General features: G+C 45.9%; 230 protein-coding genes, 6 tRNA genes and 1 pseudogene (2 of these 237 cut by a window edge). 132 read left to right on the forward strand and 105 right to left on the reverse strand.

The genetic code is table 11. The features are described 5' to 3' along the window. The 3 genes in view from AS006_RS06295 to AS006_RS06305 are tightly spaced (at most 45 nt apart) and all read left to right on the forward strand, a layout consistent with a single transcriptional unit that may run on beyond the window. Positions 1-860 carry the 3' portion of an ABC transporter substrate-binding protein gene (locus AS006_RS06295; RefSeq protein ID WP_101513501.1) on the forward strand. It extends 451 nt beyond the left edge of the window, so the window shows 860 of its 1311 coding nt (coding positions 452-1311); its start codon lies off the left edge, out of view; it ends in the stop codon at positions 858-860. Between the two features lie 45 nt (positions 861-905). Beyond that, entirely contained in the window at positions 906-1772 is an 867-nt protein-coding gene (locus tag AS006_RS06300) for a carbohydrate ABC transporter permease (RefSeq protein WP_101513502.1), read from the forward strand. Between the two features lie 13 nt (positions 1773-1785). Further along, on the forward strand, positions 1786-2616 hold the full coding sequence (locus AS006_RS06305; protein WP_101513503.1) for a carbohydrate ABC transporter permease: 831 nt from the start codon (positions 1786-1788) through the stop codon (positions 2614-2616). On the opposite strand, the gene fliD is transcribed toward AS006_RS06305, so the two are convergent. From fliD to AS006_RS06330, 5 genes are read right to left on the reverse strand one after another with little or no spacing between them, the layout of a single operon-like run. Then, positions 2617-4443 carry a flagellar filament capping protein FliD gene (fliD, locus tag AS006_RS06310; RefSeq protein WP_101513504.1) on the reverse strand — a complete coding sequence of 609 codons (1827 nt, stop codon included), beginning with the start codon at positions 4441-4443 and terminating at the stop codon, positions 2617-2619. A 4-nt stretch (positions 4444-4447) separates the two neighbouring features. Beyond that, positions 4448-4798 (reverse strand): flagellar protein FlaG, encoded by a 351-nt coding sequence (locus AS006_RS06315; RefSeq protein ID WP_101513505.1) that lies wholly within the window; start codon positions 4796-4798, stop codon positions 4448-4450. A gap of 59 nt (positions 4799-4857) precedes the next feature. Beyond that, entirely contained in the window at positions 4858-5262 is a 405-nt protein-coding gene (locus tag AS006_RS06320) for a hypothetical protein (protein WP_101513506.1), read from the reverse strand. 1 nt (position 5263) lies between these two features. Then, the gene (locus tag AS006_RS06325) at positions 5264-7096 is read right to left on the reverse strand and encodes a hypothetical protein (protein ID WP_101513507.1); all 1833 of its coding nucleotides are present in this window, start codon (positions 7094-7096) and stop codon (positions 5264-5266) included. Positions 7097-7106: 10 nt separating this feature from the next. After that, complete coding sequence (locus AS006_RS06330; protein ID WP_101513508.1) at positions 7107-7619, reverse strand: prepilin-type cleavage/methylation domain-containing protein; 513 nt, start codon at positions 7617-7619, stop codon at positions 7107-7109. Between the two features lie 85 nt (positions 7620-7704). Here AS006_RS06330 and AS006_RS06335 point away from each other — a divergent pair, with 85 nt between their 5' ends. Together AS006_RS06335 and mtnN are read left to right on the forward strand one after the other, a co-directional pair. Beyond that, positions 7705-8196, forward strand: a complete 492-nt coding sequence (locus AS006_RS06335; protein WP_101513509.1) for a ferritin — start codon at positions 7705-7707, stop codon at positions 8194-8196. A gap of 36 nt (positions 8197-8232) precedes the next feature. Beyond that, on the forward strand, positions 8233-8886 hold the full coding sequence (mtnN, locus tag AS006_RS06340; protein ID WP_101513510.1) for a 5'-methylthioadenosine/S-adenosylhomocysteine nucleosidase: 654 nt from the start codon (positions 8233-8235) through the stop codon (positions 8884-8886). Here the strand turns inward: mtnN and AS006_RS06345 are convergent. Both AS006_RS06345 and AS006_RS06350 read right to left on the reverse strand, forming a co-directional pair. Continuing rightward, on the reverse strand, positions 8883-9767 hold the full coding sequence (locus tag AS006_RS06345; RefSeq protein ID WP_101513511.1) for a phosphate acetyltransferase: 885 nt from the start codon (positions 9765-9767) through the stop codon (positions 8883-8885). The two genes, mtnN and AS006_RS06345, sit on opposite strands and share 4 nt — an antisense overlap. A 12-nt stretch (positions 9768-9779) precedes the next feature. Continuing rightward, complete coding sequence (locus AS006_RS06350; RefSeq protein ID WP_199167449.1) at positions 9780-11015, reverse strand: PLP-dependent aminotransferase family protein; 1236 nt, start codon at positions 11013-11015, stop codon at positions 9780-9782. A 111-nt stretch (positions 11016-11126) separates the two neighbouring features. Between AS006_RS06350 and AS006_RS06355 the strand changes: the two genes are divergently transcribed. The 12 genes from AS006_RS06355 (at position 11127) to AS006_RS06410 (ending at position 22790) form a co-directional block, all read left to right on the forward strand. Beyond that, positions 11127-12053: a MoxR family ATPase gene (locus AS006_RS06355; protein ID WP_199167451.1), complete on the forward strand. Its 927-nt coding sequence runs from the start codon at positions 11127-11129 to the stop codon at positions 12051-12053. Then, on the forward strand, positions 12050-13288 hold the full coding sequence (locus tag AS006_RS06360) for a DUF58 domain-containing protein (protein ID WP_101513512.1): 1239 nt from the start codon (positions 12050-12052) through the stop codon (positions 13286-13288). Before AS006_RS06355 ends, AS006_RS06360 begins: the two co-directional genes overlap by 4 nt. Next, positions 13278-14546 (forward strand): hypothetical protein, encoded by a 1269-nt coding sequence (locus tag AS006_RS06365; RefSeq protein WP_101513513.1) that lies wholly within the window; start codon positions 13278-13280, stop codon positions 14544-14546. Before AS006_RS06360 ends, AS006_RS06365 begins: the two co-directional genes overlap by 11 nt. Positions 14547-14721: 175 nt before the next feature. Continuing rightward, positions 14722-15834 carry an ABC transporter substrate-binding protein gene (locus tag AS006_RS06370; RefSeq protein WP_101513514.1) on the forward strand — a complete coding sequence of 371 codons (1113 nt, stop codon included), beginning with the start codon at positions 14722-14724 and terminating at the stop codon, positions 15832-15834. A gap of 77 nt (positions 15835-15911) precedes the next feature. Further along, on the forward strand, positions 15912-16811 hold the full coding sequence (locus tag AS006_RS06375) for a branched-chain amino acid ABC transporter permease (RefSeq protein WP_101513744.1): 900 nt from the start codon (positions 15912-15914) through the stop codon (positions 16809-16811). A gap of 5 nt (positions 16812-16816) precedes the next feature. Further along, on the forward strand, positions 16817-17887 hold the full coding sequence (locus AS006_RS06380; RefSeq protein WP_199167501.1) for a branched-chain amino acid ABC transporter permease: 1071 nt from the start codon (positions 16817-16819) through the stop codon (positions 17885-17887). Beyond that, the gene (locus AS006_RS06385) at positions 17884-18738 is read left to right on the forward strand and encodes an ABC transporter ATP-binding protein (protein WP_101513516.1); all 855 of its coding nucleotides are present in this window, start codon (positions 17884-17886) and stop codon (positions 18736-18738) included. The genes AS006_RS06380 and AS006_RS06385 overlap by 4 nt, the downstream gene beginning before the upstream one ends. Continuing rightward, positions 18731-19450, forward strand: a complete 720-nt coding sequence (locus AS006_RS06390) for an ABC transporter ATP-binding protein (RefSeq protein ID WP_101513517.1) — start codon at positions 18731-18733, stop codon at positions 19448-19450. The genes AS006_RS06385 and AS006_RS06390 overlap by 8 nt, the downstream gene beginning before the upstream one ends. 11 nt (positions 19451-19461) lie before the next feature. Continuing rightward, positions 19462-20109, forward strand: a complete 648-nt coding sequence (locus tag AS006_RS06395; protein ID WP_101513518.1) for a CBS and ACT domain-containing protein — start codon at positions 19462-19464, stop codon at positions 20107-20109. An 80-nt stretch (positions 20110-20189) separates the two neighbouring features. Next, positions 20190-20840, forward strand: a complete 651-nt coding sequence (locus tag AS006_RS06400; protein ID WP_101513519.1) for a cytochrome c biogenesis CcdA family protein — start codon at positions 20190-20192, stop codon at positions 20838-20840. Between the two features lie 15 nt (positions 20841-20855). Then, entirely contained in the window at positions 20856-21518 is a 663-nt protein-coding gene (locus AS006_RS06405; protein WP_101513520.1) for a thioredoxin fold domain-containing protein, read from the forward strand. A 72-nt stretch (positions 21519-21590) separates the two neighbouring features. Continuing rightward, positions 21591-22790 (forward strand): NADP-dependent isocitrate dehydrogenase, encoded by a 1200-nt coding sequence (locus tag AS006_RS06410; protein WP_101513521.1) that lies wholly within the window; start codon positions 21591-21593, stop codon positions 22788-22790. A gap of 21 nt (positions 22791-22811) precedes the next feature. Here the strand turns inward: AS006_RS06410 and AS006_RS06415 are convergent, their stop codons facing one another. From AS006_RS06415 to zwf, 7 genes are read right to left on the reverse strand one after another with little or no spacing between them, the layout of a single operon-like run. Beyond that, positions 22812-23819 carry an ABC transporter permease gene (locus tag AS006_RS06415; protein ID WP_101513522.1) on the reverse strand — a complete coding sequence of 336 codons (1008 nt, stop codon included), beginning with the start codon at positions 23817-23819 and terminating at the stop codon, positions 22812-22814. A 43-nt stretch (positions 23820-23862) separates the two neighbouring features. After that, positions 23863-25368, reverse strand: a complete 1506-nt coding sequence (locus tag AS006_RS06420) for an ABC transporter substrate-binding protein (RefSeq protein WP_199167453.1) — start codon at positions 25366-25368, stop codon at positions 23863-23865. 15 nt (positions 25369-25383) lie between these two features. Then, positions 25384-26361, reverse strand: a complete 978-nt coding sequence (locus AS006_RS06425) for an ABC transporter ATP-binding protein (RefSeq protein WP_101513524.1) — start codon at positions 26359-26361, stop codon at positions 25384-25386. After that, positions 26348-27319, reverse strand: a complete 972-nt coding sequence (locus tag AS006_RS06430) for an ABC transporter ATP-binding protein (protein WP_101513525.1) — start codon at positions 27317-27319, stop codon at positions 26348-26350. The genes AS006_RS06425 and AS006_RS06430 overlap by 14 nt, the downstream gene beginning before the upstream one ends. Further along, positions 27316-28221: an ABC transporter permease gene (locus AS006_RS06435; protein WP_101513526.1), complete on the reverse strand. Its 906-nt coding sequence runs from the start codon at positions 28219-28221 to the stop codon at positions 27316-27318. Before AS006_RS06435 ends, AS006_RS06430 begins: the two co-directional genes overlap by 4 nt. Before the next feature lie 25 nt (positions 28222-28246). Further along, positions 28247-28906, reverse strand: coding sequence for a 6-phosphogluconolactonase (gene pgl / locus AS006_RS06440; RefSeq protein WP_101513527.1), 660 nt, complete (start codon positions 28904-28906; stop codon positions 28247-28249). Beyond that, positions 28891-30390, reverse strand: a complete 1500-nt coding sequence (zwf, locus tag AS006_RS06445; RefSeq protein ID WP_101513528.1) for a glucose-6-phosphate dehydrogenase — start codon at positions 30388-30390, stop codon at positions 28891-28893. The genes pgl and zwf overlap by 16 nt, the downstream gene beginning before the upstream one ends. 89 nt (positions 30391-30479) lie before the next feature. Here zwf and AS006_RS06450 point away from each other — a divergent pair, with 89 nt between their 5' ends. Genes AS006_RS06450 through AS006_RS06465 form a run of 4 tightly spaced genes read left to right on the forward strand, consistent with a single transcriptional unit; the run spans position 30480 to position 33066 of the window. Further along, the gene (locus AS006_RS06450; RefSeq protein ID WP_199167455.1) at positions 30480-30857 is read left to right on the forward strand and encodes a PspC domain-containing protein; all 378 of its coding nucleotides are present in this window, start codon (positions 30480-30482) and stop codon (positions 30855-30857) included. Next, positions 30854-31645, forward strand: coding sequence for a hypothetical protein (locus AS006_RS06455; protein WP_101513530.1), 792 nt, complete (start codon positions 30854-30856; stop codon positions 31643-31645). Before AS006_RS06450 ends, AS006_RS06455 begins: the two co-directional genes overlap by 4 nt. Before the next feature lies 1 nt (position 31646). Beyond that, a complete protein-coding gene (locus AS006_RS06460; protein ID WP_101513531.1) occupies positions 31647-32330 on the forward strand; it encodes a type 1 glutamine amidotransferase in 684 nt (227 codons plus the stop codon). A gap of 13 nt (positions 32331-32343) precedes the next feature. Next, on the forward strand, positions 32344-33066 hold the full coding sequence (locus AS006_RS06465; protein WP_101513532.1) for a hypothetical protein: 723 nt from the start codon (positions 32344-32346) through the stop codon (positions 33064-33066). On the opposite strand, the gene AS006_RS06470 is transcribed toward AS006_RS06465, so the two are convergent. The 3 genes from AS006_RS06470 to mgtE are packed head-to-tail and all read right to left on the reverse strand — an operon-like array spanning position 32980 to position 36210. Beyond that, a complete protein-coding gene (locus tag AS006_RS06470; RefSeq protein ID WP_101513533.1) occupies positions 32980-33930 on the reverse strand; it encodes an alpha/beta hydrolase in 951 nt (316 codons plus the stop codon). The two genes, AS006_RS06465 and AS006_RS06470, sit on opposite strands and share 87 nt — an antisense overlap. Before the next feature lie 6 nt (positions 33931-33936). Then, positions 33937-34857 (reverse strand): alpha/beta hydrolase, encoded by a 921-nt coding sequence (locus AS006_RS06475; RefSeq protein ID WP_101513534.1) that lies wholly within the window; start codon positions 34855-34857, stop codon positions 33937-33939. Positions 34858-34869: 12 nt separating this feature from the next. Beyond that, positions 34870-36210, reverse strand: coding sequence for a magnesium transporter (gene mgtE / locus AS006_RS06480; protein ID WP_101513535.1), 1341 nt, complete (start codon positions 36208-36210; stop codon positions 34870-34872). A 201-nt stretch (positions 36211-36411) separates the two neighbouring features. Between mgtE and AS006_RS06485 the strand changes: the two genes are divergently transcribed. The 7 genes from AS006_RS06485 to malP all read left to right on the forward strand — a co-directional run bounded on the left by AS006_RS06485 (position 36412) and on the right by malP (position 45374). Then, positions 36412-37092, forward strand: a complete 681-nt coding sequence (locus tag AS006_RS06485) for a metal-dependent hydrolase (protein WP_101513536.1) — start codon at positions 36412-36414, stop codon at positions 37090-37092. Between the two features lie 12 nt (positions 37093-37104). Continuing rightward, complete coding sequence (locus AS006_RS06490; RefSeq protein WP_101513537.1) at positions 37105-38565, forward strand: sensor domain-containing diguanylate cyclase; 1461 nt, start codon at positions 37105-37107, stop codon at positions 38563-38565. Then, positions 38562-40238 carry a 2-oxoacid:acceptor oxidoreductase subunit alpha gene (locus tag AS006_RS06495; RefSeq protein ID WP_101513538.1) on the forward strand — a complete coding sequence of 559 codons (1677 nt, stop codon included), beginning with the start codon at positions 38562-38564 and terminating at the stop codon, positions 40236-40238. The genes AS006_RS06490 and AS006_RS06495 overlap by 4 nt, the downstream gene beginning before the upstream one ends. Further along, complete coding sequence (locus AS006_RS06500; RefSeq protein ID WP_101513539.1) at positions 40239-41087, forward strand: thiamine pyrophosphate-dependent enzyme; 849 nt, start codon at positions 40239-40241, stop codon at positions 41085-41087. Further along, entirely contained in the window at positions 41084-42208 is a 1125-nt protein-coding gene (gene hemW, locus AS006_RS06505; RefSeq protein WP_101513540.1) for a radical SAM family heme chaperone HemW, read from the forward strand. The genes AS006_RS06500 and hemW overlap by 4 nt, the downstream gene beginning before the upstream one ends. After that, positions 42205-42771, forward strand: coding sequence for a hypothetical protein (locus AS006_RS06510; RefSeq protein ID WP_101513541.1), 567 nt, complete (start codon positions 42205-42207; stop codon positions 42769-42771). Before hemW ends, AS006_RS06510 begins: the two co-directional genes overlap by 4 nt. 131 nt (positions 42772-42902) lie before the next feature. After that, positions 42903-45374: a maltodextrin phosphorylase gene (malP, locus tag AS006_RS06515; RefSeq protein WP_101513542.1), complete on the forward strand. Its 2472-nt coding sequence runs from the start codon at positions 42903-42905 to the stop codon at positions 45372-45374. A 26-nt stretch (positions 45375-45400) separates the two neighbouring features. Here malP and AS006_RS06520 read toward each other — a convergent pair whose 3' ends face one another. The 3 genes from AS006_RS06520 to AS006_RS06530 are packed head-to-tail and all read right to left on the reverse strand — an operon-like array spanning position 45401 to position 48566. Continuing rightward, a complete protein-coding gene (locus AS006_RS06520) occupies positions 45401-46114 on the reverse strand; it encodes an SDR family oxidoreductase (RefSeq protein ID WP_101513543.1) in 714 nt (237 codons plus the stop codon). After that, positions 46092-47939 carry an HD domain-containing phosphohydrolase gene (locus tag AS006_RS06525; protein ID WP_101513544.1) on the reverse strand — a complete coding sequence of 616 codons (1848 nt, stop codon included), beginning with the start codon at positions 47937-47939 and terminating at the stop codon, positions 46092-46094. The genes AS006_RS06520 and AS006_RS06525 overlap by 23 nt, the downstream gene beginning before the upstream one ends. 21 nt (positions 47940-47960) lie before the next feature. Then, positions 47961-48566: a Crp/Fnr family transcriptional regulator gene (locus AS006_RS06530; RefSeq protein WP_101513545.1), complete on the reverse strand. Its 606-nt coding sequence runs from the start codon at positions 48564-48566 to the stop codon at positions 47961-47963. Positions 48567-48655: 89 nt separating this feature from the next. Here AS006_RS06530 and hcp point away from each other — a divergent pair, with 89 nt between their 5' ends. Further along, positions 48656-49951: a hydroxylamine reductase gene (gene hcp, locus AS006_RS06535; RefSeq protein ID WP_199167457.1), complete on the forward strand. Its 1296-nt coding sequence runs from the start codon at positions 48656-48658 to the stop codon at positions 49949-49951. Positions 49952-49974: 23 nt separating this feature from the next. Here hcp and AS006_RS06540 read toward each other — a convergent pair whose 3' ends face one another. From AS006_RS06540 to smc, 9 genes are all read right to left on the reverse strand, one after another. Further along, on the reverse strand, positions 49975-50334 hold the full coding sequence (locus AS006_RS06540; protein WP_101513546.1) for a heterodisulfide reductase subunit A-like protein: 360 nt from the start codon (positions 50332-50334) through the stop codon (positions 49975-49977). Next, positions 50327-50539 (reverse strand): ATP-binding protein, encoded by a 213-nt coding sequence (locus AS006_RS06545; protein WP_101513547.1) that lies wholly within the window; start codon positions 50537-50539, stop codon positions 50327-50329. Before AS006_RS06545 ends, AS006_RS06540 begins: the two co-directional genes overlap by 8 nt. A 3-nt stretch (positions 50540-50542) precedes the next feature. Continuing rightward, positions 50543-50812: a helix-turn-helix transcriptional regulator gene (locus AS006_RS06550; RefSeq protein WP_101513548.1), complete on the reverse strand. Its 270-nt coding sequence runs from the start codon at positions 50810-50812 to the stop codon at positions 50543-50545. A gap of 79 nt (positions 50813-50891) precedes the next feature. Then, positions 50892-51566 (reverse strand): YjjG family noncanonical pyrimidine nucleotidase, encoded by a 675-nt coding sequence (locus tag AS006_RS06555; RefSeq protein WP_101513549.1) that lies wholly within the window; start codon positions 51564-51566, stop codon positions 50892-50894. Beyond that, complete coding sequence (locus tag AS006_RS06560) at positions 51563-52402, reverse strand: N-acetyltransferase (protein WP_101513550.1); 840 nt, start codon at positions 52400-52402, stop codon at positions 51563-51565. The genes AS006_RS06555 and AS006_RS06560 overlap by 4 nt, the downstream gene beginning before the upstream one ends. Further along, positions 52399-52812: a flagellar export chaperone FliS gene (fliS, locus tag AS006_RS06565; RefSeq protein ID WP_101513551.1), complete on the reverse strand. Its 414-nt coding sequence runs from the start codon at positions 52810-52812 to the stop codon at positions 52399-52401. The genes AS006_RS06560 and fliS overlap by 4 nt, the downstream gene beginning before the upstream one ends. Positions 52813-52823: 11 nt before the next feature. Next, positions 52824-53423, reverse strand: coding sequence for a hypothetical protein (locus AS006_RS06570; protein ID WP_101513552.1), 600 nt, complete (start codon positions 53421-53423; stop codon positions 52824-52826). Then, positions 53420-53959 (reverse strand): NUDIX hydrolase, encoded by a 540-nt coding sequence (locus AS006_RS06575; protein WP_101513553.1) that lies wholly within the window; start codon positions 53957-53959, stop codon positions 53420-53422. The genes AS006_RS06570 and AS006_RS06575 overlap by 4 nt, the downstream gene beginning before the upstream one ends. 2 nt (positions 53960-53961) lie before the next feature. Then, positions 53962-57474 (reverse strand): chromosome segregation protein SMC, encoded by a 3513-nt coding sequence (gene smc, locus AS006_RS06580; protein WP_101513554.1) that lies wholly within the window; start codon positions 57472-57474, stop codon positions 53962-53964. Between the two features lie 71 nt (positions 57475-57545). Here smc and AS006_RS06585 point away from each other — a divergent pair, with 71 nt between their 5' ends. From AS006_RS06585 to AS006_RS06595, 3 genes are read left to right on the forward strand one after another with little or no spacing between them, the layout of a single operon-like run. Then, positions 57546-58685: an aldo/keto reductase gene (locus AS006_RS06585; protein ID WP_101513555.1), complete on the forward strand. Its 1140-nt coding sequence runs from the start codon at positions 57546-57548 to the stop codon at positions 58683-58685. Continuing rightward, on the forward strand, positions 58682-60619 hold the full coding sequence (locus tag AS006_RS06590) for a sensor domain-containing diguanylate cyclase (RefSeq protein WP_101513556.1): 1938 nt from the start codon (positions 58682-58684) through the stop codon (positions 60617-60619). Before AS006_RS06585 ends, AS006_RS06590 begins: the two co-directional genes overlap by 4 nt. Further along, on the forward strand, positions 60609-61103 hold the full coding sequence (locus AS006_RS06595; RefSeq protein WP_101513557.1) for a methylglyoxal synthase: 495 nt from the start codon (positions 60609-60611) through the stop codon (positions 61101-61103). The genes AS006_RS06590 and AS006_RS06595 overlap by 11 nt, the downstream gene beginning before the upstream one ends. Here AS006_RS06595 and AS006_RS09645 read toward each other — a convergent pair. The 3 genes and pseudogenes from AS006_RS09645 to AS006_RS06605 all read right to left on the reverse strand — a co-directional run bounded on the left by AS006_RS09645 (position 61072) and on the right by AS006_RS06605 (position 62276). Continuing rightward, on the reverse strand, positions 61072-61212 hold the full coding sequence (locus tag AS006_RS09645) for a hypothetical protein (RefSeq protein ID WP_233185693.1): 141 nt from the start codon (positions 61210-61212) through the stop codon (positions 61072-61074). The two genes, AS006_RS06595 and AS006_RS09645, sit on opposite strands and share 32 nt — an antisense overlap. Before the next feature lies 1 nt (position 61213). Continuing rightward, a pseudogene (locus tag AS006_RS09650) lies at positions 61214-61306 on the reverse strand (zinc ribbon domain-containing protein); the annotation flags it as partial. Between the two features lie 4 nt (positions 61307-61310). Further along, positions 61311-62276, reverse strand: coding sequence for an AI-2E family transporter (locus AS006_RS06605; RefSeq protein ID WP_101513559.1), 966 nt, complete (start codon positions 62274-62276; stop codon positions 61311-61313). 43 nt (positions 62277-62319) lie between these two features. Here AS006_RS06605 and AS006_RS06610 point away from each other — a divergent pair, with 43 nt between their 5' ends. After that, on the forward strand, positions 62320-63330 hold the full coding sequence (locus AS006_RS06610) for an acyltransferase family protein (RefSeq protein ID WP_101513560.1): 1011 nt from the start codon (positions 62320-62322) through the stop codon (positions 63328-63330). Between the two features lie 83 nt (positions 63331-63413). Continuing rightward, positions 63414-63489: transfer RNA gene (locus AS006_RS06615), tRNA-Asn, on the forward strand. Between the two features lie 10 nt (positions 63490-63499). On the opposite strand, the gene AS006_RS09655 is transcribed toward AS006_RS06615, so the two are convergent. The 14 genes from AS006_RS09655 to malE form a co-directional block, all read right to left on the reverse strand. Then, positions 63500-65056, reverse strand: a complete 1557-nt coding sequence (locus AS006_RS09655; RefSeq protein ID WP_233185676.1) for a GGDEF domain-containing protein — start codon at positions 65054-65056, stop codon at positions 63500-63502. 66 nt (positions 65057-65122) lie between these two features. After that, entirely contained in the window at positions 65123-66175 is a 1053-nt protein-coding gene (locus AS006_RS06625) for a galactokinase (protein WP_101513561.1), read from the reverse strand. Beyond that, positions 66172-67128 (reverse strand): galactose-1-phosphate uridylyltransferase, encoded by a 957-nt coding sequence (gene galT, locus AS006_RS06630; RefSeq protein WP_101513562.1) that lies wholly within the window; start codon positions 67126-67128, stop codon positions 66172-66174. Before galT ends, AS006_RS06625 begins: the two co-directional genes overlap by 4 nt. Then, entirely contained in the window at positions 67125-68783 is a 1659-nt protein-coding gene (gene galA, locus AS006_RS06635) for an alpha-galactosidase (RefSeq protein ID WP_101513563.1), read from the reverse strand. The genes galT and galA overlap by 4 nt, the downstream gene beginning before the upstream one ends. A 5-nt stretch (positions 68784-68788) precedes the next feature. After that, positions 68789-72043 (reverse strand): glycoside hydrolase family 2 TIM barrel-domain containing protein, encoded by a 3255-nt coding sequence (locus AS006_RS06640; protein WP_101513564.1) that lies wholly within the window; start codon positions 72041-72043, stop codon positions 68789-68791. A gap of 42 nt (positions 72044-72085) precedes the next feature. After that, positions 72086-74038, reverse strand: a complete 1953-nt coding sequence (locus tag AS006_RS06645; protein WP_101513565.1) for a beta-galactosidase — start codon at positions 74036-74038, stop codon at positions 72086-72088. Between the two features lie 21 nt (positions 74039-74059). Further along, the gene (locus AS006_RS06650; protein WP_101513566.1) at positions 74060-74896 is read right to left on the reverse strand and encodes a carbohydrate ABC transporter permease; all 837 of its coding nucleotides are present in this window, start codon (positions 74894-74896) and stop codon (positions 74060-74062) included. Further along, entirely contained in the window at positions 74893-75774 is an 882-nt protein-coding gene (locus AS006_RS06655) for a carbohydrate ABC transporter permease (protein WP_101513567.1), read from the reverse strand. The genes AS006_RS06650 and AS006_RS06655 overlap by 4 nt, the downstream gene beginning before the upstream one ends. A gap of 57 nt (positions 75775-75831) precedes the next feature. After that, entirely contained in the window at positions 75832-77067 is a 1236-nt protein-coding gene (locus AS006_RS06660) for an ABC transporter substrate-binding protein (protein WP_101513568.1), read from the reverse strand. Positions 77068-77215: 148 nt separating this feature from the next. Continuing rightward, positions 77216-78217, reverse strand: a complete 1002-nt coding sequence (locus AS006_RS06665) for a LacI family DNA-binding transcriptional regulator (RefSeq protein ID WP_101513569.1) — start codon at positions 78215-78217, stop codon at positions 77216-77218. A gap of 15 nt (positions 78218-78232) precedes the next feature. Then, entirely contained in the window at positions 78233-80056 is a 1824-nt protein-coding gene (locus AS006_RS06670) for a glycosyl hydrolase 53 family protein (protein WP_233185691.1), read from the reverse strand. Positions 80057-80067: 11 nt separating this feature from the next. Beyond that, a complete protein-coding gene (locus tag AS006_RS06675) occupies positions 80068-82539 on the reverse strand; it encodes an ABC transporter permease subunit (RefSeq protein ID WP_101513748.1) in 2472 nt (823 codons plus the stop codon). Continuing rightward, positions 82539-84272 carry a DUF4896 domain-containing protein gene (locus AS006_RS06680; RefSeq protein ID WP_101513570.1) on the reverse strand — a complete coding sequence of 578 codons (1734 nt, stop codon included), beginning with the start codon at positions 84270-84272 and terminating at the stop codon, positions 82539-82541. The genes AS006_RS06675 and AS006_RS06680 overlap by 1 nt, the downstream gene beginning before the upstream one ends. A 59-nt stretch (positions 84273-84331) precedes the next feature. Then, entirely contained in the window at positions 84332-85507 is a 1176-nt protein-coding gene (gene malE / locus AS006_RS06685) for a maltose/maltodextrin ABC transporter substrate-binding protein MalE (protein WP_101513571.1), read from the reverse strand. Between the two features lie 328 nt (positions 85508-85835). Between malE and AS006_RS06690 the strand changes: the two genes are divergently transcribed. The 13 genes from AS006_RS06690 to AS006_RS06750 are packed head-to-tail and all read left to right on the forward strand — an operon-like array spanning position 85836 to position 96388. Beyond that, positions 85836-86303, forward strand: a complete 468-nt coding sequence (locus AS006_RS06690; protein ID WP_101513572.1) for a Na+/H+ antiporter subunit E — start codon at positions 85836-85838, stop codon at positions 86301-86303. Next, positions 86300-86548 carry a cation:proton antiporter gene (locus tag AS006_RS06695; RefSeq protein ID WP_101513573.1) on the forward strand — a complete coding sequence of 83 codons (249 nt, stop codon included), beginning with the start codon at positions 86300-86302 and terminating at the stop codon, positions 86546-86548. Before AS006_RS06690 ends, AS006_RS06695 begins: the two co-directional genes overlap by 4 nt. After that, positions 86545-86868, forward strand: a complete 324-nt coding sequence (gene mnhG, locus AS006_RS06700) for a monovalent cation/H(+) antiporter subunit G (protein WP_101513574.1) — start codon at positions 86545-86547, stop codon at positions 86866-86868. Before AS006_RS06695 ends, mnhG begins: the two co-directional genes overlap by 4 nt. Continuing rightward, on the forward strand, positions 86865-87107 hold the full coding sequence (locus AS006_RS06705) for a hydrogenase subunit MbhD domain-containing protein (protein ID WP_101513575.1): 243 nt from the start codon (positions 86865-86867) through the stop codon (positions 87105-87107). The genes mnhG and AS006_RS06705 overlap by 4 nt, the downstream gene beginning before the upstream one ends. After that, positions 87104-87868: a Na(+)/H(+) antiporter subunit B gene (locus AS006_RS06710; protein WP_101513576.1), complete on the forward strand. Its 765-nt coding sequence runs from the start codon at positions 87104-87106 to the stop codon at positions 87866-87868. Before AS006_RS06705 ends, AS006_RS06710 begins: the two co-directional genes overlap by 4 nt. Positions 87869-87874: 6 nt before the next feature. Beyond that, entirely contained in the window at positions 87875-88213 is a 339-nt protein-coding gene (locus tag AS006_RS06715; RefSeq protein WP_101513577.1) for a sodium:proton antiporter, read from the forward strand. Then, positions 88210-89610, forward strand: a complete 1401-nt coding sequence (locus AS006_RS06720; RefSeq protein WP_101513578.1) for a complex I subunit 5 family protein — start codon at positions 88210-88212, stop codon at positions 89608-89610. The genes AS006_RS06715 and AS006_RS06720 overlap by 4 nt, the downstream gene beginning before the upstream one ends. 1 nt (position 89611) lies before the next feature. Then, positions 89612-91486, forward strand: coding sequence for a proton-conducting transporter membrane subunit (locus AS006_RS06725; protein WP_101513579.1), 1875 nt, complete (start codon positions 89612-89614; stop codon positions 91484-91486). 4 nt (positions 91487-91490) lie between these two features. Then, entirely contained in the window at positions 91491-92372 is an 882-nt protein-coding gene (locus AS006_RS06730) for a respiratory chain complex I subunit 1 family protein (protein ID WP_101513580.1), read from the forward strand. A 12-nt stretch (positions 92373-92384) separates the two neighbouring features. Next, positions 92385-92921, forward strand: coding sequence for an NADH-quinone oxidoreductase subunit B family protein (locus AS006_RS06735; protein WP_015919827.1), 537 nt, complete (start codon positions 92385-92387; stop codon positions 92919-92921). Then, on the forward strand, positions 92902-93429 hold the full coding sequence (locus tag AS006_RS06740; RefSeq protein WP_101513581.1) for an NADH-quinone oxidoreductase subunit C: 528 nt from the start codon (positions 92902-92904) through the stop codon (positions 93427-93429). Before AS006_RS06735 ends, AS006_RS06740 begins: the two co-directional genes overlap by 20 nt. Further along, the gene (locus tag AS006_RS06745) at positions 93422-94528 is read left to right on the forward strand and encodes an NADH-quinone oxidoreductase subunit D (RefSeq protein WP_101513582.1); all 1107 of its coding nucleotides are present in this window, start codon (positions 93422-93424) and stop codon (positions 94526-94528) included. The genes AS006_RS06740 and AS006_RS06745 overlap by 8 nt, the downstream gene beginning before the upstream one ends. A gap of 12 nt (positions 94529-94540) precedes the next feature. Then, positions 94541-96388: an FAD-dependent oxidoreductase gene (locus tag AS006_RS06750; protein WP_199167461.1), complete on the forward strand. Its 1848-nt coding sequence runs from the start codon at positions 94541-94543 to the stop codon at positions 96386-96388. Positions 96389-96414: 26 nt separating this feature from the next. On the opposite strand, the gene AS006_RS06755 is transcribed toward AS006_RS06750, so the two are convergent. The 22 genes from AS006_RS06755 to AS006_RS06865 all read right to left on the reverse strand — a co-directional run bounded on the left by AS006_RS06755 (position 96415) and on the right by AS006_RS06865 (position 121759). Then, positions 96415-97401 (reverse strand): LacI family DNA-binding transcriptional regulator, encoded by a 987-nt coding sequence (locus tag AS006_RS06755; protein ID WP_101513584.1) that lies wholly within the window; start codon positions 97399-97401, stop codon positions 96415-96417. A gap of 1 nt (position 97402) precedes the next feature. Beyond that, positions 97403-98350: an ABC transporter ATP-binding protein gene (locus AS006_RS06760; protein WP_101513585.1), complete on the reverse strand. Its 948-nt coding sequence runs from the start codon at positions 98348-98350 to the stop codon at positions 97403-97405. Further along, a complete protein-coding gene (locus AS006_RS06765) occupies positions 98347-99327 on the reverse strand; it encodes an ABC transporter ATP-binding protein (protein WP_101513586.1) in 981 nt (326 codons plus the stop codon). The genes AS006_RS06760 and AS006_RS06765 overlap by 4 nt, the downstream gene beginning before the upstream one ends. Continuing rightward, positions 99324-100172, reverse strand: coding sequence for an ABC transporter permease (locus AS006_RS06770; protein WP_101513587.1), 849 nt, complete (start codon positions 100170-100172; stop codon positions 99324-99326). Before AS006_RS06770 ends, AS006_RS06765 begins: the two co-directional genes overlap by 4 nt. Before the next feature lie 5 nt (positions 100173-100177). Further along, complete coding sequence (locus AS006_RS06775) at positions 100178-101167, reverse strand: ABC transporter permease (RefSeq protein WP_101513588.1); 990 nt, start codon at positions 101165-101167, stop codon at positions 100178-100180. Positions 101168-101221: 54 nt separating this feature from the next. Further along, positions 101222-102895, reverse strand: coding sequence for an ABC transporter substrate-binding protein (locus tag AS006_RS06780; protein WP_101513589.1), 1674 nt, complete (start codon positions 102893-102895; stop codon positions 101222-101224). A 131-nt stretch (positions 102896-103026) separates the two neighbouring features. Next, positions 103027-104133, reverse strand: coding sequence for an ROK family transcriptional regulator (locus tag AS006_RS06785; RefSeq protein ID WP_101513590.1), 1107 nt, complete (start codon positions 104131-104133; stop codon positions 103027-103029). A 13-nt stretch (positions 104134-104146) separates the two neighbouring features. Beyond that, positions 104147-105127: a glycoside hydrolase family 130 protein gene (locus tag AS006_RS06790; protein ID WP_101513749.1), complete on the reverse strand. Its 981-nt coding sequence runs from the start codon at positions 105125-105127 to the stop codon at positions 104147-104149. 15 nt (positions 105128-105142) lie between these two features. Beyond that, a complete protein-coding gene (locus AS006_RS06795; protein ID WP_101513591.1) occupies positions 105143-107140 on the reverse strand; it encodes a cellulase family glycosylhydrolase in 1998 nt (665 codons plus the stop codon). 157 nt (positions 107141-107297) lie between these two features. Continuing rightward, entirely contained in the window at positions 107298-108098 is an 801-nt protein-coding gene (locus AS006_RS06800; RefSeq protein ID WP_101513592.1) for a MurR/RpiR family transcriptional regulator, read from the reverse strand. After that, entirely contained in the window at positions 108082-109224 is a 1143-nt protein-coding gene (locus AS006_RS06805; protein ID WP_101513593.1) for a glycosyltransferase, read from the reverse strand. Before AS006_RS06805 ends, AS006_RS06800 begins: the two co-directional genes overlap by 17 nt. Next, positions 109221-110498: a mannosylglucosylglycerate synthase gene (gene mggS / locus AS006_RS06810; RefSeq protein ID WP_101513594.1), complete on the reverse strand. Its 1278-nt coding sequence runs from the start codon at positions 110496-110498 to the stop codon at positions 109221-109223. Before mggS ends, AS006_RS06805 begins: the two co-directional genes overlap by 4 nt. Beyond that, positions 110495-112990, reverse strand: a complete 2496-nt coding sequence (locus tag AS006_RS06815; RefSeq protein ID WP_101513595.1) for an alpha-mannosidase — start codon at positions 112988-112990, stop codon at positions 110495-110497. The genes mggS and AS006_RS06815 overlap by 4 nt, the downstream gene beginning before the upstream one ends. Beyond that, on the reverse strand, positions 112987-114054 hold the full coding sequence (locus AS006_RS06820; RefSeq protein WP_101513596.1) for an ABC transporter ATP-binding protein: 1068 nt from the start codon (positions 114052-114054) through the stop codon (positions 112987-112989). Before AS006_RS06820 ends, AS006_RS06815 begins: the two co-directional genes overlap by 4 nt. A 13-nt stretch (positions 114055-114067) precedes the next feature. Then, the gene (locus AS006_RS06825) at positions 114068-114865 is read right to left on the reverse strand and encodes a carbohydrate ABC transporter permease (protein ID WP_101513597.1); all 798 of its coding nucleotides are present in this window, start codon (positions 114863-114865) and stop codon (positions 114068-114070) included. Beyond that, positions 114862-115707: a carbohydrate ABC transporter permease gene (locus AS006_RS06830; protein ID WP_101513598.1), complete on the reverse strand. Its 846-nt coding sequence runs from the start codon at positions 115705-115707 to the stop codon at positions 114862-114864. Before AS006_RS06830 ends, AS006_RS06825 begins: the two co-directional genes overlap by 4 nt. Positions 115708-115750: 43 nt before the next feature. Next, entirely contained in the window at positions 115751-117013 is a 1263-nt protein-coding gene (locus AS006_RS06835) for an ABC transporter substrate-binding protein (protein ID WP_199167465.1), read from the reverse strand. Between the two features lie 128 nt (positions 117014-117141). Next, positions 117142-117516 carry a hypothetical protein gene (locus AS006_RS06840; RefSeq protein WP_101513599.1) on the reverse strand — a complete coding sequence of 125 codons (375 nt, stop codon included), beginning with the start codon at positions 117514-117516 and terminating at the stop codon, positions 117142-117144. Positions 117517-117921: 405 nt separating this feature from the next. Then, the gene (locus AS006_RS06850; protein WP_101513601.1) at positions 117922-119868 is read right to left on the reverse strand and encodes an ATP-dependent helicase; all 1947 of its coding nucleotides are present in this window, start codon (positions 119866-119868) and stop codon (positions 117922-117924) included. A gap of 9 nt (positions 119869-119877) precedes the next feature. Continuing rightward, positions 119878-120246 carry a divergent PAP2 family protein gene (locus tag AS006_RS06855; protein ID WP_101513602.1) on the reverse strand — a complete coding sequence of 123 codons (369 nt, stop codon included), beginning with the start codon at positions 120244-120246 and terminating at the stop codon, positions 119878-119880. Further along, positions 120239-121312 (reverse strand): redox-regulated ATPase YchF, encoded by a 1074-nt coding sequence (ychF, locus tag AS006_RS06860; RefSeq protein ID WP_199167467.1) that lies wholly within the window; start codon positions 121310-121312, stop codon positions 120239-120241. Before ychF ends, AS006_RS06855 begins: the two co-directional genes overlap by 8 nt. A gap of 9 nt (positions 121313-121321) precedes the next feature. Further along, positions 121322-121759: a hypothetical protein gene (locus AS006_RS06865; RefSeq protein WP_101513603.1), complete on the reverse strand. Its 438-nt coding sequence runs from the start codon at positions 121757-121759 to the stop codon at positions 121322-121324. Between the two features lie 128 nt (positions 121760-121887). Between AS006_RS06865 and AS006_RS06870 the strand changes: the two genes are divergently transcribed. The 12 genes from AS006_RS06870 (at position 121888) to AS006_RS06925 (ending at position 133077) form a co-directional block, all read left to right on the forward strand. After that, a tRNA-Pro gene (locus AS006_RS06870) sits at positions 121888-121964 on the forward strand. Positions 121965-122077: 113 nt separating this feature from the next. After that, the gene (locus AS006_RS06875; protein WP_101513604.1) at positions 122078-122770 is read left to right on the forward strand and encodes a phosphoribosylaminoimidazolesuccinocarboxamide synthase; all 693 of its coding nucleotides are present in this window, start codon (positions 122078-122080) and stop codon (positions 122768-122770) included. Then, positions 122746-122994 (forward strand): phosphoribosylformylglycinamidine synthase subunit PurS, encoded by a 249-nt coding sequence (purS, locus tag AS006_RS06880; RefSeq protein WP_101513605.1) that lies wholly within the window; start codon positions 122746-122748, stop codon positions 122992-122994. The genes AS006_RS06875 and purS overlap by 25 nt, the downstream gene beginning before the upstream one ends. After that, the gene (gene purQ, locus AS006_RS06885; RefSeq protein ID WP_101513606.1) at positions 122991-123632 is read left to right on the forward strand and encodes a phosphoribosylformylglycinamidine synthase subunit PurQ; all 642 of its coding nucleotides are present in this window, start codon (positions 122991-122993) and stop codon (positions 123630-123632) included. Before purS ends, purQ begins: the two co-directional genes overlap by 4 nt. Beyond that, positions 123632-125443, forward strand: coding sequence for a phosphoribosylformylglycinamidine synthase subunit PurL (purL, locus tag AS006_RS06890; RefSeq protein WP_101513607.1), 1812 nt, complete (start codon positions 123632-123634; stop codon positions 125441-125443). Before purQ ends, purL begins: the two co-directional genes overlap by 1 nt. A gap of 6 nt (positions 125444-125449) precedes the next feature. After that, positions 125450-126745, forward strand: coding sequence for an amidophosphoribosyltransferase (gene purF, locus AS006_RS06895; protein WP_101513608.1), 1296 nt, complete (start codon positions 125450-125452; stop codon positions 126743-126745). Further along, positions 126706-127323 carry a phosphoribosylglycinamide formyltransferase gene (gene purN, locus AS006_RS06900; RefSeq protein WP_101513609.1) on the forward strand — a complete coding sequence of 206 codons (618 nt, stop codon included), beginning with the start codon at positions 126706-126708 and terminating at the stop codon, positions 127321-127323. The genes purF and purN overlap by 40 nt, the downstream gene beginning before the upstream one ends. Beyond that, positions 127304-128662 (forward strand): bifunctional phosphoribosylaminoimidazolecarboxamide formyltransferase/inosine monophosphate cyclohydrolase, encoded by a 1359-nt coding sequence (locus AS006_RS06905; protein ID WP_101513610.1) that lies wholly within the window; start codon positions 127304-127306, stop codon positions 128660-128662. The genes purN and AS006_RS06905 overlap by 20 nt, the downstream gene beginning before the upstream one ends. A 12-nt stretch (positions 128663-128674) precedes the next feature. After that, entirely contained in the window at positions 128675-129868 is a 1194-nt protein-coding gene (gene purD, locus AS006_RS06910; RefSeq protein WP_199167469.1) for a phosphoribosylamine--glycine ligase, read from the forward strand. Next, positions 129865-130800 (forward strand): phosphoribosylformylglycinamidine cyclo-ligase, encoded by a 936-nt coding sequence (locus tag AS006_RS06915; protein ID WP_101513612.1) that lies wholly within the window; start codon positions 129865-129867, stop codon positions 130798-130800. Before purD ends, AS006_RS06915 begins: the two co-directional genes overlap by 4 nt. A 2-nt stretch (positions 130801-130802) precedes the next feature. After that, positions 130803-131396, forward strand: coding sequence for a hypothetical protein (locus AS006_RS06920; protein ID WP_101513613.1), 594 nt, complete (start codon positions 130803-130805; stop codon positions 131394-131396). Then, positions 131347-133077: an NAD+ synthase gene (locus AS006_RS06925; RefSeq protein WP_101513614.1), complete on the forward strand. Its 1731-nt coding sequence runs from the start codon at positions 131347-131349 to the stop codon at positions 133075-133077. The genes AS006_RS06920 and AS006_RS06925 overlap by 50 nt, the downstream gene beginning before the upstream one ends. On the opposite strand, the gene AS006_RS06930 is transcribed toward AS006_RS06925, so the two are convergent. Next, complete coding sequence (locus AS006_RS06930; RefSeq protein WP_101513615.1) at positions 133061-133711, reverse strand: HAD family phosphatase; 651 nt, start codon at positions 133709-133711, stop codon at positions 133061-133063. The two genes, AS006_RS06925 and AS006_RS06930, sit on opposite strands and share 17 nt — an antisense overlap. Positions 133712-133807: 96 nt before the next feature. On the opposite strand from AS006_RS06930, the gene aspC reads away from it, so the two are divergent. From aspC to AS006_RS06945, 3 genes are read left to right on the forward strand one after another with little or no spacing between them, the layout of a single operon-like run. Then, entirely contained in the window at positions 133808-134941 is a 1134-nt protein-coding gene (aspC, locus tag AS006_RS06935) for an aspartate aminotransferase (RefSeq protein WP_101513616.1), read from the forward strand. Beyond that, positions 134916-136655 (forward strand): ABC transporter ATP-binding protein, encoded by a 1740-nt coding sequence (locus AS006_RS06940; protein ID WP_101513617.1) that lies wholly within the window; start codon positions 134916-134918, stop codon positions 136653-136655. The genes aspC and AS006_RS06940 overlap by 26 nt, the downstream gene beginning before the upstream one ends. After that, a complete protein-coding gene (locus tag AS006_RS06945) occupies positions 136652-138460 on the forward strand; it encodes an ATP-binding protein (protein ID WP_101513618.1) in 1809 nt (602 codons plus the stop codon). The genes AS006_RS06940 and AS006_RS06945 overlap by 4 nt, the downstream gene beginning before the upstream one ends. On the opposite strand, the gene AS006_RS06950 is transcribed toward AS006_RS06945, so the two are convergent. The 9 genes from AS006_RS06950 to AS006_RS06990 all read right to left on the reverse strand — a co-directional run bounded on the left by AS006_RS06950 (position 138453) and on the right by AS006_RS06990 (position 145647). After that, on the reverse strand, positions 138453-139412 hold the full coding sequence (locus AS006_RS06950) for a sensor histidine kinase KdpD (protein ID WP_101513619.1): 960 nt from the start codon (positions 139410-139412) through the stop codon (positions 138453-138455). The two genes, AS006_RS06945 and AS006_RS06950, sit on opposite strands and share 8 nt — an antisense overlap. Beyond that, on the reverse strand, positions 139393-140073 hold the full coding sequence (locus AS006_RS06955) for a response regulator transcription factor (protein ID WP_101513620.1): 681 nt from the start codon (positions 140071-140073) through the stop codon (positions 139393-139395). The genes AS006_RS06950 and AS006_RS06955 overlap by 20 nt, the downstream gene beginning before the upstream one ends. Beyond that, the gene (phoU, locus tag AS006_RS06960; protein WP_101513621.1) at positions 140048-140746 is read right to left on the reverse strand and encodes a phosphate signaling complex protein PhoU; all 699 of its coding nucleotides are present in this window, start codon (positions 140744-140746) and stop codon (positions 140048-140050) included. Before phoU ends, AS006_RS06955 begins: the two co-directional genes overlap by 26 nt. Before the next feature lie 13 nt (positions 140747-140759). Continuing rightward, a complete protein-coding gene (pstB, locus tag AS006_RS06965; RefSeq protein ID WP_101513622.1) occupies positions 140760-141515 on the reverse strand; it encodes a phosphate ABC transporter ATP-binding protein PstB in 756 nt (251 codons plus the stop codon). Then, positions 141499-142329 carry a phosphate ABC transporter permease PstA gene (gene pstA / locus AS006_RS06970; protein ID WP_101513623.1) on the reverse strand — a complete coding sequence of 277 codons (831 nt, stop codon included), beginning with the start codon at positions 142327-142329 and terminating at the stop codon, positions 141499-141501. The genes pstB and pstA overlap by 17 nt, the downstream gene beginning before the upstream one ends. After that, complete coding sequence (locus AS006_RS06975) at positions 142326-143153, reverse strand: PstC family ABC transporter permease (protein ID WP_101513624.1); 828 nt, start codon at positions 143151-143153, stop codon at positions 142326-142328. Before AS006_RS06975 ends, pstA begins: the two co-directional genes overlap by 4 nt. Before the next feature lie 49 nt (positions 143154-143202). After that, the gene (locus AS006_RS06980) at positions 143203-144027 is read right to left on the reverse strand and encodes a phosphate ABC transporter substrate-binding protein PstS (protein ID WP_101513625.1); all 825 of its coding nucleotides are present in this window, start codon (positions 144025-144027) and stop codon (positions 143203-143205) included. A 181-nt stretch (positions 144028-144208) separates the two neighbouring features. After that, complete coding sequence (locus AS006_RS06985; protein ID WP_101513626.1) at positions 144209-144853, reverse strand: DUF6775 family putative metallopeptidase; 645 nt, start codon at positions 144851-144853, stop codon at positions 144209-144211. After that, positions 144850-145647, reverse strand: coding sequence for a sulfide-dependent adenosine diphosphate thiazole synthase (locus AS006_RS06990; protein WP_199167471.1), 798 nt, complete (start codon positions 145645-145647; stop codon positions 144850-144852). Before AS006_RS06990 ends, AS006_RS06985 begins: the two co-directional genes overlap by 4 nt. A 320-nt stretch (positions 145648-145967) precedes the next feature. On the opposite strand from AS006_RS06990, the gene AS006_RS06995 reads away from it, so the two are divergent. The 12 genes from AS006_RS06995 to AS006_RS07050 all read left to right on the forward strand — a co-directional run bounded on the left by AS006_RS06995 (position 145968) and on the right by AS006_RS07050 (position 154055). Then, positions 145968-146774, forward strand: coding sequence for a transposase (locus tag AS006_RS06995; RefSeq protein WP_101513628.1), 807 nt, complete (start codon positions 145968-145970; stop codon positions 146772-146774). A gap of 69 nt (positions 146775-146843) precedes the next feature. Then, positions 146844-147284 carry an Rrf2 family transcriptional regulator gene (locus AS006_RS07000; protein WP_101513629.1) on the forward strand — a complete coding sequence of 147 codons (441 nt, stop codon included), beginning with the start codon at positions 146844-146846 and terminating at the stop codon, positions 147282-147284. A gap of 17 nt (positions 147285-147301) precedes the next feature. Continuing rightward, a complete protein-coding gene (gene thiS / locus AS006_RS07005; protein ID WP_101513630.1) occupies positions 147302-147511 on the forward strand; it encodes a sulfur carrier protein ThiS in 210 nt (69 codons plus the stop codon). Further along, the gene (gene cysK, locus AS006_RS07010; protein ID WP_101513631.1) at positions 147508-148428 is read left to right on the forward strand and encodes a cysteine synthase A; all 921 of its coding nucleotides are present in this window, start codon (positions 147508-147510) and stop codon (positions 148426-148428) included. Before thiS ends, cysK begins: the two co-directional genes overlap by 4 nt. A gap of 12 nt (positions 148429-148440) precedes the next feature. Further along, on the forward strand, positions 148441-148695 hold the full coding sequence (locus AS006_RS07015; protein WP_101513632.1) for a sulfurtransferase TusA family protein: 255 nt from the start codon (positions 148441-148443) through the stop codon (positions 148693-148695). A 4-nt stretch (positions 148696-148699) separates the two neighbouring features. Beyond that, positions 148700-149923 carry a threonine synthase gene (gene thrC / locus AS006_RS07020; RefSeq protein WP_101513633.1) on the forward strand — a complete coding sequence of 408 codons (1224 nt, stop codon included), beginning with the start codon at positions 148700-148702 and terminating at the stop codon, positions 149921-149923. Beyond that, positions 149917-150192: a MoaD family protein gene (locus AS006_RS07025; RefSeq protein ID WP_101513634.1), complete on the forward strand. Its 276-nt coding sequence runs from the start codon at positions 149917-149919 to the stop codon at positions 150190-150192. Before thrC ends, AS006_RS07025 begins: the two co-directional genes overlap by 7 nt. After that, positions 150189-150989 (forward strand): molybdopterin-synthase adenylyltransferase MoeB, encoded by an 801-nt coding sequence (locus tag AS006_RS07030; protein WP_101513635.1) that lies wholly within the window; start codon positions 150189-150191, stop codon positions 150987-150989. Before AS006_RS07025 ends, AS006_RS07030 begins: the two co-directional genes overlap by 4 nt. Before the next feature lie 2 nt (positions 150990-150991). Continuing rightward, positions 150992-151771 (forward strand): phosphoadenylyl-sulfate reductase, encoded by a 780-nt coding sequence (locus tag AS006_RS07035; RefSeq protein ID WP_101513636.1) that lies wholly within the window; start codon positions 150992-150994, stop codon positions 151769-151771. Then, positions 151768-152196 carry a M67 family metallopeptidase gene (locus AS006_RS07040; protein WP_101513637.1) on the forward strand — a complete coding sequence of 143 codons (429 nt, stop codon included), beginning with the start codon at positions 151768-151770 and terminating at the stop codon, positions 152194-152196. The genes AS006_RS07035 and AS006_RS07040 overlap by 4 nt, the downstream gene beginning before the upstream one ends. Position 152197: 1 nt before the next feature. Further along, the gene (locus tag AS006_RS07045) at positions 152198-153697 is read left to right on the forward strand and encodes a 4Fe-4S binding protein (RefSeq protein WP_101513638.1); all 1500 of its coding nucleotides are present in this window, start codon (positions 152198-152200) and stop codon (positions 153695-153697) included. Then, on the forward strand, positions 153672-154055 hold the full coding sequence (locus AS006_RS07050) for a YbaN family protein (protein ID WP_199167473.1): 384 nt from the start codon (positions 153672-153674) through the stop codon (positions 154053-154055). The genes AS006_RS07045 and AS006_RS07050 overlap by 26 nt, the downstream gene beginning before the upstream one ends. 17 nt (positions 154056-154072) lie before the next feature. On the opposite strand, the gene sat is transcribed toward AS006_RS07050, so the two are convergent. The 4 genes from sat to cysC all read right to left on the reverse strand — a co-directional run bounded on the left by sat (position 154073) and on the right by cysC (position 157783). Beyond that, entirely contained in the window at positions 154073-155227 is a 1155-nt protein-coding gene (gene sat, locus AS006_RS07055; RefSeq protein WP_101513639.1) for a sulfate adenylyltransferase, read from the reverse strand. A 16-nt stretch (positions 155228-155243) separates the two neighbouring features. Continuing rightward, positions 155244-155666 carry a hypothetical protein gene (locus AS006_RS07060; protein ID WP_101513640.1) on the reverse strand — a complete coding sequence of 141 codons (423 nt, stop codon included), beginning with the start codon at positions 155664-155666 and terminating at the stop codon, positions 155244-155246. Positions 155667-155672: 6 nt separating this feature from the next. Further along, positions 155673-157010: an SLC13 family permease gene (locus AS006_RS07065; RefSeq protein WP_101513641.1), complete on the reverse strand. Its 1338-nt coding sequence runs from the start codon at positions 157008-157010 to the stop codon at positions 155673-155675. Between the two features lie 179 nt (positions 157011-157189). Next, the gene (gene cysC, locus AS006_RS07070; protein WP_101513753.1) at positions 157190-157783 is read right to left on the reverse strand and encodes an adenylyl-sulfate kinase; all 594 of its coding nucleotides are present in this window, start codon (positions 157781-157783) and stop codon (positions 157190-157192) included. 288 nt (positions 157784-158071) lie between these two features. On the opposite strand from cysC, the gene AS006_RS07075 reads away from it, so the two are divergent. From AS006_RS07075 to AS006_RS07095, 5 genes are read left to right on the forward strand one after another with little or no spacing between them, the layout of a single operon-like run. Continuing rightward, positions 158072-158320 carry a TM1266 family iron-only hydrogenase system putative regulator gene (locus AS006_RS07075; RefSeq protein ID WP_101513642.1) on the forward strand — a complete coding sequence of 83 codons (249 nt, stop codon included), beginning with the start codon at positions 158072-158074 and terminating at the stop codon, positions 158318-158320. Between the two features lie 5 nt (positions 158321-158325). Then, a complete protein-coding gene (hydG, locus tag AS006_RS07080) occupies positions 158326-159741 on the forward strand; it encodes a [FeFe] hydrogenase H-cluster radical SAM maturase HydG (protein ID WP_199167475.1) in 1416 nt (471 codons plus the stop codon). Beyond that, a complete protein-coding gene (locus AS006_RS07085) occupies positions 159728-159973 on the forward strand; it encodes a hypothetical protein (protein ID WP_101513644.1) in 246 nt (81 codons plus the stop codon). Before hydG ends, AS006_RS07085 begins: the two co-directional genes overlap by 14 nt. Positions 159974-159980: 7 nt before the next feature. Continuing rightward, the gene (gene hydE, locus AS006_RS07090) at positions 159981-161027 is read left to right on the forward strand and encodes a [FeFe] hydrogenase H-cluster radical SAM maturase HydE (RefSeq protein ID WP_101513645.1); all 1047 of its coding nucleotides are present in this window, start codon (positions 159981-159983) and stop codon (positions 161025-161027) included. Positions 161028-161077: 50 nt separating this feature from the next. Then, positions 161078-162217: an aminotransferase class I/II-fold pyridoxal phosphate-dependent enzyme gene (locus AS006_RS07095; protein WP_101513646.1), complete on the forward strand. Its 1140-nt coding sequence runs from the start codon at positions 161078-161080 to the stop codon at positions 162215-162217. 40 nt (positions 162218-162257) lie between these two features. On the opposite strand, the gene AS006_RS07100 is transcribed toward AS006_RS07095, so the two are convergent. Next, positions 162258-162743: a type II secretion system protein gene (locus AS006_RS07100; protein ID WP_101513647.1), complete on the reverse strand. Its 486-nt coding sequence runs from the start codon at positions 162741-162743 to the stop codon at positions 162258-162260. 217 nt (positions 162744-162960) lie between these two features. Here AS006_RS07100 and gatA point away from each other — a divergent pair, with 217 nt between their 5' ends. From gatA to AS006_RS07125, 5 genes are all read left to right on the forward strand, one after another. Then, the gene (gene gatA, locus AS006_RS07105; RefSeq protein ID WP_199167477.1) at positions 162961-164379 is read left to right on the forward strand and encodes an Asp-tRNA(Asn)/Glu-tRNA(Gln) amidotransferase subunit GatA; all 1419 of its coding nucleotides are present in this window, start codon (positions 162961-162963) and stop codon (positions 164377-164379) included. Continuing rightward, positions 164376-165824, forward strand: coding sequence for an Asp-tRNA(Asn)/Glu-tRNA(Gln) amidotransferase subunit GatB (gene gatB, locus AS006_RS07110; protein ID WP_101513649.1), 1449 nt, complete (start codon positions 164376-164378; stop codon positions 165822-165824). The genes gatA and gatB overlap by 4 nt, the downstream gene beginning before the upstream one ends. A 4-nt stretch (positions 165825-165828) precedes the next feature. Further along, positions 165829-166566 carry a hypothetical protein gene (locus AS006_RS07115; protein ID WP_101513650.1) on the forward strand — a complete coding sequence of 246 codons (738 nt, stop codon included), beginning with the start codon at positions 165829-165831 and terminating at the stop codon, positions 166564-166566. A gap of 120 nt (positions 166567-166686) precedes the next feature. Next, entirely contained in the window at positions 166687-166950 is a 264-nt protein-coding gene (locus AS006_RS07120; RefSeq protein ID WP_101513651.1) for a type II toxin-antitoxin system Phd/YefM family antitoxin, read from the forward strand. A gap of 2 nt (positions 166951-166952) precedes the next feature. Continuing rightward, complete coding sequence (locus tag AS006_RS07125) at positions 166953-168056, forward strand: ABC transporter ATP-binding protein (RefSeq protein WP_199167479.1); 1104 nt, start codon at positions 166953-166955, stop codon at positions 168054-168056. 14 nt (positions 168057-168070) lie between these two features. Here the strand turns inward: AS006_RS07125 and AS006_RS07130 are convergent, their stop codons facing one another. Genes AS006_RS07130 through AS006_RS07140 form a run of 3 tightly spaced genes read right to left on the reverse strand, consistent with a single transcriptional unit; the run spans position 168071 to position 172710 of the window. Further along, a complete protein-coding gene (locus AS006_RS07130; RefSeq protein ID WP_101513653.1) occupies positions 168071-170062 on the reverse strand; it encodes a cell division protein FtsA in 1992 nt (663 codons plus the stop codon). Continuing rightward, a complete protein-coding gene (gene mutS2 / locus AS006_RS07135) occupies positions 170059-172332 on the reverse strand; it encodes an endonuclease MutS2 (RefSeq protein ID WP_101513654.1) in 2274 nt (757 codons plus the stop codon). Before mutS2 ends, AS006_RS07130 begins: the two co-directional genes overlap by 4 nt. Before the next feature lie 3 nt (positions 172333-172335). Next, positions 172336-172710 (reverse strand): hypothetical protein, encoded by a 375-nt coding sequence (locus tag AS006_RS07140; RefSeq protein WP_233185680.1) that lies wholly within the window; start codon positions 172708-172710, stop codon positions 172336-172338. A 46-nt stretch (positions 172711-172756) separates the two neighbouring features. Here AS006_RS07140 and AS006_RS07145 point away from each other — a divergent pair, with 46 nt between their 5' ends. Together AS006_RS07145 and AS006_RS07150 are read left to right on the forward strand one after the other, a co-directional pair. Continuing rightward, entirely contained in the window at positions 172757-173716 is a 960-nt protein-coding gene (locus AS006_RS07145) for an N-acetylglucosamine kinase (RefSeq protein ID WP_199167481.1), read from the forward strand. Further along, positions 173713-174960, forward strand: coding sequence for a 6-phospho-beta-glucosidase (locus AS006_RS07150; protein ID WP_101513657.1), 1248 nt, complete (start codon positions 173713-173715; stop codon positions 174958-174960). The genes AS006_RS07145 and AS006_RS07150 overlap by 4 nt, the downstream gene beginning before the upstream one ends. A gap of 101 nt (positions 174961-175061) precedes the next feature. Here the strand turns inward: AS006_RS07150 and metE are convergent, their stop codons facing one another. After that, positions 175062-177263, reverse strand: coding sequence for a 5-methyltetrahydropteroyltriglutamate--homocysteine S-methyltransferase (gene metE, locus AS006_RS07155; RefSeq protein WP_233185692.1), 2202 nt, complete (start codon positions 177261-177263; stop codon positions 175062-175064). A gap of 181 nt (positions 177264-177444) precedes the next feature. Between metE and AS006_RS07160 the strand changes: the two genes are divergently transcribed. The 4 genes from AS006_RS07160 to AS006_RS07175 all read left to right on the forward strand — a co-directional run bounded on the left by AS006_RS07160 (position 177445) and on the right by AS006_RS07175 (position 180721). Continuing rightward, a complete protein-coding gene (locus AS006_RS07160) occupies positions 177445-177792 on the forward strand; it encodes a cupin domain-containing protein (protein ID WP_199167483.1) in 348 nt (115 codons plus the stop codon). A 130-nt stretch (positions 177793-177922) separates the two neighbouring features. Next, on the forward strand, positions 177923-178327 hold the full coding sequence (locus AS006_RS07165; RefSeq protein WP_101513659.1) for a DUF302 domain-containing protein: 405 nt from the start codon (positions 177923-177925) through the stop codon (positions 178325-178327). A 13-nt stretch (positions 178328-178340) separates the two neighbouring features. After that, entirely contained in the window at positions 178341-180416 is a 2076-nt protein-coding gene (locus AS006_RS07170; protein ID WP_101513660.1) for a heavy metal translocating P-type ATPase, read from the forward strand. 14 nt (positions 180417-180430) lie between these two features. Beyond that, complete coding sequence (locus tag AS006_RS07175; protein ID WP_233185681.1) at positions 180431-180721, forward strand: SHOCT domain-containing protein; 291 nt, start codon at positions 180431-180433, stop codon at positions 180719-180721. 2 nt (positions 180722-180723) lie between these two features. Here AS006_RS07175 and AS006_RS07180 read toward each other — a convergent pair whose 3' ends face one another. Then, the gene (locus AS006_RS07180) at positions 180724-181347 is read right to left on the reverse strand and encodes a class I SAM-dependent methyltransferase (protein ID WP_101513661.1); all 624 of its coding nucleotides are present in this window, start codon (positions 181345-181347) and stop codon (positions 180724-180726) included. Positions 181348-181396: 49 nt separating this feature from the next. Here AS006_RS07180 and AS006_RS07185 point away from each other — a divergent pair, with 49 nt between their 5' ends. After that, positions 181397-183490 (forward strand): RND family transporter, encoded by a 2094-nt coding sequence (locus AS006_RS07185; RefSeq protein ID WP_233185682.1) that lies wholly within the window; start codon positions 181397-181399, stop codon positions 183488-183490. Further along, positions 183487-184218 (forward strand): MBL fold metallo-hydrolase, encoded by a 732-nt coding sequence (locus tag AS006_RS07190; RefSeq protein ID WP_101513663.1) that lies wholly within the window; start codon positions 183487-183489, stop codon positions 184216-184218. Before AS006_RS07185 ends, AS006_RS07190 begins: the two co-directional genes overlap by 4 nt. Here AS006_RS07190 and AS006_RS07195 read toward each other — a convergent pair. Together AS006_RS07195 and AS006_RS07200 are read right to left on the reverse strand one after the other, a co-directional pair. Next, the gene (locus tag AS006_RS07195) at positions 184167-184379 is read right to left on the reverse strand and encodes a multidrug transporter (RefSeq protein WP_233185683.1); all 213 of its coding nucleotides are present in this window, start codon (positions 184377-184379) and stop codon (positions 184167-184169) included. The two genes, AS006_RS07190 and AS006_RS07195, sit on opposite strands and share 52 nt — an antisense overlap. Beyond that, complete coding sequence (locus tag AS006_RS07200) at positions 184366-185043, reverse strand: viroplasmin family protein (RefSeq protein WP_199167485.1); 678 nt, start codon at positions 185041-185043, stop codon at positions 184366-184368. The genes AS006_RS07195 and AS006_RS07200 overlap by 14 nt, the downstream gene beginning before the upstream one ends. Before the next feature lie 113 nt (positions 185044-185156). Between AS006_RS07200 and AS006_RS07205 the strand changes: the two genes are divergently transcribed. The 4 genes from AS006_RS07205 (at position 185157) to AS006_RS09670 (ending at position 188075) form a co-directional block, all read left to right on the forward strand. Beyond that, the gene (locus tag AS006_RS07205; protein WP_101513665.1) at positions 185157-186014 is read left to right on the forward strand and encodes an aldo/keto reductase; all 858 of its coding nucleotides are present in this window, start codon (positions 185157-185159) and stop codon (positions 186012-186014) included. 305 nt (positions 186015-186319) lie between these two features. After that, positions 186320-186694 carry a hypothetical protein gene (locus tag AS006_RS09660; protein WP_233185684.1) on the forward strand — a complete coding sequence of 125 codons (375 nt, stop codon included), beginning with the start codon at positions 186320-186322 and terminating at the stop codon, positions 186692-186694. Between the two features lie 51 nt (positions 186695-186745). Further along, on the forward strand, positions 186746-187804 hold the full coding sequence (locus AS006_RS09665; RefSeq protein ID WP_233185685.1) for an ABC transporter ATP-binding protein: 1059 nt from the start codon (positions 186746-186748) through the stop codon (positions 187802-187804). Further along, positions 187758-188075, forward strand: coding sequence for a hypothetical protein (locus AS006_RS09670; RefSeq protein ID WP_233185686.1), 318 nt, complete (start codon positions 187758-187760; stop codon positions 188073-188075). Before AS006_RS09665 ends, AS006_RS09670 begins: the two co-directional genes overlap by 47 nt. 357 nt (positions 188076-188432) lie before the next feature. Here the strand turns inward: AS006_RS09670 and AS006_RS07215 are convergent, their stop codons facing one another. Next, complete coding sequence (locus AS006_RS07215) at positions 188433-189323, reverse strand: DUF3298 and DUF4163 domain-containing protein (RefSeq protein ID WP_101513666.1); 891 nt, start codon at positions 189321-189323, stop codon at positions 188433-188435. A gap of 274 nt (positions 189324-189597) precedes the next feature. Continuing rightward, positions 189598-189674: transfer RNA gene (locus AS006_RS07220), tRNA-Met, on the reverse strand. Positions 189675-189777: 103 nt separating this feature from the next. Between AS006_RS07220 and AS006_RS07225 the strand changes: the two genes are divergently transcribed. The 5 genes from AS006_RS07225 (at position 189778) to guaB (ending at position 195096) form a co-directional block, all read left to right on the forward strand. Then, positions 189778-189853: transfer RNA gene (locus AS006_RS07225), tRNA-Gly, on the forward strand. Between the two features lie 103 nt (positions 189854-189956). Further along, on the forward strand, positions 189957-190226 hold the full coding sequence (rpsO, locus tag AS006_RS07230) for a 30S ribosomal protein S15 (protein ID WP_158241071.1): 270 nt from the start codon (positions 189957-189959) through the stop codon (positions 190224-190226). 73 nt (positions 190227-190299) lie between these two features. Beyond that, on the forward strand, positions 190300-192426 hold the full coding sequence (gene pnp / locus AS006_RS07235) for a polyribonucleotide nucleotidyltransferase (RefSeq protein ID WP_101513668.1): 2127 nt from the start codon (positions 190300-190302) through the stop codon (positions 192424-192426). Continuing rightward, the gene (locus AS006_RS07240) at positions 192398-193636 is read left to right on the forward strand and encodes a pitrilysin family protein (RefSeq protein ID WP_101513669.1); all 1239 of its coding nucleotides are present in this window, start codon (positions 192398-192400) and stop codon (positions 193634-193636) included. The genes pnp and AS006_RS07240 overlap by 29 nt, the downstream gene beginning before the upstream one ends. Before the next feature lie 11 nt (positions 193637-193647). Next, the gene (gene guaB, locus AS006_RS07245; protein ID WP_101513670.1) at positions 193648-195096 is read left to right on the forward strand and encodes an IMP dehydrogenase; all 1449 of its coding nucleotides are present in this window, start codon (positions 193648-193650) and stop codon (positions 195094-195096) included. Here guaB and AS006_RS07250 read toward each other — a convergent pair. Genes AS006_RS07250 through AS006_RS07295 form a run of 10 tightly spaced genes read right to left on the reverse strand, consistent with a single transcriptional unit; the run spans position 195087 to position 203469 of the window. Then, positions 195087-196142, reverse strand: coding sequence for a lipopolysaccharide assembly protein LapB (locus AS006_RS07250; RefSeq protein ID WP_101513671.1), 1056 nt, complete (start codon positions 196140-196142; stop codon positions 195087-195089). The genes guaB and AS006_RS07250 overlap by 10 nt on opposite strands. Positions 196143-196146: 4 nt before the next feature. Continuing rightward, positions 196147-197163 carry an AI-2E family transporter gene (locus tag AS006_RS07255; protein WP_101513672.1) on the reverse strand — a complete coding sequence of 339 codons (1017 nt, stop codon included), beginning with the start codon at positions 197161-197163 and terminating at the stop codon, positions 196147-196149. A 1-nt stretch (position 197164) separates the two neighbouring features. After that, positions 197165-197938 (reverse strand): alpha/beta hydrolase, encoded by a 774-nt coding sequence (locus tag AS006_RS07260; protein ID WP_101513673.1) that lies wholly within the window; start codon positions 197936-197938, stop codon positions 197165-197167. Continuing rightward, the gene (gene gltX, locus AS006_RS07265) at positions 197935-199350 is read right to left on the reverse strand and encodes a glutamate--tRNA ligase (RefSeq protein WP_101513674.1); all 1416 of its coding nucleotides are present in this window, start codon (positions 199348-199350) and stop codon (positions 197935-197937) included. Before gltX ends, AS006_RS07260 begins: the two co-directional genes overlap by 4 nt. After that, the gene (locus AS006_RS07270) at positions 199344-200033 is read right to left on the reverse strand and encodes a PHP-associated domain-containing protein (protein ID WP_101513675.1); all 690 of its coding nucleotides are present in this window, start codon (positions 200031-200033) and stop codon (positions 199344-199346) included. Before AS006_RS07270 ends, gltX begins: the two co-directional genes overlap by 7 nt. After that, the gene (locus tag AS006_RS07275) at positions 200030-200359 is read right to left on the reverse strand and encodes a DRTGG domain-containing protein (protein ID WP_199167487.1); all 330 of its coding nucleotides are present in this window, start codon (positions 200357-200359) and stop codon (positions 200030-200032) included. Before AS006_RS07275 ends, AS006_RS07270 begins: the two co-directional genes overlap by 4 nt. Continuing rightward, positions 200337-201287, reverse strand: coding sequence for a CBS domain-containing protein (locus AS006_RS07280; RefSeq protein ID WP_101513677.1), 951 nt, complete (start codon positions 201285-201287; stop codon positions 200337-200339). Before AS006_RS07280 ends, AS006_RS07275 begins: the two co-directional genes overlap by 23 nt. 1 nt (position 201288) lies before the next feature. Further along, positions 201289-201633 (reverse strand): DRTGG domain-containing protein, encoded by a 345-nt coding sequence (locus AS006_RS07285; RefSeq protein ID WP_101513678.1) that lies wholly within the window; start codon positions 201631-201633, stop codon positions 201289-201291. An 11-nt stretch (positions 201634-201644) separates the two neighbouring features. After that, the gene (locus AS006_RS07290; RefSeq protein ID WP_101513679.1) at positions 201645-202040 is read right to left on the reverse strand and encodes a SoxR reducing system RseC family protein; all 396 of its coding nucleotides are present in this window, start codon (positions 202038-202040) and stop codon (positions 201645-201647) included. 4 nt (positions 202041-202044) lie between these two features. Beyond that, positions 202045-203469, reverse strand: a complete 1425-nt coding sequence (locus tag AS006_RS07295; RefSeq protein ID WP_101513680.1) for an RtcB family protein — start codon at positions 203467-203469, stop codon at positions 202045-202047. 62 nt (positions 203470-203531) lie between these two features. Here AS006_RS07295 and AS006_RS07300 point away from each other — a divergent pair, with 62 nt between their 5' ends. From AS006_RS07300 to fliE, 9 genes are read left to right on the forward strand one after another with little or no spacing between them, the layout of a single operon-like run. After that, complete coding sequence (locus AS006_RS07300) at positions 203532-204032, forward strand: Mut7-C RNAse domain-containing protein (RefSeq protein ID WP_101513681.1); 501 nt, start codon at positions 203532-203534, stop codon at positions 204030-204032. Continuing rightward, positions 203965-206238, forward strand: a complete 2274-nt coding sequence (locus tag AS006_RS07305) for an ATP-binding protein (protein ID WP_101513682.1) — start codon at positions 203965-203967, stop codon at positions 206236-206238. Before AS006_RS07300 ends, AS006_RS07305 begins: the two co-directional genes overlap by 68 nt. Further along, the gene (locus AS006_RS07310; protein WP_101513683.1) at positions 206235-206588 is read left to right on the forward strand and encodes a response regulator; all 354 of its coding nucleotides are present in this window, start codon (positions 206235-206237) and stop codon (positions 206586-206588) included. Before AS006_RS07305 ends, AS006_RS07310 begins: the two co-directional genes overlap by 4 nt. 18 nt (positions 206589-206606) lie before the next feature. Then, positions 206607-209363, forward strand: coding sequence for an isoleucine--tRNA ligase (gene ileS, locus AS006_RS07315; protein WP_101513684.1), 2757 nt, complete (start codon positions 206607-206609; stop codon positions 209361-209363). A 4-nt stretch (positions 209364-209367) separates the two neighbouring features. Beyond that, a complete protein-coding gene (locus AS006_RS07320) occupies positions 209368-210441 on the forward strand; it encodes a type IV pilus twitching motility protein PilT (protein ID WP_199167489.1) in 1074 nt (357 codons plus the stop codon). Then, positions 210441-211490 carry a peptide chain release factor 1 gene (gene prfA / locus AS006_RS07325; protein ID WP_101513686.1) on the forward strand — a complete coding sequence of 350 codons (1050 nt, stop codon included), beginning with the start codon at positions 210441-210443 and terminating at the stop codon, positions 211488-211490. Before AS006_RS07320 ends, prfA begins: the two co-directional genes overlap by 1 nt. A gap of 16 nt (positions 211491-211506) precedes the next feature. After that, the gene (gene flgB / locus AS006_RS07330) at positions 211507-211890 is read left to right on the forward strand and encodes a flagellar basal body rod protein FlgB (RefSeq protein ID WP_101513687.1); all 384 of its coding nucleotides are present in this window, start codon (positions 211507-211509) and stop codon (positions 211888-211890) included. Beyond that, a complete protein-coding gene (gene flgC, locus AS006_RS07335) occupies positions 211887-212309 on the forward strand; it encodes a flagellar basal body rod protein FlgC (RefSeq protein ID WP_101513688.1) in 423 nt (140 codons plus the stop codon). The genes flgB and flgC overlap by 4 nt, the downstream gene beginning before the upstream one ends. Before the next feature lie 6 nt (positions 212310-212315). Continuing rightward, positions 212316-212600 carry a flagellar hook-basal body complex protein FliE gene (gene fliE, locus AS006_RS07340; RefSeq protein WP_101513689.1) on the forward strand — a complete coding sequence of 95 codons (285 nt, stop codon included), beginning with the start codon at positions 212316-212318 and terminating at the stop codon, positions 212598-212600. Here the strand turns inward: fliE and AS006_RS07345 are convergent. After that, positions 212581-212955, reverse strand: coding sequence for a cyclophilin-like fold protein (locus AS006_RS07345; RefSeq protein ID WP_101513690.1), 375 nt, complete (start codon positions 212953-212955; stop codon positions 212581-212583). The genes fliE and AS006_RS07345 overlap by 20 nt on opposite strands. A gap of 45 nt (positions 212956-213000) precedes the next feature. Then, a tRNA-Leu gene (locus AS006_RS07350) sits at positions 213001-213090 on the reverse strand. Between the two features lie 121 nt (positions 213091-213211). Between AS006_RS07350 and sufC the strand changes: the two genes are divergently transcribed. Genes sufC through sufU form a run of 5 tightly spaced genes read left to right on the forward strand, consistent with a single transcriptional unit; the run spans position 213212 to position 218092 of the window. Continuing rightward, positions 213212-213952, forward strand: a complete 741-nt coding sequence (gene sufC / locus AS006_RS07355) for a Fe-S cluster assembly ATPase SufC (protein ID WP_101513691.1) — start codon at positions 213212-213214, stop codon at positions 213950-213952. Continuing rightward, positions 213949-215343, forward strand: coding sequence for a Fe-S cluster assembly protein SufB (sufB, locus tag AS006_RS07360; RefSeq protein ID WP_101513692.1), 1395 nt, complete (start codon positions 213949-213951; stop codon positions 215341-215343). Before sufC ends, sufB begins: the two co-directional genes overlap by 4 nt. A 10-nt stretch (positions 215344-215353) precedes the next feature. Next, positions 215354-216460 carry a SufD family Fe-S cluster assembly protein gene (locus AS006_RS07365; protein ID WP_101513693.1) on the forward strand — a complete coding sequence of 369 codons (1107 nt, stop codon included), beginning with the start codon at positions 215354-215356 and terminating at the stop codon, positions 216458-216460. Beyond that, positions 216438-217679 carry a cysteine desulfurase gene (locus AS006_RS07370; protein WP_101513694.1) on the forward strand — a complete coding sequence of 414 codons (1242 nt, stop codon included), beginning with the start codon at positions 216438-216440 and terminating at the stop codon, positions 217677-217679. The genes AS006_RS07365 and AS006_RS07370 overlap by 23 nt, the downstream gene beginning before the upstream one ends. After that, positions 217676-218092 (forward strand): Fe-S cluster assembly sulfur transfer protein SufU, encoded by a 417-nt coding sequence (sufU, locus tag AS006_RS07375; RefSeq protein WP_199167491.1) that lies wholly within the window; start codon positions 217676-217678, stop codon positions 218090-218092. The genes AS006_RS07370 and sufU overlap by 4 nt, the downstream gene beginning before the upstream one ends. On the opposite strand, the gene AS006_RS07380 is transcribed toward sufU, so the two are convergent. Continuing rightward, positions 218070-219062, reverse strand: coding sequence for a hypothetical protein (locus tag AS006_RS07380; protein WP_233185687.1), 993 nt, complete (start codon positions 219060-219062; stop codon positions 218070-218072). The genes sufU and AS006_RS07380 overlap by 23 nt on opposite strands. Before the next feature lie 41 nt (positions 219063-219103). On the opposite strand from AS006_RS07380, the gene AS006_RS07385 reads away from it, so the two are divergent. The 17 genes from AS006_RS07385 to AS006_RS07465 all read left to right on the forward strand — a co-directional run. Continuing rightward, a complete protein-coding gene (locus tag AS006_RS07385) occupies positions 219104-219709 on the forward strand; it encodes a histidine phosphatase family protein (protein ID WP_101513697.1) in 606 nt (201 codons plus the stop codon). A 36-nt stretch (positions 219710-219745) separates the two neighbouring features. After that, a tRNA-Cys gene (locus AS006_RS07390) sits at positions 219746-219822 on the forward strand. 54 nt (positions 219823-219876) lie between these two features. Beyond that, entirely contained in the window at positions 219877-220884 is a 1008-nt protein-coding gene (locus AS006_RS07395) for an extracellular solute-binding protein (protein ID WP_101513698.1), read from the forward strand. Positions 220885-220898: 14 nt separating this feature from the next. Next, positions 220899-222002 (forward strand): ABC transporter ATP-binding protein, encoded by a 1104-nt coding sequence (locus AS006_RS07400; protein WP_101513699.1) that lies wholly within the window; start codon positions 220899-220901, stop codon positions 222000-222002. After that, complete coding sequence (locus tag AS006_RS07405) at positions 221999-222787, forward strand: ABC transporter permease (RefSeq protein WP_101513700.1); 789 nt, start codon at positions 221999-222001, stop codon at positions 222785-222787. The genes AS006_RS07400 and AS006_RS07405 overlap by 4 nt, the downstream gene beginning before the upstream one ends. Further along, positions 222784-223554, forward strand: coding sequence for an ABC transporter permease (locus AS006_RS07410; protein WP_101513701.1), 771 nt, complete (start codon positions 222784-222786; stop codon positions 223552-223554). Before AS006_RS07405 ends, AS006_RS07410 begins: the two co-directional genes overlap by 4 nt. A gap of 26 nt (positions 223555-223580) precedes the next feature. Further along, on the forward strand, positions 223581-224858 hold the full coding sequence (gene serS / locus AS006_RS07415; protein ID WP_101513702.1) for a serine--tRNA ligase: 1278 nt from the start codon (positions 223581-223583) through the stop codon (positions 224856-224858). A 1-nt stretch (position 224859) separates the two neighbouring features. Beyond that, positions 224860-225528 (forward strand): 16S rRNA (uracil(1498)-N(3))-methyltransferase, encoded by a 669-nt coding sequence (locus AS006_RS07420; protein ID WP_101513703.1) that lies wholly within the window; start codon positions 224860-224862, stop codon positions 225526-225528. A 19-nt stretch (positions 225529-225547) separates the two neighbouring features. Beyond that, entirely contained in the window at positions 225548-225937 is a 390-nt protein-coding gene (locus AS006_RS07425; protein ID WP_101513756.1) for a hypothetical protein, read from the forward strand. Between the two features lies 1 nt (position 225938). Further along, positions 225939-226538 carry an NUDIX domain-containing protein gene (locus AS006_RS07430; RefSeq protein WP_101513704.1) on the forward strand — a complete coding sequence of 200 codons (600 nt, stop codon included), beginning with the start codon at positions 225939-225941 and terminating at the stop codon, positions 226536-226538. Then, positions 226484-227299, forward strand: coding sequence for a 4-(cytidine 5'-diphospho)-2-C-methyl-D-erythritol kinase (ispE, locus tag AS006_RS07435; protein ID WP_101513705.1), 816 nt, complete (start codon positions 226484-226486; stop codon positions 227297-227299). The genes AS006_RS07430 and ispE overlap by 55 nt, the downstream gene beginning before the upstream one ends. Position 227300: 1 nt before the next feature. Further along, on the forward strand, positions 227301-227813 hold the full coding sequence (gene apt / locus AS006_RS07440) for an adenine phosphoribosyltransferase (RefSeq protein WP_199167495.1): 513 nt from the start codon (positions 227301-227303) through the stop codon (positions 227811-227813). A gap of 13 nt (positions 227814-227826) precedes the next feature. Beyond that, complete coding sequence (locus AS006_RS07445) at positions 227827-229173, forward strand: glucose-6-phosphate isomerase (RefSeq protein WP_101513707.1); 1347 nt, start codon at positions 227827-227829, stop codon at positions 229171-229173. After that, positions 229170-229400 (forward strand): hypothetical protein, encoded by a 231-nt coding sequence (locus tag AS006_RS07450; protein WP_199167497.1) that lies wholly within the window; start codon positions 229170-229172, stop codon positions 229398-229400. The genes AS006_RS07445 and AS006_RS07450 overlap by 4 nt, the downstream gene beginning before the upstream one ends. Next, entirely contained in the window at positions 229394-229966 is a 573-nt protein-coding gene (gene coaE / locus AS006_RS07455; RefSeq protein ID WP_101513708.1) for a dephospho-CoA kinase, read from the forward strand. Before AS006_RS07450 ends, coaE begins: the two co-directional genes overlap by 7 nt. Beyond that, complete coding sequence (locus AS006_RS07460) at positions 229963-230445, forward strand: RsmD family RNA methyltransferase (protein WP_233185688.1); 483 nt, start codon at positions 229963-229965, stop codon at positions 230443-230445. The genes coaE and AS006_RS07460 overlap by 4 nt, the downstream gene beginning before the upstream one ends. Further along, on the forward strand, positions 230442-230686 hold the 5' end (the start) of the coding sequence (locus AS006_RS07465; RefSeq protein ID WP_101513710.1) for a bifunctional 2-polyprenyl-6-hydroxyphenol methylase/3-demethylubiquinol 3-O-methyltransferase UbiG. Its footprint extends 532 nt past the window's final position; 245 of the gene's 777 nt are visible here — the first part of the coding sequence; its start codon is at positions 230442-230444; the stop codon falls past the right edge of the window. The genes AS006_RS07460 and AS006_RS07465 overlap by 4 nt, the downstream gene beginning before the upstream one ends.

Consider the following 230686-nt stretch of genomic DNA (forward strand, 5'->3'; position numbering starts at 1 on the left):
GACTCGATCCGAACAAACCTCCAAGAACCTTCAAAGAACTGATAGAATACTGTAGAAAACTCACGGTTAAAGATGAGAACGGTAACATCGTTAGAGCTGGTATCACCTGGCCACTTCACAGTTGGTTCTTTGAACAATTCGTTGCCTTACAAAACGTTCCTCTGGTTGATAATGAAAATGGAAGAGCTGGAAGAGCTACGAAGGCTGTTTTCAATCATGAAGCAGGCCTCAGATTCCTCAAACTTTGGGACACTCTCACAAAAGAAGGCCTAATGATCAATACAACAAAAGAGGACTGGACAGGTGCAAGGCAACTCTTCATTTCCCAAAAAACTGCCATGCTCATCAGCTCCACTTCAGACGTGAAACTCATGATGGATGCGGCAAAGGAAAATGGTTTCGAACTAGGAACTGCGTTCCTTCCAAAACCAGAAGGGATTGAACTTGGAGGAACACCAATAGGTGGAGGTAGTCTGTGGATCATAGGAGGTCATCCAGAGGAGGAAATAAAAGCAGCGTGGGAATTCGTGAAGTGGATGGCTGAACCAGAGCAGCAAATAAGATGGCACCTTGGAACGGGTTACTTCCCAGTGAGAAAAGACGCTGTGGAGATGCTTCTCTATCAAGGATATTACGCTGAATACCCACACCATCTCACAGCCTTGCTCCAGCTTCTTCTCTCCGTTCAGACACCGAACACCAGGGGTGCCATCATAGGGCCGTTCCCGGAGATAAGAGACATAATAGAAACAGCCGTGGAAAGAGTGATAAATGGAGAGATGACTCCTGAAGAAGCACTCTCCTGGGCTGAAAAGGAAGCTACAAAAGCTATAAAAGAATACAACGAACTTTATGAGTGAGGGGGATGTCCCCTCACTCTTTAAACCAGCTTTGGGGGGATCAATTTGAAAAAGATACTTCCTTATCTGCTTCTTCTTCCTACTTTTCTTATCATTGTACTTTTCATTTACTGGCCAGCTGCATATTCACTGAGATTGAGTTTTTACAGAATCACTCCTCTTGGAAACAGAATGGTGTTTGTCGGACTCAGAAACTTCCAGAGGCTGTTTCAAAACCCAGAATATTTGAACGCCATAAAAGTAACCGTCATTTATGTCCTCTCTTCTCTTGTTTTAACCATATTTATCGCTTTCTTTATAGCTCTTCTTTTGAACATGAATCTGCCCGGGAACAGAGCCTTCAGAGCTTTGATTTTCACTCCGTATGCCATTTCTCCAGCAATAGCTGGTGTGCTCTGGTCTTTTCTACTCAATCCTGTTGTAGGACACGTTAACTACATCCTGTCCAAATTGTTTGGCTTGCAGGTAGAGTGGCTTACCACGAAACCGTACGCATTGATAGCAGTCATCGTAGCAACTGTGTGGAAGACGTTGCCTTTCGATATAATTTTCTATCTTGCCGGCCTTCAGGATATTCCTCAGGAGCTTTTGGAAGCTTCTATGGTGGAAGGAGCAAATTCCTGGACCAGAACATGGAAGATTGTTTTTCCGCTTCTTTCTCCGATAACTTTCTATCTTATCATCATGAACCTTGTGAGTTTTATGTTCTCTTCTTTCGCCATAATCGATGTCACCACGAAGGGTGGCCCTGGAAATTCTACAACTACCTTGATATACAGGTTGTATCTCGATGCTTTTGCCTTTCAAAAAACGGGACCAGCCGCAGCACAAAGCGTCGTGCTCTTCTTGATTATGGCGGTTGTGACCATCTTCTACTTTAAATTCGGTGAGCGAAGAGTTCACTATCAATAACGGGGGAGAGATCGTGAAAAGGAAAAAATCTCTCATGATCTTCTACGAGGTGATTCTCATACTGATAACTCTGGTGATGGCATTACCACTGTTTCTAGCCATAACTATAAGTTTTCAAAAACCAGAAGTTGTTTTCTCCTACCCTCCAAAATTCTTCCCAACGAGTTTCTACTGGAAAAACTATGTGGAAGCTTTCAAATACGTACCCCTGGCGAGATTGTTTTTGAACAGCTTGATCGTAGCCTCTCTCATAACACTTGGGAAACTCGTCACCGGCACACTTGCAGGTTTTGCTTTCTCCCATTTCAATTTCAAAGGGAAAAGAATCATGTTCACTGCTTTGTTCGCAACACTCTTTCTTCCAGCAGAGACTGTAATGATTCTTCCATTATTTTTGATCATGAAATTTTTTGGTTGGGTCAACACCTATTGGGCTTTGACGGTGCCGTTCATGGCAAGCGCAACTAATACTTTTCTCATGAGGCAGCATTTTCTCACGATTCCCAGGGAACTTCAAGATGCCGCTCTCATAGATGGAGCAAGCTATATGCAGTTTTTCTGGAGAATTCTGATTCCTCTCTCAAGACACATGATAGCGGGGGCTTCCATAATAAACTTCGTTTATGCTTGGAACATGTATCTCTGGCCGTTGATTGTGAGTATGGAGGACAAGATGAAGACAGTTCAAGTAGGTGTAAAGATGCTCATGCAATCTGAATCAGCCAACAACTGGGGTGTAATCATGGCGGGCACTGTTGTTGCCTTAGCACCAACTGTGGTGATGTTCCTTGCTCTTCAAAACCTTTTTGTGAGAAGTCTCGTAAGAAGCGGAATGAAAGGTTGATCACTTATTATTACCCTGAAGAGCCTGGGAAATCCAGCTCCCTTGTGCTTGAAGTTGTGAAATCACTTCCTCCATAGCAGAAAACTTCCTCCAGAGTTCCTGTTCCCTTCTGGAGAGCCTTTCTATCCAGCTTGCTATCTGTGTTGCAAGGAATCTCTGTTCTCTTTCTATCCTTCCACTGATTCCTGCTACCTGGTCTATTTCACCATTGAACTTCACAAGATTCCAGAGATAGTCGTCAAATTTTGTGGCAAAACCGTTTTCACTACCGAAAAATTCCCATACCTTGTTTGGATCATCCTCTACAACCTGCCTTAACTTTTCTTCGTCCAGTTCAAGATGTCCCTTCATCATGTTTTCGTAACCGGTTCCTATATCTCCCGTGGTGATACCGAGTTCCCAGAGGTAGTTTATATCCCCCTCAACCTTGTACGTGATAAAACTTCTGAGTCGAGAGAATACGTTTTCCAGAAAATCGTCTCCTTTCAAAACACCTTTCATCTTTTCTTCTTCGGTCATTTCCTCTTCGGATTTGTCTTTCACAGGTTCTTCTGTGAGCTTTTCGTTCAGGAAGTCCATTACTTCGTTCCATTTGTCCACGAACTCTTTGACCTTCTCAACTATTGCATCGGTGTCGATTTTCACATCGACGGTGATCGTCTCAGATGTCACACCGGAAACATGGAAGGTCACACCGTTGTACTCCACATCGTTGGTGTCCGAGTAGACATCAACCCAGTTTGTCCCATCCATACTTATCTGAAGGTGTGCTTTCTGTCCAACGTAGAGACTGTGGCTTTCCATTCCAAGGAGGGAGAAGAGTCCTGTTCCATCGGTATCTTCCAGAGTGATAGAGTTGGGGCCAGAGTTTTTCGACACGATCACAAGTTTGTTCGTGTGATAATCATAACTGGCTGTAACTCCCGCCTGGCTGTCGTTTATCTTTTCGATCAATGAAGACAGTGTATCGTTCTGATCAACATCTATCTCTACACTGTTGATCTTCACTTTGCCGCTGATAATTGTTTTTGAAGTGTACGTTGCTATCTGCGACAGAGTCTTTGCGGTCGAAAGACTGCTCACAGAGGCTGTGCTTGTAAGGGAATAGTTGGTACCATCGAAACTCAAACTGGCTTCATCGAGATGAAACACCTTCGTGAAGTTTCCGGAGATATCAACTAAAGCGAGGTTCTTGTCAGATGTGATACTGATCTTTCCTGTGGATACATCGTAATTTACTGTTCCTGTAATTCCAAGACCAGAAAGGGCACTGTTCAGTTTGTTTACAATGTCGTCTATGGTATCGCTGGAGAGAATCTGAACATCTTGGTAGTTTCCGGACTCGTTGTTATAAATCCTCACCGTTCCTTCCTGGGGAACGTACATGTAGTCGAGTTCCCCGAAGGTCTTTGTGGAATCGGGTGGTGGCACCACTTCGTTTGTTCCTACCAGGGTAGTGTACGTTGCAGTCTGAACAATTTTTACGTGGTACACACCTGTGATGGCTACAGAAGAAGCCTCAGCAGAGAGAAACGTTTCGTTCGATGAGAGGGCTGTCTTCTGAACTATCGTGCTCTGAAGTTTAAAACTGTAGACCAGATCTCTGAACTCCCTCAGTTTCGTTTTTACTTCTTCGTAGGCTTTCTGCATGAGTTCGTACTTCTCGTACTTTTCTGTCAGATTTTGAAGAGGTTGGCTCTCCGCCTCAAGAATAGCATCTATGATCGACTGTGTATCCAGTCCACTGACGGCTCCTCCCACCTGGAAGCCACCGAGTTGAGAATAGTATCTCATATTTATGGTGCTAGCGATCTTGCTCAAATCCATACCATCACACCCTCTCGTCCATCAGAATGCCGAGTAACTCGTTAATACTCTTTGCCAGCTTCACCATCACCTCTGGAGGGATCTGTCTTATGAGTTCTCCCGTTTCGGCGTCTTTTATCTTCACTATCACCATGTTGAGCTCGTTGTCATACTTGAACTCCGCTTCTCCTCTGAAGATTTTCTTTAGTTTCTCTATCTTCTTTGAGAACTCTTCTATGGCCTTTTGAACGTCTTCTTCCCGCTGTTTTTTCATCTCGGAAACAGGAGAAGACTGCTCGTTCATATGGAGTTCCCTCTTTGTTATTTCTCCATGAAGTACAGCATTTCCTTTCCCGTCCGTGGGGTTTATTCTCATCGTGGATCCCTCCACTTGGTGGTTTCCATGGTTTTATATCGATCAATCCTCAAAAAATTTTAGTCCCCAATTATAACAATTCTATCTATGACGTTGTTTTCGTCTATTTTTATCTTCAGAGTGATTTTTTTGTACTCTATATCACTATCACTTGCTAATGGAACATCTTCAACGTTTGAACCGTTTGGATCAACGTAGGGGAAAGGAGGGTTCTGATCATTCCACCTGTCTTTCCAGAATTCTCTGTTTATCTCACTGTACACGCTTTGATCTATTTCATGTCCTGATCTGTATTTGGACAGAAAATCATACGCAAAGTTCGTAAGAAGAAACACCTCTGTGGATTTTTCAGTAAAGGCCACATTTTTTGTCACCACAAGAACGATTGCCGTGAATATTGAAACAACCAGGAGTATAAGAATCAAACTGATAAGTGTTTCTATTATGAGACTTCCTCTCCTCATCTCAATACACCTCTCTCACGTAGCGAATCATTGATTGTTTTTCCACTGTGGGGGTACCAAATATAGCAAGGCCTTTCAGTATTCTCCAGTCGTATATGTAGTTTTTTCTATAGCCTGTTCTGATAACAGGTGTACCATTCCAAGACCACCTGAAAGTTCCCACCGGTCCTCTGACGTACTGCATGAGAGAGCCGAAAATGGTGAGTTCTCCTTTGGATTTTCCTTCGTTATAGCCTTCCACATAGAAACTTCCATCGAAGGCGTATATACTGGCAAAGATCTTCATGTTGGGTCTTTTTTCTTTCACCACCACGTCGTTGAACGCAACCAGGTTGAGAAAGTCATCAGACTCGTGGTTTTTGATCATTTCCGCGTATTCTTCCGTCTTGACGTTCCCATTATCATCGAGAGGTCTTATCTCAACTTTAGCAACTTTTTCATCGGAATTTCCTTTTATCCCCTGTAGATCGGCGATCTTTTCTAGAACCCCTCTGTAATCGTTGTAGATGATGTGATCTTCTATGTAGATATTCTTTGCAACAATGGTGTACTTTCCATCCACGAACATGGGTTTTCCATCACCACTCATGTTTCTCAAATAGATGTCACTGTCTGTTTTTATCACACCGTTGAAGTATATATCGTACTCGTTTCTGTCGAGGCCAAGAAGTTCTCTTGCTTTATCTCCTTGAATGACAAGATGATACTTATCGCTGTTTGGTACTTGTTTGAGGTGGAAGAGGTTAGCTTCTTTTTCCTCACTTTCCCCAATAAAATGCCAATCCTGCATATTATTGCTTACATATTCCCTGTATACTTCCTTATATTTCACTTTTACCAAATAATCGTTTTGGCTATTACCTCTTGGTGTATTGAATTCTATGATATAAATCGGTTCGAGTTGCTTTTTGTAGAATTTCCATTCTGTTTTATTCCACCTTGTCGAGCCCTTGTTTTCATCGAAATCGTATTCCACGATCTTTGACGAAGGAAGCTCTATTCCTACCGGTTCAGTCGAGTTTACAACCTCGCTTGCAGGTTTTACGATCTTTTCGATTTCTCTTGCGTAATAGTCTTTTATCTTACTCATGTTGTATTTTTCTATGTCCTCTTCTGTCAAGTACTTTGGAGGAGGATTCTCGTATCTTGGACCATTTCCTGCTTCGATATCGATACCCTTGAACTCCACACTTGCCTTGAACAGTGGCTCTCCTTCCACATGTATCACATCGTTCGACCTGAAAGGACCATCTATGGTATCCTGAGTGATGAAGTATATCTTACCACCACCTGGTCTTGTCTCTTTTTCTGTAAAATACGCGTACTTGTTCAAAAAATCTGAGGATAGAACGGCGTATTTGTAAACCACAGCCTTTCCCACCTGAGCTCTCACAACGAGCAAAACATAGAAGGGAGTATCCTTGAAGGGGAAAACAACAGCGTAGAAACCGGAAAATCCAAGTTTCGATGCTTCACCGGTAAAATCGCTGTCTGAAGAAAGATCGAAGTGTTTTTCTGTATCCAATAGCGAGAACGTTTCCTTCCATGCTTCACCGTCCGATTGGGCAAAAACCCTTTTTTTGAAGTCTTCAAACCAAGTCACGTTTTCGGTGGACCAGTTGGTAATACTCACGCCAAGAAAACCGAAATACTTCTTCAAGCAAGCAACTCCCAGATTCAGAATGTTGGAGGCTTTGTAGGTAGCTTCAAGCCTCTGAGAAGTTATCTGTACGTTTTCAGCGTACTGCCTGAACGCGAAGAACACAGACACTCCAAAAATAGAAATAATCAGAAGTATCACCATAGTTGTTACCAGAATAGAACCGTTCCTCACAGAAACCACCTCACTCCAGGTTTGAAAGAGCAATACTTATAAAATAAGTTCTTTCGATGCTGTTCTTTTTCTTTCCTATAGTGAAAGAGATCGTACCAGGGCTGACAAAAAATGTGCAGGTGGAAATATCCGATACTAGGATTTTGGTTTTTTCGAGGATCAAATCGTTATCAGGATTTTTCCGATAGATTTGAAGTTCGATATCGGGTCTATTGAATACGATGACATAGAGATAATCCTGAAAACCGTAATCTTCTCCGGCAAATGGTACACTCACCTTGAAGGAGATTCTTGCAGGATCGCTCGGATCGAAAGACACCTCATCTGCCTTCGGTCCTGCTTTTATGATCTCTTTTCTCAACTCCATGGCTGCTTTCAAAAGGTCATCAGCCAGCTCAATTGTGGTCAGAGACTGAGCGGAAACAATTGTCACCCTTGTTGCTATTCCCAAAATCAAAAGTACTGTTATGAGGAGAACAACCATTGTAATTAGCACCTCTGTGATGGTGAACCCATTCCTCATTGTTTCACCTCCACATGTAATTGTTACCAGAAAAGTGTGGCAAAAATGTGGCAAGTGATAGAATCGTATACAGGGAGGTGAAACGATGGTTATTTCGGAAAAAGTGAGAAAAGCCCTTAACAAACAACTGAACAGGGAGATCTACTCTTCTTATCTGTACCTTTCCATGGCCACCTACTTCGATGCAGAAGGCTTCAAAGGTTTCGCACACTGGATGAAAAAGCAGGCACAAGAAGAGCTCACTCACGCTATGAAGTTCTACGAATACATCTACGACAGAGGTGGAAAGGTGGAACTCGAGGCAATAGAGAAACCCCCATCAACATGGAACGACATAAAAGATGCGTTCGAAGCAGCCCTGAAGCACGAAGAATTAGTCACCCAATCGATCTACGAAATACTGGAACTTGCCTCGGAAGAGAAAGATCACGCCACCGTGAGTTTTCTCAAATGGTTCGTCGATGAACAGGTGGAAGAAGAGGAACAAGTGAGGGAGATACTGGATCTTCTGGAAAAAGCAAACGGTCAAATGTCCGTGATCTTTCAACTGGACAGATACCTTGGACAGAGGGAATGAGGGGCGAAACGCCCCTTTTCACTTGGAGGTGAAAGCGTGATATTGGTACTAGGAGTGTTCAAGATAGAGGTAGAGCCCATGCTGGAAGAGATGGAAGTCCTGGAGAAGGGACGCTTTCTGAAGAGATACTACCAACGTGGAATTATCGGAAGAAACGAGGTTGTTGTGAGTTACGGATTCATTGGAAAGGTGGAAGCCGCCCTTGTCGCGCAGGCCTTCTTGGACAGGTTCAGTATCGACGCTGTTTTTCTCACAGGAAACGCTGGTGGTCTGGATGGGGTCGAAGTGGGTGATGTGGTAGTTGGAGACTTTTACACGGAGTACGACTTCGAAACCGCCCTGGGTGACGAAGGAATTGTGATACCAGGAAGCGAAGATCTGGAGGACAAAGTGATAGCATATTCAAGCAGAGAAATCAAAACAGGGTTGATAGCAAGTGGGGACTCTTTTGTGACAACGAAGGAGAAAGCAGAGAAGATAAAAGAAAAAACAAAGGCTCTCTGTGTCGACATGGATTCTGCTGCTGTGGCAAAGGTTTGTTATGAAAACGAGAAAAAGTTCCTTGCTATAAAAACCGTTGTCGACCTCTGTGGAAAAGATACCGAAGAGGCCTTTAAGAAAAATTACGAAAAATATGGTTTTCTGTCGAATCTCGTTCTTCTAGATGTTTTAAAACGATGCGTCCTTTAAGCAAACAAAGAAGAAAGGACGATCGAGTAATACTTTGTCTCTTCTGAATCAGCTCTCGAGGTGAGAACAACCGGAACCCTTCCTCCAAGGATTGTGGATGCCGCTCTTGCCTTCGCCAAGAAAACAAGCGCTTTGTAGAGGATGTTTGCCGCTTCTATATCTGGAAGTATCAAAATGTCTGCTTTTCCTGCCACCGGGCTCTCTATTCCCTTCCTTCTTGCTGCCTCTTCAGATACCACGTTGTCCAGGGCAAAGGGACCATCGACGATGCAGTTTTTTATTTGCCCTCTCTGGTTCATCTTGGAAAGAACGGCTGCCTCGATTGTAACGGGCATCTTCGGATTCACGATCTCTATAGCCCCCACCACCGCTACCTTCGGCATCTTTATTCCCAGAACATCTGCCACACGAACACAGTGTTCTATCATGTCTACCTTCTGTTCCAGAGTCGGACTTATCACCATCCCAGGATCAGAGATGATGAGAGGTCTGGGAAAATCTGGTATCTCCATCACGCTCACCATGGAAAGTGTTTTTCCCGTTCGAAGGCCATATCTTTCATCCAGATAGATCTTCATGAGATCTCCTGTTTTTATCTTTCCCTTCATCAAAAAGTCGCATTCACCTTTCGAGACTGTTTCCACAGCGAGCCTTCCCGCTTCTTCTGCTAGACAGTCAACGATCTGTGGTTTCTCCCATTCTGGTGTACATTCCTTCACTATTTTCAAGATCTCTTCTTTTGGACCAAATAGAACAGGTTCACAGATATCTTCCTTCCATGCTCTGAAAACGGCCTCGATCACATGCTCGTCGTTTGCAACCGCAACGGCGAGTTTCTTACCTCTTCCTTTCGCTCTCTCTTCCAGTTTCTCCAGATACACGCTCTCATCTCCTCACAGAAGATGTTTTTCTCTTCCGTATTCGAGAACAACTTCCCTGAGTCTTTTGATACCCTCCACTATTTTCTCGTCCGGCGGCAGGCAAAAAGAGAGTCTCATGGAGGAACTGGGTTCATCGTACACTTTAAACACCTTTCCAGGAACGTAGAAGACCTTCTTTCTCTTTGCGTACTCGAACATCTCCCACGTGTCGAAACCTTCTGGAAGTGTGAGCCAGATGAAGAGTCCCCCTTCAGCCTTCACCCACTTTGTACCAGGTATGTCGGAAAAGTACTCCTCCAGCGCATCGAGCATCACCTTTCTTTTTCTTCTGTAGAGTTCGATGGTGGGTTTTAACTGTTCGAAAAGGTCGTACCTTTCCAGATAGTGTGCTGCAAGACGATGGGTGATCGCGGGACTGCACAGATCCGCAGATTGTTTTGCCTGAACGACCTTTCTGATGAACTCCTTGCTTCCCGCTACCATTCCTATCCTGAGACCCGGTGCGAGAACCTTGCTGAAGGTGTTGAGTAACACGACCCTTTCAGGCCCACCGATCTTGAACACAGGATCTATCGTTTCACCTTCGTACCTCAAGGCTCCATAGGGATCGTCTTCCACAATGAAGAGATCGTATTTTTCTGCAATTTCAACGAGTGCTTTTCTCTTTTCCAGCGAGGTGGTGACACCTGCTGGGTTGTGGAAGTTGGATACAACGTAGATGAACTTCACCTGTTTTATTTTTCCCTTTTTATCCATGTCTGAGAGTTTTTTCTCAAGGATGTTCAGATTCATTCCATCGTCTTCGAGTGGAACCACGATGAAATTTGCAAGATACTGCTTGAAGGCATTTATGGCACCAAGGTAGGCAGGATCATCCAAAACACAGTAACTCTCATCGTCGAGGAAGATCTTTCCTATGAGGTCCAGTGCCTGTTGAGATCCCACAGTGAACACAAGGTTGTCTTCGTCGAGTCCGGTGATACCGTACATTCGATCTAAAAGTTTCAGAATCTGTTTCTTCAAGAGAGGATCTCCTTCTGTTGTCGAGTACTGGAGTGTGTAGTGATATTCTTTTTCTATGATCTCTTTTGCAATTTCGGCAAGTTCTTTTCTTGGAAAGGTCTCTGGATCTGGTACTCCTCCACCGAAAGAAATGGCATCTTTATCGGCAGCGAACTTCAGAATCTCCCTGATGATCGATGATTTCATGTTTTTTCCGATCTTTGAAACCTTGTTTTCCAGATTCACATGGCCACCCCCTGCTGTCTACCCTTTCTGGTGAATTATACATCAAATCACGTGTTTTTTCGATGTGTTGTTTGATATACTTTATAAAACAACCGATTGGGCGGTGGTCCTGTGAGAGAAAAGATCGAAAAGATAATCCTGAACATCGAAAGAGTCATAAAGGGAAAGAGGGAAGCGATAAAAGCGGTTGTCGCGACACTTCTTGCAAAGGGACATGTTCTCATGGAAGACGTGCCGGGTGTTGGAAAGACCATGCTCGCAAGATCCCTTGCAATATCGCTGGGGGTTGATTTCAAGCGGGTTCAGTTCACACCAGACCTGTTACCAACGGATCTCACTGGGCTGTACATCTACGACAGGAAAAAAGAGGACTTCGTTTTCAAAAGGGGACCCATATTCACCGATGTTCTTCTGGCAGACGAGATAAACAGGGCGACTCCGAGAACCCAGTCTGCTCTTCTTGAGGCGATGGCGGAGGGACAGGTAACCGTGGACGGAATCACCCACAGACTCTCCGACAGGTTCTTCGTCATCGCCACACAGAATCCCATCGAGTACGAGGGAACCTTTCCGCTTCCCGAGGCTCAACTGGACAGGTTCATGACCTGTGTGAAGATGGGATATCCAGATGAGAAGGCAGAGATGGAAATGCTCACCTCTCAGGAAAAGGGCCATCCTGTGGAACATCTGGAACCAGTTCTGAACCCCGAAGAACTCACAGGTCTTCAGAAAGCGGTGAGGAACGTCTTTGTCAGCGATGACGTGAAACGCTACATCGTTGATATAGCGAACGCAACGAGAAACCACCCGAGTCTTCTTCTGGGTATGAGTCCGAGAGGAAGTATCGCCCTCATGCATTTTTCCATGGCCCTTGCGTTCATGGAAGGAAGAGATTTTGTCCTTCCAGACGATGTGAAAAAAGCAGCCCTCTACGTGATCCCGCACAGGGTGATCCAGTCTGCCGAGTCCAGACTCAAGAGAGAAAGGAAGGAGGACATAGTGAAAGAAATACTCGATCATGTGAAGGTGGTTGAATGAAGGTAAGAAAGAAAGGCCTTGTGATTCTCACGATCCTTTCTGTGATGGCCTGGATACTCACGCAGAACAACCTTCTGTTGTTTCTTGTTTTCTTTGCCGTCACAAGGTGGATCGACCTTTTTCTTGTGCTCAGAAACATTCCGAAGTTGAAGGTGGAAAGGTACATCACAAAGACAAGACTTTTTGTGGATGAAAAAGCCAAGATGGTGTTCAGGATCTCTCACACGGGAAACATGAAGCTTTTCTTGAAACTCCAGCCCAGCCTCTCTCCTGTCAGATTCTTCAAAAAGGATTCTGAAAGGATAATCCTGGATCCGCTTTCATCGAGAAAACTGGAGTTCATCTTCTCCTATGGAACACGTGGAAGGAAGATCCTGAAAGACTTTTCCATTACCTTCGAAGACACGTTCGCAACGTTCTCCGTTCAAAAGGTCTTCGAGGTGGAAGACGAAGTGATAGTCTTTCCAGAATACCTGCCTATCACTTTTTACAAAGAATCTCTGAAAGAACTGCTTCCGGGAAGAAAGAGCCCGCTGAAACTTCTGGAAGACAACACGATGTTGAAGGGTCTCAGGGATTACAACGGTGAGCCGATGAACAGGATACACTGGAAAGCCTCCGCAAGGTATGGAAAACTCTTGGTGAAAGAGCACGATCATACCGCCCTTGGAAAGGTGAGGATCTTTCTGGATCTGAACCTTCCCAAAAAAGCAGAACTTGGAGAGGTTTGGAAAGAACTCAGAAAGCACTACGAGGAGGAAGTGGTGAAACTCGTTGCGAGCGTTGTGAAAGAGTTGAAAGAACGCCACACGCCCGTGGAACTGGTGGTGATCGGTGAGAAGGTGTGGAAAAACAACGAGAAAGACTGGGTTTCAGACTTTGAACTGCTTGCCACCGTGAAAGGAACGGACTTTCCTTCCTTCGATACAAGAGATATCTTGGAAGTCCACAGGTTCGATCCATCGGACACGGTGTTGATCTTTTGTGTGCATCTGACCATGCAGGAACTTCCACTTCTTCTCAAGATGAGATCAAAAGTTTCAAAACTGATCGTTTTTGTCATACCGTATGGTTTGCGAGATCCGAACACGAAACCTTTCAGAAGTTACCTTCTCATGCGAAGGGATCTACAGGATCTTCTGGAGAAAGCAAAGCTGCTGGAAGAAAACCACGTGATAGTGAGAGGGATAAGGGAAAACATGACCTTTCAGGAGGCTCTGGACAGTGTTCCCTGATGTGTTGTTCGCAAGTACGCTTTTTCTGTCTGGCATGAAATATCTTGATCTTCCCATATTGGGGATAATTTCGGCTGTGATCCTAGTAATCACGCTCAAAAGATTTTCCATGGCTTATCTGATAATCCTGCCGGTTCTGGGGTTTCTTCTCTGGATCACTCTGAAAGACAGAGATCTTATGATCTCTTCTCTTGTCACCAGTGTCTTTTTGATCTTTTCTGACTTTGAAGATGAAAGATCGAAAGTTCCATCTCTTCTTGTTTTTTTTGCAATGGTGGTACTTTTTGGAAAGAATACGTTCTCACCAATACTCGTTTCTGGAGCGCTCTCCCTTTACTTTATCTATGAAAAAAGGTATCTGTACTCTCTGATCTCTCCCTTTTTAATGTTTGTTCCGCCTTTCAATCTTCCTTCGTTCTCGTTTGGAGGCAGACAGAAAACGGAAATCGCGGAATCCTCACAAGAATCGATGAAGAACGTGATTGTAATGATGGAAAGGTTCTTTCAAGAAGAAAACCCACTCATGGGAATACTGTGGGGTATTATCTTTTGGATCGTCGTGGTGAGTACGATCTTTCTCTTTCTGACCTTTCTGAAAAAATTCCGCATAAACATGAAGGTTCCCCACTATGTACTCATCTTTCTTGTCATTCTTGTGGTGGTCTTGTACGCTTTCTTATTATTCGTGAATCTTGTGGTTCAGAACATGAACTTGGAAATCGGTGTACCAGAACTCACCCCGATCGGCCGGATGTTCTCCTCCTCTTCACCCGCCTCTGTAACCATTATAGAGATCGAAAGAAAGCCCTCATGGAACAGTGTGAGATGGGCTCTGACCATCGTCACTTTTGTTGTGGCAATCTTTGTCCTCTATAGCACACTGAAAATCTTCCTGAAAGCAGTAAGATCAACGACCAGCAAGCTAGAAACAGAAGAAGAGATGGTGGAGAAAGCAAAGGAAAAATTCACAGGGGATGAAAAGCAAATTGAAAGGAGAGAAATTCACAGCGTGGAAGAGGCTTATCTGTTTCTAAGAAAGAGGTTTTTCCCCGGGAAAGACCAACTCACTCCGTACGAACTGATAGAAGGAGAAAGATATCGCCACTTCAGAGAGCTCACAGAAAGATTTACGAGAATAAGATACTCACGTATAAAACAGGAAACACCTTTTTCTGAAGTGAAAAAGCTCTTCCTGGAGTCAGAAAAAGAATTGAATTATAAGAACAAAAACAAGAGAAATATGCAAAAAGAGGCATAAATCTTCAAAACAGGAAAGTGTTTAGAGTCCATCAAAAACTGTTCAAGAAAATTGAATTCGAAAAAATTAACCCACAGAAAAGTTTGAATTAAGATTCAAAAAGATTCCTTGACGACTTTTTAGAAAGCCTGTAAAATACTCATAAAAATCATTCTCGAAAGGGGAGGGAAAAGCTATGAGGAAAGCTGTTTTGACTGTTCTTCTTACTCTGATGGTTGTGAGTCTCTTTTCTGCGGTCAAGATCGGTGTGATTCTTCCAATGACTGGTGGTATTTCCGCGTTTGGAAGGATGGTATGGGAGGGAATCCAGATCGCCCACGAAGAAAAACCCTCTGTTTTTGGAGAAAACGTGGAACTCGTTCTCCTCGACACAAGAAGTGAAAAAACAGAGGCAGCCAACGCAGCAGCAAGAGCGATCGATAAAGAAAAGGTCCTTGCCATAATCGGTGAAGTTGCAAGTGCGCACTCTCTCGCCATTGCACCCCTTGCAGAAGAAAACAAGGTTCCTATGGTAACACCCGCTTCCACGAACCCACTTGTGACACAAGGAAGGCAATTTGTCTCCAGGGTGTGTTTCATCGATCCATTCCAGGGGGCAGCGATGGCGGTCTTTGCCTACAAAAACCTTGGTGTTAAAAGGGTGGTCGTATTCACAGACGTCGAACAGGACTACAGCGTGGGTCTTACGAACTTCTTCATAAACAAGTTCACCGAACTTGGCGGACAGGTGAAAAGGGTGTACTTCAAGAGTGGAGACCAGGATTTCTCCGCACAACTTTCCGTTGCGATGGCGTTCAATCCTGATGCGATCTATATAACAGGATACTATCCAGAGATCGCTCTGATCGCAAGACAGGCAAGACAACTTGGTTTCACCGGTTACATCCTCGCCGGTGATGGTGCAGACGCGCCAGAGCTCATCGAGATCGGTGGAGAAGCAGTCGAAGGACTCCTCTTCACCACCCATTACCATCCGAAGGCAGCGAGTAATCCCGTCGCCCAGAAGTTCGTTGAAACCTATAGGAAAAAGTATGGAAAAGACCCGGCCGCTCTCAACGCACTCGGATACGATGCGTACATGGTCCTTCTCGATGCGATTGAAAGGGCAGGAAGCTTCGACACAGAAAAGATCGCCGAAGAGATCAGAAAGACAAGAAACTTCGAAGGAGCAACAGGCATCATCAACATCGATGAGAACGGAAACGCTATCAAATCCGTGGTCGTGAACGTGGTGAAGAACGGAACCTTTGACTTCGAAGCTGTCATAAATCCATCCGATATCCAATAGTTCTTTTCAAAAAAACAACCAGGCGGGGCCCCGATATGGGGCTTCGCTTTATTTAGTTGAGAAAGGAAGGTGAAAGGGTGGTATTTTTTCTGCAGAACCTCTTCAACGGGATCATGCTCGGCGGACTGTACGCACTCATAGCGATCGGCTACACGATGGTCTACGGTATTCTGAGACTCATCAACTTTGCCCACGGTGACGTGATGATGATGGGAGTGTACTTTGCATTCTACGCTGCCACCCTTCTTTCGTTGAGTCCCCTTCTTTCTGCCGTTGTCGCGATACTTGGTGCGGCACTCCTTGGATTTCTCATAGACAGGGTGGCATACAAACCTCTGAGGAACGCTCCAAGGATTTCCGCACTGATCACGGCAATTGGAGTTTCCTTCTTTCTTGAAAGTCTTGCCGTTGTGATATTTGGTGCTATTCCCAAGTCGTTTCTGAACGTCTTCAAAGACAGAACAATATTGAACAAGGTGCTGATCGTTGCCGGTGCCAGAATACCCCTTCTCACGTTCCTTGTCATATTCATCACCGCTGTCATCCTGGTGGTGCTCTTTTTCATAGTCTACAGAACAAAGATCGGAATGGCGATGAGGGCAATTTCCATGGACATACCAACGACATCCTTGATGGGAGTCAACGTGGACGCCGTCATCGGTTTCACCTTTGCTCTCGGTTCTGCCCTGGCTGCTGCAAGCGGAATCATGTGGGCGATGAGGTTTCCAAATGTGCACCCTTACATGGGTTTCATGCCAGGGCTCAAAGCGTTCATCGCCGCGGTTTTTGGAGGAATAGGTTCGATCCCAGGAGCCGTTCTTGGTGGAGTCCTTCTTGGTCTTATAGAGATATTCCTTGCAGCCTACTTCCCATCCGTTATGGGATACAGGGATGCGTTTGCCTTCATCATATTGATCATCATTTTGCTTGTTAAACCGTCTGGTCTTCTTGGCAAAAAAATCGTGGAAAAGGTGTGATAGAGATGGAGAAGAAACTGTCGGCGCGCACAAACTTCATCCTCACGGTCATCTTTGTTCTCTTCATGGTCTTTCTTCTCTATCTTGCAAGCAAGTACATGGACAGTTACAAACTCAGAGTTGTGAGACTCATCGCCATATACGGGATCATGGCGGTGAGTTTGAACCTGATAAACGGTATCACGGGTATTTTCTCGCTCGGGCACGCCGGTTTCATCCTGATCGGTGCTTACACCGCCTCGCTCCTTACACTTTCACCCGAACAGAAAGCGATGTCTTTCATAATAGAGCCCATCGTTCCATGGCTTGCAAACGTTCACACGGATTTTCTCACCGCTACTCTTGCAGGAGGAGCACTGGCGGCAGTCTTTGCCTTTCTCATAGGATGGCCCGTTTTGAGACTCTCCGGTGATTATCTTGCCATAGCGTCGCTTGGTTTCGCCGAAGTGATCAGAATCGTCGCACTGAACGCTATCAGCATAACAAACGGGCCATTAGGACTGAAAGGAATACCAGAATACTCGAACATCTGGTGGTGTTACGGATGGCTCTTCGTCACCGTTTTGTTCACGGCAAGCCTTGTGAACAGCAGCTACGGCAGGGCTTTGAAAGCCGTCAGAGAAGATCGCATAGCGGCAGAAGCTATGGGAATAAATGTTTTCAAGCATCAGCTCCTCTCTTTTGTCATAGGGGCGTTCTTTGCAGGGGTTTCCGGTTCTCTCTACGCTCACTGGCTCACAACGATAGATCCCAGGATCACCACACTCGGGCCCATGCTCACCTTCTATGTCCTCATCATGATCGTGCTCGGAGGCCTTGGCAGCATCTCGGGGTCACTCATAGGAGCGGCACTCTTTGCGATTCTTTTCGAATGGCTCAGAGATCTGGAAGAGCCTTTCACGTTCTTTGGGATACACGTTCCCGGTATAAAGGGAATGAGAATCCTTGTGATATCTGCCATATTCATCCTCGTGATGATCTTCTGGCAGAGGGGTATCATGGGAAGGGAAGAACTCACCTGGAACAACCTCTACCGGTGGCTCTTTGCTCGTCGCAAAGGTGGTGAAAAGAAATGACGGTCACGGATCTTTCGAGAAAACCCCTTCTCATACTGGATCATGTGACGATGCAGTTCGGTGGGCTCGTTGCGGTCGACGATTTCACAAACGAGATCAGAGAAGGAGAGCTCGTCGGGCTCATAGGGCCAAACGGTGCCGGGAAAACAACGGTGTTCAACGTGATAACGGGTATCTACACTCCCACAAGAGGCAGAATCATTTTCGATGGTATAGATATTACCGGTTTAAAACCTTATCAGATCACACACCTCGGTATCGCAAGGACCTTCCAGAACATCAGACTCTTCTCCGACATGACCGTCCTGGAGAACGTCCTCGTGGCACAGCACCATATACTTTCCAACCCGGACGCAGACAGGATCCTGGTGAAACATGGGAAAAAGAAGAAGGGAGAGGGACGTTTCTGGTTCTGGAGGGCGGTCACCAAGATCGGATACCTGAGAAAAGAAAGGGAAATGGTGGAGAAGGCAAAGGATCTGATAAGAAGAGTGGGGCTGGAAAAGGTGATGTACGAAAAAGCCTCTTCGCTTCCATACGGTGATCAGAGGAAACTGGAGATAGCCCGCGCCCTTGCGACGAACCCGAAACTGATCCTCCTCGATGAACCTGCTGCAGGTATGAACCCGAAGGAAACAGAAGATCTCATGAAGTTCATAAAACAGATAAGGAAAGATTTCAACCTGACCGTTTTTCTGATAGAACATGACATGAAAGTGGTCATGGGAATCTGCGAGAGAATAATCGTGATGGATTATGGCAGAATCATAGCAGAGGGAACACCAAAGGAAGTACAGAACGATCCCAAGGTGATAGAGGCCTACCTTGGAAGGGAGTGGGAAGGTGTCTGATCTTGTCCTTGAAGTGAAGTCTTTGCATGTTTACTACGGTGCGATACACGCCCTCAAGGGAATAGACCTGCAGGTTCCAAGAGGACAGATAGTAACGCTTATTGGTGCAAACGGTGCGGGGAAAACAACCACCCTCTCTGCCATCGCAGGGCTTGTGAAGGCTCAGAAGGGAAAGATCATCTTCAACGGCCAGGACATCACGAACAAACCTGCCCATGTGATAAACAAAATGGGAATAGCACTCGTTCCAGAGGGAAGAAGGATCTTTCCAGAACTTACAGTGTACGAGAACCTCATGATGGGAGCGTACAACAGGAAGGACAAGGATGGTATAAAACAAGATCTGGAATGGATATTCTCTCTCTTTCCAAGATTGAAGGAAAGATTGAAACAGCTGGGAGGGACCCTCTCTGGTGGAGAGCAACAAATGCTTGCGATCGGAAGAGCATTGATGAGTAGGCCTAGGCTTTTGATGATGGACGAACCGTCACTGGGACTTGCTCCTATACTGGTCTCAGAAGTTTTTGAGGTCATTCAGAAGATCAACCAGGAGGGGACCACGATCCTTCTTGTGGAACAAAACGCCCTTGGTGCCCTAAAAATAGCCCACTATGGATACGTTCTGGAGACGGGCAGAATCGTACTTGAAGGTAAAGCCAGTGATCTTCTGGACAACGAGATGGTCAAAAAAGCCTATCTTGGTGTTGCATGAGGGGGGAAAACATGCTGGTAAAGGACTTCATGACGAGAAATCCGATCACCATCACACCAGAAACGTCGTTCACTGAAGCTCTGAAACTCATGAAAGAGAAAAAGATCAAACGTCTCATTGTGATGAAAGGAGAAAAGATCGTCGGTATCGTCACAGAAAAAGATCTTTTGTATGCCTCTCCATCGAAGGCAACCACTTTGAACGTGTGGGAACTTCACTATCTTCTGTCAAAACTAAAAATCTCAGAGATCATGACGAAAGATGTCATAACGGTGAACGAAAACACACCGATAGAAGACGCAGCACGGATAATGGAAGAACGCGACATAAGCGGACTCCCCGTGGTCGACGATGCGGGAAAACTCGTTGGAATCATCACACAGACCGATATATTCAAGGTCTTCGTGGAGATATTCGGGACCAAGAGAGAGGGAACCATAAGGTACACAATGGAGATGCCGGACAGACCAGGAGAACTTCTCGAGGTGGCAAAGAGGATATACGAAGCGGGTGGAAATATCATCTCCATTGCGACGCTTTTTGAGGAAGGAAAAGACTCGTACCTTGCCACACTCAGGGTTGAAAACATCGACCACGAAAAGTTCATAAAGTCACTCGAGGAGATCAATGTAAAACTCCTGTACTACCACTCGAATTGATCTGATCCCCCTCATCCCGAGGGGGAAGTTCTGTGTTATAATTATTTTTAGACTTTTTTGGTAGAAAAAGGAGAGAGAACATGGCTTTCTCCGTTGTTGAAGTGAGTTACTGGATGGCCTTGGGATACGGGATTCTTGCGTTTTTCAGTCCCTGTGCTTTTCCTCTGATACCTGCTTTCTTTGGTGTGTTGTTCTCATCTAGGGGAGACTTTTTCAAACTTCTTGGATTCTTCTTTGGAATCTCATCGTTTTTTTCTCTCATGGGAGTGCTCTTTGGACTCTTTGGAAACTTCGTTCCGTCCTACGTTCTCACATGGGTTTCTGGACTTGCTCTTGTAGCTTTTGGTCTGATTTACCTTTTCGACGTTGAAATTGTGAAAATGAAGAAAAATCCGAACGTATGGAAATTCAAAGGAGGAGGTTTTCTGAACGGTTTTCTTCTTGGAGGAAGTGTCGGCCTTGTGTGGATTCCTTGTTCAAGTCCCATACTGGGAAGTATCCTTGCCATCGTGGCAAGCGGTAGGGAACCCGTGAAGGGTGGAATGCTTCTTTTTCTGTACTCCCTTGGAATATCGATTCCGTTCATCCTAGCAGGAGGATTTGTCAACAGGTTGTTGAGCAGGATCAGTTTTAAAAAGCCCGTTTGGATGAAGATCTTGAAAATAGTGGGTTCTGTCTCTCTTATCTCAATTGGAGTGCTCATCTTGACAGGAAAGTTCATTACATACTGATAGGAGGATGGTATTGTGAAAAGGATAGTTCTTTTCGTGCTGATTGTTCTGGGTGCTTTGTCTTTTGCACTCAGTCTGGACGACGCATATAAACTTGCAAACCTCACACAGAGAAAACTCATCATCATGTTCTCGAGTCCAACCTGTTACTACTGCAACCTGTTTAAAAAGGAAGTGCTTCCGAAAGAAGACTTTCAGGAAATTCTTGTTCCAAACTTCATTCTAGCAGAGATCTATGCTACCGATGAAAAGACAACGCTGTTTGCAAAAGAAGTGATTGGAGAAAGCTCCCTTTCCTACAGAGAACTCTTTCAGGGCTTCGGTGTGAGAGGAACTCCCACGTTCTTTTTCTTCAAGGGAAAAGAAGGTCTTGGATACCTTCCTGGCTATGTGGAAAAGGAGATGTTCATAAAGATCCTCAAGTATGTTGCTCAGGAGTTGAAGGAAGATTTCGAGTCTTACATGAAAAAGAACGATCCGTTCGTGGGAGATCCGATGATTGTAAAAGTTTCTAAAGAAGAGGCTGAATTTGTTCTGGAAAAGGACAAAAACGCTGTGAAAGTTGAAAGTGTTCCAGGCAAGGTGAGGAAAGACAGAATATATGTGACGGAGGATCCTAGTCTGGCAAGCAAACTCAAAGATATGGGAGCGATGAGAATTTTGGTGGTCAAAGATTAAAATCCTAGAAACACTACGCACAATCTGTTATCATTAGTTCTAGAAAACATCACAGAAAAGGAGGTACAAAGTGTGGAGAAGATAAAAGTCAAAAATCCGATAGTCGAACTCGACGGTGACGAGATGGCACGTGTGATGTGGAAGATGATCAAAGAGAAGCTCATACTTCCCTATCTCGACATCCCTCTGATCTATTTCGATCTTGGGATAAAGAAGAGAGATGAGACAGACGACCAGATAACCATCGAAGCGGCAAAGGCGATCAAGAAATACGGAGTCGGTGTGAAATGTGCAACGATCACTCCAGATGCGGAGAGAGTGAAAGAGTACAATCTGAAAAAAGCCTGGAAAAGCCCAAACGCCACAATCAGAGCGTACCTCGATGGGACTGTCTTCAGAAAACCCATCATGGTGAAAAACGTTCCACCTCTTGTGAAGCGCTGGAAAAAGCCCATCATCGTCGGAAGGCATGCATATGGAGACATATACAACGCGGTGGAAGCAAGGGTGGAAGGGCCTGCAGAAGTGGAACTTGTCGTGAAGAACAGGGAAAACAAAGTCCTGATGGTTCACAGATTCGAAGGAAACGGCGTTGTGATGGCAATGCACAACCTCGAAAAATCCATCAGAAGTTTTGCCCGCTCATGCATAAACTACGCGATCTCAGAGAAGGTGGACATCTGGTTTGCAACGAAAGATACCATCTCAAAAGTGTATCACGCGTATTTCAAAGAAATATTCCAGGAGGAAGTCGAAAAGAGGAAAGAAGATCTTGAAAAAGCAGGAGTGAACTACAGGTACATGCTCATCGACGATGCAGCCGCACAGATTCTAAGAAGCGAAGGTGGAATGCTCTGGGCCTGTATGAACTACGAGGGTGACATCATGTCCGATATGATCGCTGCGGGTTTTGGAAGCCTTGGACTTATGACATCTGTCCTCGTCTCGCCAGATGGTGTCTACGAATACGAAGCCGCCCACGGTACGGTGAGAAGACATTATTACAGGTATCTGAAAGGCGAGAAAACCTCGACGAATCCAACCGCATCCATCTTTGCCTGGACAGGTGCGATAAGAAAAAGGGGAGAACTGGACAACACACCTGAGGTGTGCAAGTTCGCAGACAAACTGGAAAAAGCCGTTATAAACACCATAGAATCTGGTGTGATCACAAAGGACCTTCAGCCCTTCACAGATCCACCCATCGACAGGTACGCGACACTCGAGGAGTTCATAGAAGAAGTGAAAAGAAATCTCGAAAGACTATTGTGAGCGGGATCTTCCCGCTCTTTTTCAATATCTCACCCTCGGATCTATCAGGGCGTTTATCACATCCACAAGGATGCTGATCACCACGACAATAACGGCAAAGAAAACCACCGTTCCCTGAATGGCAGGGAAATCCCTGTATCTGATCTTCATCACAAGATAGCTTCCAAGACCGGGCCATGAGAAGGTGGTCTCGGTGAGGACTGCTCCTCCCAGAAGGAGCGCAAACTGAAGTCCCATCATGGTGAATATGGGAACCAACGCGTTTTTGAGGGCGTACCTGAACAGAACTACCCTTTCTTTGAGGCCACGGGCCCGTGCGGCCTTTACAAAATCCTGTGCCAGCGTCAGAACGGTGTTGTTTCTCACCATGCGAACGAAGATACTGGATATCACAAGCCCGAGAGTGAGTCCTGGAAGGAAGAGATGTTCGAAGACATCTTTCAGAGCCTGCCAGTTACCCGTCAAAAGAGCATCTATCGAATAGATACCCGTTATCACCTTCAGATCGATCGTGGGTGAGATCCTTCCTCCCACAGGAAGCCATCTCAGAACAACACCGAAGACATACTGTATCATGAGGCCAAACCAGAATACCGGAACAGCGTACATCACCATCGAGAACATCCTGGCACCTATGTCGACACCGCTGTCCCTTCTGTACGCAGCAAAACTTCCCCAGAAGATACCCACAAGAACGGCTATGACAAAGGAAAAGAGCGTGAGTTCCAGCGTTGCAGGAAACCTTTCTTTGATCTCATCCCAGATGGGTCTTCCGGTCAGTGTGGATTTTCCGAGGTCACCCCTTAAAAGGTCTCCGATGTAGTCAAAAAACTGAACAACGATGGGTTTGTCCAGTCCCAGTTCGTGTCTTTTCTGTTCTATAACTTCCTTTGGAGCCTTTCCTCCAAGGATGGCGAGCACAGGATCACCCGGTATGATCCTGAGAATCAAAAATATCAGAGCAAGCAAAATGAAAACCATTGGAACAGCAAGAACAATCCTCGTTATCACGTAGTTCTTCAGAGACATCACGGCACCTCCAGAAAGCCGCCCCCTAGGGGGGCGGCGTTGCTCACTCTTCCCAGTAGAGTATGTAGTACCTGAATATCTGTGTTGGTTCAAGCAAGATTCCCTTCACCTGCTTTTTCGCTGCACAGGTGGCAACACCCTGCCAGAGCGGTATGTAGGGAACGTCTCTAGCGAGGATCTCCTGGACTTTGTAGTAGATCTCTTCTCTTTCCTTTTGGTCTGTGAGTTTCCTTGCTTCTATCATGAGTTCTTCGACTTCAGGATTTGCGTAGAAACTTCCAAGAGATTTCGCACCGCTTTCGCTCAAGAAAGGCCATACGTAGTCGTCCGGATCGAGATAATCTGGATACCATCCAAGCAGGAAAAGACCCATCGTTCCGTTCAGGAAATACTCAACGTAGGTGGACCACTCAGCGTATTTCAAGTTCACCTTTATGACGCCTGTTTCTTCGAAGGATTCTTTCAGCACCTGAGCGACATCTGCTTCCGTCGTTCCGTAATGTGTCGGTGTGTACCAGAGATCGATCACAAGCGGATTTTTTTCATCGTAACCGGCCTCTTTGAGGAGAGCTTTTGCTTTTTCCAGGTCTCTTTCAGGAAAGACGTTTTTGTGTCCCCACATGCCCTCTGGAATCATTGAGTAAAGCGGTTTTGCAAGCCCTGCAAACACGTCTTCAACGATGACGGATCTGTTCACTGCATAAGCGAGCGCTTGTCTCACTTTCACTTTGTTGAACGGTGGTTGCGTCACGTTTATTACGAGATACCTTATCTGTGGACTGTTACCCTTGTAGACGACGATGTCCTCTCTTCCCTCAAGATCGATGATGTCCCTTGGATCCAGGTGTCTGTAGGCAACGTCGATCTCTCCTGTTTCGAGTGCCAATCTGAGGGTGGAGGCACTCTCGTAGAAGTTGATCACAATGGTCTTTGTCTTTGGCTTTTCACCGAAGTAGTTCGGATTGGCTTCAAGAACGATCCTCACGTCTCTGATCCACTCTTTGATCTTGTAGGGACCGGAGGCCGAAGGTATTCCTTCGTAGAAGGAATCGGCTGGATAAACCTTCGGGTTTACCGGATAGGCCACGGTGTAGCCAAGAACGGAGACGAAAGCGGAGAACGGGTACTTCAGTGTTACACGGAAGGTGTAATCGTTCACCACTTCCGTTTTCTCAACCACATCCGAAAGTAAAAATGCAGGATCCCCGTTGAGTCTCATGACCCTGTCGAAGGAGTACTTGAACACGTGTGCGTCGATGGGAGTTCCGTCTTCAAACTTTGCATCCTTTCTCAAATAAAATGTGTAGACCTTTCCTGTTTCGTCGACTTCCCATCTCTCCGCGAGCACCGGTTTCAGGTTGCTGGTTCCTACCTCGTAATCAACCAGTCCAACCATGACGTTCTGAAGTATGTTCGAGGAAAAGTAATCATAGCAGTTTGCAGGATCGAGAGTCCTGATTTTGTCCGTGGTACCCACCACGATGATGTCTTTTGCCGCAAAGGAGAGAGTCACCGCCAGAATCAGAAACAACCAGACAAGCTTTCTCATGCCCACTACCTCCCTTCAGGTGTAGAGATGACACGCCACTCTGTGATTTCTTTCGACTACCTTGAGTTGAGGTTCTTCTCTTGTACACACATCCATCCTGTAGGGACATCTGGGATGGAATCTGCATCCAGATGGAACATCTATGGGATTTGGGGTTTCTCCTTCAGGTATGAACTTTTTCTTTTTCCTGAGCGTGGGTTCGGGTACTGCAGAGATGAGTGCCTGCGTGTAGGGATGCTTTGGATTCACATAAATATCTTCGAAACTGCCTATCTCCACTATTTTTCCAAGATACATGACAGCGATCTCATCGCACACGTACTTCGTTGTGGCAAGGTCGTGTGTGATGAAGAGCATTGTGAGGTTGAATTCTCTTCTAAGGTCCTGAAGGAGTTTCAACAGTTGGGATCTCACAGATACATCGAGCATGGCCACTGCCTCGTCAGCTACAACAAAACGAGGCTTCAAGATCAATGCTCGGGCAATAACCACCCTCTGTCTCTGCCCTCCTGAAAGTTCCCTCGGATACCTCCTGTAGAACTCTTCTGCAGGCTCTAGATTCACCTTCCGAAGCATCTCAAGGACCATTTCCTTCCTCGCCAATCTGTCACCGATTCCATGTATCTCGAGGGCGTGTTCTATGGCCCTTCCTACTCTCATGTAAGGGTTCAGGGAAGCCATAGGATCCTGGAAGATGATTTGCATTTCCTTTCTGAGTTTTCTCATCTCTTCCTTTGAGAGCTTTGTGATGTCCTTTCCATCGAACAGTATCGTTCCATCGGTTGGCTCTTCCAGTCTCAGAATCACCCTGCCGGTCGTGGTTTTACCAGAACCGGACTCCCCCACCAGTCCCAGGCTCTTTCCTTCTTCGATACAAAAACTCACACCGTCCACCGCTTTCACGTACTTTTTTGGTTTTCTCAGTATCGCATCGATAGGTCCACGCCTTACAGGAAAGTACTTCTTCAGGTCTTTCACTTCAATCAGAGCCATTCTGATCTCCTCCGTAAAGCCAGCATTTCACGCGAGTTCCATCTACTTCAAATTCTGGAGGTTCTTTTTCCTGACAGACTTTCATCACCCTTTCACATCTTGGAGCGAATCTGCAACCTTTCGGTGGATTTGAAAGATCGGGGGGAGAACCGGGTATGTACTTCAGTTCTCTATCGTTTATGTCAGTGTTTGGTATGGATTCCAGCAGTGCAACCGTGTAGGGATGAAGAGGTTCGGTGAAGATCTTCTCCTTGGTCGACAGTTCCACCAGATGGCCTGCGTACATCACACCGATTCTATCTGCCGCCTCGGCGACCAGTCCCATGTCGTGGGTTATCAGTATCATGGACATGTTGTGCTCTCTGGAGAGTTTTTCGAGCAACTCCATTATCTGAGCCTGAACGATCACATCCAAAGATGTTGTAGGCTCGTCTGCGATCAGAACCGCCGGGTTCAAAACGATGGAGAGGGCGATCATCACCCTTTGTCTCATTCCTCCACTGAACTGAAATGGATAATCTCTCAGTCTGTTCCTGTTTATACCAACGTCTTCCAACGCTTTTGCTGCAAGCTCCTTGGCCTCTTCTTTACTGAGCTCAGGCCTGTGCGTGAGGATCATCTCCACAAAATGATCTTCTATTCTGAGAATTGGATTGAGTGAGGTCATAGGATCCTGGAATATCATGGAAACTTTCGAGCCTCTGATTCGTCTCATTTCTTCGTTCGACAGTGAAGAAACATCAATCTCGTCCACCTTTATGCTTCCTTCCACGAGTGTTCCCTCTGGAAGAAGTTTCATTATAGCAAAGCCAAGGGTCGATTTTCCACATCCAGATTCACCAACAAGCCCTAGCGTCTCTCCCTTCTTCAGATCAAAGGAAACACCCTCGACGGCCTTCACAAAGCCCTTCTCCGTTCGATATCTCACACTCACATTCTTCAGTTCGAGTACCTTCATTTGTTTCTCTCCCCAACGTTTGGATTGATGATCTCGCTTATACCCTCACTGAACATGGAGAAACCAAGCACAGAAGTGATGATGGCAAGTCCGGGAAACAGAACACCCCACCATGCTCTGCTCAGGATGAACCTCTGTCCGTTGCTCAGATCGAATCCCCAGTCTGGAGTAGGAGGAGCTATTCCGAGTCCTAGAAAGCTGAGTCCTGCTTCCGTCATGATCGCATCCGCAAGGTTCATGGAGAGAACCACCACAACAGAGGGGAGTACGTTGGGAAGAACATACTTTATGAGGATTTCCCAGTCCTTCGCGCCGAGGGCCCTCGCTGCCTCCACGTAGAGTTCGTTTTTCACGCTTGCAACCTGGTTTCTGACCACCCTGAAATAGGTGGGAGCGTAGACAACGGCTATGGAAACGGCTATGTTCATTATGCCAGGACCCAATACCGCCGCGACCGCTATGGCGAGGATCAGACCTGGAAAGGAGTAGATGGCATCCATCACAAGGGTCAAAACACGATCGAATACACCCCCAACGTAACCGGAAAGAAGTCCCAGGGGAATACCTATGGCAGACGCTATGAGAACGGCAAAGAACGCCACCATCAAAGCGATTCGAGAACCGTATATCACCCTGCTGAAGATGTCGCGACCCAGGTTGTCCGTCCCGAACAGGTGCTTCTCAGAAGGAGGTTGAAGAGATCTTCCCACACGGACGGTGGGATCGTAGGGTGCGATGAACGGTGCAAATATCGCAAGAAAAACGTAGAACAGAAGAATGACCATTCCGATGAAAGCCAACATTCCTGTTCTTTGTCTAAACAACTTGAAAACCGGTCTAAAGATTCTTTCGGAGACCACACTCTTCAACCTCGCTTTTCTTTTTTCATAATAATACCACATATTGGAATAACCTTCAAATTCCGAATTATTCTTCCACGAACCAGACGGTTTCTTCTTTGCCTTTCACGAAACCTGCGGGGAGTGGCTCTCCTTTCAGGATTTCAGCCAGTCTGTTCTTCTTTTCTTTCCCTCTGATGAGAAAAAGGATGTACCGGGAAGAGTTCAACGCTTTAAAGGTCATGGTGACTCTTGGAACCATCGGATCGCCAGATGGTGGGGTGAAGGTTACCGCTCTTTCAATCTTTCCCGTCTTCAGATCGAAAATGGAGGCAACGTGCCCATCAGGTCCCATCCCGAGGATGGAAAGATCGAATTTATCTGCCGTTCTTATCTCCCTCTCGTACCTTTCACAGGCTTTCTCAACAGAAAGGAAGGTGTCAACGAAGTGAATGTTTTCGGAGGGAATTTCTATTCTGCTGAAAAGAACCTCGTTTATGTTTTTGAAATTACTCTGATCCGAATTAAGAGGAACGTACCGTTCATCGCTCAAAAAGAAATGAATACGATCCCACGGAAGATCCAGCCTTGCCAGTTCTTCATAAACAGGAAGAGGAGTCTTCCCTCCTGCAAGAACGGCGAAGACCCTTTCTTTTTCTTCAAGGAGTTTCTTCAATTTTTTATGGATTTTTTCCACAACAAGCTCAACGTATTTTTCATCCAGTACATATATCACGGTTTTCGCCATTTTCTGCCATCCCTTTCTATGAGAAGATCTGCCTCTTTCGGACCCCAGGTCCCAGATGGGTAGATATAAGGGGCAAAGCGCTCTGGATCACTCTCCCACGCTTTCAAAACAGGATCGAGGAGCTCCCACGAGACTTCAAGATCGTCCCTTCTCATGAAGAGTGTCGTATCCCCGAGTATCACATCCAGCAGAAGTCTTTCGTAAGCATCTGGAAGTTTCACACCGAAATAGTCCTCGTATCTGAAATCCATACTGAGAAGCTGGGGAACCATACCAGGGCAGGGTCTTTTCACCTGAAACTCCAGTGAGATCGCCTCGTTTGGCTGTATGGTGAAAACGATCGTGTTGGGTTCGAGGTCTCTCGAGGGTACGTTGGGGAAGATAGAGTGCGGAATCCTCTTGAAAACTACAGCCACCTCCGTTACTTTCTTTGGAAGTCGTTTTCCTGCCCTCAGGTAGAAAGGAACTCCACTCCATCTCCAGTTGTCTATGAAAAGTTTCATGGCAACGAACGTTTCGACATTGGAACTTTTCGACACCCTCGGCTCTTCTCTATAGGCGGGAACTGCTCTTCCGTTCACAGTTCCTCTTCCGTACTGCCCTCTGACGATCCAGTTTTCGAGATCTTCCACAGGAAACGGTCTGACGGATCTGAGAAGTTTCACTCTTTCGCTTCTGAAGCTTTCTCCGTTGAAGGAAGAAGGAGGTTCCATGGTGATGAGTGCGAGGATCTGAAGCATGTGGTTTTGAAAGATGTCTCTGAGAAGTCCTGTGCTTTCGAAATACCCCGCCCTGTGTTCCACACCGATATCCTCTGCTATGGTGATCTGAACGTGATCCACGAACTTGTTGTTCCATATCTCTTCGAATATGAAGTTTGCGAACCTGAACACCAGGATGTTCTGAACGGTTTCCTTTCCAAGGTAATGATCGATCCTGAATATCTGGTTTTCTTTGAAAGACTTCTGAAGCACCTCCTCCAGCTTTCTTGCAGACTTCAGATCCTTTCCAAACGGCTTTTCTATCACAATGCGGGATGTCTCCGTGTTCAATCCGGTTCTTGAGAGATTCTCGATTATGGGAACGTACACATCGGGTGGAACGGAGAGATAGAAGATTAAATTCCTGACTCCGAGTTTTTTCATGAGGTCGTCAACGATTCTTTTCAGCGACTTAAAGGTATCAGGGTTTTGATAGTCCACGCTTGTGTAACTGAAGTGTTTCAAAAGGTCAGGCTGGGCGTTGAATCTGGATTTGAATTCCTCATCATTCATCTTCGTTCTTGCTGCACCGAGAACAAAGAAGCGCTCTGGTAAGATTTCGGCTTCAAACAACCTGTTCAAAGCCGGGACGAGTTTCCTCTTCGTGAGATCCCCTGAAGCACCGAATATTACCATCCCAAAGGGATGTTCGATTTTTGGAAAACAACGAAGAATTCCTGCGTCGTTTTTCGGGCATTCCTCCAGTCCCAGTCTACACCTCATCCTCTCACCTTCTTTGAGAAAAATTTTACCACAAAATAAGGAAAATCTAATTTCTTCCGTGTTAGAATTCTCTAAAAGGGGGGATGTTCATGAATCAGCTGAAAAGATCGAAAAAGAACAGGATCATAGCAGGTGTCTGTGGTGGAATCGCCGAGTACTTTGGTGTTGATCCCACGCTTGTAAGGCTCATCTGGGTCCTCATCACACTCGCCTGGGGTGCTGGTCTTTTGCTCTACATCGTCGCGTGGCTGATCATGCCAGAGGAAGAGGGAGAAGAGGAAACCAGACCATTTCAAAACACAGAGGGACTGAAGATTCTTCTTGGAGGTTTACTCGTTCTTCTTGGGGCGATTCTCCTTGTTTCAGCCTTCGTTCCCTTTCTGTTCAGTGTATCCTGGAAGGTGGTTCTCGCCGTTTTGCTACTGATATTCGGTGTTCTTCTTCTTTTGAGGAGGAGTGAAAAATGAGGGTGATATTCGGTATTTTTCTTGTCTTCGTCGGTGTTCTTCTACTTCTGGCCACGTTTCTGGACTTTCTTACTTTTTCGTTCTTTGAAAGGATATTTTACAACCTGAATTTGTTCTGGCCCTTGATTCTGATAACCGTTGGAGTGTATTTTCTCTATCTTGGTCTGAAAAAAAGATGGCTGTATTTTCTAAGTGTTGGAGTGTTCACTGCCTTTCTGGTCCTTCTTCTTGTGTGGCCTTATGGGTCAACGCTTGAAAGGTCCCAGGTGTTCACGGGTGTGGAGAAGATCTTGTTCAAAAGTGGTGGCATCGCAGTTAAGTTCTCCGAAGGAGAAGAGTTCAGAGTATCCACGTCTTATGGAGTGGAGGTGTCAAAGGCAGGACCGAATCTGATCGTGAAGGGCCAGTCCTGGAGAAGATTGGAACTGAATGTAGTAGAGATTGAGTTGCCAAAAGACACTCTCGAGCTTTCTTTGGAAAATGGTGTCTTCAAACTGAAGGGTGAGTTCGAAGAGAACAGGTTCACACGGATAGAGGCGAGGAACTGTGTTCTGAATGTGAACTTCGACTTTCAAAAAGTTACGGTTCCTCTTTACTTTGAGGCGGAAGACTGTGTTCTGGAGACTCTGTTCAAACTACCGAATGGAACCTCTTATTTCGCCGAGAAAAGTAAAGGTCTTCTTTTAAAAACCATCGAAGGGAATCTCATCGAATCTGATCTCAATCCTAGACTCTTTTTCAAATTAAATGACGGTGTCTTCCATATCCGTCTTGAAGGAGGTATCTAGTGTGAGAGTGCTTGCCATAAGACACGTCGAAATAGAGGATCTTGGTATGATGGAAGACATTTTCAGGGAGAAGAAATGGAGTTTTGAATATCTGGACACCCCAAAAGGGAAAAAACTTGGAAGACCCATTGAGGAATACTCCCTCGTGGTGCTTCTTGGAGGTTACATGGGGGCCTACGAAGAAGAGAAATATCCTTTTTTGAAATACGAATTTCAGTTGATAGAAGAGGCTCTGAGAAAAGAAATTCCGTTCCTTGGAATCTGTCTGGGATCTCAAATGCTTGCCAGAGTTCTTGGGGCGAACGTTTACAGAGGGAAAAACGGTGAGGAAATAGGCTGGTTCTTCGTTGAAAAGGTCTCTGACGATAACCTTTTTAGTGACTTTCCAGACAGGCTACTGGTGTTTCAGTGGCACGGGGACACTTTCGATCTTCCACATGTAGCAACCAAAGTCTTCACTTCTGAAAAGTACGAAAATCAGGGATTCGTCTACAGAAAAGCCGTTGGACTTCAATTCCACATAGAAGTGGGTTCCAGAACTATGAAACGCTGGATAGAAGCATACAGAAGGGAACTCAAAGAGAAGAATATAGATCCTAAAGTTCTTCTTGAGACGGCAGAGAAAGAAGAGAAAACACTGAAAGATCTTTTGAAGTCTCTTCTGGAAAGGATGGTGGAGAGCTGAGGGAGTGTTCTCTATGACATCTCCTCAGATTCACATCCTGGATTTCGACGGGGTGTACGAAAATCAGACCGCTCTGAAAAGTCTGGCCACCCATGTCTTCTTCGAAAACATGACTGGTGTCAGGTACGTGATCCTTCCGGAAAAAATAGCCGAGGTGGAGAGAATACTTCCTGAAAGACCAGGTATCACTTTTCTCGGTGATGGGGAGTTCCACCATCTTACTTATTTGATCATCAAGAGAATAAAAAGGCCATTTGTTCTTCTCGTCTTCGACCATCATCTTGATGCCAGAGAAGGAGAGTTTCTCACCTGCGACAACTGGATCAGAAGATCCTTGAGACTGAAACACCTGTTGAGAGTGGTGATTGTCGGTGCTCAGGAACAGGAAAAGATCCACAGGGTGTTCTACTCTGAACCAGATCCACACAAGGTTCTAAAACTTCTTGGAAGACACCCGGTTTATCTGAGCATCGACAAGGATGTTCTGGACGTGGATGTGACAGGATGGGAAAGAGGAAACATCCTTCTGGAAGATCTTCTGAACGTTCTTCGGTCCATCCCTAAAAGGAAGATCCTGGGGGTGGATATCTGTGGAGAGCCCGATCCCGTCGATGTGTGGCGACTGAAGTTGAGTGAGAAAATGAATCTTTCAATTCTTCACACCCTGATCTTTGACGAGTTTCACCACGTACCGGGCAACGATCATCTGGAAAGGAAGCCAGCTCACATGACTTGAGGGGACCTTTATTCTCCTTGGCTTTCCCAGATGTTCCCAGAGGATCTTCCTTGTGCTCTTTGGAAGAGCCTTGTCGAACATGGCCTCTATCATGACGATTCTGGAGGTGTCCACAAACTTCGCATAGGCAAGAGGATCGATCTTCAAAAGGGAATGAATATCAGAAGAGAGCATCTCCCGAATCGATGAAAACTCGCTGAGTCTTTCCAGGTCCTTCCTGTAAAGTTCGAAAAATGTGTCCTCTTCAGTCATTCCGTGCTCTTTTCCCTTTCCGCTTCTAAGTTCCCGTCTCACAAAAGATAGGGTGGGAGATTTCCAGAACAGTGTGGCAAAGTCCCCACCTGCCATCATGATCACCGTCTTTTTGAAATCATCGCTCAGAGCGTTGAGTAAAACGGCTATCATTCCACCCAAACAGTAACCAAAGAGGCAGTTTTTCTCGTGCCACATGTTCTTTGCTTTCAAAAGTTCTACAAGGCTCAAAAGATCCACAACGGCGTGTTCCCAGAACCTGGTCATTTTGTCCAGATCGGTAGAAAAGTAATCTTTCCCACTCACAGAGCCTTCGGCAACACGGGTGAAGTTTCCCGGAAGAATTGGAAGAATTGCCTCTATCCCTCTTTTTGAAAGATAGTGTGCCATCCAGATGAGATACAGCACGTTTTGACTTCCGAGGCCCTGGAGTATCATCACCGAGCCCTGCTTTTTCCTCTTTGGAGAAAAGATGTAGACCTCCACTGGGTTCGTACCTTTTTCTGCTCTTGAGTAGGTTGACTCGAACTTTAAGATAGAAACACGTATCTTCTTTCCCCTGTGGAGGTATCCCAGCGAATACCCGGAGGGTATTCTTACATCCTCGAACACTCCGTTTCACCTCTTCAAGAAGGAAACAGTTTCGTAGAGAAACTTCGCGGTCAGAGAATCTTTCAGAACGAATTCGAAGCCGTGTTTTCCTTTGGGATGAAGTCTCAATTTTGCAGCGACACCGTTTTCCCTGAGTTTTTTATACATTTTAACAGAAGAGATGTAGGGGATGACCTCGTCCTTCATTCCGTGAACCAGCATGGTAAGAGGTGCTTTCGGAGTCACCCAGTTAACAGGTGAGTAGAATTCGTAATCTTCTCGCTTTCTCAGTGGAAGACCTTTCAGTGTTGTTGCAACGGAAAACCTTGCAAAGAGAGATGTCGTTTCCAGGCTCCAGAGGTCAAGGAGATCACACGGAGCATACCATGCAACCACGTGCCCGTCGAAATCCTTTTTCTCTTCTTTTGAAACTCTCATAGCGTGGTACAAAACAAGATGTCCACCGGCGGAAAGTCCCATAAGGTTCAGTGTCTTCACCATCAAGTACTCTTTGTTTTCGTTCAGGAAGGATATCGCACTTTTCAGATCCTCCAGAATGTCTTCGATGAAATGAAAATAACCGTATCTGTAATCGAAGGTGGCCACGGCAAAACCGTTCGCGTTGAGAAATCTGTACCATGAGACGTTGTTTGGTTGTCTTCTGTAACCCGAGATCCATCCACCTCCGTGTGCAAAGAGAACGAAAGGGTAACTTTCTCTCTTCACAGATGGATAGTAAATGTCCATCTTCAGGCCTTCTTTGTACTCGTACGTGTAAACCTTTCCTGTGACACTCTTTTTGAGTTTCACAGGGAGCCTTCCAAGGACAGCGTTCCTCACCAGGGGTAGTGAAAGAAGGAAAAAGAAGAAAAGCCCAAGAAGGGCGTTCGAGAAAAGCACAACAAAAGAAAATATCAGAAGAACCGTTTTGATCATCAGCTTGATCATCGTTTCCCCTCTTCATGTCAGGAAACTGTGAACCACGTAGAAGTATATCATGATACCCGTCACATCAACGATGGTGGTGAGAAGTGGTCCCGCCATGAAGGCTGGGTCTATCCTGAAAACCCGAGCGATGAACGGCAAAATTGCCCCCATCACATTCGCGTACAGTATCAATACAAGAAGGGCAGTCGCAACGGCGAAATTCAACGTGGGGTCAGAAGAGATCAGAAAAGCCCTCAGATAGAGAACACCCGCGAGGATCAGACCCAGAATGGATCCAATCAGCGATTCTCTCAGCAAAACCTTCCACCAGTCCCTTATGGTCACCTCGTTCAGTGTGAAACCCCTTATCACAAGCGCCGAAATCTGAGCGCCCGTGTTTCCAGCGGAACCAATCATGGTGGGAATAAAAGCTGCTATCACCGGTATCGAGGCGAGGAATTTTTCGTAACTTGAGATGATGTTACCGTTCACACTCTCGAGAAGAAGCAGGACAGCAAGCCACGGAGATCTTTTGAGGATGAGTTTCCACGTGGGAGTATGAAAATAAGACGTGTAGGTTGCACTCATTGAGGCCATCTTCTGGATATCTTCCGTTGCCTCTTCTTCGATGACGTCCACTATGTCATCGAAAGTGATCACACCTATCAATCTCTCTTCACTGTCAACCACCGGTAGCATGAGCAGGTCGTACTTCTTCATGAGTTCTGCTGCGACCTCCTGGTCGTCAGTGGCATGAACGAATACAGGCTCTCTATCCATGATCTCTGAGATTTTCTGATTCGGTTCGGCGGTGATCAGGTCTCTGAGTTCAACGGTTCCTTTGAGTTTTCTCGTTCTGTCTATCACAACAAGAGAGTAGATGTTCTCTTTTTTCTTTCCTTCTCTTCTCACCCTGTCCAGTGATTCCTGAACCGTCAAGTCCTCGAAAAGCTCCACGTACTCTGTGGTGGCAAGTCTTGCAGCAGAGTCTTCCGGGTAGTTGAGTATCGCCAGGATCTCTTCTCTTTCCTTTGGAGAAAGATAGGACAGAAGTTTCTTCACCACATTAGCCGGCATCTCTTCGAGCAGTTCTACTCTGTCGTCCGGGTCCATCGACTCGAAGATCTCTTTCAGTCGTTCTTCTCTGAAGAGCTTTATGAGTTCAATCTGATCATCCGGTTCAAGTTCGCTGAACACTTCGGCTGCCTTGTCTTTGGGGAGGAGTCTGAAAACCACAACCTTCAAATCGGGTGGGAGTTTTTCGATCATTTCCTCCACATCGGCAGGATCTTGCTGCTCCAGAACCCTCTTCAACGTTTTGAAGTCGCCTTTTTCGATCAGTTCCTGAAGATCGATCTCCACTCTTATCTTCATTTTCACACCTCCCTGTCTTTATTACTACGGGGGAAGACTGGTGCTTTCCACTTGAAGATCACCTCCCGGAAAGGATTTACGCAAAACAATTCTAACACCACGGAAGAAAAATCTCCAGTTAATGGAAGGAAAAACTTCTTTGTCTATCCCTCAATCGTTAATTTCAAAAAAGAGTATAATCTGAAATAGGGGGGTGGTATCATGAAAATCACGTTCCTTGGTCACGCCACCGTGCTTGTAGAAGGAAAGAAAAACCTCATCATCGATCCTTTCATAACGGGAAATCCGGTGTGTCCTGTGAAACTGGAAGACCTTCCAAAGATCGATTACGTACTTGTGACACACGGGCATGGAGATCATCTGGGAGACGCCGTGGAGATAGCGAAGAAAAACGATGCCACGGTGATTTCCAACTACGAGATCTGCCAGTATCTTGGGAAAAAAGGTGTGAAGACACATGCCATGCATATTGGAGGAAGTTATCTGTTCGACTTTGGAAGGGTGAAGATGACACCCGCTGTTCATGGATCTGGCATTCTCGATGGTGAAAGTATTATCTATGGAGGAAATCCTGGTGGCTTTCTCATCACACTCGAGGAAAAGAAAATATACCACGCCGGGGATACGGGTTTGACTAAAGAAATGGAACTTCTGAAAGAAGAGAACGTGGACGTGGCTTTCCTTCCGATCGGTGGAAATTTCGTCATGGATGTGGAAGATGCTGTCAGGGCAGTTTCAATGATAAACCCGAGGAAGGTCGTTCCCATGCACTATGGAACATGGGAGATCATCTTCGCCGACGTGGAGCTCTTCAAGAAGAAAGTGGAGAAAATGGGTGTTGAGTGTGTGATTCTGGAACCCGGTGAATCGCTGGAGTTGTGAGGAGCTGAGATAATGTATGTGTTACTTTTTTCCTCTCTTGCGGTACTTGCGTTTTCCATCTTTCTTTTCTTTCTTGCGGTAAAGCGAACAAAAGACTATTCACAGCTTGAAAAGAGGTTCAACATCATCGTAGAGGGTCTATCGAAACTCGATCCAGATATGTTAGAGGAGGCTTTCTTTCAAGCAATACTGGATATCGCCATGTCTGTGGTACCTGAAGCGACCAAAGGTAGTGTGTCACGTATCACAGATGAAGGAGACTGGATCTTTGTCTCCTCAAGAGGACACACAATGGATCTCTACGGAAAAAGGTTTCCTGCGAGGTACCTGTTTCGTGCCGGAAAGGAACCTGTCGAGGTGAACTTTCTGGAATACGATAAAGATCTTCTACCAGACGATATGTGGAAGTTCTTTGAAAAGACTCTCCGAGGAACAAGAAAGAGTCTTGTTGTTGGCCTGTTCGCTGGGGACGAGTTTCTCGGAAACATCGCCCTCGACTCCCCACACAGCCAGTTTTCTGATCTTTCGAAGAAGACCCTCAAACTCCTTGGAAACCTTGCAAGTACCTACCTTCTTTTGAAAAGATCTCTGGAAAAGGAACACCGTTTTCAAAAGATCATGGGCACGATTTTGACACTTTTGCTTCTTTTCAGAAAACAGATCTCTGTCGAGGATTTCCTGAAAGAATCACTTCAAAAGATGATAGAAGCAAGCGAAATTTTCTCAGGCGGAGCTGTTTTCAAAGAGAACGTAATTGTTTTTTCCATCGGTCTTGAACGAACGGAGCTTAATTTCAAGAAGACGACAGAAAGGATAGAGGAGTTCCAGATAGAAAACACTCACTACGTTTCTATCCAGTTGAAGGGCGAAGGATTTCCACTCTATCGCCTTGTTTTTGTTTCAAAAACAAAAATACCACCTTTCATCTTTGGTGTTCTCAACACCTTTGCAGAAGTGATCTTTCTTTACTTAAGAGAGTATCAGCTTCACAAGAAGTATCAGGAAATGGCTATGAGAGATTCATTAACCGGTGCTTACACGAGACACTATTTCAACGAATGGATCTTCTCCCACATGGCTTGGCTCAGACGAAACCAGAAGAAATCTATTCTGGTGATACTGGATGTGGACGGCCTCAAGATGATAAACGACACTTATGGTCATTTGATGGGAGATAGAGCGCTCAAGGAATTCGTGAAAATCTTGAAGGACACGGTTCGGGAATCAGATCTCGTCTTCAGATACGGAGGTGATGAATTCCTTCTTGTTCTTACAGAAAGCAGTCAAGAAAACGTTCATCCCGTCCTGGAACGATTGAAAGAAAATCTGAAAAGACTCGATCTTCCCTTTGAGTTGAGTTTTTCTTTTGGCTACGAGGAAATAGACGGTTTCATACCGATCGAGAGGGCTCTTGGAAAAGCCGATGATCTTCTGTACAAGAACAAATTCAAGAAGAGAGGTGTAAAAGAATGAAAGACGTGAGCATCGTTTTGAGTGGTGAAGCGGGTCAGGGTATTCAGACCGTTGAACACGTTCTCACTCGCATTCTGAAGAACTCCGGATTTCACGTGTTTGCCACTAAAGAATACATGTCCCGTGTAAGAGGAGGAAACAACACCACCGAAATCAGGGTCTCCTCTGAAAGAGTGCGAGCTTTCGTTGATAGAATAGATATCCTCGTTCCTCTTGGAAAAGGCGCCACAGAAAGGTTGAAAAAACGCATCACAGAAAAGACCCTAATAGTCGGAGAAGGAGAGTTCATAGGAGAGGAAAAAGGTGAAAAAATAGTGGTTCCATTTCTAGAAATAGCAAAGCAGGTCGGAAACAGAATATACGCAAACTCTGTAGCAATAGGTTTTCTCTCCGGACTTCTCGGAGCGGAAAGATCTGCCATCGAAGAGCAAATCACAAGACAGTTCAGAGAAAAGGGAGAAAACGTGGTGAGAGACAACATTCGAGCCGCAATGGAAGGGTACAGAAGAGGGCAGGAATTTTCAGAGAAGGTTGGTTTCGATGTTGAGAAAGATCCTTCGATAAAGGACGAAGTTCTTCTGAATGGAGCAGAAGCGGTAGGACTTGGAGCCATAGCAGGAGGGTGTAACTTCGTTTCCTCTTATCCCATGTCTCCTTCTACTTCAGTTCTGGTCTTTCTTGCCCTGCACAAAAACGATTTTGGAATCGTAGTGGAACAGGCAGAAGATGAGATCTCTGCCATGAACATGATTGTAGGTGCATGGTACGCCGGTGCTCGGGGACTCGTTACCACCTCAGGCGGTGGTTTTGCTCTCATGGAAGAAGCGTTGAGCCTTGCAGGAATGATAGAATCTCCTGCTGTAATACACCTTGCACAAAGACCCGGTCCTGCCACAGGACTTCCTACAAGGACAGAACAGGCTGATCTGAACCTTGCCCTCTATGCGGGACATGGGGAATTTCCGCGGGTCATATACGCTCCCGGTAACATAGAAGAGGCGTTCTATCTCACCCAGAGGGCGTTCAACATGGCAGATAGATATCAGGTTCCTGTTTTCATCCTGACCGATCAGTATCTGGTGGATTCGTTCTACAACCTTCCAGGTTTCAATTTAAACGAACTGAAAGTCGAAAAGTACACTGTAAAGACTTCCAAAGATTACATCAGGTACGCCATAAACGAGGATGGCATATCTCCACGAGGGGTTCCAGGCTACGGCGAGGGACTCGTAAGAGTAGACAGCGATGAACACGATGAATTTGGTCACATTACAGAAGATTTCGACATCCGTGTGAGGATGGTGGATAAAAGGCTCAGAAAAGGTGAGACGTTGAAAAAAGATACCATCAAACCAAAGTTGATCGGAGACGAAAACTACAGGGTTCTCCTGGTTGCGTGGGGTTCCACACTGGAACCCATAAAGGAGGCAATTGAAGGTATGAGTGGCGTAGCACTCCTTCATTTCTCCCAGGTCTGGCCGATCGATGATTCTGTTGTGGAACATCTGGAAAGGGCAGAAAAGGTTGTCGCAATAGAAGGAAATGCAACCGGGCAGTTTGCAAATTTGATTCGACAGGTGACGGGCTTCCATATAAAGGACAGAATCCTGAAATACAGTGGGCTCCAGTTCTCTGTGGAAGAGCTGAAAAAGAAGATTCTGGAGGTGATGTGAATGAGACTCGATGAATACATCAGCAAGGACATCGCGTGGTGCCCAGGATGTGGAAACTTTGGGATAAGAACAGCACTGATGAAAGCACTGGAGGAACTGAACGTTGATCCGCGAAAAGTGGTCATAGTCTCTGGGATAGGTCAGGCAGCAAAGATGCCACAGTACGTTGGAGTACACATGTTCAATGGCCTTCATGGAAGAGCCCTTCCTGTGGCAACGGCGATAAAGACAGCAAACCCTAATCTTTTAGTGATCGCAGAAAGTGGAGACGGATGTATGTACGGTGAAGGTGGGAACCACTTCATCCACACGATAAGAAGAAATCCGGATATCGTGAACATCGTGCATGACAATCAGGTTTACGGTCTTACCAAAGGGCAAGCATCACCAACCAGTCTGAAGGGATTCAGGACACCCGTTCAGGTGGATGGTGTGATTTTGGAACCATTCAATCCCATAGCGGTAGCCATAGCCCTCGATGCTTCTTTTGTTGCCCGAACCTTCATAGGAGACGTGGAGTTCACAAAAGAGATTCTTAAAGAGGCGATGAAGCACAAAGGATACGCACTGGTGGACATCCTTCAGCCCTGTGTCACCTTCAACAAACTGAACACCTACGAATGGTACAGGGAGAACACGTACTATCTGAAAGATCACGATCCTACAGACAGAGAACTTGCCTTCAAAAGAGCCATAGAAACAGAAAAACTTCCACTTGGGATATTCTACATCAACAAGAACAAGGAAACCTTCGAAGAACTCTCAAGAAAGGGTGATAAAACACCTCTCTACGAGTACAAGGTAAACTTCGAGAAATTGAAAGAACTGATCGAGAGCAAAAAATCATGAGATTGGCGGTGTACGTACACATACCCTTCTGCAAAAGAAAGTGCGTGTACTGTGACTTCTACTCCCTTGTTTCTGAAGATTTTGAAGAGTATCTGTCTCTCGTCTTTGAGGAGATAGAACTCTACAGGGATGTACTGGAAGAAAGTGAGATAGAGACGGTATATTTCGGTGGGGGAACGCCTTCACTTGTTCCCCCTTCTTTTCTGGAGAAGATTTTAGAGAAACTGGAAAAGGTCTCAAAGAAGTTTTCACCACATGAGATAACGATCGAGGTCAATCCAGAGTCCGTTGATCGGGAAAAACTGAGATCTTACAGAAAGATGGGTATAGACAGAATCAGTCTGGGCGTTCAGTCCTGTGACGACGAGGTGCTGAAAAGGTGTGGCCGTCTGTACGATGAGAAAATGATCAAAGAGAAGGCAGAACTCGTTCTGGAGGAATTCGACAACGTCAATTTCGATTTCATACTCGGCCTTCCCGGTGAAACGGACGAAACGATGAGGAAAAACCTTCATTTTCTTGAAAAGTTCACCCCACAACATGTGTCCCTATACTTCCTCGAAGTGGATGAAAACACCACGTTGCATAGCCTTTTAAAGAAGAATCTTTTGACGCTGCCGGATTCCGAGGAAGTGGAAAGAAGGCACGATGCATTCGTTGAATTTTTGAAATCCGGAGGTTTTTCAAGATACGAAATCTCGAACTTTGCCAAACCGGGAAAAGAATCAAAGCACAATCTCTTTTACTGGAGAAATCATGACTATCTGGGCTTTGGCCCTTCCGCAGGTGGTCACTTTGGAAGATTTCGATACACTAACGTTTCTGACCTTCCCATGTACACCAAAATGGTGAAGGAAAAGGTCTTTCCATACGACTATCAGCACGAAAACACAGAAGAAGAGGAAGCTCTGGAGACCCTCTTCATGGGGCTCAGAACGAAAGAAGGGGTGGAACTGAAACGCGTAGAAAAGCTCATGTTTCTGGTGAAGAAGTTACAAAAAGAGTATGCTTGTTATGTGAAGGTGAAAGATGGTAAAATTTTTTTGAGCGAGAAGGGTATGGACCTGTCGAAAAAGATCTTCGAAGATCTGATCGAATGGTACGGGGAGGCTGAAAAATGACACACATAATCCACAAAGGACTCGATTTCTTCGTCAAACCAAAGAAGATCTCACTCAATCTCAACATGAAGATCGGAAGTGCGAAGGTTCACCCGGAAGATCTAAAAATTCTGATGAAGAAAGTCCCCGTTTTCATGATGAGTTACTACGACAGCAAGGCCTTCATGGAAAGAGAACTCGAGATCTCCTCGGCGGATTTTCCAAACGGTACCATCTTTTTCTCGTACTACGAACCCGTTCCAGCAGAACTGAACTGGGATGTGGACAAAAATCTCATCTCTCAACTTGCCAGGTATTTCCATCTCTACGATCTTGTCTCCTCCATGAACTCTCTCATAGACGAGTCGAAGAGCCTTTCCATCGGTCTCTACGAAGAGTGGCTCGAGACCACCATGGTGAAGGTGCCAGGCGAAAACGCAGAAGAACTCAGGAACATGCTCTCGAAGTTCTCACTCATGTACACGACAAAAATCCTCTGGAAGATGTTCCATGGAGATCTTGAAGAGCTGAAAAGAAGAACACACGAGATAGCTTACAAGTTCTATGAAGTGGCAGGATTTTGAATCCCGCCATCTCTCCTGCCAGGTTTAAAGTTTTTCTCCAGAATGTTTACAGAAATATTTTTTAATTGACACCATCTTATAATCAACGTAGAATACTTCTGAAAGAAACTTCCCCGAGAGGAGGAGAAATTGTGCTGAAGAAGCTTCCGGAGAACCTTGAACACCTTGAAGAACTCGCTTACAACCTCTGGTGGAGCTGGTCCAGGCCAGCTCAGAGACTCTGGAGAAAGATCGATCCGGAAGGCTGGGAAGAACACAGAAACCCCGTTAAAATACTGAAAGAAGTCTCTGATGAGAGACTTGAAGAGCTTTCGAAGGATGACGATTTCATATCTCTCTACGAGCTCACCCTCGAAAGATTCAAAGACTACATGGAAAAGGAAGACACCTGGTTCAACGTGAACTACCCCGAATGGGACGAGAGGATCGTTTACATGTGTATGGAGTACGGTTTGACCAAGGCCCTTCCGATCTACTCCGGTGGTCTTGGGATCCTCGCAGGAGACCATCTCAAATCCGCAAGCGATCTTGGGCTTCCTCTCATAGCGATCGGACTTCTCTACAAGCACGGATACTTCACTCAGCAGATCGACAAAGACGGAAGACAAATAGAGATCTTCCCTGATTACAACCCAGAGGACTTACCCATGAAACCCCTGAAGGATGAAAAGGGAAACCAGGTGATCGTGGAGGTTCCTCTCGACAGTACCGTGGTGAAGGCACGCGTATTTGAAGTGAAGGTAGGAAGGGTGAGTCTGTATCTGCTCGATCCAGACTTCGAGGAAAACGAGGAAAAATACAGAAAGATCTGCAACTACCTTTACAACCCGGAACCCGATGTGAGGGTCTCCCAGGAGATACTCCTTGGAATTGGAGGAATGAAACTTCTCAGGGCGCTGAACCTGAAACCAGGAGTCATTCATCTGAACGAAGGACATCCAGCGTTTTCTTCTCTCGAGAGGATAAAGAACTACATGGAAGAAGGATATTCTTTCACAGAGGCTCTCGAGATCGTAAGGCAAACCACGGTGTTCACAACACACACACCCGTTCCCGCGGGACACGACAGATTTCCCTTTGACCTCGTGGAAAGGAAACTTTCGAAGTTCTTCGAAGGCTTCGAAAAGAAAGACCTTCTCATGGATCTTGGAAAAGATGAAACAGGCAGTTTCAACATGACGTACCTTGCTCTGAGAACGTCCTCCTTCATAAACGGCGTCAGCAAGTTGCATGCTGAAGTTTCCAGAAAAATGTTCAAGAGCGTATGGCAGGGCGTTCCAGTGGAAGAAATACCGATCGAAGGGATAACGAACGGCGTTCACATGGGAACCTGGATCAACCGTGAGATGAGAAAACTGTACGACAGGTACCTCGGAAGGGTATGGAGAGATCACACCGACCTTGAAGGTATCTGGTACGGTATCGACAGGATTCCAGACGAAGAACTCTGGCAGGCTCACTTGAGAGCGAAGAAGAGATTCATCGAGTACATAAAAGAATCAGTAAGAAGAAGAAACGAGAGACTGGGAATCGACGAAGATGTGCCGAACATCGATGAAAATTCGCTCATCATAGGCTTTGCAAGAAGGTTTGCCACTTACAAGAGAGCAGTTCTTCTGCTCAGCGACCTGGAAAGACTCAAGAAGATCCTCAACGATTCAGAAAGACCCGTTTATGTAGTCTATGCGGGGAAAGCCCATCCAAGAGACGATGCGGGGAAGGAATTTTTGAAACGTATCTACGAAGTCTCGCAGATGCCTGAGTTCAAAAACAGGATCATCGTTCTGGAAAACTACGACATCGGAATGGCACGGCTCATGGTGTCGGGAGTGGACGTGTGGCTGAACAACCCGAGAAGACCCATGGAAGCAAGTGGAACGAGCGGAATGAAGGCAGCAGCCAACGGTGTTCTGAACGCGAGTGTCTACGATGGATGGTGGGTTGAAGGGTACAACGGTAGAAACGGCTGGGTCATAGGCGATGAAAGTGTTCTTCCGGAAACAGAAGCGGACGATCCCAGGGACGCGGAAGCACTCTACGATCTCCTCGAAAACGAAATCATTCCAACCTACTATGGAAACAGGGAAAAATGGGTCTTCATGATGAAAGAGAGTATAAAGAGTGTTGCACCAAGATTCAGCACCACCAGAATGCTAAAAGAGTACACGGAGAAGTTCTACATAAAAGGACTTGTGAACAAAGAGTGGCTCGAAAGAAGAGAAAACACCGAAAAGTTAGGTTCCTGGAAGGAAAAGATACTCAAAAGCTGGAACAACGTCTCCATAGAACGAATCGTTCTCGAAGACACAAGAAGTGTGGAAGTGACGGTGAAACTAGGAGATCTTTCACCGGATGATGTGTTGGTTGAACTTTTGATTGGAAGAGGAGAAAGCATGGAAGATCTGGAGATCTGGAGGGTGATACAGATAAGAAAACACAGAAGAGAAGGAAATCTGTTTGTCTACAGTTATGTCAACGGCGCCCTCGGCCATCTTGGCTCTCCTGGATGGTTCTACGCGGTGAGGGTATTACCTTATCATCCGAAACTCCCCACCAAATTTCTGCCAGAAATACCTGTGGTGTGGAAGAAGGTTCTCGGATGAGGGGCTCTTTGCCCCTCTTTTTTCTTTCAGAGGGGAAATCTCGAAAGACCCCCATCCACGACAATGGTTTGTCCAGTGACGTAGGAAGCCCTTTCAGAACACAAAAACGCCACTACATTTGCTATTTCCTCTGGCTTTGCCATTCTCTTCATAGGAATCTGTGATTCCACCTGTCTTTTCCTGTTCTCATTGAGGAGCTCTTTCACTCTCTCCGTTTCTGTCCAGCCGGGTGCCACACAGTTGACCGTGATGTTGTAGGGTGCCACTTCAAAAGAAAGGGTCTTCAGAAAACCTGTGAGGGCCATTCTTGCAGAGTTCGAGGTGTAGAGGTTCTCCAGAGGAGAAACAACAGAAAAAGAGGTGATGGCAACGATTCTTCCCCAGCGTTTTCTTTTCATTCCAGAAAGATATCCCCTCACAACCTTCACCATGTTCAAAAACAAGCTGTCGATGGCATCCTTGAAATCTTCATCCGTCAACTCATCGAAGTATCCCGGTTTTGGTCCTCCCATGTTCAAAACGAGGATGTCCACCTCTTTTACCTTTTCAAATAACCTGTCTGGTTCCCTTTTCAGATCACAGACCACGTACTCGTGTCCTGTTTTCTTCAACAGTTCCTCATTTCTTGAACAGACCACAACATTGGCACCTTCTTTTCTCAGGGTATCTGCAACTGCCTTTCCTATTCCCCTGCTTCCTGCAAGAACAAGAGCATTTTTACCCCTGATGCCCAGTTCCAAGATCTCCCCCCTTCCTCAAAAACTCGATGAACTTTTCCACGATCACAGGATCAAACTGTCTTCCAGCGTTTCTGAGAAGCTCCTGAATTGCCTCTTCAACGGTCTTTCCCTTCTTGTACGGTCTGTCACTTCTCATCGCCTGGTAGGAATCTGATACACACAGGATACGTGCTTCAAACTCTATCTCTTCACCCTTCAGGCCATCGGGATAGCCTTTCCCATCCCATCTTTCGTGGTGGTGTCTTATCCAGAGTGCCACGTCTTCGAAACCATCTATTTCCTTGACCAGTTCGTACCCCTTCGCGGGGTGTATTTTTATCACATCGAACTCACGTTCGTTGAGCTTATCGGTTTTGTTAAGAATAATCTGGGGAACGTATATCTTACCGATATCGTGAAGAAGTCCAGCCCAGTAGAGCTTTTCCAGTTTTTTGCCATCCATGTTGAACATCTTTCCGATCTCAACGGCATAATACGCCACTTCTTCAGAGTGTCCCTTTGTGTAGTAATCGTAGTACTCGAGTGCCCTCACCCACGTTCTCACGATGTCTCTGTGCAGTTTCTTTTCCTTCCTCACCAGTTCTCTGTAGGTATGAATGGCAGAGACGATGTTCAGAAAGGCTCGAAGAACCTCTCTTTCGTCCTCGCCCAAATCACCTTCTATCATCACATAACCGTGACTTTTCTTTGAATGGGAGATCTCAAAGGTTTCTCCATTTGCTTCCCCAAACGTTTGATCGTCCAGTACCACCTTCACGTTCTTTGCCTCAAGGAGGTCTCTGATTATCTCCGCAAGTTCAGAGGCAAATTTCGAAGTATCCTCTATGAAAACCAGTTTCGAAAGTTCCTTGATCGAGTACCTAAATCTTTCGTTCAGTTCTCTGATCTCGCTGTAGAGTCTTTCTATCTCTTCCTGATTCGCTGAGACTTCCTGATAGAGAGCCTCTATTTCTTCGTTTTGGGCTTCCAATTCTTCGTTTTTCAGTTTCAGTTGGTAAGTTTGCTCTTCTACCTTTCTTCTAAGAAGATAAACGAAAGCAACGGAAATACCAAGGGCTACCGAGAACACGACAGAACCATAAAAGATTACCTTCATCAACCATGATGGAACTACCACAACAAGTGGGATGTATCTTCTTATAATCTTGTTCTTCTCATCTTCGGATACAAGAGATAAACCTGAATTTATAACTTCCAGAATGCTCTTGTTTTCCTTTAAGACAGCAACATAGAGGTTGTTCGTCTCGAGGTGAAGTGTTAAAAAATCAGAGAGAAGCTCTTCCTTTGAAAGGTAGTATCTGGCAACGATGTCGTCTCCAAGAAAAACAGATATCTCTCTTTCTTTGAGAGCTTTCATCAAGGAAGAGTAGTTATCGAAAAATTCAAACCGCACATCTGGATTTTTCTGAAGGAGAGTACTTACCATGCCTTCTCCCCTGAGGGCACCGACAACGTATGAAGAAAGATCGGAAAAGTTCTCTACGGGAAGGTCCTTTCTGAAAAACACACAGGATCTCATCTCAAAGACGGGCTTGGAAAAAGAAAGCAACTTTTCTCTTTCCGGGGTTTTGAAGATCTGATCGATGGCATCTACCTGTTTTTCGAGGACCATCTGCTGAGCCAGTTGCCATTTCGCAGGGACGAGTTCCACCTCTATCCCCGTCTTCTCAGAAAAGAGTTTCCAGAAATCAATGGAGATACCAACAAAATTTCCGTTCTCATCGTAAAAGGAGAAAGGAGCGTAGTCTTCATCGAGGGCTATTCGAAGATGCTGCGAAAAAACAAAAACAGATAGAATCAGAAAGAAAAAAGCAACGCCCCTGATCCTATTACCCCCCTCCTTTGTTCAGATTTTACCATTCTCCAGGAAATTTCTCAGAACCTTTATCCTTCTTCCCTTCTTCTCTATGAAACCCTCTTTTTCAAGATCCTGGAACACTCTGGAGAGTGCCGGCCTAGCACATCCAAAGATTCTGGAAAGCTCTTCCACACTCACAGGAAGCACCACCTCTCCATCACTGTTCATGTGATGAACGAGGTAGTGAACAACCTTTTCCTTGAGCGTCTTTGTAGTGAGAAAGAAGAGTTTTTCAGAGACGATCCTGAAGTGCTCCGACACGTCTTCAAGGAAGAAAAGAAGGAGATTTCTGTCTTTCATGAGAAGTTCAAGGAACCTCTCCTTCGGTATCGATAGAACCTTTGAATCTTCTTTCGCTATCACGTTCACCGGATACACTGGTTTTCTGGAAAAAACAAGGCCGGATGCTATTATCTGAACGGGCTTTATCACATCGATCTCAAGAACCTTTCCATTTTCAGAGACGTGTTCTGTTCTCAGAGAGCCCTCAAGAAGGACGAGGATATCGTCTATCGGGTCCCCCTGATATCTGACTGTTTCACCTTCTTTGAATGTGAGTATTTGGCCGTGTTGTAGGAGCTTTTCTAATAACACTCTCTCACCCCCGTAACAATTGTTACGGACAGAGTAATCACAACCTAATTATAATCTACGTGAAAGCCTTAACGAGAGGAGGGAAAAGTATGCAGATGTTCTGTTACCAGTGTTCACAGACGGCAAAGGGTGTGGGTTGTACCGAGTACGGAGTCTGTGGAAAAAGCCCAACACTCGCGAGACTCCAGGACAACCTCATATTCGCCATAAAAGGAATCTCTGCCTACTATTACCACGCAAGAGAACTTGGTTACGATGATCCTGAGATCGCTGGCTTTCTTGACGAAGCACTCTACAGTACCCTGACCAACGTGAACTTCGATGCACAGTCTTTCGTGGAGTACGCCCTTGAAGCGGGAAGAATGAACTTGAAGGTGATGAAACTTTTGAAAAAAGCCCACATCGAAACCTATGGTGAGCCAACCCCCGTTGAGGTGGAAACAGGAACCAAAAAGGGAAAGGGAATCATCGTAACAGGCCATAACCTGAAGGCTCTTGAAGAACTCCTGAAACAGGTTGAGGGAACTAACGTCTACGTTTACACTCACTCTGAAATGCTACCGGCACATGGATATCCCGGTTTGAGAAAGTACAAGAACCTCGCTGGAAATCTTGGAAAGGCATGGTACGATCAGAAAAAACTTTTTGCGGAGTACCCGGTCGCCATCCTGGGAACCTCCAACTGTGTGCTGATACCGAGCGATTCCTACAGGGACAGGATGTTCACAACAAGCATAGCAAGACTTCCCGGTGTGAAACACATAGATGGTTATGACTACACCGAAGTGATAGAAAAGGCAAAGAGCCTTCCCGATCTTGAAGAAAAACCAGGTGATTACAAACTGAGAACGGGTTTTTCAACGTCCGTTGTGGCTTCCCTCGCAGATAAAATAAAAGAACTCGTTGAAGCCGGAAAGATCAAACACTTTCTCGTCGTTGGAGGTTGTGACGTTCCGTTCAAAAGGAATGAATACTACAGAGAATTCGTTCAGAAACTTCCAAAAGAGACGGTTGTCATCACCCTTGCCTGTGGAAAGTTCAGAATAAACGACCTGGATCTTGGAGACATAGAAGGAATCCCAAGACTCATCGATGTGGGACAGTGTAACGATACGATCGTGGCCATAGAGATCGCGGAGGCACTCGCGAAGACCTTTGGTGTTCCGGTCACAGAACTTCCTCTCACACTCGTTCTCACCTGGATGGAACAAAAAGCAGTAGCGATCCTGTGGACCCTTCTTGCGCTCGGCTTGAAAAACATCTACGTTGGTCCCATTCTTCCAGCGTGGGTGAACGAAGACATCCTGAAAGTGCTCACCACGGAGTTTGGGTTGAAGACGATTTCAGAACCGGAAAAGGATATAAAGGAAATACTCAAAGTTTAAACCCCGCCAGGCGGCGGGGTTTTTCATTTCATGAGTTCCAAGGCTTCCTTTATAGCACTCACGGCTTCCTCTGTTGACATGTTCCTTATATCAACACCCACGTGTTTTTCTTTGTCAAAACCCACAGCCTCAAATGCATCTTTGAACATCTTCTTTTGCATCGTAGGATCGCATCCTGCCACGTACAGTTTATCCACATCTGCGTCTTTGAGGAGTTCTTTGAGGAAGGCATCACCATCGTCTGCACAAAGTTGTGGATGTATCGCCACAAAATCAACCGCTTTTTCTCTTCTGAAAGTGTTCAACACTTCGAATATGTTCATCTTATGAAATGAGGGACAGGTTCCCTGACAGACACACAGAAGTAGGCCCTTCTTACCCATTGACGTTCACCTCCGCAGAATAATTTATCGCTCCGACTGGACAGATCTTCTGACAACCCCTGCAGAACTCCACACACTCATCCGGATTGGCAACCAGCGGCTTTCCATCTTTAACCGCGTAGACACCGTGCGGACAGAAATTCGCGCAGGTCAAACATCCGGTACACCTATCATAATCGATCACTGGATACCAGTTCTTCGCCATTTTTTATTTCCTCCCTTCGACAATTTTTTCCGCAAGTTCTATGAGTTCAAGAACGCGCGGATCTTTCAAAATAAGTCTTTTTCTCTTTCCCTCACGAATCATATCCACCAGTCCTGCTCTCTTCAGGACGGATACGTGTCTTGAAAGTGTTGATGGATCAAGATGGTCCATTGCTTCCATCTCGCACATACAAAGGTCCTTTTTTGCGATCTCCCTAAGTATTTTCACTCTCCATTTGCATGAGAGTGCTTTGAAGATCTCCTCAACACTCATTTTCCCACCTTCCTTGTATAATTGTACAACAATACAAGTAACGTTCCAATGATCAAACGTATAACTTCCATGTAAAACCTCACAGAAGTTTCAGGATCTTCTTCAGTTCTTTAAAATTTCTCGCAATGGGAAATTCTGTTGGAACACTTTCCGAAGGTGAGAAAAGAACAAAATCGATTCCAGCGTTTCTGGCTCCTTCAAGATCACTTGCTGGATCGTCTCCTACGTAAAGAACGTCTTCTCTTTTCAATCCCATCCTCTCGAGAGCAATCCAGAAAATGCGTGGATCTGGTTTTTCAGCCCCTGCTTCCTCTGAGGTAAGGACGAACTCGAAGAACCTCTCAAGACCGAGTTTTTTGCTCCTTCTTTCCTGAACGGATCGGACACCGTTCGTGACTGCAGCCATTCTAACACCGTTTCTTTTCAACTCTTTCAGGAAATCCTCGGCACCGGGGAGAAAATGCGCTTCCTCTGAGAGGAATTCAAGGTACTCCCTTGCCACAATTTCAGGATCCAGAGAAGATCTTATTTTTCCCAAAAACTCCTCGAACCTTGCAACGACAACTTCCTCTTTGGATACCTTCTTTTCTGCGAGCATCTTCCACCATTTTCTGTTTATTTGCTTGTACAACAGCACTTGTTCCTCAGTGAGAGGAATCCTGTGTCTCAGAAACGTCTCTTTCAATGCCATTTCTTCGCTTTTTTCGAAGTCGAGTATGGTACCGTCCAGATCGAACAGTACAGCCTTTCTCAAACCAGTCTCAACTCCATCTCGTACTGTGTGAGCATCCTCTGAAAGCCGTTCGCCTCAAGAGCATGGGAAAGTGGATCGTCCTCAGGAACGGCCGTGCAGGTCACCAGACTCTTTTTGCTTTCTTTCTGGATATGATCGACACATTCTCTGATGAACTCATCCAAGTTTCCACGAAAGGCGAAGGCATCGACGATGAAAGAACTTTGTGGAGTTTCCCCCCAGACCAGGTATCCTTCCCCGTCCTTCCAGCTTGCCCTTTCCATTCTGTACCGTTTGTCTGCAAGAAGAAGCGTTAAACTCTCTCTCTGCCAGTTTGGATTCCTGTTGAAGTCTGTCTTCGCTTTCAGAGAGTACATGTGGATTCTTTTTTCGTCCGTTTCGAAGAATCTCACATCGCCTGTTCCTTCGACGATTCTGTCCAAAACGAAGCTATGAAGATTTCTCTTCTTTTTGAATCCGTTTTTCTCGTAGAATCTAACCGCCCTTTGATCCGTTGAAACCACTTCAAGAACGACGCTCTTTACACCTTTCCAAACGAGGTGTTCCAGAGCGTGCTTCAGAATCATATCGGCAAGGCCTGTGCCTCTTCTGGGCTTTATCACTCCCATGGAATCTATCCTTCCCCGATCCTTTCTTATGCACAGAAGAACAAATCCCACCGGCTTTTCTTCCTCGAAGAACACGAAGGAATCCTCCAGGGAAATGGAATTCTCCCTCACATCGAGGTTGAAGTTGTACACATCCCAGTTCACAGGAACCGCGTAATCTTTGAAGATCTCGTTCACAAGATTCACAAGGTCAATGACGGAAACCTCGCTCGCCCTTTTTATGGTCACCCCATGAGATTCAGTCCCCCCTGCTTTTTTTCCGAAGAAGTTACATTTCCTGCCTTTTTCATGGCTTCTTTCCAGACTTCCAGAAGTTCCGAGAGCATACCTTCGACCTCTCTGATCTTCTCAAGATCTTTCTTCACGTTACCTTCGACCAGTCTCTGGAACATGTAGTTGTAAAGTGCTCTCAGGTTCTGAGCGATGGTGCCGCCTTTTTCCATGTTCAGAGAAAGATTGAGCTCTGTGATTATGTCCTGTGCACGTGTGACCTTCTCACTGAACTCAACGAATTTTTTCTCCTCCAACAACTTTTCTGCCTCTTTCAGAACCTCTATCGCTTTTTCGTAAAGCATCTGGACGAGTTTTGCCGGACTTGCTGTCATGACCATCTTTTCAAGGTAGGTATTCTCCTTCATTCTTTCACCTCTCAAGATGGTTCTCTTTTGAGAAGATCCTCGACCTTTCTGAAGAACTCCTCGTAATAGGTGAAAACGTCCTTCAACTCTCCATCTATGAGATCGGATATCTTCACAAGATCTTTACTCTGAAGGGCGTTCACAAAGTCTGTCAGGATACCTACAAGATGATCTTCGCTCACGCTCAGACCCAGTTCCTTCGGGCTGATGCCGGTGATCCTGATGGTGTTCATTCGAACGTTCTCCATTGCGTTGAGCCCTTCCGCAAGATCGTTTATGCTCCTGTATCCTTCATTGGTTCCTGCTATAACGGCGTCCGCTACCTTTCCAAGCAAAGGCTTTACTCGTTCTATGTATCTGAGAACCTCTTCTATCGTCTCAAGCAGAAACTCCTTCAAAGGAGAAAGCAAAAGTTCTATCTCCATATCATCACTGATCTCCACTTGCTTCAACTCTTCCAGCCTTGTAAGGGGATACTCCTCGTTGTTTATCACAATTCTTTTCACCACCATGTTTTCTTTTCCCTTCCTGACACGCTCCAGAAGATCTCCAAAAGTCCTTACATTTTCCACGTCGATGGTGATCTCTTCACCGTTCACGATGATTCTCATCCTATCACTCCCTTTGAAAGGAAATATCGTGTCAAGGCACAGATTGTCTTTGAATCTTCTATCTCCGCGTTCTTGAGTAAAGACAGCACTTTCTCCACGGGGATCTTCTTCACTTCGATGAATTCATCGGGATCGGTGTTCTGGGTGGTTTTTTCCAGTTCTTCTGCTGCAAATATATGTATCACCTCCGTTGTGAAACCGGGCGTTGTGAAGATCTTCCCAAGATAGGAGAACCTCTTTGCCCGATAACCCGTCTCCTCTTCGAGTTCTCTCCTGGCACATTCCTCGGGGGATTCTCCGAGGTCCATTTTCCCGGCAGGGAGTTCGAGGAGCATCTGCTCAATGGGGTATCTGTACTGCTCGACGAAGATGATCTCTTCCCCCAGGACCGGAACGATCACAACCGCACCGGGATGGTCCACGACTTCACGGGTCGACTCCTCACCGTTTGGAAGTTTCACACGATCGATCCTCACACTTATCATCTTTCCCTCGAAGATCCTTTTGCTTTCGATCTTCTCTTCGTAGAACTTCACCGTCACACCTCCAGAATCTTTTCCACTTCAACAGGTACTATGGCCGACACACCGTTCACCATGGTCACACCATGCAGAAGATCCGCTGCTTCCATGACGATTTTGTTGTGGGTAATCACAATGAACTGAGTCTGCCTAGCATTTTCTTTCAATAGCATCTTGAATCTCTCCGCGTTGTAATCGTCGAGGGGGGCATCCACCTCATCCAGTACGTAGAAAGGACTTGGTTTTATCTCCATGAGAGCAAAAAGAAGGGCGATTCCCACAAGCGCCTTTTCCCCACCGGAGAGAAGGTTCAGTTTTTGATCCCTTCGACCGGGTTTTTTTATGGATATCTCGAATCCCGCGTCGAGAATACTCTTTGTCTCGGAAACTACGTTGATCCTTCCTTCCCCACCGAAAAACAGAAGTGAGATCAATCTGTTGAAACTCTCGTTCACCCTCTGATAAACGTCGAAGAGAAGGCTTTCGGCTTCACGATCCGTTTTCTCTATGATCTCTTCGAGTTTTCTTTTCGCCTCCTCAAGGTCTTCTTTTTGCTTCAGGATCTCTTCGTATTCCTCCCGCAGTTTTTCGTACTCATCTATTGCCGTGAGATCCACCGGACCAAGGTACTTTATCTTGTTTTCAAGATCTTTAATAGATTTGTATATCTCTTCCAGCTTTTCATCGGAAAGTTCTTCCACCTCTTCTTCGTTTCCGGAGAACTCTCCCAGGATGTTTGCTATCTTCATTCTGCTTTCCTGAAGTGCCAGTTCCACTTGGTGAAGGTGGTTTCTCAGCTTTTCCTTTTCCTCTTTCAACTCGTTCATTCTTCTTTCAGTCTCCTGAAGCTCTTTCATCTTCTCCTCTTTTCCCGTTCTGTGAAGCCTCATGGTCTCGAATATACTGTCCATCTCTTTTTTTAGGTGCTCTATTTCCCGTTCGTGCTCCCTTATCGTCTGTCTGTACTTTTCCATTTCTTCCTCAAGTGCTGACATCTGGGATTTCAGGTCTTCCATCTCCTCGTCGAAGCGTTCTATCGTTCTTCGTGTGTCCTGCATTTCCTTTTCGTAACGCTCTTTTGTTTCAAGAAGGTTCCCCACTTCCGCTTTGAGACCGAAGAGTTTTTCGTTTATTTCGTCGATGATCTTTCTTTCCTTTTCCAGTTCTTCAGAATACTCAGAGAGCACCTCCTGGAGCGAGTTTCTTCTCTCTCTCAGTTTGTCCATCTCTTCGAAGATCTTCTCTCTTCGTGCTTTCAGGCCCTCTTCCTTTGCCCTGTACTCTGCAAGGAGATTTTCCAGGTTCTGCACTTCGTCCTGCATCTGATTTATGGATCTCAGTATCTCGGAAAGGATCGTCTTCGTTGAGGAAGATTTCTTGGAGAGATCAAAGAGTTCTCTCTGAACGATCGTTTCCTGTTTTTTCAGATCCTCCTGCTCTGTTTTCAGGGAGGCGAGTACTTCCTTCTTTTCGAGGATCGATTTTTCCGTCTCTTCTATCTCATGCTCCACGTGTTTCAATCTTATTCGTCTTTCGAAGACGTTCCCGGATCTTTCTTCCCTTCCACCCGTGATGGCACCCCGTCCACTTATCAGTTCTCCATCTAAAGTTGCCATCCTCGTGCTGAGACGATACTTCTTCTTTATCCTTATCGCATCGTCGAGTGTTTCCACTACAAAGGAGTTTCCGAACAAAAATCCAGAGAGCACTTCTAGATCGGGGGGGAGTTTCACAAGATCGACGGCGTAACCGATGAAACCTTTTTCCTTCTCCAGTTCAGGTATTCTGCTGAATGAACCATCTATCAGATCGAGTGGAAGTATGGTGGCCCTTCCCAGTGCGTTTTGTTTCAAGAACTCGACGATCGCCTTCGCCGTATCTACATTCTTCACAACGAGGTTCTGTGACATTCCACCAAGAAGAACGCTGATAGCGAGTGAGTACTCCTCTTCCACCTCTAGAAGGTTCGCCACCACATCAATGAGTCCTGGAAACCTTTCTTTTTCATCGAACACGGCCCTGACCGCCCTTGAAAAACCCCTGTATTCCTTCATTTCCCTTTCCAGCATTTCTTTTTCGAACTGAAGTTCTCTCACTCTCTTTTCCAGGTCCTCTATCTCGTGGGAAAGTTCTCTGATCTTTCTTTCAGTTTCTTCGATGCTTTCTCGAACAACCTTCAGTTCTTCTGTGAGTTTTCTTTCCTCCTCATCGAACTCTTCCACGCGCTTTGATATCTCCCTGAACTCTTCTTTCTTTTCTTCGAGTTCTCTTCTTCTTGCGGAGATCTGATTTTCAGTGATCTTCCTTCTCTTCTCCAGATCTTCGAGGTTTTCGGCGATTCTGAGAAGCTCGTTTTCCATCTTGAGGATCTGCTTTTCTATGCCCGACGCCTCCTCTCTGAGCCTCATGAATTCCTTTTCCTTCTCATCGAACCTCGAAAGGATGGATTCCTTCTCTTTTTCCAGAGAGGCAAGCTCGCTCGATTTTTGCTCGTACTCGCCCGCTATCCCCTTGAAGATGTATTCCATTTCCTCCAGTCTCTTCGCGTACTCCTTCTTCCTTTTTTCCAGTTCATCGAGTCTTGTGGATATCTCGACGTATCTGTTCTCACTGCTTGAAAGTCTCGAAGAATAAAGATTCTTCATCTCCTGAAGATCACTCTGTCTCTTTTTGTAGTCTTCAAGCAGTCTTGTATACCTTTCTATCTCCTGATCCATCTCTCCAAATTCATTTCTCAGGGTGCTCCACCTTGTCTCGAGTTCCACAAGTTCCTTCTGAATATCCCTTATCTTCCTGTTGGTTCTTTCTTCCTCCTCCTGGTAGAACTCCAGTTTTTTCCTTTCCCTCTTCAAGACGTTTCCGTAGTAGAGTTTCTGAAGTTTTTCGAGTTGAGAGGAGTACTCTCTGTACCTTTCTGCTCTCTTTGCTTTGAGATACAGAGACTTCATCTGGCGCTCTCTCTCGTACAGGACATCCTTTACCCTGTCGAGATTGACCTTTGTTCTTTCGAGGTTTACCTCCGTTTCTTTCTTCTTTTCCCTGTAGATCGAGATGCCTGCGGCCTCTTCCAGGAGGAGTCTCAGTTCTTCAGGAGAAGCGTTGACTACTCTGTCTATCTGTCCCTGTCCCACAATGGAGTAGAAGTCCACTCCAAGACCCGTTCCTGCGAAGCGATCTTTTATATCCTTGAGCCTGACGGGACTTCCGTTCAGGTAGTAGGTGTTCTCTCCCGTTCTCTTCAGTTCACGGGCAACCGTGATCTCCTCTCCGTTCTCTTCGAAGACGAGCTCTACGTAGGCAGAACCTGCGGGAGGAAGGTTTTCCGAGCCGGAGAAGATCATGTCGAACTTTTCACTGGCCCGAAGTTCTTTCTTCGACTGTTCACCGAAGACCCACTTTATAGCGTCTATGATATTCGATTTTCCACTACCGTTCGGCCCGACGATGGCGGTCACACGATCGGAGAAGGTGATTAGAGAAGGTCTCCCGAACGACTTGAAACCCTTTAAAAAGAGTTTTTTCAATCTCAAACCGATCCCCTCCTACACGTTAGATTTTATCATCCTTTGATGTTAGAATTAACATGACAGGAGGTGAAAGCATGCAGTACAGAGATTTTGGAAAAACCGGAGTGAAAACATCGCTTCTTGGTTTTGGAGCGATGAGACTTCCCGTGATAGGAGAGGACCACTCAAAAATCGACGAAGAAAAGGCAATTGAGATGATCAGGTATGCGATCGACCACGGTGTCAACTACGTTGACACGGCCTATCCATATCACGGTGGAAACAGCGAAAAAGTTGTGGGAAAAGCCTTGAAAGATGGCTATCGAGAGAGGATCTTTCTTGCCACGAAGTCTCCCGTCTGGCAGGTGGAGAAACACGAGGATTTCTACAGGTACCTGGATGAACAACTCGAGAAACTCCAGACGGACCATGTGGACATGTACCTGATGCACGCGTTGAATAAAGAAAGATGGGAAAAGATAAAAGAGCTCAGGTTCTTTGAATTCTTCGAGAAGATGAAGGCGGAAGGAAAGATAAGGTTCGCCGGTTTTTCCTTCCACGACAGGTATCCCGTTTTCAAGGAGATCGTGGATGGGTACGACTGGGATTTCTGTCAGATACAGCTAAACTACATGGATGAAAACTATCAGGCCGGCCTGAGAGGTTTGAAATACGCCGGCTCGAAAGGTCTTGCCGTTGTGATCATGGAACCTCTGAAGGGTGGAAAACTCGCAAGACTTCCTGAGAAAGTGATGAAAGTTCTTGAAAAATACGGAAAAGACTGGTCTCCCGTTGAGCTGAGTTTCAGGTGGCTTGGACACCACCCGGAAGTTTCCACGATACTGAGTGGTATGAGCACACTAGAACAGGTGAAGCAGAACGTAGAGATCATGAGTAAAATCACACCAAACAATCTCACAGAAGAAGACATGAAGATGATAGAGGAGATAAAGAAAACACTCGAATCTTTCGCTGTGATAAACTGCACAGAGTGTGGATACTGCATGCCCTGCCCGAACGGAGTAGGCATTCCTGGAAATTTCCGATTGTACAACGAAACCGTGATGTTCGAAGATTGGGAAGGTGGCAGAAGAACGTACAGATGGTTCGAGAGTCAAAAGTCCTCTGCTTCCTTCTGTGTTGAGTGTGGAGAGTGTCTCAGCAAGTGCCCCCAGAAACTCGATATACCGAACCTTCTGAAGAGGGTGCACAGGGAGCTGGCGGAGGTCAAATGAAGAAGATCCTCTGGCTGGCACTCCTTGCGGGTGCCGGTTTTCTCATCATCCATTCCCTTTTGAACGGTATCTTTCTTCATACGGATCTTGAGATCTACTGGAGAACCATTTTCTCCAGAGTTGTTTTCCTTTTTGCGTCTTTTCTTCTTATCGTTCTGTTTCATCTGGTCGATATGAGCATTGCATTTACGGGGGCTGTTTCGTTGTTTCTTGGTGCACTGATGAACTTTCTGGAGGTCTTTTTTCTCTTTCCCAACTCGTTTTATCTGGTGAAGTTCGTTTTCTACTTAGCCGGTTCTTCCCTGATCTTCTTCGAAACCTTCAGAGTGATGCTCAGGCTGAAAAGACTCACCCTGATGTTCAGAGGTCTCTTCAACGAAAACAACGACATGGTGATCTTCTACGATGTGAACGGAAAGATCGTCGAAGTGAATCCCGCTGCCGAGAAATTTCTGAAGTACACAAAGGAAGAGTTGATTGGTAAAACTCTGGAGAAGATCTCTTCCACAAATGGATTAGACACCATGTTTCAGATGATGTCTCTTTCTTTCACAGAAAGAACACTGGAAAGAGAATTCGTCACAAAGGATGGAGAAACTGTCCTATGTGAAAGTAAAATAATACCCATCGTGGATGGAAAAAAGATCGTTCTGATTCAGGAAATCGCAAGACCCATTTCCGAGATAAGAAAAATAGAAGACCAGATCAGAAGGGAAAGGCGAAGGTTCCTCACATATTTCAACAACATACCCGTTCTGAGCGTTATTTTGAGAGAGGATAGAACAGTGGAAGACATAAACGAAGCCGGATGTAAACTTTTGAACATAGATCGTGGAGATCTTTTGAACAAGAATTGGTTCGAACTCTTTCCTGAAAGCTTTCCAAAAGAGCTCTTTGAGAAGGCTTTCAAAGAAAGAGTCGTTCATGAAGGTATCATCAGAGACGGAGGAGAAAGAATCGTACGATGGGTGTTCATTCCGCTCGAGGATAATCGTTTGATGGTAGCCGGTATCGATATAACCGAGGAAAGAAAGAACCTCCTTTCTCTGGAGAGAGACAGAAAGTTTTATCACCTTCTTCTTCATCTATCAAGCAGCCTCTTGTCACTTGGATGGAACGCTTTTGTGTTCAAACAGTATTTACCATTGATCGCAGAGGTGTTCGATGCAAAAGGTGTAGCTTTCTATGAGAAAGAAGATGGAAAGTACCTTCTCAAAGCTTATCTTGGCATCCCTTTTGAAGAGAGCCTATCCAACACTTCAAATGCTATCGCATGTGAAAATGACATCCTGAAAATTCCTCTGGAACACGAAACAGAAACCTTTGCGTTCCTTCTCATCACATGCAAAGAACCTGGCAAAGACATTTTTGAAATGGCAAAACTTTTGAAAAATCAACTGGAACTCGTTTACTGGAAACTGAAGGGTGAAGAGAGAATCCTCTGGCTTGCAGAACACGATCCACTCACGGGTGTTTACAACAGAGAGGCGTTCGAAAGCAGACTGGCTTATCTGATGAATCTTTCAAAGAGGTACAACAGAAAACTTTCCTTCATCTTCATCGATCTGGACGATTTCAAGCGCATAAACGATTCAAGGGGACATCTCGTGGGAGATCGTGTTCTGAAAGAGTTCGCCAGAACACTCTCCACGCTCTTGAGAAAATCAGATATAATTGGAAGACTCGGTGGGGATGAGTTCGGGATTGTTCTTCCTGAGACAGATTTCAACGGAGCAGAAACCATGATCAGAAGGATAAAAGATCGCTTCAAAGAGCCTGTTGTCGTGGGTGAAGATCAGTTCTTGGTGAAGTTCAGTTACGGAATCAGCGTCTTTCCCGACGATGGCGAAAACATAGAAGAACTCATGAAGGTCGCAGATGAAAGAATGTACATAAACAAATTCAGGAAAAAGGGGGAAAAAGATGGTGGATAAACCAAGAAGGTACAAGATCTTCATGGACAGAAAGAAAAGAATTGCCCTCATAGCACACGACAGAAGAAAGCGAGACCTTCTCGAGTGGGTGAGTTTCAATCTTGGAACGCTCTCTCAACACGAACTGTACGCCACCGGCACCACAGGGGCCCTTCTTCAGGAAAAGCTCGGTCTCAAGGTACACAGGCTGAAAAGCGGTCCTCTCGGTGGTGATCAACAGATTGGTGCGATGATAGCCGAGGGAAAGATAGACGTTCTCATCTTCTTCTGGGATCCCCTGGAACCACAGGCACACGATGTCGACGTGAAAGCACTCATAAGAATCGCCACAGTGTACAACATCCCCGTTGCCATCACAAGGTCAACGGCGGACTTTTTGATTTCTTCACCTCTCATGAACGATGTGTACGAGAAGATCCAAATAGATTATGAGGAAGAACTAGAACGAAGGATCAGAAAGGTAGTCGAGGGAGAAGAAGACTAGCCACATCCAGAGCAGCCACCGCAACTACCACCACACGAAGAAGAAGAAGAACCACCTTGAACGGAGAAGGATACTTTTTTGTACACCCTTTCTTTCTCTTTTGAACCACAATGAGGACATTTCACCTCCTCCACCTTACTGTAAGAGGTGAAAATGGTGTATTCCTTCCCACAGTTTTTACATCTGAACGTATAAGTGGGCATCGTTTCATCCTCCCATCACGTAATGTTTCCAGTAGTTTTTCAGAAAGACCAGAAAAGGAAGTGCTATGAGAACACCACCAAAACTGAAAAGATCACCGAATATGAGAATAGTGATCAGTATTATGAACCAGTGGATGTTCAAAGCACTGCTCTGTATCCTGGGGGCCAAAATCCACATCTCCAGTTGGTTCGCCGCCACGAGGATAACTGTTCCTATGAGAAGTCCGTACAGGCCGTGCACGGAAAAAGAAAGCATCAAAAGAGGAATGGCCGAGATGATGACACCAAGGTATGGAACAAAATCCGTTATAAACGCAAGCATCCCAAGAAAGAAGGCACTGGGAATCCTGAAAATAAACGCACCAACTCCCACGAACACCCCTACGAATATTGCAACCAGAACCTGACCACCCACGAACCTTTCAAACTCAGAGTAGGTGGTTTTTAAGAAACGTTTTCCATCTTTGGGATCTTTCGGAAAAAGATAAGAAACGTTCTCCTTCACAAGTTTCTTCAGTGACGAAACGATAAAAGACGTAATCACTATGAGAACTGCGGCCGTTATGAAGGACGGTACATACCCCACAATACGGTTCACAAGAGAAAGCGCCCCTTCTGAGAACGAAGCACTGATGTTGCCTATGATGGAACTCACCCATTCTGGTATCTCCATGTTTTCAAGCCCTGTCCTGACCCTATCTATCTCTGAAAAGACCCTCTGAGCCTCTTTTATGATAACGGGAAAGAAATTGACAGCAGAGTAGGCTATCATGAGAAATATTAACACATTCGCCAGAACACGAGAAAGAGATTTTGGCTTTCTTATGAAAACTTCCAGAAAACGTGTCACATAGTCAACTATTATCGAAAGGTACATCCCCATTACCAGAGCGGTTATAATGAAAGGAGAGAGTTTTGCAAGAACCAGAAACGAGGCAAGATACAAAAGCGCAAAGTGCTTGTTTTTCACCTTTTCACTCCTTTCGATACTATTTTAGCAGAGGTGAATTCATGTGGAGACAACAAGAGGTCTTTTGATCCTGTTCGTTCTTGTGGGACACGCCATCGTTTCGGTGTACAGGGATCTGACGTTTTTCATTCCTTTTCTCAGGTTTGTTAGTCCATCTGTCTTTGTGTTCGTCTATCTCTTTGGCTATTCGCAGGGAAGGATGAAGAAAAGACCTTTGAAAGTCGTTCAAAAGGCACTATCTTTTTTTCTCTTCTATCTGTTCTGGGCTTCTGTTTCATTTTTTCTTTACACTCTGCTAGATGAGAAATACTCTTTAGTCTGGATAACAAAGAGGATCTTCAACGTCAACGATTCCATAGTAAAAAAATACCTTCTCACCGTCTTTTCTTTCAGCGGATCGTGGCAGTATTATTTTGTCTTCGTTGTGATCTTCCTGCTTTTTGTGTCCATTTTCTTAAAAAATCCAGGAAAAATTCTTCCTTTCTCTTTTGCCGGTGCTGCTGTCAATTCCTCGATTGTGAGTCTCTGGTTTTTGACAAAGAATGAACTCCTTCCGCCGGTCGAAGGAGCGCTCATCACCTATATGAATCCCATTCACTGGCTCTTTCCCTTTGTTCTAGGATACAAAGATGCCTATGAAGGAAAACAGAGAACGTTGAAGAAAACCTCACTGATCGTTTATTTGCTCTTCTTTCTGATAGGGTCTCTGGAGTACTGGAACTCTTACAGAAGATTCCACACCTTCGTGGGAGTGGATCAGTTCTCCCTTCCTGGAGTTGTCCTCGGGATATACAGCATCGGAGTGTTATCGTGGATGGCGGAAAAAATGAATCTTCGAATCCTAAAGAGAATGGGACGGTATTCCTTTCTTCTCTTCATGATTCACATGCCGTTTCAGTGGATGTTTTACGTGTTTCTGGACACGTTCATCGATCTTCCTGAATGGTGCTGGGTACTGATCATGGTGGGGTTTTCTGTTTTTCTCATGGAGATGCTCCTCAGACTGTCAAGACTACTTCCAAAGACACTTCGAAAACTGATCGTTGGTTTTTAAGGTTTTTTCAACTTTTTCCTTCATTTTACCATCGTCCCCACTTGAAATTTCTGAGAGTGTATAGTACAATTATCCCTGGAGGTTCCGGCGTAGCTCAACCGGTAGAGCGCCTGGCTGTTAACCAGGTGGTTGCAGGTTCGAGTCCTGCCGCCGGAGCCATTTTTCGTTTTTATACACTTCCTCTTTTCTTTCCCTCCTTCATCCTGTACATGAGTTCATCAACCTTCACTAGGGTTTCATTCAGGGAACCCGTGAAAGGATAAATGCCATATGAAAACGTTGGATGAAACCTGGACTTCTCGAAATCAGAGAGGATCTTTCTGGTGATTTCTTCTGCTTTTTCGGGAGGGCACCCCCTGAGAATTATGAGAAATTCATCTCCACCCATTCTCACAACAACATCGGACTGTCTTATGTGATTTTTCACTATCTGAACCAGGTTTCGCAAAACTTCATCACCTGCATCGTGGCCGTGGGTGTCGTTTATCTCCTTGAAACCATCTATGTCTATATAAACAAACGTGTCTCCTTCATTCAGTTGAATTTCCGCGAAAATTCCCCGATTGTATGCACCAGTCAGTGAATCGATCAGGCTTTTCGTGTGGACAATGGTGAGTTTTGTTAGTAAATCTCTGTAATGTGTGACCAGAAAGTAAGTGAAACCTATGAACATTGCCACCATTCCATGATTGGAGATGAGTTTCATACCTTTCAGAGAGAAAATTATCACCAGGGCATCGTTTAAAACACACATTATAAAAAACAAAACAGAACCAAGCAAAACACGTGATTGGATACGATGAAGATGAAAGATAAGATAGATTGCATTCAAGATGAGAACTAATGCCAGGCTACTGATAAAACGTTCCATAGTGATGAGATCTGGAGCCATCCAGAAAACAACACCGTTGATCAGATTCAACACAAGAATAACCCAGTCTACGAAACCTTTTCTTTCCTTTGAAAGGATTCCGTAAAGGCCAAGCAGTAAAGAGAAAAAAGCAAGATAAGCAGAACTTATTGTGGCTTTTCGAAACAGAAGCAGGAAAAGGGAGGAGTGCATATCTGAAAAATCGATTAGATCGAAAAGCCAGACAGACCCCAGAACGCTGGCGATTCCAAGATACATGTAAACCCTTCGCTCTTTGGAAGAAAGAGAGTTTGAAAGAAGAAACATAACAGTTCCTATAGCAAGAGAAAGACCGATCGTTATTGGGATAAGAACTCTAACCATAAAAGAAAGCACCATGTATTTCCCCGTTTCGGATGAAGGTACGATGTAGACACCTGTCTCCGTTCCCACCCTGTACATACCACTGATTTCGAGGGTGATCTCACCGAATTTTTCTGGAAGTTCGAAAATGAGCGGCTGATTCCAGAAATATCCGGACCTTTTGTCAACAAACCCGTGACTTCCTATTTTCACCCCATTGGCAAAAACGGCAAGGTAGGGATGGTACATCTGTGGAATGTACAGATACAGAGGCCCAGAGAAAGGTACCTCATCTCTGGAAATCCTGGCTGTCAAAAAGACCGTGAAAGGTTCCTTTGAGAACCTTTGAAAGGTTGATCCTATCTCCACATGTTCATTTTCAAGAACCCAGCTTTCTATCAAAAAACCGTTCACCTTTGTCATGGAAAAGAAAAGGAAAAACACCAACAAAAAGAGAAGGAAACTGACAGCAAAAGAGGGGAAGTGATACTTAAAATACGATGTGATCCTCAACATTCTACCTCCCGACATTCTGCGATCCACACACAAGTATATCAAAAAAGGGAGCTCATGCTCCCTTCAGATCTTCTGAACACCATCTGCACTCTCTATCTCATGGAAGGTGAGTTCTATTTTAAAACGATCCCTGTAAGCATCATTCAACTCTTCTTTGATCTTTTCAAAAAAGCTCTTTTTTGAGAGAACAATCACACCTCCACCAAAGCCACCTCCGACCATCCTCGCACCAAGAATACCCTCTTTTCCTTTCAAGAAATCCACAATGAAGTCCGTCTCTTCACAGGAAACCTCGTACAAGTCCCTCAGACTTTCATGAGAAGCGAAAAGAAGCTTTCCAAGCGTTTCGAAGTCTCCTTCCTTCAAGGCTTGAACGCTTCTTAGCACCCTTTCGTTTTCTTCCAGAACGTGCTGGGCGCGCTTTTTCAGAACCCCGGGAAGTTTTTTCAGATCCTCTTTTGTCACTTCACGAAAGCCTCTTTTTCCAAGAACTTTCAGTACCTCTTCACACTCCTGTCTTCTTTTGTTGTACTCGGACGAGGAAAGTTCGTGTTTCACATTGGAATCGACGAGGTTTATCTCGTAGCCTTTCAGTTTCAGGGGAACGTACTCGTATTCAAGGGTCATTGTGTCCAGAAAGATCGCGTGGTCCTTTTTCCCGAAAGCGGAAGTGAACTGGTCCATGATCCCACATCTGACACCGACGAACTCCACCTCCGCCTCACGTGCGATCTTCACAAGTTCCAGTTTAGGTAGATGGAAACCGAAGTACTCTGAGATCGCATAGGCAGTTGCCATCTCAAGTGCCGCAGAACTTGAAAGCCCCGCACCCATGGGAAGGTTGGAGGAAACTGATATCTTCACAGGAGACACCCTATAGCCTCTTTTCTCGAAGGCTTTTATAACACCCAAGATGTAGTCCGTCCATTTGTTCAGTTTTTCTATCCTTTCCATCTCCACCGTCTCGTTCATGTTCTCTGAGTGAAAGACAAACTTTTCTGAGTCTTCTATCGTAAGAAAGACGAACCTGTTCACGGCGAAAGGAAGAACGTACCCGTCGTTGTAGTCGGTGTGCTCTCCGATGATGTTTATCCTGCCCGGTGCCTTCACCTTCATATCTCCACCTCCGTCTCTCTGAGTTGTTTTGCTGCCTCCTCTGGAACAACGGGGTTGATGAACGTCCAAGTTCCAGTTTCAACGCTCGCCATCCACTTCAATTTGTCCCTGTCTCTTTTTGGTGGATTGAACTCCACATGAAAATGGAAGAAGTGAGAAACATCCTCATCGTTGAATGGTGCTTGAAAGAACATCATCATGTACGGGAATTCTTGATCGAAAAGTTTGTCGTACTTGGCGGTCACCACCTTCAGTACCTCTGCGAATTCTTTCTTCTCTTTCTTAGAAAATTCAGGGAGTGTGCTCACATGTCTTTTGGGATAGATGTGTACCTCGTATGGAAATCGTGCGTAGAAGGGAACGAGTGCGATGAAGTTCTCTGTTTCGTAGACTTTCCTTTCTTCCCCTTCGTTTTCCAAGATTTCACAGATGGGACATTTGCGATTTTTCTCGTACCACTTTCTCATTGCATCCATCTTCACTTCGATTCTTTTTGGAAGGAACGGAAAGGCGTAGATCTGACCGTGCGGATGAGGGAGTGAGGCACCGACTTCCTTTCCGCGGTTTTCGAAGATGAAGATGTATTTTACAAAATCGTTCTGAGAAAGGTCTCTGGTTCGATCTACCCACATCTCGACGAGTTTCTCTATCTGTTTCAAAGGCATTCCAGGAAGTGCGGTGTTGTGATCGGAGGTGTAAACCACCACCTCACAGATACCACGAGATTCTTCTTTTTTGAAAGGACCTTTCTCCTTCCAATCCACAGGAGGTGGATCTTTCCTGAGCGAAGGGTATCTGTTCTCGAAAGTGACAAGATCGTACCCTTCGGGAAGTTCCAGTCCTCCCACACATATAGGACACTCTGTTTTGGAAGGCTGAACTGGCCTTTTCTGAGTGGCCGCAGAGACGATCACCCATTCGTCCGTGAGTGGGTTGTATCTGAGTTCCATCATTCTCTCTCACCCTCTTCGTAGAAGTAGAAGTTTCTTCCATCTTCTCTTTTAACGATCCTTTTTTTCAGAAAGGTTTTTCCTTCTTTTTCCAGGTGATACTCTTTGTTTTCAAGATTGACCACTATCTTGGCGTTTCCAGAAAGTGTTCCAGACGAGATGATCTCGTACTTCAGATCTTCCGTCAAAAGGTTCAAAACACGCGGTTTTCCACCGAGAAGATCCAAGGTTTCTCTTAGAACCCTCCTTCCATGCTCTTTCACAAGCGACAGATCGTCACTTTCTATGATCATGTTGTCAAGAACACCACAGGTGTAAGAGTAGAGTTCTCTTTCTTTTTCGGTGAGTTCTGTTTTCTCCTCTCGAAGAATGAGACAGTCTGGATCGTTCAGCCAGAGTCTGTCGTGCATGAAGTAGCGTGTGATGGCATTTCTCAGAGCCCACTTTGCAGCGGGTGCTCCGTTGTCTTCTATGTGATCTCCCCAGAAGGGTGTGGTGTCCGGTCCTATCCTCATGCCGTCAACGTACCCAACGGCAGGAAGAAGAGGAGAACCACACCCGAGTATGAAAGAGTTGTCTCCTACCGCCTTCCTGATCACTTCCATCCCTTTTCTGAACGCCTGAATGGGTGTGATGTTTTCTTTCCTCTCACCCGGAATCGCTCCAGCAAAGAGAAAGTCGATCTTGAAGTATCTGTAGCCCATCTTCCTGAGAGAGCTGAAAAGATCAAGGAGCCAGTCCAGTACCTCTTTGTTTGAAAGATCAAGGGCGTATATCTTTTTGTTCCAGTTTCTGTAGGCCATTTTGGGACTTCCGTTCTCCTTTACAACCCAGTCCGGGTTGGTGTTGAACACGTCCGATGTTTCCGAGACACTGAACGGTGCGGTCCATATACCAGGAACGAATCCTTTTTCCTGTATCGTCTTTGCCATCTCTTCCACCGATGGGAAGTCTCCTTTTGTGATGAGCCAGTCTCCGATGTCCTTTTCGTACGCGTCGTCTATCTGAAAGACCTCGAAGGGAAACTCCCTTGCAAGTTCCAAATTCTTGAGAGTCTCCTTCCAGGTGAGATCAAGGAAATAGTGGTACCAGCTGCACCATCCAACTGGCGTGTGTTTTGAAAGCCTTGCACCGTTTTCTTTTCCAACAAGTTCCGCGTATTTCTCCAGAAGAAAAGAAGTGTTTAAATCTTCAAGGACAACGAAAGGTTCTAAGGGAACGAAATCATCGAACACCACTCCGAAATATTCAAGATATGCAACGAGTTCTTCGTTTTCCACAGTGAAGAAAGGATGTGCTATCTTAGAACTCAAAAAGCCGTACACTCTTTTCTCTTCGGCGACAAAGTAGTCACTTTGAAGGAACCTTTCAAGGATCTCTGGTACCACAGAGGCCGTGTAGCGCCAGTTCGGATCTATCGTGGGTGGTGTGAAGGAGGAAACGTCCACCACCCTACACGGTCCCCAGGACTGCCAGTTGTTCACAAGGAGTTTCTTCGGTGCTCTCGTTCGAAAGACCTCCAGTCTTCCAGGATTTCCCTTCACTTTCCCAGAAACTTTCCATCCAAGATGTATCTTTTCCACTTCTAGTTCGACGGTGTAATCTTTTTCTTCAAAGACAAATCTTCCTTCTTTGAAAGATCGTCCGAAGATCTTCACATATCTCACCTCACATAAATGGTTTTTCTCGTGTTCAGACTGGTGGATATAAGATGTTCTCCTCTTCTCAATCCTTCAACTTCGAACACCAGTGTTTCTCTTCCAAAAGGTGGAATCAACGCTCTCTTTGTTGAATATTCTCTTTCATTCACAAAAAGTGTGATTTCTTCTTCTCTACTAAGAGGGGAGTCATTCAAAAGGGAAAGTTTCACGTTCAAGGTTTTTCCTTCTGGTATCATGTCTTCAGAGATCATCTCAGTCCGTAGATCTTCAGAGATCGATGGTATCGTCCTCCAGAATGGGAGTTTCTCATCTATTCTCATTCTGAAGGAAAAGCTGTAGGGTTTTGGAAGAAGTCTGTACTCAAGGTGTGGCAACGCTCCCCAGCTGTCGTCTCCTCCAAGTCCCATCTGTTTGTAGTCCACGTTCACGGTGACGAAATCTCTCTCTGGAAGTTCGTTCACGTGTTCAGCCTTCTCTAGATCTTCCATGGAGAAAGGCCAGACACTGAAATCTACCACTGGCATACCCGACACAAAGAGGTTCACCTTTCCGTTGGAGAGTGTGAACCATCTCACATCGGACCTGTTCCCCGTTTCCTGAGGCCTGACGTATCTATGAATCATCTCCTGAACAGTCTTTCTGTATCGTGCGAAAAGGCCACTTTCTTTTCTGTCCCAGTAAGTTTCGTGGGGTCCTCTTCCGTACCACTCCACGATGTTGAACTCCTCAGGAACGGTGAACTGAAGACCAATCCTCGGGATCTCCGGCACACCTTCAGCGGGAATCAGGGAAAGATCAATGATGATGTCGTCGTTTCCAAAGATAGTGTAGGTGAGGTACACCCAGCTGTTTCCAGGTACCTGATAGACACTCTGAATGGATACGCTGCTTTTTCTTTCCTTCCAGAACATTTTGAAGAGATTTCTAACGTTCGATGCCCTTTTCCAGATTGAGAGTCTTTCTGGCATTCTGTTTCCGATATCGTTGTCCGTTGGGACCCTCCAGAAGTTTGGAACTATCGGACTCAGCAGAACTTCTTTTCCTTTGTACACAACACGCTCCAAAAGACCGGTGAGTTTAGAAAAGACAAATTCTGTGTTTTTTGTTTTTACCAGAAGTCGGTTTCCATTCTCGGAAACATTCACACTCTCTCGAACGACGATCTTTTCAAAAACGGGGTGCTTTATAAGAAACTGTTCCCACGCCACGATGTGTCCTTTTTCTGCCCAAAGGGTTCCTTCAGAAAGGGAAAAGGAGATCTCAAGGAAGTATTCCGAGTCTTCCATCTTTGGAAGGGGGATCTTCAGTATCTTCTTTTCTCCTGGTTCACAGAAGATCTTGAATTTTCCTTCTTCTATAACTTCACCATCTTTTCTGATCTTCCAGGTTCCATCGAATTCTTCAAGGTTCGTGAAAAGATACCTGTTTTCCACCTCGTATGTGTCCTCAAAGATCTGTCGCATCTTGATGTTCTGATAGATCTTCTTCACTTCGTGAAGCTCTGGTTCGACTGTTCTGTCGGGAAGGACCACTCCGTTGCAGCAGAAATTCTTGTCGTTTGGCTCATCACCGAAGTCTCCACCGTAGGCCCAAAGCTCTTTTCCGTTTTTATCTTTTTTTCTTATTCCCTGATCCACCCAGTCCCAGATGCACCCTCCGTGAAGGTATGGATATCTTTCTACCACGTCCCAGTAGTCTTTCAAATTCCCCACACTGTTTCCCATCGCATGGGCATACTCGCACATGATGAAGGGTTTTTCTCTCTTTTTGGAAGCGTATTCAAGAAGAACATTTATCTTCGGATACATGAGAGAGAAGACATCAACGTAATACGATTCTCCTCTCCTTGTTGTACCTTCATAGTGAACAAGCCGCGTGTTGTCCCTTTCTTTTATCCAGAGGGCGGCTTTTTCGAAGTTCGTTCCGTCTCCTGCTTCGTTTCCAAGTGACCAGAAAATGATACTGGGATGGTTCTTGTCACGCTCCACCATTCTTTTGATCCTGTCAAAATGAGCTTTCTCCCACTCCGGTTTGTTCGCAAGTGTTACATCGAGATCCCAACCAATACCATGTGATTCGATGTTTGCCTCGTCTATGACGTAAAGACCGTAGTAATCACACAGGTCGTACCACTTCGTCTGGTTCGGATAATGTGAGGTCCGGACGGTGTTTATGTTGTGCTGCTTCATGAGTTTTATGTCCTCTATCATTCTTTCCACAGTCACCGCATGGCCCCTGTCAGGGTCGAACTCGTGCCTGTTCACCCCTTTTATGTAAAGCGGCCTTCCGTTGAAAAGAAGCCTTCCCTCTTTCACCTCCACTTTCCTGAACCCAAAGTTGACTTTTTTCTCGTCCTCTCCAAGTTTCACCTTCAAAACGTAGAGGTGAGGAGTCTCTGCAGACCACTTCTTCGGATCTTTCACTTCGAAGACAAAAGACAGCGTTTCGCTTTTTGGTCTCACCTTCTCTTCCACAAGCGTCATCTCTTTTCCCTGTGGATCTGTGAGTACGATTCTGAGATCTTTTTCCCTTTCTTCTCCAAGGTTTCTCAGTTCCACGTCCAGAAAGATCTTTCCATCTTTGTAATCTTCATCGAGATCTGTCCTCACGAATATGTCTCTTATGTGAAACTTCGGAAGTGCGTAAAGATACACATCCCTGTAGATTCCCGCAAACCACCACATGTCCTGATCTTCCAGGTAACTTCCGTCACTCCACTTCAGAACTTTCACACAGATCAGGTTCTTTCCTGGCTTCAAAACGTCTGTGGCTCTGAACTCAGCGGGCGTGCAGCTGTCTTTGCTGAAGCCCATTCTCTTTCCGTTCACCCACAGGTAGAAGAATGACCGGACTCCTTCGAAGTGAAGGAAGATTTCCTTTTCAAACCACTCTTTTGGAATCTCCACCCATCTCCTGTACACCCCGGTCGGGTTATCATCTTTTGGAACAAACGGAGGATTCGGCTCGAAGGGATAGACCACGTTCGTGTAGATGGGTTTCCCATAGCCCTTCATCTCCCAGTTGCTTGGAACTTCTATCTCGTCCCAATCTTCATCGTTGAAGTCTTCAAGAAAGAAATTCTCTGGAACCTCGAAAGGATTTTTCGCAAAGAAGAACTTCCAGTTTCCACTCATCGAAATGAATTCTCTAGGATACTCCCACTTTCCCGTGAGCGGATTGAAGTAGGGTATGAAGGAGGCATGAGGCTTTTCTGTTCCTTCGCTCACAAGTTGCGGGTTTTCCCATTCGTAGGTCATATTTCCGTCCTCCCAACAAATACCAGGTTTTTACTAGATTTTTCAGCGTTTCTTTTCTTTCCAAATTGCAAGACTGTAAGGTTGAAGTTTGTGACTACCTAGAATAATCTGAGATTCTTCCGGAATCTCTACTTCAATCTCTTCTGGAGTGAAGTTAAAAGCAAAGACAACATCGCCTCTTCGCTGGATCCGAACTCCCTCTGGAAATCTTTTCACTGTGAGTCCTATTTCCTTCGCCAATTCCTCAAAGAAATCTATGAGGAACTCCCTGTCTGGCCAGAATGCCAAATAGAAGACGTTTTCTTTTTGAAACATCGCACCGTATTCATCCTTGAACTTTGCCACCACTTCCGTTATAGTGGGATCCACATCTTCTCTCCAGATTGTCACGGGATATTCTTTCCCTTTCCAGAGAAGAGTCTCAACGTTTTTCAATCCAAGACTTTCGACTTGTTTCACCTCTACAGGTATGAGTTCTTTCAAAAGACCCGGCGGCATCTCTTCGGGGATCTGGAAGGTTCCTGTTTTACTCCCGCTTCTTGGACCGAACACAAGAACACCGTTGTATTTCTTGAAGTTTTCCAGAACTTCCTCTTTCACAATCGCAAGACTCGGTACAACAACTATCCTGTAACCATCCAAAGAAGATTCAGGTGGTATAACATCTACGTTCAAACCGAGTCTTCTGAGGGCGCTGTAGAATCTGAAGACCAAATCAAGGTAATTCACACCTTCTCCGTGAGGTTGGATAGAGAAAACCCACGCTGTTTCGTAATCGAAGACAAGGGCAACTTCACTCTTCACCGCTTTGTTCAGGTCAACGCCTTTCAGTTCCTCAAAGACTTGCTTTACTTCCTGATATCCCTGCGATGGAGATGAGTCTGGAGCAAGAAGTCCAGAATGCATCTGTTCCTGTGCAAAAGGTGCCTGCCTCCATCTGAAGTATGAAACCACCTCTGCACCGTGGGCAAGTGCCTGCCAGGTCCAGAGCCTCACCGCTCCTTTTGCCGGCCAGAGATTGTAAGGAGCCCAGTTTACAGGCCCTGCCTGTTGTTCCATCACCCAGAACCTTCCCTTACCAACTCCGCGGTATAGATCGTGTGAGAAGGAGATTATATCGGGATGTCCTACTCTGTCGAAGGGATTTTGATGTTCACCCTTATTTCTCAAAAAAACGAGTGTGTGTCCAAGTGGATAGTTGTCCCACGAGGCAAAATCCAAATCCCTCGAGAGCTTGTAGTGGTCGAAATCCGTAAATCCAGACATGAAGTTGTGAGTGACGAATCTCCCTGGAGAATACTCTCTTATTATCTGAACCTGCAATCTGTTGAACTCTACCACCTGGTCCGACGCGAATCTGTAGTAATCGAGAAGATGTGAGGGGTTCGGATCAGCGGGTGTGAGGTTGGGAAGTTCTATCTCATCGAAAGATCTGTATTCCTGACTCCAGAACGCCGTTCCCCAGGCCTTGTTCAACCTCTCTATGTCCCCACCGTATTTCCTTTCGAGCCATTTCTGGAAAGCTTTTTTACACCTTGGACAGTAGCATCTCACTGTGTCGTGACAACCGTATTCGTTGTCAGTCTGCCAACCTACAACAACTGGATGCTTTCCGTATCTTTCTGCTACAATGGAGACGATTCTTTTCACCTCTTCTCGATACACGGGGCTGGAAAAACAGTAATGCCTTCTGGATCCGAAATTCTTCACCCTCCCGTGTTTATCAACAGGGAGTATTTCCGGATGTTCATCTACGAGCCACTTTGGAGGTGTAGCGGTGGGAGTTCCCAATATGATCTTCAATCCCAGTCTTTCAGCTGCTTCCAACGTCTTGTCGAGCCATCCCCAGGTGAATTTTCCACGCTCCGGCTCTATCCTGCTCCAAGCGAACTCCCCGATTCTCACATATTCTATTCCGAGCTCTTTCATCTTTTTGAAGTCTTCTTCTACCTTCTCAACTCCCCAGTGTTCTGGATAATAACAGACTCCGAGCATGACAATACCTCCTCTTGGCCTTTAACCCTTCACACTTCCAAGTGTCAATCCTTCTATGAAATACCTCTGGAAGATCAAAAAAACAACGATTGGAACCAACGCAGCGAGGTTCGCCCCGGCAGCGATTACATTCCAACTTGTAACCCACTGACCTTGAAGGGTTGTCAGACCAAGTGTAATTGGCTTTAAAGAGTCACTCTGAATAAGAACAAGAGACCACAAATAGTCGTTCCATATCCAAGTGAACTCAAGAATCCCGAGCGCTGCAAGAGCTGGTACAACCAACGGTATGATAATCTTTCTGTATATAAGAAAATCACCTGCTCCATCAATCTTAGCAGCTTCAAAAAGACTTCTTGGTATTGTTATCATGAAATTTCTTAGGAAAAAAGTACAGAATCCCGTTTGAAAGGCTATGTGGAAGAGTATTACTCCCCAATATGTATCGTACAAACCGGTGTTCACTGAAAATCTGTAAACTGGAATCATAAGCATTTGAAAAGGTATCAACATTCCTGCAACAAACATGATCAACAAAGGTTTTTTTAGTTTGAATTCGTACCATGACAGAGCAAAAGCACTCAAACTGGAAACAAATAAAGCTCCTACAACAGAGAATCCAGTAATTATAAGGGTATTCAAGAAATACCTGTTCATGTTTGCTTCTTTCCAAGCTATTATGTAATTTTCAAAAGTCGGGTTCTCCGGTGGTTGCCACCATTTTATTCCTAACAATACTTCATCCATGGATTTTAAAGACGTGAATATCGATATCACAAAAGGAAGCATCCAGATTATGACAAGAATACTTCCCAAAACATAGAAAATGATTGCCCTAAAAATTTTTCTTTTATTCATGTTACTTCTTCCTCCTTCCTGAGTGTGTAAAGAAGGTACAATATAATAAATCCCAACGTTATGAGAAACTGTATGACGGCTATAGTAGAACCATATCCCATTCTGTAGTTATGGAAGGATTGAACGTACATATAATTGGCCATTACGCTAGAAGAGTAAAATGGTCCCCCACGGGTCATCACATAAACGATATCGAATGCCCTCAAAGAGTCTATTATGTTCACAGTTACAGCTATTACCATTGCCGGTCTCAAAGATGGAAGAATGACATACCAAAATCTCTGCCATGCGTTCGCACCATCAACATAGGCAGCCTCTACAAGTTCTGTTGAAACATTCTTTAGCCCCGCCAGGAAAAGAACCATAGCGTACGCAATCTGCCTCCAAAGTGCAGCGACTATCAAAGCCCAGGTAACGATTTTGGGATCACTCAACCACGGCTTTGCAAAACTTCCAAGCCCAACTGCTCTTAAGAATTCATTTAATACTCCGCTTCTTGGTTCTAAAATCCAGGACCATATCTGTCCTATTACAACGAAGGACAAAGTCATTGGTAAGTAGATAAGGGTTTTAAAGACTTTGTTTCCAGGGAATTTCTGGTCAAGAAGCAGTGCCATACCGAGTCCTGCTGGTATCGCAATGATTACAAATGAAATTAACCACTTTATATTATTTTTCAAGGACAGCCACAAATAAGGATCTTCGAAAAGGCGTTTGTAATTTTTTAATCCCACAAAACTGAATTTAGGACTAACCCCATCCCAATCGGTAAAACTCAACATCACTGTCTGAAATATTGGAAAAATAACCCATATGAAGTACAGAAGAAGAGGTAAAGATAAAAAAACATAAGGAATCCACCATCTTTTTTTTGACACAAGTTCCCCTCCCTCCGCAATCTTTAAATGAGCGGGGGAATTCCCCCGCTCATAAAATCACTTCCCAAATATTCTCTGTCTCTCCTTTTCCAGATTTTCAAGTATCTGGTCAAGTCTCTCCGGATATATCATGAATTCTACAAAACCGTTCATGCCAACAGTTGCCATCTCAGGATTCGTATCCCTATCGTAGAACTGGGAAACACCATCGGATTCGAGGATCATTTGTAATCCTTTTGCTGCATGATCATCTGGTGGTGGAACATCTTTGTTTGCTGCTAGCCTTCCAAGTTTCTTTGCAAAATACTCTTGAATGTCTTTCTCAGCAATGAATTTCAAGAAAACTTTGGCTCCTTCTTTGTTTTTGGCTTTAGCAGGAATCATGAATCCATCTATGGGAGTTTCTTCGTAAAGTCCTACGCTTTCATCTATGACAGGAAATCTGAAGAAATCAAGGTCATCCTTTACTGACGCTGGAGCAACATCCTTTATGAACTGACCTATAAGGTACATTCCAGCTTCTCCCCTGAAAAGAAAAGCTGCTGCTTCCTGCCAGGTGTAGGAAGAATGATTTTCCAAGAAGAAACCTTTATCAACTAACTGCTTCCAATACTCGAAAACCTTTTTAACTCTTGGATCAGTGTATGGAATTTCCCCAGCCGTGAGTTTCATGTGGAAATCTAAACCGTTCACTCTCAAATCAAGGTAGTCAAACCAACCAGCTGCGGGCCATAGGTACTTCGTTCCTATCGTTATTGGTGTTATACCGTTTTCTTTTAGCTTTTCACAAACCTTTATGAATTCATCCCAGTTTTTTGGAGGAGTTATCCCGTATTTTTCAAAGACAGATTTTCTGTAATAAACCCCCCACCAATACCAGCTTTGTGGGATAAAATAGATTTTTCCGTTGTATTCACTGGCACTTCTGAAAGCAGCCGGGAAGAAATCTTCGAATTTTTGTGGTACAAAAATATCATCGAGAGGTTCGAGTAATCCCTTACTTGCAAAGTACCTCATCCTTTCACCAGCGAACCAAGTGACGACATCTGGTGCTTCATCTGAATTCAACCAAGTCCTGAGAAGGGTTTTGAAATCTTCGTGTGGGAACGTGTTAACAACTACATCGTACTGTGGATATTTTTCTTCAAACATCTTTACCAGTTCAGCGAAAACTTGCCTTGGAACAGGATCAGATATGTAGGAGTTTACTACGATCTTTTCTTTTGCAAAAACTGAAGCACCCAGAATTACCAGAAGGACGCTGATAAGGATAATTGAAAACCTAGACCTCATAACTCCACCTCCTAACAAAAGATTGGTATTACCATGTGAATGATACCGTGAACGTTCACAGAAAATCAAGAAGAAAAAAGGCAAGAAACTGATGTCTAATTGTCAATAAACGATTATAATCTCTATTAAAATCCGAAAACCGACAAAATCAACTACTCTCTCTCACGACGAGTTCCACGTCGAGTATCACACGTTTCCTCTTCTTCCTTCTTTCTTTCATCCTCTGAAGAAGCATTTTGAATGCTTCAAAACCCATCTCGAACTTTTTTATCCTCACCGTCGTCAGAGAAGGACACACAAAAGAGGAATAAACGATATCATCGTAACCAACTACAGCAACATCCTCTGGAATTTTGTATCCATGCTCTTTCAACGCTTTCATTGCACCAAAGGCAAGTAAATCGTTGTAACAAAAAACCGCATCGAAATGAAATCCCCGCTCAATCGCTTCATTCATCGCTTGATAGCCGCTTTCTATGTCGATGTCCGTCACGATCACCATCTCTTCTTTGAATGGTATGCCATGTTCCTTCAATGCTTTTTTGTACCCCTCAAGCCTCATGTAAGCGGCAGATTTGAAAAGATATCCACTGATCATCAGTATGTTTCTTCTTCCTCGTCCGATGAGATGTTTTGTTGCCAGATATCCTCCTTTTACCTCATCACTGTGGATCTCATCCACTTCCAGCCCTTCAAAGTGCCTTCCTACAACGACGAAGGGAACTTTTCTTTCCATCAGCAACTCTATATCGTCCGATCTGTCCTGAACGGGTGTTATGAGAAGACCGTCGACTCTTCGCTGAAGGAGAACGTCGATCGCTTTTTCCTCGTTTTCGTAGACTCTTTCTGTGTTCATGAGGATAATCTGATAGCCATATTTCCTGGAGGCAACTTCGATTCCCTTGAGCACCTCCGCATAAAAGGGATTGGCACTGTCTGCTATGATGACCCCTACTATGTTTGTGCGTTTGCTTCTCAAAGACGAAGCAGTTGCGTTTTTCACGTATCCAAGTTCTCTGGCTATCTCCAGTATTCTCTTTTTGGTCTCTTCACTTATGTCCGGTTTGTTGTTGAGCGCTCTTGAAACTGTGTTTATCGAAACTCCCGCTTTTTCTGCTATGTCTCTGATCGTTACGTACTTTTTCTTCATGCTATTTCCTCCCACTCACTCCTCCCTGAACAGATAGAAATCATCTATGAATCCCCAGTCACCCGCTTTTCCCTTGACAGAAACGGTGACTTTTATCTTTCCTGTTTCGACCTTTATGTTCCTTATCTCAGGATTTTTCCATTCGAGCCATCCGGTTGTTTCAACGGTCGTTGTTTTTTCACCCTCTCCAAAATCACTCACTTTCAGAACGATTTTCACGCCGCTTCCGCCCTGGGTCCAGAACCCTACCCTGTACACACCATCTGGAAGTTCCACTTCCTGTGACAACTCGAATTCAAAAGCCTCGTCGAGCCAGAAGTTCACCGCGTACTCTCCTTGATGTGCGTTACTCGGAGGATCGGCCTTTACCACCTTCACTGCTTTTCCGTTACCGAACACCTTCCAGGGAGAAAACTCACCCGTTTCAAACCCAGGGTTCTTCAGGTAGTTTCTACTTCCCTTCACAGTCAAGGTTGCGAAGATCTTCTGGTCTATACTTTCCACGTATCCTTCCACTCTGTAGACACCGGGTGTTTCAACAAGAGAAGGATCAAAATTCCATGTAACTTTCAGGGATCTGATGGAATCATCGCTGAACAGCACTTTCACAGCATCCGGAAACTTCGGAATCTCTCCCAAATTCGTCGAGATCTCCACAGGCAGAATCTCTTCGATTTTTATTTCCATAGGAGTGACTGTCCTCACGAGCTTGAAAACATCCAGGGATGGGAGAGCATTTCCATTGAAATCAAACATGGCCTGATTCTCCCATGGATTTCCTTCGCCGGTTTTCCAGCCGGCTCCTTTCACAGGAATCCAGTCTCCTTCCCAATAGAAGATCCCAAGACCGTGACCGTCAGGAACACTGTTCACCACTTCTATGAGATCCCTCAAGAACGTTGCCTGTCCCTGAACCGTTGCTTTGTAACCACCCGTGAGCTCCATCTCTTCACCACTGAAGATGTTGGGGTAACCGTCCCCGTCCTCGAGTGTCCAGGCATACGCCGTTTCAACGATGAGCACGTCTTTGTTGTATCTTTTCGCTATGTCGTACAGGTTGTTCTTCAGGTCATCCAGGGTACCATGCCAGTACGGATAGTACGATACACCGATCACATCAAAATCCACGTCTCTTCTTGTGATCTCGTCGAAGAACCACCTGAAAAGTGAGTTGTTTCCACCTTCTGCCAAATGAATGACTATCTTGATATCGGGATCAACTTCCCTGACGGCTTTGATGGCCGCCTTCAAAAGTTTTGTGAATCCGTCGAATCCTCCTGCATCCTTTCCGGCAATCATTCCATCCGGCCAGAGAAAGCCGTTGTTCACCTCGTTTCCCACCTGGACCATGTCCGGCAGTGCACCGTTTCTTCTCATATGATTCAGCACGAGTTTCGTGTAGGAATACACCGCCCTTTCCAGAAGTTCTCCATGAAGGTGATCCCACTCTTTTGGTTTGTACTGCTTGCCGGGATCTGCCCACCAGTCGCTGTAGTGAAAGTCAAGAAGAACCTTCATTCCGTACTTTTTGGCCCTTTTTGCGATCTCTGTCATTTTCAGATAATCACAGTTTCCCCCACCGAGCGGATTTCCGTTTTCATCCCTTGGATCGTTCCACACTCTCAATCTGATCCAGTTTATCTCATGATCCTTCAGTATCTGGAAAAGATCTTTCTCCACACCACCATCGAAGAACTTACCACCGAGCCGCTCTATCTCGTAGAGCATTGAAACGTCCATTCCAAAGATGAAATCTTCACGAAGATCCTTCACTGGATTGATAATCAATCCGAACGCCAGGGAGGAGAACATGACCATCAAAAGCACTCCTTTCACCATACCAGCCTCCTTCATTCTTTCACCGCTCCCCTTGTGAGACCGCTCACCAGATACCTCTGGAGTGAGAGAAAGAGTATCACCATCGGTGTCATTCCAAGAAGCGCAGCAGCCGTGAAAAGTCCCCACTCTGTCTCGTAGGGTCCTGTCGCGAACGCCTGAAGCCCGAGGGCGTAGGTGTAATGCCTCACATTTTGAAGGATGATCCTTGCCACCACGTACTCGTTGAACGTTCCGATGAAGACCAGAAGAAACACAACTGTGAGGATCGGTCTTGCAAGCGGAATGATGATCCTGTAGAAACTCTGAAAACGTGTTGCTCCATCGACGATCGCCGCTTCTTCAAGCGAGGTGGGTATCGTATCGTAGAATCCCTTTATTAGGTACATGTTGTAGGCGATGTTGGTGAGATACGCAAAGATCAAACCACCGAGCGTATCGATTCCGATGAAAGGAATGTACTTTCCCATGAAGTTCAAAAGATCGTATATGGCGATCATGAAGATCACACCGGGAAACATCTGTATCAAAAGAAGTGCCATGATTCCGTAGCGCCTTCCAAGGAACCTCATCCTGCTGAAGGGATAAGCCGCTATCGCACACACGGTCGTTGTAATGAAAGCAACTATCAGAGATACGGTCACGGAGTTGAGCACCCAGAGCCAGAAATAGTGTTTCGTTTTCTGTTTCCATACCTGGTCTATTCTGAAGAGCTCTTTGTCGATGTTTCGAAGGTCACTTTTCAAATCGGAAAACGGTATCGTATCCATCAAAACACCCGCACGTCTTGAGGCAACAGACATATTTGCCCTGACCCTGCTGACAAAGTCCATCTTCACGATATCGTACATTCTGTTCAGTATGCCAGAAGACACGTACACTCCCTGAGCCGAGAGGGACAGAAGATCTTCATAAGATCTCTCAAGATCGCTCAGTGAGAGTCTCATCTCTTCAAGGATCGATTTGAGGTTTTCGGGGAAGGTGTCGAACTTGCTGGCGAAATCTCTGTATTCTTCTATCCATCTCATCTCTCTGACTACTTTTGATATTCTGCTGTAGAGTTCGTCCTTTTCCCAGTAAGAGTTCATGAAGTCTCGAAGCATCTTCAGAACGGAAGAATATCTGAGAAGATCTGTCTTTCCAAAAGATTTCACCCTCTCAAGAGTGGAAATAGAGCGCTGAAGGTCGTATTTGAAAACTTTCAGACTAAGAATTCTTTGAGGTTCAAGAAGTCTTTCATGAACTTCTGATATGCTTTGCTGGTATTCGGAGAGTTTTTCAGAGAGACTTTTTTCCTGGAGTTTCAGGTCCTCCAGACGTTTGTTGAGGACGTTCAGAATCACTATTTTGTCCTTTATGCTGGCAAGGGTTTCGGAAGTTTCCTTCAGGATCCTGACAAGTCTTGGTTGGATTTCTTCGTAGATCTTGATCAGATCGGAGTAAAGGAGTCGGTTCTTCAGTTCTTCGTTTCCTTCAGATAGTTTTTCGAGTTCTTTTTTCAGGGACGCGAGCGATCGCTTCAAATTGTCGTATTCAGCGAGGGAATCCATCTTACCCAGAAGATCGTCAATCGTGTGGATCACGTCAGAAACGTTCTGTAAGAAACCGCTGTCGACCACAGGGAACAGACTAGTGGCAGATGTCTGTTTTATCCTTTCTTCCAGTTCGTTGAGGTCTGAAAGAGATGTCTTTATTCTCTCCAATTCCGGTGTAATGTCCTTTTCTATGATGAGGTTGGCTTCCATTATATCGTCCTGGAGTTTCTGATACTGCTGCTGAAGTGAAAGTATCTCCTCTCTGACTGCGTTCAATTCTTTCTGTGTTTCTTCGAGAAACTCGTCGTATCCATCTGTCAGATTTTCGTAACTTGCTTTCAGAATCTCGAGTGCCCGTTCGTATCCTTCTCTTGTACTGGCATCCACACCTGTTGTCTTCTTCAAATCCTCTTCGAGTGCCCTGTGGAGTTTCGAGTTGAACCTCTCTTTCGATAAGACAAGGTAAAGGGCCGCTTTACTCTCATCTGAATTGTCCAGTTCCGGTGTCTGGATCGATGAAGCAAGTTCTTGGAGTTTCTCTATCACTCCACTTTTGATTTCATCTGAACGATCGTTCAGGAACGTTTCAATCCTTTTGAAAGAGTCTTCGGCACTCTTCAGTCTGTTTTCTGTTTCTGTCAGATATGAAGATACTTTCTCGATGGATCGTTTCACCGCGTCTTTCAGTTCATCCTCAGACCATGTATCGTAGGGTTTTACCCTGGAGACCATCGCCTGGAGATCCTGGATCAGGAAGGGAAGATTCTTCTCGGGTGCCACAAGGTCCCTGTAGTGTTGAAGCGTCAGTCTGGACGAGAACAGTTTCGAAGAGAACGCCGCCTCGTCCCTTCTGAGGGATGTGGTCACGACCCAGACGACTGGGAAGAGAATCACCGCCACTATGATGACAAGAAAGATGTGAGTGAGTACGTTTCCCCTTTTCTGCACCATCATCTGCTCACCTCTTCGAAAGCCCCGGACAGTTTGAAGTTCACAAAACTAATTCCACCAACGAGGAAGAAGATGAGTATGGAGATCGCACTCGCAAACCCGAAGTCCTGTCCCTGACCACCTTCGAACGCCAGTTTGTAAACGTAAGAGATCAAAATGTCAGTGTATCCTGTAGGAGTGGTCGAATTCGGGATCGGAGGACCTCCTCCCGTGATCAGGTAGATGATCGTGAAGTTGTTGAAACTGAAAGCAAAACTGCTGACAAGAAGCGGTGCGATGATGGTCATGAGAAGTGGAAAGGTGATATGAACAAACCTTCTGAACCTTCCTGCACCGTCTATCGCCGCCACTTCGTAGAGTTCAGGTGGAATACTCTGAAGGGCACCGAGCGATATGGTCATCATGTAAGGAAACGTGAGCCAGACGTTGACAAGAAGCACTCCCACACGGGCCCAGAAGGGATCGTTGAACCACTTTATTGGATCCAACCCAAGGAGGGGTAAGAGAAACTTGTTGATCACGCCGTAAGTTTCATTCAAGAGCCCGTTCCTCCACACCAAGGCCGAGATGAAAACCGGAATGGCCCATGGTATGATCAGAAGCGTTCTGTAGAGGTTTCTTCCTCTGAGCCTTGGGTTGTTCAGAACGAGTGCGAACGGAAGACCAACAGCGAGTGACAGCACCACACTCAGAACGGCCCATACGAAAGTCCAAAGGAAGATCCTGAAGAAAGGCCCTGATACCTTGGGATCCTTCACGATCCTCAGGAAGTTCTTCCATCCCACAAAATCTATGAACCCAACCAGAAACGTCTCGTTCCCATTTTCATCCACATCGTAGAAGGCTCCTTCTTTTTCGATCACTTCCCTTCCTGTGAGACTGTTCACCACGGTGGTCTTTATCTTCATCTTTCCACCATCATAAACCTCTTTGTAAGCCAGTCTGTACAGCCTTTCCACGTGCATGAATCTCCATTCACCATCGGGAGCGATCCTCAGAGCCAGTTTCTTTCCATCTGGAAGCACGTACTCTGCGTTCACCAGGTAACTCTGTGCTATCCTGCTTTTGAAGTAGGGAGCGTTCAGCCTCAGTATCTCGTCGTCTGGAGAATAGAAACTCTTGTAAGTCGTGTCGCCGCGAACCACAAGATTTATCTCCGAAAGATCGGCCGGCCACGGAACGATTCTGAAGGTGTCACCGTTCAGTGAAACTGTCTCAACGGTGACGGGAATCAGATTGAACTGACTCAGGAGCACCTCCTGACCTCGCGCAACAACGGGTCTTGGTTTTTCGCCGAGGTAGATGGTATCGTTCATCCTGAACAGTATAAGGAAATCCTCTGTCGGAGAGAGTCCATCGTAGACCACAAAGACCTTATAAGAGACGAACGTTGAATCCACCACGTAGGAGAAATTCGGGTCGTAAAGGAGTCTTTCGATGGCCTCCTGTCTTGACATGAAGTGACCAGTTCCGTAGTTGGTGAAGGCCACCTTGAAGGTGAAGTATATGGGGTAGAGAACTAGAACAAAAAGCAGAACAAGAGCGGGAATAACGTATCTGTAAGGATATCCCTTTGGATTGATGATGAAGAAGTCTATCAGAAACAACAGAGAAAAAAGAACGATGGAAAGTTCATAGTATTCGTTCTGGAAGAGGAACACTCCTGCCCAGAAGAGGGCCACGTTCAAAAGTGCAAGGAGGAACCACAGAAAGAGTTTGATTACGTTCTTCACCTTTTTCCCTCCCTGAGTGTGTGAAAGGGGCTGGGAACCCAGCCCCTGAAAATCCACCGTTACTGTATCTGGGCCTTGATTCTCTCGACTGCGTTCTTCAGAGCTTCTTCAACCGTTGCTTTTCCATTCACAACAAGGTTGAGAGCGTCGTTCATGGCAGCCCACACAGCAGCCATCTGCGGCACGTTGGGCATTGGAATTCCGTTGGCGGCGCTCTGTGTGAATCCAACCACGTCGGGATTGTCTTTTACGAGTTCAAGGACGTCTTTCCTCGCAGGAAGTCTCGGATCTGCAAGGTAGATCCTGTACATGGTTTCCTTTCTGGCGATGAAACTCGTCAGGAACTCGATGGCGAGGAGTTTGTTCGGAGATTTTGCGTTCACCATGAAACCCTGTACTCCAACGAAAGGCCTTGCGGGAACACCAGGTTCCAGATCAGGAATTGGAGAAACGCCGTAGTCTATTCCCGCATCTTTGTAAGCTTTCACTGCCCAGGGGCCGTTGATGATCATGGCAGCCTGGCCTTCTCTGAACATGGAGTCCATGATCTGGTAGTTGTCGCTGGGATCGAGTATTCCTTCGTCGACCATTCTCTTCAGGAGCTTCACTCCCTTTATAGCTCCTTCGTTTGCAAGTCCGATGTCATTGACATCGAGACCTTTTTCGGTCTGTTTGAAGACGTAGCCACCGTAGCCGAATATGAACGGAGCGATGTAGTAGAACTCAGCCGCGGAAGTGATGAAACCACGTACTTCTCCTCCGAATTCCTCATCGATTTGCTTTGCGACCTCTATGAGTTCGTCCATCGTTTTTGGAGGCTCGGGAACGTAGTCTTTGTTGTAGATGAGTGCTATCGCTTCCATGGCGTAGGGAACACCATAGAGCTTTCCACCGTAAGAGAACGCATTGAGGGCTGTTTCGTAGAAGTTTTTCAGATCAGCAAAATTCGGTATGGGTTCTATCAAACCGTTCACTGCGAGTTCTCCAACCCAGTCGTGTGCGCCAACGATGATGTCGGCTCCCTGACCCTCCGGTGCGGCCGTGAGGAACTTGGACTTGATGTCCTGGAAGTTCACGTACTGAACCTCAACCTCCACACCGTACTTTGCCTTGAATTCCTCTCCAAGCTTCTGAAGAATGTCGACCTGTTTTTCAGAGCACCATATGGTGAGTTTCGGCTGGGCAAGAACAACAAGAGAAACAACAAGTAAAGCGATTACCAAAAACTTCTTCATACCACCTTCACCTCCCTGAATGGGTTGTCCACAAGAATGATACCATATGTAAACGTTACCGTGAAAGTTGTCGAAATGTCAAACCCTATTTCGAAGAGATTTTCCAGATAATCCAGCGAGAAAGTTCTTATTTGGTGATAATCGCTCATTTCTACGTTTGATTCAAAATTAATTTGGACCAAATTTGTCTAAAAATAGATTCGAAATGTCTTTCTGTGCAGTTTTTATTTCTACTAATTAGGTTGACATTACATGGTCCAAAGTTTTAAAATTACACCTGTATTGTTCTTGTGAAAACTTTCTCTTTTCGATCGAGGAGGTGTGAAGTGTGAGCGTTTTTCTCACGAGTTTGATTCTGTGGTTTGTGATCACCGGATTTTCTTATTCGGAGCTGATCGTCGGAATCGCTGTTTCGCTGATAGTGTCACTGGTTTTTCGCAGGTTTCACGGCATCAGATTCGATCTCAAACTTCCCCTGAGGATCATCCGATATCTCGTGATGTTTCTTCCCGTGTTCATCGTTGAGATGGTGAAGGCGAATATCGATGTTGCTTTCAGGGTCCTGAATCCCCACCTTCCACTCAAACCGGGTTTTGTTTCGGTGAGAACGAATCTGAAGAAGGATGCATCCCGTCTGTTTCTGGCAAACAGTATAACCCTCACTCCGGGAACGCTGAGCCTTGACCTCAAGGGTGATGAGATCTTCGTCCACTGGATCGACGTGAAGGATCTCAAGGAAAAAGAAAAATACATATCGCAGAAGTTTGAAAAAAACCTCAGGGAGGTGTTTGAATGACCCCGGTCTTCTTTGTCCTGGTGAGTGCAGGGGTGGTTCTCTCTTTCATCAGAATCATCGCAGGCCCTACCTCTTCCGACAGGGTAGCAGCACTCGACACGATGAACGTGATGCTCACCGGCCTCATAGTAGTTCTCGCGTACAGTTTCGATAGAGGTATCTATCTGGATATCGCCCTCGTGTATGCGCTTCTTTCCTTTCTTGAAACGATCATAGTGTCACGGTATCTGGAGGGGAGAAAATGAACGGGATAATCGGAGAAATACTGATATTAATCGGTGCCTTTTTCTATTTTCTTGGAGGGCTCGGTGTTTTCAGGATGCCGGACGTGTACAACAGACTCCAGGCAGGAACAAAGGCCACCACACTGGGAACTTTCTCCACCGTACTTGGAGTTGGCATTGCGAAGCCGGAGTTTCTGTTGAAAGCTGTTGTTATCGTCACGTTCATAGCACTCACAAACCCGGTGGGAAGTTCTGTCCTGGCAAGGGCTTCCCATCTGTCCGGTGTGAAACCGTGTGACTGCACGGTTGTCGACGAATACAGGGGTGGTGATGGTGAATGAACCTGCTGATCTTGTTGGCCGGCGGGATGATGTTGATAGCAGCATTTTTTGCGGTGGAAGCAAAAAAGTTGCTGGACAGTGTCATAGCACTGTCGTCTCTCAGTCTCCTGTCTGTGTTCCTCTTCATTATTATGAGGGCTCCTGATGTTGCCATAACGGAAGCATCCGTTGGTGCTGGACTCACCACGGCGGTACTTCTCATAACGCTCTTCAAAATGAGGGGAGATGATGAAGAATGAGAAGAGTCTTTGCCGCACTGATATCAATGCTACTGGTCTACATGATGGTATCTTTTCTTGCCGTGCTCGAGCCTTACGGAAAGGCGGATCTCTCCAGGAGAGTTTCAGTTCACTATCTGGCAAAGGATGTGAACGAGGTCGAGCCTGTTGAATGGATCAAAGGGAAGATTCAGATACCATCCGAAAGGAAAATTTACGGTGAGAGCAATCTGGAAGACGGCAGTGCAAACGTTGTAACATCGATCGTTGTCAACTACAGATCCTTCGATACCCTCGGTGAAGTAACCGTCCTTCTTGCCGCAGCCATCGGTATAGGGCTCGTCCTTCGCGGAACGAAGAGAATGAAATACGGAAGAAATCCCAACTTCATCCTCAGAGTGAGCACCGGGATACTTCTTCCCCTGATGTTGATGTTTGGAGCCTATGTGTTCGTACACGGACATCTCTCACCGGGCGGAGGGTTCCCAGGTGGGACGATCCTTGCGGCAGCCGTTCTTCTTCTTTACCTTTCAAACGAGGAATTTTCTCTGAAAGAAAAGGCGGCCAAATTCCTTGAAGGATCCATGGGAAGTCTCTACGTGATAGTGGGCCTTGCTGGTCTGCTCACCGGTGGGGCGTTTCTCTACAACTTTCTTTCGAACGGGAGAGTGGGAGATCTATTCAGTGCCGGTGTTGTTCCCATCGTCTACATCGTCATAGGTCTAAAGGTCGGATCGGAACTCTCCGGCGTCATCTCAGAGATACATCGAGAAGGAGAGTGATTCGAAATGGTGTACATGATATCCATTATCCTGATGGGTGTAGGAGTCTATGGTCTTCTCACTCAGAAAAATTTATTCAAATACCTTGTATCCCTGACAATCATCGACACAGCCGTGAACATCTTCATCATCGCACTGGGTTATACCGGTGGGGAAGCACCCATATATACAGAGAAATTTCCTTACTTCTCCTTCAATTTCGTTGACCCACTGCCACAGGCACTCGTTCTCACAGCCATCGTCATAGGCGTGGGGGTCCTCGCCCTTGGAGCATCTCTTCTTGTTCGAATCAAAGAGAAACACTCTTCAATCGACATAGAAGACTTGAAAGGAGTGAAAGAATGATCAGCCTGCTCGTGGCCATCCCACTCCTTGCTGCATTTCTTTCACTCTTTTTGAAGAAGATATCTGGGATTCTTTTCTTCCTGTCGGCCCTTGTCAACCTGACAGTTATCTTCATGGAACGCCTCCCGAACGCTGTGAGTATACATGCCATGGGTAACTGGAAACCTCCCTTCGGTATAAACCTTGTTCTGGACAACGCAAGTTTCTACGCAGTGCTGATCGTGAATCTGATCTTTTTTCTTGTCTCTTTGCTACCTCAGAAGACAAAGAGAAACTATGAAACTTCCCTCATGTTACTCATGGCAGCCACAAACGGATTCGTGCTGACAGGAGATCTCTTCAACTCGTTTGTCTTCATGGAAATAATCACCATAACAGCTGTCACGATAGCCTCAAAAAGAGAGAACTTTTACAATGCTTACAAATACCTGATCCTCGGCGGTGTTGCGGGTTCACTCTATCTTCTCGCAACAATATTTGCTTACGGCACTGCTGGGAGTTTGAACATGGCACACGTTGCCATGGTGGGCCTTTCAAGTGGATCCCTTGCGGCTGTGGCCACACTCTACACGATTGGACTCGGTGTAGAGGCAAAACTCTTTCCGTTGAACGGATGGGTTTCTGGTGTTTACGGTGGAAACGAACTTGCACCGGTGGTTCTTGGCACCTCCGTTTCCTTTGCAGCACTGTACATGGTTGGAAGACTCTTCGGCACGGTGTTTCAGGGTAACGGAGCGGAGGTTCTGTATGCGCTGTCCCTGATCACGATTCTGGCTGGAGAATTCGCCGCACTCAGGCAGACCAGTCTTTTGAAGACCTTCGCCTACTCCAGTGTTGCCCAGGCGGGAATTGTGATAGCGATGATATCGAAGAGGACAGAAACTTCCATGAATCTTGCCTATTTCCATCTGACGAACGATGTGATGGCAAAGTTTGTGATCTTTCTCGTTGCGGGCTTTCTTGTCTACAACTACGAAGATCTGAACGGTATCTTCAAAAAACACAGGGTGCTGGGTATCTCTTTCAGTATGGCAACCTTCTCTCTAGTAGGATTTCCACTGTTTGCAGGCTTTCAGAGCAAAATCAGGATCATCATGGAGGCGTTTTCATCGAACGATCTTCTTCTGCCCGCCGTTTTACTTTTGGCCACGGCAATCGAGGTTGGTTATGTGATCAGATGGAACGTAAAACTGTGGTTCGGTGAGGAAACACAGGAGGACAAAACATCCGCACCTTTTACTGTGGGGCTTTTTGCGATGGCACTTGCCGTTTTTCTTGTCTTTGTTTTTGTAAAGCCCGAGTTCGTCCTTTCTGGAACACAGAAGATGGCAAAAGCCCTTATCGATACGGAAGGTTACATCAAAGGTGTTCTCTTCTCAACCACGGGAGGGATGTGATGTGGCAGCAAGCCTTATCACTCTGATGATATTGTCTGTCGTGGTGTACTTCATCTCGAAGGTGAACTGGAAGTTAGGAACCATCGTAAACTTCCTTGTCGGTCTTTCTTCGATGTTCTACGTCCTCTCTCTGGAAGCTGGATCTTCAGAGAAGATCGTACTATTCGGTCAAAAGCTGTACCTTGAGTGGACAGACGTTTCTTTTTACTTCTCGATGGTCAGTCTCATGGTGATAGTTGCCGTTAAGTTCTTTTCGATCAGATGGCTTGAGACTCAGAGATACCGCGCGGCCTTCAACATGTTCGTACTCATGATGACGGCAGGATCGCTTGGCGTGTTCATGGCAGCCGATTTGATCACTCTCTACATCTTCTGGGAAATAGCGGTTTTGTCCTCTTTGCTCGTTGTTCCCATGGAGAGAGAAGAAGCAAAAAGAGCAGCGGTTGTTTATGCCATCATAAGTGCTGTGGGAACGTACGCTTTTCTTTACGGGGCGTTCCTCATATACCAGAGATACGGGACGTTCAGGATATCAACCGTGGTTCAGAGTATGGTGGATGACACATCAACTGGTTTCAAACTGGCCGTGTTCCTGCTACTGTCTCTGGCTGGTATCGCAAAGAGTGGAATATTCCCGTTGCATACGTGGATAAGGAAGACTTATGCCCTTTCTCCTGATGCGTTCTCTTCTATCCTTTCTGGACAGCTTTCAAAACTGGGTAACTACATCTTCACCCTCGTCATCTCTGTAGTACCCTCTTTGAAGGTCTTCTCAGACCTGATTGTTTACTCGAATGTCCCACTGCCAAACTACCTTCTTATCACCTTAGGAAACATCTCCATCGTCATCGGAACTCTCATGGCGATAAAACAGGATGACATGAAGATGCTCATGGCTTTTTCTTCGGTCGCAAACGGTGGTTACATACTGGTAGGTCTTGGCACGATGGATCCACTGGGATTTGAGGGTGGAATGTTTCACATCTTCAACCACGCCGTTGCCTCTGCGGTTATATTCATGGCCTTCGCTGCCGTCATCTACAGAACAAAAACCTCAAAGATAAGCGAAATGGGTGGATTGATCCATAAGATGCCCATCACTTTTCTTGCGTATCTTTTCTCCATAATTTCCCTTGCTGGAATTCCGCCGATGAGTGGCTTCATCTCGAAGTGGATGATCTATCAGGCACTGGTCAGAAAGGGAATGTTCATAACCGCCTTCGTGGCGTTTTTTGGATCGATAGGGTCTTTCCTGTACGTCTTCAGGCCACTTGCAGGGATATTCCTTGGTCAACTTCCAAAGAGGTACAGAGAAGTCAGAGAAGCTCCTATCGTGATGCTTGTTCCAATGGTGCTTCTTGTTCTCGTCAGTTTCTTTCTCGGTGTGTGGCCGTTTCCAGTTCTCCAGACAATCGAAAACATCAGAATGGATCTGGGTATAGCCACTTCGTTCAAAATAGTGGACCAGGAAAACTGGCTCATAAGAGGTTTTGCCGGAAGCTGGAACACGGTTCTTGTGTTCTCACTGTTTCTCACCGGGTTCGTTGTGGCGTACATCCTGTATTCCCTTTTCCCAAGAGCCAGAAAGGTGGACCTCATGGTACCTCACAGAGAGGAAGGAACTCCTCTCAACGTCTACACGGGAGGCGAATTCATATACAGTCCAGATCTCTACCACTACAACACGAACTTCTACGCTGGCTTTGAAAGGATGTACAGAAATCATCCATCCTGGGAAAGCATCACCAGCGCTATTGGAAAACTCTTCCACGACATCGGTGAATGGTTTCACAGATGGTTTTTTGCGTCCTCCGCTTCCGCTTACACGTTCTGGGTTGTTGCAACCTTACTCCTCATATTCTGGGTGAGGTGGTGAGAAGATGCTCAAGGCGATGTTCAACCTGGTTCTTGCCTTCTTTCTTGTTTTGTCTCTCGAAGGAATAGCACGAAAGATAGTCGCGAGGGTTCAGAGAAGAATAGGTCCTCCGTGGTATCAGAATTTCATAGACGTCTTCAAGGCGTTGTCCAAACATCCTTTCAGCAACGGATGGATCTTCGATTTTGGTGTCATCATGGCACTCGGAGGAGCAATAGCCACGGCCATGCTCATGCCACTTGGTTCCCTCAAATGGACTCCATTTCCCAACACAGATAACTTCTTCGTCATCGTGTACCTGTTCACCGTTGGTGCACTCGGGATGGCCATGGGAATGGTAGGAAGCGGAAATCCTTGGGCATCGATCGGTATCAGCAGGGCTCTCACCCAAATGCTCGGTTACGAACTTCCGTTTCTCGTGGTCATGGCATCCGTCATTTTCAACTACAAGACTGCTTCAATTCATCAACTTGTGGCACTACAAAGTGAAAAGTGGAACCTTTTCGTCATGCCCCTTGGTGCCATCGTGGCCTTCATATCCCTCATAGGAATGATGGGAAAAAAGCCGTTCGACATAGCGATTGCACCAGCGGAGATCGCTTCAGGGCCAATGGTGGAGCTATCCGGGAAATATCTTGGACTTCTTCAAATCATGCACGATTTCTCACTTTTTGTGGAAATCTCACTCTTTGTGAACGTCTTTCTTGGAGGAGGCAATCTTGGCTGGTTTCTCGTCAAGTTCGTGGTTGTGTGGGTACTGGCCGTTTTGATCTCCGCTGTTCTTCCAAGATTCAGAATAGAACAAATGCTGAAATTCTACTGGGGAGTGCCCCTTGGTCTTGCCTTCTTGAACGCACTCTTTGTGCTCTTCGGTTTGACCCTTTGAGGAGGTGATCCGATGAAAGAAAGAACGGTCTGGGAAAGAATTGCAGACGCCCTCAGGTCGAGATCCATATGGATGCTTCACTACTGCACCGGCTGCGGTGCTGTGGAACTCCCACCATCCATGACGTCCAGGTTCGACATGGAAAGATTCGGAATAGCCCCCATGGCAACACCGAGACAGGCAGACATACTGCTCATCACGGGATATCTGAACACCAAGACACTGCGAAGGGTGATCTACACCTACGAACAGATGCCGGATCCCAAATACGTCGTGGGCTTTGGAAGCTGTACCATAAACGGAGGAATATACTTCGACTCGTACGCGACGGTGAACAGACTCGACTACTATATCCCTGTTGACGTATACATCGCCGGTTGTATGCCAAGGCCCGAAGCGATTCTTGAGGCCTTCAACTACCTGATGGAGAAGATCAGAAAAGGAGAAGCGGACGGCTGGAAGAGGTACAGGGAAAACTACGAGTGGTACAAGCAGAATCAGATCCGCTCCCTTGGGGAGGTGTACGTACATGACGAGTTCCATGAATGAAGCGCTGGAGAAGTTGGAGGTCTTCCAACCGGAAGTGGAGGAGATAGATGAAAGAGAAGCAAAGATCTCTGTAGCACCGGACAGGGTCATCTCCGTGCTGGAAACCTTGAAATCTCTGGGTTATTCACACCTTTCTTTGATGACCTGCGTGGACTGGATCGAGGACAGCCAGTTCGAACTCGTGTACATTCTCTTTTCCTGGAGAGATGGCGGAAAGTTCATCGTGTCAACCAGGATAGACAGGAACAATCCAGTGTTCGTTACAGTGAAAGAGATCTGGCCCGTCGCCAGGTTCTACGAAAGGGAAATCCATGAATTCTTCGGTGTGAAGTTCCTTGGCAACGACGATATGAAGCCTCTCTTCCTCGAGCTCTGGGACGACAAACCACCACTCAAAAAAGACTTTGATCCCCTCGAGTACTCGAAGAGAAAGTTTCCTGGAAGAGAGTACAAAAAAGACGTCGTTGCAGAGGCAAAAAGGATGTTCAGAGGTGAGATAAATGGGTGAAACAAAACTCTTTTTCGGGCCGAACCATCCCGGAATGCACGGAAACTTCTCTGTTCACATGTACGTTGAGGGAGACATTGTGAAGAAGGCAAGACCGGTACCCGGTTTTCTTCACAGAGGTTTTGAAAAACTCATGGAAAGACGCTACTGGTACTCCAACATTTCGCTCATACCAAGGATATGTGTTCCAGAACCGGACATCAACGAGATCTGCTATGCCATGGCCGTCGAAAAGATCGCAAAGATAGAAGTCCCAGAGAGAGCACAGTGGATACGAATGATCGTTCTGGAACTTGCAAGAATAGCGAACCACATCTGGAACGTTGGAGGAATAGGAGGTCCTCTTGGGCTCTACACGGCCTCTTACTGGGGTGTCGCAGATAGAGACAGAATTCTCGACATCTTCGAAGCCCTCACTGGAGCCAGGGTATACCACATGTACATAATAATCGGTGGCGTGAGAAAGAACATGACACCAAAAATAGAAGACATGATCTGGAAGACACTGGATTACATAGAGTCCAGGTTGCCTGATTACGAAAATCTCATCTTCAAGAACAGGATCGTTCACTCGAGGCTCAAAGGAAGACTCATTTTGACCAGAGAACAAGCGATGGAGATGGGAGTCACTGGTGTGGGTCTGAGGGCAACGGGCGTGGAGTACGATATCAGAAAAGTCGATCCCTACCTGTTCTACGATAGGGTGGAGTTCGAAGTTCCAACAGCAACTGAGGGAGACGCCTTCAGCAGGGTGTATTTGAAGTTCAAAGAGATTCCCCAGAGCATAAAGATCATCAGACAGACCCTGGAGAAGATGCCGCAGAGCGACAGAGTGAACGTACCTGCTAGCAAAGGAAGTGGACTGAGAAGGGTCGTTCCAAAGGGAATGGCCTATGCCCATGTGGAGTCCACGCGCGGTGAATACGGGTTCTTCGTTGTATCAGATGGAAAGAACAAACCTTACAGGGTTGCAGTGAGGGGAGCATCTTATCCACAGGGTCTCTACGGTATAGAAAAGTATCTTCCTGGAACAAGAATTGAGGACGTTCCCATTTGGCTTGCAACGATGGACGTCTGTGCACCGGAGATAGACAGATGAGGGGTGAGAGAGATGGCCATTCAGGAACTGCCGAAGAAGGATTTCTTCGCTCCTTTGAAAGCCTGGAAGTTCCTTGCCAGAAAGCCCGTTACCATTGAAGTTCCGAACAAAACCAAAAGGGAAGCCTCGGAAAGATACAGGGGTTTCCACGTGAACGACTGGGGAAAATGTATCGGATGTGGTACATGTTCGAAAATATGCCCCACAGATGCCATAACCATGGTGGAGGTTCCGGATCTCACTCAGGAAGATGGGAAACTCCCACAGAGACCCGTGATAGACTACGGCAGATGTTCTTTCTGTGCTCTCTGTGTGGACATATGCACGACCGGCTCTCTCCAGATGACAAGGGAATACATTCACATCTCGGAAGATCCGGAAGATTTCATCTTCATGCCCACGGATAAGGGATTGAATGCAAAAATGGGACTTTACGAACCAGGAAAAGCTCCCCTTGGATGGACAAGGGACAAAGACTCCGAACTTCTTGACCTTGAGAGGGTAGAGATGACGAAAGAACCACCAGAAACGAGGGTTAGATCCTTCATAGAGATCGTGAAGGGGTACAGCAGGGAACAGGCAATTCAGGAAGCCACAAGGTGTGTGGAATGTGGTGTATGTACCTACACATGTCCCGAGCACATGGATATACCTCAGTACATAAAGTCCATCTATGAGGACGACCTGGAAGAAGGACTAAGATGGCTTTACAGAACGAACCCACTTTCCATGGTCTGTGGTAGAGTCTGTACACACAGATGTGAAACCGCCTGTTCCATCGGTGTGAGGGGAGAGCCGGTTGCGATTCAGTGGCTGAAGAGGTACATAGTGGACAGTGTCCCACTCGAGGAGTACAGCAGGATACTGGACATGAAACCGGAAAAGAAGGGAAAGAGCATCGGTATAATAGGCTCCGGTCCGGCAGGGCTTTCGGCCGCGTACTTTCTTGCCACAATGGGGTACGACGTCACAGTGTACGAAGCAGAATCGAGACCAGGTGGTGTCATGAGATACGGTATACCGAAATACAGACTCCCGGACGAGGCGCTCGACAAAGACATAGCGTTCATAGAGGCACTCGGCGTGAGATTCGTCCTCAACACGAGGGTTGGTCAGGATATTCCCTTCGAAGAACTCAGAAAGAAACACGACGTCATCTTTCTCGCCACGGGATTTGGCCTTGGAAGATCAACGGGAGTACCCGGAACGGATCATCCAGACGTCAAGCAGGCACTTCCCATGTTGAAGATGATCAGAAACTATCTCAGGGGGGACGGTCCAAAACCACCGATTCCGGAGAAACTCGTCGTCATCGGTGGTGGAAACGTCGCCATGGATATCTCCAGATCGATGGCAAGGCTTCAGGTCATGGAGCATGGAGTTGTGAATGTGCAGGTGCTCTCCCTGGAAGGCTGCTTTGAGGATATGCCAGCCGATATGAAAGAGATCGATGAGGCACTCGAAGAAGGTGTGGTCATAAAACCCGGATGGGGACCGGTAGAGATCGTGATAGAAAACGATCGAGTGAAGGGTGTGAGGTTCAAAAAGTGTGTGAAGGTTTTCGACGATGAAGGAAAGTTCAACCCACAGTTCGATGAAAGCATACAGATCTTTGTGGAAGCGGACATGGTGGTCGAGGCGATAGGGCAGGCACCCGACTACTCCTATCTGCCCCAGGAGATAAAAGAAAAACTCGAATTTGTAAGGGGAAGGATCAGAACCAGCGAGTACGGTCAGACAGCCATAGAGTGGTTGTTCGCCGGAGGAGACATCGTCCACGGACCCGATATCATACACGGTGTTGCAGATGGGTATGCAGCCGCCAGAGGAATCGACATGTACCTGAGGAAAGCAGAATGAAAAAGCCCCTCCGATTGGAGGGGCTTTCACAGTTGTTTTACAGACTCTCTCTCGATGATCTCAACGGGGAGAATCACCCTTCTTGCAACTCCCTTCTTTCCCAAAAGCCTTTCGTGGAGTATCTCAAAGGCCACCCTTCCCATCTCTTCCCTTGGCTGTCTTACGGTGGTGAGGGCAGGAACGGTATAGCTAGATATGGGATCGTCATCAAATCCCATGATGGAAACCTCATCAGGAACGGCCACTCCAAGGTCGTGAAGCGCCTTGAGTGCTCCAACGGCCGATAGATCGTTTATGGCGAAGATGGCGGTGAAATCTACTCCGTGTTTTTTCAGATACCTTTCCACCGCATGATAACCATGTTCGGGGAAATAGCCACACGGTGTTACCTTCACGTCTATACCATGTCTTGTACTGTAATCGATGAATCCTCTTTCTCTGTCCGAAAAGGAGTAGATATCCTTTCTTCCTTTAAGAAGCAAGACCTTTTTATGACCCTTACTCAGGAGGTACTTTGCACACATTCTGCCGGCGGCGTAGTTGTCGATTCCCACGTTGTCGAGCCTGATCTCTGGCTCTTCCCTGTCAACCACGACAACTGGTATGGCACTTTTGATCAATCTCTCGAGTTGTTCTTCGTCCTTTTTCGACGAGCAAACGATGATACCATCGACTCTCTTTGCAAAGAAAACTTCGAGCCTTTCCAGTTCTACAGACGTTCTGTGAAGCGTGGTGGAGATCATGAGAGTGAAGTCTCTCTTTATCGCCTCTTTTTCTATTCCGGTCAGGATCTCGTTGTAGTGAAAGCCTCCGAAGTTCGGAACGAGAACACCGATGGTTCTTTTTAAAACAGCATTTTTTACAGCATATATGGGATGGTAGTTCAGTTTTCTGATAGCATCGATGACCTTCTTTCTCGTCTCTTCAGAGACGTTGTTGTAACCGTTTATCACCCGGGACACGGTTGCAATGGAAACTCCTGCAAGCCTGGCCACATCTCTGATGGAGGCCATACTACCTCCCCGCCTTCAGACAGAGAACTTTGTGATTTTCCTCAACTTCCACAAGTTCTGGTTTCTCAGTAAAGCACCTTTCGTCTTTTATGGGGCATCTGTCGTAGTACTTGCACGGCACGTTCGAAGATGAAACGAGTTCCGGTATAAATCTTTTGCTGAGATCCCATTTTCTGTCTATTTCCGGTACAGATTCAAGGAGCATCTTCGTATAGGGATGAATCGGATTATGAAACACCTTCTCTGTATCTCCCATCTCAACGATGTTCCCTCTGTACATTATGAAGGTCTCATCACTGATGTAGTATCCAAGAGAAAGATCGTGCGTTATGAAAATTACTGACATTCCACGCTCTCGAAGATCACCAAGGAGATTCAGGATATCCACTCTCGTTGAAGCATCGAGCATGCTGATGATCTCGTCCGCGATCAAAAGTTCCACGTCGAGAAGCAAAGTTCTTGCAATGAGGATCCTCTGAAGCTGTCCGCCACTGAGCTGGTGGGGGTATTTCCCGAGTATCTCCCGTGGGTTCATTCCAACAGAGGCGATAACCTCTTCCATCCTGGAGCGCCTCTCAGAAGCTGGTGTGTCTGGGAAGAACTCCTCAAACACCATGTTCAGTACCCTGTCTATTTTGTATATGGGATTGAAAGAAGAAAATGGATCCTGAAAGACTCCCTGAACCCTCCTGTAGTACTCTCTCAGATCCTTTCCCTTGATCTGGGAGATATCTTTTCCATCGAACAGGATCTGACCCGATGTTGGTTTTATGAGTTTCAAAATGAGTTTTCCCACCGTGGTCTTTCCACTTCCACTCTCTCCTATAAGAGACACGATCCTGGAGCGGTCTATCTCAAAAGACACATCATCGACCGCTTTCAACTTTTCTCTTCCAAAGAAGCCAAGGGGAAACTCCTTCGTCAGGTTCTGAACTTTCAGAAGACTCAATTTGCATCACCTCTTTCGAAAAGCCAGCATGAGACTTTTCTTCCGTCCACATCGAACACAGGGGGATCCTGATCGCACTTTTCGAATGCATAGGGGCATCTGTCTCTGAACCTGCAGCCTGGTCCAATGTTCAGAAGGCTTGGTGGATAGCCGGGAATTCCCTTGAGCTTCGTCTGAGAGTACCTGACACCTATCTTTGGAAGAGAAGAAATGAGCATCTTCGTGTACGGATGAAGAGGCTCTCGCACGATGTCCTCCATGGGTGAGATCTCCGCAACCCTTCCCGCGTACAGTACCATCACCTTGTCTGCGATCTGATAGAGCACGGAAAGATCATGTGTTATGAAGGCAAGAGAACCCATGATCTTTCTTTCTCTCATTTCGTAGAGCATCTGTATAACGGACCTCTGGGAACTCACATCGAGAGCCGAGGTGATTTCGTCCGCTATGAGAACATCGGGATTCATCAAGGTGGAGATCACCATCACCATTCTCTGTTTCATACCTCCGGAGAGTTCTATCGGATACATGTTGAGAACTTTCTTTCCGAGATTGACGATTTCAAGTCTTTCTTCGATGAGATCCCTCTTTCGTTCAAAACTTTCACCGTGTTCGTGAAGAAGGTCGTCAATGATCTGTTTTATCTTCTTCGTGGGATTCATCGCATCCATTGCGTACTGCGGAATTATGGAGATCTTCTCGTAGCGAATCTTTCTCAACTCTCTCGGTGAAAGCGTCATGATGTTCTTTCCGTCAAGGATCGCTTCTCCACCCATGTACTTCATAGGAGGTTTCAGCAGGATCAAACCGTTTCCAAGGGTGGATTTCCCACAGCCAGATTCACCAGCGATACCAAGAATTTCTCCCCTCTTTATGTCAAAACTCACCCCATCGACGGCCTTCACATAGCCGTAGAGGGTTCTGTAGTAGATTTTCAAATCTTTGACGTTCAGTACCACTTCCGCCACGCCTATCACATCTCCCTGAGTTTAGGATTGAAGACTTCGTCAAGCCCAGCGTTCATGACGTAAAGAGTCGCAACCATGAGCGTGATCACAGCTCCTGGAGTGACAGCCCACCACCACATACCAAGCTGTATGGCATTCCACAGTGTAGCCTGCTGCATCATTATTCCCAGCGAGATGCCTCTCGTTGGACCAAGGCCTATGAAGTCAAGCCCTGTGGCGGCGAGGATGGCACCTCCGAACTGGAGGATGAACACCATGAAAACATAAGACATCATGTTGGGCATGATTTCACCGAAGATGATCTTCATGGGCCTTCTGGCGGTGATCCTTGCAAGATCGACAAACTCTCTTGTTTTCAGAGAAAGCGTCTGTGCTCTAACTGCTCTTGCAGTCCACGGCCAGGCAGTGAATCCTATGATCACACTCTCGATGAACACACCCCTGTAAGGAAGGTACGCTGCAATGATAATGAGGAGGGCAAGCGTTGGAATCACCATGAGGATGTTGGTGAACATCATGAGAAGTTCGTCGAACCATCCTCCTCTGTATCCTGCAACAAAACCTATGAGAAGACCTATCACCGTTGCCAGTGTTCCGCCGAGAAGTCCCACAAAAAGGGAGCTTCTGAGACCGTAGACAAGCTGGGTGAAGATATCTTGCCCAAACGTGTTCGTACCAAGCCAGTGTTCCTTGCTTGGAGGCTGATATCCGGGTCCCACAAAGGCAAGGGGATCTTTATAAGGAGTGAAATAAGGCCCTACAAGAGCAAGAAAAATCAAGCCAGCGTACACACATATGGCAAAGATAACTTTTTTATTCTTCAAAAAGAAGTAGACGAATTCTTTTCTCGTCATGGCTATCAAACCTCTCCCGAGTAGGATTTTCTTATTCTGGGATCTATGATCACGTAGAAAATGTCAACCAGGAAATTGGCGATCAAAACGCCAAGGATGATGAAGAGAAAACACCCCTGAATCAAAAAGTAGTCCTGATTCAGAATTCCTTGCATAAGGAGGTAACCTATTCCGGGATACGAAAAGACGATTTCCGTTGTGAGAGCACCTGCAACCACCGTTCCCAGCTGAATGGCAAGACCAGTGATCTGAGGAAGTATGGCGTTTCTGTAAGCGTATCGCCTGATGAGCTTCTGGGAAGAACCGAGTGCCTCGAGGTATCTGGAGTAGTTCGATTCCAGTTCGTAGATGATCATGTTCCTCATTCCGATCGCCCATCCACCAAGCATCACAAGAAACAGGGATCCAAATGGAAGTACCCAGTGGTGAAGAAAGTCGAGAATGAACTGCCAGGAAAAAGATGGTGTCGTACCGAAGCTGTAGGCACCTGCGAGGGGAAACAGAGGTATCACCACACCGAATATCCAGGCAAGAAGGATACCAAACCAGAAGTACGGAGATGCAGTTAGAGTGTAAAAAACAGGAAGAGCAAAGTTATCGAGTCTTTTTTTCCGTGCTACAAAGGCACCGAACCTGTTTCCTATCGCAAAGCTCAAAAGAACAGCAGGTAGGAGAACGACCAGAGAGTACGGAAGGGATCTTGCTATTATCTTTGCAACTGGCTGAGGATACATGTAGATACTTATTCCAAGATCTCCTTTGAAGAGAGCCCTCCAAAAGTTGATGTACTGCTCCCAGAGGGGTTTGTCAAGGCCAAAGGCCTGTGTGAAGTAACTCTGAAGGACCTTGACGGATTCAGGAAGCCCAGCGAATCTGGAGATCAAAAAGTTGATGGGATTTCCCGGCATGAATCGAGGAATAGCCCAGTCGATGGTAACAGCAAAAAAGAAGGTCAGGATGTAGACCACGATCTTCTTTGTGAGATATTTTCTCAAGACTCCTACCTCCTTCTTTTTTTAAAGCCCCGCCCCGGAGGGCGGGGCACCGTATTATTTTGCTTCGATACCAAACAGCGTCTTGATTCCTGTGAGTTGCCACCAGCCGTTCCAGCCTATCGGGACAGCGTACGGGTTCTTCTCTGTTGGCCATTTGGTCCAGACGGCTTCAGAAGCCTGGAACCATGCACCGTTGTACCAGAGCGGTATGAATGGGAGATCCTTGAGCAGTATTTCTGACAGTTTGGCTACCACTTCTTTAATTTTAGCATCGTCTCTGCTCCTGTTGAGTTCATCAAGGAGTGTTTCGACCTCGGGATTGGCGTACTTTCCAAAGTTACCAGAGTAGGAGTACTCGGATTCTACTGCATCTGGATAGAACACACCGTTGAAGTAGGACCATATGGTAGCGGAAACTCCCGTTGTGAAGTTGTTGAGAATCAGGTCGAATTTTCCACCGTAGAGATCGTCTGCGTACTTGGAATAATCAGGATACTTGGGTTCCACGTTGATACCAACCTTCACAAGATCTTCAGCGATGGATTGTATGGAAACCATCCAATCGGTCCAGCCGTACGGACATTCGATGGTGAGTTTGAAGGGTTTTCCGTTAGGATCTTCTCTGAATCCATCTCCGTTCACGTCTTTGAATCCGAGTTCATCGAGTATCTTCTTCGCTGTTTCCGGATCGTACCTGAAACCGTACTTTTTGACAACTTCTTCAGGATAGTACTTCATGTAACCAGGAAGCGGCAGTATTCCAGCAGGATTGGCAGCAGTGACCATGTTTTCGTAGGCTCTGGTTACGATCTTTTCTGGATTGATGGCGAACGCCATTGCCCTTCTGAACTCGGGAATACTGAGAGGATATTTGTTCACATTCACAAAGATTCCCGCAGCGTTGGCTGGGAGCATATAAGGAGCATTTTCGTACCAGGTAACGATACCATATGCTTTTTTCAAAACGGGAACACCCGGGAGGAAGAAGTTGCTCCAGTCGAGTTCTCCTTTCATGAGCATTCCAACTGCCACGTTGTTGCTGAGCACCCTCAGTTCAACGATCCTCTCAGGTTTGGGATCGTAGCCGAGCTCTCTGATACCCCACCAGTTCTCGTTTTTCTTGAAAACACACCTGTCGTCAGCCCAGCTTTCGACGTAGTAAGGACCGGATCCAACGGGATTTTCATTGGCACTCTGGAGAACTTCTTCTTCGGTCTTTCCTTCCCAGATGTGTTTTGGAACGATTGGGGTGTTGATGAGAAGTTGTCTCCATTCCTGGTATCTTGGATCGGAGAAGACAAACTTCAACGTGAAGGAATCAACCTTTTCGATCCTGTCGAGCCAGTTCCAGATAGGACTGTAGCTGATACCAGTGTACTTCTTTGCGATCTCGAAAGTGAAGATCACATCATCCACTGTGAGAGGAACTCCATCCTGCCATCTGAGTCCTTTCCTGAGTGTGAGCACGTATTCGTTGTCACTGACCCACTGTCCGCTCTCTGCAAGCCACGGTTCGAACTTGTCGTTCAGAGGATCGTAGAGAAACAGAGGTTCATAGACAAGACCGATGGTTCCCGCCACAGCGTTCCAGGGTGTGAACGGGTTCCAATTGGATGGAGGAGACCAGAGAGCTCCACCCCAGTAAAGCGTTTTGTTTCTTTCAAAAGTTTGACCGAAGACAGAAACCAATGCTAGGACCAGAACGAGAATGACCAAAAACCTTTTCATAGGAACACCCCCTTAAAGAGATGTGAAATGACTTTATCCATGTGTAAAGATACAGTGAAAATGTTTACATCCAAAATCCGATATTCCCCGATTATCTTGATTTATTTCCGAATATTTTCGAAAACGTTTCTTTAACTCGTCGCTACTCTCTCCAGATAATTTTCCAGCGCGTGCACTGCTGCTCCAAAAGCGATCACCGGTTCTTGAACAGTTGAAAAACTGATATCCACTTCGTGTTTGTAGAGAAGATGTTTTTCCACCTTCATCTTCAAGCTTTTCAGGAATTCTTTTCCAAACTCCTTGAAGAATCCTCCTATGACGATCTTTGAGATGCCAAAAAGGTGTATCAGGCTCAAAAGGCCTATACTGAAAAATTCGGCAATGTTGTCCAAATAGTCTTTCACACGACTATCTCCAGATCCTATCGCTTCTGCAAGCGACTCAAATCCCATAGATTGGATGTACTTCAGAACGGTGTCTTCTCCGCACACATCTTCCAGAAAAACGTATTTTTCTCCGTCGAAAACCCTGGTGTATCCGATCTCTCCTGCATAGCCATTCTCGCCCCGATAGAGTTCCCCGTTGATGATGATCCCGGATCCTATTCCTTTTCCGGTCAGGATCCAGACGAAGGAATCGTCCCGCCTTGTGTACCACTTTTCTCCGACTGCCCCCATGTCGGCGTCGTTTTCCACCCAGACTTCAACACCGTATTTATCTTTCAGAAGATCGGCAAGGGGAACCTGAGACAGAGGAAAATTCCTTGGGTTTATGATGACACCCTTTTCGACATCGACCGGGCCCGGCGCTGCCACAGTTAAAGCCGAGAGTTTCCTGTCTAGTTTTTCCAGCATATCTTTTGCACGATCTATCCCTCTGTAGACGATCTTCAGGGTGTTTTCTCTGTCACGCTTTGAAGGAAGAGGGTACGTTTCGTACATGAGAATGCTCATGCTGGCGTTCATGAGACAGATTGCTATCTCATCTCTTGTCACCTCCAGGCCGAGCACATGAGCGCAATCCGGTGCTATTTTCAAAGAGATGGTGGGTCTTCCCACACCCCTGGGAGAGTCCTTTTCCTCAATAACAATACCTTTTTCCAGAAGAATCTTTACGATCTCTCCCACCGTGGTCTTCGTGAGACCGAGTTCTTCTGCAATCTCAACTCGAGATACGGGAGATTTCATTATTCTTTTCAGGATTTTCGATGTGTTGTCTTTTCTTATGGACCTCAGCAAACTGTCATCCTCCTTACATGGAGTTTCTTTTCACAAATTCTACGATCTCGTCTATGTATCCAAACGCGATAGCAACGTGGGTATCTGCCGCACCGTAGTATATCGCAACCCTTCCTGTTTCAGAATCGCAGAGTGCGGCACAGGGGAAAACCACGTTTGGAACGAATCCAGTCGTTTCGTAATCCTCCTCCGGTGTTAAAAGATAGTACTTTGACCTGTAAAGAACTTTACTTGGGTCGTCCAGATCGAGAATAGCGGCTCCAAAACTGTAAACGTATCCGTTGCAGGTGAGAGTTACACCGTGGTAGATGAGGAGCCATCCTTCGCTTGTTTCTATTGGGTATGGACCTGCTCCTATCTTGAGATTTTCCCACCAGTTGTAATTGCTTGTTCCCATCACAAACCTGTGATTTCCCCAGTGAATCATATCCGGGCTTTCACTGAGGAAGATGTCTCCAAATGGAGTATGACCGTTGTCGCTCGGCCTGTTTAACATCACATACTTTCCGTTTATCTTTCTCGGAAAAAGCACTCCGTTCCTGTTGAATGGAACGTAGGCATTTGGAAGACGTACAAAGGTTTTGAAATCCTTTGTCATTCCCACTCCAATCGTGGGACCGTGATCATCTGTGCAGAAGGTTATATAGTAGGTGTCCTCTATCTTCACCACCCTTGGGTCATAAGCATAACTAGGTTGGAAAGGGTTACCATTCAGATCCACCCACTGGATCTCTTCAGGTTCTATTTCCCAGTGAATTCCATCCTTGCTCCTTCCAAAGTGAAGAAAAGGTCTGGTGTTTTTGTGATCGATCCTGAAAACTCCCACGAATTCTCCGTTGTACGGCACAACGGCAGAATTGAACACCCTTGCACCCTTTGGAACGGGATTTCTTCCGATTATGGGGTTTTTACTGTACCTCCACAGAGGCCCTGTGTGATCCTCCGGCCTTTCCTCCCAGGGAATGTTTGGAATCTTTTCACTGAAAACCCTCAACATCATTTAACCTCCTCAAGAAGATTTTTTGTAGAGCCTCACATTATCGATGAAAATCGGCCCATCGTACTCCAGGTGGTCTCCAACTACACCTATGTGAAGTTCGTTCACCCCAGGTGTCTTATCGAACTCGATCCTCACGTGGAACTTCCTGTACTTTTTGCCGTCGAAACTGACAAGTTCCCCGCTGTCAACTGAAGCGTTGTTCATGTCGAGTCCTATCTTCACCCAGCCGGGATTCAGCACCGCGTACGGTCTCAATCTCCCTGTGAGTTCTTTATCCGGTATGTAGATATCGTACTCGAGGATCTCACACTCAGAAAGTTGATCGAATTTTCTAACCACCCTCACCTCTTCCCAGTCACTCTTTCCAGGAAGTATTACATTCATCTGGAAAGCACCGTTTCCCACTTCACCGTTCCACTCGATATCTGGTGTTTTGAACTCTGCCTGCCATGTTCCGCTGTTCCACCAGTTCTTGACTTCCCCAGGACTGGAAAAATCTACTTCTTCTACGAGAACGTACCGTGCTCTGTTCATGACCTTCACTTTAATCGTGTCTTTCACCGTTTCTTTCCTGAAATGGGCCTCAAGGAACATCCCGTGCTCTCCGTCTGGAATCTGTGTCGTATCGAACTCGAATCCATAAACTCCGTATCCGAGATGTTTTATCTCATCTTCAAAGAGCAGATTTTCAACCCCAACGGAAATTCCTTCGAACGTGTTGCTGTAGTCGAAGACACCCACCCTCACCTTCACAGTCTTTTTGATCTCCTGACCATCCTTTGGTGTGATGAACATGCAGGTATCTTCCCTTTTATCTTCACCTGTACTGAACAGTTTTGCGTACTCCCTGATCAACTTCGCTTCTTCACTTTCATCGTTCACTATTCTGAAACCGTCGTAATCGGGGTAGTAGCCCTCTTCGTCTCTGTCCCATCCTTCACCGATACCTGCTAGCATCCAGAACATGGCTCCACTTCCCCCAAGATCGTAAACCAGGTCGTTCCACAGTTTGTAAATGGCAACTCTGTTGACCGGAGCGCTTTTGGGAATACCGTACTCTTCCAGAACGACGGGTTTTCCAATCTCTTTTGCGATCTTTATGTGATCTTCTATCCACTTTGCTCCCCACTGTGCGTAGTTCTCAGGGCTCACACCCCAGTGGGAGGGGTAGAGATGGAACGTTCCAAAATCCACCGTCTCTATCTCCAAAAGTCTCTTCCAGTCAACGCCGGACCATCCGTTGTAGGCCCACTCGGCTTCTTCACCGTAAGGTCTGAAACCTTCGTAGTTGTTGAAGAATCCCTCGTCTCCCACGGCAACCAGGTGGTTTGGATCCAGACTCTTTATGTAAGCACTCATCTCCTTTACCCATTCGACGAGTGTGTTACCAGATTTGTCCGTTTCACACCTGGGTTCGTTCGCCAGTTCCCACGCCATGATGGTGGGCTCTTCCCTGTAAGGAACTCCCGTGTAGGTGTTCACCCGGTTTATGAGGAAGGACACGTATTTTTTGTATTCTTCTTTGATCTTCTCGTTTCTGTAGAAGTCATCGTGATGGGTGCCTCCAAACCATCTCACGTATTGATTCATTCCACCGAAATCGTCCCAGTTGTTCACAAGAACGATGATGAGTTTTATACCCAGTTCCTTTGCCTTCGCTATCGTGTAGTCGAGCCTTTCAAAACCGTCCTGAGCGTTCGTACCCTCTGGCAATCCAAATACTCCCGGTTCTGGGTGCATGTAGGTGTTCTTGTCACGGCAGTAACTCTCACCATCGAGGAATCCCCAGATCCTGAGAACTTTCACCCCCATGGCTTTTGCACTTTCAAGGACGCTGTCTATCATTCGATTGCTCTTGTAGTGCATGTAGTAGTTGTTGCTTCCGACGAATCTGAACTCTTCCCCGTTCAGGATGAATCTGCCGTTTTCCACTCTCACGAACTCATCGTTTGCAAAAAGGATGATGGATAGTACTGGAATCAAAAATGAGAACAAAAGTTTTCTCATATGAATCCCCTCCATTAATTAGTAATCTAGACTTATTTATAGTTCCTTCAGAAGAAAATGTACCATCTTTCCTCCTGCGAAGTCAAGTGTCATTTTTCATGATTTCTGGTTTTTACAGCCAACTATCCGGGATTATTCTGAATCAGATGACGAAATCTCAAAATTTCTTCGGTTTGAACACATCCTCCAGGTTTTCAAAGTGCTTTTTTCTTTCCTGGTAAATCCTCTGGAAGGTCTCTTTGAAGAGAACGTCCACAACGGCGATTTCGCCGATGTTTTCCCTCAGAAACTCGTAGATATCGTACTTCACGGGAGGGCTCTGAAGAACAAGGTGAGCCACCCTTGCCAGTTCAGAATCTTTGTTCGTTGTGATGGCGATCGTTTTCGCACCCATGTCCTTTGCCACCTGGGTGGATTTCACCGTGTCCCTTATGTTCCCAGTGTGGCTGATCGAAATCACCAGATCTTCTTCTGTAAGATTCACCGCCTCTATCACCTGAACGTGAGGGTCGTTGGAAAAGAACGTGTGGAAACCAAGGAGCGAAAACTTTAAACTCGCATACTCTGAGACCACTCCAGAAAGCCCCACTCCGAAAAAGAGCACCCGCCGGGCTGAGAGGATCCACTCCACCGCCTGCTCCACATCTTTCATGTTCAGTGTGTTTTTCAAACGTTTCAGTATCTCTATCTCCTCATCTATGAAATCATGTCTTTCTATCGCCTCTTCTATACCACTCAACTCTCTCGCCAGAGTGATCTTGAAGGCCTGATAGCCGTCGAAATCGAGTTTTTTGATCACCCTGTGAATCGTGGTTTCACTCACACCCACAATCTTTGCAAACTCCGTTATCGAGTAGTGTATGACATCATCCGGTTTTTCCAGGATGTAATCAGCCACCCTCCGCTCAGCGGGGCTGAACTGTGTGTATATGTTCAATATCCTATCCTTTACCTTCAACCTCCCACTCCTCTTTCAACAGGTGTTTCCTTTCCAGAAATACCTCAAGTTGCTCGTAAGCGTACCTTTCTGCTTCTTCGTCCGATAGAGATTTTACCTCTTCTGCGAACCTGGCGGTTCTTGCAAAGTAAAACGGTAGAAGGTTCTCCACCACCGTTTTATCCCTCGTCTTTCTGTATTGAACGGCGCTTCTGTAGAGAAGATCAACCCAGGAGGTAAGACTGAGTGTTCCGTCTTTTCTCACTTCTCCTACGGCACTCTCGTTCACGTATTCTGGAACGACCAGTGTTTCTTTTGCAAGTTTTTTAAGATTGTCCACATCTATGCTCATCGGTGGAATTTCTTCTTCCGGTGTTTCACCGTAAATAGGTACATCTTCAATGTTCCACACACTCATCCATCTGTTCTGATAGATGACCATCAACTCAAAGAGTGTTCCCACTACCTGAAGGAACATTCCCTTGAGGTGTTTTCCAGGATCCTTGACATCGTGGATCTTGGTACCAAGGGCTGCCTGAAGGATCCTTCCAGATTCGTTTATGGCGGTCGTGGTCATCCAGATATCGATACCGAATCTTGCAACGTCCGTTCTCCACGTCTCTTCCGGTTTTTCTAAGTAAATCTCAAGGAGTTTTTTTCCGACGCCGAAGTCTCCCCCGATGGGCTGTCTCACCTTCTTCCCGTAGAGGGCGGACGTCATGGGAAAACAGACGTTGTTTGTGATCGTGCCATCGAATCTGTGTCTCAGATAAAACGGTGCAACGTAGTCTGCTTCTCCTTTCAGTATGGGTCCTGCGAGTCTTTCTACCCACCATGGCTTCACACTTCTCAGGTCGGAGTCGAGAAACACCACCGCCTGTGCTCCCTGTTCAAGGGAGAACTCCATAATGGCCTTCATGGCACTTCCTTTTCCCGGAATCCCCTCGTAGACGAAACTCTCCTTTGGGATGCCGAAGGTGTCCGTTTCCATGAATCTTTCTCTTGTTCTGTCGGACGATCCACCGTCTGAATTCACAATCATTCCGTCTCCATCGAAGAACTCCATTATACCCTTCGCCGCCACTTTTGCAACGTGGGAAATCGTCCCTGCGTTGTTGAAACTAGGTATTCCAACGACAACTTTCATACCAATACCTCCCTGCTCAGTATCTCTTCCAGTCTTTCCAGACTGAAGTGTTTCTTTCCAACTTCGAAGTTGTGTTCCACCGTTTCTCTGTAGAGAGAAGGATCACACAAAAGCCCTGAAAGTTCCTCCACCGCTTTCTGCAGAGCGCTCTCTTCAACCTTCACGAGGTTTTCTCTTCTGAAGTAACGGTCTCCCAGATTGATGTACTTCAACCCTACCGGTTTTATGTCGGACTTGAACACCTCGTATTCGAAAAGAACAACCGGTTTTTTCGCCGCTATCGCTTCAAGGAGTTGATTTCCCCACCCCTCAAGGATGGTGGGATACGTGACAAAATCGGCAACATTGTAGAGTTTCCAGAAAAAGGAGGTGTCTTCTTTCACCCTCTCGCTGAAGATCAAAAGCGGAACATCTTTCAGGAGAGCGTACTCTTTCAACTCTTCAAGGTAAGATACGTCTTCACAGAGACCGGAAAACACGAGGACAATCTCGCCACTGAACACACTGCCGTTGTAGAGAGGAGTTTTTCTCTTAAGGGTTTTTTTCAGGAAAGCCACAACGTCTATTGAAAGTTCGATCGCTTTTCTTCTGTCGATCCTTGTTGCCTGAAGGGCAACGATCGTTCCTGGATCTATACCGAGTTCTTCTCTCATCCTGTGATACATATCTTCGGAGGTGATCGGCCTTTCAAAATCCATAACGTTCGGTACCACAACTGGATCTATGCCCTTTCTTTTCTGAAGTTCCTTCTTTGCGATCGAGTTTATGACCACATGCTTCACATCTGGAAGATCCGGTGGGAAGTGTCTTTCCAGTATCTCTCTCAACCTTTCGCTTCTTGGAATCAGGTGCTTTCGCTCCCACCAGAAATCGTGGTGGTGCGCGATGAATTTCTTTTTCAGTTTCGAAAGGGCAAGGCCAAGTGGTGGAAAGAGCCCCAGGGACCAGATGTTGTTTGGAACGACAAGGTCGTAGTCTTTCAAAATTGCCCCCAGGATACGAAGGAGTTCTTCCTCTTTCTTCTTCATAAAACTCAGAAAATCCTCTTCATCAGAAAAATCCGTCACACCTTTGAAGAAATTTCTGTTTATCTTCTCGAAGTCTGGATTTTCAAACCCGATTTCCTCCACAACCACATCGACTCCTTCTTTTCTGTTTCCTGCCACGATGTGAACCTCATGCCCCATTCTCGTCAGGACCTTCTTCCACTTTTCCATCTCGAGTGAAACACCGTCCATGAGACCTCCACGGTAGTGAAGGAGCGCTATCTTCACGCTTTCTCCTCACTTTCAAAGAGTTCCACCAGATAATCGTAGGTTCTTCTCTTCATTCGAAGTTCGTTCAACTCCCTTGCCAGTTTCTCCTCGCCCTGAAGGTGAAAGAGTGAAAGTTCCATTTCTTTCTTCGTTCTGAGAAGAGAAAAGTACCTGTGTTTTGACTTGACGTCATCTCTTCCAGAAAGTCTGGAGGTCTCTGCGTCGAGTTCAGAAACGGTCTTTTTCAAAAGGTCCACCGCTTCGTCTTCTGGTGAACTCTCAAGATGCAGAACGGGAAACTCTGGAAAGTTCAAAATAGACAGTTCAGAAGGTCGCATCGCACCAGAGAGCGGTTCGATCCGTCTTGTTCCTATCTGAAGAGGTTTTAAATCTTCCACTTCTTCCAGATAGGGGTTGAAGACCCAAAGGGAAGTCCCATTAACACCAACCCACGGGAGTTTTGATTTGAAAAGGACACGCTCGTTTTCTTCACCATCGGATTCGATCTCTAGAAACAGTGGAGGACAGTCAAAGAGGGTGTACCACCTGAAAAATTCCTCGCTTCTTGGATGGCTCTCAAGTTCCATAAAGGAAAGCCTCATCGAAAAATTCCCTTCACACTTTGCTCCAGGAACGTACATCATGGGACCTGCGTCCCCCACTCTACCCTCTACATCCTTTGCTATCCACTCGATCGATCTCACAAGTGTTACGTGCACCCTTTTGTTCTCCATCCAGTACTCTCTCAGACCTTTTGCAAGGAAGGTTTTCGACATTTTTCCATCGTATATGGAGACAAAACCCTGGAATGGAAATTCCCTCACCACACCCGTTTCTCTTGCTGCAAGGAAAGTTCCTTTCAAACTCTCAGGGAGGGATTCTGGTAGTAGATAATCGTCTTTTTCCTCTCTTTTCACCACGTCGAAGGGCATCTTTGCAAAGATCTCTCCTGTTCCTGTCTCGTAACTCATCGAAAGTTTGTAGTTTTTTCCCTTCGTGTTCAGAACCAGATTCCACTTCACAAGTGGTGTTTCATCGAAGACGATTCTTTCTTTCGTTTCAACACGGCACAGATGTGACTGAACGATTCTTTCCATCTCAACAACCATGGAATGTTCTGTTCGGGAGACGATGTCGAGTTTTTTCAGAGTCACGGAGAAATCCGTTTCTTCAACGAAGGTGGAGTAGGTATCACCCTTTTCCTCGAACAGATTCAAAACACCTGATCTTTTCCCGTTCAAGAGAAGAGAGCCGTCTTTTTCAAAGTGGGCCTCGTAGTAGTTGTTTTTCCATGACAGGTCCTTGTTTGTTTCTTTTTTCTGACTGGCGGTTTCGACCCTGAAAAATCCCGCACCGTCTGTTCTTAGCCGAACTGTCCTCTCACCGTCGCAGTACCAGTGGTCATAAGGAAATGAAGAAAGAGAAAAAACATAAAGACCTCTTTTCAGTCTTGCTTTCTCCACAAGTTCTTTCAACTTTTCTTCCACGGATCTTTTTAGAAGAAAGTACATCCTCCTGTATGTTCTCTCCATCTTTTCATGGACAGGATCAACACACACTCCACAGATGTTGTCGTGTGCGAGGGTCTTCAGGTACTCTCTCCACAGGATTTCCTGAGGCTTTTCACCGTTCAGAGCAGAAAGAATATCTTCCAGTTTCAGAAGATCTTCGATGAGGTCGCTTTCCAGTTTCAGATACACCCTGGTGGAAAGCGTTCCGGGAAAGGTGCAGGCGTATCTCCCAGAAAGGAGTTCTTCAGAAAGAACGGGAACGTCCCCGGGAAATCTTTCAGGGAAATCTTCCGGTGAAACGATCTGGATATTCAGATACTCCTGAGGGTCCTCTGGAGAAAGGTCTATATCGTATCCATCGAGAAGCAGCACTTCATCGGATCTTGAGAACCTTTTCAGTTTTTTCTTTTCGTGCTTCAGTCTTTTCTCTGCCATCTCTTTTGTCTCTTTCAGGTTGTACAGGTTTCTGTAGCCTCCCACAAGAAATACGGCCTGAACCGTTGTACCATCGCTTCCTTTCCAGAGGAACTCCTGGGAGATCTCGTCGTTCTCGAAAGAAACACCCCGCCAGAGAAAGACTTTCTCTATCCCGAACAATTTGTGTACCTGTGGGCCCTGAGATATGTGACCGAAGTTGTCAAGAAGCCATCCCACCTTCATGCATTTTCCGAGTTTCTCCGCATCGTACTTTCCCACCTCCAGATTCTTCAGTATGGACGGTTCCTTTGGTATCCTCCAGTCTATCTGCGTGTAATAGGGTCCTACCAGAAGTTTTCCTTCTTTAACCAGTTTTTTGAGGTCTTTCTCCACCTGTGGGTTTTCCGTGAGAAGATCTTCGATCACGGCCGTCTGGCCGTCCATCACGTAGACAAAGTCTGGATTTTTTTCAGAAAGGTCCTTCACCCTGGAAAAAACTTCTCCCAGCCAGCGAGAAGTCACTTCTGAAGTGGTAAACCACTCTCTGTCCCAGTGATTGTGGACGATCACCTTCTCCTTCATGAAAGCCTCTCTCCCGTTTCTGGATGGAAAAGGTGTATCTTCTCAAGATCTATGAAGAATTCGATCTTTTCTCCACTTTTGAAATCAACGTCTCCCGGAATCTTTGCAACGATTTTTTCACTTCCAACGTTCAGATGGAGAATCGTGTCCGACATGAGTTTTTCAGCAAAATACACTTCTCCTTCCAGTTTGACGGTACTTGGTTTTTCTTTCAAATAAACGTTCTCGGGACGTACACCAAGGACAACTCTCGAAATCTTTGGATCAGTTTTCAAAGGGATCGATATGGCATTTCTCTCAAGAAAGATGCTGGTTCCCTGAGATTTCACTTCCATCTCCAGAAAGTTCATCTGTGGTGATCCTACAAATCCTGCAACGAAGATGTTCACAGGATGATGGTATATCTCAGAAGGTGTTCCTACTTGCTGGAGCTTTCCTTGATTCATCACGGCGATTCTGTCTCCCATCGTCATCGCTTCCGTCTGGTCGTGTGTCACGTAGATGGTGGTGACACCTATTCTTTCTTGGAGTTTCTTTAACTCGCTTCTCATTTTCACACGAAGGAGGGCATCGAGGTTTGAAAGGGGCTCATCCATCAGGAGTACTTCAGGTTCATGAACGATCGCGCGGGCAACGGCAACCCTCTGTCTCTGACCACCCGAAAGCTGGGCAGGGTACCTGTCGAGAAGTTCCGATATGTGAAGAAGATCCGCTGCCCAGTTCACCCTCTTTTCGATCTCTTCCTTTGGAACCTTCTTGAGTTTGAGGGGATATCCTATGTTGTCTCTCACCTTCATGTGAGGCCAGACTGCGTAGCTCTGGAAAACCATGGAGATGTTCCTGTCTTTCGGTGCAAGGTTCGTCACCTCACGGTCGTTGAAGAAGATTCTTCCCTCTGTTACCTGCTCAAGTCCTGCTATACACCTCAAGAGGGTGGTTTTTCCACATCCCGAAGGTCCCAGCAAAACGAGGAACTCTCCTTCGTTCACTGTGAGGTCGATACCATCGAGTGCCTTCACGTTCCCGAAATATTTTTTCACTCCTTCTATTCTCACCTGAGCCAATTCCTATCACCTCTCACTTTAAGGTGATACCCCACATGCTCACGAGGTACTTTCTGATGAAGAATATGAACACCATCGCAGGAATCGCCATGATCGTTCCCGCAGCGAACTTGAAGTAGTCGGGTGATGCCATGGCGGTGTTGAGGATGTGTGCGGGAAGCGTTCTGTTCGTCAGTGTCAGAATCGAAGAGGCAAAGACTTCGTTCCAGGACATGATAAAAGCAAATATGGCAGAAGCAGCGAGTCCGGGAAGTGCAAGAGGAAGTGTGATTCTCAAAAAAGCCTGGAACCTGCTCAATCCGAAGACCATCCCCGCCTCTTCGTATTCAACAGAGATCCCGGAGAACACACTGGAGGTGATGAGAACAACAAAGGGCAGTATCATCGAAGCGTGTGCCAGTGCCACACCGAGTGTGGTGTCTGCAAGATTCAGCCTCATGTAAAGAACCACAAGAGGAACTGCGACTACGATGAGGGGAATCGATCTTGTCATGAGCATGGAGAGTCTGATGGCGTTCTTTCCCGGAAAGACATATCTTGTGATGGCGTATCCGGCGGGAAGCCCTAAAAGAAACGAGATTCCTATCGAAACGAGGGCCACCTGAATACTGGTCAGCGTTGCCTTACCACCTCCCAGTGTGACGAAGAGTTTGTAGAGATGATCAAGGGTGAGACTGCTCGGAAGTATTTTGTTTGGATCGTAGTAGTCCGATGAAGGTGTGAGCGATGCAAGGACGATGAAAAATACCGGAGTTAAAAACCACAGAGATACGATCACAGATAGAAAGACGATGAAAAATCTTCTCATCATCGCGCCCCCTCCAGGTGTTTTGCCCTGAGGAACGTTATGTAGAACCAGCTGACGATGATCGTAACGAGGGCGATCACCAGTGCATAAGCGCTGGCCATCTTCGGGTCGTTCATGAAGGTGTACCAGTAGTAGGTTTCACCGGCCAGAACCGGGATGTCCCTTCCTGCAAGAAGCCAAACGACACCGAATATCTGAAACGCAAACAGAGTTCTCAAGAGGAGTGCCGACATGATAGATGGTTTCAAAAGAGGAAGGATGATCTTTGTGAACTTCTTCCATCTGGAAAAGCCGAACAGATCGGCAGCTTCCAGGTATTCCCTGTTTATCGACTGAAGACCGGCAAGGATGATGATGAAGACAAGCGGTGTTGCTCTCCAGATTTCTGTGAGGGCTATCACCCAGAATTCTCTGGCCTTGAACATGTATCCAAAGAAGTAGAGAGGCCTTTCTATCAGGTTCAAACTCATGAGTACCTTGTTCAAATATCCGTTGGGTGAAAATATTGTGTAACTCATGAGAGCCGCTGTAACGTCACTCAGGGCGAGTGGAATCGCTATGAAGTACAGGATCATCGTGTAACCTCTGAATTTCCAGTTCACAAAGAAAGCAAGTCCAAGGGCGAGAATGAGCTGGGCTGGCACGATCACCGCTGTGAGAAGGAGTGTGTTCTTCATGGCGTTCCAGAACTCTCCACTCTCCATGAGACGTCTGAAGTTTCCGAAAAACCCCTCGTTGCTTGTGAAAGCGAGTCTGAACGTTTCAAAGAGAGGATATCCCATTAAAACAGCAAGATAAAGAACAGCAGGGAGTATCAGAAGGAAGGGAATCCATTTTCTTCTCATAACACACCCCCAGAAAAGGGGTGGGAAACCCCACCCCAGGTTCTCAGAAGAGACTTGCGTCCGGTTCCGGAAGTTCCGCTCCAGTTTCTTTAAACATCCACCTGATTCGCTCACCGAGTTCTTTCACTACCTTCGCTGGATCTTCACCCTGAAAGACAATTCTCGTGAACGCCATTCTGTAGGTTTCGGTGAACTCTCCGCTCTTTGGCCCAAGACTCGGTATGAAGGATACAACTGAATCTTTCGTGGCAGACTGGTTTATCACACCTTCCGCCAGGACCTTGAGAGCGCCTTCCGGCACAGCACCGACCGCTTCCTGAACGACGGGGAAGAATCCCACGTTTTTGAGGATTTCAACCTGCATCTCCGAAGAGGTGAGGTAGTCTATCACCTTCGCCGGTTCTTCAAAATCTGCTCCCTTTGGAATTGCGAGTCCCACAAGAACGATGATGTATCCTCTTCCCATCGGTCCCCTAGGAACGGGAACGGCAACAAAAGCATCTGGTTTTTCAACGATGGCAGGTTTCAGCCTTGCCGTGTGGTCCCAGGCGATCCACACTTCTTCCCTCAAGAGGGGATCCGCCATGCCATCCCAGGTGGAACTTGCGGGATGAACGTATTTGAAGAGTTCTTTCAGGTAGTTCCACATTTCAACGGCTCTCACACTGTCGAATTTCAGAGCCTGGGCTCCCGTGAAGGAAGGATAAATGTAACCATGGAGGAATCTGTGCCAGAGACCCTTCGGTCCGATTGGGAAGCCAAGAAGAGGCTGACCCGTTTTCTCGTAGATGTTCTTTGCCCACTCAAGCAGAGCTTCATAGGTCCATTTTTCTGTTCCTTTGATCACATCATCTCTGGACAGTCCGCGAGGCAGATAGTCAAACGCCTTCTTGTTGACGGCCATAACGTACGTTGCCTGAAGCCAGGGGACGAAGATCTTTTCGCCGTTGACGTAAGCGAATTTTTCGAGTGTTTCAATGAAGGTCTTTCCTTCGAATTTGAGGTCCTTGAGATCACTCAAAAGTCCTTCAGATGCCATTATGTAGAGATTTCCCTGAAGATCCGCTACAAGGTTCAACGTGGTCCTTCCTGCCCTGATTTCTGCCTGGAGCCTGCTGAAAAGTTGTGGGTATTCGAAGTTGAGAAATTCCACGTCGATGCCCGACGACTTCGAAAATTCCGCCAGTTTGTTCAGCATGAACTCCCTCTCTGCCGCCGGTGTCATCTGTGTGGAAGCAAAATTCACCTTACCAAAAACGACACCGACAACTGCCAGAATCACCATGAAAAGCAACCACTTTCTCACCATGAACACCCCCTTGAAAAAGTTTTTCGTATATCATAACTACAAAGAAAATTTTCTACATATGGATGATAACAAAAAATTACCCCCTCTGTCAAGTGGTGGTAACATATAATGAGTTTATTGTTTGCCTAGAAGTACATCATTTCATTGAATAAATCCTCTATATTTACCAACAACTCTGGTTTCTTTGCACTAAGGAATTCAATCAATCTTGCTCCACCTTCATAAAACGTCACTCTGCAGAAAGGCTTTTGAATTCCGATATGGTTTTCGACGAGACCCTGTCTTTTTCTGATTTGATTTTCGATATAGCGAGCAAATCCTTCCTTCCACTCCTGCCATACCATATACTCAAAGTCCTTTGCTTCTAAGATATTCCTCAGTTGTGCACGATATCGATGAACATCTGTTAAGTCGCCATATTCTAAAGTCTTTAAGAATCGAGAGTAGACATTGCTGAAAACCCCATCTTCATAGGGAAAAGGATAGGTTAATTCCCACATGTAATCACCTTTTCTCATCGCTTCTTGAGCTAATTTCAGTCTTTGTTTGAGTTTTAACTCGCAAATTTTCCACTGTTGACAGTGGATAAACCCATGAAAAATGACAGTATAGTCTTCGAGAGAATCAAAGACATCTGGTGTAACTACACAGGCAACTCTATTATCGTAAAAATCAAGAGGGAAAGCTGCTCTTAAACTTTCCGGAATTTTTATCTTCGCAGGAAATCTCTGAACAAGGAAAAAACTTTTCTCTTTAGGATCGAATTCGAAAACAAAAAACCTCCATCTGTGGCAATCGCTACTGGAAAGATTTTCTCAAGAAATGGATGAACGTCCTTTATACTTTCCCAAACCTTGATGATTTTTTGCAGATCCTTCTGGTAATCCACTGATTTCATTTCAAGATCACCTTACTTCCCACATATCCACAAGATCAGGAGGAATCCTGTCGATGAAGTTCTCTCCACTCCTCATGATGAATCTGTTTCCGCGATAGGGATAAGAAGTACCCGTGACCTGGTAGGAAATGTAGAGCTGTTCTTTGGCTCTCGTTATGGCCACGTAGAAGATCCTCTCTTCCTCGTCAAGGTTTCCCTCCGAGATCGCAAAGTAATTTGGGAAGTCTCCGGGATTCACGGAGATGACAAAGACCGCTCTCCACTCGAGGCCTTTTGCCTGGTGGACCGTGGTGAGGGTGACCTTCCCCTCCTTCTGAAAGACTTCCCTCTGTATCTCTACGTCCTCTGTTACGGCAAGGTCCGTCAGGAAATTTTCCAGGTCTGTGTAACGGGAGGCTATCTCGACCAGTCTCTCTATGTCCATCTCTCTTTCACGAAAATCAGGATACCGCGCTTCAAGGTATTCGGAGTAGAAGGAAGTGAGAACGTGTTCTATCATCTCTCCCGGAAGTTCCATCTTTCTGAGATGATCAAGAATTTCCATGAATCTATCGTATTCACCGGAAAAGTTCACTTTTTTCAGCTCCTCGAAGGGATCGAGTCCCTCCTCCACGTACACACTCGCAAGGTCTGCGATCCTGGATGCTGTTCTGTCTCCGATACCGTAAAAGAGCTTTGCAGCCCTCAACCAGGCGGATTTGTCTCTGGGATTCTGGACTATCCTCAAGAAGGAGAGAACGTCCTTCACGTGGGCACTCTCGGTGAACCTCGGTCCTGAAAGAACCCTGAAATCTATCCTGCTTCTTGCAAGTTCCATCTGAAGTTCCAGAGAATGTGAGTGTGATCTGTAGAGTACCGCTATTTCTTCAGGTTTGAATCCCTCTTCGAAGAGTTCCAGAATTCGCTGAGACACAAAACGCGCCTCTTCGTACCTGTCCCAAGTCTTGACCACAACGGGTTTCATACCGTCTTTTCTCACAGGCTTCAACTCTTTCGGAACAGCCTTCGAAGGGAGCATACTGTTTATGAACTTCACGATGTTCTCTGTACTTCTGTAATTCGTCTGGATTTTGAAGATCTTCGTGCCCGGAACCTTTATGAAGTCTTCCACGTTTTCGTATCTTGCTCCGCGGAAAGAGTAGATGCTCTGTGCATCATCTCCCACCGCCAGAACGTTTTCGTGTCTGGAAGACAGGTGCTCGATCATCCTGTACTGGACGTAGTTTGTATCCTGAAACTCATCCACCAGGATCCACAGAAACCTTTCTGCTTCCCTGTCTCGTATCTCCCTGTGCTCTTCAAAGAGTCTGTAAACGAAAAAAAGAAGATCCTCGTAATCCACCACGTTTTGAGAGCGTTTTTCCTGTTCGTAGAGGCTGAAAATCTCGGCGATCTCTTCCTTGAAATCCAGAAATTTTGGGTTTTTCACAATGATACTTTCTCTCAGAGATTTGAGCGTGTTTTTCATGTAGGAGTATATGGATAGCAGGACGGAGGGTTGAGGAAAGTTTTTTCTTTCTTCCTTTCCCTTTCTTTCCAGAAATTTGCTTCTTGCATGTCTCATTAGGCTTTCTGCGTCTTCTCTGTCCAGGATGGAATAATTCCTGTCCAGTCCAACGTACGGTGCGTACTTTCTCAAAAAGTGATTGCACACGTGATGAAACGTTCCGGCGAGCATTTCTGAAAGTTCTCTTCCCGTCACCATTTTTGCTCTCTCCACCATCTCTCTTGCGGCGGCTCTTGTGAACGTAACAAGAAGGATTCTGGAGGGATCCACACCATTTGCAAGAAGATAGGCTATCTTGTAGGTGATGACACGGGTTTTCCCAGATCCCGGTCCTGCTATTACAATACTTCTTCCTTCCGATTCAACAACCGCTTTTCTCTGCTCCTCATCGAGATCTTCCAGGAACGAAAGGTCCGTCTTCTTCGGTTTTATCCTGTACTCTTTCATCACTTCACCTCACCAGAGATGGAGCCGGGCCGGAAAAAGATGGGCTATGAACATTCCAAGACCAAAACCAGCGAGTGCTTCAAGAAAACTGTGCCCAAGATCCTTTTTCACCGCAGGCCTCAAGACAATGGCATCCATGAATATGATCACAAGGAATATGGAGGCAATCGATGTGTAGGGGGAATCAAACCCCGTGCTTCGAGCGAGCGACCACGCAAGACCGGACACGGTGGCGACGTGTCCACTGGGCATGCCTCCGTAACTTTTCAGCATCTTAACGTCTCTTTTGATCAGAAACTTTATGAACTGTGCCACCAGGAATGAAATAACTGCCGTTGTGAACGGCGTGCTTCGAAATATTTTCCAGATATCAAGCACGGAATAGGAAATGGATCACATCCCCCTCTCTTACGATGTAATCTTTTCCGTGCGTCTCCACAGCACCGGCTTCACGTGCTTTTTTAAAAGAGCCGTGTTCAAGGTATCTCTCGAAGGGAATGACTTCTGCCTTTATGAACCCCTTCTGTATGTCTGAGTGAATGAGTCCAGCGGCTTCGTAAGCGGTGGAACCTCTCTTTATGGTCCAGCTTCTTGCCTCGTTTTGTGTCGCGGTGAGAAATCTCACAAGATCGAGCAATCTCAGGACCTTCTCGAAAAACTCCTTCTTCTTGTTACCTGGAAGGTTGTACTCGGCCCTGAAAAGTTCTGCCTCATCCTCCGGGAGCGACTTGAGTTCTTCCTCGAGCTTTACATTTATTATAATGTATTCTTCTTCAACTGCATCTTCTATTAACTTTTTCTTCTCTTCGTTCAGTTCATCGACGTTGAAAACGAAGATCTGGGGCTTGTCGGTGAGAAGAAAAAGGGAACGGATCACGTTTTCTTCGAACTCGTCACGTCTTGGAAACTTCGATGCCCTGTTTCCCTGAGAGAGAAACTCCTGGAGAGCCTCCAGGAGTTCCACTTCTCTTTTTGCTTCTCTGTCACCTGTTCGTGCAACCTTTACTCTTTTTTCCAGGCGCTTCTGGATGGTCTCAAGATCCTTTAGTATGAGTTCGGTCTCAACTATCTCTATGTCTCTTTTTGGATCCACACTCTGATAGGGATGGGAGACCGTTTTGCTCTCGAACACCCGCACTACATGTGCTATGACATCCACCTTACTTATGTGATCGAGAAACTGGTTTCCAAGCCCTTCACCTCTACTCGCTCCTTTCACAAGGCCCGCTATGTCCACGATTTCCACGAACGGGTGGACCACCTTTTTTGACCCTTCGTTTTTTGCAAGAATCTCCACCCTTTTATCGGGCACAACGAGAACCCCCACGTTGGGCTCTATCGTACAGAACGGGAAATTCTCCGCAGGTACATCGTTATCGGTCAGAAAGTTGAAGAAAGAGGATTTTCCTGCGTTCGGAAGACCTACTATTCCCACCCTCTCCAAGTTATCACCTCAGTACTCTTCTTCCTCATCGTAAAAGTCTTCTTCTTCTTCCTCCTCATAGAAGTCTTCTTCGTTGAAAAGGTCGAATTCTTCATCTTCCTCTTCTTCAAATTCTTCTTCGTATTCTTCCTCTACTTTCTGTTCAGTGCCTGTCTGATGGATAGAAAGAGGCTTTCTTGGATCGAGCATACCATCGAACACCTTTCTTTTTTTGCCGTTGACGATGATGTACCCTTCTGCCTTGGCGGGTTTCCCATAGGAGGTGATCACCATCATGACGAGATCATCATCCACATCGTAACCGGGCTCTGACTCGATCACAAGAGCATCATCGTAGTAGAGGTTGTTCTTCACCTCTTTAGCGTGCTTCTGGATCTTGCTGCTGTTGAGGATCTCCTGTGCAGACGCCTCATCGATGTGCACCCTCAAGATGTACCTGAAGTCCACGATCTTCACTCCCCTGCAAGAATTTTTTTACGCTCTTCGAATTATACAGTAGGAGTATTAAAAGTCAAGGGGAATGGTTGTTAAACGATTGTCCAGTTTGATACCCTATGCTATAATACCAGAGGAAGCGGGGAGTAGCTCAGACGGCCAGAGCGCCAGAATCGGGATCTGGAGGTCGCGGGTTCAAGTCCCGCCTCCCCGACCAGAAGCGGGAGCTTGGCTCCCGTTTTTCTGTTTTTTTCAAAGAGTTTACCTGCCATGTAATTTTCATTCATGATGCGAGTATAGAATCTTCAAAAAGGGCGGGGAGGCGAGCGTGTGCATTACGAGGGCAAGACGAAAATTGTTAGGATCACTGAAGACCACGCCCTCATCGAGTTCAAAGACGATATAACGGCCGGTGATGGACTGAAACACGATGTGATGATCAACAAGGGCTCCATCTGTGCAGAAACGACAGCGATCCTCATGGATTATCTCTCCAAGAAAGGCATCAGAACCCATCTCATCGAGTACGTCCCTCCACGAACCCTCAAAGCTATCCCCCTCAAAATGTTCCCGCTTGAAGTTGTTGTGAGATTGAAAAAGGCAGGTTCTTTTGTGAAAAGGTACGGAGGAGTCGAAGGGGAAGATCTACCGGTTCCCCTCGTCGAATTCTTCATAAAAGACGACGAAAGGCACGATCCGATGGTGTGTGTAGATCATCTGGAGATACTGAAAATTGCAACGAAAGATCAGGCGGAAAAGATGAAGGAAACGGCCGTGAAGGCCACAATTGCCCTGAAAGAGTTCTTTGAAAAAGGTGGTTTTGAGCTCTGGGATATAAAGTACGAGTTCGGGCTCGACAAAGACGGCGAGGTCTTTCTGGGAGACGAGATCTCTCCCGATACCTTCAGGCTGAGAAAAAAGGGTGAGATCTTCGATAAAGATGTGTACAGAAGAGACCTTGGTGATCCCATGAAAAAGTACAGGGAGGTGCTTGAGCTTTGCCGATCTTTAAGTTCGCAGTAGACGTTCAGTACAGGAGCAACATCAGAGATCCACGTGGAGAGACGATCGAGCGCGTGTTGAGAGAAGAGAAGAACCTGCCCGTGAAGAGACTGAGGCTGGGAAAATCCATTCATCTGGAAGTGGAGGCAGAAGATAGAGAAAAGGCCTACGAGATCGTAAAGAAAGCCTGCGATGAACTTTTGGTGAACCCCGTCGTGGAAGAGTATGAGGTGAGGGAGCTGTGAAACCGAAAGCGTGTGTCGTGGTTTACCCGGGCTCCAATTGTGACAGGGACGCTTACTATGCCCTCGAGATAAACGGATTCGAACCCAGGTTCGTTGGGCTTGACGACAGACTCGACGATTACGAGTTGATCATTCTGCCTGGTGGTTTTTCCTATGGAGACTACCTACGTCCTGGTGCTGTGGCTGCAAGAGAGAAGATCGCCGTCGAGATCAGAAAAGCATCAGAAAAAGGAAAACTGATAATGGGAATCTGCAACGGTTTTCAGATCCTCATAGAGATGGGACTTCTCAAAGGAGCTCTCCTTCAGAATTCTTCGGGAAAGTTCATCTGTAAGTGGGTTGATCTCACCGTTGAAGATACGGACTCTCCCTTTACAAATGCCTTCACTCCTGGCGAAAGAATCAAGATTCCAATTGCCCATGGGTTTGGAAGGTACGTGAAGATAGACGAGGTGAACGTGGCTCTGAGATACGTTGAAGACGTGAACGGATCCGATGAGAGGATCGCGGGGATCTTCAACGAAGAGAAAAACATCTTCGGACTCATGCCCCATCCCGAAAGGGCCGTTGAGAACCTCCTCGGTGGCGAAGACGGCAGAAAGGTCTTTCAGTCCATCCTCAACTACTTGAAGAGGTGATGAAGTTGAGATATATGGATATCCTGAAGAGGAAGCTTGGAAGGGAACCCACCTTCGTCGAGCTTCAAGCGTTCTCTGTCATGTGGAGTGAACACTGCGGATACTCCCACACGAAGAAGTACATAAAAAAACTTCCAAAAACGGGCTTTGAAGGAAATGCGGGTGTTGTGAATCTCGACGACTATTATTCGATCGCCTTCAAAATAGAGAGCCACAACCACCCGAGTGCGATCGAACCTTACAACGGAGCGGCAACGGGTGTTGGGGGTATCATCAGGGATGTGCTCGCAATGGGTGCACGCCCCACGGCGATCTTCGACTCACTGCACATGGCCCGAATCATAGACGGTATCATCGAGGGAATAGCTGACTATGGAAACTCAATAGGGGTTCCAACGGTCGGAGGAGAACTCAGGATATCACCTCTGTACGAACACAATCCACTCGTCAACGTGCTCGCAGCGGGCGTTGTGAGAAACGATATGCTGGTCGATTCAAAAGCAACCAGGCCGGGGCAGGTCATTGTCGTTTTCGGTGGGGCAACAGGAAGGGACGGAATACACGGAGCATCTTTCGCCTCGGAAGACCTCACGGGAGAAAAAGCAACGAAACTTTCGATACAGGTTGGAGACCCATTCGCCGAAAAGATGCTCATAGAAGCATTTTTAAAGATGGTGGAAGAAGGGCTAGTTGAGGGAGCACAGGACCTTGGGGCAGGTGGTGTGCTGTCTGCCACGTCCGAACTTGTGGCAAAGGGTGGTCTTGGAGCGATCGTACACCTCGATCGTGTGCCGCTTAGGGAACCCGACATGGAACCCTGGGAGATCCTCATAAGCGAAAGTCAGGAGAGAATGGCGGTGATCACCTCTCCTGAGAAGGCAGTTCGCATACTGGAAATTGCAAGAGAACACCTTCTCTTCGGCGGTGTCGTTGCTGAAGTGATCGAAGAACCCACTTACAGAGTACTCTACAAGGACCAGCTGGTGGTGGAGGTGCCCGTCCAACTTCTTGCGAACGCACCGGAAGAAGAGATTGTAGAGTACAAACCTGGAGAGATCCCAAAGTTCGATGCGCTGAAATTCGAAGAAGTGAACGCCAGAGAGGTCTTCGAACAGTACGATCACATGGTGGGAACAGATACCGTTCTTCCTCCGGGATTTGGAGCCGCGGTCATGAGAATAAAAGGAAACAGCGGGTACTCCCTCGTCACACACAGCAGGGCAGACCTGGCCATTCAGGACACCTACTGGGGTACCTTCATAGCCGTTCTGGAGAGCGTGAGAAAGACGCTTGCAGTTGGTGCCACTCCCCTTGCCATAACCAACTGTGTGAACTACGGAGATCCCGATGTCGATCCAGTTGGGCTCTCTGCGATGATGACGGCTCTGAAGGATGCCTGTGAATTTTCCGGTGTGCCCGTAGCCTCAGGAAACGCCTCACTCTACAACACGTACAGGGGAAAACCCATACCCCCCACACTCGTTGTGGGAATGCTTGGAAAGGTGGACCCACAGAAGGTGGTAAAACCAGGACCCTCGAGAGTCTTTGCCGTTGGATGGCCGGATTTCGAACTGGAAAGGGAGAAAGAACTCTGGAAGGTCATAAAGAAACTCGCAGACGAAGGATCTTTCATCCTTGCCTCATCGCACCTTCTGACGAAAACGCACGTGGAAAGTTTCAGAGAGTTCGGGCTGAAGATCGATCTGAAACTTCCGGAGGTGGAACCTGCACATCAGATGATCCTGGTGTTCTCCGAAAAAACTCCCGCGGTGGGTGTTCCTGTGAGGGAGATAGGTACCGTTTCGAGGTGACCTGATATGTGCGGAATCGCAGGAGTCTGGAACGTGAAAGACGCTTTTTCAGTGCTCCACGATGTCCTTCTTGGACTTCAGCACAGAGGTCAGGAAAGTGCGGGTGTGGTCGTCGACGGTTTCAAAACGATAAAGGGAAAAGGCCTGGTGGACGCCGTTCTCACGGAGGACAAATGGGAAGATGCGGAAAAAGGAATAGGACACGTGAGATATTCAACGGCTGGTTCCCTTGAAGACATACAGCCCATCGTTGCTTTCACACGAAAGGGAAGGATAGCAGTTGCCCACAACGGGAACATACCGAATGGAGAAAAATGGATAAACATGCTTCAGGAAAAAGGAGCTGTTTTCCAGAGCACCCTTGATTCTGAAGTCTTCCTTCATCTCATATCGATGAGTGAAGGTGATATAAAAAGCTCCATCGTCAAGGCCCTGAAAAAGGTCCCACTTGCGTACTCTCTTTTGATCCTTCACGAAGAATTCCTCGCAGCAGCAAGGGATCCTTACGGCATCCGTCCTCTGTTCTATGGAAGATACGGAGAAGGTGTGGTGGTGGCATCTGAAGATGCTGCACTGAAGGCCATAGGAGTGGAGGATGTGGAAGAGATCCCTCCCGGAACCGTTGTGTTCTTCACAAACGAAGGCGAGGAAAGAGTCAAATTCAACAGTAAAGAAAGAAGATTTTGCTCGTTCGAATTCATCTACTTTGCAAGACCGGACAGTCACTTCCTCAGCCAGAGTGTTCATCTTGCACGTTACAGAATGGGTGAAGAACTTTTCAGAGAAAACCCGATAAAAGCAGATGTTGTTGTTCCTGTGCTCGATTCTGGACTTTCTGGAGCCATGGGGTTTTCTTCCGCTTCTGGCATTCCTCTGGACATCGGACTGATGAGGAATCGATACGTGGGAAGAAGTTTCATAATGCCTGTGGACAGGGAGAAGATAGTGAAGAAAAAGCTAGTTCCAATAGAAGATGTGGTGCGTGGAAAGAGGGTTGTGGTAATAGACGACTCGATCGTCAGGGGAACCACGATGGGAATCATCGTGAAGATACTGAGAGAGGCTGGAGCAAGGGAGGTCCATGTGGGGATCCATTCCCCACCCGTTCGTTTTCCGTGTTACTACGGTATCGATACGGCTCGCAAGAAGGAACTCGTCGCAGGAGAACGGGATGTGGAGGAAATCAAGAAGATCGTCAACGCAGATTCTCTCTTCTACCTGTCGCTCGAGGGGTTGAGGAGAGCCATTGGGAGGAATGAACTGTGTGTGGCGTGTTTCAACGGGGAGTACTTCCACGACTAGTGGTGCTCGCGTCGGGAAACGGAAGCAACTTCGAAGCGATTGTGAAGGCCTCACGGAACGGAGTCCTGAAGGCAGAAATTCAGGAACTTCTGGTGGACAGAGAATGCTTTGCCATCGAGCGGGCAAAGAAACTGAAAGTACGCTGGAAAAAGCTGGAAAGACCTTGGCAGGAGTCTTTGAGTGAAAGACTCGAAGAACTCAGGCCAGACCTGATCGTTCTTGCTGGCTTCATGAGGATTCTCCCACCGGAAATAGTGAGGAGATGGCAGTGGAAGATAGTGAACATCCACCCATCGCTCCTTCCTGCCTTTCCTGGAATGCACGCCATAGAGAAGGCCTACGAATACGGTGTGAAAGTCACGGGGATCACCATCCACTTCGTCGACGAGGGTGTGGACACCGGTCCCATCATCTTCCAGAAAGCCTTAGAGATAAAAAAGAACTGGTCACTGGAGAAACTCGAGGAAGAGATACACAGGATAGAACACCGTTACTACCCGATAGTTATACAGAAGGTCCTCGATGGAAAGTGGAGAACAGAAGGAAGGAGGGTTATCCTTGAAGAGGATATTGGTTAGTCTGTACGAGAAAGAAAAGTACCTGGACGTGTTGAAAAAGCTGTATGAAGAAGGATGGAAGATCTGGGCAAGTTCTGGAACGGCAAAGTTCCTGAGAGAGAACGGCATAGATGCAAACGACGTGAGCACCATCACGGGCTTTGAAAACCTCCTCGGTGGGCTGGTGAAAACGCTGCATCCGGAAATATTCGCGGGGATCCTGGGACCAGAGCCAAGGTGGGATGTGGTCTTCGTGGACCTTTATCCACCACCAGATATCGACATAGGCGGTGTGGCCCTTCTTCGAGCAGCGGCGAAGAACTGGAGGAAGGTAAAACCCGCTTTTGACATGGAGACCCTGAAGATTGCCATCGAAAAGGACGATGAGGAAACAAGGAAGTATCTTGCCGGAATGACCTTCGCGTTCACCAGCACATACGATTCTGTGAGGGCAAACCAGTTCATTGAAGGAGTGTCTCTTTCTTTCAGAAGAGAGGATCTTCAGCTGAGATACGGAGAAAATCCGCATGAAAGGGCCTTCGTGTACGGAAAGCCTGCCTTTGAAATTCTCCACGAGGGAAAAACCATATCTTTCAACAACATTCTGGACGCAGAGAACGCATGGTTCGTGGCGAAAAACTTGCCAAAAACAGGGGCCGTCGTTGTGAAGCACCAGTCCCCCTGCGGCGCTGCGATCGGTGAAGACAGAGTGGAAGTCGTGAAAAAGGCCATAGAAGCAGACGAAGAGTCGAGCTTTGGAGGTATCCTTGCCGTGAACTTCGAGATGGACGGCGAAGTGGCTTCATCCCTGAAGAAGTACCTCGAAGTGATCGTTGCCCCATCCTTCACGAAAGAGGCCGTCGAGATACTGTCGAAAAAAAAGGTGAGACTTCTCAAACCACAAGATTACACTCCCACAGCTGGAAAGATGGCCTTTGGGGCTCTTGTTCTGAGCGAAAGGAAGTTCCCAGATGGAGATTTCGAACTCGTCGTAGGAGAGCCCCTTTCTGAAAAAGAACTCGAAGACCTGGAGTTTGCCTACAGGGTGGTGGAAGGGGTAAAATCGAACGCCGTCCTCATAGTCAAAGATGGCGTAACGGTGGGAATAGGAAGCGGGCAGCCTTCAAGAAAGAGAGCCGCCTGGATCGCTACCATGATGGCAAAAGAAAAGGCAAAAGGGGCAATAGCAGCTTCCGATGCCTTCTTCCCTTTCCCCGATTCACTGGAGATACTCGCCCAGGCGGGGGTGAAGGCTGTTGTCGCACCTCTTGGATCCATAAGGGACGAAGAAGTTCTCTCAAAAGCCAAAGAACTCGGTCTCACCTTCTACAAAGCCCCCAGCAGGGTCTTCAGACACTGAGAGGTGAAACGTATGAGGGTACATGTTCTTGGATCAGGTGGAAGAGAACACGCCATAGGGTGGGCATTCTCCCGGCAGGATTATGAGGTTCACTTTTATCCGGGAAACGCCGGAACAAAAAGAGACGGAACGAACCACCCCTACGAAGGAGAAAAGACGATAAGGAGTATACCAGATGAAGACATCATCATACCGGGTTCTGAAGAGTACCTTGTAGAAGGTGTTGCGAACTGGAGTTCGAACGTCTTTGGACCAGTGAAGGAGGTCGCAAAGCTCGAGGGTTCCAAGGTCTTCGCCAAGCGTTTCATGGAAAAGTACAGTATAAGAACTGCTCGCTTCGAAGTGGCAGAAACTCCGGAAGAGCTGAAGGAAAAGATAAAGAAGTTTTCCCCTCCGTACGTGATAAAGGCAGACGGTCTGGCACGCGGGAAAGGTGTCTTGATCCTTGACTCGGAAGAAGAGGCAATCGAGAAGGGATCCAAGCTTATCACGGGAGAACTCATTAAAGGAGTCAAGGGACCCGTTGTAATCGATGAATACCTAGAAGGAGAGGAACTTTCCGCCATGGCAATAGTCAACGGAAGAGATTTCGTGATACTTCCCTTCGTCAGAGACTACAAGCGGCTGCTGGACAACGACAGGGGCCCCAACACGGGTGGTATGGGATCGTGGGGACCTGTGAACGTACCACAGGAGACAATCTCGAAGATAGAGGAACTCTTCGATAAGACGCTCTGGGGAGTGGAAAAAGAGGGTTACACCTACCGGGGTTTTCTGTACCTTGGCCTGATGCTACACAACGGTGAGCCTTACATTCTCGAATACAACGTGAGACTGGGAGATCCAGAAACCGAGGTGATCGTTGTTCTGAATCCTGAAGCCTTTGTTAACGCCGTTTTGGAAGGATACAAAGGTGGTAAAATGGAAGCGATCAAACCAAACGGGTTCGCCGTGGACGTGGTTCTTGCATCGAGAGGTTATCCAGACAATCCTGAAAAAGGAAAAGAAATCACGCTTCCAGAAGACGGTCTTATCTTCTTTGCGGGAGTGGCTGAAAAAGACGGGAAACTGATAACAGCGGGTGGAAGGGTACTTCATTGCATGGGAACCGGTGTGACCAGAGAGGAGGCAAGAAGAAAGGCCTACGAACTTGCTGAAAAGGTACAATTCGAAGGAAAAACGTACAGGAGGGATATCGCCTCGTGAAATATACCTACCGGGACACTGGAGTTGATGTTGAAAGGGGAGAAAGCTTCTCCAGAAAGATAAAAAACTCCGTGAAACTGCCGGAGTGGCTTATGAAGGAACCAACGGGATACGCTGCTGTTCTGAAGATCACAGAACCACCGATCGCTGTCACAGCAGACGGTATTGGAACAAAACTCATCCTCCACAGAAAGTATGGAACTTGGCGTTACGCTGCTGAAGACCTCGTTGGAATGAACTACAACGATCTGGTCTGTGTTGGTGCAAGACCCGTTGCCTTCCTCGACTACCTCGGTGTGGAAAGGATATCCGAAGAACATGAGCAGTTCATAACAGAACTCGTGAATGTTCTTGAAAGCGTGGGTGTCAAACTGGTCGGCGGAGAAACCGCGGAGATGCCAGATGTTTATCGCGGAGACTGGGATGCTGTGGGGTTCGCCGTTGGTGTTCTGGAGAGGAAGATCCCGGTTGATACGATAAGGGAAGGTGACATCATCATCGGAATTCCCTCTTCTGGTTTTCACTCGAACGGCTGGTCACTCATAAGGAGGATACTGAAAGAGGAAAAGATAGAACCTGAAAGCCTAGATTTCGACCTTCTGAAAGGAACGCGAATATACAGAGAGGTCGTCGATGTATTCGATCGAGTCAAAGGAGTCGCGCATGTAACCGGTGGAGGTATCATCAGAGCCCTAAAGAGAGTGCTTGGAAACCTCAGGGCACATGTTTCTCTTCCGAAGAGGGATTTTATCGATTGGATCCTGAAGTACGTTGAATTCGAAGAAGCCATAAACACCTTCAACATGGGAATTGGTATGCTTCTTGTCGTGGAGAAAAAAAATGTAGAGTACGTTCTCGGCAGAGTGGACGGTGTGGTGGTTGGCAGGGTCGATACCGATTGGAAGATCGAGTACGGAGGTGAGGGGGGATAAACGTGTTCGAGGACATCGTAAGGGGTTTTCAGGAACTGATCAGGGACACAAAACTTGCTGTAGTGAGTGTTTTGGCGCTTGTTCTGGGATTCGTTGTAGAAGTTCTCTACCTTTTCGCCGGAAAGTACGACTTTCTGGATCTTGACTTCTTCGCCATAAAACTCTTCGAAGAAACAATTCTGGCCGTGCTGATTGGAAGTATCCTTTTGCAGCGAAAGAAAGAGAGGTTTCTCAGTCTACTTGTGTTCAGCGCGTTCTATGGAATGACGATGGGAATAGGCTTTTCCTTCTTTGTTCTACCAGCTTTTGTGGCTTTCATGTTTCTGTTCTTCGTACCACTTCTTTCTGCAAGGATTGATTCTGCCTCTACTGTTCTGATAGAAAGTTACAGACTGGTCTTCAAAAGACAAAAAACAGTAGAAGTGTTCCTTGCCGCGGCGATCGTGTTCGTTGTGTGGTTCATACCCATTGCTGGTTCTATAGTATCGAACTTTTTGAGAACGGTATTTGTCTACGCTCTTTTCCACTCTCTGGAGGGGATGATGGATGAAACAGCTCAGAGTGACACTGGCTCAGCTCAATCCGACTCTTGGTGATTTTGAGGGAAATTTGAAAAAGGCGATAGAAGCCCTCAAAATAGCAGAAGAAAGGGGCAGTGATCTTCTTATCTTTCCGGAACTCTTCCTGCCCGGATATCCTCCGGAGGATCTCATGCTGAGGCTTTCTTTCCTGAGGGAAAACAGGCGATACCTTCTGGAACTTGCTTCACACACGAAAAACTGTGAAGTGACAGTCCTTGTGGGATTCATTGACAGCGACGAGGACGCGTACAACGCTGCGGCCGTTTTGAAAAACGGAGAAGTGCTCGGAGTCTACAGAAAGATGTTCCTTCCAAACTACGGCGTTTTCGACGAAAGAAGATACTTCAAGCCAGGAGAAGAACTTCTTGTTTTGAAGATGGACGATGTCAAGATAGGTGTCACCATCTGCGAAGACATCTGGAACCCGGTAGAGCCGAGTGCATCCCTGTCCCTCGGAGAAGGGGTACATCTTGTGGCGAATCTTTCTGCTTCACCTTACCACGTGGGAAAACCTCGACTGAGAAAAGAATACCTCTCGATGAAGGCTTACGACTTCCACACGGCGATAGCCTACTGCAACATGGTGGGTGGACAGGATGAACTCGTGTTCGATGGAGGAAGCATCGTCGTCGACGCGTCCGGAGAGATGATCAGTTACGGAAAAATCTTCGAAGAGGAAATCATCACGGTGGACCTCGATCTCGACGAAAATCTGAGAGTTTCTCTTCTTGACCCAAGAAGAAGGTACATAAGGCCCCAAAACTATCCTGTGAAGATCGTCGATGTGGGAGGGCTTCGCAAAAAGTCCTCACACTTCGATCCGGTGGTGCATCCGATACCAAAAAGAGAAGAGGAAATGTTCAAAGCACTGGTCACAGGTGTGAGGGACTACGTCAGGAAAAATGGATTCGAAAAGGTCGTGATCGGTCTCAGCGGAGGAATGGATTCATCCCTTGTTGCGGTCATAGCAACGGAGGCACTGGGAAAGGAGAACGTGAAGGGTGTTCTCATGCCGTCCATGTACACCTCAAAATCGAGCCTTGAAGACGCTCAAAAGCTTGCAGAAAACCTCGGAATAGAGACGTTCGTCATACCCATCACCGACGTGTTCAAGTCGTATCTCGATGCTCTGAAGGAAGTATTCGCTGGAAGAGAACCGGATATAACCGAAGAGAACATCCAAGCGAGGATAAGGGGAAACTACCTGATGGCGCTCTCTAACAAGTTCGGCTGGCTTGTTCTCACCACAGGAAACAAAAGTGAGCTGGCAACAGGATACGCTACACTCTACGGAGATATGGCGGGAGGCTTTGCAGTCATAAAGGATGTTTACAAGACGGACGTGTACAAAATAGGCCGGTGGTACAACGAGTGGAAAGGAAAAGAGATAATCCCAGAGAACGTCTTCGTGAAACCTCCTTCTGCCGAACTCAGGCCAGGCCAGACGGACCAGGAAAAACTTCCACCTTATGAAATTCTTGACGAGATACTGAAACTTTACATAGAAGAAGGACTGGATCCTGAAGAGATCGCCCTCAAGGGATTCGACAAGAAGATGGTGGTGGAAGTAACCGAGATGGTACGAAAGAACGAATACAAAAGAAAACAAGCCGCCATCGGAACGAAGATCTCAACCAGGGCCTTCGGAAAGGACTGGAGGATGCCCATAACAAACAGATTCAAAGAACCTCTCTGAGAACTATCAGGATATCTTCCGGTTTCACCAGTCGTTTTGCACCCGCTTCAAGGAGCGCCTGAGCATCGTTCAGAGAATGGATCACTCCGTAGACTTTCTCTATTCCCGCCCCAAGAGCGGCCTCTACACCGCTCTTTGAGTCTTCAAAAACAATCACCTCTTTTGGATCCACGTTCAGCTTTTCCAGGGTGACCAGATAGATTTCTGGATCTGGTTTTCCCCTTTTCACCTGATCTCCGAATACCATCACATCGAAAAAATCTCTCAGTTTGAGCTTTTCTAGCCTTTCGATTGCCTCTTTCTGCGGAGTGGAGGTTGCGAGGGCAAGTTTCAGACCCTTTTTCTTCACAAACTCCAGTGCCTTTCTCACTCCTGGGTTTTCCTTCAAAAGATCGGAAAAGACCCGTCTTTTTCCCTCGTGAACCTTTTTTCTGAAGTTTTCCAGAGAGTCATCTATATCAAGAAGTTCCATCAGAATGGGAAGACCTTCCCTTTCTGGAACTCCCATTATCCTCCTGTGGATCTCCTCGGTGTAGGGTTTTCCATAACTTTCGGCGACCCTTCTGTAAGCTTCAAAGTAGAGTGGCTCTGTGTCCATCAGAACTCCATCCATGTCGAAAATCACCGCTTCCATCCGACCGCCTCCTTTCACTTCAAAGATAACATAAACAGTTTAAATCGTCTTTTTGTGGTAGTATTAATTATGAAAACATGATCAGGAGGGTTCCGGATGATAGCAAAGAGGATTTCAGAGATTCCCATTTCAAGAACTATGGAACTGGACGCAAAAGCCAAGGCACTGATCAAAAAAGGAGAGGATGTCATAAACCTCACGGCAGGAGAACCTGACTTTCCCACTCCAGAACCTGTTCTTGAAGCAGCAAAGAGTTTCCTGGAAAAGGGACAGATAAAGTACACGGACCCTCGAGGTATCTACGAACTGAGAGAAGCCATTGCAAAGAAGATAGGAGAAAAGTACGGAAAGGAAATCTCACCGGATCAGGTGGTTGTGACAAACGGGGCAAAGCAGGCACTCTTCAACACGTTCATGGCACTGCTCGATCTCGGCGACGAAGTGATAGTGTTCTCCCCTGTCTGGGTGAGTTACATTCCACAGATACTTCTTGCTGGAGGCACCGTGAAGGTCGTGGAAACGTTCATGAAGAACGGTTTCCATCCAAGCATTGAAGAAGTGGAAAGACTCCTTGTTGGAAAAACAAAAGCTGTTCTCATCAACTCACCGAACAATCCTACCGGCATCGTCTACAGCAAATCCTTTCTGGAGGGACTTCTGAAACTTTCTGAGGAGATGAATTTTTACATCGTGAGTGATGAGGTTTACGACTCTCTGGTTTACACAGACGACTACACGTCGATACTGGATGTGGCCGAAAACTTCGATCGAGTGGTGTATATAAACGGATTTTCAAAGTCTCACTCCATGACAGGCTGGAGAGTGGGATATCTGATTTCGAACAAAGAGTTGGTTTCTGCCGTTTCAAAGATTCAATCCCACACCACTTCTTGTATCAACACAGTTGCCCAGTATGCCGCTCTCAAAGCCATAGAGGTGGACAACTCCTATATGATTCGAGTCTTCAGAGAAAGAAGAGACTTTACGGTGGAGCGGTTCAAAAGGATGGGTGTGAAGTTCGTAGAACCACAGGGTGCGTTCTATCTCTTTTTCAAGGTGCCGGGTGATGACGTGGAGTTCTGTGAGAAACTTCTGGAAGAAAAGAAAGTGGCGTTGGTTCCGGGTTCTTCCTTCCTGAAACCAGGCTTTGTGAGACTATCCTTTGCCATTTCCACAGAAAGGCTTGCGGAGGCGCTGGACAGAATTGAAGACTTCCTCAATTCTCGTTGATTTTCTGAGGAGAAATTGGTACAAATACCTTTTGGGATTTCTGGCACTGGTTATGGTAGACCTTCTGCAGGTCTACGTTCCGCGTATCGTCGGAAAGATCGTTGACAGCTTGAACGCCGAGATCATGAACTTCACAGAACTGAAGATAATGATCGGCTGGATCATGGCGGCTGCATCCGGGATGTTCCTTGGAAGGTTTCTCTGGAGGTATTTTCTCGGTGGCGCCTCCAGGTATTTTCTCCTTGAGACCATGAACAAGATGTTCTCCAAGATGCTCAGCCTCACCCCCGGTTTCTTCGACAGGATAAGAAGCGGAGAGCTGATGGCAAGATTCACCAACGATCTGAGTCTCCTGAGGAGGGTGCTTGGCCAGGGAGCTATTCTACTTTTCGACTCTTTCATCATGGTTCTGATGGTGTTCATCTTCATGATAGGAAACGTGGGATGGAAGCTTGCATGGATCAGCTTTGCTCCTCTCCTTCTTCTCGTTCCCGCATCGATGAGCTTTGGAAGATTGATACATAAAAGGGTGACGGATGTTCAGCGTTCGTTCTCAGAACTATCGGGTTTCACCGAAGAGACGATAAACGGTATCAGAATTGTGAAGAGTTTTTCATCGGAAGACGTGTCGTTCAGGATATTCGAAGAAAAAGCAAACGTAAACTTCAGGGATACGCTTCGTGCGGTCAAGGTTTCCAGCGTGTTTCGTCCTCTCATCACCCTGATCGCCTCTTCCTCGTTCTTTCTTGCGCTTCTCTATGGAGGAAGAGCAGTCATAAACGAAAAGATCTCACTCGGAGATTTCATCGCTTTCAATTCCTATCTGGGTATGTTGATATGGCCCATGATGGCCTACGGTTTCATGGTGGATCTGTTCCAGAGAGGGAGAGCAGCAATGCATCGTTTAGACACGATCTTCACCGCTCAGCCGGAAGTAAAAGAACCGGAAAAACCTGTCAGAATAGATCACTTTGAAAGCGTGATTATAAGAGATTTGACCTACAGATATCCTGGAACCGATCGGCCCGTTTTGAAAGACATCAACATGAAGGTGAAGAGAGGAGAGATGATCGGTATCGTTGGAAGTATTGGAAGTGGGAAGACAACGATTGCAAAGCTTCTCATGAAACTGTATCCAGTGGAAAGGGGAAAAATATTCATAAACGGAGTAGATATAAACGACATCTCTTCAGATGATCTGAGAAGACTTTTCACTCTCGTTCCTCAAGAAACGTTCCTGTTTTCAGACACGATAAGGAACAACATAACCGTTGGTATGAAAAACGTGGACGAGAAAGAAATCGAGAGGGTGACGAAGCTTGCAGCCGTCTACGAAGACATCATGAGTTTTCCAAAGGGGTTCGATACCGTCGTTGGTGAACGTGGAGTAACCCTCTCGGGCGGACAGAGACAGAGGATCACGATAGCCAGGGCGTTGATCAGAGATTTCGAAGTTTGCATCTTCGATGACTGTCTCTCCGCAGTGGATCCAGAAACAGAAGAAAAGATAATAAGCTCTATAAGGAACAGCATGAAGGGAAAAACGATCATCGTGATAACGCACAGGTTGAAGGTCCTGAAAGATGCCGACAGAATATACGTTCTCGACGATGGATTCATCAGAGAAGAAGGAAAACACGAAGAGCTCTTGAGCAAAAACGGGATCTACAGTAGAATGTACAGGAAACAGCTAATCGAGGGGGGGATGAGATGAAAAAAATTGGCGTCGTGACGGGTATCTTCGAATCCAACCCCTATGAGTTCTTCGTAAGGATGGTTTCAGAAGGTGATCACCAAGCCTACGCCCAGATAGAAGACATTGTAAGGGTGGAGTATATCTCGGGCTACGGAGAGGTGGTAACCTACGGTGTGGTTGTCGACATACAGAACAGATGGGATGGTGATCTGAGAAATGGTTACGAAGAGGATGTGGCACTCGAAGGTCTGAAACCAGCCTACCCAATATACATCGCGAGGGTGAAGGTGACGAGGTCTTTCTTGAAAAAAAACGGTCAGCTCTCCGAGACGGCTCCCGAGATCCCTCCCGCTATTGGATCTCCCGTGTTCCTTGCAGAAGATGAGGAAATAGACATAGCACTGGGATTCGACGAATTGAAGAACAAAAACGTTGCGCTCCCGGTGGGCGTTCTCAAAAACGGCAAACCCGCTTACCTAGATCTGAGGTACATACTAGGAGACAACGGGGCACACATCAACGTTTCGGGACAGTCCGGTGTGGCTGCGAAGACCTCCTATACCACCTTCCTGGTGAAATCGATGATGGAAACGTCCTGGAAGACATCGGGAGAGCTAATGGAACTTCTAAGGGAAGCAAGATACATCATTTTCAACGTCAAGGGAGAAAGTTTGATGTTTCTTGACCGCACTTCAAAGGAATGGGAGTCGGAGAAGAAAAAGTGGGAAGAGATGTACAGGGTGCTTGGAATAGAACCAAAACCGTTTGAAAACGCAGTCTTCTACGCTCCGAGTAGACAAAAGGGTACTTACGTTCCCGCCGTGAACAAGCGTATGAGTGGAGTGAAAGTTTACGGCTGGGACGTTTTCGACATCGTTGAAATGGGACTTTTAGAACTCATGTTCGATCCGGACGAGATGGCAAAGAATCAAAACTTTCAGCTGGCAGTATGGTCACTTCAAGAATACCTCACCCAGAGAATGGAAGAAATCTACCAGGAATTCCTGAGGAAGGGCTACATCAAAGACAAGCAGAAACTTCCCTCTCAGGCACTGAGAGAAATCGTCGTTTCTAAAGGAGAGATCGTGGACATTCCCCTTGATCTCGATGATCTGATAACCCAGTTGAAGGAAGGAAAGGCAAGAGAGTACCTCGAAAAAGAAAACGTTCAACGTCAGACCATCAGCATGCTGATTCGAAGACTGAAGACCGCTCAGAAAATGGACTTCGACAGACTGTGGATAAAGCCTCCCCTGAATCCCACCGTCGGGGTGGAGTACAGAATAAACTGGAACGTACCTGGAAGGGTGACCGTTGTGGACATCTCTAAACTGAGGACTCGGGCCCAGGCGTTCGTGGTGGGTGCTATTCTCTCTGAAGTGATGAGAGAAAAAGAAACAAACAACGGTTTCACCCAGCCCGTTTTCATCTTCCTTGATGAACTCAACAAGTACGCACCGAGACACGGTGGTGGTGCGCTTGCGAACATCTTCAGGGATGTGGCAGAACGGGGCAGATCGTTCAGGGTGATTCTCATCGGTGCGGAACAGACCGCCTCCGAGGTCGACTACAGGGTGATCACACAGGCTGCCACCGTTGTGGTTGGAAGGCAGAAAGGTGCAGAGCTTCTGAAGCCAGAGTACTCACACCTCACGGATCACTACAAGAGAAAAGCTGCTCTTTTGAAGCAGGGTGAAGTGATAGTGGATCAACCGTTTTTAAACCTTCCACTCACAGTGAAGTTTCCGCTTCCGGCGTGGTGCACAAGAGAGGATGGCTACGTTTCAGATGGTGAAGACGAAGATGACGATTACATCATCTGAACCAGACGGTGAATTCTGATCCCACAAGCCACCGGGATTTGAATTCCAGTTTGTATCCCATCATGTCGCACAGATGCTTCACAATGGAGAGTCCAAGACCCGATCCAGGAGCCATCTTCGGGGCTTCCGAGCCTCTATAGAAACGCTCGAATATCCTTTCTTTCTCTTCTTCTTTTATTCCGATTCCCTGATCCTTCACTGCCAGTTTCTCCTCCGATATAGAGACTTCCACTTCAGATTCCGGGTACGAGTATTTTACAGCGTTGGAGAGCAGGTTTTTCAGGATCGTATAGAAGACAAACCGGTCGGTTTCAACAGTTTCAACATTTACAGAAAGCTTCACCCTGATCTTTTTGGATACGATCTTTTCGTAAAGATCATCAAGAGATCTCTCGAGCACTTCCCTTACAGGAACACGTTCCATTTTGAGTTCGTAGAGTCCTAGCTGTATCATGGTGAGGAGCTTCAGCTGTCTGATGATCGTCTCCATTCTGTTCAGTGAGCGGTCTATTTTGTCGAGTATTTCGAACTTTTCAGGATCTTTCTCCAGGTCCTTCAGAAGAAAGAGGTTTGCCTTTGAAGCAGAAAGTGGTGTGAAGAGTTCATGGGATACCGCCATGACGAAGTCGAGTTTTGCTTCGTTGAGTTTTTTCTCCTCGGTGAGATCGTTCACAACAAGAAGGCTCTTTCGAGGAAGGAAATGGAAAGAAACGAATCTTTTCGACTGAAGTTCAAAAAAATAGGCCTCGGTTTCCAGAGAGAAATCCTTCTTTTCCTGGATGCTACCGACGATTCTATCCATCTCTTTGCAGCTGAAAATAGATATCAGACTCTTTCCCGTTCTGAAACCATACCTTTCCCCGGATCTGTTTGCCGAAACCACCTTTAATTCATTCAAAACCACTACCGCCTCTTTGATAGCGTCTAGATCCTCAAGATCGATCACCCTCATCACCCCGGGTTGAAAATTTGTATCCAAGGCCCCTTACGGTCTTTATCCAGTTCTTTCCTATCTTAGAACGAATGGCACTGATGTGAACGTCCACCACCCTGTCGGAGACGAAGTCGTCTCCCCAGATTCTGTTCAGGATCTCTTCCCTCGAAAAGATCTTGTTAGGAGACAAGGCAAGAAGTTTCAGCACTTCGAATTCCTTTGCCGTCATTTCAATATTTTTTCCGTCGTACCTTACGACGTAATCTTCGGGAAAGATCTCGAGCTTTCCAAACCTCAACACCTTTTGTTCCTTGCCCATCCTTCTCAAGACAGCTTTCACACGTGCAATTACTTCCCTGGGATTGAACGGCTTTGTCACGTAATCATCTGCTCCGAGTTCTATTCCGAAGATGCGATCCATGTCTCTGTCCCTTGCAGAAACGATGATTAGGGCCATTTCCGGATGAGACACCTTCATCTCCGGGATCTCTTCCATGGCAACACCGTCTGGAAACATGAGGTCCAGAATGAGAACGTTGTAGGCACCCTCTGAGAGTTTCTTTTTGAGTTCAAAAAGTGAGCCCGCTTCGTCACATTCGTATCCTTCTACTTCTAGGTACCTCTTCAGAACACTCCTTATATCTTCATCGTCCTCAGCTATCAGAACCTTCACCGCCATCTTCTACACCTCTCAAAAATTCTCTCATGTTCTTTCCCGTCTCAATGTATATAACTTCTTCGCAGAGATTGTTCGCATGGTCTCCAATCCTTTCAAGATCGCGTGCTATGAGGATGTACACCAGGGCAAGTTCAGCAGGTATGCCGTCCTCTTTTATCTTTTCCACGACGAGCTTTCTGATCCTTCTTTCCATCTCATCGATCACGTCGTCGAACTTCCAGAGCCTGTAGGCAGAATCCACATCCTCTTCGACAAAGGCTTTGAAGGAGTCCTGAACCACCCTCAGGGTACTTCCGAACATGTCCTTTATTTCCTTCAGCATTTCAAACCGGATCTTCTTTTCGGAGAGAAACAGACATTTCTCGGCGATGTTGCAGGAAAGATCCCCGATCCGCTCGAGATCGTTGGAAAACTTCAGGATGGTGATGATGTATCTGAGCTGTTTGAGGATGGGGTTGTACCTTGCTATGATCTGGTAAGCCTTTTCTTCTATCTCCCTGTTCAGTTCGTCTATCATATCATCCGACTCGAGCACCTTTTTTGCAAGGGCTTCGTTCATGGTTTCAAGGCTCTCTATCGCATCGTTCAGTGATTCTGACACAAGAAAGAGCATCTTCGAAACGTCCGATTTCAAAAGGGTCAACTCCCTTTCGAAATGAACGTGTTCCACCATCTTTTCGCCTCCATCATCCTATTTTTCCGGTCAGATACTCTTCGGTGAGTTTGCTCTTCGGTCTTTCTACGATCTCCCTTGTGGGACCGTATTCTATAAGCTCACCCCGGTACATGAAAGCTATGTAATCGGCGATTCTTATTGCCTGTCCTATGTTGTGAGTGACGATCACGATCGTGTAGTTTTCAGAGAGCTCCTCCAGAAGCTTTTCGATCCTCTGAGTCGCTATCGGATCGAGGGCCGATGTTGGCTCGTCGAGTAGTATCACCTCTGGTTCCACAGCGAGTGCCCTCGCTATACAGAGCCTTTGCTGCTGGCCACCAGAAAGTTTCGTTCCGGGCTTGTTCAACTCTGATTTTACTTCATCCCAGAGTGCCGCCTTCTTCAAAGATTCTTCAACAATTCTGTCGAGTGCGTGCTTGTTTTTCATCCCATGGATCCTCGGTCCGAACGCCACGTTGTCGTAGATCGACATAGGAAAGGGAGTGGGTTTTTGAAACACCATTCCCACTTTTTTTCTGTATTCTGTCACATCGAGCTTTGGATCGTATATGTCCTGTCCCTTGAAGAATATCTTTCCCTCCACTTTGAAACCAGGCAAATGATCGTTCATTCTGTTTATACTCCTGAGGAGTGTGGTCTTTCCACACCCGGATGGTCCTATTATGGCGGTTATTTGATTTTTGAAGATCTTCATCGTCACGTTCTTGACGGCCACTTTATCACCGTAGTAAGCGCTGAAGTTTTCGATTTCAATGATGGGTTCCATTCTCTCTCCTCCTCAGAAAGAAAGCTGCACCGTATATCAAAGCAACTATTATCATCAGAAAAGCCGCCGTTCCCTTTGCCATCCACTGAGCGGATTCGCCGTACGCTGCCGAGATGTAGTAGATGTGAGTTGGAAGAGTCATGACAGGTGAGAAAAGTCCCTTTGGAAGTTCCGTTGAGTAGAACACCGCACCCGTGAGCAGAACGGGAGCGGTTTCTCCCAGGGCTCTTCCACCCCCAACGAGAACGGCCGTGATGATACCTCTCTTCGCTGCTGGAAGGAGTACTTTGAAGATGACCTCCTCTTTCTTTGCCCCGAGGGCCAGAGCGGCTTCTCTTATCTCAACGGGTATAGCCTTCATGGTTTCCTTCGTCGAAGATGCGATAACAGGAAGCGTCATGAGCGAAAGAGTCAGTGCCGCGGCGATCATGGACGTTCCAAACTGAAGGGCCACACAAAAGAAAGCGAGTCCAAAAAGTCCGTAGACCACCGAAGGAATTCCACTCAGAGCAGTCAAAGAAATATCTATCCACCTTGCAACAACGTTTTCTCCGTATTCGGAAAGGAACACCCCGGTGAAAACACCAAGAGGGATCGAGATCAGGAAAGTCAAAACCATGAGATAGAAACTTCCAAGGATGGCAGGGAAGATGCCTCCTTCGGTCATACCGCTTCTTGGATAGTCCAGAAAGAAGGAAGGAGAGAAATACTTCACTCCTCCCGCGACAATGGAAACGAAAAGAAACAAAACAGCGGCAAAGACCATGTAACTGACTGCTCGAAACACGTAAGAGATGATCAGGTCCTTCTTCATCCTGTCTGCCTCCTCGATATGTATCTGGAAAGTCCCGTCAGAACAAGAGAGAGTACGAGAAGGATGAAACCTGCCGCAAAGAGTACGTGATAATGCATACTCCCGACGGCAACCTCACCGATTTCACTTGCGATCGCCGCCGTCAAGGGTTTTACGGGATCGAAGAGTGAACGTGGAATTATGGCAGCTCCTCCTCCCACCATGAGAACGATCATCGTTTCTCCAACTACCCTGTTTATGGTGAGAACAAAGGCGTTGAGAATTCCGGAAAGAGCTGCTCTTGTAGTCACTCTGAGGGTTGTGATGAAACGAGTAGCACCAAGAGCGAGTGCGCTTTCTTCGAGGGCTATATCAACAGAGTCGAGTGCCTCCAGTGAGAGTGAAACCGAGTAGGGAAGTGCTGTGAGAACAAGACCAATGGCGGCCAGAAGGAAGTTCTCTGTGGACCAGACGTCAAAGTGCAGCAGAATGGGTGCGACGTAGAACAGAACAAAAAGCCCTATGATCACAGAAGGAGTTCCTGCGAGGAACTCCACCGTGGTCCTTACGAGGCTCTTTTCGAGATCTCTAGCATACGTGTGGAGAAAGAACGCCACCAGATAACCGAGGGGAAGAAGGATAGCAGAAGAGAACGCCGTCAAAAGAAGCGTTCCCGCGATCATAGCGAGCATTCCGTACTCTGGTGGATCCGCCGTTGGGTACCAGTAGACACTCGTGAAAAGCTCGCCCCCGACTTTCACGAGGGCGGGCCATGCCTCTTTCACAAGAAAGAACACAAGAAGAAAAAGAGCGAGGATTCCGCTGATGGAAAAGACGAATATCACAGATTTTCTGAAGAAATTCGCTACCTCTCTGTTCAGAGTGAACCCCTCCTCACTGACCGTAAGCAGCCACGTAACCAGCTTTTTCTACCAGTTCCTGCCCTTTCTTTGAGAACGCAAACATGATGAATTCGAAAACGAGACTCCCCATCTCAGGAAACCCATTTGTCGCATCGACGAACATGAAGAGCGGTCTTGCTATCGGATACTTTCCCTTCAGGATGTTTTCCTTCGTCGGGTAGATGCCGTTCACCTTCAGAACCTTCACGTCGTCAGTGACGTATCCCACACCGACGTAGGCGATGGCGTACGGATTTCGTGCCACGTTTTCTATCTCGATCTGGGTGCTCTCGACCATTCTCACGTAAGGTGCCATCCTTGCACCACCGAGGACTTTGCTTTCGAAGGTCTCGTAGGTTCCAGAGGCGGTGTTTCTGGAGTAGACGACGATCCTTTTTCTCGGTAGATTCGGGTTCACCTGAGACCAGTACTGGATCTCACCGGTGTAGATCTTCTTCAGTGTCTCTATGGAGATGTCATCGATTCCAAGGTCCTTGTTCACGATGATGGCTATCCCGTCGAATCCAATGAGAAACGGTATGAAGTACTTTCCTTCCTTGTTCATTCGTTCGATCTCTTCAGGTTTGAGCCATCTGCTGGAGTTGGCGATGTCTGTTGTTCCGTTGAAGAGGGCGGCTATCCCCGTGGAAGATCCCGCACCTTCGAGTGTCACTTGAACATCGGGATGGACCTTCTTGAACTCCTCGATCCACAACTGTGCGATGGGAAAGACCGTGTTGGAGCCCTTGATGACGAGTGTTTCTGCCACAAGGAAGACCGAAACAGCGAGAAGAAACATCACAAGGAACTTTTTCATGGAGAACACCTCCCACGCTGGAATTCTACCGCTTATTAATTTCCGGGTTTTCTTTATGAGATTTCATACGATTTGTTAAGAAGTGTTAAGCACTCTGCGGCAGCTTTTGATTGTTTCCACGTTCAGGGAAGGTCTTCAAGAAGGGTATAGTTTTTCCAGAATGGACAAAAAGGTTGTGTAGTCATAAGTTTTCGAATTCAATGTCTCTTCGCAGGAGCTCCAGATGTTCATGACACAGGCCCTTCACTCTTTCAAGTTCACAGACAGTATGGCAATTATGTAGAAAACAAAACTCATCCTTACAAAAAATTTCCCCGTACTCATAAAATGCATAAAATTGAAGAAGCAGCATTTTCAAGACTTTTTCAACGTCCATATCAACCTTTTCTTCGAAGCCGAGAGAATACTTCAGGTAGTATCCAACATCTTTCGCAGGTGCATAGAAAATTCCTTTGAAGGAGATAACGGCCGCTGGCCCCATTACAATCATTCGAAGGTGATATCTACTATCCTCACCAAATGTTGCTATTAACCTGTTTGTTATCAAAACATTTGGTGTTGTGGGGTTAACATCTTTCACGAATTCCTTCAATAATTCGATACCGTCATAGATTACTCCTTCTACACGATTCTTAATTTCATTTTCTATCTCTATTGGAAAAGGATCGTAAAATTTCCTTTCGTGTGGATTTCTGACCCTTATTTTTGCCAGCAAAGCAGGATTCTTGAACTGATACTTTCCAACAGATACTGAGAATTTGAAAATTTTCTTTATCTTTTCAAAAAAAGAAGGAGCCTCCAGGGGAGGCTCAAAATATATTCTCATCGTTCGCTTTCTTCCTCCTTAAACTTCTCCAATATTACTTGTGCTGCTCTTTTACCACTCAAGAGCATACCACCGAACGTTGGACCCATCCTTGGAAGACCGAAGACAGTGGAAACCGCCATTCCTGTAACAATCAATCCCGGGAAAATTTCACCAGTGTGATTTATAACAGCATCTTCACTCTCCTCAACCCACATAGATCCGTGTCCTCTTGTTTGTAACAGCCCTTTCTCCTCCAATTTCTTAGCCACAAAAGCATCATGCCCAGTGGCATCAATCACAAAGCCAGACTCCAAGGCTATTGGATCAACGCAGGTTATCTGTCTTGGCAAAGACTGAATAGGAGTCCAATTTATGACAACTCCTGCCACTTTATTATCCTTTATTACCACATCATCAAAGTTAGTCATATTAAGGAATTTTACTCCCGCATCACATGCACTTGCAATGAGCTTTGAACAAGCGTGGGGACCGTCAGCAACGTAAAGCCCTTCTTTGTACTTTTCATAAGGTACTCCTATTTCATCTAAAATCTCCTGAGCAGGTGCTCTCACCGTGACTTTGTTCATAAGGAATCCTCCTATCCAGAATCCTCCACCTAGGTAGTTGTTTCTTTCTATGACTAATACCTTCTTTCCTGCTCTTGCCAGTTCTCTTGCTGCCATAAGACCACTTGGCCCTGCTCCAACGATTATTACATCAGACTCGGTATGTTCTTTCAACATAGAATAGAACGTATCCACGATGGCTGAAGTTATATCTTTTTCACTCACTCTGGCCAGAATCTTCGACATAATTCACCCCTCCTGATACGAAAGGTTGATTTACAACCAGCGCACTTCTGCACGATCCATACTTTTCAAAATTTAGTATCACCTTACCGGAAATGAGTGTCAATTTCCTGAACGAAAATGAAAAGAACATTTTACTCTGTTTTAATTAGTGAACAGCCAGGACTGTATCCGGAATTTCCCAAAAGCAACAAAGAGAAACACTTCAAAGTTTTGAACAGATTCCACTACCCACCTTTCCTTTCCGATACTATGAATATGTTCAAGATCCTCCCGCACATGGGTAAAATCTCCCAAAACTACCCCAAAGTGAAGCCTCGATCATGAAGCTGAAAAGATTAACTCCAGATACAATTCAAAAGCTCATAAAGCTCATAGAGAATGAATTAACCCCTCAGGATGGAAAGAGAAAGCGCGGAAGACCAAAAGTCTACTCCGACAGTTTCATACTCCTCGTGTCCTTCATAAAGACCATGATGAATCTCTCATTCAGAGACACTGTCTACCATATCCAGCATACCCTAAAGATGAAATCTCCTTCCGTATCAACACTTCATTACAGGTTCTCCAAACTGGATGAGAAGCTCCTTGAGAAGATATTTGAGAAAGTGCTCGAGAAGCTGAAAGTAAATGAAGACGAAGAGCTTGAATTTATAGTTTTAGATGGCACAGGGTTTGGATATGGGGGCAAAGGGGAGCTGAACTACAAGAGAGGGAGTGAGATAAGGTTGGCGGAAGCATTGTATGGGATGAGCAGGGAGGTATTGGAGGAGTTCTTTGAGATGGCGGAAGAAGCGATAATTCCAGTTAGAGACACACTGCGTACGAGGGTGAAGGATGAGGTTAGGAAGAAGGCGAAGGATATGTATGAGAGATACAGGGATAGTTATAGGAACAGGTATGTGGTGGAGCAAGTGATAGGTAAGATAAAGAACGCGTATGGAGGTATTGAGAGAGCGAAGAGTTATGAGATGGCGGTGAAAAGCATCTGGGCGAAGATGATACTTTACAACTGGGCGATAATTTTTTGCTTTTGTTTCTGGTCAGAGATGGGTTATTTCGAAGGCTATCACACCATTACTATGTTTCTAGAACAGATTCCCGATACTATTGACAACATAATTCTCTGATGGTAAAATTACCACAAACAATAAAATCTAAAAATTCTATTGATAAACTAGACATTTGGAGGTAAGAATATGAAGATTTCAACAAAAGGAAGATATGGATTAAGAGCTATCTTGAACCTAGCCTTTTATGGAAAAAGAAATGAACCTGTCCTTTTGAGTGATATTTCGGAAAGAGAAGACATTCCTTACAAATACCTGGGACAAATTATGAATGAACTCGTCAAAGCAGGCTTTGTTAAAAGCATAAAAGGTAGAAAGGGTGGATATTTGTTAAATAAGAATCCAAAAAACATCACTATTTATGAAGTTCTTCAGGCCCTGGAAAGAGATCTCTCTGTTGCAGATTGTGTAACAAATCCCGGTATTTGTCACCGAGCAAGTTCCTGCGCAGTCAGAGATGTTTTTGAAGAGCTCTCACATAATATCAAAAAAACTTTATCCTCTATAACTTTGGATGACCTTATCAAAAATCAAGTTACGAAGATCAATAACATAATTTACAACATTTAGTTCTGGAGGTGTTTGAAATGCGAATCAAGGTGAATGGAAAGCTTGAAGAAGTGGAAGATAATATGCGATTACTGGATCTTCTGAAAGAAAAAAACATAAGAATCGAAGCTGTAGTTGTAGAGCTCAACGGCAAGATATTGGAAAAAGCCGAATTAAAGGACGTGGTCTTAAAAGAAGGTGATGAAATAGAATTTCTTTATTACATGGGTGGAGGTACAGAACTATGAAAATAGCTCAGAACGTCCTGGAGTTAATTGGTAGAACACCTGTCGTGAGGTTGAACAGGATGGTTGATAAAGATAGCGCCGAAATCCTGGCTAAACTGGAGTCTTTCAACCCCGGAGGGTCAGTGAAAGATAGAATTGCACTTTCAATGATTGAGGAAGCGGAAAGAAAGGGCCTTCTAAAAGAAGGCGGGGTCGTAGTAGAACCTACTTCTGGTAATACGGGTATCGGATTGGCAATGGTTTGTGCTGTGAAAGGCTACAGATGTATCCTCACAATGCCTGAATCCATGAGCATTGAACGCATAAAAATTTTGGAATCCTTCGGAGCGGAGGTGGTTCTTACCCCGGCGCTTGAAGGAATGAGAGGAGCTATAGAAAAAGCAAAAGAAATAGCGGAAAAGTTAGGAGCTTTTATGCCAATGCAGTTTCAGAATCCTGCTAATCCCGAAATCCACAGAAGAACAACTGCGAAAGAAATATTGGAAGCAACTGATGGAGAATTGGATGCCTTCGTAGCCGGAGTGGGAACGGGAGGAACAATAACTGGTGTCGGAGAAATCCTGAAGAAACACAACAGGAATATTCTAGTGGTGGCTGTAGAACCGAAGAGTTCTCCCGTTCTGTCCGGAGGCAAACCTGGCCCACACAGAATACAAGGAATAGGAGCTGGATTTATACCTGAGATTTTGAATTTAAGCGTTATAGACGAAGTTATACAAGTTTCTGATGAAGAAGCTTATGCTACATCAAAAAGATTGTGTAGGGAAGAAGGAATTTTCGTTGGTATATCGGCTGGTGCCGCATGCTATGCTGCTTTGGAGGTTGCTAAAAGACTTGGAAAAGGAAAGAGGGTTGTAGTTATTTTCCCGGATACAGGTGAAAGATACTTGAGTATGGATCAATTTTTTCGGATCTGAGGAGGGATAAACATGGAAAAATTTTCTCCAACTCGAACGCTTGATTTGAGAGGTGTTAGATGTCCCGTCAATTTTGTAAAAGCACAGGTGACTCTTGAAGAGATGGAAGATGGAGACATCTTAGAAATACTACTGGATGAAGGAGAACCATTAAGAAATGTGCCCAGAAGTTTGAAAGATGAAGGGCACGAAATACTTCGAGTGGAAAATCTAGGAGATTACTACAGGTTGTTCGTGAGAAAAAATTCCCCGAAAAAGGAGGGGTGAAAATTTGAACAATGTCAAGGGATTAAAGTGCAGGGAGTGCGGTGCGTTGTACCAAGTCTCCCCCATCTTCTTCTGTGAAAAGTGTTTCGGGCCGCTGGATGTTGTATACCATTACGACAGGATAAAGGTCGATAAAAAAGCGATAGAAAAAAGAAGCCAAAACATATGGAGATACAGGGAACTTCTTCCTGTTGATAAAGAACCAGAATTAGGGCTTTTCACAGGATTTACCCCTCTGGTAAAAGCTGATAATCTGGCTAAGACACTTGGCGTCAGGGAATTGTACATAAAGTACGATGGAGTAAACTTCCCCACGTTATCTTTCAAAGACAGGTTAGTAGCGGTGGCTGTATCCAAGGCTCTGGAATTTGGTTTTAATGTGGTTGCCTGTGCTTCCACGGGCAATCTGGCCAATTCAGTAGCAGCGTTTGCTTCTCAAGCATCACTTCAAAGCTATATTTTCATTCCAGAAGATTTGGAACTTGGCAAAATAGTGGGAACATCTGTATACAAACCAAGATTAGTAAAGGTAAAAGGTTCGTACGATGACGTGAACAGACTCTGTACCGAGATAGCTCTGAAATACAACTGGGCCTTTGTGAACATAAACTTGAGGCCTTTCTATTCCGAAGGTTCAAAGACTTTTATATTTGAAGTTGTTGAACAATTAGGATGGCGCGCCCCACAAAATATCGTGGTACCAGTTGGAGGTGCCTCTCTTATAACAAAGATCTGGAAAGGTTTAAAGGAATTGAAGGAAGTCGGACTCATAGACGAGATAAAAACTAGGCTCTTTGCAGCTCAGCCTGAAGGGTGCTCGCCAGTAGTTAACGCCTTAAGAGACGGTACAGATCGGGTCAGACCTGTCAAACCTAATACCATTGCCAAGTCAATAGCGATAGGTAACCCGGCAGATGGGATCTACGCAGTCAGGTCTGTTCGAGAGAGCAATGGTAAGGGAGAAAGTGTATCTGATGAAGAGATAATTGAAGGAATAAAACTTCTGGCTGAGACTGAGGGGATTTTCACAGAAACAGCCGGAGGAGTTGTGGTCGCGGTCGCTAAAAAACTCATCGAAAAAGGCGTGATTTCTGAGGATGAAGAAGTGGTTCTGGCCATTACGGGAAATGGTTTGAAGACTCAAGAAGTGGTATCAGAACAGCTGGAAAATGCGAAAGTTATCGATGCGAAATTGGAAAGCTTTGAGGAGGTGCTCAGAACATGGTGAAGGTTAAAATTCCCCACTTTCTGAGATCGAAAGGTGAACAGGAGATTGAATTGGAAGCTACGGATATTAGGGAACTCATAGAAAAATTGGAGGAGAGAATTCATGGAGTAAAATCCATTATTTACGATGAAAAGGGTGATCTGAATCCGTTTATAAACATCTTCGTGAACGATGAAGACATCCGTTTTCTTGAAGGGTTAGACACAAAGTTGAAAGACGGAGACAAAATCCTGATAATGCCTGCAATAGCAGGAGGGGATGAGAATTGAAATTTCTGGATCTTCAGATAGAAAGATACACCCGAAATATCCTCGTTCCAGAAATAGGAACCGCTGGCCAGAGGAGATTGCTGAAATCTAAAGTGCTGGTTGTGGGATGCGGAGGGCTTGGAGTGCCTGTGATTCTTTATCTTGCCGCTGCTGGTGTCGGTCAGATTGGAGTGATCGATCATGATAGGATCGACATTTCGAATTTGCAACGGCAGGTGATTTACGACACAACAGATTTAGGAAAGAAAAAAGTATCTGTGATCAAGAAGAAGGTGGAGAAATTGAATCCAGACGTGAAGATAGTTCCTTACGAAGGAAAAATCACCTCTGAAAATGCCCTGGATATAATAAAAGACTACGATATGGTTGCTGATTGCTCTGATAATTTTCCAACGAGATATTTGGTCAATGATGCGTGTGTTCTTCTCAAAAAACCGCTTTCTCACGGGGCTGTTCTCAGATTCGACGGTCAGGTGACTACCATCATTCCCGGGGAAAGTGCCTGTTATCGCTGTGTCTTTAAAGAACCTCCAAAACCAGGGTTGGTTCCCTCCTGCCGTGAAGCTGGAATAATCGGAGCTACATGCGGTGTTATTGGATCTATTCAGGCATTGGAAATCATCAAGTATTTGACCGATTCTGGGGAACTTCTCACAAATAAATTTCTCGTTTTCTCCGGGTTAAAAAACGAATTCAGAACAGTAAAGATCGCAAAGAACAATAATTGCCCGGTTTGCGGGGAAAACCCCACCATCACTTCACTCATTGATTATGAAGAATTCTGCGGAGGTGGATAACCATGAGAATTCCTGTGGAACTGGAGGGAAAATCTCCTCAGGAAATCATAGAATGGTCTCTAAAAACTTTTGGAGAAAATCTAGTTCAGATAACAGGAATGGGTGCGGAAGGAATGGTTATTATGGATATGTATGTTAAGTTGTGCAACAAATTTGGATATACACCCAAAATCTTTACTATAGATACAGGTCGCTTGCCGGAAGAAACCTACGAATTAATAGAACGTGCCAACGAAAAGTATAAAATAAAGATTAATATTGTTTTTCCAAACAACAAACTCGTCGAAGAAATTGTAAACAAATATGGTCCCAATCTTTTCTATAAAAGTATCGAACTGAGGAAATTGTGCTGTAAAGTCAGAAAACTGGAACCTTTAAACAGGATTTTGAAAAACGTCAGCGCATGGCTGAGCGGTCTCAGGAGGGGTCAGTCTGTAACAAGAAAGGATACAAAAAATTTTGAGTTAGAAGAAAGAGAAATAGATGGTAAAAAGAAAACCATTTTAAAAATCAATCCTCTTGCTTACTGGACTGAGAAAATGGTTTGGGATTATCTGAGAGAAAACGATGTTCCGTACAACTCCCTTCATGACAAAGGGTACCCAAGCATTGGTTGTGAACCATGTACAAGAGCGGTAAAAGAGGGAGAAGATCCAAGAAGTGGAAGATGGTGGTGGGAAACTCCAGAGAAAAGAGAATGTGGGATTCATGAAGTCAAGAAAATAGATTTTTCCATCAATGGCTGGCAGAAAGTTGTGATCGGAGAGGACGGTGAAAAATGAGCACTTTGATACTGAGAAAATCCGAATACAAAGAGATTATAGACCACTGTTTTGAAACGTTTCCATTTGAAGCCTGTGGACTACTAGCCGGAACAATCAAAAACGATCAATACGAAGTCTTGCAAGTTTTTAGAATGAGTAATATCGCTGAAGATCCAGCAAGAAATTATTTAATGGATCCAAAGGAGCAGTTCAATGTCTTCAAACAAATGCGAAAACAACAACTGTGTTTTCTAGGTATATATCATTCGCATCCTCTATCAGATCCCTTTCCTTCAAAAAAAGACGTTGAAATGGCGTATTATCCAGAAGCGGTCTACATCATAGTTTCCTTAAAACACCCTCAAGTTCCTCGAGTTAAGGCTTTCAGAATTTTAAATGGTGAGATTTTTGAGGTGGAATTGATAATTAAGGAGGTGAACTAATATGAAATTCGACGTAAATTTTAAAGAGCTTATTAGAGGGGGAGTGGTTCCGCTAAGAGGAGAAAACAATTTCTCTGTTTGGGTCAAAATAATGTGCAATAACATAACATCCTCACAATTGGAAAAACTGGCTGATATCTCAGAAAAGTATGGTAAAGGATATTTTCTCCTGACCACCAACCAGATTCCAATCATTCCTCACGTGAAAGGTTCTGATATTCCCAAAGTCAGAAAGGAACTGGAGCAGGTAAAAGCTGAGTTCGAAGCTTGTGGCTCGAGAATAAGAAGCGTGAAGGTATGTTACAGTAACAATTTGTGCCCATATGCCAAAACAAATCCCATGTCTCTCGGAGAAAAGTTAGACAGGTTTTTCTACATAAGGGACTTAAGGCATAAAATGAAAATAGTAGTTGCAGGTTGTGAAAAAGGATGTACTATTCCCCGGGCTTTGGGAGATGTTGGTTTTGTGGGAGTTGATTCGGGAAAGTACGATGTTTACTTTGGAGGAAGATTAGGATTAAAACCCAACATTGGAGTTAAAATTGCGGAAAATCTTTCAGAAGAGGAATGTGTTGTGTTGCTTGAAAATTACGTCGAATTGTTGAGAGAACGTTTCCATAAAGAAGAGAGAGCAGCTGATGTTCTTGAAGTGCTAGGACTGGATGAAGTAAAAAAGGCTTTGACAAGGGATCTCAAAAGGAAACCGTCGATAGAGTTTGGAAAATGTGAAACAAAGATAAACGAAAAAGAGAAAAAAACTGTCGTGAGAGTCAAAGCTCTGTGCGGGGAAATAACCTCGAATCAGGCTAGAAAACTAGCAGAAATAGCCCGGAAATACGGTCGGGGGTTCATACACATAGGAGTTAGAGGGACACCGGAGATACCATATGTCGACGAGAAAGATGTGGATAGGATCTTAACCGAACTAAAATTCGTCGGTCTGGAGATATTGAATATCGGTGTTATCCAGAAGAAAGGCTTTGACAATATGATAACGTGTTTTGGAAAAGATTGCTTGCACAGTAATGCAAACACCCAAAGTTTGCTTAAAAAAATAGATAAAGTAATAAAAGAAATGAAATTAGAAACTCCCGGGGTTTTCAAAATATCCGCTTCCGGTTGTCCCAACAATTGTGCCCTTTCACCTCTGAGTAATCTCGGTTTCACGGGAGTTGTAGAAGTCGAGGTGATACCCGAAAAATGCAATGGATGTAACCTGTGTGTTTTAAACTGTAAAGTCAAAGCGATTACCTTGACAAACGGCAAAGCAGTAATAGATCGAGAGAAATGCAAAAATTGTGGCGAGTGTATGAGAATTTGTCCAACAGACGCTATCGCTGCAAAGCGTTATGGTTTTATGGTATACCGCGGTGGAAGAGACCTGAACATAGACAAGACCCGTCTTGGAGTGGAAGGAGAGAAATTTCTAACAGAAGAAGAGGCACTGCAGGTGTTCAAAGAAGAGGTGATGAATTTTGTTGAAAGAAGAAAAAATACTTAAACTGCTGATGATTTTTCTTGGTACCCTATTTGTCATTCTAGGAACAGTTGGGATATTTCTTCCCCTCGTACCTACCACTCCCTTTCTTTTGCTTGCAGCAATATGTTACGCCAGGGGATCCAGGAAATTCTACGAATGGCTGGTGAATAACAAACTCTTCGGGAATTATATTAAAAATTATCTAGAAAAGCGCGGGATCCCTTTAAAAACAAAAATTGTAGCGATCGCTACATTGTGGGGGTTCATCCTGCTATCAGCCTTTACAATAATCCCACTGGTACTGGTAAAGTTTCTTCTTTTATTAATAGCTGTCGGCGTTACCATACACATTCTGAAGTTACCAACACTAAAAAAATAACCGGGGGAACTCCCCGGTTATTCTATTTTTCTATAATATTCCATCAGAATTCTTGCCACTTCCGGTCTTATAAACTCTGGTGGTGGCATGATACCATTTGAGAGCATCTCCCTTACCTTCGTTCCACTCAAGAACACGTGGTCCTCATCGCCGTGTGGGCATGTTTTCTTTGTGGCCATCCCACCACATTTCTTACAGTAAAAAGCGTGCTCGAATTTCAACGGAACGATCCCTATCTCCTCCGGTTTGAACTGATCGAATATCTCCTGAGCTTCATAGGTTCCATAGTAATTTCCAACACCCGCATGATCCCTTCCCACTATGAAGTGTGTGCAGCCGTAGTTCTTCCTGCATATCGCATGAAACACTGCCTCCCTGGGACCAGCGTACCTCATGTTCACAGGAAAAACTCCCAGAAAAACTCTTTCTTTCGGATAGTAGTTCTCTATGATCACCTCGTATGTCTTCATTCTCACCTCTGCCGGAATGTCTCCCTTCTTGGTCTTCCCAACAAGGGGGTTTATGAAGAGCCCGTCCACTATCTCCAGCGCCACCTTCTGAAGGTACTCGTGTGCTCTGTGTATGGGATTTCTCGTCTGAAACGCCACAACTGTTTTCCATCCCTTTTCCTGAAAGATCCTTCTTGTGTCTTTGGGATCGAATCTGTACTCGAGAAAATCTCTGTGCTCTATCCTTCTGACAAGCCAGATCTTCCCCCCAAGACACACATCACCCTGGGAGTATAAAAACGCAACACCAGGGTGTGCATCTTCCTCTGTTTTGTAGACTTTCTTCGCCTCCTCTTTCTTTCTCCTCTCAAACTTGTCCTCCACCTGCATCACAGCATACAGCTTCCCATCTTCTCCATGGATCGCAACCCAGTCTCCTATCTTTATCTCTCCTGCTTCTTCTTTTGAAACTGAAAGCACGATGGGTATGGTCCAGATCACTCCGCTTGAGAGTCTCATATCATCGAGAACGAAGTCGTAATCCTCTTTCGTCATGAAGCCTTCCAGTGGACTGAACAAGCCTGTTGCTATGTTCTCCAGCTCCGACAGATCCCAGTAGGATACGGTTATCTTCTTCATCTCTCTTGCCCTGGCTTCCCAATCCTTTTTCTCTTCGCCCTCTACAATCCTGTTCACCAGTTTTCCTCCGTGCGGTGCAATCACAGAAAACACCTCCCATTTACAATTCAACGATCTCTATTCTTCTATGTCTTTTCTTAAGAGATTGCAGAACGGGCTTTGCTATAAAGTGCATCAATCCTTCTTTTTTTAGAACAACTCTGATGATCTCGGAACCCTCTCTCAGAATATTCTCTAAAATTTCTCTTAGATGTCCATTCTTTTTCTTCATTGTGTACCCACATCGTTCTCTCAGTTTTTCTAATCTCTTCATCAAGCACATTCTATCTTCTTCCAACTTTTTTCTAATCGCTTGGAAAAGTTCTTCTATTACCATCTCCCCCAACCACCCACTCTCCCCCACGTATTCAGCGTATATCTTTATCAAATTTTCATCAATCACGAACAACACTTTCGCTTCAGAACATATCTTTTGCAAAAAATCCTCTATGTTCAAGTCAAAATCCAGTAGCACGATAGTCATTTCTTTTCACCCCTGAGCAAACATCCAGAACCCTACGAACACCAAGAGAATGGCACACGACATGATAGTCATAAATCCTCCATAAATCAGAAAATCGCGGAATTCCACCTGCCCGGTAGAAAATAAAATAGATACACTTGGTGACCCTGTTGGAAGGATATAAGCGAAACCTGTTATCATGGATATCAGAACAGCCATGGCTTCCGGTGATAAATGATTTTTCCCTAATAAAGGAAGAGCTAGCTGCGCTAGAATCAATGAAGCAGCCGAATTGCTCATGATTTCCGTCAAAACAATACCTACTCCAATTATAGTCACTATTTCAAAAAAACTGGGTAATGATCCTATACCTGTTATGTTCACAATCCATTGCGAAACGCCTGTTTCGTTCATCATCTTTCCCAAAACTATTGCCCCTCCGTACATTAAGATAATCCCCCAGTTTACGTTCCTCTCTACATCGGTCCACGTAATGACATTCGTCAAAAAAAGTAAAACTACTGTCCCCAGTGCTATGTTGGCAATTCCCAACTTATCTCCAGCGAATATCCATAAAAATACTGTTGTTAGAGTAATAACAGCCACTGTGAACTTTTCCTTCGGATCTGTGGCCTTTCCTCCTTGAAAAGTTACTTTTATATTTACCTGAGGTGTTGTTTTTATTATCACGAGGATCGATACCACCAAGATCGACACAGTGATAGGAAATGACAGTGCTATCCATTTCAGGAACGAAATTTCTTTGTTATAAAATGATTCAACGATCGCCATTACGAGAGGTGAACGAGCCCCTCCGAGTGGTGTGGTACTTCCTCCTAACGTTGCACCCCACAAAATAGAGAAAAGTACTGATTTCATGAGTTTTTTGTTATCCTCGCTATCAATGCAGTTCATCAATTCTATAGCAATAGGTACCAATATGGCCACAACACCGTGGCTAACTGTCCATAAAGACAGGAAATAAGAAGCCAATGCAAAGCTCACTGAAATTTTCTTTGAATTCTTCCCAAATGTCCTTATGAACCACAGAGCGATATCTTGCGTAATTCCAGTCTTTTTCAGAGCAGAACTTAGAATGAAGGATCCCAGAAGAAAGAAAACAGGTGTGCTTCCGAATAACGAGTAAATTTCCTCTGAGTCTGCGAGACCCAAGGTTGCAAATAGTGTGATCATAAATATACTGGTTATCATTATAGGCACAATTTGTGAAGCCCACCACAACACACCCACAATGAACACCGAGAGGGTTTTGAATCCCTCCTGAGACAAACCCGATGGTGGTTCGAACACGAAAGGAATCAATAGTATGACGAACGACGTTACTAGTATAAGGACCCTTTTCATAGCATTTAATCCAGATATCCAAAGTCCTTCAATCTTTTTATGATGAATTCTCTTTCTTCTCGAGTAGGGGAATTTTCTTCGGTCTTTAAAAGCATACGAACTATATCTCTGCTTCTCTTAGGTCTAAAGATTTTCCTGTACAAGATTTTAATTATTCTCTTTTTTATTTCCCTCATAACCTAGATCACCCCTCTTTCTTTCAGATAATTCAGGATTTTTTCGACGGACTCTTCCACAGTTTCTTTGTCAGTTTCCAGGATGATTTCAGGGTCTTCTGGTTCTTCGTAAGGTGCGGAGATACCGGTGAACTCCTTTATTTCTCCAGCCAAAGCTTTTTTATACAAACCCTTTGGATCCCTTTTTATAAGCACCTCGAGAGGGCATTTCACATAGACCTCTATGAACTCTCCTTCTGCCAGAAGAGATCTAGCTCTTTTCCTGTCCTCCTTGTAGGGAGAGATGAAAGCAGTGATCGTGATGATACCAGCGTCAGCAAAAAGCTTTGCAACTTCGCTTATTCTCCTTATATTCTCTTTTCTATCTTCCGGTGAGAATCCAAGATCACTGTTCAACCCGTGTCTGATGTTGTCACCATCTAAAACATAGGCAAGTTTCCCCATTTCAAGTAATCTCCACTCCAGTTCATGCGCAATGGTGGACTTCCCTGCCCCAGAAAGACCTGTGAGCCATATAACAACACCCTTTTGCCCAAGAAGTTTCTCCCTATCTTCTTTCTTTACTTTTCCTTCATGCCATATGATATGCTTTCGCATCACAAAGCTCACCTCCACCGATAATTATCTAGTAAATCTATAGATTTTTTAGATATTTATCTATTGTGTTTGTGGTATTGTATCATTCATAATTGCTCGTGTCAACTGTTTTCGACTCTGGATGCAGGTGCTTGAAATGTTGAAGAGGTTGATATGAGGTGGTATAATATAAACAGAAAGTGAGAAAAATCACAAACCTCCTGAGGTGGAGGGAAAAATCCTGACACCGGGGGAGGGGATAGATGAAAGTACACCCCTCTCCCGGTATACGGAGAGGGGGTTTTCATTTTGGAGAAGAGATTTTACATACTCACAATCGTTGTGGAGGACAGGGAAAGGGCCTACAGACAGGTAAACGAACTTCTTCACAACTTCGCAGAAGACATTCTCCTCAGGGTTGGATATCCCGTCAAGGAAGAGAACATGGCGATCATATTCCTCGTTTTGAAGACAGACAACGATACGGTGGGAGCCCTCTCCGGAAAGCTCGGTCAAATTCCCGGGGTTCGTGTGAAAACAGTTCCCTTAAAGAGGTGATGTGCATGTACGTGTTCACAAGAGAGCGCGTGGAAAGCAAATCTTTCATACCGGAAGAGAAGATATTCGAACTACTTGAGAAGACGAAAAACCCGGATCCAGCAAGGGTGAGGGAGATCATACAGAAATCTCTGGACAAGAACAGACTCGATCCCGAAGAAACCGCCACCCTTTTGAACGTGGAAGATCCGGAGCTTCTGGAGGAAATATTCGAAGCGGCCCGTACTCTGAAAGAAAAAATCTACGGAAACAGGATCGTTCTCTTTGCACCACTCTACATAGGAAACGATTGTGTCAACGACTGTGTGTACTGTGGCTTTAGAGTCTCCAACAAGTTGGTGGAAAGAAAAACTCTCACAGAAGAACAACTGAGGGAAGAAGTCAAAGCCCTCGTTTCTCAGGGCCACAAAAGGCTCATAGTGGTCTACGGAGAGCATCCGAAGTACTCTCCAGAGTTCATCGCAAAAACGATCGACATCGTCTACAACACCAAACACGGAAGCGGTGAGATCAGAAGAGTGAACGTCAACGCCGCCCCCCAGACGATCGAAGGCTACAAGATCATAAAGTCCGTTGGAATAGGTACTTTCCAGATCTTCCAGGAGACCTACCACAAGAAAACGTATCTGAAACTCCATCCCAGAGGTCCCAAGTCGAACTACAACTGGAGACTTTATGGTCTTGACAGAGCGATGATGGCCGGTATCGACGACGTTGGAATAGGAGCCCTCTTTGGTCTTTACGACTGGAAATTTGAAGTGATGGGACTTCTTTACCATACAATTCACCTGGAAGAAAGATTTGGAGTGGGACCACACACCATTTCCTTCCCGAGAATAAAGCCCGCTATAAATACTCCTTACTCACAAAAACCGGAGCACGCTGTAAGTGACGAAGACTTCAAGAAACTCGTTGCCATCATAAGACTGTCTGTTCCATACACGGGAATGATCCTCACAGCAAGAGAGCCCGCAAAACTCAGAGACGAAGTGATAAAACTCGGTGTTTCACAGATAGACGCCGGATCTAGAATAGGAATCGGAGCGTACTCTCACAGAGAAGACGATGAAGACAGAAAAAGACAGTTCACACTCGAAGATCCAAGACCACTCGATCATGTGATGAAGAGTCTCCTGAAAGAGGGATTCGTCCCATCTTTCTGCACAGCGTGTTACAGAGCAGGAAGAACAGGGGAACACTTCATGGAATTTGCCATTCCCGGTTTTGTCAAAAATTTCTGTACACCGAACGCCCTCTTCACACTTCAAGAGTATCTCTGTGACTACGCAACAGAAGAAACAAGAAAAATCGGCGAAGAAGTTATCGAAAAAGAACTCCAGAAGATGAACCCGAAGATCAGAGAAAAGGTGAGAGAAGGACTCGAAAAGATAAAGCGCGGTGAAAGGGATGTCAGATTTTAAAAAGATCCTGGAAGAGATAGCGGAAAAATACGACTGCAAAATCTGGATATCTGAGCGGATCGGAAGAAGATGGTCCTTCTATAAAGACCTGAAAGCGGGAAAGGAAAAGTTTCTCCCTGCGGAACTTCTCGTTGAAAATGGAAGGTTTGGTGTCTTCGCAGAAGATTTCCCTGAAGAGAAAAAGGATGAAGTAGTTCCCTTGTTGAAAAGGATTCTGGAAAGATTGGAGTGATAAAGTCATGACAGGACGGGAGATTCTGGAAAAACTTGAAAGAAGAGAGTTTACAAGGGACGTCTTGAGAGAGGCCCTCTCCAAAAACGATAAAGAGTTCAACGAAGAACTCTTCAAACTCGCAGACGCGGTGAGGAGAAAATATGTCGGTGACGAGGTTCACATCAGAGCGATCATCGAGTTTTCCAACGTGTGCAGAAAGAACTGTCTTTACTGTGGTCTTAGAAGGGACAACAAGAACTTGAAGAGGTACCGCATGACACCAGAAGAGATCGTCGAGAGGGCAAAACTCGCCGTTCAATTCGGTGCGAAAACGATCGTTCTTCAGTCTGGAGAGGACCCTTACTACATGCCGGATGTGATTTCCGATGTGGTGAGAGAGATAAAGAAGATGGGAGTTGCCGTCACACTGAGTCTTGGAGAGTGGCCAAGAAAGTATTACGAAAAGTGGAAGGAAGCGGGAGCGGACAGATACCTTCTGAGACACGAAACGGCAAATCCGATCCTTCACAAAAGATTGAGACCAGATACGTCTTTTGAGAACAGGGTGAAATGTCTTCTCACTCTGAAAGAACTCGGCTACGAGACGGGAGCAGGTTCAATGGTGGGTCTTCCAGGCCAGACGATCGAAGATCTTGTGGACGACCTTTTGTTTCTGAAAGAACACGATTTCGACATGGTAGGTATAGGCCCCTTCATACCACACCCCGACACACCTCTTGCAAACGAAAAGAAGGGAGATTTCACCCTCACGTTGAAGATGGTGGCACTCACAAGGATCCTTCTTCCAGATTCAAACATTCCGGCGACCACCGCGATGGGAACGATCGTTCCAGGTGGAAGAGAAATCACACTCAGATGTGGAGCAAACGTCATCATGCCGAACTGGACCCCTTCACCTTACAGACAGCTCTACCAGCTCTACCCCGGAAAGATCTGTGTCTTCGAAAGAGACACCGCCTGCATCCCCTGTGTTATGAAGATGATAGAACACCTTGGAAGAAAACCCGGAAGAGACTGGGGAAACAGAAAGCGGGTCTTTGAAACGGTCTGAACATGAGTTAAAATATAGCTCGGTACACAATTTCAGTAGGAGGCTTTCTCATGAACATAGACGATATTTTGTTCTCGTATGGAGAAGAAGACGTTCCTTTTAAAGCACTGTCATTTCCCATCTTTGAGACAACCAATTTCTACTTCGACAGTTTCGATGAGATGTCAAAAGCCCTCAGAAACGGAGACTACGAGTACGTATACAACAGGGGAAGCAATCCAACAACGAGGCTGGTTGAGAGGAAACTTGCCATTCTGGAAAGGTGTGAAGATGCTCGCCTTGTCTCTTCCGGTATGAGTGCCATCTCCCTTTCCATTCTTCACTTTCTGAAATCTGGAGATCACGTTGTGTGTGTCGATGAAGCGTATTCCTGGGCGAAGAGGTTCTTCAGATATCTTTCCAGGAAGTTCGACATCCAGGTAAGTTTCGTTCCCTCCGATGCAGACAGAGTCCTTGAGGCGATCACAGAGAAAACAAAGCTCATCTACCTTGAAAGCCCGACGAGCATGAGAATGAGAGTAATCGACATCAGAAAAGTAACAAAAGTCGCAAGAGATCTTGGGATAAAGACCATCATAGACAATACCTGGGCGTCTCCCATTTTCCAAAAGCCAAAACTTCTGGGAGTGGACGTGGTCGTTCACTCAGCAACGAAGTACATCTCGGGTCACGGAGACGTGATGGCGGGTGTGATAGCGGGAGACAAAGAAGATATGTTCGAGATCTTCAAAGACGAGTACAAGAATTTGGGGCCCGTTCTTTCTCCAATAGAATCGTGGCTCATACTGAGAGGCCTTAGAACTCTCGAGCTTCGCATGAGAAAACATTACGAAAACGCACTCGTGGTGTCTGATTTCTTGTTCGATCATCCCAAGATCTTAGAGGTGAACTATCCAATGAACCCAAGGTCGGATCAGTACGAACTGGCATCTTCTCAGATGAATGGCGGTTCAGGCTTGATGAGTTTCAGGTTGAAGACAGACAATGTGGAGAAGGTAAAAGAGTTCGTCGAAAGCCTGAAAGTCTTCAAGATGGCGGTGAGCTGGGGAAGTCATGAAAACCTCGTTGTTCCAAGAGTAGCGTACGGTGACTGCCCGAAAGAGGACGTGAACCTCATCAGGATACACGTTGGTATTGGAAATCCCGAGAAACTTGTGGAGGACCTCGATCAGGCACTCAAAAAAATATGAAGCCCCCGGGCGGGGGCTTTTGGTTTTTTGGGAGGAAATATTACCACCAGAAGGCGTCGATAGATTTGACTATACCAACGGTAGTATCACTAACATAAGCTCCTTCCGGAGATCCATCTGATTCTCCTAAACCATAAGTTTGTGCAAGAGTATCTCTAGCTAAACTTGCTACGTTGGCATCCTTTGCATCATACTCAATTTGAATTTTGATTTTTGTAGTACCAGAAGCTTCTACTGTCAGTGTTTCCAAGTTCGGATCATCCAAAATACTTGCGTCAACAAAACCGTTGTCTTTCAGATTATTTTTTAGATTGTCCCGGAAGTTAGAATCAATTGTTGCTGGCAACGTTGCTAACAGATACTGCTCTACTCCCTGCTCCACGTTTCTCAACTGCACCGCGATCCTTGTAGCCCTTGCCTTTCTCATCGCACCCGTTGCCGTTGGAATCAACACAGCCATCAAGGCTGCAATGATAGCCATAACGATCAAAAGCTCGATCAACGTAAAACCTGCTCGCTTTCTCATAAAATCCACCTCCCTAGATTAAAATTTGTTAAATATAGATTTTCACGCATTATATTATACACCTTGATGAAATAGGATGTCAATATCCAGATACTTTTATATCATCCTGTTAAAAGCCAAAGAAAACTGTTAGATTCTGATGAGAACAAACACGGAACACTTCTTGTGACAAATTATAACATGCTTTTGCTATAATCCACAGAAGGAGGTGATCGATTTGGATTTCAGAAGACTCACAATAGAGGAGTGTCTGAAACTTTCTGAAGAAGGAAGAGAAAAACTTCCACAACTTTCCCTTGAAACCATCAGAAAACTCGACCCACACGTGAAGGCGTTCATCTCCGTCAAAGAGAATGTCTCCGTTGAAAAAAGAGGAAAATTCTGGGGAATTCCGGTTGCAATCAAGGACAACATCCTCACACTCGGAATGAGAACAACCTGCGCTTCGAAAATCCTTGAAAACTACGAATCTGTCTTTGATGCCACGGTGGTGAAGAAATTGAAAGAAGCAGGCTTTGTTACAGTTGGAAAGACAAATCTCGATGAATTTGCTATGGGCTCGAGCACCGAAAGATCCGCGTTCTTTCCCACAAGAAACCCTTGGGATCTGGAAAGAGTTCCTGGCGGAAGCAGTGGGGGATCAGCCGCCGCAGTTGCTGCCGGAATGGTGGTGGCAGCACTCGGAAGCGACACGGGAGGCTCTGTGAGACAGCCTGCTTCCCTGTGTGGCGTCGTTGGGTACAAACCCACCTATGGCCTTGTCTCCAGGTACGGCCTTGTGGCGTTTGCAAGTTCTTTGGATCAGATCGGTCCCATCACAAAAACGGTGAGGGATGCTGCGATCCTCATGGAGATCATCTCAGGACAGGACGAAAACGATGCCACGACGGTGAAAAGAAAGGTAGATTTTCTCTCTGAGATAGAAGAGGGAGTTTCCGGAATGAAATTTGCCGTGCCGGAGGAGATCTTTGAACACGATATAGAAGAGGGAGTAGCGGAAAGGTTCGATGAAGCTCTGAAACTTCTTGAAAAGCTCGGTGCAAAGGTGGAAAAGGTGAAGATACCACACATCAAGTACTCTGTTGCCACCTACTACGTTATCGCTCCAGCCGAGGCAAGCTCAAACCTTGCCAGATTCGACGGTGTAAAATATGGCCTTAGAATGAAAGAAAAAGGTCTCAGAGAGATGTACATGAAGACAAGAAACGTGGGCTTCGGCGAAGAAGTGAGAAGAAGAATCATGATAGGAACCTTCACACTCAGTGCTGCTTACTACGAAGCTTACTTCAACAAGGCGATGAAGGTGAGAAGAAAGATCTCAGACGAACTCAACGAGGTTCTCTCCCGATACGATGCGATCCTCACTCCCACCTCTCCCGTTACCGCGTTCAAAATCGGGGAGATAAAAGACCCGCTCACCTACTACCTGATGGACATATTCACCATACCGGCAAACCTTGCCGGACTTCCCGCGATCAGCGTGCCGTTTGGGTTCTCAAACAACCTCCCCGTGGGAGTCCAGGTGATCGGAAAAAGATTCGCAGACGGAAAGGTCTTCAGAATAGCAAGAGCCATTGAAAAGAACTCTCCCTACAACGAAAACGGTATGTTCCCTCTTCCGGAGGTGAAAGCATGAGATACAGACCGGTCATAGGTCTTGAGATACACGTTCAACTCTCAACGAAGACCAAAGCGTTCTGTTCCTGCCCGGCGGATGTTTTCGATCTTCCCCCGAACACGGCGATCTGTCCTGTCTGTACGGGCCAGCCAGGAGCACTCCCTGTTCCCAGTGAAGAAATGATCAGGTTCGCTGTAAAGACTGCCCTTGCCCTGAACTGCAAGATACACAAGTATTCAAGGTTTGACAGGAAGAACTACTTCTATCCGGACCTCCCGAAGGGATATCAGATCAGCCAGTACTTCTATCCGATCGCAACGGAAGGCTACCTCGAAATAGACGGCGACGAGGGAAGAAAGAAGATCAGAATAAGAAGGCTTCACATAGAAGAGGACACGGGAAAACTCGTGCACGAAGGAGATTCTATTACACGTGCGAGTTATTCCCTCGTCGACATGAACAGATGCGGTGTGCCCCTCATCGAGATCGTTACAGAGCCAGACATTTCCTCTCCAAAAGAAGCACGTATTTTCATGGAGAAACTGAGATCGATCGTGAGATACCTGGGTGTGAGCACGGGCGACATGGAAAAGGGTGCACTCAGGTGCGATGCGAACATCTCCGTTGTGGACGCAGAAACGGGAAGACAGAGCAACAGGGTGGAAGTGAAGAACATGAACTCCTTCAGATTCGTAGAAAAAGCCTTGGAGTACGAGTTCGAAAGGATTGTCAAAGCCATGGAAAGAGGAGAGGATGTGGAAAGAGAAACAAGGGGATGGGACATGGCAACAAAGACCACCGTTTCCATGAGGGGGAAGGAAGAAGAGAGTGACTACAGGTACTTCCCGGAGCCCGATATTCCACCCGTTGTCCTGAGCGATGAATATCTCGAAGAGGTGAAAAAAGAGCTTCCTGAACTTCCAGACGAGAAAGCAAATCGCTTCATGAGAGAGTACGGCCTTCCGGAGTACGATGCGAAGGTCCTTACAGCAAGCAAGGAACTTGCGGAGTTCTTCGAAGAGTGTGTGAAGGTGGTGAACAGACCAAAAGAGCTCAGCAACTGGATCATGACAGAAGTTCTGAGAGAGCTCAACGAGAGAAATATCGAAATCACAGAGTCAAAATTGACTCCGCAGCACTTTGCAGATCTCTTCAGGTTGATGGGCGAAGGAAAGATCTCCATAAAGATCGCAAAAGAGATTTTCCCGGAAGTTTTCGAGACGGGAAAGATGCCCTCTCAGATCGTAGAAGAAAAGGGTCTTGTTCAGATAAACGACGAAAAGCTCATAGAAGATCTGGTGAGAAAAGCTATGGAACAAAATCCAAAGGCGGTTCAAGACTATAAGGCAGGCAAGAAGAAAGCAGCGGGATTCTTCGTTGGCTTCGTGATGAGAGAAACAAAAGGAAAGGCAAATCCAGAACTCACCAACAGAATCATCCAGAAGCTTCTGGAGGGGGAGTGATACTTTGAAAAAGTATCTTTTCCTTCTTTTCCTTCTGACCGTGGGGGGAGTCCTGTTTTCTGCTTCCTTCACGTGGTTTTCTGGGGGATACCACATCAGATTCGGTGATACACTCTTTTTTGAGGCTTTCAAGGATGGATGGGGTGTTGGAGTGTCCGTCACAAAGAGTGAGGCAAATTTCCAAAAACTTGGCTTTTTGAAGGTGAAAACCTCGGAGGCGGTGCTGAAAGTCAGTATTTCCTTCGGAAACACCTGGAACGTCTTTTTTTCCATCGACCAGAGAGATCTCGTTCCATTTCCCGGAAGTCTCCACTACGAATTCCTCATAGGAAGGTTCGGGGGATATGCCCTTCTTGAGCAAAACTACAACATGAAACTCGGTGGTTACAGGTTTTCCCTCGACAACTTCTCGTACATGTCCGAAGACACCGTCATGTTCTGCAGTGGGCACCTCTCCATGGGAAGCACCTCCTTTGCCTACAGGGCTTTGAACAACACGTTCCTTTTTGGTCTGTCTGATCCAGATAACGTGGTCTTTTTAGGAGTAGGAGGCCTTAACTGGAAACTGTCCGGTGGGGCAGGTTTCAACTTCAGGCCCATCAACGGAGTCGACCTGAAACTCCTCGTTGCGGCCTCCAAAGATGAAGTTGCCTTTGGATTCATGGGGCGTGTCAGAAAAGGAGATACCGATCTAACTTTTGTTTTCAACACAGGCAGGTTTTACTTCAACGTGAAATTTTGAGAAAAAACATCATATTTCTTCATAAACGGGGATAATCATGGATATCCCCGTTTTTTTATCCAAAACGGTGTTTGTAATTTTTTGTAAACTTGACTATAATTTTGGTCAAGGAGTGGGAAGATGAATCTGAGTGGGGTGTCCTTTTACAGTCTGGCGGAAGCAAAGGCGAAGTTTTCCCAGGTTGTTGAAGAAACAAAAGGAAAAGACGTGGTCGTGACAAAAAACGGGATCCCGGCCGTTGCGGTGATCGATTACGAAAAGTACAGGAAGTTGATGGAGTTCCTTGAAGAGATACTGGACACCTACCTTCTGGACATTGGTAACGTGGAGAAGTATCTTGAACTCAAAAAATACTTTGAATTCAACGACTCTCAGGAGGTGTGAGGATGGCTCAGGTTGTGCTTGAAAACGTCACCAAGATCTACGACAACAAAGTTGTCGCCGTGAAGAACGCGAACTTGGTCGTCGAGGACAAAGAGTTCGTGGTTCTCCTTGGACCCTCCGGCTGTGGAAAGACGACCACTCTCAGAATGATCGCCGGGCTCGAAGAGATCACCGAAGGAAAGATCTACATCGATGGAAAAGTCGTGAACGACGTTGAACCGAAAGACAGAGACATTGCAATGGTGTTTCAGAACTACGCTCTGTATCCGCACATGACCGTTTACGAGAACATGGCCTTCGGTTTGAAGCTGAGAAAATACCCCAAAGATGAGATCGACAGAAGAGTGAAAGAAGCTGCAAAGATACTCGGAATTGAGAATCTGCTTGACAGAAAACCAAGACAGCTTTCCGGTGGTCAGAGACAGAGGGTCGCGGTTGGAAGAGCGATCGTGAGAAATCCAAAGGTCTTCCTGTTTGACGAACCTCTCTCCAACCTCGACGCAAAACTCAGGGTTCAGATGAGAAGCGAACTCAAGAAACTCCACCACAGGCTTCAGGCAACGATCGTCTACGTGACTCACGACCAGGTCGAAGCGATGACGATGGCGGACAAGATCGTCGTCATGAAGGACGGAGAGATCCAGCAGATCGGTACCCCCCATGAGATATACAACAACCCTGCGAATGTCTTCGTTGCCGGTTTCATCGGAAGCCCTCCAATGAACTTCATCAATGCAAGAGTCGTGAGAGGAGAAGGTGGTCTCTGGATACAGGCATCCGGTTTTAAGGTGAAAGTACCCAAGGAGTTCGAAGACAAACTCGCAAACTACATAGACAAAGAAATCATCTTCGGTATCAGGCCAGAAGACATCTACGACAAACTGTTTGCACTCGCTCCAACACCGGAGAACACGGTAACGGGAATCGTGGATGTGGTGGAACCTCTTGGAAGTGAAACGATACTCCACGTGAGGGTGGGGGACGACATCATCACGGCATCCGTTAACCCGAGAACACAGGCAAAGGAAGAGCAGAAGATCGACCTTGTGTTCGACATGACGCGAATGCATGCCTTCGATAAAGAAACGGAGAAGGCTATCATCTGAGGGGGCCGGCCCCCTCACTTTTTTATTCTGAACTCGATCACGTCACCATCTTCGAGGAAATCTGTGAACATCGCCTTTTTTCCGTTCCTGAGAAGTTCGTAATCTTTAAAACCATCCAGTTTCACGTCTTTCAAAAGATCTATCACCATCGGTTTGAAGTCCTTCATCTCCACTGATTCACCGGTTCGTTGGATGATCTTCAGAGGGATTTTTTTCAAAACACCGTTGAAACTGACCGTGATGTAGGGAACTTCCAGTGCCTCTTCAAGAGATTTTTTTCCTTTTTCTATCACGACGAGTTCACTTCCAAGGGGAACTTCTTCGTCGTCCTTCAAAGCCCGATCTTCTTTCAAAAGGTCGAAATCCACAACGCAGACTCTCTTTTCTTCTCCGTTGATGAAGATCGTTAACTTACCGTAGGACAGTTTCTCTCTGATCTCCTTCACCTTCATTTTCTCTGGAAAACTGACAACGTCTTCTTCGCTCAGCTGTTCCTCTGGAGATGCTGGAGAGTTGTTTTTCAGGATCTTCGGGTAAATCTCTTCGATCTCTCCGGATGGAAGCGTCACCCTTACAGGCTTTGCGACGTCTTTTATTCTGAGAGGAACGGTCTTTTCCTCGATTTGGACATCGATTCTGTCTCCGTGTTTCACTTTTGAGGAAAGACTGGCCTCTTCTCCGTTCACGAGGACCCTCACAGAAGTTCTTCTTCTTGGTCTCAAAATGGTTTTCCCGTTCACAACGACGGAGATCGTGTCTCCTCCCACAAGAGAAGAGAACCTGTAGCCTGCCTGTATGAGTACTTGCATAACAGAGTACTTCCCAACAGCTCCTATGAGTCTCACAGGGATTCCATTCACAACGACCTGAGAGAAGACAGATCCCTTGTTTCTTATAGCACTGTACGCTATACCGACAGGTGTGATGTACTCACTTCCTCTGACCTTTCCCGTAATGTCCTCCACAACGCCCGTGTTTTCCACACTCTTCAAAGAAACCCTGTCTAGCGGCAGGTTCAGCTTTTCGGCTAGCGCTTCCACAAAACCTGGTACTTTCGCTCCACCCCCAACCACCATCACAACGGAGGGTGGCTCTCCGTTGAGTTCCATCACAGTAGAGGAAATTTCAGACGTGATCTGATCAACAGTGGGTTTTATGGCAGACTCAACATCTTCTCTTGAAAGCTCGATCTCTCTGTCGAGAACGTTTTTCACTTTCACTTTTCCTGACGTGAAAACACTTCGCTTAACGTACTCTGCCGTTTGAAAGTCCAGCAGGAAACTCTTTCCTATGGCTTCTGTGATCTCGTCTCCTGCGAGTGGAATCATTCCGTACGCTACAACGGTACCTTCTCTCGATATGGCGATATCGCTCGTTCCTGCTCCGACATCGACAAGGGCGATGTTCAGGTACCTCAAATCCTCCGGTACGGCGAGGTCCATGGCGGCAATGGGTTCCAGTGTTACGTGTACCGGTGTGAGTTTCACCGTTTCCAGAACTCTCATCAGAGAATCCACAACGTGCACGGGAAGAAACGCAGAAACAACCTTCACATAAGCCTTTCCACCTCTGTGACCCTCCAGTCTCTTCATCCACATGTCGTCCAATCTGTACTCCACAACGGAGTACCCGACACAGAAGAACTCCTCCTCCACATCGCTCTGTGCGTTGCTGACAGCCTCTATCTCCAGTTTCATCACGTCTTCTCTTGTGATGTGTCCCACCTTCGAAAGGTCTTTCTCTGCTTCACCGATCTTTGTCTTCAAGAACCTTCCTGCAAGTGCAACCGCCACTTCCTCGAGTTTTAACTCGTTTCTCTCCTCGAGTCTTCGCTTCACTTCTTCGACGATTTCTGCAACGCCTATCACATCGTGCACCTGACCATCGAACATCGTGCGGCTTTTGTGCTCCATGAGTTCAGAGTCAACGATTCTGATCAAACCTCTTTCCTCAATTGCAAGCAATCCCGCTATCTTGCGCGTCCCGACATCCAGAGCAAAGATCACACTTCCACCTCCACAACCGTGACACCCGTTCCCCCTTCCGATGGTGTGCCGAACCTGAAAGAGACTACCCTCTTGTCTTTCCTGAGCATCCCCCAGACACCCATTGCCAGTTTTCCTGTTCCTTTCCCGTGGATTATATAGCCTTTTTTGATGCCGTTCATAACCAGATCGTCGATGAACTTTTTCACAACGGGTTCTGCCTCTTCAACGGTCATGCCTCGTATATCTATCTCCGTTCTGAAGGAAGAAACAAAATGAGTGCCCTTTTCTGCGTCTTCCTCCTCTTTTTTCTTTGCTTTCTTGAGCTTTCCAAGTGGTACTTTCACTCTCAAAAAGCCGAAGTCAACAAGAGCGGTGTTTCCCTTGATTTCCACTACTTTTCCAATGGAGGTTCCTCCCTCCATTCTCACGTGATCTCCTACGTTGATCTCTTCTTCTGCCTCCTCTTCGATGGTTTTTCTCTTCAGATCTTCCCTCTCTTTCTCCAGGGTCTTCACGGTTTCTCTCATTTCTTCAACACTCCCGGATTTTGCCACGTGTATTGCCTGATCGAGCTCTTTTTTGACCTTTCTGATGTAGTCGTTGAGTTCCTTCAGTTCTCTGTCGAACTCTTCGATTTTCATTCTTCTGAGTTTTTTGTAGTCCTCTTCGTATTTTGCCCTGAGTTTCATGTACTCCTCTTTCTCCTTCTGGAACTTTCTCTTTTCCTCTTCGAGCAGAGAGATCTTTTCATGGAGTGATCTTATGAGAGCTTCAAGTTCCATTTCTTCCTGGGAAAGCCTGGATTTGGCGTTTTCAATTATGCGTTTTTCAAGGCCCAGCTTTTCTGCTATCTGGAACGCGTGGGACCCTCCCGGAACACCGACAAGGACTCTATAGGTTGGCGAGAGAGTTTCTGGATCGAACTCCATAGAAGCGTTCAGAAGAAGTGGATGGTTCATCGCGAAGACCTTCACGGGTGTGAGATGGGTCGTCACAAAAAGGGTTGCACCTTTCTCCAGCAGATCTTCTATTATCGCAACGGCAAGGGCGGCACCTTCCACCGGATCCGTTCCTGATCCAAGTTCGTCGAGAATGACCAAAGAATCACTGTCAGCGCTTTTGACGATCTCAACGATTCGTTTCATGTGTGAAGAGAATGTACTGAGGCTCTGTTCTATACTCTGCTCCTCTCCAATATCTGCCATTATCTTTGGGAAGATCTTCAACTCCGTTCCTTCGTCACAAAGGAGTGGAAAACCACTCATCATGAGTGCGGTGAAGAGTCCCACCGTTTTCACGGTGACGGTTTTTCCACCCATGTTCGGGCCGGTGATGATGACACCTTTTTTGTTCGGTGGAAGTTCCAGGTTTATCGGAACGACCCTGTCTGCTGGTATCAGCGGATGTCTCGCGTTCACCAGTTTCATTCTCGAAGAGGGCTTCACAACAATGCCTCTGTTTTCCCTTGCAAACTTTGCCCGTGCGTAAAGAGAATCGAAGCGGGCGATCAGATCTACGTTCTTTTCGAGATCTTTCAGTCTTTGAAGGAGCATGTTCGTGAGATGGCGAAGAATTCGACTGATTTCCAGTCTTTCTTCCTCTTCCAGAAGACGCATCCTGTTGTTCAGTTCGACGAACTCTTCAGGCTCCATAAAAACGGTGGCCCCAGAGGAGGAAAGATGATGGACGATCCCCTTCACCGATCTTTTCATGGAGACCTTCACAGGAAAGAGGTACCTTCCATCCCGGTAGACGTACATCTGCTCCTGGAGGATCTGAGAGTGATTCTTCACGAATTCGTCTGCTCTTCTTCTGATCTCCGACGAAAGACTCCTCTTTTCGTTTCTTATCTCCTTCAACCTCGGACTTGCCCTGTCAGAGACCTCTCCATCCTGCTCTATGCACCTGTTCACTTCCTTCACGAATTCTTCAAAAGACACAAGCTGTGAGAACGTCTCTTTCAGTTTCTGATACTCGCGTCTTGTAAGATCACTTTTCAAAAGGTCGCATCCCTCAAGAAAGCTGGAAACACGCAGAAGCTCCCAGGGCTCCAAGGAAGATCCTGCTTTCAATTTTTCCATCTCCGACGTGATGTCATTTAACCCTTTTATGGAAGGTTCTCCCCACCTTGTGAGATAGTTTAAAAGTTCCTCCACTAGATCCAGTTCGCTCCATGGGTTCACAGTTGGTCTTAAGGTATCGAGATGTCTTTTTCCTAGATCTGAGAGTGTGTATCTTTTGACAAGATCGACTACCTTTGGAAAATCAAGAGATTCGAGATGATCCATTCTTTACCACCCCAATCTGATGAACAAAGGAAGACTGAGCTGAGAATCTCTAAAGAGTATCGTGTAGCCGAATCCCCATTTCGTGTTGCCGTATCTTTTCCAGAAAAACGTGATAAAGCCAAAGTAGGGTTTTATGGAAAGTCCCACCCTTGTTTCCAGAGTGAGTGTGAAATCCTTCAGATCTACGTTCCTCAGAGCACCGACAAAGAAAGAGAAATCTGAAACATTCCACAATTCCACTCCCGCTGTGAACCATCCGTTGTCCACACCGAGGGCCATTGAAGTTTTTCCGGAAAAATCGATGGAAAAACCCACAAAGGCTCCACTCATCGCACACGTGGAAAGAGCAAAAAGCAGAACAAAGAGAAATCCCTTCACGTTTTCCACCCCGAAACGATTATACTATGATTGGGAGGTGAGAAAGTTGATCTTTCTCGGATGCGATGTGGGGGGAACAAAGACGCTCGCGGTTCTGAGTGACGAAGAAGGGAACATCCTTGCCGTTCACAAGGGAAGAGGAGCAAATTACCAAGTTGTTGGGAAAGAGAATGCCATAAAAAACCTGAAGGAAGTGATAGACGTTGTTCTGAAGAAGGTAGGAAAAGACAGAAAAGATATAGCCTTTGCCTTCTTTGGCTACGCTGGAGCGGATTTCGAGTACGAGATGAAGATCGTAAGAGATATACTGGAGAGGCTTGGCCTTGAGAGGTTCGATTTTGACAACGATGGAAGGATCGCACTGAGATCCGGTTCTTTCGACGATAAAGGCATCATGGTGAGTTGTGGAACGGGTAGCATTTCGTACGCCTCCGACGGAAAAAAGGTGAACAGAATCGGAGGGCTTTCTTTCTCCCTCGGTGAAAGGCTCGGCTCCCACTACATCGCTTCCCTTGTGACTTCCGCCGTGATGAGAGCAAAAGATGGAAGAGACGAGTGGACGATGTTAATTGAAGAGGTGGAAAAAGAGATCGGACCAGTTGAAACACTCCTGAGATACGACTACGAAGGAGGAGACACCACCGAGGTGGTCAAGAAAGTGAATCAGATTCTTTTCAGATGTGCTGAAAATGGGGATGCTGTTTCTCTCAGGATATTCCAGGAGATCGTCACCGAGGTGAGAAAGATCGTGGATGCACACGTGAAAGTTCTGAACCTCACACCACCTATCAGGTTGATCTTGGAGGGAAGTTTTTTCAAAAACGCTCCATCTCTTCTCATAAAGATGATAGAAAGTGCCGTTGGAAAGGATTATAAAATCACCATCCCAGAACACGATCCGGTGATCGGGGCGGTACTCTTTGCCATCGAGCGTTCAGGAATACAAGTAACGGAAGAGCTCTACAACAGACTGGTGAGGAACTATCTGAAGGAGGTGAAGGAATGAGGATCGCAGTGATAGGAGGAGGAAGCAGTTACACTCCGGAGCTGATAAAGGGGCTTTTGGACATCTCCAGTGATGTCGAGATTGACGAAGTGATCTTCTACGACATCAATGAAGAAAAACAGAAAATCGTCGTTGACTTCGTGAAAAGACTTGTAAAAGATAGATTCAAGGTGCTGATCAGTGATTCTTTTGAAAGTGCGGTGGTAGACGCAAAGTACGTGATCTTCCAGTTCAGACCAGGAGGACTGAAGGGAAGAGAAAAAGACGAGAGCATACCACTGAAATATGGCCTCATTGGACAGGAAACAACAGGGGTGGGAGGATTCTCAGCAGCTCTGAGGGCTTTTCCTGTTGTGGAAGAATACATCGAAATTGTGAGAAAGGTCTCGAGTGCCACCATAATAAACTTCACCAATCCTTCTGGTCATATCACTGAGTTCGTCAGGAACTATCTTAGTTATGAAAAGTTCATAGGTCTTTGCAACGTTCCCATAAACTTCATCCGTGAGATCGCAGAGATGTTCTCCGTAAATCTCAACGATGTCTTTCTCAAGTACTATGGCTTGAATCACCTGAGTTTCATAGAGAAGGTCTACGTGAGAGGAAAAGACGTGACAGAGAAGGTCTTTGAGAATTTGAAATTGAGACTTTCTAACATACCAGCCGAAGATTTCCCGACGTGGTTCTACGACTCTGTAAGACTCCTTGTGAATCCATATTTGAGATACTACCTGATGGAAAAGAAGATGTTCAAAAAGATCACTTCCCACGAACTCAGATCGAGGGAGGTCATGAAGATAGAAGAGCAGCTTCTAGAAAAGTACAAGACCGCCGCTGAGATACCAGAGGAACTCTCAAAACGTGGAGGAAGTATGTACTCCACAGCGGCAGCACATTTGATAAGGGATCTTGAAAAGGACGAAGGCAGGATCCACATCGTGAACACGAAAAACAACGGATCGATCACAAACCTCCCAGACGATTACGTCCTTGAGGTTCCATCTTACGTGAGATCCGGAAGGGTTCACACCCTCTCTCAAGGAGAAGGAGATCTCTTTGCTCTCTCTTTCGTTCACGCTTTGAAGATGTACGAGCGTCTCACAATAGAGGCGTACCTGAGAAGATCAAAGAAACTAGCTTTGAAGGCCTTACTTTCTCATCCTCTGGGGCCGGATGTGGAAGACGCAAAAGATCTTCTCGAAGAGATACTGGAAGTAAACAGTGAGTTTGTGAAACTAGAATAAAAAACAAAGGAGGGGAATTTTCCCCTCCTATTTTTGGTCGGCCAATGTATATTATACCATACGCCGCTTTGGTTTGTCAAGTAGGTTTTTTCTTTCTCTTTTCAATTTTCATTATACACCTTTCTCAGTTCCCTTGCAAGTGCCACCATGTTCTTTAGTGAGGGTATCACTTCTTCCCAGTTTCTTGTCTTCAGGCCACAATCGGGATTTATCCATATCAGCTCTTTTGGAAGAAACATGAGCACCCTCTCTATTATACTCCTCATTTCATCGACAGAGGGAATACTAGGGGAGTGAATATCCCAAACACCAACGCCGATTTGTTTCTTCCAGCCTCTGAAGTTTTCGAAGGCAGAAACGATCTCTCCTTTGCTCCTTGAAGCTTCGATGCTTATTACATCGAACTCCAGTCTGTGGATGTACTCTATTATCTCGTTGAAATCGGAGTAGCACATGTGAGCGTGGATCTGAGTTTCTGCCTTTGCGTTCGCAGCCAGGTTGAAGGCGTTTATTGCCCATTCGAAATATTCTGGCCATTTGCTCTTTTTGATGGGTGCTTTTTCCCTGAACGCAGGTTCATCGATCTGGATGATCTTTATCCCGGCTTTCTCCAAGTCTTTCACTTCTTCGTTTATCGCAAGGGCGATCTGGTAGGCTATCTCTTTCTCCGGAATGTCTTCTCTGTAATAGCTCCAGCTCATGATGGTGATAGGACCTGTAAGCATTCCTTTGACGGGTTTTTCTGTCAAAGATTGTGCGTAGAGTACCTCTTTCAAAGACATGGGTTCTGGCCTTGTCACGGTGCCGTATATGATAGGAGGACGGTAACACCTCGAACCGTAGGAAAGAACCCATCCGTTCTGGGTAGTGGCGATCCCGTCCAGTTTCTCTGCAAAGAACTCCACCATGTCACTTCTTTCGAACTCACCATGCACCAGAACATCGAGTCCTATCTCCTCCTGGAGTTCCACCGCCTTTCTTATCTGCTCTTTTATGAAAGATTCGTATTCTTCTTTGGAAATCTCTCCCTTTTTGTACTTTGTTCTCATCTTTCTCACTTCGACGGTCTGGGGGAAAGACCCGATCGTTGTCGTTGGAAAAAGAGGTAGTCTCAGCTTTTCTCCTTGAATTCTCTCACGCTCCGGATATTCTTTCTCTCTTTTGAAGACATCTGGGGAGAAACTCTTTATTCTCTCAGAAACATCGTGGTTGACGGCGAAGTTTTCAAAACTAACTTCTGGAAGATCCTGACTTTCTCCTTCGAAGAATTCCTTGATCATTTTCAACTCTTCGAGTTTTTCTTTCGCAAAGGCAAGTTTTTCTTTCAGACCTTCTGGAAGGTTGTTTTCCAGTTCCACGGTTATGGGAAGATGAAAGAGAGGGCAGGAATTTGAGATAGCACTTGCACCGAGTTTGTCTAAAAGCTCTACTACTTTTTTGAGGTTTGCCCTCCAGGGCTGACGACCGTTTATGACACCGGCTATCAATTCCTTATCGCTGGGAAAACCGAACTTTTCGAAGTTTCTGAGATTTTCTGTGTTTGAAACAAAATCAAGATGGAGTCTTCCCACAGGAAGTGACACATAGGACTTGTAATCAGAGATACTGTCGTAATAAACGAAAAGTGTCAGAGGAAAAATCGAAAGTTCTTCGTATGTATTCTCTATTACAAGCCAGTGGTCTTTCTGAAGATCACAAACAAAAGCGGGTTCATCCACAAGAATCTCTCTACAACCACTCTCCATCAGCTCAATGAGGATTTGTTTGTAAACGGGAAGGAGTTTTCCAAGAATTCTTTCTATGTCCTTTGGTTTTCTGATCCATTCACCGCTTTTTTTGGAAAGATAAACGAAAGAGAACGGTCCCAAGATTCTCGGTGACGTTTCTATTCCCTTTGACTTGAAGAAAAGATAATCTTCTAAGGGTTTGTTTTCGAAGAGTTGGAAATTCTCATTCTCTATTTCAGGAACGAGGTAATGGTAGTTCGTGTTGAAGTATTTCGTCATCTCGAGCGCTTTACTTCCACGTGCCATCTCAAAATAGGTTGAAAGACCTTCATACTTTCCAAACCGCTCAGGAATTACCCCCACCATTATGGCAGTGTCGAGAACAAAATCGTAGTAGGAAAGTTCGTTTGAGGGTATTACATCCACGTTCGCTCTGTAGTTTTCTACCATGTACATTCTAAGTCTGTTCATCTCCTCTTTGAGCTCTTCTTCTGTGATCTTTCCCTTCCAGAAATTTTCTAGGGCTTTTTTGAATTCTCTTTTTTCTCCTATCTTCGGAAAACCGAATGCGTACACCTTCAACTTCTTTCACCTCCATTTGTTGTATAGTTTGAGAACATAATACCACATGTTGTGCGTAACGTGGTTAACGAAAGGAAAACTCGCATAAACATTTTTTGAGGGAAAAACCGGCCTTCTCAAATAGTGATGTGTGATATACTCAAAATCAGAAAGATCGATGAAGGAGGGAACAGGCATGATTGTGAGAGCTTCTGAACTCACCCCCGAAAGGATATCAAACATGCGGGGCGGTAAAGGAGAAGTAGAGATGGTGCATCTTCTCTCCAAGGAGACTATGCACAACAAAGCAAGACTCTTTGCCAGAATGAAACTTCCTCCTGGATCTTCGGTGGGACTTCACAAGCACGAAGGAGAGTTCGAAATCTACTACATCCTCTCCGGAGAAGGAATGTTCCATGACAACGGAAAAGATATCCCTGTGAAGGCAGGAGACGTGTGTTTTACAGATTCAGGTGAATCGCACTCCATAGAAAACACAGGAGACGAGAATCTGGAGTTTCTGGCAGTGATCATTTTGCTTTGATCACCTCCATACGAATGAAATTTCTCCCCTCCTCGTAGAAGGTGGGGTTTTCATTGTTTGATTTGCAATTAGATATAACTTGATTTAAAGAATATCTTGTGATATACTGGAACACAAGGAGGCGATTGTCATGTATAAACAAGAAAAACAAGAAAAATATCTTTATTCGAAAGAATTGGATTTGCCTTTCGACAGAGCAGTGGAAATTGTAAAAGAGCGGTTGAAGTCGAAGGGTTTTGGTGTAATTAGTGAGATAAGGGTTGACAGGCTTTTCAGAGAAAAACTTGGCCTTGAGATTCCTTCTCAAGTGATTATTGGAGCGTGTAATCCTCGCTTTTCAAGCAGGCTCATAGCAATAGATCCAGACAGCGCCGTTTTTCTTCCCTGTAACATCACTGTGTACGTGAAGGATCAGAAGACTCACATCGATCTTCTTTCTCCAACAAAAGCCATGAGCATCACTGAAAACAGAGAACTACTCGACGTGGCAAAAGAGGTTGAGAACGCTCTGAAGGAAGCACTCGAATCTGTTTAAGAGGGGTGGAATCATGAAGAATGAAAAACGCCCTCCCACAGACCATCATGTTCATCACTCGATACACGAGAACCATGGGCATCACGTTCATGAGGATCAAGAAAAACGCACCCACAAAATTCATGCCCATCACGGCCATTCCCACGAAGAACACCACAAAATAATGATGAAAGACTTCAAGAAAAGATTCATCGTTTCACTCATTCTTACAGTGCCCATTCTGTTTCTTGCTCCCCTCATACAGAGCTTCTTCAACTTCAGCATATCGTTTCCAGGTGACCGTTATGTTCTCTTCGTGCTTTCATCCTTTGTTTACTTCTACGGTGGATGGCCGTTTTTAAAAGGCCTTGTTGATGAGCTGAAAAAGAAACTTCCCGGCATGATGACATTGATAGCGCTTGCTATCACGGTTGCCTTCTCCTATAGTGTCGCTGTCACCTTCGGACTGACCGGTAAAACCTTCTATTGGGAACTCGCCACCCTGATCGATATCATGCTCCTTGGACACTACATAGAAATGAGATCTGTACTCGGTGCTTCACGAGCCCTGGAAGAACTTGTAAAACTCATGCCTACAGAGGCACACCTTGTTACTTCAGAAGGTGTAAGGGACATCTCAGTCAGTGAATTGAAGAAAGAGGATGTAGTTCTTGTGAAACCCGGCGAGAAGATACCATCCGATGGAGTTGTGATAGAAGGAGAAACCAGTGTAAACGAAGCGATGCTCACAGGGGAATCCAAACCTGTTCACAAGAAAGTCGGAGATGAGGTCATAGGTGGATCTATAAATCTTGAAGGTGCCATCAAAGTAAAGATAGAAAGAACTGGGAAGGATACTTACCTCATGCAGGTAGTCGAGCTAGTAAAACAGGCACAAGAAACAAGATCAAGGACTCAGGATCTCGCTAACAAAGCAGCATTCTGGCTGACGTTGATCGCCATAGGTGCTGGCAGTACCACCTTGATCACCTGGCTGACTCTTGGTAAACCTTTCGTCTTTGCCCTTGAAAGGATGGTCACGGTGATGGTGATCACCTGTCCGCACGCTCTTGGACTCGCAGTACCTCTGGTTGTTGCTGTATCGACCGCCCTTTCGGCAAAAAAGGGTATACTGATCAGAAACCGCGAAGCTTTCGAAAGAGCAAAGGATATTCAGGTTGTTGTTTTCGACAAAACAGGGACGCTCACAGAAGGTAGATTTGAAGTGAGCAACGTTGTTCCCTTAATGGATCTGGACGAGGAAAAAATACTCAGTTATGCTGCCAGTCTGGAGAGTCAATCCTCCCATCCGATAGCCCAGGGTATCGTTGAAAAAGCAAGAGAAATCAATGCGAAGATACTGGAAGTGAAGGAATCAAAGGTATTTCCTGGAAAGGGTGTTCAGGGATTTCTAGAAGGAAAAGAAGTGATGGTTGTGAGTCCGGGTTTTCTCAGAGAAAACGGTATATGGGTTGAAGACGAAAGGATCAACGCCATTCTTGAACAGGGAAAAACCGTTGTATTCCTTGTTGTTGACAAAAAAGTAGTTGGGGCAATTGCTCTTGCAGACAAAATCAGACCGGAATCACAAGAAGCTGTGAGAAGACTGCATGAAATGGGCATCAAAACGTATATGCTGACAGGAGATAACGCGAAAGTGGCGAAATGGGTTGCAGAAGAGCTAAAACTTGATGGATTCTTTGCGGAAGTGCTTCCCCATCAAAAATCGGAGAAGATCCAAGAACTCCAGAGAGAAGGTTACATCGTGGCTATGGTAGGAGATGGTATAAACGACGCACCAGCGCTAATACAAGCCAACGTAGGAATCGCAATCGGTGCAGGAACAGATGTGGCAATAGAAAGTGCTGATATCGTTCTTGTCAGGAGTGATCCCAGAGACGTTACATCTGCAATACATCTTGCAAAGGTTACTTACAGAAAAATGGTTCAGAATCTGGCATGGGCAACCGGATACAATGCTTTTGCGATTCCCCTTGCGGCCGGCGTTCTGTACAGTTACGGTATACTTCTCAGTCCAGCGATAGGAGCGTTGTTGATGAGTTTGAGTACCGTTATAGTGGCAATAAACGCTAGATTGTTGAAAGCATAAAGGAGGGTGAGAACATGTATGAATTTCTTCTGGCCCACACCGGCGAGGAGTGGGACTGGCACGATATGATGATGGGACCAGGATGGTTTGGATGGGGAGGATGGATCGGTTTCATCTTCATGCTGGTCTTCCTGGTTCTGGCAGTCGTTTTCGTCGTGTGGCTCTTCAGACTTCTGGGAGAGGGACCAAGCCAAAAGTCTTCGAAATCAAGGGCACTGGAGATACTGGCAGAAAGATATGCGAAAGGAGAGATAGACGACGAAGAATACGAAAAGAGGAAAAGGAAGATCCTGGAAGAAGGTTGATATCAGCCCCTCTTTCCTCTGATCACCACAAAAGCCCCTTCGCCGTGCCCTTCCCTGACAGGCTCAACATCGGTGAGTTTTGAGGGATGTTTGAAAAGGGTTTGAACCATCCTGAAATCCTCGAAACCTGCTTTCTTCATCAGGTGCACTATCTCTTCAGTGGAGAAGAATCTTGCACGTTTGTAGAAGAGGCTTTTTTCTTTCTTTTTTTCGTACTCTCTTCCCAGAAAGCTTTCTCTGTCCACAATCCCAACAAGGATGTAACCACCCTTTTTGATCATCCTTTTTGTTTCCTGAAGGGCCTTCAGCGGATCGTCCACAAAGCAGATCGTGGTAACCATCAGGGCAAAATCGAAGCTTTCATCCTTCAAAGGCAAATTCTCTGCTGTTCCTTCCATCACCAGTATTCCCCTTCTTCTTGCAATCTCTCCCATGCGCTTTGAAGGTTCCACACCGATCTTTATTTTCAAAGGAGCTGCAAATCTTCCTGTGCCAACACCTATTTCCACTCCCTTTCCCTCTGGAAGAAGGGTCTTTACCGCTCTGAGCTCAGAAAGATAGGCGAATTTGTGTTTTAAAAACCATCCCTCGTACTCCTTCACGAAACTTTCAAAGACATCCCACACGTTTTTCCAATTTCCCTCCTGATAAAATAGAATTAGAATTTACAAGGAGGTGTTCTCTTTGTTCGAAAAGTACACCTTGTTTGCCTTCAAGAACAGAAAGAAAATCTTCGCTGTTGTACTGATACTGAACATTCTAGCACTCTTTGGTCTTTTTAGACTCAATTTCACAACCGAGTTTTCCATCCTGATGCCCCAGAGATCTCACCAGAAAGAGATCTATGACAAAATGGGCAGTATCTTCAAGAGCGGAGAACAACTTGTGGTGATGGTGAAGACAAGATTCGATCCTCTGAGCGGAGAGGGAATAGATGAGATCTTTAAAATAAAGGAAAAACTTTCCTCCGTTGAAGGTGTAAAGATGATCATTCCTCCCATTCCAGAAAAATTTCCTGCTGGTTTCAGGCTGGTGGGGACAAAAAACATGTCCGAAGAGCAGTACAGAGACTTTCTAAGTTATGTTGAGAACATGAAAGACTTCCTCAACGTGAAGAAAATGGAGGATGGATACTACTCCCTCTTCATGATACTTCCAAGAGACAGTGTAAACCCCAATGAAATCGAAAGAGCCCTCTCAGGATATGAACACTATCTTTCTGGAACGGAGTACCTGGAAGATCAAATATTTCGCTACCTTTTGTTCATGATATTCACACTTCCTCCCCTTGCTATCGTTCTTCTTCTAAACGTTTTTAGAGTGCAGCTTGGAAGGTTCAAATACGCCATCTTATCTCTGATACCGGCAGGATTTGCTGCTCTCTGGACGCTTGGCTACGTGATGGGATGGATGGGGCAGAATCTTTCCATCATCACGGTTCTGGTTCCCATATTCACAATCGTCATGGGAAGTGCCGATGGACTTCACTTCGTCTCGCACTTTCTGGAAAGAAAAAAAGAGGGAGAGAGCACATTCATCGCCATCAAAGACACCCTCGAGAGTGTTGGAAGAGCAATGATCCTCACCACACTCACCACGATGGCAGGATTTCTCTCTTTCCTCACTTTGAACTCTCAGTCCATGAAACAGATGGGACTCCTCGCCGCCATTGGAATTGGCCTTGCGGGAGTTTCAACGTGGATCGTTCTTCCCGTGATACTGGCAGGAGTGAAAGACACCGAGGTCAAAAAGAAAGAAAGTGGTCTGGGCAGACTCTTTCAGAAACTCTCAAAGAAGGCTTGGATCATCACACTGGTTGTTCTTCTTGCCTTTCTTCCAGGAACATTCTTTCTGAAGGCAGACCTCAACATCCTGAAACTCTACAAGAGCTATACAAAGGTCAGAAGGAACGTAGAAAAGATAGAAGAAGTCTTCGGAAAGGCGCTTCCTGTCTATGTTGTCTTCGAGTCTGAAAATCTGTTCTCTCCCGATTTTGCCCAGAAAGTCCTTTCAATGGAAGAGAAACTTAAGAGTAAAGGGTACGATGTCTTCTCTGTCTACGATATCCTTGTGAAGATGAACGAGCGTCTATTCAAAGAAGAGGGTTATCCGAAGATCCTTGCAAGGGCACTGTTACTCAAAAGACTCCTTCCGGAAGAGTACACGAGCAACCTCATATCCGGAAACACAGGAAGGGCCTTCGTCTTTCTGAACGACCTCGACAGAGACACTCTTGAAGAAGTGGAACAAACTGTGAAAGAGAGTGGCTTTCAGGTGACGGGGCTTCCTTACATCATAAAAGAGATGAACGACTCGATCGTTCCTCAGCAGGTACTTTCGGTGGTGCTTGCTGTCAGCATGGTCTTTTTGCTTCTTGTTCTGTTTCAAAAAAGTCTTGCCACTCCAGCAAAGGCGATCGTTCCTGTTTTGATCTCACTTGTGTCTCTTTTTGGTTTCATGGGGCTTTCAGGAATTCCTCTGAACCTGATCACAGCGAACATGGCGGGAATAGTGATCGGCGTGGGTATAGATTACGCCATACACGTAACGGAACTGTTCAGATACTACAAAGATCTGGAAAGGACCGTAAAGATCGCTTCCACACCCATTCTGGCAAACGCCTTTGGTCTTTCTGTGGGTCTTTCCGCGTTGATTCTTTCACCATTCACTTTCCATGCTTATCTTGTTGCGATCATGTGGGTTACAATGACCGTGAGTTCCTTTATGAGTCTTGTGATTCTACCAAAACTTCTGGAGATGAGAAGATGAGAAAAGATGAATACAGATCCACCCTGATAGAACCTGGCGTATGGCATATTACGGACTACAGAGGAGGAAGCATGTATCTGGTGGTAGGAAACGAGAAAGCCCTCCTCATAGACACCGGTATGGGGGAAGGAGACCTAAAGAGCTTCATAGGATCCATCACGGAAAAACCTGTCGAGGTTGTTCTCACCCACGCCCACTGGGATCATATCATGCAAGCTGGCCAGTTTGAAAGGGTGTATCTCAATCACAGGGACTTTCAAATCATAGAACTTTTCAAAATAAAAGTGGATCACAGAAACTTTCTGGATGTGAGAGAAAAAGAGCGTTTCAATCTTGGTGGGAGGGAACTGGAGGTCATCGAAGTTCCAGGGCACACTCCCGGCTCGATCGTCTTTCTGGACAGAGAAAACAAGCTCCTTTTCAGCGGAGACGCAGTGGGAGCAGGACACACCTGGATGCACCTTCCTGGATGTCTTCCTTTGAGAGAGTATCTCGAAAGCCTGAAAAAACTCAAAGAGATTGACAGCTTCGAGAAGATCTACCATGGACATTTGAGCGGCACACAACTAAAGCCTTTTGAACCAGATTATCTGGAAGACCTGATAAAGGCTGTAGAAGGTGTTAACGATGGATCACTGAAGGGTGAGACATATCCTTATGGGAACTTCAAGGGCCTTTATGTAACGTACGGCAAGGCGGTGCTGGTGTACAATCCAGAGAACATCTGAACGATTCCTATTTTTCTCTCCAGAAGATACTCGATAAGTAAACCTATACCGATCCCGATGAGAAGGGATGCGATGAAGTAGAACACAGAGTATTTGAAGAGAATAAAACCCACCCCAAGTCCTATCAGGGTTGTTCCAGCGGTTATGCTAGCCTTTTTCATGAAGATCATCCCCCTTTTTCCTCAGTATCTCAATGATACTCTCTGAATCGGTAAAAGTCCATTCTATATTCTTCTCACCTCTTGCTGCTCTCTTTGCCAATCTGTCTGCTTCGTCGTTACAAAAGTCTCCGGAGTGACCTTTTACTTTCTCAAAGATCACTTCGAGTCCTTTTCCTCGAAACAACTCATAGTAGTACTTATAAACACGTGTCACCAACTCTTTTGTTCTGTACTCTCCTTTTGCCCACTTTTCAAGGCCTTCTAGATCGTGTTTGAGAATGAGTTTTTTTGCTCTCTGCTTTAAGGCATAGTCCATGGCAAAGAGTGCCGCCATGATCTCCCCAGCTATGTTCTTTGAATTTTTGAACTCATCGATGTCCGTCCAGAAGTAGTATTCTTCCTTCTTTCCTCTGTAACAAAGAACCACTCCTGAACCACAAACTACATCGTAGCTTCCATCTACATAGGCTATCATCGTTTCTTCGTCAAACTTCGGGCAACTGCATTCATCTTTCCCTTCAAGATATGCTTTTGCGTTCTCTATTTTCTCAAAACTCTTGTATTCAGCTCCCGGAAAGCCCTTCACATGCTTTTCTGCTTCTTTCCAAGATTCATAAATTCCAGGAACTCTTCCCTTCCTTACAACGTAGTATTTCCTTTTCAACATCATCACCTCTCAAACCCATTTATACCACGTCCATAAAATTTAAACTGATACAATTTGGAAGAATCAGAATCCTGGTTTTATAATTAGACCACACAAAGGGGGGTTTCTCTATGGAAAAGAGAGCTTTGGGGAGAACAGGTGAAAAGCTTTCTGTGATTGGGTTTGGTGGTATCGTTGTCATGAACGAATCGGTGGAATCTGCAAAGAAAATAGTATCTAGGGCAATCGAGAGAGGTATAAACTACTTCGATGTTGCCCCATCTTACGGAGACGCTGAAGAAAAACTCGGACCAGCTCTTGAGCCCTACAGAGATCAAGTTTTTCTTGCTTGCAAAACTATGGAGAGGACAAAAGAAGGTGCCTGGAGAGAGTTAAACGAGTCTCTAAAAAGACTCCGCACTGACCACTTCGATCTTTATCAGTTTCATGCCGTGACCACACTCGATGAGGTGGAGGCCATCTTCTCACCAAACGGTGCTATAGAAGCCTTTTTGAAAGCAAAAAAAGAGGGACTGATAAGGTACATAGGTTTTTCTGCCCACAGTGAAGAAGCGGCACTCGCAATGCTTGAAAGGTTCGATTTCGATACGGTGCTTTTCCCACTGAATTGGGCAAGCTGGCTAGGAAAAGGATTCGGTAAAAATCTTTACAGTAAAGCCAGAGAAAAAAACATGGGAATTCTGGCGATAAAAGCACTGGCAAAAAGACGTCTTGAGGAAGGAGAAGAAAAACGCTGGGAAAAATGCTGGTATCATCCTGTAGATGATTTCGAAGAAGCGTCCATGGCACTTCGCTTCACACTATCACTGCCTGTCACCGCGGCTGTGAGTCCAAGTCACCAGGAATTGCTCTGGTGGATGTGTGACATCGTTGAAAATCAGGGAACGAAAATCACCGAAGAAGAACTGCAGATACTGAAAGAAAAAGCACAGGAATTGGCACCCGTTTTTCCACTCGATCACTCTTGAACCATTTCGCACCAGAAAAAAGTTGAACCTTGAGTTGAAATCTGTCGAGGAACTTTCTGTCGGATCAAATGGGATCCGAAAAGCTGCAAAGGTATGTCGGGATTTGTGAAACAAAATGATCCTTGTCATACCTCAAAAAATCAAATTGTTCCAAAGCCTATCTAGAGAGAATCCCGGAGCAGTCAAAACTTGAAAGCCATATAAGACATGGTAGAAAGTGAAAACGGATTAACGAACATAATGCAAGCTGTCTTTTAGGAGAACAGTGTTGCCAGAGATAACTACCAAACTAAGGGGGAAAAATCATGAACCTCAGGAGTATCCAGAAAATTCTTCGCTTTTACTCCCTGATTCGAAAGTGTTTTCTGGTGTTCATAGTTATAGGTGGCTTTCTTGCAACATCTTCGGTCGTGTTCGATTTCTTCATCCCTCTTCTTGTGAGAGATGTCATCGATGGGCTGGCCAGGCTGGAACTGAGATTGAACACGATCTACCTTCTTGGATCTCTTTATGCACTGTCTTTCGTTCTTACATACGCCGGAGACCAGATTTACCTGAAAGCAAAGTACAAAGCCGTAGCAGATCTGTCCAGTCGTATTTTCAGTCAGTCGTTTTTCTTTCCCTGGCAAAAGCTAAAACAACAGGGCTTTGCCTACTATGCCACTCTGATAAACCATTAACTCAACGACGCATTTTTTCTGCTGGATTACGGATTTTTCCAGAATGTTCTGGTGATAATACGTAGTGTATTCATACTGGCAACCGTCTTCGTATGGAACAAAACCTTTTTTGGCCTGTTTGTAGCAAACGCTGTGATAGTCGATATTTATCTGAACATCATCGGCAGAGTAACTGAACGGCCGTACGCACAGATGTATGAAACTCTACGTCGTGTAACAGGGTTCATCACCGAGACGTTTGAAAACATCCACGAAGTGCTTGCTGGAGAGGCTCAAAAGAAACGCCAGAAAGAGTGCGAGACGATGTATCAGCAGGTGGCAGACGTCGTTTTGAAGGCAGAACTTCCTCGCTCAAGATTCGACAAACTGATGGTGAACCTGCCGGAGTATTTCACACGGCTCTTCATTCTCATCTACGGAGCATACCTTGTGATAGGTGGAAAGATGACCGTGGGAACGATATGGGCACTGTGGACATATTTCTCTTTTGTGACGGCACCCCTCTACATGTTCAGAGAATTGGCCCGCGTCATAACACGAGTGTCGGCGAACCTCGATGCTGTACTTGACTACTTCGATGAGATGAAACGTGCCGAAGAAACCTTCAAAAAACGTGAAATAAAACCCATTCCCGGAAGCCCTGTTTATGAACTGGTGGACGTTACCTTTGGCTTCGAGCCAGGAAAACCCATTTTAAAGCGAGTCAGTTTCACGATTCACCCCTGTGAAATCGCTGCCATAGTGGGGCTCTCCGGGGAAGGAAGGTCTACTCTGCTGAACATACTGCTTGGGCTGGAACAGAACTACGAAGGTGTGGTGAAACTCTTTGGAAACGATCTGAATCAGGTAATTCCCTCGGCTGTTTTCGAACATGTTGCTTTTTATTCCCAAAACGTCGGTATATTCAACGACACCCTAGAAAACAACGTAGTTCTTGGAAGAGAGTACGACGAGAAAAAACTCGAAAGAATCATAAAAGAACTCGGAATAGAACATCTGAAAGGAAGAAAACTTGGAGAAGGGGGAAGTTTCGTTTCAGGAGGAGAAAAACAGAGGATACAACTTGCCAGGCTTTTTCTATGCAGACAAACCTGTTGTTGTTCTAGATGAACCTCTCACGAATCTGAACACGATAACAGAAAAATTCTTACTGGAGAAATTGATTGAGTTCTTGAAAGAGAAAACAACCATTATGATATCGCACAAACCGAACATCATCAGAGTTGCGAATAAGATAATCTTCCTTGAAAATGGAAAAGTTTCATCTGTCGGAAGATTCGAAGAGTTGATGCAAAACAATGCAACATTCAGAAGGATAATAGAAACGTACGTGAATGAATCGAAAAGAATCGCTGATAAAGATGTCTTAGCCACTTACTGACATGAACCACAGAAAAAGGGGGGTGCGTTTCTAAACCATTGTTGAAGTTTTTCAATCCAGGTAGGAGAGACTTTATTCAATAGAGAGCCTTTCTCTGATCTTACAGATTTTTTTGATGATTTTTCTTATAAGTGACCTTGGCAAATCCCTCACATAAAATGAGGTAGTTGTATACCTGCCATTGTTGTGCCTATAGCCCGTTCTTTCATCGCTACAACGACTGCTCAAATGGGAATTCATCCTATACTCATTCTAATGATGGACCTTACAAGAGTCGAGATAGAGAGATAATAATCAAAACAATTAGGTTATTTGTCCGATTAAATGCGAATAAATGTGGTATTAGATAATTTGATGTCACTCAGGTACCTCTATTCTCATAACACCCTTCAACTTTTCCCAGGGGATAAGAACTTCTGGTAATCCACTCACATAAGGTCCTACCTCGTATGGCATGTACTTGATGATGAGACCTTCCTTTGTAATGAGAAAAGGTCTTTTTGAAAGATCATCCTTCAGTACAGTATCTATGGCGCTTGAACTCATAGAAAGTATTGTTATCAACATTCTTTTATCTTCCTCAGAGAGCGTTTCATCCTTCTTTACTTTCTCTATCTGCTCCTCCGTGTAGGACCTTCCTTCTACTTTGTAATTTCTGTAGATCTCCTCGAAGAATTCATCAGAAAAGTCGACTTTGGGGATATAGAATGATTCGGGGTGTTCCACCATATACCTTAGAATTTCCTTTTTAATAATCTTCTCCGCCTCTGGTTTGAAGACATCTTCGTATCTGAGTTTTCTATAGTTTACAAGATCGATGTTGAAGGTCTCACAATAAGTCATTCCATGTGCTCCACCTGTGTAACGGTAGTAGTAGAGAATGAAACTGAGATACCTAGAGGAAACGTACCTAATTTCATGATAGACGTGTGCGATATATTTGAGCATCAAATTTGCTTTATACAACTCTTCGTCTTCGTTTTTTAACTTTTCTATCTGTTTTCTTGCATCTCTTGCCCACTCTTCTATGTATGCAATGAACTCTTTTGCAGACTTTTTTACTTCGTAGTTCAGAAGCATTTCGAACCAAATGTTTCCCAGGTTTTTGAACCTTGGAATCTCAATGATGGATTCTTTCATCATCGTATCTTCACCGTAGTCATTCTTCACTATCCTCAAAACCTCAATCTCTGGAATACCAAGAACGATCGTTCCTAAGAAGAGAAGTAGAAGAATTAGAAACTCCATGGTTTGACCCCCCTATTAAGAAATTACGAACCTCTACTCGAAATCTTCAGGGTAAAAGGTTCTGCGTTGATTTGAAAAATTGTGCTTTGTTATTTCTACTTTACACCCTTCGGCATGTTGAGAAGAGCTGCCGCAACAGAAAGTTTTTGGCTTGTCGGACTTGCCCAGCATGAACAAACTCAAAACGCGATGGGTGATTCTTGTACCTAGATAAACAACGAAAGGGGTACCCCTATAAGGATACCCCTAAAAACCTTGAAAACTAGTACATTTCTGGTAGCGGGGGTGGGATTTGAACCCACGACCTTTGGGTTATGAGCCCAACGAGCTACCAGACTGCTCCACCCCGCACCGTCTAGATCCGTTTTTATAATATAGCATTTCTTTTGTTGACTGTCAAGAGGGGGATATCTTGCAAGTTCTCTGTAGTATATGATAAAATTAAAACAGACGAGCGGGTGTAGCTCAGCTGGTAGAGCACCAGCTTCCCAAGCTGGGGGTCGCGGGTTCGAATCCCGTCGCCCGCTCCAATTCCCGGCAAACGCCGGGGTATATTTTTGTGGTATAATCATCTTCGACCCCAGCCCGGGGAGACCTGGACTGGTGGAGACTGAAAGATGGAGGTGTGGTGAAGTGTCCCTTGACCCAGAAAAGAAGAAAGAGATCATCAACGAGTTTCAGATTCACGAAAACGACACTGGTTCTGTTGAGGTACAGATCGCTCTTCTCACAGCGAGGATCAAACACTTAACAGAACACCTGAAAAAGCATCCCAAGGACTTTCACTCCAGAAGAGGCCTCATGAAAATGATCGGAAGAAGAAGAAAACTCTTGAAGTACTTGAGACACAAAAAACCGGAGGTTTACCGAGAGCTCATCGCCAAGTTAGGTATCAGGAAATAAAATCTTCAGGAGGGGGAAGCGGGCATGTTGCCCGCTTCCTGATTTAAATTAAGCAAGATGAGGTGATGGAAACATGAAAGAGTGGCGACGAGAGATCCTTGGAAGAGAACTAGTAGTCCAACACGGAAAAGTGGCAAAACAGTCCAGCGGGGCCGTCCTGGTGAGATTTGGAGACACGGCCGTTCTAGCAACGGCAAACATTTCCGACAAGGTGATCGAGGGAATCGATTTTGTACCCCTCACCGTCGAGTTCCAGGAAAGATTCTATGCCGCTGGGAAGATCCCAGGTGGATTCATCAAAAGAGAGGGGAAACCCAGTGAATCTGCCATTCTCTCGGCCCGTCTCATCGACAGGCCGATAAGGCCTCTTTTCCCAAAAAAGTTGAGAAATGAGGTTCAGGTGATCGTGACGGTACTCTCAGCAGATCCAAACGTTCCACCCGATGTGGTGGGAATCTTCGCTGCATCTCTTGCTCTGAACGTCTCGAAGATTCCATTCGAAGGAATCGTTGCTGGCATCAGAATAGGCTACAGGGATGGCCAGTTCATAGCCTTCCCAACAGAAGAGGACATCGAAAAAGGTCTCATGGATATCACCGTTGCGGGAACAAAGGATGCTGTGACCATGGTTGAAGGTGAGGCCAAAGAGGTCTCAGAAGAGGATATGGTGAAGGCTTTGAGATTTGCACATTCCGTTATAAAAGAACTCGTCGATTTCCAGGAAGAGATACTGTCGGAGTTCAACGTGGAGAAGATCCCCGTTATCGAACCAGAACCACCAGAAGGACTGGTTGAGACATTCAACAGCCTTCTGGACAGAGAAGAACTCGAAAGAAGAATTCTTGTGAAAGCAAAAAAGGAAAGAGAATCTGTTCTCAAAGAGTACGAAGAAAAACTACTCAACCAGATAGCAGAAACACTTTCCATCGTTGATCCCGAGGCGATAAAACCCTTTATTTCCGAGCTTTACGAGGAAGCCGTTAAAAAGACGATGAGACGCCTGATCGTCGAGAAGGGAATCAGGGCAGACGGAAGAAAACCAAACGAAATCAGGCCTATCTCCTGCGAAGTGGGACTCTTTCCAAGGACACATGGATCTGCACTCTTCACAAGGGGGGAGACCCAGAGCCTTGGAATCGTAACACTCGGTGCTCCCATGGATGTTCAGATCATAGACACACTACTCGAAGAGGGTGTGAAGAGGTTCATGCTCCACTACAACTTCCCACCCTTCTGCACTGGCGAAGTGAAGCCTCTAAGAGGACCGAGCAGAAGGGAAATCGGGCATGGGCATCTGGCGGAAAGGGCCTTGAAGAACATGCTGCCGCCTGAGGAAGAGTTCCCCTACACCATAAGGGTGGTTTCTGAAATCCTCGAGTCCAACGGCTCCTCATCCATGGCAACGGTGTGCTCTGGATCCCTTGCATTGATGGACGCAGGCGTTCCCATCAGAAAACATGTTGCCGGAATAGCCATGGGACTCATCCTCGAAGAAAATGCGGAAGTCATACTCACCGATATCATCGGAATGGAAGATCACTACGGTGATATGGACTTCAAGGTAGCGGGAACAAGAGACGGGATCACCGCATTCCAGATGGACTGTAAGGTTTCCGGTGTTTCCGATGAGTTACTCATGAAGGCACTCATGCAGGCAAGAGAGGCCAGAATGTACATCCTCGATAAGATGTACGAAACGATCTCCACTCCAAGACCACACCTGTCCAGGTACGCACCCATAATAAAGGTGACGAAGATCGATCCAGATAAAGTGGCAGACGTCATAGGTCCCGGTGGAAGGGTCATAAAGAAGATCATAAAAGATTTCGACGTGAAAGTAGAGATCGATGATGAAACAGGTCTCGTCAAGGTGGTTGGAAGTTCCGAAGAGAATGTTGACAACGCAATAGCACTCATAAGGGAAATTGCCAAAGAAATAGAAGTGGGAGAGATCCTCGAAGGAAAAATCACGAGGATAGAACCTTATGGTCTCTTCATAGAGGTAAGGCCCGGAAAGATCGGTCTGCTCCATCAGAGCAAAGTTGGAGAAGACATGAGACAGTTCTTGAAAAAGGTGAAGGTCGGTGATACGATAAAGGTACAGGTGATCAACATTGACGATCTTGGAAGACTCCAGTTCAAGCGTGTGAAGGAGGAGGAAAGTCCGCAGTATGGAAAGGTGCACAATAAACGACATTGAAACCTTCATCATTCCATTTGACAAGGCGCGGACGGTCTCCTGCGCCTTTTTAATTAAAAAAGGATCGGTACACGAACCAGAAGAACTCGCAGGAATATCTCACTTCATAGAGCACATGGCGTTTCGAGGAACAAAAAAGTACGATCATTTCTCTCTCAAATACACCGTTGAAGTGGTTGGCGGAACTCTCAACGCTTTCACAGATAAACTTGCTACGGCGTATTATGCAAAAGTGCCTGAGTTTCACTTCGAGAAGACTGTAGATGTTTTGAAGGAGCTAACTTTCCATCCTGTTTTCTCACCTGAAGACACGGAAATAGAGAGGAAGATCATAATCGAAGAGTACAAGATGTCTCAGGACGATCCCACGAGCAAGTTGTTCGACACCCTAATCGAAACGGTCTGGCCCGGACCTTACGGAAGGCCGATCATAGGAAGAAAAGAAACCATAGAAAAGATATCAGCGGAAGATCTCAGGGAATACCACAGGAAAAACTACAGCCCTTCAGACACGAAGATCGTTCTTGCCGGGAAAGTAAGAGATCAGTTCCTAACGTTTCTTGAGAATGTTTTGAAAGACCTGAAAAAAACAGAAAGGAAAAACGAACTTCCTCCTCCGCCATCCTTTCACTTTTCAGAGCCCAGGTACATGGTGAGAAACGATCTGGAACAGGTGCATGTTGCTATCGCAAAGCCCGTCTGTGGCAGAGATGACGAGGATATATATTCCCTTTTCGTTTTGAACACCGCCCTGGGAAGTGGCATGAGCTCAATTCTGTTTCATGAGATAAGAGAAAAGGAAGGATTCGTCTACGATGTGTTTTCCCAGCTCTACACGCTCAAGGAAACAGGAATTCTGATCGTCTACGCTGCTCTGTCTCCGGAGAAGATAGAAGAGTTCTTCGAAAAGCTCAGAGCGGTTCTCTCCAGTGGGGATCTTTTCATGAAAAACTACGAATACGGAAAGATGAGATACCTCGGAAAACTGGAGATGATAACGGACAACCCGGCCGGGATGATGAGTTTTGTCATCGACAATCTTTCACACAGTTCACTGGAAACTCTTGAAGATCGTGTGGAAAAAGTGAAAGCCGTCACTCCGGAAGAATACCAGAGGGCTTACGAAAAATTCCTATCCGGAAAATGGAGTGTGTTCGGCATAGGCCCTGAGCCAGGAAGGATTCTTGAAAATTATGAAATGATAGTCTGAGGAGGGATGTGATGAAAGAGGCCTTAACGTTCGACGACGTGTTGCTCGTTCCTCAGTACAGTGAAGTGCTTCCAAAAGACGTGAAAACACAGACAAGACTCACCAGGCAGATTCGGATAAACATTCCCCTTTTGAGCGCTGCGATGGATACCGTTACAGAGGCTGCCCTTGCCAAGGCTCTGGCAAGAGAGGGAGGAATTGGGATCATACACAGAAACCTCTCTCCAGAGGAACAGGCTCACCAGGTATCGATTGTGAAAAAGACAGAAAATGGCATCATATACGATCCCATAACAGTGACACCGGATATGACTGTGAAAGAGGCTGTTGACCTCATGTCGGAGTACAAGATAGGTGGTCTTCCTGTTGTGGACGAAGAGGGAAGACTCGTCGGCCTTCTCACAAACAGGGACATCAGGTTCGAAAGGAACCTCTCGAAGAAGATAAAGGACCTGATGACCCCAAGGGAAAAGCTCATCGTGGCGCCACCAGATATTTCCCTTGAGAAAGCGAAGGAAATCCTTCATGAACACAGGATAGAAAAACTTCCACTCGTTTCCAAAGATAACAAACTCGTTGGTCTGATCACCATCAAGGATATCCTGAGTGTGATAGAACACCCGAACGCTGCAAGGGACGATAAGGGAAGACTTCTCGTTGGTGCCGCCGTCGGCACGGGTCCCGACACTATGGAGAGGGTGGAAAAGCTGGTCAAAGCAGGAGTGGACGTTATCGTCATAGATACAGCACACGGACACTCAAAAAGGGTGATCGAGACTCTCGAAATGATAAAGGCTGACTATCCGGATCTGCCAGTTGTGGCTGGAAATGTAGCCACGCCCGAAGGAACCGAGGCGCTCATAAAGGCAGGGGCAGATGCGGTGAAAGTTGGAGTTGGACCTGGTTCCATATGTACCACAAGGGTGGTTGCGGGCGTTGGAGTTCCACAGCTCACTGCCATCATGGAATGTGCCGAAGTCGCCAGAAAATACAACGTCCCGATCATAGCAGATGGGGGGATTCGATACTCCGGTGATATCGTAAAGGCCCTGGCAGCTGGTGCTGAGAGTGTGATGGTGGGAAGTATCTTTGCAGGAACAGAAGAAGCCCCGGGAGAAACGATACTGTATCAGGGAAGAAAATACAAGGCTTACAGGGGAATGGGAAGCCTCGGTGCGATGAAGTCTGGCAGCGCCGACAGGTACGGTCAGGAGGGGGAGAACAAGTTCGTTCCGGAGGGAATAGAGGGCATGGTACCGTACAAGGGCACCGTGAAGGATGTGGTACATCAGTTGATCGGCGGCCTGAAATCCGGTATGGGATACGTAGGAGCTAGAACGATAAAGGAACTTCAGGAAAGGGCCGTCTTTGTCAGGGTCACACCCGCTGGTGTGAAAGAAAGCCACCCACACGACATCATCATAACAAAAGAAGCGCCGAATTACTGGATTCAAACCTGAGAGAGCTTCTTTATGATCTCGTATTCTTCCATTGCCTTCTCATGCATGCCAAGCTCTTCGTAGAGTCTGGCAAGTTTCAATCTGAGTTTCACGTTCTCTGGACTTTTCTGGAGCAGCTTCAAATAGAGCGAAGCTGCTCTTTTTTTCAAACCAAGGGTTCTGTAAAGAAACGCTCTGAACCTTGCTGAAAACAACAAAAAAGCGGGTAGAACCAGGAAAAAGTAGATGTATGTAGTGTTTTGAACTGCTCTGGCTCTTTTTTCACTGAAGAAAAAAACCAGTTTCTTTCTGAGGTTTTCCTTTGGAATGGTGAGACTTTCGTATTCAGAGAAGATTTCTTTTGAGTCTTCGGGCGAGATGGAAGAATTCAGCCTTGTCATCAAAGAAAGGTATTTTCTGATCTCTTCTTCCAGGGCACTTGGTCGATCGTACCCCATGGTCCTTGCGATCTCAAAGAGTCTCAGAAAATACGGATATTTTCCTTCTTCGAGTGGCAGATTCTCTATTTTCTGAACGATGGCAAGACCTATTTCTTCTGCGTTTTTGATCTTCGAGAGTGCGGAGATCACTTCGTAAGAGAACAAGAATGGGTTTTCAAAAAATCTACTGATGAGTTCTTCTGCAAAAGCGTCCGGTTTTTCTATCTTCAGGGGAACGTTCAGTTTCCAGAAAAACGGGTACTCAAGTATATCACTTAGACTCTGAAGGCTCCCTACAAACGATTCTAAATTTGAGAAAACTCTCTTCAAAAGATCGGTTTCCTCCTCCAAGAATGTTTCATCTTTCAGCTTCTTCATCAGTCCTTGAAGATCTTCAGAGGAAATCTCTTTTGACAGTGAAGGATGAGCTTCGACCAGTCGCTTTTTTGCAAAGAGAAGTTCCCCTACCGTTTCAATCTCTGGATCAGAGGGGTTCTCCTTCACGTAGTTCAGAAACAAGTTGATGGCTTTCTGTAGATCTGTTTTTGAGACTTCCTTTATCTCATCGAGAGAAATGGCCAGAAGAAATGTGGAAAGGAAAAGGAAAAATAGGGCTACCCTCCACAAGATATCACCCCGATTCCAGAAGGGGCTCCAGGAACTTTTTCCAGAAGACTTTGAGGAACAGGGCAAGTGGTACTCCAACGAAGGATCCAAACATACCAAAGAGCTTGCCAAAAAACAATATGGATAGGATTATATAAACAGGATTGAGCTTTTCCAATCCCTTCATCAGCTGGATGAACACGATGAAGGCAACAGCATGGATGAGTATGGCAAACAGGGCGATGAGTAAAACGCCCTTCACACCGAGTGTGAGAGAAAAAAGCAAAACGGGAACGTACTCGAGAACCACTCCAACAATCGGTATGAAGTTGGTCACGAACGCCCAGAGACTGATGATGGCACTGTATTTCAGGTCGAAGATCTCAAACACAATCCAGTACGAAAGACCGATGATAAGAGCGTTTATGAAGATCACCCTTATGTACCTTCCCATACTGCTGTAGACGCTGATCAAAAACTTTTTTGCTTCTTCTCTAGCGCTTCTTGGATAGATTGAAACGAAGAAATTGGCGATCTCACGAGTGTAGAAAATGGTATAACCAAGTCCAAACAGTGTGAATACCACCACGGTAGTAACGGAGAGGAAATTGGTGGTCACAAGCGAGAAAACGTAGTTCAACAGATCGCTGAGCTTGGGCTCGAGGAACGTCATTATCTTGTCGAAGACGGGAACCAGCTCGGGTGATTTCACATAATCTTTCCACACCTTGTTCTCAAAAACACCCGTTATAAACTCGATGAAATTGCCGAACTCGTTGAACACAGGAGGAATGATCACATAGAGAGAGTAGACAACCACAAAAAAGAACAACAAAAGTGCCACAACACGGGAAACCCGTCTTCCAAATCTCATTTTCTCAAAGACCCGAACGACGGGATCCAGCAGCAGTGTAAAAAATATCATCATCGTGATGACCGCAAAAACTTCCGGAAACACCTTGAACACCAGAAACGATATCAGAATGTACAGAGTGGTGAAGAAAAACGCCTTGTCTTCAACGAATCTTCTGATCCTCTCCAATTCATTCCCTCCCGAGTTTTTCTATACTCCACTCCACCAGAGTCTGGTAGAAAGTCTTCTGATGCTCAGGATCCTCGAACAGTTCGTGGTAACCACCCGGAAAACTCACCAGTTTTTTCTCTGTTTTCAACGCTTCGTAGAATTTTTTGCTTCCCTCAAAAGGTACCACGCGATCGTTCGTTCCGTGAAGAATGAGAACAGGAACTTTTATCTTGTCCGCTTCTCTAAAGGCTCTCTTCATGTGCGAGAGCATATCTGAGGCCAGTTTGAACGAGATCCTGTCGTGAACGAGAGGATCTTTTATGTACGCTTCCACCGCCTCTTTGCTTCGAGAAAGGTCTTTCGGATCTATGTTGTTGCTCATGGTGAGAAATGGCACAAACATCGACAGAAATTTTACAAAGAGAACCAGGATCGGCAGTGGTGGATCCAAAAGTGAAAGAGCGGGGGCAGACACCACCAATCCCTTCAGGTTCTCCGGCTGGAAAGTCTGAACGTATCTGATGCTCAAAAGACCACCAAGGCTGTGACCGAACAGAACGTATCTTTTTAGATCACGGCTGAGGTCTTCAAGAATCCTGAAAACATCTTCGAATCGAAGATGCCCCCGTCTTCCCTCGGCTTTTCCGTGACCGGGAAGATCAAAAGTGATCACCTGAACACCCTCTGAGACAAATTCCCTCACCAGTCTTCTGTACCTTCCGGAGTGTTCACCAAGACCATGAACGATCACAACTGTTCCTTTCCAATCCTCTCCGTGTTTTTGAAGGTTCATGTTCCTCCCCCCAGCGCTCTTTCGAGTCTTCTCATGAAAACCTCTTTACCGAGGATTGGTATTATGTTCACAAGTTCTGGACCCTCATCCTTTCCGGTGAGAATCCTTCTCAGCGTCATGTAAAAATCTCTGGGCTTTATTTTGCTGTTTTTCAGCACCTTCTTGAAGATCTTTACGATGCGGTCCATCTCCCAGTCAACGCTCTGAAGTTCCTCCCTCAGAGAAACAAACGCAGGCTCAATATTTTCTGGTATATCTATCGGTTCTGGATCTTCGAAGAAAAAGCGTGCCTCCCCCGGTAGATCGGCAAGGGTTTCCGCCCGCTCTCTTGTGACCTCCAAGACCTTTTTCAGATAATTCTCATCGTCTACCTTCAAGCCTGATTTTTCGAAAAATGGCCTGGAAAGTTCCACTAGCCTTTCTAAAGATGTATTCCTCAAATAGTACCCGTTCATCCACTTCAGTTTCTGCGGATCGAAAATGGCAGGGTTCGGACTGAGCCTGTCCAGGGAGAAAGAAGCGACCAGCTCCTCTATACTCAGGATCTCCTTTCCCTCTGGATGGGACCAACCCAGGAGCGCCAGATAGTTCACCACTGCCTCCGGAAGATAACCCATCTCCCTGAAGGCCTCCACGGAGGTGGCTCCGTGTCTTTTACTCAATTTCTTACCATCCGGTCCCAGTATGGTGGAAACGTGTGCAAAAACGGGTGGTTTTTTTCCAAAGGCTTCGTAGATTGCAAGCTGTCGTAGTGTGTTTGATAGATGATCATCTCCTCTGATCACATGGGTTATTTCCATGAGCATGTCGTCCACCACACATGCGAAATTGTAGGTGGGAAGGCCGTTGCTTCTCATTATCACAAAATCCCCTATCGAGCCCTTTTTGAAGATAACCTCTCCTTTCACCACATCGTTCAGAGAGTAGTCCTTCCTTGGCATTTTGAAAAAAACAGCGGGTGAAAGACCTTTTTCTTCGTACTCTCTTCTTCTTTCTGGTGTATCGTACTCTTCGAACATCTCCTGAGAGTAATGAGGTGGTTTTCCCTCCGAAAGGAGTCTTTCTCTGATCTCCTCTATCTCTTCTGGATAGGCGTAGACGTGGTATGCCTTTCCTTCTTTCACGAGAATCTCTGCGTATTTTCTGTATATCTCCACTCTCTCGCTCTGTCTGTACGGTCCAAAATCTCCACCCACATCGGGTCCTTCATCCCATGTGAGTCCGAGCCATCTTAGAGAATCCATGAGTTTTTCTTCGTACTCTCTTTCTGACCTTTCCAGGTCGGTATCTTCTATTCTCAGAACGAATCTTCCCTTTTCCTTCCTTGCGAACAGAAAGTTGAACAGTGCGGTTCTTGCCCCACCAACGTGCAGATATCCTGTTGGACTCGGTGCAAATCTCACCCTTACCAATCCAGAACACCTCCCAGAGTGTACTCACCGTTCAGTATCTGATCCAGAACCTTCTTCGGTGAATCGGGTTTCCCCTTCAGTTCTATGTATTTTCTTCCTACCTCATCGGGAAAATGCGCATCGGATGAAACTATGACTCTGAATCTTCCCTCCGCTTTTCTTTTTCCTTCTTCACTCACCACCTCGGCTACTGGAACATCGAGGTTCGGAAAAAAACCAAGCTGGTACAGAACACCGAACCTTCTTTCAACGTGAGCGTAAACTGGCACTCCTCTGAAAGACAGAACAAGCTCAACTGCCTGAGATATCGTCAGGTTCGTTGGAAAACCAAGCGGTGCGTTCTCGTAACCGATGTAGTCACCGTTTTCGTCGACGAGAAGCTGATATCCCATTTTCTCGTGATCATGCTTTAACCTGGGAAGATGTTCGTACACGATTTCTGTGAGTTTTAGGGCATCCTCAAAATCTGTGAAGAATCCAATTAGATGAACATCCTCCACAGTCTGTATCTCCACACCGGGAATAACGAGCTTTTTCATCTTCGAAAAAGCAGGAGCATTCTTTGCACTGTTGTGATCGACGATCCCCAGGATGTCCATTTCCGTCTTCTCGATAACAGGTGGTATCATGAGAAGGTCTGCGCACGGTGAAAGACACGTGTGCACATGAAGATCTGCCTTCATCGCAACCCCAGTTCGTACACCTTCCCCGAAACCATGAAAGAGTTCTCACTGGACTTCAAAAGGACTATCCCGTTCTCTCTGGCCTTATCAATCGTCTCTCTTTCGTACTCGTGCCCATTGCAGAGTATGATTCCTTTTATCCCGACAACCGTTGCAACTGCAACTATGTTCACATGAGACTGAACGGTGATCCAGAGAGTGGACGGCTGTGCTTTTCCAAGGACTTCACTCAAAAGGTCACAGGTGAAACCGTGTTCCACTTCAACGTTCAAGTCCCCACACACGTGTTCCAGACCAAGTTTCTCAACTATCTCCCCTATCCTCACGTTCATCCCTCCTGAAGAAGACCATCTCGACTATCACACCTTTTCCTACCTCTGAGATGATGACCATTTTATCGGAGTACCTTTTCATGTTCGGAAGCCCCATTCCCGCTCCAAAACCGAGTTCTCTTATGTGATCGGGTGCTGTGGAATACCCTTCCTTCATGGCAAGTTCGAGGTTTTCAATACCTTTTCCTTTGTCTTCCACTCTCACCGTGATCTTTTCATCGTCTATGAAACAGTATATGTATCCATCAGACTCGCTGTGGATGACCACGTTCGCCTCCGCCTCATAAGTTGCGATCGCTACTTTCCTTGCAAGTTCCTCGTCCACCCCGCGGTCCAGAAGAAACTTCTTCAATCTAGAGGCACCGATACCTATCATGTTGACATCGAAGTAATCTATATGGAAAACGAAATCTGCCTTTCCCTTTTCTAGAGTTTCCCCGGTGATAAGTGATGTACCCTTTTCAAGAACTTCTTCCATCCTCTTGTCATGAAGGTACATGATACCAAGTTTTGCCAGAAGGAAATATATGATATCGTGCTTTGTGACGATACCAACAAGTTTTCCTTCATCGTTCACAACAGGAAACCTTCCATAACCATATTTCTCAAACGTCTTCACTGTGTCCTGTAGAGTGTCGGATTCTCTCAAACATACCACGTTTCTGGTCATACGTTTTTCCACGCTGTCCTTTATGTAGCCACCCTCTAAGGCCTTTATTATGTCTTCCAAGCTGACTATTCCAATAACGTGCTTTTCTTCGTTCACAACTGGTACTCCAGAGATCCTCTTGATACGCATAATTTCCTTCACATGAAGGAGGGTTTTGTCAGGAGTTACGTAGACCACATCAGGATTCATGAACTCGGAAACTCTCACATCCTGGAATACTGCTTGGAGCCTGTCTATAATGGAAACACTCATTCTATCCTCTCCTGATCGGTTTTAACCCCTTTAAAAACAACCTTCCACACGTCTCGAACATAGAAAGATTGGTCGCAAGAACGGCTATGTTACACTCCTTCGCGAGATTAACGATGTTCTCCGGAATGTCTTTTTTCCTGACGAAAAGAACCGCTGGGATGCCCACCACCATGGCTGTTCTCACCGCTTGTGGAGAGTGAAGTCCGGTGATCAGAAGAACCCCTGGCTCAGCAAAAGCGAGTACATCGCTCATGAGATCCGTTGCAATGGCCTTTTCTATTTCCAGCGTTCCATTTCCGGTGAGAATCACTCCTTCTATCGTGGAAGCTATCTCTTCCAAGGTCACGGGAACACCTCCTAAGTAGCTTTACCAATGATTTTTGGAGGTTTTTTGTCCTTCTTTCTGAAACGCAAAAGAGAGTAATAGACGAAAACCCCTCCAAGTGCGGCAGAGAACGTCAGCCAGTCTTTCCAGTTCAGAGAGTATCCAGTTATCACGAAAGCGGCGAATATCACAAGTGGAACGAAGTAAACGATGGTTGATACCTTCATGGGATTGTACTCGGGAATATCCACGATCACTTCGTCGCCTGGTTTTAACTGCTCTCTTCCATCCCACTCTGCTTCGACATTTATCTCGTTTCCAGAAATACATATATTCTTTGCTGGACAGCTTCCACACGCACTCGTTCTGGCTTTGGTTACAACTACTCTGTTCCCTTTCACTTCCCTCACGAACATCCTCTCAACCATGGAATCACCCCTTCACAACGCCGAGCGGCACCATTCTGGCAACCTTCCTTGAGATACCTATCTCGTGCACGATGTGTACGACCCTGTCCACATCTTTGTAAGCCTCGGGCGCCTCTTCGACGAGCGTTTTTTTGCTTTTGCTCATGACGACGATGTTCTTTTTCTCCAGCTCGTCAAGGATCTCCCTGTAACTCCACCTCTTCAGAGCGGCAGATCTACCAAGAACCCTTCCAGCGCCGTGTGCTGTTGATCCAAAGGTCTCTTCTTCGGCTTTTTTGGTACCGATCAGAAGGTAAGAAGCCGTTCCCATGTCACCCGGTATGATAACGGGCTGACCTACATCCCGGTAAATTTCTGGAACTTTTTCGTTTCCAGGTCCAAGAGAGCGCGTGGCGCCCTTTCTATGAACAACCAGTTTTTTTCGTTTACCGTCTATTTCATATTCCTCCACTTTGGCTATGTTGTGGGCAACATCGTAGATCAGTTCCACACGTGTGTCTTTTCCAAAGACTTTCCAGAAGGCCTTTCTGACTAAATGGCCGAGTATCTCCCTGTTTGCGAACGCGTAGTTTGCTGCACAGTTCATAGCAGAATAATAAGCCTGACCAAGTGGATGCTCAAATGGTGCGTTTATGAGTTGCTTGTCGGGTAGGTCCCTGTTGTGTTCTTTCAGGCCGTCCCTCATGAGTCTTATGTAATCCGTTGCCACCTGATGTCCAAAACCCCTGCTTCCAGAGTGTATCATGACCGTTATCGTACCCACTTCCAGACCGAAGAACTCCGCCAGGTCCTTGTCGTAGATCTCCTCTACCATCTGAACTTCTATGAAGTGATTCCCCGCTCCAAGTGTTCCGAGCTCGTCACTTCCTCTCTCGAAGGCTTCCTCAGACACATAGTTGGGATCGGCGGGGTGTATCTTGCCACCGTCTTCTATCCTCTCAAGGTCCTCTTCCATACCATATCCAGCTTTTACTGCCCATTCTGCTCCTTCGACGAGAACCTTCCTGAGACCTTTTTTCCCAAGAACAATGTCTCCTCTTGCTCCAACACCGGCAGGCACCATTTCATAGATGGTTTCAACGAGGGACTTCAATCTGGCTCTGACATCTTCGTACATGAGGTCTGTTTTCATGAGCCGAACACCACAGTTTATGTCGAAACCAACTCCTCCAGGTGAGATGATCCCATTTTTCGTGTCAAAAGCTGCAACACCGCCTATCGGGAAGCCGTACCCCCAGTGTATGTCGGGCATGGCAAGGGCGTACTCCACGATCCCAGGAAGCGTTGCCACGTTCATGAGCTGCTTCATGGCTTCTTTGAACTGAGGATCCTCCACACTCTCGGCGTCTGTGAAAACGATGGCGTCCACCCTCATCTTTCCCTCTTTAGGGATCCTCCACATATATTTATCGAGTCTTTCTATCTTCATAGCCGATCCCTCCCAATTTTTAGTTTATCATTAAATGATAGAATTGAACGAGGAGGCAAAAGATGAAAGAATATCGCCTGGCTGTGGATTCAACCCTTATCCCTCTGGCAAAGAAAATGAGAACGCTCGGACTGGACGTCGCAATCTGCCAAGCAAAAACGCCAGCCGAAGCTCTCGTTTTCTGCAGAAAAGAAAAAAGACTCCTTCTCACAAAAAACAAACAACTTGCCCGCTTTTTCGAAAAATACAACCAAGAGTATTTACTTGTTACCACAGAAAAGGAAGGTCTCAAAGTAGTTCTTGAACGTTTTAAAAAGGGAAAGCCAAGGTGTCCATTCTGTAACAAAGAGTTAGTACCGATTCGACGAGAAGAAGCAGTCGGAAAGGTCCCGGTCTACGTATTTTTGAGTTCGGAAAGATTCTCAAGATGTCCAGAATGTGGCAGAGTGTTCTGGAGGGGATCTCATCTACGATGGATCGAGGAAGTGATAGAACATGACTTTGAAGGATTTGAAGAAGATACAGGGAATAGAGGTGATAAAGGACAACACAGACATTCCTGAAGGAGTGTACTCCTGTAGGATTGGTCACTTTACAATCGTGGCACACGATCACACTTCAGCACTCATGGTGAAGCTGTTTAAAAGCCTTTCCATCTACAGGACTCTATTCTCTTTCTTCAGACTTGCCTGCCACCTTTCGAAAGAAGAATTCTTCAAGCGATCTCTCAGGACTGTTGAAAGGCTTCTCTGCGCAGATGGGGTGTTCTTCATCGACACTCACGCCTCCTTTTCCTCCAGAGGAGAGAGTATGTCTCTTGATGAGGTAAAGAGAACATATTCGAATGTTCACATAAGAGAGCTGAAGAACAGGTTCTACCTCGTTATTGCAAGAGAAGAAAAACTGAGCGAAGAAGAAGATCTCTTCTGTAGAAAGTTCCTGGAACTGGTTGAGTCATTGAACGAAAAGTCACGCTTCAAAGAGGATATACAGAAGATGAAGGAAGCTCTGAGAGAACACTCAAAACTGGTGGAGATTCAGAAAGAACATATAAAAAGAATGAGGATAATTTACTACGTCAGCCAGGCCATGCGATCCGTCTACGATCCAAACAATCTGTATCGGGTGATTCTTCTGAGTCTTGTTTCAGAGAGGGCTTTCAATTTCGATCGGGCGATCCTTTTGAAAAAAGACGATGTTACTAACTCTCTGGTGGTCGTTTCTGCCCTAGGCGGAGATACAAAGCAGGAACACGAAGAACTGAAGCGCTATCTCAGAAAAAGAACCCTCAGATACACCGATCTTGTCCAGTTTCTCAGGGAAGAGGCACTCACATTTTCTTTTGGAACAAGTTTCAGCGAAAGACTGAAACAAAGAAGGTTCTATTATAGAGGACATCCCATTTTCGAGAGAGTTGTTCTAAGAAAGAGTACGGTGAGAGTCTCCAGAGACATTCTCAGAAAAATGGGTTATGAAGCAGAAGATGTACTCGATGCTTTCAAAAGCGAAAGCTTCGTTGTTTTTCCTCTCTTAGGGCGCTGGGACACCCTTGGGGCAGTTGTGGTGGACAACAGATTCAGTGGAAGACCGATCACAGATCTGGATCTCGACGTTCTGAAACTCTTTTCGGAGAGTGCGGGCCTTGCCCTGGAGAACGCTATCAACTACGAGGATTTGAAAAGGAAAACCTTGGATCTTCAGCGTCAAAACGAACTTGTGGAAAAGTTGAAGAATTTCAGTGAGAGCATTTTGGAGAGCTTGGAAGCCGCCATCATAACACTGGACAGAGATGGTCGAATAACAGAGTGGAACAAAAAATCAGAGTTACTCTTTGGCTACAGGAAGGAACGGGTGCTCGGAAAGAGGTTGAAGAGTCTTCCTGGATTTGAAGAAATAGGTGTTATTGCCGAAAGTGTCATGGAAAAACATGAACCAATTTTTCTTAACTTCTACAGGTTTCAAGAGAAATACTTCAACGTGAGATTTTCTCCACTGAGGAACACCAAAACACAACTCCTCGAGGGCGTGATCATCACAGTCGATGATGTAACCGAGCTGTACATGTACGAAGAGGAACGAAAGAGAAAAGAAAGGCTTTCAATACTGGGAGAGATGGCTGCACGTGTCGCTCACGAAATTCGAAACCCCATTACCATAATAGGTGGCTTTGTGAAACGAATAAGAAAACACATAGACGATCCCGAAACATTGAAAAAATATGTGGATATAATCACCGGTGAACTTTCAAGGCTCGAGGGAATCGTCAGGGAAATACTGGAGTACAGTAGAGAAGAGCAGATACTGGAATTTTCCGAGTTCAACCTGAACGAGCTCATAAAAGAAGTCTACGTGCTCTTTGAGGAAAAACTCAATGAAATGAACATAGATTTTCTCTTTGAAACTGACAATGAAAATCTCAGGGTGAAGGCTGACAGGTCGAGAATAAAGCAGGTGTTGATTAATCTTGTTCAAAATGCGATAGAGGCAACGGGAGAAAATGGTAAGATAAGAATAAAGTCGGAGGATGTCTACAATGTGGCAAGAGTTTCTGTCTGGAACTCAGGACCTCCGATTCCGGAAGAATTGAAAGAAAAGATATTTTCACCGTTCTTCACCACCAAAACACAGGGAACGGGTCTTGGTCTTCCTATTTGCAGGAAAATTGTAGAGGATGAACATGAAGGAAAGATATGGGTGGAGAACACCGAAGGAGGAGTTATGTTCATTTTCGAGATTCCTAAAACACCAAGAAAAGAGGTGAGAGAATGAAAAAGAAAATACTCGTCGTGGACGACGAACCTAACATGCGAGAACTCCTAAGAGAAGAACTCGAAGAAGAGGGGTACGAAGTGGAGACAGCGGAGAACGGTGAAGAAGCCTTGAAAAAGTTCTCTACAGGTGATTACGACCTGATGATACTCGACATAGAGATGCCCGGAATGAACGGTCTAGAAGTTGCGGGAAAGATTCGTGAAATGAAGAAAGATGCCAGAATCGTCCTGCTCACCGCGTATTCTCATTACAGGTCGGATCTTTCATCGTGGGCTGCCGATGAATACGTTGTAAAATCGTTCAACTTCGATGAATTGAAAGAAAAGGTGAAGAAACTACTCTCGTGACGCAGGAGGTGTGAAGCGTTGGATTACAAAAATACACTGAACCTGCCAAAGACTTCGTTTCCAATGAAGGCGAACCTGGTCAACAAAGAAAAAGCCTTCCTGAAAGAATGGGAAGAGATGGATCTCTACAACTACGTCCTCGAGCAGAGAAAGGGAAAACCCCTCTTCGTTCTCCACGATGGCCCACCGTACGCCAACGGACACATACACATCGGAACGGCACTGAACAAGATTCTGAAGGACATCGTGGTCAAGTACAAGACGTTGAGAGGGTACAGAGCACCGTACGTTCCAGGATGGGACACCCACGGTCTTCCCATAGAACACAGGGTTTCTCAGGAACTTGGTGACAGGATAAAAGAGATGTCACCAGCAGAGATAAGAAAGAAGTGTGAGGAGTTTGCTCTGAAATTCGTTGATATACAGAGGGAAGAGTTCAAAAGACTGGGTGTGCGTGGAGACTGGAACAATCCTTACATCACTCTCAAACCGGACTACGAGGTGAAGATCCTCGACGTGTTCAAGACTCTCGTTGAACAAGGGAACGTTTACAGGTCTTTAAAGCCAATCTACTGGTGTCCAAGATGTAGAACCGCTCTTGCAGAAGCGGAAATCGAGTACCATGATCACAGATCACCTTCCATATACGTGAAGTTCAGATCGAAGGATGATCCAGACTTCTATATCGTGATATGGACCACCACCCCCTGGACCCTTCCAGCAAACGTTGGTATCGCGCTTCATCCCGATTTTGAGTATTCCGTTGTGAGTGTCGGAAAAGAAAGATGGGTGATCGCTACAGATCTTCTTGAGGCTTTCTCCAGGGAAACGGGTGTCGACTGTTCCGAAGTGGTAGGAAAGATAAGGGGTAAAGATCTGGAAGGGAAAGAATTCCAGCATCCCATTTTCGAAGGTAAGACTTCCCGCGTGATACTGGCAGACTACGTTTCTCTGGAAACGGGAACGGGTTGTGTCCACATCGCTCCGGGGCACGGTGAAGAGGATTACGTCTATGGTCATGTGAAATACGGTCTTCCCATCGTCTCTCCGGTTGACGAGGAAGGACGATTCACCGATGAAGCGGGGAAATACAGTGGAATGTTCATAGAGGATGCCAACAAAGTTATCATAGAGGACCTGAAAGAAAAGGGAATACTCGTTCATGCATCCACCATAACACACTCCTATCCACACTGCTGGCGCTGTAAGGGACCGGTGATCTTCAGGGCAACCGAACAGTGGTTCATCTCGGTGGATCACAACAACCTGAGGCAGAGGGTACTTGAGGAGATAGACAGGGTCAAATGGATACCGGAGTGGGGTCGAAATAGAATCAGATCCATGGTGGAGGAAAGGCCAGATTGGTGTATCTCAAGACAGCGTGTCTGGGGAACTCCCATACCGGCTGTCAAATGTAAGGAATGTGGAGAAGTCACTCTCGATCCAAAAGTGATCGAACACTTCATGAAGATCGTGGAGAAGGAAGGAACGAACGCGTGGTTTGAAAAAAACGTGGAAGAACTGATCCCTGAAAGTTTCAGGTGTCCAAAGTGTGGGGCGCACTCTTTTGAAAAGATGCTCGACACACTCGATGTGTGGATCGATTCTGGGTCCTCTTTCGAGTACATAACCATGAGGGAAGACCATCCTTTCCCGCTGGACATGTACCTTGAAGGAAGCGATCAACACAGAGGATGGTTCCATTCTTCCATTTTCCTCGCCGTTGCAAAGAGGGGATCTGCCCCATACAAAGAAGTACTGACGCACGGGTTCATAAAGGATGAACTCGGCAGGAAGATGAGCAAATCCCTTGGAAACGTTGTGGATCCCATGGAAGTGGTCGAAAAATACGGTGCAGAGATCTTGAGGCTCTGGCTTGCAAGTAGCGATTACTTCAACGATATAAAGATCTCCATGAGGATAGTGGAACAACAAACAGAGGTTTACAAGAAGATAAGGAACACGTTCAGATTCCTGCTTGGAAACCTTGAGGACTTCGATCCAGAACTGGACAGAGTACCTTACGAAAAGCTTCTCACCATTGACAAATGGGCACTCGGAAGGCTTCAGGAAGTCATAAAACGTGCCACAGAGTGCTACGACAGTTACGAATTTTCCAAAGTCTACAACCTCGTGGTGAAGTACTGTACAACAGAGCTCAGCTCTCTCTACCTTGATGTTGTAAAAGACAGGCTCTACGTCGAGGCAAAAGATTCTCTCTACAGAAGATCGGCACAGACGGTGATGCACGAAATACTCATCGCACTCATGAAGATCCTCGCTCCCATCATGACCTTCACGATGGAGGAAGTGTATTCACACCTTCACGAAAAAGATAGAAAATACAAAACAGTCCAGGCCGAGTACTGGCCGGAGTACAGAGAGGATCTGATCGACAGAAAGATCATGGAGGATTTCGAAAAACTCCTCTCCATAAGAGAAGACGTTCTGAAGGCGCTTGAAGAGAAAAGACAGCAGGACGTGATAGGACACTCTCTGGACGCTGAGGTGGTCCTTGTCCCAAGAAACGACTCTGTGAAGGCCCTTCTCGAAGAGTACAGAGACGTTCTCGAAGAACTCTTCATCGTATCAAAGGTGCACCTTTCGGATGGATCTGGTGAACTGAAAGGAGAACTCGTCGAGGTTACCGCAAAACACGCAGAAGGAGAGAAATGTCAAAGATGCTGGAAATACACAACCGAGATCTCCCAATCTGAAGAATTTCCCGGCGTTTGTCCCAGGTGTCTTGCTGTTTTGAAAGGGGAAAGGAAGTGAAATCGTGACGGACAAATCATTTTTGAAGATCATCACGGAAGCCTATGGTTTGAGGGCAACCGATGTTCACATCTCAGCCGGTTGCCCTCCCTATTATCGGATCGATGGAAAACTCGTCCCCCAGGAAAAATACGGTAAGTTTACCAGAGAAGATGTGATGAACAGCTTGAAAGAACTCTTTCTGGAAATAGGACACCCCTTTCCTCCAAAAGAAAAAGAAGTGGATTTTTCCTTCACCGTAGGAGATGCGATCAGGGTAAGGGGAAACCTTTATTACGAAAGGAAAAACCCTGCCGTTGCCTTCAGGTTGATTCCAAAAAAGATCAGAACGTTTCAGGAACTTGGGCTTCCCGAGATTTTGAAGACGTTCGTTGAAAGAAAATACGGCCTTGTACTGGTTGCTGGACCAACGGGAAGTGGAAAATCCACAACCCTCGCTGCCATGATAGACCATATAAACGAGAACTTTCCGTACCACATAATAACGATAGAGGACCCTATAGAGTACGTTTTCACCAACAAAAAGTCCGTCATACATCAAAGAGAACTCGGTTCCGACACAGACTCCTTCTACAACGGCCTAAAATACGCACTCAGACAAGACCCGGACGTGATACTCGTTGGAGAAATGAGAGATCTCGAGACGATGGCACTCGCCCTCACTGCAGCGGAGACGGGACATCTCGTCCTCGCAACGGTTCATACGAATTCTGCTGCCTCCGCTCCAGAAAGGATCATAGACGTCTTTCCAGCACACCAGCAAAGACAAATCGCCCTTCAACTTGCAAACACTCTGATCGCTGTCATCTATCAGAGACTCGTTCCAAAGGCAAACGGAATAGGCTTCACACCCATCGTAGAGATCATGGTGGGAACACCGGCTGTCAGAAACCTGATAAGAGAAAACAAGATCCATCAACTGGAGTCAGTTATACAGGCAGGTGCTAGGCACGGTATGATTCTCTTCGACGATGCCCTGGTGAAGGCAGCTCTCAGGGGAGACATCTCGAAGGAAGATGCTATTCAGTTTGCCAGAAACCAGGAGGAGGTGGCCAGAAGATTAGGAGTGAAGGTTTAGTGGAAAAGATCTCTTCAGTCCTGAAGGAGAAAAAGAAAGAGCTGGAAAAACAGCTGTCCAGACCCGATCTGAACCCGGAAGAGATGAAAAACTACGGAATAGAGTACGCAAAGCTTGAAGAGATAGAGAGCATCGTGAACAGGATAAAGGAAACACAGGAGTTCATAGAACTTCTGAAAGAAGAGGAAGAAAACGAACAGGAGATCGACAGGTACGAAAAAGAACTCGATAGCCTCTTTCAGGAACTCTTCCTTTTGCTGTCTCCTGAAACAGGAGATAAAGCGATCGTAGAGATCAGGCCAGGAACAGGTGGAGAAGAGGCCGCTCTGTTTGCGCGCGACCTTTTCAGGATGTACACGAGGTATGCAGAAAGGAAAGGCTGGAACGTGGAAATCGCTGAGATGCATGAGACGGATCTAGGAGGAGTGAAGGAATCGGTCTTCTTTGTAAAAGGAAAAAACGCCTACAGTATTCTGAAATACGAAAGTGGTGTTCACAGAGTTCAGAGGGTGCCGATCACGGAATCTGGAGGTAGAATTCACACCTCAACAGCAACCGTCGTGGTCCTTCCCGAGATAGAAGAGAAAGACATCGAGATAAGACCAGAGGACCTTAAGATAGAAACCTTCAGAGCCTCGGGACACGGTGGCCAGTACGTGAACAAAACAGAGTCCGCCGTGAGGATCACCCACATTCCAACGGGAATCGTCGTTTCCTGTCAGAACGAAAGATCGCAGTATCAGAACAAACAGACTGCTTTGAGGATCCTCCGCGCACGTCTCTATCAGCTTCAGAGAGAACAACTGGAGAAAGAACTCTCTCAGAAGAGAAGATCACAGATAGGAACAGGAGAGAGAAGTGAGAAAATCAGAACCTACAACTTCCCACAGAACAGGGTCACCGATCACAGGATAAACTACACCTCTTACAGGCTTCAGGAGATTCTCGATGGAGATCTCGATGAGATCATAGCAAAATTGATAGAACACGATATAGAAAACAACATCGAAGAAATTTTAGGAATGAATACCTCAAATGGAGAACATTAACAGTGGAGGTGTGAAAATGTTCAACTCCAACTTCTACACACTGAAGCAAGCGATGGATGTTTCACTGTTGAGACAGAAAGTGCATTCACTCAACATAGCGAATGTGAGCACTCCCGGTTACAAGAGAAAGTACGTGGCGTTCGAAGAGTTCTTGAAGGAATCGAAGACGAAACTTGAACTCACGAGGACCAGTGAGAAACATATGGGAGGCTCTCAAAGGGTCGTGGAGCCACGTGTTCTGACACAGGACGATACAATCATGAGAAACGACGGTAACAACGTGGACATCGACTACGAAATGGTTCAGCTTGTGGAAAACGGGCTCAGATATCAGGTTCTCACCAGACTCATGTCGATGAACATAGACAGATACAACGCTGTCCTGAGGAGTGTGAGATGATGAGCGAATTCGATATAATGAACATCAGCGCAACGGGTATGTCCGCACAGAGGCTCAGAGTTGAGATCGTCTCCACAAACATAGCGAACGCAGAAACCACCAGGACAGAAACAGGAGAGCCTTACAGAAGGAAAGTCCCAGTTTTTGCTGAATACCTGAGAAGAACAAGAGATGGTAAAATAGAGAGTGCAGGTGTGAAGGTAGTGAAAATAGAGGAGGATACATCACCCTTCAGACTCGTTTACGATCCCACACATCCTGATGCAGACGAAAACGGATACGTGAGGATGCCGAACGTGAACATAGTCAGGGAAATGGTCGATCTTATAAACGCTCAGAGGGCCTACGATGCGAACGTGGCGGCGTTCAACGTGACCAAGAACATGGTAAACAGTGCCCTTCAAATTGGAAGGGGGTAATAGGACATGGTGGATAGGATAGAAGGACTCGGTCCCATAGAAGACGCTGGGAAGGTCCAGAAGAAAAAGGATGGTGACTTTTCAAAAGCTTTGAAAGAAGCTCTGGAAAAAGTAAACGATATCCAGAAAAGAGCAGAGAAACTGACAGATGATTTTGCTCAAGGGAAAATCAGCAACATCCACGAAGTTATAATAGAAGCTGAGAAGGCTTCGATCGCTCTCAGACTCACCGTCGAGGTGAGAAACAGGATCGTTGAAGCATACAGAGAGATCATGAGGATGCAAATCTGACGGTGACCCTCTCACCGTCTTTCACTTTTTTCAGATCTTTTAGTCCTTCAATGATCTTTCCTATCACGTTCACAGCGCTTGCTGGCCTTATTTTGTCATCGCTGATGGGAGTTTTCCCGAAGAACAGGCACAACGCCCTTCCAGGAGGCCAATAGCCAACATCTCCTATTTCTACCACTTCCCTGGGATTTTCCATCTTCTGAACGCTCACAGGAGTTGAAAAGTAGATCTCCTCACCCCAGGTGTTCACCGTGCTTTCGAATGGGATTTTTTCTTTCAGTCTCTCAACCACCTCGCAGGATTCATCCAGTTCGATGAGACATCTTGCATTTTCGAATACCAGTTCCACCTTCATAACATCCCTCCAGAAAAAGAGGCACCTTTCTGGTGCCTCGGTGTCTGGTGCCGGGGATCGGACTCGAACCGACACGGGGTTGTAAACCCCAGCGGATTTTAAGTCCGCTGCGTCTGCCAATTCCGCCACCCCGGCCCATTTTTTATTATACCACCAGACCTCCCTTACTATTTCAACCTTAAAAATTTCGAACGAAAGGGTTATTCTCTCAAGACATGGTATAATAAATTAGGAAAACATAAGAGGAGGGAACAGGATGCTTGAAATTAAAGATCTGCATGCGAAGTTGAGGGACGAGGAAAAGGAAATACTGAAAGGAGTAAACCTCAAAATAGAAAAAGGTGAAGTGCACGTTCTCATGGGGCCAAACGGCAGTGGGAAATCCACTCTTGCAAACGTTGTAATGGGAAACCCAAAGTACGTTGTAACAAAAGGAGACATCCTCTTTGAAGGACGCTCTATAAAAGACCTACCACCTGACGAAAGGGCAAAGCTAGGTATCATGATGACATTCCAGAATCCCTACGAGATAGAAGGGGTGAAGTTTTCACAGTTTCTCATCACATCGCACAGAAAGGTTCACGGAGAAGAGAAAAACTACCTTGAACTCAGAAGAGAACTGGAAAACCAGTCAGAAAAGCTGGGACTCGGAAGAGATTTTCTCGAGAGATACCTGAACGTTGGATTTTCCGGCGGCGAGAAAAAGAGATCCGAAATCCTTCAGGCTCTTTTTCTGAAACCCAAGCTTCTCATACTCGATGAGATAGACTCAGGCCTCGATGTGGACGCACTCAAACTCATAGCAAAGACTATTGCCGATCTCAACAAAGAGAGGGTCACGCTTCTCATCATCACCCACTACAAAAGACTTTTGGATTATCTGGAAAGGATTGACAGAGTACATGTTTATGTGGATGGTCGCATAGTGAAAAGCGGTGGAGCGGAACTTGCTGATGAAGTTGAGGAAAAGGGTTACAGCCTGGAAGGAGTGAGATGATGGAAAGAATCATCCTAGATGATTCCAGATTCAACTTCGTTCCCAAAGTGAAAACTGCCTACAAAGCTCCTCCAGGGCTCAATGAAAGGTTGATAGAAGAGATATCCCGGGCAAAGAATGAGCCAGAATGGATGCTGAAACATCGGCTCGAATCCTTGAGGATATTCAAGGAGTGGCACAACCCGAGGTTCGGTGTGGACATCTCTGAACTCGATCTGGGAAAGATCGTATCCTACATAAGACCCGATGCAAAAAAAGGTGCTTCCTGGGAAGAGGTACCCGAGGAGGTGAAAGAAGCCTTTGACAGGCTGGGAATACCCGAAGCCGAAAAGAAATACCTTGCCGGCGTTGGAGCGCAGCTTGATTCAGAGATCGTTTATCAGAACATAAAGAAAGAACTGGAAAAACTCGGTGTTATTTTTCTGGACATGGAGAGTGCCGTGAGAGAGTATCCCGATCTTGTGAAGGAGTACTTCATGAAACTCGTTCCCAACACCGATCACAAGTTCGCTGCACTTCATGGAGCCATCTGGAGCGGAGGAACTTTCCTGTACGTCCCAGCCAACGTGAAGATTCCCATGCCTCTTCAGGCTTACTTTTTGATGAGTAATCCCGGAATGGGACAGTTCGAACACACCATCATCGTTGCAGAAGAAGGCAGTGAAGTCACCTTCATAGAAGGATGCTCAGCTCCAAGATACAACGTCATCAATCTCCACGCCGGAATGGTTGAGATATACGTCAAACGAGGAGCAAAGGTCAAGTACCTCACCATACAGAACTGGAGCAAAAACACCTACAATCTCAACACGAAAAGATCGATCGTCGAGGAAGAGGGTTCGATGACGTGGGTGTCTGGATCCCTTGGCAGTTACAAGACTATGCTGTACCCGATGACGATACTCAAGGGAAAGGGTTCAAGGGCAGAGAGCATGTCCATCACGTACGCAGGACCAGGCCAGCACATGGATACAGGTTCGAAAGTCGTTCACCTTGCCCCGTACACGAGTTCTCTTGTGAGCGCAAAGAGTATTTCTCTTGGCGGTGGATGGGCCTTCTACAGGGGCCTTCTGAAGATCACAAAAGAGGCTGTGAACAGTAAGGCATCCGTGGAATGTGCGGCTCTGATGCTCGACAACAAATCGAAGAGTGACACAGTTCCCATAATAGAGGTGGAAACAGACAAAGCAGACGTGGGGCATGAGGCAAGGATTGGAAGAATAGGAGAGGATCAGATATTCTATCTCATGAGTAGAGGTCTCTCAGAACAGGAGGCAAAATCGATGATAGTGAAAGGATTTGTGGAACCAGTTGTGAAGGAGCTCCCATTTGAGTACGCCGTCGAGCTCAACAAACTTCTCGAACTGGAAATAGAAAAGAGTATAGGGTGAGGTGTTCGATATGGAAAAAACGCTGGTACTGGAACACGATGGAGAAAAAGCGGTCGTCTGGGAGACCCCACAGATATTCTCAGAAAACGACTATGGATACGATGTTCTGGAGAAAGCGCTGGAGAAAACAGAAGGACCCTTAAAAGAATGGAGACGAAAGAAGTTCCTGGAATACTACAAAGAATGGGGATTTCCAAAGTGGAAAAGATGCAGTCTTGATGGAATGGTACTTCCGGAACTTTCGTTCAACCACGTGGACCTTGATGTGGACATATCCCTTCTTGAGAAACTCGACTTTGAAGGATCACACAGAAAGTTCGTTCTTCTTGGAGACGCGTTCTTTACGGATTTTAAGATATACGGAGATGGGAAGCATCTGATCAGATCCGAAGATGGAGTGGAGAACGTTCTTGTGATTGTGGAAAAAGAGGCGGAGATCCACAGGATATCAAAGGTGAGGAGATTCAGAAACACGGTGATGAGGATCCTTGTGAAAAGAAACGCCACGTTGAAGTTCATCAACGTGGATCTCTCAGGAGATTTCACCTTCGACAACGCGTTCATCGTGCTCGAAGAAGGTGCAAAACTTTCGATGAGGGACTTCAGAGCGTTCGGTCACAGAAAGGTTGGATACGTTCTTGTGAAGAAGAGTAAACTGAGCGAGACGGATATGAGATCTTACTTCTATCAGAACGGAACAGGCATAACGGACCTCCTCTACCTCATGAGGTTTGAAGGTGAGGAAGCGAAGGGAAGGTTGAAGGGAAACGGTGTGGTGGATGGATTTGGGAAAATCGTCTTTCGTGGCATACTGGATGTGAAAAGAGGTTCGAAGAACATCGTTGCCGAGGAGGCAGAACACACTCTCATACTCTCTCCTGAGGCTCGCATGGAAGCCATTCCGAGTCTGTGGGTGGACGAGAACGAAGTTACAGCTTCTCACTCTGCAAGCTCGTCCTCTCTCGACGAAAACCAGCTCTTCTACATCATGTCCAGGGGGATTGACGAGGCTGAAGCGAAAAAGCTCATCGTGAGGGGAATCTTTTCAGATCTTCTGGACGAACTGGAAGAATCTGTCAAAGGAGATGTGGAAGATGTTGTCAACCAGATTGTATGAAGATTTTCCTATACTGAAGACAAAAATAAACGGAAAAAGACTCGTCTACCTGGACAACGCGGCCACCACGTTGAAACCAAAACGTGTTGTGGAAAAACTGAAAGAGTTCTACTACACAAGTTACTCGAATGTTCACAGGGCTGTTCACACCCTTGCTTCCCGTGCCACAGTTGAACTCGAAGAATCCAGGGAGAAATTTGCAAATTTTCTGGAAGTTTCTCCACAGGAGATCATCTTCACCTCTGGAACCACGATGGCGATAAACCTGGTCGTTGTGTCTCTTTTGAGAAGCGGCCTGTTGAAAGAGGGCGATCTGGTGCTCATCTCTCTCCTTGAACACCATGCAAATTTTGTTCCCTGGCTTAGGCTTTCCAGATTTTACGGTTACAGACTCGAATACATCAGGCCGTCTGGAAGGTTCGGTACACTCGAGATGGACGATCTAATGAAACACGAAGGAAAGAATCCGAAAGTCATCGCCATAACTGGTCTTTCAAATGTAACCGGTCAAAGAATACCATTTGAGGAACTGCGCAACATCTTCCCGAATGCGATCGTAGTGCTCGATGGCGCACAGCTTTTGCCACACGAACGAGTAAAACCGAAGGAAATCGGTGTGGATTTTCTTGCTTTCTCCCTTCACAAGATGCTCGGCCCCACGGGAGTGGGTGTGCTTTACGGAAGGAAAGAACTCCTCGAACAGATGGAACCCTTCCTCTACGGTGGGGAGATGATCGATAGAGTGTCTTTGGAGGATGTGACCTTCAACGAACTTCCGTACAAATTCGAGGCGGGAACACCGAACATAGCAGATATCGTCGCTTCGAAGGAGGCACTGGCCTATCTTGAAGAAATCGGGTTCGAAGCAGTGCATGAGAGGGTAAAAAGATTGACCCAACTAGCCTTGGAGAAGCTCCTCAAGGTAGATGGAGTGGAACTCTACGGTCCCTTAGACGAAAGACAGCATGGAATCGTTTCTTTCAACATAAAAGGGGTTCATCCACACGATGTGGCCCATATTCTAGATCAGGAATTTGGTGTGGCCATAAGAAGCGGTCATCACTGTGCACAACCTTTGATGAATCTTCTGAAAGAACAATCCCTTCTGGACTTTCCGAATTCTACCTGCAGGGCGAGTTTCTATCTCTACAACACGGAAGAAGATGTTAGAATCTTCGTGGAGGGCGTGAAAAAGGTAAAGGAGTGGTTTTCAAGATGATCTACTCAGAAGCCATCCTGGACTATGCGAACTCAAAGAAGTTCAGGGGAAAAGTGGAAGACGCCAGCGTCGTGGAGGAAGGAAAGAACATATCCTGTGGTGACGAGATCACACTCTACCTGAAGGTGGAAGACGGTGTGATAAAAGACGCCAGATTCGAGGGAATAGGATGTGCTATCAGTCAGGCTTCTGCTTCTTTGATGATAGAGAGGATCATAAATGAGAGTCTGGAAAACGTTGAATCCATAGTTGAAGAAGCAGAGAAGATGGCGCGGGGTGAGCCTTTCGATGGACAGAAACTGGGAAACGTTTCGATCATGTCCGACATAAAGAACTACCCCGCAAGAGTAAAATGCTTCCTTCTTGCCTGGAAGACATTGAAAGAAGCACTCAAAAAGATCTCACAGTCTTGAGAAAATCGATGAGGTATCCCTTAAGGTAAGAAGAGACCTTTCTTACGAGTTCCAGAGTGTAGCGTTTCAGATTGACAAGATCTCCTCTTTTGTCTGCCTCTTTGAATTCTTCTGCCGAAACGACGGTGAAACTCTTCAAATTACCGCTTCTTTCTTTCAGTCTGTCGCCAAAAACCTTCTTTAACTCCCTGTGGATCTTTGGAAAGTACGAAAGCGCAAGTTCCCTGATCCCCTGAACAAGGTGCCATTCTGATTTCAGAAAGATGGGCTCTGCCTCCTCTATCGTTCTTATCGTTTCCTCGTCACCTGAGTAGATGAGGTACGCAAGATAATCGTCGTACACGTAGTGTGCGTTCATCAACATCTTCATGATGGATCTGTCGAAGAGCGATTGAAGGATCTCTCCGACCTCTCCTGGTGTGTTGTGATAGGGTTGAGAAAGGTCTTCTATGTAGTGAAGAGCCCTTGCAAGGAACCTGTAGCCCCAGTATCTGTCACCTTTTCTGAACGCCTCTTTTGCAAGATCGTGGAAGTAGTAGAAACTCTTGTCTGCTTCGAAAAATTCAAGTCCCATGATGCGATATTTCATATGGCGCACTCCCTGGCTGTTTCCTATAAGAAACTGATACGATGAAAGCCCCAGTCCCTGGTCCATTCCCCAGTCTGGTTCAGAAGAGTAAACGGTCAGTATCTGCCATGCGGGAACTTTTCCATCAACGGGTGAAGGGTTCGGAGGAAGCAAGGCTCCTTCCCATGCTTCCATCGTGTCTTTGCCACAGACATCTTCGAGAACGAGTTTTGAGAGATTGTAAAACCTTTCTTCCTGATAGGTATAGGGGGTGATTTTCACCATCTCGTCTGGTACAATATCTTTCACGATGTAATACGTTAGCCCCTCGTGTCCACTCCAGGAAAAAACAAGGGCTGAAACGGCCACAAAAAGAACAAAAAGAATCGTTCTCAAAACCACCACCTCCCATTAGAGTCTAGCACAAAGAGGTGATCTTACGAATGAGACTTTATCTGATAAGACACGGGGAAACCATCTGGAACGAAAAGGGACTGTGGCAGGGTATCACGGACGTCCCACTGAACGAAAAAGGAAAAGAGCAGGCAAAAAAGCTGGCGGAAAGGTTGAAAAGAGTGGATGCGATCTATTCCAGCCCACTCAAAAGATGCCTTGAGACTGCAAGAGAAATCGCTGAAAGATTCAAAAAAGAGGTCATCGTCGAAAAGGATCTTCGTGAGTGTGAAATATCTTTATGGAACGGTCTCACAGTAGAGGAAGCAATGAGAGAGTATCCGGAGGAGTTCAAAAAGTGGTCGGCAGATCCGAATTTTGGAACAGAGGGACTGGAATCGATGAAGAGTGTTCAGGATCGAATGGTGAGGATTATGATGAAGATCGTTTCTCAGGAAAGATTGAACAATTCAAACGATGTTGTCATAGTATCACATTCTCTTTCTTTGAGATCCTTCATCTGCTGGGTTCTTGGACTTCCCCTTCGGCTTCATCGAAACTTCAAACTGGACAACGCCTCCCTGAGCATCGTGGAGTTGGAAAGCAGGCCAAGGCTCGTTCTACTGAACGACACGTGTCACCTTGAAGACACTTGAACACCCACGTATGTATGGTATTATATCTATGTGGACGGCGGCGTAGCCAAGCGGTCTAAGGCGGGGGTCTGCAAAATCCCTATTCGTGGGTTCGAATCCCACCGCCGCCTCCAGAAAGCCAGGCTACACGGCCTGGCTTTTTATATTGGAGAAAGGAGGTATGGAAGATGAAAAAGCTTCTTCTTGCCCTGCTCATGCTGGCGTCTTTCATGGTCTTTGCAAAAGCCACCCTTCACATCTACAACTGGGCAGACTACATCCCTGAAGACGTGATCAGAGCGTTCGAAGAAAAGTACAACTGCCGCGTGATTTATGACACCTACGCATCGAACGAAGAAATGTACGCAAAGTTCAAGGCCGGCGGTGGAAAAGGATACGATCTCATCTTTCCCTCGGGTGATTACGTCTCGATCATGTCAAAAGAGGGTATGCTTCAGAAACTTGATCTTTCCAGAATACCGAACTTCAAGTACCTCGACAAAGATATTCTTGCAAAGACCACTTACGACCCGAACCATGAATACAGTGTGCCTTACATGATGGGTTCAACGGTTATCATCGTGAACAAAAAGTACGTTAAAGAGTACGAAAAATCCTGGTCCATCTTCGAAAGAGAAGATCTGAGAGGAAGGATGACTCTTCTCGACGATATGAGAGAAGTGCTTGGAGCTGCTCTGAAATACCTCGGATATTCCGTCAACACAAAAAATCCTAAAGAACTGGAAGAGGCAAAACAGGTCGTTCTCAGATGGAAAAAGAACATCGCCAAGTTCGATGCCACGTCGTATGCCGATGGAGTGGTTACCGGTGAATACTGGGTGGTTCACGGATACGCAGAGGATGTGTACCAGAGGATACCGGAAGGAGAAGAGGAAAACTTCGATTTCTTCATACCGAAAGAAGGAGGAACACTGTGGATAGACAACATGGTGATACCAAAAGGGGCAAAGAACGTAGATCTTGCATACGAGTTCATCAACTTCCTTCTTGAACCACAAAATGCCGCAAAGATAGCCGATTACCTGGGTCTTCCTTCACCGAACGTGGAAGCTCGAAAATACATGGAAACAGAGCCGATATATACCCTGGAAGACCTCAAAAACTGTGAATTCATAGAGGACGTCGGAGAGGCCCTCGAACTTTACAACAAAGTCTGGCTTGAAATCATAATGTGATGGAGTGAACGGAATTGATAGGCGGAGAGGTCCTGATAAAAAACGTTGACAAGTTCTTCGGTGACTTCCATGTACTGAAAAACGTCTCTCTAACTATAAAGAAGGGAGAGTTCTTCTCCATTCTCGGACCTTCTGGATGTGGAAAAACCACACTTCTTCGTGTGATAGCAGGTTTCGAAGACGTGGAAAATGGGGACGTACTTCTGGATGGAAGATCCATATTGAACCTGCCCCCCAACAAAAGGCCTGTGAACATCATCTTTCAGAACTATGCACTGTTTCCTCACCTCACAGTGTTCGAGAACATAGCGTTTCCCATGAGAATCAAAAAGCTACCCGAAAGCGAGATAAAAAAGAAAGTAGAGGAACTCCTTTCTCTGATAAGGATGGAAGAACACGCAAACAAGATGCCCTCTCAACTCTCAGGTGGCCAAAAACAGAGAGTAGCGATCGCGAGGGCCCTCGCAAACGAGCCGAGGGTCCTCCTTCTCGATGAACCACTGAGCGCCCTCGACGCAAAACTGAGGCAGGAACTTCTTGTGGAACTGGACAACCTTCACGACAGAGTTGGCATCACGTTTATCTACGTAACGCACGACCAGACAGAAGCGATCAGTGTTTCAGACAGGGTTGCACTCATGAACGAAGGGGAGATCGTACAGGTTGGAACCCCCTATGAAGTCTACGAGAGTCCTGCCAGCGTTTTTGTTGCCACCTTCATAGGGGAGACCAACCTCATGAAGGCAGAGGTCCTGGACGTAGAAGACGAGTATTACGTCGTGAAAAGTCCTGGACTTGGGGAGTTCAGATGTTACAAGGACAAAGAGGCTAGAAAGGGAGACAGATTGATTATCACACTCAGGCCAGAAAAGATAAGGATATCAAAGAAAAAGTTCGAGTCTGGTGGTACCCTCAACGTCTTTCACGGAGTTGTGGAAGAAGAGATCTACATGGGGCACCAGACGAAGTACTTTGTTCGTCTCGACGAGGGCTATATACTGAAAGTTTACAAACAGCATGCAAAATACATACTGGACGAGCCGATCATAAAATGGGAAGACGAAGTCTTCGTTGCGTGGGATCCCGATGACAGTTTCATTGTAGAGGTGTTGAAATGAGATACGTCTATCTTCTATGGCTGATTTTTCTGTTCGTCTTGCCGATTTCCATCATCTTCGTCTACAGCTTTCTGGAACCACAGATCTACGGTGGCGTCCAGTGGAACTTCACACTGAACGCTTACAGGTATCTTCCAAAGTATCTGAACCTCATATGGAGGTCTATCTGGATAGCGGGAACAGCCACCCTCATCACCCTCGTCGTGGCACTTCCGGTTTCTTTCTACATAGCGAAGAGCCGCCTGAAGAACTTCCTTCTTCTGCTCACGGTCGTTCCCTTCTGGACCAACTCACTCATAAGGATCTATGCCTGGAAGATCGTTCTTGGAAACAACGGAATAATAAACCAGTTCCTCAACCTTCTAGGATTTGGCCCCGTGCAGTTTCTCTACAATCCTTTCGCCGTCATTCTCGTGATAGTTTACACCTACTTACCCTTTGCCATACTGCCGCTCTACGCTGCCATGGAGAAGATAGAAAACAGCATTCTTGAAGCCTCTCTGGATCTCGGAGCCAGCAAGATGTACACGTTCACAAGGGTTCTGCTTCCGAACGTTCGTATGGGGCTTCTCACGGCCTTTGTTTTTGTCTTCGTACCCGCTCTTGGATCTTATGCGATCCCCGATCTTGTCGGAGGCGTTTCCTCCAGGATGATAGGGAACGAAATCGTCAGACAGCTCATGACCATCAGGAACTGGCCGGTCGCATCCGCCATGTCGAATCTCCTCACACTAATAGCACTTCTGAGCATCATAATCGTGATGAAAAGGAGAGGGAAAAGTTGACGCCGGGTCGATTTATCAAGACAGTGGTTATCTTGACCATGGTGTTTTTCTATCTGCCTCTCGCCATAGTCATCATCATGTCGTTCAACGCGGCAAAATCGCCCGCGTGGGCGGGTTTCACTCTGAGGTGGTACGTGGAACTTTTCACCAGGGAGTACTCCGTGTGGAATTCTTTCAAGAATTCACTGATAGTGGCGATCGTCTCGAGTGTGATAGCAACGTTCATAGGGACTGTGACAGCGGTCGAGCTCTACTGGAGGAAAACTCGCATTGAAAGCACCATCTGGTTTCTCACCTACTTACCCTTTGTGGTGCCCGATGTGATCATAGGAATATCGCTTCTTCTGCTCTTTTCCATGCTCAAAATGCAACTTGGACTTACCACCATCATCCTGGCACACATCACTTTCTCCATTCCGTACACAATGATGATCGTGTATTCAAGGCTTCAGGACTTCGACAAGAACATAATAGAAGCAGCGTATGACCTGGGAAGTACGGACCTGCAGGTTTTCTACAGGGTCATCATACCGAACCTTGTTCCCGGAATAGTGGCGGCGTTTCTTCTTGCTTTCACCCTGTCCATCGATGACTTCGTTATCACTTTCTTTGTCGCAGGACCGGGCTCAACTACGCTTCCCATACAGATATACTCCATGATAAGGTTCGGTATCTCCCCGACGGTGAACGCCATCTCCACCTTCATGATCGTTGGAACGATCTTTCTTGGGTTCATACTCAGAAAATTCGTGAAGTACATATTCTGATAGAATTGAAATGAAGGAGGGATAGGATGATAGACATAAAACTCATCAGACAGGATCCCGACTTTGTGAAAGATGCCCTGAAAAAACGGGGCGAAGATACAGATATCATAGACAAGATACTGGAGATCGACAACGAATGGCGTTCTGTGATCACAAATCTCAATGAACTCAGGGCAAAAAGGAACGAGATTTCTAAAAATGTGGCAAAGCTGAAAAAGGAAAGAAAATCCTCCGAGGCGAATGTGCTGATCGAAGAAGGAAAAAGAATCGGCGAGGAAATAAAGTTGCTCGAGGAAAAAGAGAGAGAACTCCAGTCGAAGCTGAATGACCTTCTTCTCAGAATACCGAACATTCCCCATGAATCCGTCCCCGTTGGTTCCGACGAGTCTCAAAACGTTGAAGTGAGAAGATGGGGTGAACCGAGAAGATTCGACTTTGCTCCCCTGGCACACTGGGACCTCGGACCTGCCTGGGGACTCATGGACTTCGACAGGGCCTCCAAACTCAGCGGCTCCAGGTTCACGGTGATGTACGGAAAACTTGCAAGACTGGAGAGGGCACTCATAAACTTCATGCTCGACGTTCACACAAAGGAGCACGGCTACACGGAAGTGTGGGTTCCACACCTTGTGAGAAGAGAAACGATCACGATCACAGGACAGCTTCCAAAGTTCGAAGAAGAACTTTACCTGACAGAAAAAGATGATCTGTTTCTCATACCAACAGCAGAAGTACCCCTAGTAGCCCTTCACAGTGGTGAGATCCTTGAAGAAAAAGACCTTCCAAAGAAATACGTTGCCTACACCCCATGTTACAGAAGAGAAGCCGGCAGTTACGGGAAAGATGTACGTGGAATGATCAGGCAGCACCAGTTCGACAAGGTGGAGCTCGTCTGGGTCACCACACCGGAGAGATCCTTCGACGATCTGGAACAACTGGTAAGGGATGCCGAAACCATCCTTCAAAGGCTTGGGCTTCCCTACAGGGTCGTTTCTCTCTGCACAGGAGATCTTGGATTCGCTTCCGCCAAAACGTACGACATAGAGGTGTGGCTTCCGTCCTACAACGCATACAAGGAGATATCATCCTGCAGTAACGTGACGGATTTTCAGGCAAGAAGGGGTAACATGAGGTACAGAAGAAGATCAGACGGCAAACTCGAACTCGTTCACACCCTGAACGGCTCAGGCATTGCTGTGGGAAGAACACTGGTTGCGATTCTGGAAAACTACCAGCAGCCAGATGGGAGCGTTAAAGTCCCGGAGGCACTCGTTCCTTACACAGGTTTTGAGGTGATACCGTAGAATGCCTCACCTGTTCTACGGAACACCGCGAAATGGTGAGATCGTTTTTGATGAAAGAGAAGCACACCATATGAGAGTTGTGAGACTGAAAGAAGGGGAAACAGTAGAAGCAACAGACGGTGAGGGGTTTTCTTACACCTGTGTTTTGATTGAGCTGAAAAAAAGCAAAGCAACTGCTAAAATTCTGAAAACCGAGAAAAAAGAAGAAGAGCCCTCTGAAAAACTGAAGGTGATCGTTCCAGTTGGTCGATGGGAGAGGACACGTCTTTTGATAGAAAAGTGTGTGGAACTCGGTGTGGATGAAATACTGCTTTACAGGTTCGAAAGATCTCAGCACAGTGTCAGTCTGGAAAAATCGTTGCTTGTGGTCAGAGAGGCAGCAAAGCAATGCAGAAGATTCCTCTTTCCAAAGGTGAAAATGATGGAAAATCTCGATTTCGATGAGAAAGTGATCACCCTTGATCCGGATGGTTCTGTCAATCTACTCGAAATGGATGTATCCGGGAGTATAACGATCGTTGTGGGACCGGAAGGGGGATTTTCCGAGAGAGAAAAAGAACTTTTGAAGAAAAGAACGATCCTAGTGAACCTTGGAAGGAAAATCCTGAGGTTCGAAACGGCAGCCATTCTAACTGTAGGATACATCGCTCTGAGAAAACAAAAAATCTGAACGGAGGTGGGTGGTTTTCATGAAAAAAGGTGAAAAGATCCTCTCCTTTGTGAAACAGGAAAAGGAACTGATCGAAGACTACAGAAAAAAGCTCCACGACGTGAAGAGAAGCGATGAGGTGGGAGATGTTTTCATCGAATTTGCTCTCAGATTCCTGGAGAAGGTTCTGGACGATTTCGACGCAGCGGACTACACAGAAGACATCAGTTTCGATCCAGAGAAAGAAGAGTACACGTTGAGTGAGAGATTGAAGAAAAAAATAGGTGAAGAGCTTCTCACAAAGAGCGACCTTTCAGCTATACTCCAGAGGTTCTGTGAAACAGCCGCACACAGGTGGAAACAGTTGAAAGCAGACGAAGAAAAGACGAATTTCTTCAAAAGACCGGGCCACGAGGTGGGAAGAGAGTGAGATGAAAGACGAAAAAATCCTTGTCGTGAAAACAGAGGAAGTGTACAGAGAATTCGGAAGGTTCGAAGGCTTTCTGAAAACGGATCTGGGAGAGTTTCTCGATTTTCTGAAAAGATACGGTTTTTTTCGAAAGAGGATGGAAGCAGAGTACGACGAATCGACAAAGCAGGTCATTCCGTACGTTGTGATACTGGATGGCAACAGGGTTCTTCTCACAAAGAGAACTCCGAAGCAATCGGAGAAGAGATTGCACAACCTGTATTCTCTTGGAATAGGAGGACACGTTCGGGAAGAAGACGGGAAAACACCACAGGAAGCATTTCTGAAGGGATTGGAGCGAGAAATGAACGAAGAGGCAGAGATCGAGCTGAAGGAACTGGAGTTTCTCGGTCTGATAAATTCCTCTTCCACCGAAGTGAGCAGGGTACATCTTGGTGCTCTTTTTGCTGGAAAGGGTAGGTTCATTTCGATGAAAGAAAAAGAACTGTTCGAATGGCATCTCGTCGGGTTTGATGAACTGGGGAAATACCTGGGAGTGATGGAGGGATGGTCGAAGATAGCAGCAAGCGTTCTGCTGAACTTGTTTCACCCGCAAAACTGAATCTCTATCTCGATGTCCTTGGAAAGAGGGCAGACGGATACCACAACGTACTCGGGCTTTTTCAAACGATCTCTCTGTACGACACAATTTCAGTGGAAATCTGCAAAGAAGGTTTCTTTCTGGAAAGCAACATCGATCTGCCTGAAAACAACACGATCAGGAAAACCTACGAGATTTTCAGAGAAGAGACGAAACTGGTGTTCGGGCTAAAAGTGAAACTGGAAAAGAGAATACCGATCGGATCCGGTCTTGGAGGGGGCAGTTCAAACGCCGCCACCGTTTTGAAATACCTTGGAGAGTTGTTCAACGTACCCTTTGAAAAACTCATTGAGATGGCGATCAAGGTGGGAAGCGATGTACCTTTTTTCCTGTACGGAGGAACGGCCGTGGTGAGGGGAAAGGGAGAAATCGTAGAAAAACTTCAGGATATAACGGGCTACTCTGTGGACCTTTTCGTTCCACCCGTTTCCTCTTCGACCAAAAAAATGTACAGCCTCCTCACACCGGACATGTACGGGAAAGGACCGGGCGACATAGAAGAACTCCACAGAGCCTATCTGGAAAGAGATTATGAGAAGATAAAAAAACTCTCGTACAACGTGTTTGAAAGGATATTCCTTGAGAAACATCCCGGTGTTCTACAGGGTCTGGAAAGATTCGGAGAAGGGTCCATTCTAAAAATGATGACCGGAAGTGGGAGCGCTTTCTTTGCACTCTATCCATCGAACGAGAAGAAATACCTGTTCATAGGAGGTGTCTGAATTGGATCTGAAACAGTTCATTAGGGACATACCGGATTTTCCACAAAAAGGAATCATCTTCAGAGACATCACACCACTCCTCAAAGACAGCAGGGCTTTCAGAGAGGCCATCGACAGAATGTGTGAACTCGTCTCAGACAGGGAGTTCGATCTGGTTGTTGCCCCCGAGGCGAGGGGTTTCATTCTCGGATCCGCCATGGCTTACAAACTGGGAAAGGGATTCGTTCCCGTGAGAAAACCCGGAAAGCTCCCCTACAGGACCGTGTACGAGGAGTACCAACTGGAGTACGGAACCGAACAACTTCACATCCACGAAGATGCGATAGAAAGAGATCAGAAAGTCCTCATAGTGGACGATGTGCTGGCAACGGGCGGAACAGCAGAGGCACTGATAAGGCTGGTCAAAAAACTCGGAGGGGAAATCTCTGCTCTTGCCTTTCTTGTGGAACTTTCCTACCTGAGCCCGAGAAAAAGGCTCGAAGGTTACGACATCAAGACACTGATAGTTTACTGAGGGGTGAAAAAGGATGGCTTTGAAGTTTGATTTTTCAAATCTTTTTGAACCGAACATCTCCGGTGGTCTGAGAGAAGAAGATCTGGTGAGAGCAAAGGAAAAGGTGATAGAGGCGATAAAGAATTTCACTGAGAACACGCCGGATTTTGCCAGACTGGACAGAGAATGGATCGATTCGGTGAAGGAACTCGAGGAGTGGGTGGTGAACTTCGACACGGTGGTCGTTTTGGGAATTGGGGGATCTGGTCTTGGAAACCTTGCCCTTCATTATTCGCTGAGACCTCTGAACTGGAACGAGATGTCGAGAGAGGAAAGAAACGGCTATGCGAGAGTCTTCGTTGTGGACAATGTAGATCCTGATCTCATGGCCTCTGTTCTCGACAGGATAGATCTGAAGACTACACTGTTCAACGTGATCTCAAAATCCGGATCCACAGCTGAGGTCATGGCGAACTACTCGATCATAAGGGGGATTCTGGAAGCAAACGGTTTGGATCCGAAAGAACACATCCTCATCACAACAGATCCAGAGAAAGGCTTTTTGAGAAAAATGGTGAAAGAAGAGGGTTTCAGAAGTCTTGAGGTTCCTCCCGGTGTTGGAGGAAGATTCAGTGTGCTGACACCCGTTGGCCTGTTCTCTGCCATGGCAGAGGGAATCGACATAGAAGAACTCCACGAGGGAGCCCGGGATGCGTTCGAGAGATGCAGGAAGGAAGACCTGTTCGAGAATCCAGCGGCGATGATCGCCCTCACACACTATCTCTATCTGGAAAGAGGAAAGAACATCTCCGTCATGATGGCATACTCCAACAGGATGACGTACCTCGTGGACTGGTACAGGCAGCTGTGGGCAGAAAGCTTGGGAAAGAGATACAACCTGAGAGGTGAGGAGGTCTTCACGGGCCAGACACCGGTGAAGGCAATAGGGGCAACCGATCAGCACTCTCAGATACAGCTTTACAACGAAGGCCCGAACGACAAGGTGATAACATTTCTGAGGGTGGAAAACTTTGACAGAGAGATAATCATACCGGACACCGGAAGAGAAGAGCTCAAATACCTTGCAAGAAAAAGACTCTCTGAACTTCTTCTTGCAGAACAAACAGGAACAGAGGAAGCCCTCAAGAAGAACAACAGACCGAACATGAAAGTGATCTTCGACAGACTCACCCCTTACAATGTAGGTCAGTTCTTCGCTTACTACGAGGCTGCAACGGCCTTCATGGGGTATCTTCTTGAGATCAACCCCTTCGATCAGCCGGGTGTGGAACTTGGAAAGAAGATCACATTCGCTCTTATGGGAAGAGAAGGTTACGAGTACGAAATAAAAGATCGCATCAAGAAGGTGATCATAGAATGAGCATCTTCGAAGAGGTAATGCACGAGGGTGAGATGGTCTTTTTCATAGAGGGAGGTCCACTCGGAGAAGAGGGAACCTACATCGTCGTCTCAGACGATCCCACAGCTGAGGAGAGGATATCGAAAATAATAGAAAAACTGAACACTTCGAGCGTTATATTTCTTGCGATGGATGAGTACGAGAGATTCAAATCAGAACTTGAAAAGAAGGCAAAGAGAGTATGGTGATAGGTGTCACGGGGAAGATAGGTACAGGAAAGACAACCGTTTGTGAGGTGCTGAAGAGGGACTATGGAGCCTACGTAGTGAACGTGGACAGGATCGGCCATGAGGTTCTGGAAGAGGTGAAAGAAAAACTCGTCGAATTGTTCGGTGAGTCGATTTTGGAAGATGGAAAGGTGAGCAGAAAAAAACTGGGTGAGATCGTATTCAGTTCCGAAGAGAAACTGAAAAAACTCGAACAAATCGTTCATCCACTAATGAAAAAAAGGGTGGAAGATATCGTGAAGAAAAGGAGCGGCCTTGTCGTGATAGAGGCCGCACTTCTGAGAAGAATGAAACTGGACACGCTCTGTGACCACATTATCACCGTTGTTGCAGAAGAAGAGAAGATCATCGAGAGAAAAGAATCTGCAAAAGAGAGGCTGAAATTTCAAAAAGATGTGATTCCTCAGGGAATCGTCATTCCAAACAACTCTTCGATCCCAGATCTTGAAAAAAAGATTAGGGAAGTGATGAGTCTCATATGGGAGAGACACGAATCACAGGAGGCGAATACAGAGGAAGAAAGTTGAAAACAGGAGATTTCTTTAGACCCACCATGTCTTCTGTGAGAAACGCCCTCTTTAACATGGTGGATGTGGAAGGAAAGAGCTTTCTGGAGCTCTTCTGTGGTAGTTGTGTCGTGAGCTGTGAGGCTTTGAGCAGAGGAGCAAGTAGAGTCGTGTGTGTTGACAAATCAAAGAGAGCTCTCAAGATATGCAAAGAAAACCTTGAAACAATAGGAAGATCCGCTAAGTTGATCTGCAAAGATACCGTAGATTATTTGAAGACAGCCAAAGAAAAATTCGACGTCATCTTTCTCGATCCTCCCTACGAAGACGTCGATATTATCGGAAAGACACTGGAGCTTCTTCCGAAGGTGATGAAAAAAGACAGTCTGGCGATTCTCGAAAAGAGCAAGAGGATCAGTTTGAATCTTTCCGGCTTTGAGATCGTCAAGAGAAAAGACTACGGCGAAACAGAACTTGTTTTTCTGAAGGTGAAAGAATGATTGTGAGTCCCTGGGAGTATTACAGCAGAATCGCAAAAGAGTACGATTCCATGTATGAAACACCGAAATGGAGGCTCTATCACCGACTCATTCAATCTTTTTTGAGTGAACACCTAAAGGAGCCTTGTAAAGTACTGGATCTTGGAGGAGGTACGGGAAGATGGAGTTTGCTTCTTCAGGGAAAAGGCTTTGATGTGACGCTGGTTGATCCCTCCGAGGAAATGCTGAAAATCGCAGGAGA

This window comes from Thermotoga sp. SG1 (assembly GCF_002865985.1).
In the GTDB taxonomy this organism is placed as follows: domain Bacteria; phylum Thermotogota; class Thermotogae; order Thermotogales; family Thermotogaceae; genus Thermotoga.

Excerpts from the sequence above, each read along its gene's own strand:
- fliD (WP_101513504.1), bottom strand. The coding sequence starts at position 4,443 with ATGGATTTGAGCAAGATCGCTAGCACCATAAATATGAGATACTATTCT.
- AS006_RS06315 (WP_101513505.1), bottom strand. The coding sequence starts at position 4,798 with ATGAGAATAAACCCCACGGACGGGAAAGGAAATGCTGTACTTCATGGA.
- AS006_RS06320 (WP_101513506.1), bottom strand. The coding sequence starts at position 5,262 with ATGAGGAGAGGAAGTCTCATAATAGAAACACTTATCAGTTTGATTCTT.
- AS006_RS06330 (WP_101513508.1), bottom strand. The coding sequence starts at position 7,619 with ATGAGGAATGGGTTCACCATCACAGAGGTGCTAATTACAATGGTTGTT.
- AS006_RS06335 (WP_101513509.1), top strand. The coding sequence starts at position 7,705 with ATGGTTATTTCGGAAAAAGTGAGAAAAGCCCTTAACAAACAACTGAAC.
- AS006_RS06360 (WP_101513512.1), top strand. The coding sequence starts at position 12,050 with ATGAAGGTAAGAAAGAAAGGCCTTGTGATTCTCACGATCCTTTCTGTG.
- AS006_RS06370 (WP_101513514.1), top strand. The coding sequence starts at position 14,722 with ATGAGGAAAGCTGTTTTGACTGTTCTTCTTACTCTGATGGTTGTGAGT.
- AS006_RS06380 (WP_199167501.1), top strand. The coding sequence starts at position 16,817 with ATGGAGAAGAAACTGTCGGCGCGCACAAACTTCATCCTCACGGTCATC.
- AS006_RS06385 (WP_101513516.1), top strand. The coding sequence starts at position 17,884 with ATGACGGTCACGGATCTTTCGAGAAAACCCCTTCTCATACTGGATCAT.
- AS006_RS06395 (WP_101513518.1), top strand. The coding sequence starts at position 19,462 with ATGCTGGTAAAGGACTTCATGACGAGAAATCCGATCACCATCACACCA.
- AS006_RS06400 (WP_101513519.1), top strand. The coding sequence starts at position 20,190 with ATGGCTTTCTCCGTTGTTGAAGTGAGTTACTGGATGGCCTTGGGATAC.
- AS006_RS06415 (WP_101513522.1), bottom strand. The coding sequence starts at position 23,819 with ATGTCTCTGAAGAACTACGTGATAACGAGGATTGTTCTTGCTGTTCCA.
- AS006_RS06420 (WP_199167453.1), bottom strand. The coding sequence starts at position 25,368 with ATGAGAAAGCTTGTCTGGTTGTTTCTGATTCTGGCGGTGACTCTCTCC.
- AS006_RS06425 (WP_101513524.1), bottom strand. The coding sequence starts at position 26,361 with ATGGCTCTGATTGAAGTGAAAGACCTGAAGAAGTACTTTCCTGTAAGG.
- AS006_RS06430 (WP_101513525.1), bottom strand. The coding sequence starts at position 27,319 with ATGAAGGTACTCGAACTGAAGAATGTGAGTGTGAGATATCGAACGGAG.
- AS006_RS06435 (WP_101513526.1), bottom strand. The coding sequence starts at position 28,221 with ATGTGGTATTATTATGAAAAAAGAAAAGCGAGGTTGAAGAGTGTGGTC.
- pgl (WP_101513527.1), bottom strand. The coding sequence starts at position 28,906 with ATGGCGAAAACCGTGATATATGTACTGGATGAAAAATACGTTGAGCTT.
- zwf (WP_101513528.1), bottom strand. The coding sequence starts at position 30,390 with ATGAGGTGTAGACTGGGACTGGAGGAATGCCCGAAAAACGACGCAGGA.
- AS006_RS06450 (WP_199167455.1), top strand. The coding sequence starts at position 30,480 with ATGAATCAGCTGAAAAGATCGAAAAAGAACAGGATCATAGCAGGTGTC.
- AS006_RS06455 (WP_101513530.1), top strand. The coding sequence starts at position 30,854 with ATGAGGGTGATATTCGGTATTTTTCTTGTCTTCGTCGGTGTTCTTCTA.
- AS006_RS06465 (WP_101513532.1), top strand. The coding sequence starts at position 32,344 with ATGACATCTCCTCAGATTCACATCCTGGATTTCGACGGGGTGTACGAA.
- AS006_RS06475 (WP_101513534.1), bottom strand. The coding sequence starts at position 34,857 with ATGATCAAGCTGATGATCAAAACGGTTCTTCTGATATTTTCTTTTGTT.
- mgtE (WP_101513535.1), bottom strand. The coding sequence starts at position 36,210 with ATGAAGATAAGAGTGGAGATCGATCTTCAGGAACTGATCGAAAAAGGC.
- AS006_RS06485 (WP_101513536.1), top strand. The coding sequence starts at position 36,412 with ATGAAAATCACGTTCCTTGGTCACGCCACCGTGCTTGTAGAAGGAAAG.
- AS006_RS06490 (WP_101513537.1), top strand. The coding sequence starts at position 37,105 with ATGTATGTGTTACTTTTTTCCTCTCTTGCGGTACTTGCGTTTTCCATC.
- AS006_RS06495 (WP_101513538.1), top strand. The coding sequence starts at position 38,562 with ATGAAAGACGTGAGCATCGTTTTGAGTGGTGAAGCGGGTCAGGGTATT.
- AS006_RS06500 (WP_101513539.1), top strand. The coding sequence starts at position 40,239 with ATGAGACTCGATGAATACATCAGCAAGGACATCGCGTGGTGCCCAGGA.
- hemW (WP_101513540.1), top strand. The coding sequence starts at position 41,084 with ATGAGATTGGCGGTGTACGTACACATACCCTTCTGCAAAAGAAAGTGC.
- AS006_RS06510 (WP_101513541.1), top strand. The coding sequence starts at position 42,205 with ATGACACACATAATCCACAAAGGACTCGATTTCTTCGTCAAACCAAAG.
- hcp (WP_199167457.1), top strand. The coding sequence starts at position 48,656 with ATGCAGATGTTCTGTTACCAGTGTTCACAGACGGCAAAGGGTGTGGGT.
- AS006_RS06540 (WP_101513546.1), bottom strand. The coding sequence starts at position 50,334 with ATGGGTAAGAAGGGCCTACTTCTGTGTGTCTGTCAGGGAACCTGTCCC.
- AS006_RS06545 (WP_101513547.1), bottom strand. The coding sequence starts at position 50,539 with ATGGCGAAGAACTGGTATCCAGTGATCGATTATGATAGGTGTACCGGA.
- AS006_RS06550 (WP_101513548.1), bottom strand. The coding sequence starts at position 50,812 with ATGAGTGTTGAGGAGATCTTCAAAGCACTCTCATGCAAATGGAGAGTG.
- fliS (WP_101513551.1), bottom strand. The coding sequence starts at position 52,812 with ATGAAGGAGAATACCTACCTTGAAAAGATGGTCATGACAGCAAGTCCG.
- AS006_RS06570 (WP_101513552.1), bottom strand. The coding sequence starts at position 53,423 with ATGAGAATCATCGTGAACGGTGAAGAGATCACCATCGACGTGGAAAAT.
- AS006_RS06585 (WP_101513555.1), top strand. The coding sequence starts at position 57,546 with ATGCAGTACAGAGATTTTGGAAAAACCGGAGTGAAAACATCGCTTCTT.
- AS006_RS06590 (WP_101513556.1), top strand. The coding sequence starts at position 58,682 with ATGAAGAAGATCCTCTGGCTGGCACTCCTTGCGGGTGCCGGTTTTCTC.
- AS006_RS06595 (WP_101513557.1), top strand. The coding sequence starts at position 60,609 with ATGGTGGATAAACCAAGAAGGTACAAGATCTTCATGGACAGAAAGAAA.
- AS006_RS06625 (WP_101513561.1), bottom strand. The coding sequence starts at position 66,175 with ATGAAGGTGAAGGCACCGGGCAGGATAAACATCATCGGAGAGCACACC.
- galT (WP_101513562.1), bottom strand. The coding sequence starts at position 67,128 with ATGATGGAACTCAGATACAACCCACTCACGGACGAATGGGTGATCGTC.
- AS006_RS06640 (WP_101513564.1), bottom strand. The coding sequence starts at position 72,043 with ATGACCTACGAATGGGAAAACCCGCAACTTGTGAGCGAAGGAACAGAA.
- AS006_RS06645 (WP_101513565.1), bottom strand. The coding sequence starts at position 74,038 with ATGCTCGGAGTCTGTTATTATCCAGAACACTGGGGAGTTGAGAAGGTA.
- AS006_RS06650 (WP_101513566.1), bottom strand. The coding sequence starts at position 74,896 with ATGAATAAAAGAAAAATTTTTAGGGCAATCATTTTCTATGTTTTGGGA.
- AS006_RS06660 (WP_101513568.1), bottom strand. The coding sequence starts at position 77,067 with ATGAGGTCTAGGTTTTCAATTATCCTTATCAGCGTCCTTCTGGTAATT.
- AS006_RS06665 (WP_101513569.1), bottom strand. The coding sequence starts at position 78,217 with ATGAAGAAAAAGTACGTAACGATCAGAGACATAGCAGAAAAAGCGGGA.
- AS006_RS06670 (WP_233185691.1), bottom strand. The coding sequence starts at position 80,056 with ATGGTGAAAGGAGTGCTTTTGATGGTCATGTTCTCCTCCCTGGCGTTC.
- AS006_RS06675 (WP_101513748.1), bottom strand. The coding sequence starts at position 82,539 with ATGGTGCAGAAAAGGGGAAACGTACTCACTCACATCTTTCTTGTCATC.
- malE (WP_101513571.1), bottom strand. The coding sequence starts at position 85,507 with ATGAAGAAGTTTTTGGTAATCGCTTTACTTGTTGTTTCTCTTGTTGTT.
- AS006_RS06695 (WP_101513573.1), top strand. The coding sequence starts at position 86,300 with ATGACCCCGGTCTTCTTTGTCCTGGTGAGTGCAGGGGTGGTTCTCTCT.
- mnhG (WP_101513574.1), top strand. The coding sequence starts at position 86,545 with ATGAACGGGATAATCGGAGAAATACTGATATTAATCGGTGCCTTTTTC.
- AS006_RS06705 (WP_101513575.1), top strand. The coding sequence starts at position 86,865 with ATGAACCTGCTGATCTTGTTGGCCGGCGGGATGATGTTGATAGCAGCA.
- AS006_RS06710 (WP_101513576.1), top strand. The coding sequence starts at position 87,104 with ATGAGAAGAGTCTTTGCCGCACTGATATCAATGCTACTGGTCTACATG.
- AS006_RS06715 (WP_101513577.1), top strand. The coding sequence starts at position 87,875 with ATGGTGTACATGATATCCATTATCCTGATGGGTGTAGGAGTCTATGGT.
- AS006_RS06720 (WP_101513578.1), top strand. The coding sequence starts at position 88,210 with ATGATCAGCCTGCTCGTGGCCATCCCACTCCTTGCTGCATTTCTTTCA.
- AS006_RS06730 (WP_101513580.1), top strand. The coding sequence starts at position 91,491 with ATGCTCAAGGCGATGTTCAACCTGGTTCTTGCCTTCTTTCTTGTTTTG.
- AS006_RS06735 (WP_015919827.1), top strand. The coding sequence starts at position 92,385 with ATGAAAGAAAGAACGGTCTGGGAAAGAATTGCAGACGCCCTCAGGTCG.
- AS006_RS06740 (WP_101513581.1), top strand. The coding sequence starts at position 92,902 with ATGACGAGTTCCATGAATGAAGCGCTGGAGAAGTTGGAGGTCTTCCAA.
- AS006_RS06745 (WP_101513582.1), top strand. The coding sequence starts at position 93,422 with ATGGGTGAAACAAAACTCTTTTTCGGGCCGAACCATCCCGGAATGCAC.
- AS006_RS06750 (WP_199167461.1), top strand. The coding sequence starts at position 94,541 with ATGGCCATTCAGGAACTGCCGAAGAAGGATTTCTTCGCTCCTTTGAAA.
- AS006_RS06755 (WP_101513584.1), bottom strand. The coding sequence starts at position 97,401 with ATGGCCTCCATCAGAGATGTGGCCAGGCTTGCAGGAGTTTCCATTGCA.
- AS006_RS06770 (WP_101513587.1), bottom strand. The coding sequence starts at position 100,172 with ATGACGAGAAAAGAATTCGTCTACTTCTTTTTGAAGAATAAAAAAGTT.
- AS006_RS06780 (WP_101513589.1), bottom strand. The coding sequence starts at position 102,895 with ATGAAAAGGTTTTTGGTCATTCTCGTTCTGGTCCTAGCATTGGTTTCT.
- AS006_RS06795 (WP_101513591.1), bottom strand. The coding sequence starts at position 107,140 with ATGAGAAAACTTTTGTTCTCATTTTTGATTCCAGTACTATCCATCATC.
- AS006_RS06805 (WP_101513593.1), bottom strand. The coding sequence starts at position 109,224 with ATGAAAGTTGTCGTTGGAATACCTAGTTTCAACAACGCAGGGACGATT.
- AS006_RS06815 (WP_101513595.1), bottom strand. The coding sequence starts at position 112,990 with ATGAAGGAGAAGGTGATCGTCCACAATCACTGGGACAGAGAGTGGTTT.
- AS006_RS06825 (WP_101513597.1), bottom strand. The coding sequence starts at position 114,865 with ATGATGAGAAGATTTTTCATCGTCTTTCTATCTGTGATCGTATCTCTG.
- AS006_RS06830 (WP_101513598.1), bottom strand. The coding sequence starts at position 115,707 with ATGAGAAGAAAATGGATTCCCTTCCTTCTGATACTCCCTGCTGTTCTT.
- AS006_RS06840 (WP_101513599.1), bottom strand. The coding sequence starts at position 117,516 with ATGTGGGAATTAACCTATCCTTTTCCCTATGAAGATGGGGTTTTCAGC.
- AS006_RS06850 (WP_101513601.1), bottom strand. The coding sequence starts at position 119,868 with ATGAAAGAGTACAGGATAAAACCGAAGAAGACGGACCTTTCGTTCCTG.
- purL (WP_101513607.1), top strand. The coding sequence starts at position 123,632 with ATGAAGTTGAGATATATGGATATCCTGAAGAGGAAGCTTGGAAGGGAA.
- purF (WP_101513608.1), top strand. The coding sequence starts at position 125,450 with ATGTGCGGAATCGCAGGAGTCTGGAACGTGAAAGACGCTTTTTCAGTG.
- purD (WP_199167469.1), top strand. The coding sequence starts at position 128,675 with ATGAGGGTACATGTTCTTGGATCAGGTGGAAGAGAACACGCCATAGGG.
- AS006_RS06925 (WP_101513614.1), top strand. The coding sequence starts at position 131,347 with ATGAAACAGCTCAGAGTGACACTGGCTCAGCTCAATCCGACTCTTGGT.
- AS006_RS06930 (WP_101513615.1), bottom strand. The coding sequence starts at position 133,711 with ATGGAAGCGGTGATTTTCGACATGGATGGAGTTCTGATGGACACAGAG.
- aspC (WP_101513616.1), top strand. The coding sequence starts at position 133,808 with ATGATAGCAAAGAGGATTTCAGAGATTCCCATTTCAAGAACTATGGAA.
- AS006_RS06945 (WP_101513618.1), top strand. The coding sequence starts at position 136,652 with ATGAAAAAAATTGGCGTCGTGACGGGTATCTTCGAATCCAACCCCTAT.
- AS006_RS06950 (WP_101513619.1), bottom strand. The coding sequence starts at position 139,412 with ATGAGGGTGATCGATCTTGAGGATCTAGACGCTATCAAAGAGGCGGTA.
- AS006_RS06955 (WP_101513620.1), bottom strand. The coding sequence starts at position 140,073 with ATGGCGGTGAAGGTTCTGATAGCTGAGGACGATGAAGATATAAGGAGT.
- phoU (WP_101513621.1), bottom strand. The coding sequence starts at position 140,746 with ATGGTGGAACACGTTCATTTCGAAAGGGAGTTGACCCTTTTGAAATCG.
- pstB (WP_101513622.1), bottom strand. The coding sequence starts at position 141,515 with ATGGAACCCATCATTGAAATCGAAAACTTCAGCGCTTACTACGGTGAT.
- pstA (WP_101513623.1), bottom strand. The coding sequence starts at position 142,329 with ATGAAGAAGGACCTGATCATCTCTTACGTGTTTCGAGCAGTCAGTTAC.
- AS006_RS06980 (WP_101513625.1), bottom strand. The coding sequence starts at position 144,027 with ATGAAAAAGTTCCTTGTGATGTTTCTTCTCGCTGTTTCGGTCTTCCTT.
- AS006_RS06985 (WP_101513626.1), bottom strand. The coding sequence starts at position 144,853 with ATGAGAATATATTTTGAGCCTCCCCTGGAGGCTCCTTCTTTTTTTGAA.
- AS006_RS06990 (WP_199167471.1), bottom strand. The coding sequence starts at position 145,647 with ATGTCGAAGATTCTGGCCAGAGTGAGTGAAAAAGATATAACTTCAGCC.
- AS006_RS06995 (WP_101513628.1), top strand. The coding sequence starts at position 145,968 with ATGAAGCTGAAAAGATTAACTCCAGATACAATTCAAAAGCTCATAAAG.
- AS006_RS07000 (WP_101513629.1), top strand. The coding sequence starts at position 146,844 with ATGAAGATTTCAACAAAAGGAAGATATGGATTAAGAGCTATCTTGAAC.
- thiS (WP_101513630.1), top strand. The coding sequence starts at position 147,302 with ATGCGAATCAAGGTGAATGGAAAGCTTGAAGAAGTGGAAGATAATATG.
- cysK (WP_101513631.1), top strand. The coding sequence starts at position 147,508 with ATGAAAATAGCTCAGAACGTCCTGGAGTTAATTGGTAGAACACCTGTC.
- AS006_RS07015 (WP_101513632.1), top strand. The coding sequence starts at position 148,441 with ATGGAAAAATTTTCTCCAACTCGAACGCTTGATTTGAGAGGTGTTAGA.
- AS006_RS07025 (WP_101513634.1), top strand. The coding sequence starts at position 149,917 with ATGGTGAAGGTTAAAATTCCCCACTTTCTGAGATCGAAAGGTGAACAG.
- AS006_RS07035 (WP_101513636.1), top strand. The coding sequence starts at position 150,992 with ATGAGAATTCCTGTGGAACTGGAGGGAAAATCTCCTCAGGAAATCATA.
- AS006_RS07040 (WP_101513637.1), top strand. The coding sequence starts at position 151,768 with ATGAGCACTTTGATACTGAGAAAATCCGAATACAAAGAGATTATAGAC.
- AS006_RS07045 (WP_101513638.1), top strand. The coding sequence starts at position 152,198 with ATGAAATTCGACGTAAATTTTAAAGAGCTTATTAGAGGGGGAGTGGTT.
- AS006_RS07060 (WP_101513640.1), bottom strand. The coding sequence starts at position 155,666 with ATGACTATCGTGCTACTGGATTTTGACTTGAACATAGAGGATTTTTTG.
- AS006_RS07065 (WP_101513641.1), bottom strand. The coding sequence starts at position 157,010 with ATGAAAAGGGTCCTTATACTAGTAACGTCGTTCGTCATACTATTGATT.
- cysC (WP_101513753.1), bottom strand. The coding sequence starts at position 157,783 with ATGCGAAAGCATATCATATGGCATGAAGGAAAAGTAAAGAAAGAAGAT.
- hydG (WP_199167475.1), top strand. The coding sequence starts at position 158,326 with ATGTACGTGTTCACAAGAGAGCGCGTGGAAAGCAAATCTTTCATACCG.
- AS006_RS07085 (WP_101513644.1), top strand. The coding sequence starts at position 159,728 with ATGTCAGATTTTAAAAAGATCCTGGAAGAGATAGCGGAAAAATACGAC.
- hydE (WP_101513645.1), top strand. The coding sequence starts at position 159,981 with ATGACAGGACGGGAGATTCTGGAAAAACTTGAAAGAAGAGAGTTTACA.
- AS006_RS07095 (WP_101513646.1), top strand. The coding sequence starts at position 161,078 with ATGAACATAGACGATATTTTGTTCTCGTATGGAGAAGAAGACGTTCCT.
- AS006_RS07100 (WP_101513647.1), bottom strand. The coding sequence starts at position 162,743 with ATGAGAAAGCGAGCAGGTTTTACGTTGATCGAGCTTTTGATCGTTATG.
- gatB (WP_101513649.1), top strand. The coding sequence starts at position 164,376 with ATGAGATACAGACCGGTCATAGGTCTTGAGATACACGTTCAACTCTCA.
- AS006_RS07120 (WP_101513651.1), top strand. The coding sequence starts at position 166,687 with ATGAATCTGAGTGGGGTGTCCTTTTACAGTCTGGCGGAAGCAAAGGCG.
- AS006_RS07125 (WP_199167479.1), top strand. The coding sequence starts at position 166,953 with ATGGCTCAGGTTGTGCTTGAAAACGTCACCAAGATCTACGACAACAAA.
- mutS2 (WP_101513654.1), bottom strand. The coding sequence starts at position 172,332 with ATGGATCATCTCGAATCTCTTGATTTTCCAAAGGTAGTCGATCTTGTC.
- AS006_RS07150 (WP_101513657.1), top strand. The coding sequence starts at position 173,713 with ATGAGGATCGCAGTGATAGGAGGAGGAAGCAGTTACACTCCGGAGCTG.
- AS006_RS07160 (WP_199167483.1), top strand. The coding sequence starts at position 177,445 with ATGATTGTGAGAGCTTCTGAACTCACCCCCGAAAGGATATCAAACATG.
- AS006_RS07165 (WP_101513659.1), top strand. The coding sequence starts at position 177,923 with ATGTATAAACAAGAAAAACAAGAAAAATATCTTTATTCGAAAGAATTG.
- AS006_RS07170 (WP_101513660.1), top strand. The coding sequence starts at position 178,341 with ATGAAGAATGAAAAACGCCCTCCCACAGACCATCATGTTCATCACTCG.
- AS006_RS07175 (WP_233185681.1), top strand. The coding sequence starts at position 180,431 with ATGTATGAATTTCTTCTGGCCCACACCGGCGAGGAGTGGGACTGGCAC.
- AS006_RS07190 (WP_101513663.1), top strand. The coding sequence starts at position 183,487 with ATGAGAAAAGATGAATACAGATCCACCCTGATAGAACCTGGCGTATGG.
- AS006_RS07195 (WP_233185683.1), bottom strand. The coding sequence starts at position 184,379 with ATGAAAAAGGCTAGCATAACCGCTGGAACAACCCTGATAGGACTTGGG.
- AS006_RS07205 (WP_101513665.1), top strand. The coding sequence starts at position 185,157 with ATGGAAAAGAGAGCTTTGGGGAGAACAGGTGAAAAGCTTTCTGTGATT.
- AS006_RS09660 (WP_233185684.1), top strand. The coding sequence starts at position 186,320 with ATGAACCTCAGGAGTATCCAGAAAATTCTTCGCTTTTACTCCCTGATT.
- AS006_RS07215 (WP_101513666.1), bottom strand. The coding sequence starts at position 189,323 with ATGGAGTTTCTAATTCTTCTACTTCTCTTCTTAGGAACGATCGTTCTT.
- pnp (WP_101513668.1), top strand. The coding sequence starts at position 190,300 with ATGAAAGAGTGGCGACGAGAGATCCTTGGAAGAGAACTAGTAGTCCAA.
- AS006_RS07240 (WP_101513669.1), top strand. The coding sequence starts at position 192,398 with ATGGAAAGGTGCACAATAAACGACATTGAAACCTTCATCATTCCATTT.
- guaB (WP_101513670.1), top strand. The coding sequence starts at position 193,648 with ATGAAAGAGGCCTTAACGTTCGACGACGTGTTGCTCGTTCCTCAGTAC.
- AS006_RS07260 (WP_101513673.1), bottom strand. The coding sequence starts at position 197,938 with ATGAACCTTCAAAAACACGGAGAGGATTGGAAAGGAACAGTTGTGATC.
- AS006_RS07270 (WP_101513675.1), bottom strand. The coding sequence starts at position 200,033 with ATGAAGGCAGATCTTCATGTGCACACGTGTCTTTCACCGTGCGCAGAC.
- AS006_RS07280 (WP_101513677.1), bottom strand. The coding sequence starts at position 201,287 with ATGAGTGTTTCCATTATAGACAGGCTCCAAGCAGTATTCCAGGATGTG.
- AS006_RS07290 (WP_101513679.1), bottom strand. The coding sequence starts at position 202,040 with ATGGTTGAGAGGATGTTCGTGAGGGAAGTGAAAGGGAACAGAGTAGTT.
- AS006_RS07295 (WP_101513680.1), bottom strand. The coding sequence starts at position 203,469 with ATGAAGATAGAAAGACTCGATAAATATATGTGGAGGATCCCTAAAGAG.
- AS006_RS07300 (WP_101513681.1), top strand. The coding sequence starts at position 203,532 with ATGAAAGAATATCGCCTGGCTGTGGATTCAACCCTTATCCCTCTGGCA.
- AS006_RS07305 (WP_101513682.1), top strand. The coding sequence starts at position 203,965 with ATGACTTTGAAGGATTTGAAGAAGATACAGGGAATAGAGGTGATAAAG.
- AS006_RS07310 (WP_101513683.1), top strand. The coding sequence starts at position 206,235 with ATGAAAAAGAAAATACTCGTCGTGGACGACGAACCTAACATGCGAGAA.
- flgB (WP_101513687.1), top strand. The coding sequence starts at position 211,507 with ATGTTCAACTCCAACTTCTACACACTGAAGCAAGCGATGGATGTTTCA.
- flgC (WP_101513688.1), top strand. The coding sequence starts at position 211,887 with ATGATGAGCGAATTCGATATAATGAACATCAGCGCAACGGGTATGTCC.
- fliE (WP_101513689.1), top strand. The coding sequence starts at position 212,316 with ATGGTGGATAGGATAGAAGGACTCGGTCCCATAGAAGACGCTGGGAAG.
- AS006_RS07345 (WP_101513690.1), bottom strand. The coding sequence starts at position 212,955 with ATGAAGGTGGAACTGGTATTCGAAAATGCAAGATGTCTCATCGAACTG.
- sufC (WP_101513691.1), top strand. The coding sequence starts at position 213,212 with ATGCTTGAAATTAAAGATCTGCATGCGAAGTTGAGGGACGAGGAAAAG.
- sufB (WP_101513692.1), top strand. The coding sequence starts at position 213,949 with ATGATGGAAAGAATCATCCTAGATGATTCCAGATTCAACTTCGTTCCC.
- AS006_RS07365 (WP_101513693.1), top strand. The coding sequence starts at position 215,354 with ATGGAAAAAACGCTGGTACTGGAACACGATGGAGAAAAAGCGGTCGTC.
- AS006_RS07370 (WP_101513694.1), top strand. The coding sequence starts at position 216,438 with ATGTTGTCAACCAGATTGTATGAAGATTTTCCTATACTGAAGACAAAA.
- sufU (WP_199167491.1), top strand. The coding sequence starts at position 217,676 with ATGATCTACTCAGAAGCCATCCTGGACTATGCGAACTCAAAGAAGTTC.
- AS006_RS07385 (WP_101513697.1), top strand. The coding sequence starts at position 219,104 with ATGAGACTTTATCTGATAAGACACGGGGAAACCATCTGGAACGAAAAG.
- AS006_RS07395 (WP_101513698.1), top strand. The coding sequence starts at position 219,877 with ATGAAAAAGCTTCTTCTTGCCCTGCTCATGCTGGCGTCTTTCATGGTC.
- AS006_RS07405 (WP_101513700.1), top strand. The coding sequence starts at position 221,999 with ATGAGATACGTCTATCTTCTATGGCTGATTTTTCTGTTCGTCTTGCCG.
- serS (WP_101513702.1), top strand. The coding sequence starts at position 223,581 with ATGATAGACATAAAACTCATCAGACAGGATCCCGACTTTGTGAAAGAT.
- AS006_RS07420 (WP_101513703.1), top strand. The coding sequence starts at position 224,860 with ATGCCTCACCTGTTCTACGGAACACCGCGAAATGGTGAGATCGTTTTT.
- AS006_RS07425 (WP_101513756.1), top strand. The coding sequence starts at position 225,548 with ATGAAAAAAGGTGAAAAGATCCTCTCCTTTGTGAAACAGGAAAAGGAA.
- AS006_RS07430 (WP_101513704.1), top strand. The coding sequence starts at position 225,939 with ATGAAAGACGAAAAAATCCTTGTCGTGAAAACAGAGGAAGTGTACAGA.
- ispE (WP_101513705.1), top strand. The coding sequence starts at position 226,484 with ATGGTCGAAGATAGCAGCAAGCGTTCTGCTGAACTTGTTTCACCCGCA.
- AS006_RS07445 (WP_101513707.1), top strand. The coding sequence starts at position 227,827 with ATGGCTTTGAAGTTTGATTTTTCAAATCTTTTTGAACCGAACATCTCC.
- AS006_RS07450 (WP_199167497.1), top strand. The coding sequence starts at position 229,170 with ATGAGCATCTTCGAAGAGGTAATGCACGAGGGTGAGATGGTCTTTTTC.
- coaE (WP_101513708.1), top strand. The coding sequence starts at position 229,394 with ATGGTGATAGGTGTCACGGGGAAGATAGGTACAGGAAAGACAACCGTT.